The sequence below is a fragment of the Brevundimonas naejangsanensis genome (genome assembly GCF_003627995.1).
Lineage (GTDB): Bacteria > Pseudomonadota > Alphaproteobacteria > Caulobacterales > Caulobacteraceae > Brevundimonas > Brevundimonas naejangsanensis_B.
Genome location: NZ_CP032707.1, coordinates 1,348,809 through 1,570,508 on the forward strand (window position 1 = coordinate 1,348,809; position 221,700 = coordinate 1,570,508).

The 221,700-nt window shown below is 70.2% G+C and carries 216 protein-coding genes, 2 tRNA genes and 4 pseudogenes (2 of these 222 running past the window's edge); 103 read left to right on the forward strand and 119 right to left on the reverse strand.

Annotated elements, in window-relative coordinates:
* The 4 genes from D8I30_RS06315 to D8I30_RS06330 all read right to left on the reverse strand — a co-directional run.
* Positions 1-60 carry the 5' end (the start) of an entericidin A/B family lipoprotein gene (locus tag D8I30_RS06315; protein WP_121481986.1) on the reverse strand. 78 nt of this gene lie to the left of the window's left edge, so 60 of the gene's 138 nt are visible here — the first part of the coding sequence; the start codon lies at positions 58-60; its stop codon lies beyond the left edge, outside the window.
* A 63-nt stretch (positions 61-123) separates the two neighbouring features.
* Positions 124-1,908: a sensor histidine kinase gene (locus D8I30_RS06320; RefSeq protein WP_346426489.1), complete on the reverse strand. Its 1,785-nt coding sequence runs from the start codon at positions 1,906-1,908 to the stop codon at positions 124-126.
* A gap of 2 nt (positions 1,909-1,910) precedes the next feature.
* Entirely contained in the window at positions 1,911-2,519 is a 609-nt protein-coding gene (locus D8I30_RS06325) for a sigma-70 family RNA polymerase sigma factor (RefSeq protein WP_121481987.1), read from the reverse strand.
* The gene (locus D8I30_RS06330) at positions 2,516-2,722 is read right to left on the reverse strand and encodes a NepR family anti-sigma factor (RefSeq protein WP_121481988.1); all 207 of its coding nucleotides are present in this window, start codon (positions 2,720-2,722) and stop codon (positions 2,516-2,518) included. The genes D8I30_RS06325 and D8I30_RS06330 overlap by 4 nt, the downstream gene beginning before the upstream one ends.
* A gap of 200 nt (positions 2,723-2,922) precedes the next feature.
* Between D8I30_RS06330 and D8I30_RS06335 the strand changes: the two genes are divergently transcribed.
* A complete protein-coding gene (locus D8I30_RS06335) occupies positions 2,923-3,714 on the forward strand; it encodes a response regulator (RefSeq protein ID WP_121481989.1) in 792 nt (263 codons plus the stop codon).
* A gap of 63 nt (positions 3,715-3,777) precedes the next feature.
* On the opposite strand, the gene D8I30_RS06340 is transcribed toward D8I30_RS06335, so the two are convergent.
* On the reverse strand, positions 3,778-4,044 hold the full coding sequence (locus D8I30_RS06340) for a hypothetical protein (RefSeq protein WP_121481990.1): 267 nt from the start codon (positions 4,042-4,044) through the stop codon (positions 3,778-3,780).
* 348 nt (positions 4,045-4,392) lie between these two features.
* Here D8I30_RS06340 and D8I30_RS06345 point away from each other — a divergent pair, with 348 nt between their 5' ends.
* Both D8I30_RS06345 and D8I30_RS06350 read left to right on the forward strand, forming a co-directional pair.
* Complete coding sequence (locus D8I30_RS06345) at positions 4,393-5,415, forward strand: NADP-dependent oxidoreductase (protein WP_121481991.1); 1,023 nt, start codon at positions 4,393-4,395, stop codon at positions 5,413-5,415.
* A gap of 29 nt (positions 5,416-5,444) precedes the next feature.
* Entirely contained in the window at positions 5,445-5,852 is a 408-nt protein-coding gene (locus D8I30_RS06350; RefSeq protein WP_121481992.1) for a MaoC family dehydratase, read from the forward strand.
* A 129-nt stretch (positions 5,853-5,981) separates the two neighbouring features.
* Here the strand turns inward: D8I30_RS06350 and D8I30_RS06355 are convergent, their stop codons facing one another.
* Positions 5,982-6,770: a SapC family protein gene (locus D8I30_RS06355; RefSeq protein ID WP_121481993.1), complete on the reverse strand. Its 789-nt coding sequence runs from the start codon at positions 6,768-6,770 to the stop codon at positions 5,982-5,984.
* A 155-nt stretch (positions 6,771-6,925) separates the two neighbouring features.
* On the opposite strand from D8I30_RS06355, the gene D8I30_RS06360 reads away from it, so the two are divergent.
* The 4 genes from D8I30_RS06360 (at position 6,926) to D8I30_RS06375 (ending at position 9,679) form a co-directional block, all read left to right on the forward strand.
* A complete protein-coding gene (locus tag D8I30_RS06360; RefSeq protein ID WP_121481994.1) occupies positions 6,926-7,423 on the forward strand; it encodes a Fur family transcriptional regulator in 498 nt (165 codons plus the stop codon).
* Positions 7,424-7,428: 5 nt separating this feature from the next.
* On the forward strand, positions 7,429-8,316 hold the full coding sequence (locus D8I30_RS06365; protein ID WP_121481995.1) for an alpha/beta hydrolase: 888 nt from the start codon (positions 7,429-7,431) through the stop codon (positions 8,314-8,316).
* A gap of 68 nt (positions 8,317-8,384) precedes the next feature.
* On the forward strand, positions 8,385-8,858 hold the full coding sequence (locus D8I30_RS06370; protein ID WP_121481996.1) for a GNAT family N-acetyltransferase: 474 nt from the start codon (positions 8,385-8,387) through the stop codon (positions 8,856-8,858).
* 47 nt (positions 8,859-8,905) lie between these two features.
* Entirely contained in the window at positions 8,906-9,679 is a 774-nt protein-coding gene (locus tag D8I30_RS06375; protein WP_121481997.1) for a hypothetical protein, read from the forward strand.
* Between the two features lie 4 nt (positions 9,680-9,683).
* Here D8I30_RS06375 and D8I30_RS06380 read toward each other — a convergent pair whose 3' ends face one another.
* Positions 9,684-10,847 carry a class V aminotransferase gene (locus tag D8I30_RS06380; protein WP_121481998.1) on the reverse strand — a complete coding sequence of 388 codons (1,164 nt, stop codon included), beginning with the start codon at positions 10,845-10,847 and terminating at the stop codon, positions 9,684-9,686.
* Between the two features lie 318 nt (positions 10,848-11,165).
* On the reverse strand, positions 11,166-14,018 hold the full coding sequence (secA, locus tag D8I30_RS06385; RefSeq protein WP_121481999.1) for a preprotein translocase subunit SecA: 2,853 nt from the start codon (positions 14,016-14,018) through the stop codon (positions 11,166-11,168).
* A gap of 276 nt (positions 14,019-14,294) precedes the next feature.
* On the opposite strand from secA, the gene D8I30_RS06390 reads away from it, so the two are divergent.
* The 4 genes from D8I30_RS06390 to D8I30_RS06405 are packed head-to-tail and all read left to right on the forward strand — an operon-like array spanning position 14,295 to position 17,232.
* On the forward strand, positions 14,295-15,230 hold the full coding sequence (locus tag D8I30_RS06390; RefSeq protein WP_121482000.1) for a peptidylprolyl isomerase: 936 nt from the start codon (positions 14,295-14,297) through the stop codon (positions 15,228-15,230).
* Positions 15,227-16,609 (forward strand): bifunctional glutamate N-acetyltransferase/amino-acid acetyltransferase ArgJ, encoded by a 1,383-nt coding sequence (argJ, locus tag D8I30_RS06395; protein ID WP_121482001.1) that lies wholly within the window; start codon positions 15,227-15,229, stop codon positions 16,607-16,609. Before D8I30_RS06390 ends, argJ begins: the two co-directional genes overlap by 4 nt.
* Complete coding sequence (locus D8I30_RS06400; protein WP_121482002.1) at positions 16,606-17,022, forward strand: (deoxy)nucleoside triphosphate pyrophosphohydrolase; 417 nt, start codon at positions 16,606-16,608, stop codon at positions 17,020-17,022. Before argJ ends, D8I30_RS06400 begins: the two co-directional genes overlap by 4 nt.
* Before the next feature lie 27 nt (positions 17,023-17,049).
* Complete coding sequence (locus tag D8I30_RS06405) at positions 17,050-17,232, forward strand: Flp family type IVb pilin (protein ID WP_121482003.1); 183 nt, start codon at positions 17,050-17,052, stop codon at positions 17,230-17,232.
* Between the two features lie 9 nt (positions 17,233-17,241).
* Here the strand turns inward: D8I30_RS06405 and D8I30_RS06410 are convergent, their stop codons facing one another.
* The gene (locus D8I30_RS06410; protein ID WP_121482004.1) at positions 17,242-18,132 is read right to left on the reverse strand and encodes a methyltransferase domain-containing protein; all 891 of its coding nucleotides are present in this window, start codon (positions 18,130-18,132) and stop codon (positions 17,242-17,244) included.
* Here D8I30_RS06410 and D8I30_RS06415 point away from each other — a divergent pair.
* From D8I30_RS06415 to D8I30_RS06440, 6 genes are read left to right on the forward strand one after another with little or no spacing between them, the layout of a single operon-like run.
* Complete coding sequence (locus D8I30_RS06415; RefSeq protein WP_121482005.1) at positions 18,131-18,937, forward strand: ComF family protein; 807 nt, start codon at positions 18,131-18,133, stop codon at positions 18,935-18,937. The genes D8I30_RS06410 and D8I30_RS06415 overlap by 2 nt on opposite strands.
* Before the next feature lie 30 nt (positions 18,938-18,967).
* Positions 18,968-19,225: a glutaredoxin 3 gene (grxC, locus tag D8I30_RS06420; RefSeq protein ID WP_121482006.1), complete on the forward strand. Its 258-nt coding sequence runs from the start codon at positions 18,968-18,970 to the stop codon at positions 19,223-19,225.
* A gap of 7 nt (positions 19,226-19,232) precedes the next feature.
* Positions 19,233-20,075 carry a carbon-nitrogen hydrolase family protein gene (locus D8I30_RS06425; protein WP_121482007.1) on the forward strand — a complete coding sequence of 281 codons (843 nt, stop codon included), beginning with the start codon at positions 19,233-19,235 and terminating at the stop codon, positions 20,073-20,075.
* Positions 20,072-20,506 (forward strand): DUF1178 family protein, encoded by a 435-nt coding sequence (locus D8I30_RS06430; RefSeq protein ID WP_121482008.1) that lies wholly within the window; start codon positions 20,072-20,074, stop codon positions 20,504-20,506. The genes D8I30_RS06425 and D8I30_RS06430 overlap by 4 nt, the downstream gene beginning before the upstream one ends.
* Positions 20,507-20,510: 4 nt before the next feature.
* Positions 20,511-20,972 carry a DUF6265 family protein gene (locus D8I30_RS06435; protein ID WP_121482009.1) on the forward strand — a complete coding sequence of 154 codons (462 nt, stop codon included), beginning with the start codon at positions 20,511-20,513 and terminating at the stop codon, positions 20,970-20,972.
* Positions 20,927-21,460 carry a GNAT family N-acetyltransferase gene (locus tag D8I30_RS06440; protein WP_121482010.1) on the forward strand — a complete coding sequence of 178 codons (534 nt, stop codon included), beginning with the start codon at positions 20,927-20,929 and terminating at the stop codon, positions 21,458-21,460. Before D8I30_RS06435 ends, D8I30_RS06440 begins: the two co-directional genes overlap by 46 nt.
* Positions 21,461-21,464: 4 nt before the next feature.
* Here D8I30_RS06440 and ubiG read toward each other — a convergent pair whose 3' ends face one another.
* Positions 21,465-22,283: a bifunctional 2-polyprenyl-6-hydroxyphenol methylase/3-demethylubiquinol 3-O-methyltransferase UbiG gene (gene ubiG / locus D8I30_RS06445; protein ID WP_121483419.1), complete on the reverse strand. Its 819-nt coding sequence runs from the start codon at positions 22,281-22,283 to the stop codon at positions 21,465-21,467.
* A 56-nt stretch (positions 22,284-22,339) separates the two neighbouring features.
* Here ubiG and D8I30_RS06450 point away from each other — a divergent pair, with 56 nt between their 5' ends.
* The 5 genes from D8I30_RS06450 (at position 22,340) to D8I30_RS06470 (ending at position 29,006) form a co-directional block, all read left to right on the forward strand.
* Positions 22,340-23,626: an aspartate kinase gene (locus tag D8I30_RS06450; protein WP_121482011.1), complete on the forward strand. Its 1,287-nt coding sequence runs from the start codon at positions 22,340-22,342 to the stop codon at positions 23,624-23,626.
* Positions 23,627-23,702: 76 nt separating this feature from the next.
* Positions 23,703-25,982 (forward strand): phosphoenolpyruvate--protein phosphotransferase, encoded by a 2,280-nt coding sequence (ptsP, locus tag D8I30_RS06455; protein ID WP_121482012.1) that lies wholly within the window; start codon positions 23,703-23,705, stop codon positions 25,980-25,982.
* Positions 25,983-26,079: 97 nt separating this feature from the next.
* Positions 26,080-27,177 carry a helix-turn-helix domain-containing protein gene (locus D8I30_RS06460; protein ID WP_205570754.1) on the forward strand — a complete coding sequence of 366 codons (1,098 nt, stop codon included), beginning with the start codon at positions 26,080-26,082 and terminating at the stop codon, positions 27,175-27,177.
* 75 nt (positions 27,178-27,252) lie between these two features.
* Positions 27,253-28,407, forward strand: a complete 1,155-nt coding sequence (gene ispG, locus D8I30_RS06465; RefSeq protein WP_121483420.1) for a flavodoxin-dependent (E)-4-hydroxy-3-methylbut-2-enyl-diphosphate synthase — start codon at positions 27,253-27,255, stop codon at positions 28,405-28,407.
* A 2-nt stretch (positions 28,408-28,409) separates the two neighbouring features.
* The gene (locus tag D8I30_RS06470; RefSeq protein ID WP_121482013.1) at positions 28,410-29,006 is read left to right on the forward strand and encodes a glutathione S-transferase N-terminal domain-containing protein; all 597 of its coding nucleotides are present in this window, start codon (positions 28,410-28,412) and stop codon (positions 29,004-29,006) included.
* A 3-nt stretch (positions 29,007-29,009) separates the two neighbouring features.
* Here the strand turns inward: D8I30_RS06470 and D8I30_RS06475 are convergent, their stop codons facing one another.
* The 3 genes from D8I30_RS06475 to D8I30_RS06485 all read right to left on the reverse strand — a co-directional run bounded on the left by D8I30_RS06475 (position 29,010) and on the right by D8I30_RS06485 (position 31,221).
* A complete protein-coding gene (locus D8I30_RS06475; RefSeq protein WP_121482014.1) occupies positions 29,010-29,702 on the reverse strand; it encodes a hypothetical protein in 693 nt (230 codons plus the stop codon).
* Between the two features lie 71 nt (positions 29,703-29,773).
* A complete protein-coding gene (locus D8I30_RS06480) occupies positions 29,774-30,544 on the reverse strand; it encodes a sulfite exporter TauE/SafE family protein (protein WP_121482015.1) in 771 nt (256 codons plus the stop codon).
* Between the two features lie 77 nt (positions 30,545-30,621).
* Complete coding sequence (locus tag D8I30_RS06485; RefSeq protein WP_121482016.1) at positions 30,622-31,221, reverse strand: response regulator; 600 nt, start codon at positions 31,219-31,221, stop codon at positions 30,622-30,624.
* Positions 31,222-31,418: 197 nt separating this feature from the next.
* Between D8I30_RS06485 and D8I30_RS06490 the strand changes: the two genes are divergently transcribed.
* On the forward strand, positions 31,419-32,759 hold the full coding sequence (locus tag D8I30_RS06490) for an alpha/beta hydrolase family protein (protein WP_121482017.1): 1,341 nt from the start codon (positions 31,419-31,421) through the stop codon (positions 32,757-32,759).
* Positions 32,760-32,829: 70 nt separating this feature from the next.
* Positions 32,830-33,896 (forward strand): annotated as a pseudogene (gene prfA, locus D8I30_RS06495) (peptide chain release factor 1).
* A gap of 3 nt (positions 33,897-33,899) precedes the next feature.
* Here prfA and D8I30_RS06500 read toward each other — a convergent pair.
* From D8I30_RS06500 to D8I30_RS06510, 3 genes are all read right to left on the reverse strand, one after another.
* On the reverse strand, positions 33,900-35,024 hold the full coding sequence (locus D8I30_RS06500; protein WP_162938821.1) for a DUF3089 domain-containing protein: 1,125 nt from the start codon (positions 35,022-35,024) through the stop codon (positions 33,900-33,902).
* Positions 35,025-35,097: 73 nt separating this feature from the next.
* Positions 35,098-36,123, reverse strand: coding sequence for a DUF2167 domain-containing protein (locus D8I30_RS06505; protein ID WP_121482019.1), 1,026 nt, complete (start codon positions 36,121-36,123; stop codon positions 35,098-35,100).
* A gap of 48 nt (positions 36,124-36,171) precedes the next feature.
* Entirely contained in the window at positions 36,172-37,428 is a 1,257-nt protein-coding gene (locus D8I30_RS06510) for a YihY/virulence factor BrkB family protein (RefSeq protein WP_430805153.1), read from the reverse strand.
* 90 nt (positions 37,429-37,518) lie between these two features.
* Here D8I30_RS06510 and prmC point away from each other — a divergent pair, with 90 nt between their 5' ends.
* From prmC to D8I30_RS06530, 4 genes are all read left to right on the forward strand, one after another.
* Entirely contained in the window at positions 37,519-38,427 is a 909-nt protein-coding gene (gene prmC / locus D8I30_RS06515; protein WP_121482020.1) for a peptide chain release factor N(5)-glutamine methyltransferase, read from the forward strand.
* A gap of 290 nt (positions 38,428-38,717) precedes the next feature.
* The gene (locus D8I30_RS06520; RefSeq protein ID WP_240387348.1) at positions 38,718-39,620 is read left to right on the forward strand and encodes a DUF4167 domain-containing protein; all 903 of its coding nucleotides are present in this window, start codon (positions 38,718-38,720) and stop codon (positions 39,618-39,620) included.
* Positions 39,621-39,899: 279 nt separating this feature from the next.
* Positions 39,900-40,652, forward strand: coding sequence for a DUF4893 domain-containing protein (locus D8I30_RS06525; protein WP_121482022.1), 753 nt, complete (start codon positions 39,900-39,902; stop codon positions 40,650-40,652).
* 78 nt (positions 40,653-40,730) lie between these two features.
* On the forward strand, positions 40,731-41,132 hold the full coding sequence (locus tag D8I30_RS06530) for a hypothetical protein (RefSeq protein WP_121482023.1): 402 nt from the start codon (positions 40,731-40,733) through the stop codon (positions 41,130-41,132).
* A gap of 1 nt (position 41,133) precedes the next feature.
* Here the strand turns inward: D8I30_RS06530 and D8I30_RS06535 are convergent, their stop codons facing one another.
* Positions 41,134-41,985: a tetratricopeptide repeat protein gene (locus D8I30_RS06535; protein ID WP_121482024.1), complete on the reverse strand. Its 852-nt coding sequence runs from the start codon at positions 41,983-41,985 to the stop codon at positions 41,134-41,136.
* Positions 41,986-41,987: 2 nt separating this feature from the next.
* Positions 41,988-43,643, reverse strand: a complete 1,656-nt coding sequence (locus D8I30_RS06540; RefSeq protein WP_121482025.1) for a serine hydrolase — start codon at positions 43,641-43,643, stop codon at positions 41,988-41,990.
* 254 nt (positions 43,644-43,897) lie between these two features.
* On the opposite strand from D8I30_RS06540, the gene D8I30_RS14705 reads away from it, so the two are divergent.
* Together D8I30_RS14705 and D8I30_RS06545 are read left to right on the forward strand one after the other, a co-directional pair.
* On the forward strand, positions 43,898-44,419 hold the full coding sequence (locus D8I30_RS14705; RefSeq protein ID WP_240387349.1) for a TonB-dependent receptor plug domain-containing protein: 522 nt from the start codon (positions 43,898-43,900) through the stop codon (positions 44,417-44,419).
* An 80-nt stretch (positions 44,420-44,499) separates the two neighbouring features.
* On the forward strand, positions 44,500-46,194 hold the full coding sequence (locus tag D8I30_RS06545; RefSeq protein WP_240387350.1) for an outer membrane beta-barrel family protein: 1,695 nt from the start codon (positions 44,500-44,502) through the stop codon (positions 46,192-46,194).
* A gap of 10 nt (positions 46,195-46,204) precedes the next feature.
* On the opposite strand, the gene D8I30_RS06550 is transcribed toward D8I30_RS06545, so the two are convergent.
* Positions 46,205-46,849 carry a LysE family translocator gene (locus tag D8I30_RS06550; RefSeq protein ID WP_121482026.1) on the reverse strand — a complete coding sequence of 215 codons (645 nt, stop codon included), beginning with the start codon at positions 46,847-46,849 and terminating at the stop codon, positions 46,205-46,207.
* A 131-nt stretch (positions 46,850-46,980) separates the two neighbouring features.
* On the reverse strand, positions 46,981-47,427 hold the full coding sequence (locus tag D8I30_RS06555; RefSeq protein WP_205570755.1) for a BA14K family protein: 447 nt from the start codon (positions 47,425-47,427) through the stop codon (positions 46,981-46,983).
* Positions 47,428-47,643: 216 nt separating this feature from the next.
* On the opposite strand from D8I30_RS06555, the gene clpB reads away from it, so the two are divergent.
* The 3 genes from clpB to D8I30_RS06565 all read left to right on the forward strand — a co-directional run bounded on the left by clpB (position 47,644) and on the right by D8I30_RS06565 (position 52,015).
* The gene (gene clpB, locus D8I30_RS06560; RefSeq protein WP_121482027.1) at positions 47,644-50,232 is read left to right on the forward strand and encodes an ATP-dependent chaperone ClpB; all 2,589 of its coding nucleotides are present in this window, start codon (positions 47,644-47,646) and stop codon (positions 50,230-50,232) included.
* A 24-nt stretch (positions 50,233-50,256) separates the two neighbouring features.
* Positions 50,257-51,459 carry a hypothetical protein gene (locus D8I30_RS14380; protein ID WP_162938823.1) on the forward strand — a complete coding sequence of 401 codons (1,203 nt, stop codon included), beginning with the start codon at positions 50,257-50,259 and terminating at the stop codon, positions 51,457-51,459.
* A 226-nt stretch (positions 51,460-51,685) separates the two neighbouring features.
* The gene (locus tag D8I30_RS06565) at positions 51,686-52,015 is read left to right on the forward strand and encodes a GIY-YIG nuclease family protein (protein ID WP_121482028.1); all 330 of its coding nucleotides are present in this window, start codon (positions 51,686-51,688) and stop codon (positions 52,013-52,015) included.
* 3 nt (positions 52,016-52,018) lie between these two features.
* On the opposite strand, the gene D8I30_RS06570 is transcribed toward D8I30_RS06565, so the two are convergent.
* Positions 52,019-52,375 carry a YciI family protein gene (locus tag D8I30_RS06570; protein ID WP_121482029.1) on the reverse strand — a complete coding sequence of 119 codons (357 nt, stop codon included), beginning with the start codon at positions 52,373-52,375 and terminating at the stop codon, positions 52,019-52,021.
* Positions 52,376-52,672: 297 nt separating this feature from the next.
* Between D8I30_RS06570 and D8I30_RS06575 the strand changes: the two genes are divergently transcribed.
* Together D8I30_RS06575 and D8I30_RS06580 are read left to right on the forward strand one after the other, a co-directional pair.
* Positions 52,673-53,083 (forward strand): DUF1801 domain-containing protein, encoded by a 411-nt coding sequence (locus tag D8I30_RS06575; protein WP_240387351.1) that lies wholly within the window; start codon positions 52,673-52,675, stop codon positions 53,081-53,083.
* Positions 53,084-53,088: 5 nt separating this feature from the next.
* The gene (locus tag D8I30_RS06580) at positions 53,089-53,457 is read left to right on the forward strand and encodes a DUF1801 domain-containing protein (RefSeq protein ID WP_121483423.1); all 369 of its coding nucleotides are present in this window, start codon (positions 53,089-53,091) and stop codon (positions 53,455-53,457) included.
* A gap of 154 nt (positions 53,458-53,611) precedes the next feature.
* Here the strand turns inward: D8I30_RS06580 and lpdA are convergent, their stop codons facing one another.
* The 4 genes from lpdA to D8I30_RS06600 form a co-directional block, all read right to left on the reverse strand.
* Positions 53,612-55,009, reverse strand: a complete 1,398-nt coding sequence (lpdA, locus tag D8I30_RS06585; RefSeq protein ID WP_121482031.1) for a dihydrolipoyl dehydrogenase — start codon at positions 55,007-55,009, stop codon at positions 53,612-53,614.
* A gap of 484 nt (positions 55,010-55,493) precedes the next feature.
* A complete protein-coding gene (locus tag D8I30_RS06590; protein WP_121482032.1) occupies positions 55,494-57,143 on the reverse strand; it encodes a 2-oxo acid dehydrogenase subunit E2 in 1,650 nt (549 codons plus the stop codon).
* 1 nt (position 57,144) lies between these two features.
* Positions 57,145-58,170 (reverse strand): alpha-ketoacid dehydrogenase subunit beta, encoded by a 1,026-nt coding sequence (locus D8I30_RS06595; protein ID WP_121482033.1) that lies wholly within the window; start codon positions 58,168-58,170, stop codon positions 57,145-57,147.
* 2 nt (positions 58,171-58,172) lie between these two features.
* Entirely contained in the window at positions 58,173-59,402 is a 1,230-nt protein-coding gene (locus D8I30_RS06600; protein ID WP_121482034.1) for a 3-methyl-2-oxobutanoate dehydrogenase (2-methylpropanoyl-transferring) subunit alpha, read from the reverse strand.
* Positions 59,403-59,549: 147 nt separating this feature from the next.
* Between D8I30_RS06600 and D8I30_RS06605 the strand changes: the two genes are divergently transcribed.
* Both D8I30_RS06605 and D8I30_RS06610 read left to right on the forward strand, forming a co-directional pair.
* A complete protein-coding gene (locus D8I30_RS06605; protein ID WP_121482035.1) occupies positions 59,550-60,038 on the forward strand; it encodes an Lrp/AsnC family transcriptional regulator in 489 nt (162 codons plus the stop codon).
* A gap of 60 nt (positions 60,039-60,098) precedes the next feature.
* Entirely contained in the window at positions 60,099-61,037 is a 939-nt protein-coding gene (locus D8I30_RS06610; RefSeq protein ID WP_121482036.1) for a pirin family protein, read from the forward strand.
* A 9-nt stretch (positions 61,038-61,046) separates the two neighbouring features.
* Here the strand turns inward: D8I30_RS06610 and pdeM are convergent, their stop codons facing one another.
* From pdeM to D8I30_RS06630, 5 genes are all read right to left on the reverse strand, one after another.
* The gene (pdeM, locus tag D8I30_RS06615) at positions 61,047-61,778 is read right to left on the reverse strand and encodes a ligase-associated DNA damage response endonuclease PdeM (RefSeq protein ID WP_121482037.1); all 732 of its coding nucleotides are present in this window, start codon (positions 61,776-61,778) and stop codon (positions 61,047-61,049) included.
* 166 nt (positions 61,779-61,944) lie between these two features.
* Entirely contained in the window at positions 61,945-64,575 is a 2,631-nt protein-coding gene (locus D8I30_RS06620; protein WP_121482038.1) for a ligase-associated DNA damage response DEXH box helicase, read from the reverse strand.
* Positions 64,572-64,709, reverse strand: coding sequence for a hypothetical protein (locus tag D8I30_RS14385; RefSeq protein ID WP_162938824.1), 138 nt, complete (start codon positions 64,707-64,709; stop codon positions 64,572-64,574). Before D8I30_RS14385 ends, D8I30_RS06620 begins: the two co-directional genes overlap by 4 nt.
* Positions 64,710-64,729: 20 nt before the next feature.
* Positions 64,730-65,149, reverse strand: coding sequence for a type II toxin-antitoxin system VapC family toxin (locus tag D8I30_RS06625; protein ID WP_121482039.1), 420 nt, complete (start codon positions 65,147-65,149; stop codon positions 64,730-64,732).
* A complete protein-coding gene (locus D8I30_RS06630) occupies positions 65,149-65,400 on the reverse strand; it encodes a type II toxin-antitoxin system Phd/YefM family antitoxin (RefSeq protein WP_121482040.1) in 252 nt (83 codons plus the stop codon). The genes D8I30_RS06625 and D8I30_RS06630 overlap by 1 nt, the downstream gene beginning before the upstream one ends.
* 107 nt (positions 65,401-65,507) lie before the next feature.
* Between D8I30_RS06630 and D8I30_RS06635 the strand changes: the two genes are divergently transcribed.
* The 5 genes from D8I30_RS06635 (at position 65,508) to hisC (ending at position 72,181) form a co-directional block, all read left to right on the forward strand.
* Positions 65,508-68,354, forward strand: a complete 2,847-nt coding sequence (locus tag D8I30_RS06635) for an ATP-dependent DNA helicase (protein WP_121482041.1) — start codon at positions 65,508-65,510, stop codon at positions 68,352-68,354.
* Positions 68,355-68,597: 243 nt separating this feature from the next.
* Positions 68,598-69,071 (forward strand): Cys-tRNA(Pro) deacylase, encoded by a 474-nt coding sequence (gene ybaK, locus D8I30_RS06640; RefSeq protein ID WP_121482042.1) that lies wholly within the window; start codon positions 68,598-68,600, stop codon positions 69,069-69,071.
* Between the two features lie 220 nt (positions 69,072-69,291).
* Positions 69,292-70,350 (forward strand): DUF2125 domain-containing protein, encoded by a 1,059-nt coding sequence (locus D8I30_RS06645; RefSeq protein ID WP_121482043.1) that lies wholly within the window; start codon positions 69,292-69,294, stop codon positions 70,348-70,350.
* Positions 70,350-71,030: a hypothetical protein gene (locus D8I30_RS06650; protein ID WP_121482044.1), complete on the forward strand. Its 681-nt coding sequence runs from the start codon at positions 70,350-70,352 to the stop codon at positions 71,028-71,030. Before D8I30_RS06645 ends, D8I30_RS06650 begins: the two co-directional genes overlap by 1 nt.
* Before the next feature lie 29 nt (positions 71,031-71,059).
* Positions 71,060-72,181 (forward strand): histidinol-phosphate transaminase, encoded by a 1,122-nt coding sequence (gene hisC / locus D8I30_RS06655; protein WP_121482045.1) that lies wholly within the window; start codon positions 71,060-71,062, stop codon positions 72,179-72,181.
* Positions 72,182-72,187: 6 nt separating this feature from the next.
* Here hisC and D8I30_RS06660 read toward each other — a convergent pair whose 3' ends face one another.
* The 5 genes and pseudogenes from D8I30_RS06660 to D8I30_RS06680 form a co-directional block, all read right to left on the reverse strand.
* Complete coding sequence (locus D8I30_RS06660) at positions 72,188-72,982, reverse strand: MipA/OmpV family protein (protein ID WP_121483424.1); 795 nt, start codon at positions 72,980-72,982, stop codon at positions 72,188-72,190.
* A gap of 44 nt (positions 72,983-73,026) precedes the next feature.
* The gene (locus tag D8I30_RS06665; RefSeq protein WP_121482046.1) at positions 73,027-73,740 is read right to left on the reverse strand and encodes a lysophospholipid acyltransferase family protein; all 714 of its coding nucleotides are present in this window, start codon (positions 73,738-73,740) and stop codon (positions 73,027-73,029) included.
* On the reverse strand, positions 73,737-74,387 hold the full coding sequence (locus tag D8I30_RS06670) for a YdcF family protein (RefSeq protein ID WP_121482047.1): 651 nt from the start codon (positions 74,385-74,387) through the stop codon (positions 73,737-73,739). Before D8I30_RS06670 ends, D8I30_RS06665 begins: the two co-directional genes overlap by 4 nt.
* Positions 74,388-74,396: 9 nt before the next feature.
* A complete protein-coding gene (locus D8I30_RS06675; protein ID WP_121482048.1) occupies positions 74,397-75,278 on the reverse strand; it encodes a cell division protein FtsX in 882 nt (293 codons plus the stop codon).
* A pseudogene (locus D8I30_RS06680) lies at positions 75,275-76,032 on the reverse strand (cell division ATP-binding protein FtsE). The gene D8I30_RS06675 and the pseudogene D8I30_RS06680 overlap by 4 nt, the downstream one beginning before the upstream one ends.
* 69 nt (positions 76,033-76,101) lie before the next feature.
* Between D8I30_RS06680 and D8I30_RS14925 the strand changes: the two are divergent.
* Together D8I30_RS14925 and D8I30_RS06690 are read left to right on the forward strand one after the other, a co-directional pair.
* A complete protein-coding gene (locus D8I30_RS14925) occupies positions 76,102-76,953 on the forward strand; it encodes a DUF3426 domain-containing protein (RefSeq protein ID WP_121482049.1) in 852 nt (283 codons plus the stop codon).
* Positions 76,946-77,485 (forward strand): phosphoribosyltransferase, encoded by a 540-nt coding sequence (locus D8I30_RS06690; RefSeq protein WP_121482050.1) that lies wholly within the window; start codon positions 76,946-76,948, stop codon positions 77,483-77,485. Before D8I30_RS14925 ends, D8I30_RS06690 begins: the two co-directional genes overlap by 8 nt.
* An 89-nt stretch (positions 77,486-77,574) precedes the next feature.
* On the opposite strand, the gene lysA is transcribed toward D8I30_RS06690, so the two are convergent.
* Genes lysA through argH form a run of 3 tightly spaced genes read right to left on the reverse strand, consistent with a single transcriptional unit; the run spans position 77,575 to position 80,534 of the window.
* Positions 77,575-78,849, reverse strand: coding sequence for a diaminopimelate decarboxylase (gene lysA, locus D8I30_RS06695; RefSeq protein ID WP_121482051.1), 1,275 nt, complete (start codon positions 78,847-78,849; stop codon positions 77,575-77,577).
* Positions 78,850-78,885: 36 nt separating this feature from the next.
* Positions 78,886-79,122, reverse strand: a complete 237-nt coding sequence (gene lptM / locus D8I30_RS06700; RefSeq protein ID WP_121482052.1) for an LPS translocon maturation chaperone LptM — start codon at positions 79,120-79,122, stop codon at positions 78,886-78,888.
* Positions 79,119-80,534 (reverse strand): argininosuccinate lyase, encoded by a 1,416-nt coding sequence (argH, locus tag D8I30_RS06705; RefSeq protein ID WP_121482053.1) that lies wholly within the window; start codon positions 80,532-80,534, stop codon positions 79,119-79,121. Before argH ends, lptM begins: the two co-directional genes overlap by 4 nt.
* Between argH and D8I30_RS06710 the strand changes: the two genes are divergently transcribed.
* Positions 80,533-81,165: a TlpA family protein disulfide reductase gene (locus tag D8I30_RS06710; protein WP_121482054.1), complete on the forward strand. Its 633-nt coding sequence runs from the start codon at positions 80,533-80,535 to the stop codon at positions 81,163-81,165. The two genes, argH and D8I30_RS06710, sit on opposite strands and share 2 nt — an antisense overlap.
* Positions 81,166-81,331: 166 nt before the next feature.
* Here the strand turns inward: D8I30_RS06710 and D8I30_RS06715 are convergent, their stop codons facing one another.
* A complete protein-coding gene (locus D8I30_RS06715; protein ID WP_121482055.1) occupies positions 81,332-81,637 on the reverse strand; it encodes a hypothetical protein in 306 nt (101 codons plus the stop codon).
* Positions 81,638-81,698: 61 nt separating this feature from the next.
* Positions 81,699-82,985: a hypothetical protein gene (locus tag D8I30_RS06720; RefSeq protein WP_121482056.1), complete on the reverse strand. Its 1,287-nt coding sequence runs from the start codon at positions 82,983-82,985 to the stop codon at positions 81,699-81,701.
* Positions 82,986-83,120: 135 nt separating this feature from the next.
* On the opposite strand from D8I30_RS06720, the gene D8I30_RS06725 reads away from it, so the two are divergent.
* A tRNA-Arg gene (locus D8I30_RS06725) sits at positions 83,121-83,197 on the forward strand.
* 269 nt (positions 83,198-83,466) lie between these two features.
* On the opposite strand, the gene D8I30_RS06730 is transcribed toward D8I30_RS06725, so the two are convergent.
* Positions 83,467-84,816, reverse strand: coding sequence for a M23 family metallopeptidase (locus tag D8I30_RS06730; protein ID WP_121482057.1), 1,350 nt, complete (start codon positions 84,814-84,816; stop codon positions 83,467-83,469).
* Between the two features lie 413 nt (positions 84,817-85,229).
* Between D8I30_RS06730 and D8I30_RS06735 the strand changes: the two genes are divergently transcribed.
* The 4 genes from D8I30_RS06735 (at position 85,230) to D8I30_RS06750 (ending at position 89,336) form a co-directional block, all read left to right on the forward strand.
* Positions 85,230-88,343: an intermembrane phospholipid transport protein YdbH family protein gene (locus D8I30_RS06735; RefSeq protein WP_121482058.1), complete on the forward strand. Its 3,114-nt coding sequence runs from the start codon at positions 85,230-85,232 to the stop codon at positions 88,341-88,343.
* Positions 88,344-88,442: 99 nt separating this feature from the next.
* Entirely contained in the window at positions 88,443-88,631 is a 189-nt protein-coding gene (locus D8I30_RS06740; protein ID WP_121483425.1) for a YnbE family lipoprotein, read from the forward strand.
* Between the two features lie 17 nt (positions 88,632-88,648).
* Positions 88,649-89,008 carry a YdbL family protein gene (locus tag D8I30_RS06745; protein WP_121482059.1) on the forward strand — a complete coding sequence of 120 codons (360 nt, stop codon included), beginning with the start codon at positions 88,649-88,651 and terminating at the stop codon, positions 89,006-89,008.
* A gap of 22 nt (positions 89,009-89,030) precedes the next feature.
* Positions 89,031-89,336 (forward strand): hypothetical protein, encoded by a 306-nt coding sequence (locus tag D8I30_RS06750; protein WP_121482060.1) that lies wholly within the window; start codon positions 89,031-89,033, stop codon positions 89,334-89,336.
* A gap of 177 nt (positions 89,337-89,513) precedes the next feature.
* On the opposite strand, the gene D8I30_RS06755 is transcribed toward D8I30_RS06750, so the two are convergent.
* Positions 89,514-90,665, reverse strand: coding sequence for a DNA cytosine methyltransferase (locus D8I30_RS06755; protein WP_121482061.1), 1,152 nt, complete (start codon positions 90,663-90,665; stop codon positions 89,514-89,516).
* Positions 90,666-90,762: 97 nt separating this feature from the next.
* On the opposite strand from D8I30_RS06755, the gene D8I30_RS06760 reads away from it, so the two are divergent.
* The 5 genes from D8I30_RS06760 to D8I30_RS06780 all read left to right on the forward strand — a co-directional run bounded on the left by D8I30_RS06760 (position 90,763) and on the right by D8I30_RS06780 (position 94,433).
* On the forward strand, positions 90,763-91,221 hold the full coding sequence (locus D8I30_RS06760) for a COG3650 family protein (protein WP_121482062.1): 459 nt from the start codon (positions 90,763-90,765) through the stop codon (positions 91,219-91,221).
* An 80-nt stretch (positions 91,222-91,301) separates the two neighbouring features.
* Positions 91,302-92,435, forward strand: coding sequence for an acyltransferase family protein (locus tag D8I30_RS06765; RefSeq protein ID WP_121482063.1), 1,134 nt, complete (start codon positions 91,302-91,304; stop codon positions 92,433-92,435).
* Positions 92,436-92,470: 35 nt separating this feature from the next.
* On the forward strand, positions 92,471-92,998 hold the full coding sequence (locus D8I30_RS06770) for a CHAP domain-containing protein (protein WP_240387352.1): 528 nt from the start codon (positions 92,471-92,473) through the stop codon (positions 92,996-92,998).
* Positions 92,999-93,047: 49 nt separating this feature from the next.
* Positions 93,048-93,890: a tryptophan 2,3-dioxygenase gene (locus D8I30_RS06775; RefSeq protein WP_240387353.1), complete on the forward strand. Its 843-nt coding sequence runs from the start codon at positions 93,048-93,050 to the stop codon at positions 93,888-93,890.
* 57 nt (positions 93,891-93,947) lie between these two features.
* Entirely contained in the window at positions 93,948-94,433 is a 486-nt protein-coding gene (locus D8I30_RS06780; protein ID WP_121482065.1) for a PA2169 family four-helix-bundle protein, read from the forward strand.
* A 200-nt stretch (positions 94,434-94,633) separates the two neighbouring features.
* Here the strand turns inward: D8I30_RS06780 and rplS are convergent, their stop codons facing one another.
* Entirely contained in the window at positions 94,634-95,050 is a 417-nt protein-coding gene (gene rplS / locus D8I30_RS06785; RefSeq protein WP_121482066.1) for a 50S ribosomal protein L19, read from the reverse strand.
* Position 95,051: 1 nt separating this feature from the next.
* Positions 95,052-95,777: a tRNA (guanosine(37)-N1)-methyltransferase TrmD gene (gene trmD, locus D8I30_RS06790; protein ID WP_121482067.1), complete on the reverse strand. Its 726-nt coding sequence runs from the start codon at positions 95,775-95,777 to the stop codon at positions 95,052-95,054.
* An 829-nt stretch (positions 95,778-96,606) separates the two neighbouring features.
* Here trmD and D8I30_RS06795 point away from each other — a divergent pair.
* On the forward strand, positions 96,607-97,014 hold the full coding sequence (locus D8I30_RS06795; RefSeq protein ID WP_121482068.1) for a DUF2177 family protein: 408 nt from the start codon (positions 96,607-96,609) through the stop codon (positions 97,012-97,014).
* On the opposite strand, the gene D8I30_RS06800 is transcribed toward D8I30_RS06795, so the two are convergent.
* Genes D8I30_RS06800 through D8I30_RS06810 form a run of 3 tightly spaced genes read right to left on the reverse strand, consistent with a single transcriptional unit; the run spans position 97,011 to position 99,021 of the window.
* Positions 97,011-97,817 carry a DUF1295 domain-containing protein gene (locus D8I30_RS06800; RefSeq protein WP_205570756.1) on the reverse strand — a complete coding sequence of 269 codons (807 nt, stop codon included), beginning with the start codon at positions 97,815-97,817 and terminating at the stop codon, positions 97,011-97,013. The two genes, D8I30_RS06795 and D8I30_RS06800, sit on opposite strands and share 4 nt — an antisense overlap.
* Positions 97,814-98,452: a ChrR family anti-sigma-E factor gene (locus tag D8I30_RS06805; RefSeq protein ID WP_121482069.1), complete on the reverse strand. Its 639-nt coding sequence runs from the start codon at positions 98,450-98,452 to the stop codon at positions 97,814-97,816. The genes D8I30_RS06800 and D8I30_RS06805 overlap by 4 nt, the downstream gene beginning before the upstream one ends.
* The gene (locus D8I30_RS06810; RefSeq protein WP_240387354.1) at positions 98,449-99,021 is read right to left on the reverse strand and encodes a sigma-70 family RNA polymerase sigma factor; all 573 of its coding nucleotides are present in this window, start codon (positions 99,019-99,021) and stop codon (positions 98,449-98,451) included. The genes D8I30_RS06805 and D8I30_RS06810 overlap by 4 nt, the downstream gene beginning before the upstream one ends.
* 164 nt (positions 99,022-99,185) lie before the next feature.
* On the opposite strand from D8I30_RS06810, the gene D8I30_RS06815 reads away from it, so the two are divergent.
* The 6 genes from D8I30_RS06815 (at position 99,186) to D8I30_RS06840 (ending at position 105,482) form a co-directional block, all read left to right on the forward strand.
* Positions 99,186-100,523, forward strand: a complete 1,338-nt coding sequence (locus D8I30_RS06815; protein WP_121482071.1) for an NAD(P)/FAD-dependent oxidoreductase — start codon at positions 99,186-99,188, stop codon at positions 100,521-100,523.
* Positions 100,520-101,323 carry a DUF1365 domain-containing protein gene (locus D8I30_RS06820; protein ID WP_121482072.1) on the forward strand — a complete coding sequence of 268 codons (804 nt, stop codon included), beginning with the start codon at positions 100,520-100,522 and terminating at the stop codon, positions 101,321-101,323. Before D8I30_RS06815 ends, D8I30_RS06820 begins: the two co-directional genes overlap by 4 nt.
* Positions 101,313-102,776, forward strand: coding sequence for a cryptochrome/photolyase family protein (locus D8I30_RS06825; protein WP_346426490.1), 1,464 nt, complete (start codon positions 101,313-101,315; stop codon positions 102,774-102,776). Before D8I30_RS06820 ends, D8I30_RS06825 begins: the two co-directional genes overlap by 11 nt.
* A 31-nt stretch (positions 102,777-102,807) precedes the next feature.
* Positions 102,808-104,034 carry an SAM-dependent methyltransferase gene (locus D8I30_RS06830; RefSeq protein WP_121482073.1) on the forward strand — a complete coding sequence of 409 codons (1,227 nt, stop codon included), beginning with the start codon at positions 102,808-102,810 and terminating at the stop codon, positions 104,032-104,034.
* Between the two features lie 27 nt (positions 104,035-104,061).
* On the forward strand, positions 104,062-104,619 hold the full coding sequence (locus D8I30_RS06835; protein WP_121482074.1) for a lipocalin family protein: 558 nt from the start codon (positions 104,062-104,064) through the stop codon (positions 104,617-104,619).
* Positions 104,620-104,720: 101 nt separating this feature from the next.
* The gene (locus D8I30_RS06840; RefSeq protein WP_162938825.1) at positions 104,721-105,482 is read left to right on the forward strand and encodes a DUF3313 family protein; all 762 of its coding nucleotides are present in this window, start codon (positions 104,721-104,723) and stop codon (positions 105,480-105,482) included.
* A 361-nt stretch (positions 105,483-105,843) separates the two neighbouring features.
* Here the strand turns inward: D8I30_RS06840 and D8I30_RS06850 are convergent, their stop codons facing one another.
* From D8I30_RS06850 to D8I30_RS06875, 6 genes are read right to left on the reverse strand one after another with little or no spacing between them, the layout of a single operon-like run.
* Positions 105,844-106,941: a serine hydrolase domain-containing protein gene (locus D8I30_RS06850; protein ID WP_121482077.1), complete on the reverse strand. Its 1,098-nt coding sequence runs from the start codon at positions 106,939-106,941 to the stop codon at positions 105,844-105,846.
* On the reverse strand, positions 106,938-109,103 hold the full coding sequence (locus D8I30_RS06855; RefSeq protein WP_121482078.1) for a M3 family metallopeptidase: 2,166 nt from the start codon (positions 109,101-109,103) through the stop codon (positions 106,938-106,940). The genes D8I30_RS06850 and D8I30_RS06855 overlap by 4 nt, the downstream gene beginning before the upstream one ends.
* Positions 109,104-109,129: 26 nt before the next feature.
* A complete protein-coding gene (locus D8I30_RS06860; RefSeq protein WP_162938826.1) occupies positions 109,130-109,603 on the reverse strand; it encodes a YybH family protein in 474 nt (157 codons plus the stop codon).
* Positions 109,604-109,614: 11 nt separating this feature from the next.
* Positions 109,615-110,514: a GNAT family N-acetyltransferase gene (locus D8I30_RS06865; RefSeq protein WP_121482080.1), complete on the reverse strand. Its 900-nt coding sequence runs from the start codon at positions 110,512-110,514 to the stop codon at positions 109,615-109,617.
* Complete coding sequence (locus D8I30_RS06870; RefSeq protein ID WP_121482081.1) at positions 110,511-112,592, reverse strand: alkaline phosphatase D family protein; 2,082 nt, start codon at positions 112,590-112,592, stop codon at positions 110,511-110,513. Before D8I30_RS06870 ends, D8I30_RS06865 begins: the two co-directional genes overlap by 4 nt.
* Before the next feature lie 15 nt (positions 112,593-112,607).
* Positions 112,608-113,441 (reverse strand): TrmB family transcriptional regulator, encoded by an 834-nt coding sequence (locus D8I30_RS06875; protein ID WP_121482082.1) that lies wholly within the window; start codon positions 113,439-113,441, stop codon positions 112,608-112,610.
* 124 nt (positions 113,442-113,565) lie between these two features.
* On the opposite strand from D8I30_RS06875, the gene D8I30_RS06880 reads away from it, so the two are divergent.
* Genes D8I30_RS06880 through D8I30_RS06890 form a run of 3 tightly spaced genes read left to right on the forward strand, consistent with a single transcriptional unit; the run spans position 113,566 to position 119,336 of the window.
* On the forward strand, positions 113,566-115,371 hold the full coding sequence (locus D8I30_RS06880; protein ID WP_121482083.1) for a retropepsin-like aspartic protease: 1,806 nt from the start codon (positions 113,566-113,568) through the stop codon (positions 115,369-115,371).
* Positions 115,372-115,424: 53 nt separating this feature from the next.
* Positions 115,425-117,494 (forward strand): M13 family metallopeptidase, encoded by a 2,070-nt coding sequence (locus D8I30_RS06885; protein ID WP_121483429.1) that lies wholly within the window; start codon positions 115,425-115,427, stop codon positions 117,492-117,494.
* A 36-nt stretch (positions 117,495-117,530) separates the two neighbouring features.
* Positions 117,531-119,336, forward strand: coding sequence for a DUF885 domain-containing protein (locus D8I30_RS06890; protein ID WP_121482084.1), 1,806 nt, complete (start codon positions 117,531-117,533; stop codon positions 119,334-119,336).
* Positions 119,337-119,403: 67 nt separating this feature from the next.
* Here D8I30_RS06890 and hmpA read toward each other — a convergent pair whose 3' ends face one another.
* A complete protein-coding gene (hmpA, locus tag D8I30_RS06895) occupies positions 119,404-120,603 on the reverse strand; it encodes an NO-inducible flavohemoprotein (protein WP_121482085.1) in 1,200 nt (399 codons plus the stop codon).
* Positions 120,604-120,682: 79 nt separating this feature from the next.
* Positions 120,683-121,024, reverse strand: coding sequence for a DUF1971 domain-containing protein (locus D8I30_RS06900; protein WP_121482086.1), 342 nt, complete (start codon positions 121,022-121,024; stop codon positions 120,683-120,685).
* Between the two features lie 112 nt (positions 121,025-121,136).
* Here D8I30_RS06900 and D8I30_RS06905 point away from each other — a divergent pair, with 112 nt between their 5' ends.
* Together D8I30_RS06905 and D8I30_RS06910 are read left to right on the forward strand one after the other, a co-directional pair.
* Complete coding sequence (locus D8I30_RS06905) at positions 121,137-121,586, forward strand: RrF2 family transcriptional regulator (RefSeq protein WP_121482087.1); 450 nt, start codon at positions 121,137-121,139, stop codon at positions 121,584-121,586.
* 286 nt (positions 121,587-121,872) lie between these two features.
* On the forward strand, positions 121,873-122,166 hold the full coding sequence (locus tag D8I30_RS06910) for a hypothetical protein (RefSeq protein WP_121482088.1): 294 nt from the start codon (positions 121,873-121,875) through the stop codon (positions 122,164-122,166).
* A 335-nt stretch (positions 122,167-122,501) separates the two neighbouring features.
* On the opposite strand, the gene D8I30_RS06915 is transcribed toward D8I30_RS06910, so the two are convergent.
* Positions 122,502-124,337 (reverse strand): DUF885 domain-containing protein, encoded by a 1,836-nt coding sequence (locus tag D8I30_RS06915; RefSeq protein WP_121482089.1) that lies wholly within the window; start codon positions 124,335-124,337, stop codon positions 122,502-122,504.
* Positions 124,338-124,647: 310 nt separating this feature from the next.
* Positions 124,648-126,312 carry a thiamine pyrophosphate-binding protein gene (locus D8I30_RS06920; RefSeq protein WP_121482090.1) on the reverse strand — a complete coding sequence of 555 codons (1,665 nt, stop codon included), beginning with the start codon at positions 126,310-126,312 and terminating at the stop codon, positions 124,648-124,650.
* 95 nt (positions 126,313-126,407) lie between these two features.
* On the opposite strand from D8I30_RS06920, the gene D8I30_RS06925 reads away from it, so the two are divergent.
* Positions 126,408-126,545 (forward strand): entericidin A/B family lipoprotein, encoded by a 138-nt coding sequence (locus D8I30_RS06925; RefSeq protein WP_121482091.1) that lies wholly within the window; start codon positions 126,408-126,410, stop codon positions 126,543-126,545.
* Between the two features lie 2 nt (positions 126,546-126,547).
* Here D8I30_RS06925 and truA read toward each other — a convergent pair whose 3' ends face one another.
* The 7 genes from truA to D8I30_RS06960 form a co-directional block, all read right to left on the reverse strand.
* Entirely contained in the window at positions 126,548-127,297 is a 750-nt protein-coding gene (gene truA / locus D8I30_RS06930) for a tRNA pseudouridine(38-40) synthase TruA (protein ID WP_121482092.1), read from the reverse strand.
* Positions 127,297-128,268 carry a methionyl-tRNA formyltransferase gene (gene fmt / locus D8I30_RS06935; protein ID WP_121482093.1) on the reverse strand — a complete coding sequence of 324 codons (972 nt, stop codon included), beginning with the start codon at positions 128,266-128,268 and terminating at the stop codon, positions 127,297-127,299. Before fmt ends, truA begins: the two co-directional genes overlap by 1 nt.
* Before the next feature lie 27 nt (positions 128,269-128,295).
* Positions 128,296-128,511 (reverse strand): hypothetical protein, encoded by a 216-nt coding sequence (locus D8I30_RS06940; RefSeq protein ID WP_121482094.1) that lies wholly within the window; start codon positions 128,509-128,511, stop codon positions 128,296-128,298.
* Positions 128,511-129,083, reverse strand: coding sequence for a peptide deformylase (gene def / locus D8I30_RS06945; protein WP_121482095.1), 573 nt, complete (start codon positions 129,081-129,083; stop codon positions 128,511-128,513). Before def ends, D8I30_RS06940 begins: the two co-directional genes overlap by 1 nt.
* A 93-nt stretch (positions 129,084-129,176) precedes the next feature.
* On the reverse strand, positions 129,177-129,518 hold the full coding sequence (locus D8I30_RS06950; RefSeq protein ID WP_430805155.1) for an acyl-CoA thioesterase: 342 nt from the start codon (positions 129,516-129,518) through the stop codon (positions 129,177-129,179).
* A 101-nt stretch (positions 129,519-129,619) separates the two neighbouring features.
* Positions 129,620-130,792 (reverse strand): patatin-like phospholipase family protein, encoded by a 1,173-nt coding sequence (locus D8I30_RS06955; RefSeq protein ID WP_240387355.1) that lies wholly within the window; start codon positions 130,790-130,792, stop codon positions 129,620-129,622.
* Positions 130,793-130,915: 123 nt separating this feature from the next.
* Entirely contained in the window at positions 130,916-131,239 is a 324-nt protein-coding gene (locus D8I30_RS06960; protein ID WP_121482098.1) for a hypothetical protein, read from the reverse strand.
* Between the two features lie 141 nt (positions 131,240-131,380).
* On the opposite strand from D8I30_RS06960, the gene D8I30_RS06965 reads away from it, so the two are divergent.
* Positions 131,381-131,593, forward strand: coding sequence for a hypothetical protein (locus D8I30_RS06965; protein WP_121482099.1), 213 nt, complete (start codon positions 131,381-131,383; stop codon positions 131,591-131,593).
* Between the two features lie 11 nt (positions 131,594-131,604).
* Here the strand turns inward: D8I30_RS06965 and D8I30_RS06970 are convergent, their stop codons facing one another.
* Positions 131,605-132,435: a universal stress protein gene (locus tag D8I30_RS06970; RefSeq protein WP_121482100.1), complete on the reverse strand. Its 831-nt coding sequence runs from the start codon at positions 132,433-132,435 to the stop codon at positions 131,605-131,607.
* A gap of 95 nt (positions 132,436-132,530) precedes the next feature.
* Positions 132,531-133,844, reverse strand: a complete 1,314-nt coding sequence (locus D8I30_RS06975) for an erythromycin esterase family protein (RefSeq protein WP_121482101.1) — start codon at positions 133,842-133,844, stop codon at positions 132,531-132,533.
* 118 nt (positions 133,845-133,962) lie between these two features.
* Between D8I30_RS06975 and D8I30_RS06980 the strand changes: the two genes are divergently transcribed.
* Both D8I30_RS06980 and D8I30_RS14715 read left to right on the forward strand, forming a co-directional pair.
* Positions 133,963-134,460 (forward strand): dienelactone hydrolase family protein, encoded by a 498-nt coding sequence (locus D8I30_RS06980; RefSeq protein ID WP_240387356.1) that lies wholly within the window; start codon positions 133,963-133,965, stop codon positions 134,458-134,460.
* A 2-nt stretch (positions 134,461-134,462) separates the two neighbouring features.
* Positions 134,463-134,615: a hypothetical protein gene (locus D8I30_RS14715; protein ID WP_240387357.1), complete on the forward strand. Its 153-nt coding sequence runs from the start codon at positions 134,463-134,465 to the stop codon at positions 134,613-134,615.
* Here the strand turns inward: D8I30_RS14715 and D8I30_RS06985 are convergent.
* The 9 genes from D8I30_RS06985 to cpdR all read right to left on the reverse strand — a co-directional run bounded on the left by D8I30_RS06985 (position 134,600) and on the right by cpdR (position 143,775).
* Positions 134,600-135,289, reverse strand: a complete 690-nt coding sequence (locus tag D8I30_RS06985; RefSeq protein ID WP_121482102.1) for a phosphoribosyltransferase — start codon at positions 135,287-135,289, stop codon at positions 134,600-134,602. The genes D8I30_RS14715 and D8I30_RS06985 overlap by 16 nt on opposite strands.
* Before the next feature lie 125 nt (positions 135,290-135,414).
* The gene (locus D8I30_RS06990) at positions 135,415-136,311 is read right to left on the reverse strand and encodes a UPF0104 family protein (RefSeq protein ID WP_121482103.1); all 897 of its coding nucleotides are present in this window, start codon (positions 136,309-136,311) and stop codon (positions 135,415-135,417) included.
* A gap of 134 nt (positions 136,312-136,445) precedes the next feature.
* Positions 136,446-139,064, reverse strand: a complete 2,619-nt coding sequence (mgtA, locus tag D8I30_RS06995) for a magnesium-translocating P-type ATPase (protein ID WP_121482104.1) — start codon at positions 139,062-139,064, stop codon at positions 136,446-136,448.
* Between the two features lie 227 nt (positions 139,065-139,291).
* Positions 139,292-140,839: a S10 family peptidase gene (locus D8I30_RS07000; protein ID WP_121482105.1), complete on the reverse strand. Its 1,548-nt coding sequence runs from the start codon at positions 140,837-140,839 to the stop codon at positions 139,292-139,294.
* Between the two features lie 242 nt (positions 140,840-141,081).
* Positions 141,082-141,576 (reverse strand): isoprenylcysteine carboxyl methyltransferase family protein, encoded by a 495-nt coding sequence (locus tag D8I30_RS07005; protein ID WP_121482106.1) that lies wholly within the window; start codon positions 141,574-141,576, stop codon positions 141,082-141,084.
* Positions 141,573-142,619 (reverse strand): type III polyketide synthase, encoded by a 1,047-nt coding sequence (locus tag D8I30_RS07010; RefSeq protein WP_121482107.1) that lies wholly within the window; start codon positions 142,617-142,619, stop codon positions 141,573-141,575. Before D8I30_RS07010 ends, D8I30_RS07005 begins: the two co-directional genes overlap by 4 nt.
* Positions 142,620-142,628: 9 nt before the next feature.
* The gene (locus tag D8I30_RS07015) at positions 142,629-143,042 is read right to left on the reverse strand and encodes a cupredoxin domain-containing protein (RefSeq protein ID WP_121482108.1); all 414 of its coding nucleotides are present in this window, start codon (positions 143,040-143,042) and stop codon (positions 142,629-142,631) included.
* A 184-nt stretch (positions 143,043-143,226) separates the two neighbouring features.
* Positions 143,227-143,301: transfer RNA gene (locus D8I30_RS07020), tRNA-Val, on the reverse strand.
* Between the two features lie 117 nt (positions 143,302-143,418).
* Positions 143,419-143,775 carry a cell cycle two-component system response regulator CpdR gene (gene cpdR / locus D8I30_RS07025; protein ID WP_121482109.1) on the reverse strand — a complete coding sequence of 119 codons (357 nt, stop codon included), beginning with the start codon at positions 143,773-143,775 and terminating at the stop codon, positions 143,419-143,421.
* 128 nt (positions 143,776-143,903) lie between these two features.
* Here cpdR and D8I30_RS07030 point away from each other — a divergent pair, with 128 nt between their 5' ends.
* On the forward strand, positions 143,904-144,725 hold the full coding sequence (locus D8I30_RS07030) for an N-formylglutamate amidohydrolase (protein ID WP_121482110.1): 822 nt from the start codon (positions 143,904-143,906) through the stop codon (positions 144,723-144,725).
* A 233-nt stretch (positions 144,726-144,958) separates the two neighbouring features.
* Here the strand turns inward: D8I30_RS07030 and D8I30_RS07035 are convergent, their stop codons facing one another.
* On the reverse strand, positions 144,959-145,645 hold the full coding sequence (locus tag D8I30_RS07035) for a DUF599 domain-containing protein (RefSeq protein WP_121482111.1): 687 nt from the start codon (positions 145,643-145,645) through the stop codon (positions 144,959-144,961).
* Between the two features lie 126 nt (positions 145,646-145,771).
* Between D8I30_RS07035 and ppa the strand changes: the two genes are divergently transcribed.
* Positions 145,772-146,329, forward strand: coding sequence for an inorganic diphosphatase (gene ppa / locus D8I30_RS07040; RefSeq protein WP_121482112.1), 558 nt, complete (start codon positions 145,772-145,774; stop codon positions 146,327-146,329).
* A 294-nt stretch (positions 146,330-146,623) separates the two neighbouring features.
* On the opposite strand, the gene D8I30_RS07045 is transcribed toward ppa, so the two are convergent.
* Positions 146,624-147,298: a bifunctional 4-hydroxy-2-oxoglutarate aldolase/2-dehydro-3-deoxy-phosphogluconate aldolase gene (locus tag D8I30_RS07045; RefSeq protein ID WP_121482113.1), complete on the reverse strand. Its 675-nt coding sequence runs from the start codon at positions 147,296-147,298 to the stop codon at positions 146,624-146,626.
* A gap of 88 nt (positions 147,299-147,386) precedes the next feature.
* Positions 147,387-148,229, reverse strand: coding sequence for an alpha/beta hydrolase (locus D8I30_RS07050; protein WP_121482114.1), 843 nt, complete (start codon positions 148,227-148,229; stop codon positions 147,387-147,389).
* 49 nt (positions 148,230-148,278) lie between these two features.
* On the opposite strand from D8I30_RS07050, the gene D8I30_RS07055 reads away from it, so the two are divergent.
* Together D8I30_RS07055 and hmgA are read left to right on the forward strand one after the other, a co-directional pair.
* Positions 148,279-148,533, forward strand: coding sequence for an Lrp/AsnC ligand binding domain-containing protein (locus D8I30_RS07055; protein WP_121482115.1), 255 nt, complete (start codon positions 148,279-148,281; stop codon positions 148,531-148,533).
* A gap of 128 nt (positions 148,534-148,661) precedes the next feature.
* Positions 148,662-149,957 (forward strand): homogentisate 1,2-dioxygenase, encoded by a 1,296-nt coding sequence (gene hmgA, locus D8I30_RS07060; RefSeq protein ID WP_121482116.1) that lies wholly within the window; start codon positions 148,662-148,664, stop codon positions 149,955-149,957.
* 84 nt (positions 149,958-150,041) lie between these two features.
* Here the strand turns inward: hmgA and D8I30_RS14390 are convergent, their stop codons facing one another.
* The 13 genes and pseudogenes from D8I30_RS14390 to D8I30_RS07125 all read right to left on the reverse strand — a co-directional run bounded on the left by D8I30_RS14390 (position 150,042) and on the right by D8I30_RS07125 (position 162,827).
* The gene (locus D8I30_RS14390; protein ID WP_162938828.1) at positions 150,042-150,356 is read right to left on the reverse strand and encodes a hypothetical protein; all 315 of its coding nucleotides are present in this window, start codon (positions 150,354-150,356) and stop codon (positions 150,042-150,044) included.
* Between the two features lie 76 nt (positions 150,357-150,432).
* Entirely contained in the window at positions 150,433-151,413 is a 981-nt protein-coding gene (gene glk / locus D8I30_RS07070; RefSeq protein WP_121482117.1) for a glucokinase, read from the reverse strand.
* A 29-nt stretch (positions 151,414-151,442) separates the two neighbouring features.
* Positions 151,443-153,346, reverse strand: a pseudogene (gene edd, locus D8I30_RS07075) (phosphogluconate dehydratase).
* A complete protein-coding gene (gene pgl / locus D8I30_RS07080) occupies positions 153,346-154,044 on the reverse strand; it encodes a 6-phosphogluconolactonase (protein ID WP_121482118.1) in 699 nt (232 codons plus the stop codon). Before pgl ends, edd begins: the two are co-directional and overlap by 1 nt.
* A 145-nt stretch (positions 154,045-154,189) precedes the next feature.
* Entirely contained in the window at positions 154,190-155,644 is a 1,455-nt protein-coding gene (gene zwf, locus D8I30_RS07085; RefSeq protein WP_121482119.1) for a glucose-6-phosphate dehydrogenase, read from the reverse strand.
* Positions 155,645-155,691: 47 nt separating this feature from the next.
* A pseudogene (gene hisIE, locus D8I30_RS15105) lies at positions 155,692-156,320 on the reverse strand (bifunctional phosphoribosyl-AMP cyclohydrolase/phosphoribosyl-ATP diphosphatase HisIE).
* A gap of 155 nt (positions 156,321-156,475) precedes the next feature.
* Positions 156,476-157,243 (reverse strand): imidazole glycerol phosphate synthase subunit HisF, encoded by a 768-nt coding sequence (hisF, locus tag D8I30_RS07095; RefSeq protein ID WP_121482120.1) that lies wholly within the window; start codon positions 157,241-157,243, stop codon positions 156,476-156,478.
* A complete protein-coding gene (hisA, locus tag D8I30_RS07100; protein WP_121482121.1) occupies positions 157,240-157,974 on the reverse strand; it encodes a 1-(5-phosphoribosyl)-5-[(5-phosphoribosylamino)methylideneamino]imidazole-4-carboxamide isomerase in 735 nt (244 codons plus the stop codon). Before hisA ends, hisF begins: the two co-directional genes overlap by 4 nt.
* Positions 157,971-158,573 (reverse strand): imidazole glycerol phosphate synthase subunit HisH, encoded by a 603-nt coding sequence (hisH, locus tag D8I30_RS07105; protein ID WP_121482122.1) that lies wholly within the window; start codon positions 158,571-158,573, stop codon positions 157,971-157,973. The genes hisA and hisH overlap by 4 nt, the downstream gene beginning before the upstream one ends.
* Positions 158,574-158,739: 166 nt before the next feature.
* Positions 158,740-160,173 (reverse strand): imidazoleglycerol-phosphate dehydratase HisB, encoded by a 1,434-nt coding sequence (gene hisB / locus D8I30_RS07110; RefSeq protein WP_121482123.1) that lies wholly within the window; start codon positions 160,171-160,173, stop codon positions 158,740-158,742.
* Positions 160,174-160,332: 159 nt separating this feature from the next.
* Positions 160,333-161,640: a histidinol dehydrogenase gene (gene hisD, locus D8I30_RS07115; protein ID WP_121482124.1), complete on the reverse strand. Its 1,308-nt coding sequence runs from the start codon at positions 161,638-161,640 to the stop codon at positions 160,333-160,335.
* On the reverse strand, positions 161,640-162,521 hold the full coding sequence (gene hisG, locus D8I30_RS07120; RefSeq protein WP_121482125.1) for an ATP phosphoribosyltransferase: 882 nt from the start codon (positions 162,519-162,521) through the stop codon (positions 161,640-161,642). The genes hisD and hisG overlap by 1 nt, the downstream gene beginning before the upstream one ends.
* A gap of 9 nt (positions 162,522-162,530) precedes the next feature.
* On the reverse strand, positions 162,531-162,827 hold the full coding sequence (locus D8I30_RS07125) for a YerC/YecD family TrpR-related protein (RefSeq protein ID WP_121482126.1): 297 nt from the start codon (positions 162,825-162,827) through the stop codon (positions 162,531-162,533).
* 82 nt (positions 162,828-162,909) lie between these two features.
* Here D8I30_RS07125 and D8I30_RS07130 point away from each other — a divergent pair, with 82 nt between their 5' ends.
* From D8I30_RS07130 to D8I30_RS07145, 4 genes are all read left to right on the forward strand, one after another.
* A complete protein-coding gene (locus D8I30_RS07130; RefSeq protein ID WP_121482127.1) occupies positions 162,910-163,263 on the forward strand; it encodes an endonuclease domain-containing protein in 354 nt (117 codons plus the stop codon).
* A gap of 101 nt (positions 163,264-163,364) precedes the next feature.
* Positions 163,365-164,576: an NAD(P)/FAD-dependent oxidoreductase gene (locus tag D8I30_RS07135; RefSeq protein WP_121482128.1), complete on the forward strand. Its 1,212-nt coding sequence runs from the start codon at positions 163,365-163,367 to the stop codon at positions 164,574-164,576.
* A gap of 138 nt (positions 164,577-164,714) precedes the next feature.
* Positions 164,715-166,997: a TonB-dependent receptor gene (locus D8I30_RS07140; RefSeq protein ID WP_121482129.1), complete on the forward strand. Its 2,283-nt coding sequence runs from the start codon at positions 164,715-164,717 to the stop codon at positions 166,995-166,997.
* A gap of 83 nt (positions 166,998-167,080) precedes the next feature.
* Positions 167,081-167,758 carry a Fe2+-dependent dioxygenase gene (locus D8I30_RS07145; protein ID WP_121482130.1) on the forward strand — a complete coding sequence of 226 codons (678 nt, stop codon included), beginning with the start codon at positions 167,081-167,083 and terminating at the stop codon, positions 167,756-167,758.
* Positions 167,759-167,996: 238 nt separating this feature from the next.
* Here D8I30_RS07145 and D8I30_RS07150 read toward each other — a convergent pair whose 3' ends face one another.
* The 7 genes from D8I30_RS07150 to D8I30_RS07180 all read right to left on the reverse strand — a co-directional run bounded on the left by D8I30_RS07150 (position 167,997) and on the right by D8I30_RS07180 (position 175,653).
* Positions 167,997-169,370, reverse strand: a complete 1,374-nt coding sequence (locus tag D8I30_RS07150; RefSeq protein ID WP_121482131.1) for a sulfite reductase subunit alpha — start codon at positions 169,368-169,370, stop codon at positions 167,997-167,999.
* Position 169,371: 1 nt separating this feature from the next.
* Entirely contained in the window at positions 169,372-170,358 is a 987-nt protein-coding gene (locus tag D8I30_RS07155) for an FAD:protein FMN transferase (RefSeq protein WP_162938829.1), read from the reverse strand.
* Between the two features lie 89 nt (positions 170,359-170,447).
* Entirely contained in the window at positions 170,448-171,263 is an 816-nt protein-coding gene (locus D8I30_RS07160; RefSeq protein WP_121482132.1) for a DUF4198 domain-containing protein, read from the reverse strand.
* A gap of 12 nt (positions 171,264-171,275) precedes the next feature.
* Positions 171,276-171,785, reverse strand: a complete 510-nt coding sequence (locus D8I30_RS07165) for a DUF2271 domain-containing protein (RefSeq protein WP_121482133.1) — start codon at positions 171,783-171,785, stop codon at positions 171,276-171,278.
* 12 nt (positions 171,786-171,797) lie between these two features.
* On the reverse strand, positions 171,798-172,409 hold the full coding sequence (locus D8I30_RS07170; protein WP_240387377.1) for a PepSY-associated TM helix domain-containing protein: 612 nt from the start codon (positions 172,407-172,409) through the stop codon (positions 171,798-171,800).
* A 124-nt stretch (positions 172,410-172,533) separates the two neighbouring features.
* On the reverse strand, positions 172,534-174,135 hold the full coding sequence (locus D8I30_RS07175) for an ATP-binding protein (RefSeq protein ID WP_121482134.1): 1,602 nt from the start codon (positions 174,133-174,135) through the stop codon (positions 172,534-172,536).
* 117 nt (positions 174,136-174,252) lie between these two features.
* A complete protein-coding gene (locus D8I30_RS07180) occupies positions 174,253-175,653 on the reverse strand; it encodes a UDP-N-acetylmuramate--L-alanine ligase (protein WP_121483432.1) in 1,401 nt (466 codons plus the stop codon).
* Between the two features lie 76 nt (positions 175,654-175,729).
* Between D8I30_RS07180 and D8I30_RS07185 the strand changes: the two genes are divergently transcribed.
* The gene (locus D8I30_RS07185; RefSeq protein WP_121482135.1) at positions 175,730-176,569 is read left to right on the forward strand and encodes an LD-carboxypeptidase; all 840 of its coding nucleotides are present in this window, start codon (positions 175,730-175,732) and stop codon (positions 176,567-176,569) included.
* Positions 176,570-176,576: 7 nt separating this feature from the next.
* On the opposite strand, the gene D8I30_RS14930 is transcribed toward D8I30_RS07185, so the two are convergent.
* From D8I30_RS14930 to D8I30_RS07195, 3 genes are all read right to left on the reverse strand, one after another.
* A complete protein-coding gene (locus D8I30_RS14930) occupies positions 176,577-176,699 on the reverse strand; it encodes a hypothetical protein (RefSeq protein ID WP_276118535.1) in 123 nt (40 codons plus the stop codon).
* Complete coding sequence (locus D8I30_RS07190; RefSeq protein ID WP_240387171.1) at positions 176,696-177,067, reverse strand: retropepsin-like aspartic protease family protein; 372 nt, start codon at positions 177,065-177,067, stop codon at positions 176,696-176,698. Before D8I30_RS07190 ends, D8I30_RS14930 begins: the two co-directional genes overlap by 4 nt.
* Positions 177,068-177,155: 88 nt before the next feature.
* Complete coding sequence (locus D8I30_RS07195; RefSeq protein WP_162938830.1) at positions 177,156-177,374, reverse strand: DUF1289 domain-containing protein; 219 nt, start codon at positions 177,372-177,374, stop codon at positions 177,156-177,158.
* Between the two features lie 166 nt (positions 177,375-177,540).
* On the opposite strand from D8I30_RS07195, the gene D8I30_RS14395 reads away from it, so the two are divergent.
* Both D8I30_RS14395 and D8I30_RS07200 read left to right on the forward strand, forming a co-directional pair.
* Complete coding sequence (locus tag D8I30_RS14395) at positions 177,541-177,702, forward strand: hypothetical protein (protein WP_162938831.1); 162 nt, start codon at positions 177,541-177,543, stop codon at positions 177,700-177,702.
* A gap of 125 nt (positions 177,703-177,827) precedes the next feature.
* Positions 177,828-178,625, forward strand: coding sequence for a crotonase/enoyl-CoA hydratase family protein (locus tag D8I30_RS07200; RefSeq protein ID WP_121482136.1), 798 nt, complete (start codon positions 177,828-177,830; stop codon positions 178,623-178,625).
* Between the two features lie 193 nt (positions 178,626-178,818).
* On the opposite strand, the gene D8I30_RS07205 is transcribed toward D8I30_RS07200, so the two are convergent.
* Genes D8I30_RS07205 through D8I30_RS07215 form a run of 3 tightly spaced genes read right to left on the reverse strand, consistent with a single transcriptional unit; the run spans position 178,819 to position 181,779 of the window.
* Positions 178,819-179,829 (reverse strand): efflux RND transporter periplasmic adaptor subunit, encoded by a 1,011-nt coding sequence (locus tag D8I30_RS07205; RefSeq protein ID WP_121482137.1) that lies wholly within the window; start codon positions 179,827-179,829, stop codon positions 178,819-178,821.
* A gap of 25 nt (positions 179,830-179,854) precedes the next feature.
* Entirely contained in the window at positions 179,855-180,610 is a 756-nt protein-coding gene (locus tag D8I30_RS07210; protein WP_430804532.1) for an ABC transporter ATP-binding protein, read from the reverse strand.
* Positions 180,607-181,779: an ABC transporter permease gene (locus D8I30_RS07215; protein ID WP_121482138.1), complete on the reverse strand. Its 1,173-nt coding sequence runs from the start codon at positions 181,777-181,779 to the stop codon at positions 180,607-180,609. The genes D8I30_RS07210 and D8I30_RS07215 overlap by 4 nt, the downstream gene beginning before the upstream one ends.
* Positions 181,780-181,973: 194 nt before the next feature.
* On the opposite strand from D8I30_RS07215, the gene D8I30_RS07220 reads away from it, so the two are divergent.
* The 3 genes from D8I30_RS07220 to D8I30_RS07230 all read left to right on the forward strand — a co-directional run bounded on the left by D8I30_RS07220 (position 181,974) and on the right by D8I30_RS07230 (position 186,878).
* The gene (locus D8I30_RS07220; protein WP_121482139.1) at positions 181,974-184,067 is read left to right on the forward strand and encodes a S46 family peptidase; all 2,094 of its coding nucleotides are present in this window, start codon (positions 181,974-181,976) and stop codon (positions 184,065-184,067) included.
* A 187-nt stretch (positions 184,068-184,254) separates the two neighbouring features.
* Positions 184,255-186,351: a S46 family peptidase gene (locus tag D8I30_RS07225; RefSeq protein ID WP_121482140.1), complete on the forward strand. Its 2,097-nt coding sequence runs from the start codon at positions 184,255-184,257 to the stop codon at positions 186,349-186,351.
* On the forward strand, positions 186,348-186,878 hold the full coding sequence (locus D8I30_RS07230; protein WP_121482141.1) for a GNAT family N-acetyltransferase: 531 nt from the start codon (positions 186,348-186,350) through the stop codon (positions 186,876-186,878). Before D8I30_RS07225 ends, D8I30_RS07230 begins: the two co-directional genes overlap by 4 nt.
* A gap of 189 nt (positions 186,879-187,067) precedes the next feature.
* Here D8I30_RS07230 and pgsA read toward each other — a convergent pair whose 3' ends face one another.
* The 5 genes from pgsA to D8I30_RS07255 form a co-directional block, all read right to left on the reverse strand.
* Complete coding sequence (gene pgsA, locus D8I30_RS07235) at positions 187,068-187,700, reverse strand: CDP-diacylglycerol--glycerol-3-phosphate 3-phosphatidyltransferase (protein ID WP_121482142.1); 633 nt, start codon at positions 187,698-187,700, stop codon at positions 187,068-187,070.
* Positions 187,701-187,765: 65 nt separating this feature from the next.
* Positions 187,766-188,380: a carbonic anhydrase gene (locus D8I30_RS07240; protein ID WP_121482143.1), complete on the reverse strand. Its 615-nt coding sequence runs from the start codon at positions 188,378-188,380 to the stop codon at positions 187,766-187,768.
* A 54-nt stretch (positions 188,381-188,434) separates the two neighbouring features.
* Positions 188,435-190,327, reverse strand: a complete 1,893-nt coding sequence (gene uvrC / locus D8I30_RS07245) for an excinuclease ABC subunit UvrC (protein ID WP_121482144.1) — start codon at positions 190,325-190,327, stop codon at positions 188,435-188,437.
* A 16-nt stretch (positions 190,328-190,343) separates the two neighbouring features.
* Positions 190,344-190,790: a DMT family transporter gene (locus D8I30_RS07250; protein WP_121482145.1), complete on the reverse strand. Its 447-nt coding sequence runs from the start codon at positions 190,788-190,790 to the stop codon at positions 190,344-190,346.
* 8 nt (positions 190,791-190,798) lie between these two features.
* Entirely contained in the window at positions 190,799-191,272 is a 474-nt protein-coding gene (locus D8I30_RS07255; RefSeq protein WP_121482146.1) for an NUDIX domain-containing protein, read from the reverse strand.
* Positions 191,273-191,425: 153 nt separating this feature from the next.
* Here D8I30_RS07255 and D8I30_RS07260 point away from each other — a divergent pair, with 153 nt between their 5' ends.
* The 5 genes from D8I30_RS07260 to D8I30_RS07280 all read left to right on the forward strand — a co-directional run bounded on the left by D8I30_RS07260 (position 191,426) and on the right by D8I30_RS07280 (position 193,972).
* On the forward strand, positions 191,426-192,223 hold the full coding sequence (locus tag D8I30_RS07260; protein WP_205570674.1) for an SDR family oxidoreductase: 798 nt from the start codon (positions 191,426-191,428) through the stop codon (positions 192,221-192,223).
* A gap of 79 nt (positions 192,224-192,302) precedes the next feature.
* Positions 192,303-192,839, forward strand: a complete 537-nt coding sequence (locus D8I30_RS07265; protein WP_121482148.1) for a 6-pyruvoyl trahydropterin synthase family protein — start codon at positions 192,303-192,305, stop codon at positions 192,837-192,839.
* Positions 192,836-193,225 (forward strand): dihydroneopterin aldolase, encoded by a 390-nt coding sequence (gene folB / locus D8I30_RS07270; RefSeq protein ID WP_121482149.1) that lies wholly within the window; start codon positions 192,836-192,838, stop codon positions 193,223-193,225. Before D8I30_RS07265 ends, folB begins: the two co-directional genes overlap by 4 nt.
* Before the next feature lie 58 nt (positions 193,226-193,283).
* Positions 193,284-193,652: a serine/threonine protein kinase gene (locus tag D8I30_RS07275; protein WP_121482150.1), complete on the forward strand. Its 369-nt coding sequence runs from the start codon at positions 193,284-193,286 to the stop codon at positions 193,650-193,652.
* A 29-nt stretch (positions 193,653-193,681) separates the two neighbouring features.
* Positions 193,682-193,972, forward strand: coding sequence for a GNAT family N-acetyltransferase (locus tag D8I30_RS07280; RefSeq protein ID WP_121482151.1), 291 nt, complete (start codon positions 193,682-193,684; stop codon positions 193,970-193,972).
* Positions 193,973-194,175: 203 nt separating this feature from the next.
* On the opposite strand, the gene D8I30_RS07285 is transcribed toward D8I30_RS07280, so the two are convergent.
* From D8I30_RS07285 to uvrB, 4 genes are all read right to left on the reverse strand, one after another.
* Complete coding sequence (locus tag D8I30_RS07285; protein ID WP_121482152.1) at positions 194,176-194,502, reverse strand: hypothetical protein; 327 nt, start codon at positions 194,500-194,502, stop codon at positions 194,176-194,178.
* Positions 194,503-194,604: 102 nt separating this feature from the next.
* Positions 194,605-194,784 (reverse strand): hypothetical protein, encoded by a 180-nt coding sequence (locus tag D8I30_RS07290; RefSeq protein ID WP_121482153.1) that lies wholly within the window; start codon positions 194,782-194,784, stop codon positions 194,605-194,607.
* A gap of 1,008 nt (positions 194,785-195,792) precedes the next feature.
* Positions 195,793-196,143, reverse strand: coding sequence for an endonuclease domain-containing protein (locus tag D8I30_RS07295; RefSeq protein WP_121482154.1), 351 nt, complete (start codon positions 196,141-196,143; stop codon positions 195,793-195,795).
* Positions 196,144-196,311: 168 nt separating this feature from the next.
* Positions 196,312-198,531, reverse strand: a complete 2,220-nt coding sequence (gene uvrB, locus D8I30_RS07300; protein ID WP_240387378.1) for an excinuclease ABC subunit UvrB — start codon at positions 198,529-198,531, stop codon at positions 196,312-196,314.
* A 494-nt stretch (positions 198,532-199,025) separates the two neighbouring features.
* Here uvrB and D8I30_RS07305 point away from each other — a divergent pair, with 494 nt between their 5' ends.
* Entirely contained in the window at positions 199,026-202,037 is a 3,012-nt protein-coding gene (locus D8I30_RS07305; protein WP_121482156.1) for a TonB-dependent receptor domain-containing protein, read from the forward strand.
* A 69-nt stretch (positions 202,038-202,106) separates the two neighbouring features.
* On the opposite strand, the gene D8I30_RS07310 is transcribed toward D8I30_RS07305, so the two are convergent.
* Positions 202,107-203,633 carry a hypothetical protein gene (locus D8I30_RS07310; protein ID WP_121482157.1) on the reverse strand — a complete coding sequence of 509 codons (1,527 nt, stop codon included), beginning with the start codon at positions 203,631-203,633 and terminating at the stop codon, positions 202,107-202,109.
* Positions 203,634-203,769: 136 nt separating this feature from the next.
* Here D8I30_RS07310 and D8I30_RS07315 point away from each other — a divergent pair, with 136 nt between their 5' ends.
* Complete coding sequence (locus D8I30_RS07315) at positions 203,770-205,032, forward strand: dicarboxylate/amino acid:cation symporter (protein WP_121482158.1); 1,263 nt, start codon at positions 203,770-203,772, stop codon at positions 205,030-205,032.
* Between the two features lie 34 nt (positions 205,033-205,066).
* Here the strand turns inward: D8I30_RS07315 and D8I30_RS07320 are convergent, their stop codons facing one another.
* From D8I30_RS07320 to D8I30_RS07330, 3 genes are all read right to left on the reverse strand, one after another.
* On the reverse strand, positions 205,067-205,282 hold the full coding sequence (locus D8I30_RS07320; RefSeq protein ID WP_121482159.1) for a hypothetical protein: 216 nt from the start codon (positions 205,280-205,282) through the stop codon (positions 205,067-205,069).
* Positions 205,283-205,355: 73 nt separating this feature from the next.
* The gene (locus D8I30_RS07325) at positions 205,356-207,998 is read right to left on the reverse strand and encodes a M14 metallopeptidase family protein (RefSeq protein ID WP_121482160.1); all 2,643 of its coding nucleotides are present in this window, start codon (positions 207,996-207,998) and stop codon (positions 205,356-205,358) included.
* Positions 207,999-208,237: 239 nt separating this feature from the next.
* The gene (locus D8I30_RS07330) at positions 208,238-209,188 is read right to left on the reverse strand and encodes a CPBP family intramembrane glutamic endopeptidase (protein ID WP_121482161.1); all 951 of its coding nucleotides are present in this window, start codon (positions 209,186-209,188) and stop codon (positions 208,238-208,240) included.
* Positions 209,189-209,574: 386 nt separating this feature from the next.
* Between D8I30_RS07330 and D8I30_RS07335 the strand changes: the two genes are divergently transcribed.
* The 4 genes from D8I30_RS07335 to D8I30_RS07350 all read left to right on the forward strand — a co-directional run bounded on the left by D8I30_RS07335 (position 209,575) and on the right by D8I30_RS07350 (position 212,749).
* Positions 209,575-209,874, forward strand: a complete 300-nt coding sequence (locus D8I30_RS07335) for a PadR family transcriptional regulator (RefSeq protein ID WP_121483435.1) — start codon at positions 209,575-209,577, stop codon at positions 209,872-209,874.
* A gap of 14 nt (positions 209,875-209,888) precedes the next feature.
* On the forward strand, positions 209,889-211,037 hold the full coding sequence (locus tag D8I30_RS07340; RefSeq protein WP_121482162.1) for a hypothetical protein: 1,149 nt from the start codon (positions 209,889-209,891) through the stop codon (positions 211,035-211,037).
* A gap of 67 nt (positions 211,038-211,104) precedes the next feature.
* Entirely contained in the window at positions 211,105-212,238 is a 1,134-nt protein-coding gene (locus D8I30_RS07345; RefSeq protein WP_121482163.1) for a bifunctional transcriptional activator/DNA repair enzyme AdaA, read from the forward strand.
* A complete protein-coding gene (locus D8I30_RS07350) occupies positions 212,219-212,749 on the forward strand; it encodes a methylated-DNA--[protein]-cysteine S-methyltransferase (RefSeq protein WP_121482164.1) in 531 nt (176 codons plus the stop codon). Before D8I30_RS07345 ends, D8I30_RS07350 begins: the two co-directional genes overlap by 20 nt.
* Here D8I30_RS07350 and ilvA read toward each other — a convergent pair whose 3' ends face one another.
* A complete protein-coding gene (gene ilvA, locus D8I30_RS07355) occupies positions 212,750-214,309 on the reverse strand; it encodes a threonine ammonia-lyase, biosynthetic (RefSeq protein ID WP_121483436.1) in 1,560 nt (519 codons plus the stop codon).
* A 346-nt stretch (positions 214,310-214,655) separates the two neighbouring features.
* Between ilvA and nadA the strand changes: the two genes are divergently transcribed.
* From nadA to D8I30_RS07380, 5 genes are all read left to right on the forward strand, one after another.
* Complete coding sequence (gene nadA / locus D8I30_RS07360; protein ID WP_121483437.1) at positions 214,656-215,735, forward strand: quinolinate synthase NadA; 1,080 nt, start codon at positions 214,656-214,658, stop codon at positions 215,733-215,735.
* Between the two features lie 163 nt (positions 215,736-215,898).
* Positions 215,899-216,738 (forward strand): metalloprotease, encoded by an 840-nt coding sequence (locus tag D8I30_RS07365; RefSeq protein ID WP_121482165.1) that lies wholly within the window; start codon positions 215,899-215,901, stop codon positions 216,736-216,738.
* Between the two features lie 4 nt (positions 216,739-216,742).
* Positions 216,743-218,311 carry an L-aspartate oxidase gene (locus D8I30_RS07370; protein WP_121482166.1) on the forward strand — a complete coding sequence of 523 codons (1,569 nt, stop codon included), beginning with the start codon at positions 216,743-216,745 and terminating at the stop codon, positions 218,309-218,311.
* Positions 218,312-219,187, forward strand: coding sequence for a carboxylating nicotinate-nucleotide diphosphorylase (gene nadC, locus D8I30_RS07375; RefSeq protein WP_121482167.1), 876 nt, complete (start codon positions 218,312-218,314; stop codon positions 219,185-219,187). It abuts the gene before it with no gap.
* A gap of 74 nt (positions 219,188-219,261) precedes the next feature.
* On the forward strand, positions 219,262-219,477 hold the full coding sequence (locus tag D8I30_RS07380; RefSeq protein WP_121482168.1) for a hypothetical protein: 216 nt from the start codon (positions 219,262-219,264) through the stop codon (positions 219,475-219,477).
* A gap of 26 nt (positions 219,478-219,503) precedes the next feature.
* Here D8I30_RS07380 and D8I30_RS07385 read toward each other — a convergent pair whose 3' ends face one another.
* Positions 219,504-220,511 (reverse strand): cell wall hydrolase, encoded by a 1,008-nt coding sequence (locus D8I30_RS07385; RefSeq protein ID WP_121482169.1) that lies wholly within the window; start codon positions 220,509-220,511, stop codon positions 219,504-219,506.
* A gap of 452 nt (positions 220,512-220,963) precedes the next feature.
* Between D8I30_RS07385 and D8I30_RS07390 the strand changes: the two genes are divergently transcribed.
* Together D8I30_RS07390 and D8I30_RS07395 are read left to right on the forward strand one after the other, a co-directional pair.
* A complete protein-coding gene (locus D8I30_RS07390) occupies positions 220,964-221,161 on the forward strand; it encodes a hypothetical protein (RefSeq protein WP_121482170.1) in 198 nt (65 codons plus the stop codon).
* Positions 221,162-221,393: 232 nt separating this feature from the next.
* Positions 221,394-221,700, forward strand: the 5' portion of a protein-coding gene (locus D8I30_RS07395) for a DUF6481 family protein (RefSeq protein ID WP_121482171.1). 56 nt of this gene lie beyond the right edge of the window; only the first 307 of its 363 coding nucleotides appear in the window; it begins with the start codon at positions 221,394-221,396; its stop codon lies off the right edge, out of view.

Consider the following 221,700-nt stretch of genomic DNA (forward strand, 5'->3'; position numbering starts at 1 on the left):
GTTGCAGGCGGCGGTGGTCAGGGCCGTGGCGGCGAGGGCCAGAATGATGAGTTTGCGCATGGAACGCTCCTGAGAGAGTTGGGCCTGGCGGAGCCGGGGCCGCTGGCTTTCAGAACGCCACCCTCAAGGTCGGGTTCCGCTGACGCGGAAGGCGGCGACCTGGTGGATGCGGGCGGGGCCCTGGGCCTGCGGGGTGGCGAAGGTCAGGCGGGCGATGCAGCCGCCGTCCGGACCGGGGACGAGTTCGGCCTCGCCGCGCAGCTGTTTGGCGAAGGCGATCATCAGGGTGCGGCCCACCCCCGCCGAGGCGGGGTCGGCCACGCCGGGCCCGTCGTCCTGCACTTCCAGGACGCTGGTCTCGCCCAGCACGCGGAAGCGGACCTGCAGGTCGCCGCCCCGCTCGGCGAAGGCGTGCTTCTGGGCGTTGGACACCGCCTCGACCAGCCACAGGGCCAAGGGCGCCAGCTTGTCGGGGTCGATGACCAGGGGATCGGCCTCGACCGTCGTGGTCACCAGCGGGCCGCGCACCGCCGCCCCGGCGACCAGCTGGCCGACCAGCTCGCGCAGGAAGGTGCCCGAGTCGGCCTCGCGGATGGGTTCGCTCTGGTAGAGGATGCGATAGATCAGAGCCAGGGCGCCGATCCGCTGGCGGGTGTCGCCCAGGGCCGCGCGCGCGGCGGGATCGTTCACCGCCCTTTGCTGCATCGACAGCAGGGAGGAGATGATCTGCAGGTTGTTCTTCACCCGGTGGTGGATTTCGCGCATCAGCGCGTCCTTCTCGTCCAGGGCCTCCAGCAGGGCCCTGTCGCGGCGGGTGATGGTCTCGCCCAGCGAGCCGAGGGTGCGCGCCAGAACGCGGATTTCGGCCGGGGCGTGCTCGGCCTGGACCGGGCGCACCGAAAAGCGGCCGCGCGCATAGATGGCGGCCACCCGCTCCAGATAGGCCAGCCAGCGCACCACGATCCGCTCCGACAGCAGCATGACGGCGGCGAAGGTGGCCAGCCACGCCGCCAGCGGCAGCAGGAGGGTGCCGAAGGGATTGAGCCGGGCCCACGACAGCAGGCCCGGCGCCGGCGCCGACAGCAGGACGAAGACGTCGCGCCCGGACAGGGGCGCCCCGGCATAGACTTGGCGGCGGCCCCGTGCGTCCCGCGCCTCGAACAGGGCGGTGTCGCCGCGCTGGGCGTTGGCGGCCCAGGTCGCGATCGCCCGCGGGTCGTCGAGGACGAAGGCGGCGGGCTCGGTCGCGGTCAGGATGCGCCCGGAGGCGTCGAGCAGCGCGGCCTGGGACCCCAGGGGCAGGGCCGGGTCGAGAATGTCGGGCTGCAGCGCCGTCAGCGGCAGGACGGCGGCGATCGCGCCCTGGAAGGCGCCCAGGGGACGCTCTGAGCGCACGCCCACGATCAGGGCACCGGGCTCGCCGGCGGCCCATTCCATGGCCACCTCCTCGCCGCGCTTCAGCCGCTGGTACCAGGCCTGTTCGCGCGTCTGGGCGGACGACACGACCGCGGCCGAACGGGAGGCGCAGACCGGTTCGCCCGTGGCGCTGTAGCGGGACAGGGCGGCGATGCCGTCCAGCCGGTCCACCAGGGCGGTCAGTCGCGGCTCGCAATAGAAGCCGACGCCCTCGGGCGCGAGGGCCTGCAGCAGCACCACGGCGCTGTCGATGCTGACCTTGGCCTCGGCGGCGCTGCGGTCGGCGGCGAGCTGAAGGTCGATGCGCTGCTGCTCGGCCTGGCGACGGAAGCCGGCCTCGGTCTGGACGGCGGCCAGCATCAGGATTGGCAGAAGCGCGACCGCCATGGCCAGGCCGAGACGGAAGCGGATTCCCTGAACGCTGGGCCGCCCGAGCTTGCGCCCCATGAAGCGGCCCGTGACTCGGCCCAGAACCCGGCCGATCCGCAGCATGATTATTCGCGCCCGGCGCCGCTCAGCCGGTCGGCGTCGGCCAGGATGGAGCGCATCGCGTCACCGGCGGACTTTCCATCGCGGACGTAGCCGCCGCGTTCCAGTGTGGCCTGCAGCGCCTTGCGGGCGCGCGACACCCGGCTCTTGACCGTGCCGACGGCGCACTGGCAGATCTCGGCCGCCTCCTCATAGGCGAAGCCCCCAGCGCCGACCAGGATCAGGGCCTCCCTCTGTTCCTCGGGCAGGGTCTGCAGCGCCTGGCGCAGTTCGTCCAGGGCGACCGGGGCCTCGGGGTCGTCGACGGCGATCAGGGTGCGTTCGGCGGCTTCCTGGTCCAACTGGGTCTGGCGCCACGAGCGGCGCTTTTCCGAATAGAACTGGTTGCGCAGGATCATGAAGGTCCAGGCCTTCATATTGGTGCCCATCTGATAGCTGGCCCGGGCGTCCCAGGCCTTCATCATGGCTTCCTGGGCGAGGTCGTCCGCCGAGGTGGGGTCGCCGGTCAGGGTGCGGGCGAAGGCGCGCAGGTGCGGGATCAGGGTGACCAGTTCGGCCTTGAAGGCGCCGTCGTCGGCCGACGGGGGCCGGGGAGCGGTTTGAGTGCTGGTCACTGCCCCTCCTTGGCCGACGACGCCTGATCGGCGCGTCGCAGAATCTCCAGGAATTCGTCCGGGACGGGCTCGTTGACGACCTCGTCGAACATGTGACGCAGTTTCACGCCGATGGCCTGCTGGCGCAGGCGCACCTCTTCGAGCCCTCGTTCGCGCGACGGAGTCCCGTCGGGGTGCGCGGGGGTATGCTTGGTCTTGATCATTGAGTGTCCGGCCGCCGCCCAAGCCTGTTTGAATCGCTCATAGAAGCGGAGAACGCCGCCTCCGCCATAGAGTTCCTAGGCCGCCGCGTTTTTATGCTCAAGCTTGAGGCGCCGTCGGGAACCGTGGCCCTTTTGATACGTTGACCAGCCGAGAGCCTCCAAATTACGGCGGCGCCGAGAACGTCGGGGAAAGAACCACCATGAGCCTTTTGGCCAGACTTGCGCCTCATCTGCCCTATGTCCGTCGATACGCCCGCGCGCTGACTGGCGATCAGAGCACGGGCGACAACTACGTTCGCGTGGCGCTTGAAGCCCTCGCGGCGGGGGAGCGCCAACTGCCGGCGGACATGACGCCGCGCGTGGCCCTGTATCACGTCTTCCACGCCATCTGGTCGGCCACGGGGGCCCAGCTCGAGGACGGCGGCGCCGCCGAGGGCGACGACGCGGCCCACCGCCTGATGCGCATTTCGCCGCGATCGCGCCAGGCCTTCCTGCTGACCGCCCTCGAGGGCTTCACCCCGTCCGAGGCGGCCCAGATTCTGGGCGTCGATCCGCGCACGGTCGAACGGCTGATCGCCGAGGCCCAGTCCGACATCGACGCCGAACTGGCCACCGACGTGCTGATCATCGAGGACGAGGCCATCATCTCGGCCGACATCGAAAGCCTGGTGCGAGAGCTGGGCCATCGCGTCACGGGCACGGCCACCACCCATGACGAGGCCGTTGACGCCGTGTCGCGTCATCGCCCCGGCCTGGTCCTGGCCGACATCCAGCTGGCCGACGGTTCGTCGGGCATCGACGCGGTCAAGGACATCCTCAAGCGCTTCGACGTGCCGGTCATCTTCATCACCGCCTTCCCCGAGCGGCTGCTGACCGGCGAGCGGCCCGAGCCGACCTTCCTGATCACCAAGCCCTTCCAGCCGGAGACGGTGAAGGCGGCGATCAGCCAGGCCCTGTTCTTCCACCCCTCGCGCCAGAAGCAGGCCGCGTAGGGGCGAGGACGCCGGACCGTTCCGCAAAGGCCTCGAGGCGCTGTCTCGGGGCCTTTTTCGTGTCTAGGTGGCCGGTTTCGCCAGCTCCGCCGCCGGCGCTTCGACCGGCGCCTCGACCGGCGCTGGTTCGGAGGCGTTGTTTTGACGCTGGAAGCCGCTGTTGCTGATCGCCCACATGCCGAGCAGCAGGACGGCGGTCGCGCCGGCCGAAAGCAGCAGGATGACCAGGATGCGCCGTCCGCTGCGTCCCTGGCGCACATACTGGGCCTCGACCGCCTCGCCGTGCTGGACGGGATCGGCCGAATGCGAATGGGGGTCCTGATGGGTCATGGCGCTCCCTTTCCGGCGGGGTCCCACTGTTTCAACCTGTGGAAGGCAACGCCTGTCCGAAGCGGCCCGTTCCCCCCTTGTCCGTCGTCCCCGCCGTCCCTTGTCCGGCGGCGCTGGAATTTCGCCGGCGACGGGAACCGGATTGATCAGACGTCGTTATGAGACTGCCGAGGACGTGCCCCCGGATCGGCTTTTTGTCGATTTTCGTCCTCGCCTCATTCTCGATGATGCGCACCTAGGCGGATCCTTCCGGATCCGCCTATTTTTTGTGTCCGGTCGCGGCGGGCTCGACATCGCCGCGCCGGGCGCCAGTATGGGTCCAGAAAGAAAACCCGGAGGGAGACGGTCATGAGCTCGCGCAATCGCCAATGGATCCTGCGTCAGCGCCCCCGGGGCCTGGTCCAGGACGGCGACCTGGAGCTGGTCGAGACGCCGATCCCCGACCTGCGGCCGGGCGAGGCGCTGGTGCGCACCATCTATCTGTCGATTGACCCGACCAACCGCACCTGGATGAACGAGAGTGAAGGCTATCTGCCGCCGGTCGGCCTGGGCGAGGTCATGCGCGGCCTGACGCTGGGCGTGGTCGAGCAGTCGCGCGGCGAGCGGTTCAAGGCGGGCGACCTGGTCATGCCCCTGTCGGGCGCCTGGGCCGACTACGCCGTCGTGCCCGAGGCGGGCCTGCGGCCGGTCCACCGCGCGCCGGGCCTGCCGCTGACCGCCAATATGTCCGTGCTCGGCATGACGGGGATGACCGCCTATTTCGGCGTCACCGACGTGCTGAAAGCGCAGGCGGGCGAGACCCTGGTGATCTCGGCGGCGGCGGGGGCGGTCGGCTCGATCGCCGGCCAGGTGGCCAAGCAGCGCGGCTGCCGCGTCATCGGCGTCGCCGGCGGCCCGGACAAGTGCCGCTGGCTGACCGAGGAGCTCGGCTTCGACGCCGCCGTCGACTACAAGAACGAGGACGTCGGCGCGGCCCTCGACCGCCTGGCGCCGGACGGAATCGACCTCAATTTCGAGAACGTCGGCGGCGACATCATGATCGCCGTCTGGAACCGGCTGAAGGTGCATGGCCGCATGGCCGTCTGCGGCCTGATCTCGGCCTACAACGCCACCCGCATGCCGCCCTCGCCCAATTTCGCCCGCCTCATCACCCACCGGCTGGAGGTGAAGGGCTTCCTGGTCCTGGACTACGCCCACCGCGCCAAGGAGATGGTCGCCGAGATGGGCCCCTGGCTGACGGACGGAAAGATTCACTGGAAGGTCCACGTCGACGACGGCCTGGAAGGCGCGGTCGGCTCGCTGAACCGCTTGTTCACCGGCGATCATGACGGCAAGCTGCTGGTCCGGGTTTCGGAGGAGCCGGCCGCCTGAGCGAGGACGGACCTAGGGACGAGAAGGAAATGACCGAGCCGCTGCACGTGCATTTCGAGGACCTCGAGATCGGCCAGGTCGTCCCCCTGGGCGCCTGCGCCGTGGACGCCGGGGCGCTGGACCTGTTCGCCGAACGCTTCCTGCCGGGCTGGGACGTCGCCTACGGCGCGCCCGAGGCCATGGTCTACGCCCTGTGGAGCCGCCTGGCCGCCGATCGCACCAGCGGCTGGGCCGGGGCCAAGACCCTGGCCGTCGACGGCCTGCGCTTCCTGCGCAACCCGCCCGCCGGGGAGCTGCTGCGCGGGCGGCTGACCGTCATGGGCAAGGACCCGGTCGGCGACGAAAAAGGCGTGATCATCGCCCAGCAGGACCTGCTCGACGAGGCCGGCCGCCTGGTCTTCTCCTGCCTGACGCGTGCGCTGGTGGCGCGGCGGTGAAACCACGCCCTTCTCCCCTTGCGGGAGAAGGATGAAAAAACGCCCCGCCGGGGTCCGACGGGGCGTTTCCATTTTATCACTTCATAAGGGCCTCAAGCCGCGCGAACGCGCGTCAGGCCCCTAGGAAATTCAGGCGTTGGCGGCGACCGGCTGCTTGGCGGCGCGGGTCAGGGCCAGGGCGATCAGGCGGTCCCAGCCCAGCAGCGACACCAGGTGGGCGTAGATCTGGCCCAGGGCGCCGTTGTCGCGCAGCTCGGCCAGCTTCTCGGCCGGCAGGGCCTTCAGCTTGTCTTCCGAGACGGCGAAATATTCGGCGATCTTCTGCGGCGCGCCGGCCGAGCCGTCGGCGTTGCGCGGGGTGTAGTTGGCCTCGCGCGTCTCGAACAGGTCCATCTCCTTCAGCAGGTTGACGAAGGACTCGGTGCGCAGGCGCTCCTGCTCGAAGTTGTTGCAGAACTCCATGCCGAAGTTGACGTAGCCGCTGGGCTGGCCGTTCTCGAACAGGGGGGTCTCGCCGCCTTCGACGACGAAGGAGGCGCCGCGGTCGATGCACAGCACCAGGCGCTTTTCCTGCTCGTCATTGGCGAAGACGAAGGGATAGCGGCGGACGTAGGCCGGGATGTAGGCGTCCGGGCGGAAGTCGCCGTTCTCGATGTAGAGGTTCTCGCCGGCGTTCAGGCCCATGGCCACGACCGGCTGCTTGGCGTCGCCGACGAAGATGATCGGATAGGTCAGGGCGGCCGGGGCGAACTCCGTCACCGTCAGCGGCACCACATTGGTCTGGGCGACGAAGGCGTAGGGCTTGTCCGCCGGGGTCACGCCCAGCTTGCCGTGGGCCTCGGCCGACAGGGGCTCCGGCTGGGAATAGAACAGGACGTTGCCCGACAGGGGGCTGTTCGCTTGGGTGGCGTCGGTCATGGAAGGTCGGATCTTCTGAACAGAAAGGTCGGGTGTTCTAGCCTATGGCCGAAGCCGCCGCAAACGCCGCCGTTCGCCCAACCTCTGCCGTCGGACGGCCGGGTGCGACGCCGGATGTGGTTGCAGCGTCCGTCGCGAGCCCCTAGCTGTAGTCCATGGGTCTCGCCTGCGATCACGAACACGCCGACAGCCGGCCCGACGCCGTCCAGGTGGCGCACGCCCTGGCCGTCGTTGAGGCGCGCTGCGTCGCCGAGGGCGAGCGCATGACCGCCCCGCGCCGTCGGGTGCTGGAGCTGCTGCTGACGGCCGGCGAGCCGGTCAAGGCCTATGACCTGATCGCCCGCTACGGCGCCGACGGCCAGGCCGCCAAGCCGCCGACCGTCTATCGCGCCCTGGAGTTCCTGGAGAAGCGCGGCCTGGCCCACCGCATCGCCTCCATCAGCGCCTATGTCGCCTGCACCGCCGACGCCACCGGCGAAGACCGGGGCCATGCGGCGGCCTTCCTGATCTGCGACTGCTGCGGCGCCACCGAGGAGGTGGCGGTCCAGGGCGGCGACGCCTTCGCCCAGGCCGCCGCGGGCGCCGGCTACGCCATCGAGCGCACCACCATCGAGGGCCACGGCCGCTGTCCGGCCTGCCGCGTGGCGGCCTGACGCCGATGGACGATCTGGCCCTGGCCGCGCCGCGCCGGATCACCGTCCCCATCGACAACCGCTGGGGCGGGGGCGAGATGGCGGTGCTGGACTTCGGCGATCCCGCCCGCCCGGTCGACCTGGTCTTCGTCCACGCCAACGGCTTCAACGCGGGCGCCTACCGCTCTCTCCTCCAGCCCCTGTCCGGCGCCCTGCGCATCTGGGCTCCTGATCTGCGCGGCCACGGCCGCACGCGCCTGCCCGCCGCGCCCGAGGGCCGGCGCAGCTGGAAGGATCACCGCGACGACCTGATCGCCCTGCTGGCGGCGATCGACGGCCCGCCTGTCGCCCTGGCGGGCCACTCCATCGGCGGGACCAGCGGCCTGCTGGCCGCCGCCGAGCGGCCCGAGCGGGTGTCGCGCCTGCTGCTGCTCGATCCGGTCGCCTGGCCGCGTCCCATGACGGCGGCCCTGAACCTGCCCCTGGTCGGGCGGCTGTCGCGGCGCTTTCCCATCGTCACCGGCACGCTGAAGCGGCGCGCCCTGTTCGACAGCCGCGAACAGGCCCTGGCCGCCTATCGCGGGCGCGGCGCCTTCAAGGGCTGGCCGGACCGCGTCCTGGCCGACTATCTGGCCGACGGCCTGGTCGAGACGGACCGGGGCATGGAGCTGGCCTGCCGCCCGGCCTGGGAGGCCTCCAACTACGCCGCCCAGGCGCACGACCCCTGGCGCGCCCTGGCCCGCTATCCCGGCGCGGTGCGTATCCTCAAGGCCGAGACGGGAAGCCTGTGCGCCGTCCCGCCGTCCCGGCGGCGTCCGAGCGTCGCCGTGGAGACCGTGGCCGGCGGCGGCCACCTGTTCCCCATGACCCACGCCGAGATCACGCGCGACGCCCTGTTCGACCTGGCGGCCTGATCCTTTCCACTTGGCGGGCCGTCGGCGGCGCGTTAGGAAAACAAACAGGGAACGGGGGCTTCGAACGCATGACGCCAGAACTCACGGTGCGCCGCGCCACGGCGGCGGACGCCGAGGACCTCCATGCCTTGATGCGCGCCCTGGCCGAGCACGAGGGCGAGGCGGCCTATCTGGCGGCCACGCCCGCCAGCCTGGCGCAGGCCTTGGCGGCCCAGCCGCCGCGCGCCGCCTTCCTGCTGGCGGAACTCGATGGCCGGGCGGCGGGATACGTCTCCTGGACGCGGGTTTACGGCATCTGGCGGGGCAGGGATTACTTCAACCTCGACGACCTGTTCGTCGCCGAGGCGGCGCGCGGCGCCGGGGTCGGCGAGGCCCTGATGCGGGCCTTCGCCGCCGAGGCTGCGGTCGAGGGGCTGGGCGGGCGCTGGGAGGTCAAGACGGCCAATCACGGAGCCCGGCGCTTCTACGCCCGCCTCGGCGCGACGCAGACCGAGAAGGTCGTGGTGCACTGGTCGGCCGAGGCCATGCGGACGACGGCCTGAGCCTCGGGGCTTGCCGTCAAGCTGTGCGGTGGTAGGCCTGGGGCACGATGACCGCCGCCTCTTCCCATCTGCCGCGCCTCCTGCTGGGATCGCTGATCGGCGCCGTCCTGGGCCTGCTGATGCTGGGCGTGGCCCTGGCCGCCTGGTGGCTGGCGGCGGCGCGGCATGAGCCGCAGCGGCTCGTCGCGCCCGAAGGGTTCGAGGCGCGGCTGGAGGCGGCGGCGGGGCCGGCCGCCGTCGGCCTGCCGCCGGTCTATGTTTATGACCCCGGCGGGCCGGGTTCGCGAGGCGAGGGCTGGACGGCCCAGATCGCGCCGGAACTGGCGGCCCAGGGACGCGACCTCCGCTTCGTTCCCGCCGAGGACCTGCTCCTGGCCCGCGAGATCGAAGGCCTGGCGCGGCGTTGGGCCGAGCCGCCGCGCCGTCCCCTGCTGATCTGGCGCGACGCGGGCGGCCTGATGCTGTGCCGATGCGACCATCCGCGCGCCCGGGCCCAGGCGCGTCAGCGGCTGGCGCGGCAGGTCCCTGAGGCGTCAGCCGCTGACGCAGTCGTCGCCGAGGCTATTCCGGCCCGCGAGGCCGAGACGGGTCGGCCCTATCCCCGGCTGGGGCCGCCCCCGGCCGAGGCCGCGCCCGTTCCGGCGTTCGCCGCGGCGTTCGACGCGCCCGCCTTGTCTCCCGCGCCGCGCCTGCCCGGCGATCCAGCGTCCGACGGGGCCGTGGCGGCCACCCGGGCGGCGGCCGCGCCGCGCCGTGCGCCCGCGCCGCGCCGCGCCGATCCGCCCCAGGCGCAACGCGACGCCGACAGCCTGTTCTTCTGACGCCTCAGTCCAGGCGGGCGCAGGCGTGGATCAGGCGATCGACGTCCTCCTCGCTCTGATACAGGCCGAAGCCGAAGCGGATCACGTCATCGCGCACGTCGGCGATGACGTTCATGTCCTGCAGGGCCGCCTTCCAGCGCGGGGCGTCGGCGTGGCGCAGGGCCAGGAAGCGGGCGCGCGGCGCCGTCCCCTCGACCGGGTTGAGAATCTCGGCCCTGGCCAGCGTTCCGGCCTGGCCGCCCTGGACCGCCGCCTGGAACCGGGCCTGGAGGCCGCGCGCATGGTCGGCGACCGTCGCCGTGGTCAGGCCCTGCCGGTCCAGCATCCGGCGCACGGCGTTGAAGCGGTAAAGAGCGCTGGCGTCGAAGGTGGCGCCCCAGAAACGGCCGCCGTCGGTGCGGTACTGGACCCCGCCGGGCGGGCCTTCCAGATGGCCGAACTCGGCGAACCAGCCGGTCACGACCGGGCGCGGGCCGAAGCCGGGCGGGGCGTGCAGGAAGCAGGCGCCTTCGCCCGCCATGGCGTATTTGTAGCCGCCCGCCAGGTAGAAGATCCTGTCCGCCACGGCCGACAGGTCGGTCGGCGTGGCCATGAAGCCGTGGTAGCCGTCGACCACCACCCACGGCCCGGCCGGATCGGCCAGCGCCGCCAGGTCGACGATGCGGTCGAACAGGCCGCCGGTGCGGAAGAAGACCTGGCTGACGAAGATGAGGTCATGACCGCCCGCTCGGGCTGCCGCGACGAAGCGCTCGGCGAAGGTCTCGAACGGCGCCAGGGGCACGCGGGTGACGACGGCCTGTCCGGCTTCCTCCCAGCGCTCCGACTGGCGGCGGAAGGAGTGGAACTCGCCGTCGGTGGCCAGGATGCGCACGGGCGCCTTGTCCGCCGCCGAGACGATGCGCAGCAGGATCTCATGGGTGTTGGGGGCGAAGATCAGACTGTCGGGCGAAGGCAGGCCCAGTTCTGCGGCCACATGACCCTGCGCCTCTGGAATGACTTCGCCGAAGATCAGCTCCCATTTGCGGTCGGCGAAACGGTTGGCCTCGGCCCAGGCCTGGACCTGGCCGTCGAAGCTGGCGTCGGGCCACAGGTGGTGGCTGTGGGCGGCGAAATGCAGCCGCTCGGGATCGAGGCCGAGCGCGCGCGAGAACAGGGGCTTGAAGGTCATGACGCCACGCTAACCCGAGCGGCGGGCGGCGTCACCGGGCGGTTTTGCGCGCGGCTGGTCCTGCTTCCCTTCCCCCTCGATGGGGGAAGGGCAGGGATGGGGGTGTGAACGCGACGGTTCAGGAAAAAGGCGGGAGACGTCGGCGTCTCCGCGCTTCTTGATGAGAGGGGTTGCCTTCACCACCACCCAACCCTCCCCCATCGAGGGGGAGGGCTTTAGGGACGCGGCCAAAGAAAAAGGCGGGCGCGCCGTGCACACCCGCCTCATTCTCCGTTCGTCGGCGCTCAAGCAGCGAGCGTAGCGCGGCGCGGCAGCGCCTTAGATCAAGCTACCGTGGCAGTGCTTGAACTTGCGGCCCGAGCCGCAGGGGCAGTCGCCGTTGCGGCTGGTGCGTTCCCAGCCGACGGGCAGGGCCTCGACCGGCAGCCTGGAGCGGTCGTCGCCGGTCAGCATGCCTTCGGGGTTCTGGGCCATCGGGTTCAGCATCTCGTTCTCGCCGGTGCCGGGGTTCAGGTGGATTTCCTGGAACTCGGGCATCTCCATCTGCGGCGGCGGCTGGAAGTGGAACTCGACCGTCATCAGCCAGCGCGTCACATTGTGGCGCAGATCGTGCAGCAGGCCCTCGAACAGGTTGAAGGCCTCGGTCTTGTATTCGTTCAGCGGGTCGCGCTGGCCGTAGCCGCGCAGGCCGATCACGCCGCGCAGATGGTCCAGGTGGACCAGGTGCTCGCGCCACTGCATGTCGATCATCTGCAGCATGAACTGCTTTTCGAGGCCGCGCGTCTGGTCGGCGCCGATCAGCGCCAGGCGCTCGGCGGCGCGGGCGTCGGCAGCGGCCAGGATACGTTCTTCGATCTCCTCGTTGGAGACGCCTTCCTCGGCCGCCCAGTCTTTCAGCGGCAGCTCAAGGCCCAGGGTCGACTTCACCTTCTCGTCCAAGCCGTCGATGTCCCACTGCTCGGCGTAGGCCTTGGGCGGCATGTAGCGCTCGACCAGGTCGTTGATCGCGTCGTTGCGGAAGTCGGCGACCAGCTCCGACAGGTCCTCGGAGTCCATGAACTCCTGGCGCTGTTCGAACACGGCCTTGCGCTGGTCGTTCACGACGTCGTCGTACTTCAGCACGTTCTTGCGCATGTCGTAGTTGCGGGCTTCGACGCGCTTCTGGGCCGTCTCGACGGCGCGGTTCAGCCAGGGGTGGCTGATGGCCTCGCCCTCGGCCACGCCGAAGGACTTCATGATCGCGTCCAGACGGTCGCCGGCGAAGATGCGCAGCAGGTCGTCTTCGCACGACAGGTAGAATTTCGAGGTGCCGGGGTCGCCTTGGCGGCCGGTCCGGCCGCGCAGCTGGTTGTCGATGCGGCGGCTTTCGTGACGTTCCGTGCCCAGGACGAACAGGCCGCCGGCGGCCAGGGCCTGTTCCTTGGCGGCGGCGATCTCGGCCTTGAACTCGGCCTCCTTGGCGGCCAGGGCCTCGGGCGTGACCTCGACGGCCATGTTGCGCTGTTCCTGGGTCCAGCGCTGGACGCGCATCTCCAGGTTGCCGCCCAGCTGGATGTCGGTGCCGCGGCCGGCCATGTTGGTGGCGATGGTCACGGCGCCCGGCAGGCCGGCGTCGGCGACGATATAGGCTTCCTGCTCGTGCTGGCGCGCGTTCAGGACGTTGTGCGGAATGCCGCGGCCGGTGACGTAGGTGATGTCATAGGCCTCGTCGCCGACCTTCTGCGCATCCTTCTCGCGGCCGACGTATTCGGGCTTGAGCGTGCGGGCGGTCTCGACCTTGTAGGCGTAGGTCTTCAGGACCTCGGACAGCTCTTCCGACTTCTCGATCGAGACGGTGCCGACCAGGATCGGCTGGCCCTTGACGTGGCACTCGGCGATCTGGGCGGCGATGGCCGCATTCTTCTCCTTGAAGGTGCGATAGACCTCGTCGTCGTAGTCCTTGCGCTGGATCGGACGGTTGGTCGGCACCTCCAGGACGTCCATCTTGTAGATGTCGAGGAATTCCTGGGCCTCGGTCGCGGCCGTGCCGGTCATGCCGGACAGCTTGTCGTAGAGGCGGAAATAGTTCTGGATCGTCACCGAGGCCAGGGTCTGGTTCTCGGGCTGGATCTTGACGTCTTCCTTGGCCTCGATGGCCTGGTGCAGGCCTTCCGACAGGCGGCGGCCGGTCATCATGCGGCCGGTGTATTCGTCGATCAGGACGATCTCGCCGTCCTTGATGATGTAGTCCTTGTCGCGCTGGTACAGGGTGTTGGCGCGCAGGGCCTGGTTGACGTGGTGGACCAGGCTGACGTTGGCCGGGTCGTACAGGCCCGCCGTGTCCTCGGCCAGGTGGCCGCCGGCTTCCAGCATCTCCTCGATGCGCTCCGAGCCCAGTTCGGTCAGCAGGGCCTGGCGCTGCTTTTCGTCCAGGTCGAAGGTCGCCTTGTCCTGGACCAGTTCCTTCACCAGACCGTCGACGATCTTGTAGAAGTCCGAACGGTCCTCGGTCGGGCCGGAGATGATCAGGGGCGTGCGCGCCTCGTCGATCAGGATGGAGTCGACCTCGTCGACGATGGCGTAGTGGTGGCCGCGCTGGACCATCTCGCGACGGTCATAGACCAGGTTGTCGCGCAGGTAGTCGAAGCCGAATTCGTTGTTGGTGCCGTAGGTGATGTCGGCGTTGTAGGCCATCTGCCGCTGGCCCTGGCTCAGGCCGTTGACGATGACCCCGACCTCCAGGCCCAGGAAGCGATAGACGCGGCCCATGGTGTCGGCGTCGCGGCGGGCCAGGTAGTCGTTGACGGTGACGACGTGGACGCCCTTGCCCAGCAGGGCGTTCAGATAGACCGGGGCCACGGCCACCAGGGTCTTGCCTTCGCCGGTCCGCATCTCGGCGATGCCGCCCTCGTGCAGGATCATGCCGCCGGCCATCTGTACGTCGTACTGGCGCTGGCCCAGGACGCGCTTGGAGGCCTCGCGCACCACGGCGAAGGCCTCGTTCAGCAGCTTGTCCAGGCTCTCGCCGGCTTCGATGCGGTCCTTGAACGTCTGCGTCATCATGCGCAGTTCGTCGTCCGAGAAGGCCTCGAACTTGGATTCCAGGGCGTTGATCTTCTGGACCTGGCCCATGAAGGCCTTGACCTTGCGGTCGTTGGAGGAACCGAGAAGTTTCTTGGCGAAGCCGAGCATGGGCGATCCGGGTCAGGCGGTCGAGCGGCTGAAGGCTCAGAAAAAGTCAGGTCTCGCCCTGTCGAACGGCCGGATCGACGCCGACCCCGGCCCTCCCTGCAGTCAGGGCGCGCGAAGGGTGGCGCATACGATCGAAAACCCCTCGACTTGGGCGCAGGCGGGACTTAAGCACCGCCCTTATCCCTGTCAACGCGAGGGCCTTGTTCAAGGCCGCGCCGCGCAGGGCGAACGGCCGCCCGGGCGGCCTGTCCCTGACCCTCGCCCTGGGAGCGTCCGATGCGAGCGCCGCGTCCCCTCCACAGCCTGATTCTGGTCGCCGCCGCGGGCCTGACCCTCGGCGTCGCCGCCTGCGGGCGCGGCGCCGACGACACGGCGCCCGAGAAGCACGACCGCGTCGTGGCGCGGGTGCACGACCGCTCCGTCTGGGCCTCGGACGTGCGACGCGAGGCGGTGGCCCAGGGTCTGATCGGCGAGGGTGAGCCGCTGGACGTCTCGTCCGAACTGTTCCGCCGGGTCCTCGACGAGGTCGTCGATCAGAAGCTTCTGGCCCGCGAGGCCGAGCGCCGCGGCCTGGATTCCAGTCCCGCCGCCCAGCGCCGCCTGCAGGCCGTACGCGAACGCATTCTCGGCGACATGCTCGTCGAGAAGGTGGTGGCCGGCGCCGTGTCGGAACAGGCCGTGCGGCGTCTGCACGAGGAACAGCAGCGGCTGGCGCGCGTCACCGAGGAGATTCGCGTGCGCCTGATTCTGTCGCCGACCAAGGATCAGGCCGACGCCGTCCTGGGCGTCCTGGGGCAGGGCGCGGCCTTCGAGGCCGTGGCTGTCCAGCGCTCGATCGACGACGCCACCCGCTATTCCGGCGGCGACCTGGGCTATTCGACGCTCGATGTCCTGCCGGGCCCCTATGCCGCCGCCCTGCAGGGCCGGACGCCCGGCTCGGTCGTCGGCCCGATCCAGACCGAGACCGGCTGGGCCGTGCTCAAGGTCGAGGATCGCCGCGTCGAGACGCCCCCGACGCTGGAGCAGGCCCGGCCCCAGATCATCCGCTATCTGACCTATGAAGGCGTGCGCCAACTGCTGGAGCAGCTGCGTGGCAAGGCCAAGGTCGAAATCACCCTGGACGGCGCCGCCCAGCCCGGCGCCGCCCAGCCTGGTGCGGCCGCCGCGCCGACTCCTCCCGCTCCGCCCTCCGCCGCCGGAACCGCCTCATGAGCCTGCCCCCCGCCTCCAAGCCCGCCTCGGCCGGCAAGAAGATCGAGTCCGCCATCGAAAAGGCGCTGGATCCCCTGGCCTCGGCCCTGAAGCGCGCCACCCAGCCGGCCTCTACGCCGGCCGCCGCGCCGGGCAAGCCCGGGCTGATGGTCTCGCCGCTGGCCGTGCCCTTCCCGACGATTCCGCCGATCGGCGGGGTCGAGATCGCCACGGCGCGCGCCGGTTTCTACAAGCACGAGCGCGACGATCTGGTGGTCTTCCGCTTCCCCGAGGGCGCGTCCTGCGCCGGCGTCTTCACCCGGCACAAGGTCGGCTCGGCCCCGGTCGACTGGTGCAAGCGCCAGCTGGAGACGGACAAGGGCGGCGAGGGGGTCAGGGCCCTGGTCGTCAACGCCGGCTGCGCCAACGCCTTCACCGGCAAGGCCGGGGCCGACGCCGCCCGCCGCACCGCCGCCGAGGTGGCCAAGCGTTTCGGCTGCCGCCAGCGCGACGTCATGCTGGCCTCGACCGGGGTCATCGGCGTGGTGCTGGACGACACCAAGATCACCGCCCGCCTGCCCGAGGTCGAGGCGGGGTTGAAGGCGGACGCCTGGGCGAAGGCCGGTCTCGGCATCATGACCACGGACACCTTCCCCAAGGGGTCTTACGCCGAGTGCGAGATCGAGGGCGTGAAGGTGAAGATCGCCGGGATCGCCAAGGGCTCGGGCATGATCGCGCCGGACATGGCGACCATGCTGGCCTTCATCGCCACCGACGCCGACATCGCCCCGCCGGTGCTGAAGGCCCTGCTGAACCTGCACGTCCGCACCACCTTCAACAGCGTCACCGTCGACGGGGACACCTCGACCAATGACACCGCCCTGCTGTTCGCCACCGGCGCCTCGGGCGCGCCGCGCATCGGCCGGGTGGGCGACCGCCGCCTGAAGGACTTCTCGGCCGCTCTGGACGCCGTCATGCTCGACTTGGCCCACCAGCTGGTGAAGGACGGCGAGGGCGCGACCAAATTCGTCAAGGTGACGGTCGACGGCGCCGCCAGCCCCGCCTCGGCGCGCAAGCTGGCCAAGTCGATCGCCGACAGCCCCCTGGTCAAGACCGCCATCGCCGGCGAGGACGCCAATTGGGGCCGCATCGTCATGGCCGTGGGCAAGACGGAGGAGGCGGTCGACCGCGACCGTCTGGCCATCCGCTTCGGCCCCCACGTCGCGGCGGTCGACGGCGCCCCATCGCCTGACTACGACGAGGCGGTCATGAGCGCCTATATGAAGAACCCCGAGATCGACATCACCGTGAACGTCGCCTCGGGCCGCGCCTCGGCCACCGTGTGGACCTGCGACCTGACCAAACGCTACATCGAGATCAACGGGGACTATCGCTCGTGAGCGAGACGCCTGCCGTCCCCACCGTTCTCGTCGTCGCCGTCGCCCTGATCGACCCGGACGGCCGGGTGCTGATCGCCAAACGGCCCGAGGGCAAGCAGTTGGCGGGCCTGTGGGAATTCCCCGGCGGCAAGGTCGAGCCGGGCGAGCGGCCCGAAGCCGCCTTGATCCGCGAGCTGAAGGAAGAACTGGGAATCGACGTGAAGGAGGCCTGCCTGGCCCCCTTCGTGTTTACCAGTCACGCTTACGATTCCTTTCACCTGTTGATGCCACTGTATCTGTGCCGGCGCTGGTCCGGCGTGGTCGAGGCGCGCGAGCACGCGGGCCTGGCCTGGGTCAAGCCGGACAAGCTGTCGGCCTATCCCATGCCTCCGGCCGACGAACCGCTGATCGCCTGGCTGCGCGATCTGCTCTGACGGACGAGCCGCCGAGGGAGGGGCCGGATGCGAGAATTCATCGGACGCTTCCATCGCGACGACAGCGGCGCCACGGCCATTGAATACGGCCTGATCTGCGCCCTGATCTTCCTCGTCATTCTCGCCGCCGTCACGGCCTTCGCCGACAAGTCGACGGCCATGTACGACCTCGTCAGCACGGCCATCAGCAACGCCATCGACGGCGTCTGACCGGCCGGGTCAGCCGTCTTCGCCGGTCTGTTCCCGCACCCCCAGAGCATCTGCCAGCCGAGTCTTGGCCGAGCCGCGCTTGGCGGGCTTCTGCTGGCTTTCGTGCGGCGCCCATCCCGCCAGGTGCACCATCTCGAAGGTCGCGGGGATGCGCCCGTCCGCCTCGGCGTGGCGTTCGGCGTAGAGCTGGGCCGCGCGGGCCAGGACGGGGCGGCTGAGCGGTCGGATCGGCCCGGCCAGGACGTTGGTCTCGCCCATGGCCCGCAGGTCGCGCATCAGGGCGAACAGGTCAGGGTAGCGCACCGTGACCCGATCCACGTCGCTGACCGGCAGGGCGAAGCCCGCCCGCTGCAGCAGACCCGCCCCGTCGAAGCCGTCGGCGAAGGGCGAGACGCGGGCCTGGGCCCCGCCGCGGACCTCCAACTCGGCCTCGGTCAGCACGCCGCGCAGCTCCTTCAGCGTCGCCGCGCCGAACAGGCTGGCCACGAACAGGCCGTCGGGTCTCAGGGCGCGGCGAATCTGCGCCAGGGCGCCGGGCAGGTCGTTGGCCCAGTGCAGGCCCAGCAGATTGACGATCAGGTCGGCCGACTGGTCCTCCAGCGCCAGGGGCCCGGCGCCCGGCGCGGCGCGCTCGGCCGTCGAGCCGACGGCGCGGACCTCGGCTGCCCGGTCGCGCGCCGGGCTGTCGGCCAGGGCGCGGGCGAAGACGCCGGGGTGGGGCGACAGGTCGACGGGCGCCTGAAACTCGCGCAGGATGACGGCCAGGCTGTCGACGGCGTTCTCTGCCGCGCGCTGGTGCAGGAAGTCCGCGCGGGGAAACAGGGTCGCGGCGCGCGCCAGGCGGGCGGCGCGTCGGCGGGCGTCGAACAGGATCGGGGGACCGGAGGAGGGGGCGCTCATGTCGGTTCAGGATGGGGGCTGGCGAGGTCGATTAAAAGGCGTGATCGCGCCTTTAGCATCCGGCGGGCGCGATGCGGGACGAGTCCTGCTCGACCTGCTGCTGCCGCCCCTGGCTCACGACAGCCGCGCGGCGGCCGCCTCGGCGGGCCTGTCGCCCGACGCCTGGAGCCGGGTCGCCTTTCTGGAGGCCCCGGTCTGCGACGGCTGTGGCGCGGCCTTTGAATACGACGGCGGGGATTTCGCGTCCGAGCGCTGCGCCGCCTGCCTGGCCGCCCCCTATGCCTTCGCACGCGCCCGGGCCGCCTGCGTCTATGACGAGGCCTCGCGCGCTGTGATCCTGAAGTTCAAGCACGGCGACCAGCAGCAGTTCGCCCCCCTGTTCGCGCGCTGGATCAGCCGTTCGGCCGCGCCCCTGATCGAGACGGCCGACGCCGTGGTCCCCGTGCCCCTGCATCGCTCGCGCCTGCTGGCCCGCCGCTTCAACCAGGCCGCCGAGGTGGCCCGGCCCCTGGCCCGCGCCGCCCGGCTCGACTACCTGCCCGACGCCCTGGCGCGGGCCCGGCCCACCGCCAGCCAGGGCGGCAAGTCGGCGCGCGGCCGCCGCCTGAACGTGCGTCAGGCCTTTTCCGTCACCGAGGCGGGGCGGCGGCGGATCAAGGGGCGGCGGATCCTTCTGGTCGACGACGTGCTGACGACCGGGGCCACGGCCGAGGCCTGCGCGCGGGCGCTGATCGCGGCCGGCGCCCGCGCCGTGGACCTGGCGGTGATCGCGAGGGTGCGAACCGCGCGCGAACCGCCTAAATGAGGGGGAACCGACCCCGTAAGGAGATCTGCGTTGGCTGAAGTCGTCATCTACACCAAGCCCGGCTGCCCCTATTGCGTCCGCGCCATGGCCCTGCTGGACCGCAAGGGCGCGGCCTACACCGAGATCGTCGCCTCCAACGATCCCGACAAGAAGGCCGAGATGGTGGAGCGGTCGGGCGGCGCGGCCACCTTCCCGCAGATCTTCATCGACGGAAAGCACGTCGGCGGCTCGGACGACATCCACGCCCTGGACCGCAAGGGCGGGCTCGATCCCCTGCTGGCGGCCTGAACGACGCATGGCTGAAACGCTCGACATCGCCCTGGTCCAGACGCGCACGCCGGCGACGGCGGCCGCGGGGCTGGTGCATGTCGAGCCCCTGATCCGCCGGGCGGCGGCCGAGGGCGCGAAGCTGATCGCGACGCCCGAGGGGACCAACCTCCTGGAGCAGCGTCGGGCCTTGCGCGACGCCGCCCTGGCGGACGAGGCCGCCGATCCCGCCGTCGCTGGGCTGAAGGGCCTGGCCGCCGAGCTGGGCGTCTGGCTGGCGGTCGGCTCGGTCCTGGTGCGCTCGGGGGTCGAGGGCGACGCCCGCGCCGCCAACCGCTCCCTGCTGCTCGACCCGACCGGCGCCGTCGCCGCCCGCTATGACAAGCTGCACGTCTTCGACGTCGACCTGCCGGGCGGCGAGACCTATCGCGAGAGCGCTGCGGTGCGGCCGGGCGAGGCGGCCGTGGTCGCCGACACCCCCTGGGGGCGGCTGGGCCTCAGCATCTGCTACGACGTGCGCTTCCCGCATCTGTATCGCGGCCTGGCCAAGGCGGGGGCCTCGCTGATCGCCGTCCCGGCCGCCTTCACCCGCCCGACCGGCGAGGCGCACTGGGAGACCCTGCTGCGCGCCCGCGCCATCGAGACGGGGGCCTTCGTCCTGGCCCCGGCCCAGGGCGGGACGCACGAGGACGGCCGCCGGACCTGGGGCCGCTCCCTGGTCGTCGACCCCTGGGGCCAGGTCATCGCCCGCGCCGACCACGACGAGCCTTGCCTTGTCCACGCAAAGCTGGACATGAGCGCCGTGGAGCGGGCGCGCGGCGCGGTGCCGTCCCTGCTCCACGACCGCGATTTCGACCTGCCGACGCCATGATCCGCTACGCCCTGTCCTGTGACCACGACCACGGCTTCGAGGCCTGGTTCGCCTCCTCGTCCGACTTCGACGACCAGGCGGGGCGCGGCCTGATCGAATGCCCCTTCTGCGGCTCGACCGTCGTGCGCAAGCAGGTGATGGCCCCGGCCGTTTCCGGCACCAAGAAGACCGCGCCCTCGCCCGACGCCATGGCGCGGATGCAGGGCATGATGATGCAGGCCGCGCGCGAGGTGCGCGACCACGTCGAGCGGAATTTCGACTACGTTGGCGACGCCTTCGCCCGCGAGGCCCGCGACATCCACGAAGGCCGCAGCGAGAAGCGCGAAATCTACGGCGAGGCCACCCCCGCCGAGATCAAGAAGCTCAAGGACGACGGCGTGCCCTGCGCTCCCCTGCCCAGCCTGCCGCCCGACCCCAAGAAGGCGAACTGACCCGATGTCCCTGATGATCGCCCTGGCCGCGGCCGCGCTGCAGACGGCGTCAGCTCCGGCCCCCGACCTGTCCTGGCTGGCCGGCTACTGGCTGGACTGCTCCGGCGGGCGCGAGGCGTCCGAGACCTGGAGCGACCCGCGCGCGGGTCTGATCGTCGGCCACACGGTGACGGTGCGCAACGGCCGCAGCGGCTTCGAGAGCGCCCGCATCGGACCCTTGCCGGACGGCGGCCTGGCCTATTTCGCCCAACCCGGCGGGGCGCCCGTGACGGTCTTCCGCCTGGTCGACAGCGGTCCGAACCGCGTCGTCTTCGCCAATCCGGACCACGATTTTCCACGCCGCATCCTCTATGAGCGCGCGGGTGATGTGCTGACCGCCCGGATCGAAGGGGCGGCCGACGACGAGAACCGGAGCGCGCAATGGCGATTCAACAGGGCGGAGCTGAACGCCCGCTGTCCTCATTGACCTGGCGGCCGATGACGCCGGACGACCTCGACGGCGTGGTCGCGGTGGCCCAGCTGTCCTTCCCCGATCATCCGGAAGAGCGCGCCTGCTTCGCCAACCGCCTGGCGCTGCATCCCGAGGGCTGCTTCGTCCTGGCCGCCGAGGCCGGGCCGGTCATGGGCTATCTGGTCGCCTATCCGTGGCGGCGGAACGCGGCGCCGCCGCTGAACGTGCTGATCGACGCCATCCCCGCCGACGCCGAGGTCCTCTATCTGCACGACCTGGCCCTGCACCCGGACACGCGCGGCGGCGGCTGCACCAGGCCTGTGATCGAGCGCTTGGCCGAACAGGCCGGGGCCGCGGGCTGGCCGGCCATCGCCCTGGTGGCGGTCAACGACGCCTCGGCCTTCTGGAGCCGCAACGGCTTCGAGATCCAGACCCCGCCCGGCATGGCCGAGAAGCTGGCCAGCTACGGCGACGACGCCCGCTACATGGTCCGGCCGCTCTGAGGGATCAGGCGGCCCGCGTCGCCATCATCATATAGTTGATGCCCACGTCGTCGCCCTCGCTCCAGCGGTCGTTCAGCGGGTCATAGGCCAGGCCATAGGGGCCGGTGACGGTCAGGGGCTCGCCATCCAGCATGGCGCGCAGTTCCTCGGGCTTGAGGAACTGGCGCCAGTCGTGGGTCCCGGCGGGCACCCAGCGCAGCACGTATTCCGCCGCGACCTTGCCCAGCAGCAGCCCTTTCAGCGTGCGGTTCAGGGTGGCGACGATCATCATCCCGCCCGGCTTGATCAGCTTCGAGCAGGCGCGGATGAAGGCCTCCGGGTCGGCGACGTGCTCGATCACTTCCAGGGTCAGGACCACGTCGAACGGTCCGGCGCCGGCCTCGACCATCTGCTCCACCGTGGCGGCGCGATAGGCGATGTCCAGCCCGACCTGGTCGGCATGGGCGCGGGCCGTGCCGATGTTCTCGGACGAGGCGTCGATGGCGGTGACGTCGAAGCCCATCCGCCGCATCGGCTCGGCGATCAGCCCGCCGCCGCAGCCGATGTCGATCAGGCTGAGCCCGGCGAAGGGCGCCCGCGCGCGCACGTCGCGGTCGAAGTGTTCGGCGGCCCGGTCGCGCACGAATTTCAGCCGCGCGGGATTGAAGCGGTGCAGGGGGGCGAAGGGGCCCTTGGGGTCCCACCATTCGGCCGCCTGGGCGGAAAAACGGGCGACGTCGGCAGGATCAATGCTCGGCCCTTCGGCACGATCAGTAGCAAAGGATGAAAAACCCTCTTCGCTTTGGGGTTTGCGCGGATCGAGGCTGTCGGTAGAAGCGGGCATGGGCAGAGGCATGGACCGCCTGCGCCCGCCATGCAAGCAGGGGATCAGACGCCAGGATGACGCGGGCCGACACGAACCGGTTGGTGATGAAGTTCGGCGGCACCTCCATGGCCGACCTGGAACGCATCCGTCGTGCGGCGCGCATCGTCGCCGCCGAGGCCGCCAGGGGCAAGGGCGTCGCCGTGGTCGTCTCGGCCATGGCGGGCAAGACCAATGAGCTGGTGGCCTGGACCGACGGCGTCGGCGCCGCCGCGCCGGGCCTCTACGGCGACGGCGCCCTGTCGGACGACGAATATGACGTGGTGGTCGCCTCGGGCGAGCAGGTGACCTCGGGCCTGCTGGCCCTGACCCTGCGCAACATGGGCCTGAAGGCGCGCAGCTGGATGGGCTGGCAGATTCCGATCCTGACCGACGACGCCCACGGCCGCGCCCGCATCGAGGACGTGCAGGGCGACGCGCTGGGCGCCGCCGTCGACGCGGGCGAGATCGCCATCGTGCCGGGCTTCCAGGGCGTGACCCGCGACGGGCGCATCACCACCCTGGGCCGGGGCGGCTCGGACACCTCGGCCGTGGCGGTCGCCGCGGCGCTCGGCGCGCCGTGCGACATCTACACCGACGTGGACGGCGTCTATACGACCGACCCGCGCATCCAGAGCCGCGCACGGCGGCTGGAGCGCGTCTCCTACGAGGAGATGCTGGAAATGGCGTCGCTCGGCGCCAAGGTGCTGCAGACCCGCTCGGTCGAGCTGGCCATGCACAAGCGCGTGCCGGTGCGCGTCCTGTCCAGCTTCATCGAGCCGGATGAAAACGGAAACCTGCCGCAACACGCCGGCACCCTGATTTGCGACGAGGATGAGATCGTGGAAAAGCGCATCGTTTCCGGCGTGACCATGAGCCGGGACGAAGCCCGGATCACGCTGCTGGGCCTGTCGGACCGCACGGACGCCCCGGCCGACGTCTTCACCCGCCTGGCCGAGGCGGAGGTCAACGTCGACATGATCGTGCAGAGCCAGGCCCGCACCGAAGGCGCGGTCAACCTGACCTTCACCACGGGCCGCCGCGACGCGCGCCGCGCCGCGGACCTGATGACCGCCGCGAAGGCCGAGATCGGCTTCGAGGAGCTGCGCGTCGACGACGACGTGGCCAAGGTCTCGGTCATCGGCGTCGGCATGCGCAGCCACGCCGGCGTGGCCCAGACCATGTTCCGCGCCCTGGCCGACAAGGGCATCAAGTTCCAGGCCATCTCCACCTCGGAGATCAAGATCAGCGTGCTGATCGATTCGGACTACGCCGAACTGGCGGTGCGGGCGCTGCACGCCGCCTATGGATTGGACGCGGACTAGGATGTCCGATGAGGCCGCCCTATCTGGGAGGCTGGCCTCTGAAAAACCGGAACGGGGCGGCAGGACAGGAGCGGTGATGGGCAAGGGCGCGGTAGTGACGGCGAGGGGGCCGCGTCTCCTGCTGCGTCAGATCCGCGAGGCCCTGGCCGGCGCCCATGGCGCCGTCCCCGCCCAGGATCGCCTGAACATGGTGGTCCGCATCATCGCCCGGTCCATGGTGGCCGAGGTCTGCTCCATCTATCTGCGGCGCGCTTCGGGCGAGCTCGAACTGTTCGCCACCGAGGGTCTGAACCCCGAGGCCGTGCACAACACCCGCCTGCGCCCCGGCGAGGGCCTGGTCGGCGAGGTGGCCCGCCTGGCCCAGCCGATCAGCCTGTCCGACGCCCCGTCGCACCCCAGCTTCTCCTATCGCCCCGAGACGGGCGAAGACCCCTTCCACGCCTTCCTCGGCGCGCCGCTGCTGCGCGGCGGCCGGGCCATCGGCGTCCTGGTCGTCCAGAACCGCGCCGCCCGTCGCTATGACGAGGAAGAGGTCGAGGACATCCAGACCATCGCCATGGTCCTGGCCGAGACGGTCGCCTCGGGCGAGCTTCTGGCCCAGGCCGAGCTGCGCGACGTCGAGGTGGCGCCCCACCGGCCCGAACGCCTGCGCGGTCAGAAGTTCGCCGAGGGCCTGTCCTTCGGCCGGGCGGTCCTGCACGAGGCGCCCCTGGCCCCCGAGCAGCTGCTGTCCGACGACCCCGTGGCCGAGGAGGCCCGGCTTCAGCAGGCCCTGGACGAACTGCGCTCCAGCATCGACGCCCTGCTGGAAGGCAGCCAGGGCAAGCTGGGCGGCACGCCTTACGAAGTGCTCGAGACCTATCGGATGTTCGCCGACGACCGGGGCTGGAACCGGTCGCTGGAGGAGGCGGTGCGCTCGGGCCTGACGGCCGAGGCCGCCGTCGACCGCGTCCGCAACGAGCACCGCGCCCGCTTCGCCAACGCCCGCGACCCCTATATCCGCGAGCGGCTGCACGACTTCGAGGACCTGGCCAACCGCCTGCTGCGGGTGTTGGCGGGCGACAATCCGGGCCAGCGCGACCTGCCCGACGACGCCATCCTGGTGGCGCGCAACCTGGGTCCGGCCGACCTGTTGGAGTATCCGCGTCACAAGCTGCGCGGCCTGCTGCTAGAAGAAGGCTCGGCCGCCAGCCACGCGGCCATCGTCGCCCGCGCCCTGCAGATTCCCTGCGTCGGCCGCCTGCAGGGCCTGCGCGACCGCCTGTCCGAGGGCGATCAGGTCATCGTCGACGGGGAGACGGGCGAAGCCTATCTGCGGCCCCGCCCCGATATGCTGGCGGCGGTCGAGAGCCGCATGGCCGTGCGCGAGCAGCGCCGCGCCGAGTTCGACCAGCTGCGCGACATCCCGGCCGTCACCCGGGACGGCCAGCGCATCACCCTGCTGACCAACGCCGGCCTGGCCGTGGACCTGGAGAATCTGGACGCGACGGGGGCCGAGGGCATCGGCCTGTTCCGCACCGAGTTCCAGTTCATGGTCTCGGACGAACTGCCCCGGCTGACCGCCCAGACGGCGCTCTACAAGCTGGTGCTGGACGCGGCGGGCGACCGGCCCGTCACCTTCCGCACCCTGGACATCGGCGGCGACAAGGTCCTGCCCTATCTGGAGAACGAGCGCGAGGAGAACCCCGCCCTGGGTCGTCGCGCCGTCCGGCTGGGCCTCGATCGTCCGGCCCTGCTGCGGATGCAGCTGCGCGCCCTGCTGACCGCCGCCGCCGGGCGCGAGCTGCGCGTCATGTTCCCCATGATCGCCACGGTGGACGAGTTCCGCGCCGCGCGCGAACTGGTCGATGTCGAATGCGATTGGGCGCGGCGTCGCGGGCGGCCCCTGCCGTCCCTGCTGCGCGTCGGGGCCATGATCGAATGCCCCAGCCTGCTGTGGCATCTGGACGCCCTGCTGCCGCTGACCGACTTCGTCTCGGTCGGCACCAACGACCTGATGCAGTATATGTTCGCCGCCGACCGGACCAATCCGCTGGTGTCGGACCGCTACGACCCCCTGTCGCCGCCCGCCCTGCGCGCCCTGGCCGAGATCCAGCAGAAGTGCGCCGACAGCGCCACGCCCGTCTCGGTCTGCGGCGAACTGGCGGGCCGCCCGCTGGAGGCTTTCGCCCTGATCACCCTGGGCTACAACCGGCTGTCGGCGCCCGCCGGCGGGGTGGGGCCGGTCAAGCGGATGATCCTGTCGGCCGACCTGAACGCGGCCCGACGCGGCATGAACGTGCTGCTGGGCTCCTCGGCCGGCTCGGTGCGCGGCGAGATCGAATCCCTGGCCCGCAAGCTGAACGTCGACGTCTGAAGCGGCGCCGTCTTTCCCGCGTTGCCCGCGCCCCAAGCCTCGTCTAAGCGAAAGGGGCGGGCGCACGGGTGCCCCTGCCTGACGGAACCCCGGCCATATGGAACAGGATCGGCACGCCGCGCCGTCCCTCGAGGACTCCCGCGACGGGACTCTGGACGAGACCCAGGACGAGACCCTGGGCGCCGCCCTGCGCGCCGCGCGCCTGGCCTCGGGCCTGTCCATGGCCCAGCTGTCGACCCTGACGCGGGTGCATCCGCGTTTCCTGACGGCGCTGGAGCAGGGCGAGTTCGCCGTCCTGCCGTCGCGCATCTTCTCCATCGGCTATGTGCGGGCCTATGCGGCGGCCCTGGGCCTGGACGAACTGACCGCCGTCGAGCGGTTCAAGCGGGAATTTCCCGACGCCGCCGTGCCGCTTCAGGCTCCGACCGGCGCCGCCTTCCAGCAGATGCGGCGCAGCTCGCCCAAGATCCTGGCCGTGGCCGGGGCGGTGGTGGTCGCCGTGATCGGCTGGAACGTCTTCCAGCGCCTCAACCGCATCGAGCCGCCGCATCCGTCCGATCTCGTCGCCGTGCCCAGGAACTGGGCCGCCGAGGCCGATGCCGAGGCGGGCCGCCCTCTCTACCTGGGCGCCCCCAGGGCTGCGCCGCCGGACCAGACCACGCCCGCCCTCTACGTCACCCCGGGGCTGGAGGCGGAGCTCACCGGCGTCGACCCCGACGACCCCAACGCGCCGGCGCCGCCCGCGCCGCCGGTGCAGGCCGCCTTCAACCCGCGCGGGGCCATCTACGGGGCCTCGGCCACGGCCTCCCAGGTCATCCTGCAGGCGCGCAAGCCCGCCATCCTGGTGATCCGCCAGGGCGACGGCCGGGTGCTGTTCGCGCGCCAGCTGGCGGCGGGCGAATCCTGGCGGGCGCCGCCGAACGTCGCCGCGACCGTCGACACGCCCGATCCGGCCTCGTTCGACATCTATCTGAACGGCGAGCACGGCGGGGTGCTGACCGCGCCCCAGACGCCGCTAGGGCAGTTGAACAGCCGCGCCCAGGCCGCCGCCCGCCAGTCCGAGGTCCGCGCCGTCGCCGCCGAAACGCGCGCCCGCGCCCCGACGATCGCCCCGGCCGCGCCCTCGGGACCGCAGCCCTACCAGCCTCTTCCCGCGCCCGCGGCGACCCCTGCCGCCGCGCCGCCCGAGGGCTGACCGGGCGATGAATCGTCGCTTCGTGCGCCCCCTGTCGTGGTTTTGCCGCTCTTCCTGCCCTATGTTCCGCCCGTCATGAGCGATAGTTCAGCCCTCGGCCACATCCGTCCCTGGCGCCACATCGAGCGCCGTCAAAGCCGCCAGATCATGGTCGGCTCGGTTCCTGTCGGCGGCGGCGCCCCGATCAGCGTCCAGTCGATGACCAATACGCCGACCGCCGACGCGGCGGCCACGCTGGCGCAGATTCGTCAGCTGGAGGAGGCCGGCGCCGACATCGTGCGCGTCTCCTGCCCGGATGAAGACTCGACGGCGGCCTTCAAGACCATCGCGCGCGCGGCCCGCGTGCCGCTGGTGGCCGACATCCATTTCCACTACCGCCGCGGCATCGAGGCGGCCGAGGCGGGCGCCGCCTGCCTGCGCATCAACCCCGGCAACATCGGCTCGATCGCGCGGGTCAAGGAAGTCGTTCAGGCCGCCCGCGACCACGGCTGCTCCATGCGCATCGGCGTCAACGCTGGGTCGCTGGAGAAGGAGTTGCTGGAGAAATACGGCGAGCCCTGTCCCGACGCCATGGTGGAGAGCGCGCTGAACCACGCCCGCATCCTGCAGGATCTCGACTTCCACGAGTTCAAGATTTCGGTGAAGGCGTCCGACCCCTTCCTGACGGTCGCCGCCTATCAGCAGCTGGCCGAGGCCATCGACTGCCCGCTGCATCTGGGCGTGACCGAGGCGGGCCCCTTGCGCACCGGCACCATCAAGTCGGCCATCGGCATGGGCAACATGCTGTGGGCGGGCATCGGCGACACCATCCGCGTCTCGCTGGCCGCCGATCCGGTCGAGGAGATCAAGGTCGGCTTCGACATCCTGAAGTCGCTGGGCCTGCGCCACCGGGGGGTGAACATCATCGCCTGCCCGTCCTGCGCGCGTCAGGGCTTCAACGTCATCGAGACGGTGGCGATCCTGGAAGAAAAGTTGGCCCACGTCTCCACCGCCATGTCGCTGTCGATCATCGGCTGCGTCGTCAACGGCCCGGGCGAGGCCCTCTACACCGACGTCGGCTTCACCGGCGGCGGGGCGGGCTCGGGCATGCTGTATCTGAACGGCAAGATCGCCCACAAGCAGGCCAACGACGGCATGATCGACGAGATCGTCGCCCAGGTCGAAGCCAAGGCCGCCGAGCTGGACGCCGCCCGCGCCGCTCAGGCCGCCGCTCTTAAAGCCGCCGAGTAGTCATGAAGCTCTACATCACCACCCCGTCGCCCTTCGCGCGCAAGGTCCGCATCGTCGCGCGTGAAAAGGGCCTGTCCGAGCGGATCGAGGAGATCGTCGTCGATCCTTACGGCAATGCGCCCGAACTGCTGGCGACCAATCCGGTGGTGCAGGTCCCGACCCTGGTGGCCGAGGACGGCCTGGCTGTGACCGACAGCCCGGTCATCTGCGAATATCTGGACGCCCTGGGCGAGGGCGCGCGCCTGCTGCCCGTCGACGGGGCCGAGCGCTTGCGCGTGCGTCGCCTGGAGACCCTGGGCAATGCGGCGCTGGAAATGGGGGTCAAGCTGGTGCTCGAAAAGCGTCGACCCGAGGCCGAGCGCTCGCCGTCGTGGATGGAGCGCTGGACCGTCAACATGGGGCGCGCCCTGGACGCCCTGGAGGCCGCCGACCCGGACGCCGATCGGCTCGACATGGGGGTGCTGACCGCCGGCGTCGCCGTGACCTGGATCGGCTTCCGCCACCCCGACTACGACTGGAAGACCGGCCGTCCCAACCTGGTGGCGCTCCAGGCCGCGCTTGAGCGGCGCCCCAGCTTCGTCGACACCTATCCGGCCTGAGCCTTATTCAGGGGCCTCGGCGAAGGCGGCCAGAAGACGGTAGCGCAGCCGCAGGCCGTCGGCCTCCAGAACCTCGAGCCGCGCACCGCGAAAACCGATGATCCCGCCTTCGCCGAGGTCGTAGGCCACGGCCTGCGTCGCCGGCGGGCCGTCGTCCGTGGTCTCGCGATAGAGGAAGCGCACGCTGTCGCCCGTTCGCCCGTGATAGATCAGCTCCTGGCGGCGCCCGGCCGCGTCCGGCTCGGCGATGCGGACGTCGGCGACCTGCGGCTCGGCGCTCCAGTTGAGGACGCAGCGGCCGGGCGCGATGAAGCCGCGCACGGGGCCTGATCCGTCATTGGCCCGGCAAAGGCCGCCCGAGGCGTAGGGCGCGCTGCCCAGCAGGGGGTCGCGCGCCGTCATGGCGTCCGAGAAGTAATAGGTGAAGCGCCCGTCCTTCAGCCGCGCCCGCAGGCGGCCGGGCGAGACGGTGAATTTCCGGAACAGGATCCCGTCGCCCCAGCTCAGCTCGTTTGCCAGGGCGAGCCCGACGTGGGTCCGCTGCCGGCCCGTCTCCAGCGCGGCCTCGCCGACTTCGACCACGGCGACCGCGTGCAGGGCGGGGCGGTTCACGCTTTCGACGACGGGGGGCAGGGTCTGCGTCGTCGCGCAGCCCGCCAGAAGGGACGCCGAAACGGTCCAGACCCACGCGCGCATCCTCGGCCCCCCGCCGCCTCGCTCCGGACGCGCAGTCGGCCAGCCGCGCGCGCTTCTGTCAATGATCGGGGTTATCTCAACAGTTGCACGCCCTGGAAGACGGCCAGCAGGACCAGCAGGCCGCCGACTGCATAGGCCAGGACCTTGCGCGGCACCTTCTTGACGATCAGCCCCGCGAAGGGGGCGGCGATCAGGCCGCCGACCACCAGGCCGCCGACGGCGGCGGCGTGGTTCTGGAGCGCGTCGGCGTCTTGCCAGTGGCCGCTCACCAGGGCCCAGACGAAGGTGGCCGAGATGGCCACGGTCAGGAAGAATTCGGCCGTGTTGACCGTGCCGATGGCCTTGCGCGGGTCGTGTCCGGCGCCGACCATGGTGGACGACACCGTCGGCCCCCAGCCGCCGCCGCCGATGGCGTCCAGGCAGCCGCCGACCACGCCGATGGGGGCGGTGATCCAGGCGGGCAGGTGGCGCGGCTTCACGTCATGGCCCGCGCGCCACAGGATCCACACCCCGATCAGGGCCAGGTAGGCGACGACGAAGGGCTTGATCACCGTGCTGTCGAGCCCGGTCAGGACATAGGCGCCCAGAACCCCGCCGATGACTCCCGCGATGGTCAGGGGCAGGAACAGCCGCCACTCCACATTGCGGTGCAGGGCGTGGCTGCCCGCCGAGGCGGCGGTGGTGAAGACCTCGGCCGCGTGGACGCTGGCCGAGGCCGTGGCCGGCGGCACCCCCAGGGCCAGCAGCACCGAGGACGAGATCACCCCGTAGGCCATGCCCAGGGCGCCGTCGACCGCCTGGGCCAGGATGCCCACCAGCAGAAACAGGAAGAAAGTGTCCATTCAGCCCCCAGGCCTCATCAGACGCAGGTCGCGGCCCCCGTGGCAATGGCCGCGGCCGCGCTTTGGTTGCGCGCGGTTCAGGCGGCCGGTTCCAGGCGGGCGATGGCGTCCAGCACGTCGCGGCCGCTGTAGGGCTTGATCACCATGGCGGCGGCCAGTTCGGCGTTGTGCGCCGCCGCCGTGACGTCGCCGGACAGGAAGATGACCGGCACGCCCCAGCGCGTCTTCAGGCTGCGGGCCAGATCGACCCCGGTGGTCTCGCCCGACAGGTTGATGTCCAGCAGGGCCAGGTCGACGGGGTGCAGGGCCGTCGCCGCCTCGGCCGTCTCGGCGCTGTGGAAGGGCCCGACCACGCGGTGGCCGGCGGCGTCCAGCGCCTCGGTCAGGGCGGCGGCCGCGTCGGGATCGTCCTCGACCAGCAGCACCGTCAGGGGATCGGCTTCGACCGCTGGAGCATCCTCTTCGCGCGGCGGCGCCTGACGCACCAGCACGGCGCGGACATAGGGCCACAGCTCCGCCGCCGGGCGCTCGGCGTCCAGGTCGAAGATCTTGGCCAGGGCCTTCAATTCCTGCTCCGCCGCCGGCGGCAGGGCGGGCGCGTCGGGCGCCAGCAGCCCGTCATAGAGGGCGCACAGCCGCGCCACGTCCTTGTCTTCATGAACCGTCTCAGGGGCCATTCGCTGTCTCCTGTCTCGTTTCAGCCAGGGTCGAGCTAGGGGCTTTGGCGAGGGGAAGGAACCCGCCTGACGGCATCGTTAGATCCGCTCACAATCGCGACAGCCCGGAAAATCCCACCTTCGCATTGCAGGGAATTAACGAGCCAAACTTATCGACCGTCGATATTTTTACAGTCGGGGCGGGGAGGATCATCGCCATGAAGAACGCCTTATTGCGCGGCCTGAGCCTGGCCTGCGCCCTGACCTTGGCGGGGGGCGCGGCGGCTTCGGCGGCTTCGGCGGACAAGGCCTGCGGGGCCGGGGTCTGGAGGACGGCGGACGGGCGCGCCGTTTCCCTGTGGGGCACGACCAGCGGCAAGCTGCGCTGGCGCACCATGGACGGACGCAGCGCCCTGATCACCGGCACGGGGGCCGAAACGCGCGCCACGCGCGGCTGGACCGGCGAGCCCGATCCCACGCCGCTGGCGCTCGGCGACTGCGCCCAGGGGCTGACCTCGTTCGACGGCCAGCCGGTCGAACGGGTGGAGCTCGAGATCATCGAGACGCGCTTCCAGGGGGCCGGCGAGGCCCTGGCCGGGCGGCTGATCCTGCCGCCGGGCGACGGACCGGCGCCCATCCTGGTCGAGGTGCACGGCTCGGGCGACTACAGCGCCCTCGACTTCAACGCCATGCAGCACCTGGACCCGGCGGCGGGCGTCGGCCTGTTCGTCTATGACAAGCGCGGCACCGGCGCCTCGACCGGAACCTACACCCAGGACTTCGCCGTCCTGGCCGCCGACGCGGCGGCGGCGGTGCGCGAGGCGCGCCGCCTGGCCGGAAACCGAGCGGGCCGGGTCGGCCTGCGGGGGCTCAGCCAGGGCGGCTGGGTGGCGCCGCTGGCGGCGGCCCAGGCGCCGGTGGACTTCATCATCGTCGGCTACGGCCTGGCCGTCAGCCCGCTGGAGGAGAACCGCGCCCAGACGGTGCTGGGCGTGGCCGAGGCCGGCTTCGACGCCGAGGCCCAGCGCAAGGCGGGCCTGCTGGCCGATGCGGCGGGCGAGGTGATCGCCTCGGGCTTCCGTTCGGGCTTCGCCGAGCTGAACGCCTTGAAGCGCCAGTGGCGCCGCGAGCCGTGGTTCCCCCACGCCAAGGGGGAGTTCACCGGCGAGATCGCCCGCTATCCCGAGGCGGCGCTGCGGCTGGCGGGGCCCAAGCGCGACAAGGGCACGCCCTGGCGGCACGACCCCCTGCCGCCGCTGCGCGCGCTGGACGTTCCGGTGCTGTGGATCCTGGCCGGGGCTGACCGCGACGCCCCGCCCGAGGCGACGCGCGCCCTGCTGAGCGCCCTCCAGGTCGAGGGCGAGGCCATCACCCTGGCCGAGTTCCCGGACACGGACCACGGCATGGCCGAGTTCGTCCAGGCGCCGGACGGGACCCGCACCAACATCCGCCAGGCCGAGGGCTACTACGCCATGATGTCGGATTTCGCCCTCGGCCGGTCGCTGGAGCAGGGCCGATACGGCCGCGCTGCGATCGCCTTTCCGCGCGCCGCGCCCTGAAGGATCGACGATGGACTTGGGTCGGTTCTCTGCCGTAGAGAAGCCGACCCTTTCCTCTCGGAGACAGCCGTTGCGACTGCCCCAGGCCCGGCTCGATCAGGTGCTCGACCGCTTCCACCAGGTGGAGGCGCGCATGGGCGCGGCCTCGGACGGGGCCGAGATCGTGCGCCTGTCCAAAGAGCACGCCGAGCTGAAGCCGGTGGCCGACGCGGTCCAGGCCCTGGCCCGCGCCCGCGTCGAGGTCGAGGACCTCAAGGCCATGGCCGCCGATCCGGAGATGGCCGCCCTGGCCGCCGACGAACTGGACGCCCTCAACGACCGCCTGCCGGGCTTGGAGCGCGAGGTCGCGCTTCTGCTGGCCCCGCGCGACGCCGATGAGAACGCCTCGGCCGTGCTGGAGGTGCGCGCCGGCACCGGGGGGACGAGGCGGCCCTGTTCGCCGGCGACCTGTTCCGCATGTATTCCCGCTACGCCCAGACGCGCGGCTGGCGGGTCGAGATCGACAGCGCCACCGAGGGCGACGCGGGCGGCTTCAAGGAGATCATCGCCACCGTCAGCGGCGAGGGCGTGTTCGGCCGCCTCAAGTTCGAGAGCGGGGTCCACCGCGTCCAGCGCGTGCCGACGACCGAGGCGGGCGGCCGCATCCACACTTCGGCGGCCACGGTCGCCGTCCTGCCCGAGGTCGAGGACGTCGAGATCGAGATCCTCGACAAGGATATCCGCATCGACACCTACCGCTCGTCCGGCGCGGGCGGCCAGCACGTCAACAAGACCGACTCGGCGGTGCGCATCACCCACCTGCCGACGGGCATCGTCGCCACCTCCTCCGAGAAGTCGCAGCACGTGAACCGCGACAAGGCGATGAAGAACCTGCGCGTGCGCCTCTACGACATGCAGCGCCAGGCCAAGGACGCCGCCCGCTCGGACGCGCGCAAGTCGCAGGTCGGCTCGGGCGACCGCTCCGAGCGCATCCGCACCTACAACTTCCCGCAGGGGCGGGTGACCGATCACCGCATCGGCCTGACCCTGCACAGCCTGCCGCAGATCCTCGAGGGCGACCTCGACCCCATGCTCAACGCCCTGATCGCCGAGGACCAGGCCGCCCGCCTGGCCGACCTGGAAGCTGAACTCGCCTGACGTCTAGGGCCGGGCGAGATAGGCCGCGCCTTGCGCGCCGATCAGCTCGACCAGGTCGCCCATCACCAGCTCGAGGTCGATCAGATGCAGGCCCATGGCCTCGTCGCGCTCGCCCTGGAACAGAAAGTCGCCGCCCAGGACAAAGTCGTCGTCGGCGCCCGCCTGACTGATCGACAGATAGGCGGCGCCGTCTTCCCTGACGCAGGCGGCGGTCAGGCCGCGCGGCGCGACGAAGGGGGCGGCGTCCGGCGCTGCGACGCGTGGCGGCGCCGAGAACCACGGAATGATGGTCGTCCCATCGGCGGCGAAATAGGCTTTCAGCGGCGCTCGCCCGCCCGCGAGCGCGGCGGGATTGACGCACAGGGCGCGTTCGCCCGCCTCCAGCGCGCCTTCATAGGCCTCGGGCGGCGGGGCCTCGGCGCGGAAGCTGTTGAAAGCGACGACGCAGCCGGTCTGGATCTTCGCGCGGCAGGCGGGAAGGGTCTTGAAGGTCCCGCCGACGTCCTGCCCCGCCGGAGCGGTGACGAAGCTGCCCGGCAGGATGGCCGAGACCAGGCGGTCGCCCAGCGCCTGTCCGTCCATCTGGTCGCGGATCAGCCCCTGCAGGATCAGGGCGCCTTGCGAGTGGCCGATCAGGACGACGCCCCGTCCCGCGTTGTCGTGCTCCAGATAGCGCGCCCAGGCGGCGGCCACGTCGTCTTCGGCCAGGGCCATGGCGGCGGGCAAGTCGGGCGTCCGGCCGCCCTCCAGACGGCGTTTCATGTCGCTGACGGTCAGCTGGCGATACAGGGGCGCATAGAGGCGGCAGACCGAGCGCAGCCGCGCCAGCTGCAGCCGCACCGTCCGCGCCTCGTCCTCGGTCACGGCGATGGGGGCGCTGTCGCCCGGCGCGGTCGAGATGGTCGGATAGACGTAGAAGCAGTCGATCGCCGGGTCGCTGTGGGGCGAGGGGAGGGGCCCCGCCTCGGCGGTCGACAGATCGACGGTGCAGGCGTCGTCGCGGCCGGGGCGGCAGATCCAGGCGCTGTCCAGAGCGTAGTCGGGCGGCGTCGGCGCCTGCGCCCGAGCCGAGGCGCTCGAGGCCAGCAGGGCCAGGGCGGCGGTTGCGGCCCAGACCGAGGCCCGCACGGCGGACTCTTTCCGAGGTTTGCGCACTGACTCGACTCCCGCTGAGCGGAGGGTGAAGACTGATCGGGGCTGATCAGGCTGGGCCGTCTTCGGCCGCCACGAGCGGAGGGTCATCGGCGGTTTCCAGCGCGGGATCCTGCTCCTTGTCTGTCAGGGGGTCGGGCGAGGACAGCGCCGGACCGGCGGCCGCCGTCCTGCGTCCGAGCAACGATCTGAGCCAGCCGAACGCCGCCGCGATCCCGGCCAGCAGGAAGACCCCGCCCTTCTTCAGGATCATGAAAAGGATGCCCAGAATCCCGGCTTTCTTGGCCAGGGCGGCGGCCGCGCCGCCGGCCACCAGGCCGGCCAGTCCATAGGCGGCTTTCGGGTCTCCGGCCCGATAATCGGCGTAGCGGGCGCCCTCGTCGAAGGCGGCGGTGGCCATGAGCTCCTCCGCCGCCAGCTTGACCTGCGCCAGCTCGGGCATGACGGACACGATGTTCATGCTGAGCACCCCGCGCCGTCCCAGCACGCGCAGGTCGTAGTTCAGCGTCCGCGTCGGGTCACCGTCGAAACCGAGCTCCTTCGCCCAGATCATGGAATGGGTTCGCGCGTCATAGGAGGGCGACTGGGCCCAGCCCACCAGATGGACGCCCGGATAGCCGGCGGCCTTCCGTTCGCGGTTTTCCGCGTCCTCGCCGTTCTGCAGGTCCGCGAGCAGGGCGTCATAGTCGATGTCGCGGGCGTCCGCGTCCGAGACGTAGCCGTCCGGGGCGTAACGGACGACGGCCCCCCAGGTGTCGTCCATGAACGATCGCCCGGCCGGAAAGATCATGCCCAGGACGCCGTCGGCGAGGGCGGGCGGATTGCCCCAGGCTTCGACCAGGATTCGACGCGCCTCGTCCTTGTCGTAGAATTGATAGGCCTCGCCGAGGCGCAGCGTCACCTTGGGGCCGGCTAGGTGGACGTCGCCGCCCTGGCCCTGGATTTCGCCCTCCAGTCGCCGCATGGCCTCCAGATAGGCGGCCTGTTCGGGCGTGGGGCCGGACGGCGCGGCGTGCGACGGTCTCGCCAGGACCAGACAGGCGACCGCCAGGATCGCCGACAGGATGCGAAGCATGCGAATCTCTCCCTCGTCGGGGAGGTTGCGTATCAATGTTCGATCTGTCTAGCGCCGTCGTCTCGATCGCCGCCGCAGCATCCGGTCGCCCAGGGCCTCGGCGTATTTGAGGGTGAAGGCCAGGGCGGCGGGGTTGCCGCGTCTCGGCCCCACCGAATCCGCCATGACGGCGCCGCGCTCGCCCAGGGGCCGGGGCGCGCCCGTGGTGGTGTCATGGGCGGTCTGGTGCTCGATCTCGGCGTTGAGGCGGGCGCCCATCAGGATCACCTGCACCGAGAACCAGGTCCACAGCAGAAAGCCCATGGCCGCCGCCAGCGGGCCGTAGGAATCGGTGCGCACGAAGGTGGTCAGGAACCAGCTGAACAGGAAGGACACCAGCAGGCTCACGCTCGCGGCGAACAGCGCCCCCGGCGTCAGCCAGCGCCAGCGCGCCCGCGCCCGGCACGGCCCATAGCGATAGATCAGGGCCAGGGCCGCGACATAGCCCAGGAACAGCAGGGGCCAGCGCAGGGGCGCCAGATAGGCCCACTCGTCCTGCAGGCCCAGCACGGCCAGGACCACGGGCACCCCGACCACCAGAGCCGAACTGAGCAGCACCGCCAGCAGGCCCGAGACGGTGAAGCCCATGCACAGCAGGTTGTAGCGGACGATGTTGCGCTTCTCGACCTCGTGATAGGCGAGGTTCAGTCCGTAGAAGAGGGTCTTCACCCCGCCGTTGGCCGCCCACAGCGACAGGGTCAGGGTCCAGGCCAGGGTGAAGGTCAGCTGGCCGGTCGAGTTGCCCGCCAGCCGCGCCATTTCGGCGCCCAGGAACTGGGCCACGTTCGACGGCAGGATCTCATAGAGGAAGCTCAGCCGCCCCCAGGCGTCGGCCGGATCGGCGAACAGGCCGTAGATGGTGACGAAGGCACCCAGGGTCGGAAACAGGGCCAGCAGCATGAAGAAGGTCACGCCCCCGGCGACGAAGCCGACCCGGTCGCCGAAATAGCCCATGGCCGCGCGCCAGGCGATGTCGCTCCAGCCCTGGTGCGGAATCTCCAGCGGGCGCCGGGCCAGCCGGCCGCGGCCGGGCTCCTGGGCGTCATAGTCCTCGGGCGTCGGCTCGCGCGGCGGCAGGGGCTCGGGCCGCTTGGGCCTCAGTTCGAGACCGTAGCGGTGCCCCTGGGTATAGAGGAGGTGCGCCGCCGTCGCTCCGGCGGCCAGCCCCCCGACCGCGGCGGCCAGATAGCGCAGCAGGCTGGCGGCCGCGCCGTGCGACGGCCGGGACGAGCGGCGCCCTCGGCCGCGCGCGGATCGGTGCTTCAAGACGTCCATCATCCCCATCCGCCCCACAACGGCTACGCTGCCCGCCCGTTCCGTCTTGAAATCGCGCGCGCCAGACCCCAATCACCCGGAATGTCCGATCAGAACACCCAACCGACCCTGCTGACCGCCTGGAAAGGCGCCCAGGCGCGCCTGAAGGCCGCCGGCGTCGACAGCCCCTCCATCGACGCCCGCCTGTTGCTGGAGGCGGCGACCGGCGCGGGCCGGGTGGACATCCTGAACGACCCCTACCGCGCCCTGACGGCCGAGCAGGCGCAAGGGCTGGAGGCCATGGTCCAGCGCCGCCTGCGCCGCGAGCCGGTGTCGCGCATCCTGGGCCGCAAGGGCTTCTGGAAGATCATGCTGAACGTCACCCCCGACGTGCTCAGCCCGCGCCCGGACACCGAGACGGTGGTGGACGTCATCGTCCGCGCCTTCCCGGCCTATGCGACGTTCGACATGATCGACCTGGGCACGGGCTCGGGCGCCATCCTGCTGGCGGCCCTGGCCGAGCGGCGCGGCGCGCGCGGCGTCGGCACCGACATCTCGACCGAGGCCATCGCCGTGGCGCGCGAGAACGCGGCCAACCTGGACCTGAACGGCCGCTGCACCTTCATCCGCACCGACTGGGCGGCGGGGTTCGCCGACGACAGCTTCGACCTGGTGGTGTCCAACCCGCCCTACATCCCGACCGGCGACATCGCCGGCCTGGACCCCGAGGTGCGCGAGCACGACCCGCACCTGGCCCTGGACGGCGGACCGGACGGGCTGCAGCCCTATCGCGACCTGGCGCCCGAGATCGCCCGCATCCTGCGCCCCGAGGGCGTCTTCGCCGTCGAGATCGGCTGGGACCAGGGCGAGGCGGTCAAGGCCCTGTTCGAGGCGGCCGGCTTCGCCGACGTCAAGGTGGTCAAGGATCTGGGCGACCGCGACCGCGTCGTCACCAACGGCCCGGACCCGCGCGTCGGCCCCATCCCCGATGTCGAAGGCCCGGTGCAATAAACCCGGTGCAATAAAAACCCTTGGAAAGCGTCTCCGCGCGCGCTAAGTCCGTGGTGTTCCCACTCAAACGCATCCTTTTCGGGCACGTTCGCTCGCTTAAGCGCGTCTGGGGCCAGTGACGGTCGCGTCCCTAGAACAGACGCGGCGGACCACGGGGGACGCACGGTTTTTCCGGACACATCGCATCGGGGATAGGCCCCGACGAGCGGAACGACGAACAGGGTCCCGTCCGTCCTTTACGACGGCGGCCCGCACCAGCACGGTAAGCTCCGATGAGAGATTTCAAGGGCATGAAGCGTCAGCGCGGACGCAACCGGAAGCCCGGCGGCGGCAACAACGCCAACGCGACCAATCCGAACCGTTCGTGGGACTCGCAGGGCCCCGAGAACATCAAGGTCCGGGGCAACGCCCAGACCGTCTATGAGCGCTACATGCAGCTGGCGCGCGACGCCGCGGCCGCCGGCGACCGCGTTCTGGCCGAGAACTACACCCAGCACGCCGAACACTATTTCCGCGTCCTGCGCGCCCTGCAGCCCCAGCGTCCGGTCAGCGAGATCGCCCAGCGCGAACTGGCCGGCCAGGGCTTCGACATTGATTTCGAGGACGAGTCGGGCGCCCAGGCCGCGGCCATCATCGCCGCCGCCCAGGCCGAGCAGCAGAAGGCCGAGGACGAGGCCCGCCGTCAGGCCGAACGCGCCGAGCGCGAGGCCAATCGCGACCGTGAACCGCGCGAGCCGCGTGAGCCTCGCGAGCCGCGTGAAGCCCGTGAGAACGGCGAAGGCGAGCCCCGCGAGGGGCGTCGCGAATCCCGCCGCGAGCGCTGGGAGCGCCGCCGCGAGGAACGCAACCGCCGGTTCGAGAACGGCGAGCCGGGCGCCGAGGGCGATGCGCCGGGCGCCCAGGACGACGGCCAGTCCTCCGACGTCTCGCATGAGGCCGTCTCCGTCGATGACCGTCCGCACGACGACGTCGCCGCCGAGCCGGTCGTCGAGGCCGTCGAGGAGCCCGTCGCCAAGGCCCCGCGCGCCCCGCGCCGTCCGCGCGCCACGGCGGCGACCGAGGACGCCTCTGGCCTGCCGGGGTTCCTGACCCGACCGGCGGCGATCGAGGACTCGGCGTCCGACGACGACGCCGAAGCGCCCGCCCCGCGTCGCCGTCCGCGCCGCAAGGCCGAGACCGCCGCCGAAGAGTAAGGCCCGGGTCTCGCAACTCGAGCGGGCTTTCCTTCATTCAGCCAACAGCCGTCGCGCGTCCTTCTCGAGCCATCGGGAGGATGCGCGATGGAATTCGTTCGGCTGGCGATGATCGCCTCGCCTTGGCCCTGTGCGTCCTGAGCCCAACTGGGGCCGGGAAAACGGGGCGGGACGACCGGCATCGACGACGAACGGGGTTGACGGGCGGGGTTGACGCGGGCCGCCGTGGCGGCTTCCTAGAGAAACGGGGCTTTCGATCCTGTCGCGAGGGAATCCCATATGCAGCGTTCGCCGAACCCTTCCTTCCGGCTCGCTCCGTCCGGCCGGGGCGCGCCGACGGGCGGCGTCTCGTCCCGGTCGTTCTTGGCGCTCGCGTCCCTGGCCCTGGCTCTGGCCGCCTGCGCCACCACGCCCCCGCCGCCGCCGCCGCCGCCGTCGGTCCCTGCCGTCGCCCCGTCCGAGGGGCCGGTCGGGGCCGTCCTGGACGACTGGCGCGGCGTCATCACTCCGGCCGACCGCGACCGCTATCAGCGCCGCGCCGCCGCCTGGACCCTGGCGCTCGAACAGGCGCGGCGTCAGGGCGGCTCGGGCGACCTGTCGGCGCTCGGCGACCTGATCGATCCGAACGCCGCCCGTCCCGGCGTCAGCCCTCTGCCCGGCGCCTACCGCTGCCGCACCGTCAAGCTGGGGTCCCAGGGCGACGAGGGCGGGCTCGGCTATGTCGTCTATGGCTGGTTCGCCTGCCGCATCGAACAGACCGCGGGCGGGCTGAAGCTGACCAAGCGCACCGGGTCGCAGCGCCCGGCGGGCCTGCTCTTCCCCGAGAGCGACCGCGAGATGGTCTTCCTGGGCTCCATGGCCCTGGCCTCCGAGCCCGCCGCCCACAGCTACGGCCTGCGTCCGGAGCGCGACATGGTCGCGGTGCTGGAGCGCATCGGCGAGAAGCGCTGGCGCCTGGTCACGCCCTGGCCGGCGACGGAATCCAACCTCGACCTGCTCGAACTGGTCCCGGCCCCGGCCTCGTCGCGCTGATCGTTTCGATCGAAGCTTGACCGGACGGGGGCCGCCCCGCCACCCTGGACGCCCTTTCATTCCCACCGGAGCACCCGTATGCGCGGCGTCGGCCTCACGCTTGGATCCATCATCGCCATCGCCGTCGTCCTGGCGGTCGTGCTGATCGGCTTCCCCACCTACAACGTCTATTCCAAGCAGATGGCGGGCAAGGCCGCCTACGAGGAGGCGGTGCAGAACCGCCGTATCCGCGTGCTCGAAGCCCAGGCCTCCCTCGACTCCGCCAAGCTGACCGCCCAGGCCGAGATCGAGCGCGCCAAGGGCGCCAATGAGGCCAACCGCATCATGGCCGAGGCCCTGGGCGGCCCCGAGGCCTATCTGCGCTGGTCCTACATCAACATGCTGCAGGAGACGGCCGGCAAGGAAGGCCGCCAGACCATCTACATCCCCACCGAGGCGGGCATGCCCATCCTCGAGGCCGGCCAGCGCCCGACGCGCTGACCTAGCCCGCCGCTCTGCACTCGAGGGGCTGGCGGTAGAGGGCGGCGGCGGGATCCAACCGGCGCGCCTCGGCAAGCTGGCGCTCGGCCTCTTCGCAACGTCCGAGAGCGGCGAGGGCCGAGGCGTAGCTGTGGAGGATGGGCGAGGCCTCAGGCAGGCGCGCCAAGGCTGCTTCGCAATAGGGCAGGCCCTCGGCCGCTCGCCCGGCGCGGACCAGGGTGTAGCAGTGATTGTTCTGCAGTCCCGGGTCGTCGGGACGCAGCTTCATGGCCTTTTCGCCGGCGGCCAGGGCGCGGGAAAAGTCGCCCAGCTGTTCCAGCAGGGCGGCGCGCCGGATCAGGGCCTCCACCCCGTCGTCCGAGAGGCGCTGATAGGCGCCGAAGGCCGGAGCAAACGCCGGATCGCCATTGGCCTTGAGGATCGGCAGGATGAAGGCAAGGACGAAGCCGTGGTATTCGTCCTCGGTCGGCGGCGGGTTCTGCGGGTCGATGGTGACCGCCCCGCTCAGAATGTCCCAGCTGGTTTGGGCGTCGGCCAGGGCCTCCTTGGAACGGCCGACGTGGTCGTAGGCGGCGCCGCGAAAGGCGTGGAAGACCGGGTCTGAGTACATGTTCAGGCCGTCGGCCGGGCGGGCTTCGTCGTACAGCTTCACCGCCCGGGCCATGTCGCCGGCCATGAAGGCCTGGCTGCCCAGATTGATCAGCGCCCAGCTTCGGGCCGGGGACCCGACCGGCGCCTCGTCGGCGCAGGTCCGGTAATTGATCCGGTCCAGGGGAACCTGGCAGGACGCGGGCACGGTCATGTCGGGGCCCGCGAGCCACAGGGCGGCGGTCACGGCTAAGCCAGTCAGCATGGTCAGGTCATCCTTGTCAGCTTCAGGTCCTGGTAGTCGTAGGAGAAGTCGATGTCGGGCGAGACGCCCTTCAGCGTCGCCGTGACCGGTTGGCCGTTCTCGAGCTTGAAGGTCACGAAGGCGTCCTCCTCGCGCTTGTCGGGGAAGCGGGTGCGGAAGGTCTCGCCGTCGTAGGGCTCCAGCCAACCCTGCAGCGCGGGGGTGTGGGTGAAGCGCAGCCACAGGCCCGTCTTGCGGTTGCGGCCGCGCCCCTCGGTCTTCGGCGCGATGACGATGTCGCCGTACCACGGATCGCGCCAGGTCCCGGCGTAGGCCTCCAGCGGCAGGGACGGGGCCGCGCCCGCCGCCTGTTTGGCGTCGATCTCGGCGGCGGCCTTCAGCGACTTCTCGATCCCCTCGGCCTCGCGTTTCTTGGAGTCGGCGATCCAGTCGACGTCGACCTTGTTCATGGCGATGTCCGACAGGCCCGAGCGCAGGGCGCGTAAGAGGAAGCTCTCCTCGGCGTTGGTGAAGACGGAAAAGCCGATCTTGCGGCCGGGGATCAGCACCGTGGCCGAAATGCCGCCGGGCGAGCCGCCGCCGTGGGTGATCAGCCGCTCGCCGCGATAGTCCTGCACCTGCAGGCCCATGGCGTAGGTCGAGGCCACCGCCCGGTTGGGCAGTTCCGCCGTCGGCCCATTGGAGGAGGAGACGACGATGTTGGGCTTGACCATCTCGCGCGCGGCGGCCTCTGAGAACAGGCGCGAGCCGTCGGCCAGCTTGCCGTCGTTGAGGCGCACGGCGATCCATTTGGCCCAGTCGTGGGCGCTGGCGCAGATGCCGCCCGCCGCCGCCGCCGAATCCCAGTTCCAGACCTCGACGATGGAGTCGGCGATCCGGGTCATCGGCCCCTGGTAGCGCAGGGGCGGCCCGACGCGGCCGTGGGGCAGGGCGGACTTCTTGGGGTCGGCCAGACGCGCCAGGGGCACGCTCTCGCTCATGCCCACGCGGTCGAAGATGCGGGTCTGGACGAAGTCCTCCCACGACAGGCCGGAAACCTTCTCGATCACCGCGCCCGCCACCACGAACATCAGGTTGCAGTAGTGGTAGTCCTCGCGGAAGCCGTCCTCGATCGGCACGAAGGCGGCCTGGGCCAGGACCTCGGCCCGCGTCCGGTCGCTGTTGGGCCAGAACAGCAGGTCGCCGGCGCCCAGGCCGAAGCCGGCGCGGTGGCTCAGGGTGTCGCGCACGGTGATGCGCTCGCCCACCATCGGGTCCGACAGGGTGAAGCCGGGCAGATAGGTGCGGATCGGCTCGTCCCACTTCACCTTGCCCTCGTCGACCAGGATGGCCAGGCAGGCGGCGGTGACGTTCTTGGAGTTCGACGCGATGGCGAACAGGGTGTGTTCATCGGCCGGTTCGGCCTTGCCCTGACGGCGCACGCCGTAGCCCTTGGCCAACACCGTCTTGCCGTCGCGCACCAGGGCCAGGGACACGGCCGGCTGGTCCGGCCAGGCCGCCATGCAGCGTTGCACCCAGGCGTCGGCGGCGGCGGCGATCTCCTCGTCGGAGCGCGTATCGGGGCTGGTCTGAGCCCAGGCCAGGTTCGGCAGGGCGGCCCCGCCGGCGGCGACGGCGGTGGAGATCAGCGCCGCGCGGCGCGACAGGCGGATGGACATCAAGGACGCTCCCGAAGACTGAACGGCGACGCTAGCGCCGCCCGTCCATGGGGAGCAAGGGGTTCATCTTGGTCTTCAGCGTGGGGGCCAAGCGCCGGATAGAAGAGCAAGGTTCCGCAGAAAGCCGCAGAGACGTCTCTGGCATGAAAAATATGTAACGGGGATGAAGAAGATGTAACTCGGCTACGCTTGTTGCTGCTGATAGTCGCTGGGTCAGAGGGGCGTCGCGAGGCGGTCTGACAGGAACTCATGACATGACGAAGTATAAGTTCACTCCGCTGCTCGGAGTGGTTTTGGCCTTGCCGGGTGCGGCCGCCCTGGCGCAAGCGCCTACTTCGCCGCCCGCATCCGGTGCGCCGCGGGGCCAAGCATCGACCCAGTATTCGTCTCAGGCCCATCCTGATAAGGCCAACAAGAACGATCAGCCCTCGACCGTCGGCGATGTCGTCGTCAGCGCCCGCGCCAATGATGTGCGGACCTCGATCGATTCCATCAGCTACAGCCTGGCCGACGATCTTCAGGCCGCGACCGGCACCCTCGCCGAGGCCCTGCGCAATGTGCCTTCGGTCGATGTCGACCCCCAGGGCAATGTCTCCCTGCGAGGCGACGCCAATGTCACCATACTGGTCGATGGTCGTCCCTCGGCCATACTGTCGGGGCCGAACCGGGGCGACGCCATCCTGCAGATGCCGGGCGATCGCTATTCGCGCATCGAGGTCATGACCAATCCTTCGGCCGCCTATAGCCCCGAGGGACAGGCGGGGTCATCAACCTGATCACCAAGCCGGTTCCGGCTGCGGTCGCCGCGGCCGCCGCTGCTGCTGGCGGCAAGGGCTCGAGCGTCACCACTGGCTCGATGCGCGCCAATGTCGGCGACAACGGACGCTGGAACGTCGGCGCCAGCGGCTCGCGGCAGCAGGGCAAGCTGACGCTGACCGGCGACCTCAGCTATCGGCGTGACAATCCGACTTTCGCTTTCAACAGCGTGCGCGAACAGTTCGACGCCTCCGGCGCGACTGTGTCTTCGACCCTTGTGTCTCAGGCCAACGAAACCTCTCAGAGCGGCGTTATGGGCAGAGCCTCGGCCGAATATCGTCTGACGGACAAGACCATGCTGACCGGCGAGGTCCGCCTCACCCGGTTTGACGTCGAGGGCCGCTCGGAGGGGGAGTACGAGACGCGCGATGCTTCGGGCGCCCTGGCTCGCGCCTATAATCGCGACGGCGACACCGCCTTCAAGCTGAATAACTGGGGCGTCACCGGACGCGTCCTGCATCAGTTCGACGCTTCAGGCCATGAGTGGTCCAATGAGCTGCGCTATGATCGGAACGAGCCCCAGCAGACAGCCCTGTTCACCAACACCTACCTGACGCCGGCGGCGCCCCTCCTGCTGGAGGCCCAGGCCTGGTTCGTCGAGCAGGAGACGATCGGCTTCACCAGCGCCTACACCCGGCCCATGCTCGACGGCGCCAAGCTGCGGGCGGGCTATGAACTGAATCTTATCCGCCCCAACCAGGATAGCGAGCTGCGGCGGGGCCCGTCCAAGGCAGCCCTGGCCCCTGTGCCGGGGCTGAACACCCGCGTTCAGGGAGAACTGGCCGTGCACGCCCTCTACGCCACCTTCGAGCGGCCCTTCAGCGAAAAGCTGTCCGGCCAGCTCGGCCTGCGCCTGGAGCAAGCGGACGTGGAGGTGGAGGACCTCACCAATGGCGTGCGTGCGGATCAGGACTATTTCCGCGCCTATCCGACCATGCACCTGCAGTATCAGCTGACCGACGCCCAGAGCCTGCGCGGCAGCTATTCCCGGCGCATCCAGCGCCCGCAGCCGTTCCAGCTGAACCCCGCCGTCATCTATGGCGATCCGCTGAACCTGCGGTCGGGCAACCCGGACCTGGAGCCGCAGGAGACGGACAGCTTCGAGGCCATGTGGCAGATGCGGCGCGGCCAGAGCTTCTATCAAGCCACCGCCTATTTCCGCGACACCGCCAAGGCCTTCACCGACGTGGCCACCGACGTCGGCGGCGGGGTCCTGTTGACCCGGCCCGAGAACCTCGGCGCCCGGCGCGACCTCGGCGTCGAGCTGACCGCCAGCGGCCGCCTGCATCCGACCCTGCGCTACAACGCCAGCGTCAACGCCTTCCGCCAGCAGATCGACGCCGCCGGCATCCTGGGCGGGCGCGACCGTGAAGGCGAGATGCTGACCGGCCGCCTCAGCCTGAACTGGCAGCCGACGCCCAAGGACTTCGTGCAGGTCTCGGGCTTCTGGCAGGGCGACCAACTGCTGGGGCAAGGGACGCGCGAGAGCGGCGGCATGGTGAACCTGGGCTATCGCCGCAAGCTGAACGATACCCTGTCGTTCCAGTTCACGGCGCGCGACCTGTTCAACTCCTTCGGCGGCGCCACCGTCTATGACACGCCCCAGTTCCGCGAGCGTGTTGAGCAAGACATCAAGCTGCGCGCCTTCTATGTGGGGCTGACCTGGTCCTTCGGCGGCGGGCCGCGCCGTCAGCCCGAGCAGTTCGACTTCTCGACCGGGCCGACCGGCGGCTGATCGGCGGGGGTCAGGCCCGGGTCTCCCAGGCGGTCCAGGCGGCGATGGCGACCAGGCCCAGGGCCATGGCGGCGCGCAGCATCGGCCCCTGGGCCCGGGTCAGAAGGGCCCCGCCCGCCCGCGCCGCCGTCAGCACGATGGTCGCGTGGACGATGACGCTGACCAGGACGTGCATCGTCCCCAGCGTCAACGCCTGCATCAGGGTCGAGCCGTGCCCCGGCCGCATGAAGCCGGGCAGCAGGACGACGTAGAGCAGCGCCGCCTTGGGGTTCAGCAGGTTGCCGATCAGGCCGCGCCGGAACAGGGCGCGCCGCCGCCTCTCGACCGGAGCCGCACCCGCCCCGTCGCCCGTGCTGCGCCAGGCGTCCCAGGCCAGCCACAGCAGGAAGCCCACCCCCGCCCAGCGGATGCCCTGGTAGAGGGCGGGCCATAGCAGCACCACCTCGGTCAGGCCGAAGGCGGCGGCTGTCATCCACAGCGTCAGGCCCAGGGTGATCCCGGCCACCGCCGCCAGCCCCGCCGTCCGCCCCTGCGACAGGGAGACAAGGGCCAGCCACCCCATGTTCGGCCCCGGCGTCAGCTCCATCAGGGCCACCGCCGCGAGGAAGGGCAGGATGACCGCCGGGTCCACCGGGCTGCTCGCCAGCAGGCTCATCGTCGCCCCTTGATCCTTTGCTCGACCGGTCCAGCTTCGCGCGGGCTGGCGGCGCCATCAAGCGGCGAACGCGAGACGCCCGCCGTCCAGGGCGGGCGGCGGGCGAGGGGGCTCGAACAGGGAGGGCGCGGCTAAAGCGTGCAGCGCCGGGCGTGGCCTGGGCGCGCCATGAACATGTCGGTGCGCGGGTTATAGGACTTGTAGCGCTGCTGGCAGGCGTGGACGTGGCGGTGCCAGTCCTCATGACGCGTGAAATGGTGCGGAGGGGCGGGCGGGCGCGGCCCCCAGCCGGTGTCCCAGCGGCCGTAGTTCATCTCGCCGTGCATCATCCCGGCCTCGGCTTGATAGGGGCGGGGGCCGCTCTCCATATGGCCGGGCATGGTCTGGGGCCGAGCGGCCGGAGGGCGCGGGGTGGAGGGCGCCGGGGCCGGGCGCGTCTGCGGCGTCATGGCCTGGCCGGGCTGCATCGCATGACCTGGCGCGGGCGCGGGCGTGGGATGAGCGGGGGGCTGCTGCGCCAAGGACGGCGCGGCGACGATCGCCAACAGGCCCGCGGCGGCCGCGAAAACGCTTCTCATGTCGATCTCCATTGTTTCCGCCCCGGGCAAGGCAACGTCGCAAGCCGGCGATGGATCGGCCCTCCCCGAAAATAATTCCGCAGCCTCGTGGGGCGGGACCGAGCGTGGCCTTGCGTGACCGATCAGCCACACCCACCTCGTTTGACATCACTCAAGGCGTCGCTTCGCGAAAGGGCGTCTTGATGGGTTTCCGCCTCCCGAGGGGACTGCATCAAAATGAATCTCGACCTCTATTCCGACCGCGCCAAACAGGCCGTCCAATCCGCCCAGTCGCTGGCGCTCGCCCGGCGGCACCAGCAGTTCGCGCCCGAGCACCTTCTCAAGGTGCTGCTCGAGGAGCGCGACGGCCTGGCGCGCAAGCTGATCGACCAGGCGGGCGGCGATCCCTCCGCCGTCGAACTGGTCACCGAGGGCCTGCTGAAGAAGCGGCCCCAGGTCTCGGGCGGCTCGGGCCAGCTCTATCTGGACGGCGACACCGCCCGCGTCTTCAGCGCCGCCGAGGCGGCCGCCAAGACGGCCGGCGACGCCTTCGTCACCACCGAACGCCTGCTGGCCGCCATCGCCAAGGAGGGCGGGGCCGCCGCTGAGGCGCTGAAATCGGCCGGCGTCACCGCCAAGAAACTCGATGACGCCGTCGCCGAAATCCGCAAGGGCAAGACCGCCGACAGCGCGGCCGCCGAGGACTCCTTCGACGCCCTGAAACGCTACGCCCGCGACCTGACCGAGGCCGCGCGCGACGGCAAGGTCGACCCGGTCATCGGCCGCGACGAGGAGATCCGCCGCACCATCCAGGTCCTGGCCCGCCGCACCAAGAACAACCCCGTCCTGATCGGCGAACCCGGCGTCGGCAAGACCGCCATCGTCGAGGGCCTGGCCCTGCGCATCGTCAACGGCGACGTGCCCGAAAGCCTCAAGGACAAGAAGGTGCTGGCGCTCGACATGGGCGCCCTGATCGCCGGGGCGAAATACCGCGGCGAGTTCGAGGAGCGGCTGAAGGCCGTGCTCAACGAGGTGGCGGCCGCCGAGGGCGGCATCGTCCTCTTCATCGACGAAATGCACACCCTGGTCGGCGCCGGCAAGGGCGACGGCGCCATGGACGCCTCCAACCTCTTGAAGCCCGCCCTGGCGCGCGGCGAGCTGCACTGCGTCGGCGCCACCACGCTGGACGAGTACCGCAAGCACGTCGAGAAGGACGCGGCCCTGGCCCGTCGCTTCCAGCCGGTCTTCGTCGCCGAACCCACCGTCGAGGACACGGTGTCGATCCTGCGCGGCCTGAAGGAGAAGTACGAGGTCCACCACGGGGTGCGCATCTCGGACAGCGCCATCGTCGCCGCCGCGACCCTGTCGAACCGCTACATCACCGACCGCTTCCTGCCGGACAAGGCCATCGACCTGATCGACGAGGCCGCCAGCCGCGTGCGCATGGCCGTCGATTCCAAGCCCGAGGCGCTGGACGAGATCGACCGCCGTCTGGTCCAGCTCAAGATCGAGCGCGAGGCCCTGAAGAAGGAAAGCGACAGCGCCTCGCAGCAGCGTCTCGAAAAGCTGGAGGACGAGATCGCCGACCTGGAGGGCCAGTCGGACGACATGACCGCCCGCTGGAAATCGGAGAAGGACAAGGTGGGGCAGGGCGCGCAGCTGCGCGAGACCCTGGACCGCCTGCGCGCCGAACTGGCCGCCGCCCAGCGCGCCGGCGACCTCGGCCGCGCGTCCGAGATCGCCTACGGCCAGATCCCGCAACTGGAGCGCCAGCTGGCCGAGGCCGAAGCCGCCGAGAAACCCGCCGAAGGCCCGCTCACGCCGGAAGTCGTCGACGCCGAACAGATCGCCGCCGTCGTCAGCCGCTGGACCGGCGTCCCCGTCGACAAGATGCTGGAAGGCGAGCGCGAGAAGCTGCTCAGGATGGAAGAAGAGCTGGGCCGCCGCGTGGTGGGGCAGGACGAGGCCCTGGCCGCCGTCTCCGACGCCGTGCGCCGCGCCCGCGCCGGTCTGAACGACCCCAACAAGCCGCTGGGCAGCTTCCTCTTCCTCGGGCCCACGGGCGTGGGCAAGACGGAGCTGACCAAGGCCCTGGCCGGCTATCTGTTCGACGACGACAACGCCATCACCCGCATCGACATGTCCGAGTACATGGAGAAGCACTCGGTCAGTCGCCTGATCGGCGCCCCTCCCGGCTATGTCGGCTATGACGAGGGCGGCGCCCTGACCGAGGCCGTGCGTCGTCGGCCCTATCAGGTCGTCCTGTTCGACGAGGTCGAGAAGGCCCACCCCGACGTCTTCAACGTGCTGTTGCAGGTGCTGGACGACGGTCGCCTGACCGACGGCCAGGGCCGCACCATCGACTTCAAGAACACCCTGATCATCATGACCTCCAACCTGGGCAGCCAGCATCTGGCCGATCAGCCGGAGGGCGAGGATGTCGAGGCTGTGCGTCCCCTGGTCATGGAGCAGGTCCGCGCCCACTTCCGGCCCGAGTTCCTGAACCGCATCGACGAGATCATCCTGTTCCACCGCCTCGGCCGCGAACAGATGGGCGGCATCGTCCGCATCCAGCTGGCGCGTCTGGAAAAGCTGATGGCCGACCGCCGCCTGACCCTGGCCCTGGACGACAGCGCCCTGACCTGGCTCGCCGACAAGGGCTACGACCCGGTGTACGGCGCGAGGCCGTTGAAGCGCGTCATCCAGAAGGAGCTGGTCGACCCGATGGCCAAGAAGCTGCTGGCCGGCGAGATCGAGGACGGCAGCGTGGTGGCCGTGTCAGCGGGCGGCGACGGTCTGGAGATCGGTAAGGCGCGGGTGCATTAGGGTTATTCTGGCGAAACTACGCTCGTGAAAATCAGCTACACATTTGATTTGCAATCACCGCTGCGTGTCCCGGACCATTGGCCGATAAGGGCCTTCGGAGGGACGGTTACGCTCGTCGAAAACGAAGGACTTGTCAGCGGGGTGAAAATCTCGTTCTCGGGTCAGAGCGTCCATCTAGCGCCGACTCTAACCAAGCTGGATCAGGGCAGAATCAAAGCCAACATTACTTTTAGGGATGGCGCGCTACACAAAGATGTCGAGCAAAGGCTGCATCAGGCTTTGTCGTTTGTTCAATGCTTTTTTCCCATTGAACTGGCGCTCGGTGCTGTAAAAACCGAGTTTGAGGCAGAGGACGATTCTGAGAAGGCGGCTATCGAACTCCACGAGTTCTCGCGACGAAATCAGACCCCTACGACTGAGATTTCGTTTGATATGTTTTCGAGAGCACTGTGGGCATCCGATGAAGGATTCGACGCCTCATTCATCGCCAGTTTGAATGTCCAGGCTCGGAATAGCCTTTCGGAAGAAAGGTATATTAATTCATTTCGATACAGCTTTATGGCAATTGAAGCTGAGTATGGAAATGGGCAATTCAAGTCTGATAAGCTTAAGGCAGCTTTAAAAAACTCTTCGGATTTCAGACGCGTTCTTGAGAGGGGAATAGAGGCTTCTGGAGCTATGCCGTCTAGGATAAGAACGTCTAGTGATGACATTGTCGAGAGTGGAGATGTTGATGCAGTCATTGATCACATCGTGGTCCGGCGCGGGCACTACTTTCATGGCAACCGAAAGAAGCGCGACGCTTGGCTTCCCAACGCGCAGGGAGAGGCTGAGGCTTTGGCAATCTTGGGGGTTAATATCCTTTCTGCCATCGCAGTCGAACATGCAGCCCCCATGTTCGACAACAAGTTGTCCAAACGCCATTATGACGAAGCTGTATGGAGTAAGGCTCAGGTGACGCTTGTTGTCATATTTCACTACAGGCGACGGAACATGCCGTTTTTGGATCGCGGTAAGCTTCAGATGAATTACCCCGGCAATAAGCCTTCTCCCCTGATGGGCTTAGACGCGCTCAAGAACTTCATCACGGAGTTCGAAAAAGGCGACCCTCTGTGTGAGCTCGTGGATGCGAAGTGCATCGATCAAGCTACTGGCTTCGAGGTCTTCAAGATCGGTATTCCAAACGAAACCACTTCTGTAGCAGGCGCCCCGCCCGTTCTTAGCTAGATGGTTTTAAGGGATCATCGTCGGCCCACCCCCCTTTCGTCATCCTCCGGCAAGCCGCGTCAGCGGCGCAGACCGGGGGACCCAGCGGCGCGCGGGAGCGCGAAAGATTCACGCTCGACCTCACCTGCAAAGATCGCCTTCGGCGCCGCTGGGTCCCCCGGTCTCCGCTTCGCTTCGCCGGAGGATGACGGATGACGAAGGCGGAACGGCGGGGTAGCGTGGCGGCATGGGGACGCACCGCACCTTCATCGCGACCTACATCATGGCGAGCGGGCGCAATGGGACGCTCTATGCCGGCTCGACCTCCAACCTCGAAAGCCGGGTGTGGAAGCACAGGACGCGCGCCTTTCCCGGCTTCACCGACGAGAACAACTGCACTTGTCTGGCCTGGTTCGAGCAACACGCTCTGATGCTTGATGCGATCCGGCGCGAGCGGCGCATCAAGAAATGGCTGCGTGACTGGAAGCTGGCCCTGATCGAGCGAGACAATCCCGACTGGCGCGACCTTGCGGCCGACTGGTTCCCGGAACCGAACTGGACGCCGGGCGCGGACTGAGCCTCAGCCCAGCACCGGCATCACCTCCACCCCGTCGCAGACGAAGATGCTCATGTGCGGGTGGCCCTCGAACAGGCGGGCCGCCGCCTCGTGGCTGTCGGCGCGCACGATCATGAAGACGGTCAGCAGGTTGACCATGTCCGTCACGGCGCCGTCGTCGTCGATGCGTTTGGTCGGGCCCAGCGGGCCGCCCTGAAAGACGATGGAGTCACGGTGCGCCGCTTCCCATTCGGCGACGGCGGCGACGCCGAGGCGGGCCGTCTCGGCCTGCTGGGCCTCGCTCATGGCGCGCCAGGCCCGCCATTTGGGGCCGGTCTTGTCGCTGGTGAAGACGGCCAGATAGTGGGTCTCGACGCTCATCGAAGCCTCCCGTTTCCGGAAGGGTCGGTCTTTCGTCGGCTTCGGGCAAGATGCGGCGCCTCTGTGTTCCTTCTCCCCTTGCGGGAGAAGGTGGCGGCCGAGGGCCGACGGATGAGGGGTCTCGCAGGGGCTTGAGGTTTCGGCTGTGGTCGCCGTCGCGCAACCCCTCATCCGACCTCGCTCCACTCGGCCACCTTCTCCCGCAAGGGGAGAAGGAACAACACGCACAATCCGCTTCGCTTGCAGCCGCTGCCGTCCGTGCGATGATCCGGCCATGGGATGATCCGAGGAAGGCGCATGACCGAACCGCCCCGCCTGCTGTCCGGCGGCAATCCGCAGATCGCCAAGGGCCAGGGCGACGCTCCGGTCCAGGCCTGGATCGCCGCCGCACCGGGCTGGAAGCGCGCCGTGAGCGCGCGGCTGGACGCCCTGGTCACGGCCGCCGTTCCGGGCGTGGCCAAGGCGGTGAAGTGGAACTCGCCCCTCTATGGCCGCGCGGGCGAGGGCTGGTTCCTGGGCCTGCATTGCTTCGACCGCTATGTGAAGCTGGCCTTCTTCAACGGCGCCGCGCTGGACCCGCCGCCGCCGACGGCGTCGAAACAGGCGAAGGTGCGTTATCTCCACATCCACGAGGGCGAGGCGCTGGACGAGGCGCAACTGACCGACTGGATCCGACAGGCCGCCGCCCTGCCCGGCGAGAGGATGTGAGCGCCATGACCGAGACCCCCTCCGCCCTGATCGACGCCCGCATCGCCGAACTGGCCGACTGGCGCGGCGCGGTCCTGGCCCGGGTGCGCGCCCTGATCCATGAGGCCCTGCCGGACGTGGTCGAGACGTGGAAATGGCGCGGCGTGCCGGTGTGGGAGCGCGGCGGAATCCTGTGCACCGGCGAGACCTACAGGACCGCCGTCAAGCTGACCTTCGCCAAGGGGGCGTCGCTGGATGATCCGGCGGGCCTGTTCAACGCCAGCCTGGAGGGCGGGACCCGCCGCGCCATCGACATCCGCGAGGGCGAGGCGCTGGACGAGGCGGCGTTCAAGGCCCTGATCCGCGCGGCGGCGGAGGCGAACATCAAACGCTGATCCTTCTCCCCTTGCGGGAGAAGGTGGCAGGCGAAGCCTGACGGATGAGGGGTTGCGGGACGTTCAGCGCATCGCCTCTCATCCGGCGTTGCGAGACCCCTCATCCGGCCCTGACGGGCCACCTTCTCCCACAAGGGGAGAAGGGAGGACGGGCTCAGATGTGAATGGCGTGGCCCAGGGCGCGCAGGGACGCCTCGTGGAAGGCTTCGCCCAGCGTCGGGTGGACGTGGATGGTGCCGGCCACGTCCTCCAGCACCGCGCCCATCTCCAGCATCTGAGCGAAGCTGTTGGACAGCTCCGAGACGTGCTGGCCGACGGCCTGGACGCCCAGGATGCGGTGGTCCGTCTTCGAGGCGATGACGCGGACGAAGCCGCCGTCCTCGCCCGCCTCGATGGCCAGGGCGCGGCCGATGGCGGCGAAGGGGAAGACCGCCTGGATCACGTCGTCGCGGCCCTTCACGTCGTCGACGCCCAGACCGGCCGAGACGATTTCCGGCTCGGTGAAGCAGACGGCGGCGATGGCAGCCGGGTCGAACACGCGGTCATGCCCGGCGATGATCTCGGCCACGACCTCGCCTTGCGCCGAGCCCTTGTGCGCCAGCATGGGCTCGCCGGTCAGGTCGCCGATGGCCCAGACGTTCTTCATGCTGGTGGCGCAGCGCTCATCGATCTTCACGAACGGGCCGTTCATGGCCACGCCCATGTTCTCCAGGCCCCAACCCTTGGTGCGTGCGCGGCGGCCGACGGTGACCAGCACCTTGTCGGCGTCCAGCTGCATCGGGGCGCCGTCCTTGTCGGTGACGTTCAGCTTGCCGTCTCCGAAGCCGCCGGCGCGGGCGCCGAGCAGCAGTTGGACGCCGTGCTTTTCCAGCCATTTGGCGACCGGGTCGGTCAGGGCCTTGTCGTAGAGCGGCAGGATGCGCTCGGCCATCTCGACGATGGCGACTTCGGCGCCCAGCTTGCGGAAGGCGATGCCCAGCTCCAGGCCGATGTAGCCGCCGCCGACGACGACCAGCTTCTTCGGCACTTCCGGCAGGCTCAGGGCCTCGGTGGACGAGATGACGTCGCCGCCGAAGGGCAGGAAGGGCAGTTCGACCGGCTCAGACCCCGTGGCCAGGATGACGTGTTCGGCGGTGATGCGGATGTCGCCGTCGTCGGTCTTCACCTTGCAGGTCTTGGCGTCCGAGAACTCGGCCCAGCCCTTGACGACCTTGACCTTGGCCTTCTTGAGCAGGGCGGCGACGCCGGCGTTGAGCTTCCTGACCACGCCGTCCTTCCACGCGACGGTCTTCGACAGGTCGATGGCCGGGGCCGAGGCGGTGATGCCCAGCGTGCCGTCGCCGGCGGCCTTGGCCACCGTCTCATACTTGCCCGCCGCGTGGATGATGGCTTTGGACGGGATGCAGCCGACGTTCAGGCAGGTGCCGCCGAGCCCGTCGCCGCCGTCCACCAGCACGGTGTCGAGGCCGAGTTGGCCGCAACGGATGCCAGCGACATAGCCGCCGGTGCCGGCGCCGATGATCAGGACTTTGGTCTTGAGGGTCTGGGTCATGGTTTGATTGCTCTCAGGCGGTCTGCAGCAGCTCGAATAAGGAGGCCGATTTCAGGATCGACGACGTTCTCGGGCCGCACCGCGACATCTACACGAAGGGTTTGTCCCAGTGAGGCCTGGGTGGCAGGGTTCCAGGCTTCTTCGCGTACGGCGTAGACGATTGCGACATCCTTCGGCTCCCAAAGGCGTCCGCCACATTCCTTTCCGCTATAGCTAAGCCAGGAAATATGATGTGGCGGCGACTCTCCCTCCAGAGCGACCAGCGTCTGAAATCGCACCATCTGGTCTTCATCGTGAGGTCTGGCGGATATGACCTGCGCTAGGAAGAGGGAGGTCGCACGCTGACGGTCTGCCGTTTGTAGGCCCAGTTCAAGCCGGTAGGCGTCCTGTCCGTTTATGGGTAAGCAGGAGGCCTTGGCTTGGCCTCCCACTGTAGCGACCATGAAGGCCGCCAATGAGGCTATGGGCAGAAGCCTCATTGGCTTTACCCCATCCACAAGGTCGCCGGGTTCTCCAGCAGGTTCTTGATCTTCTGCACGAAGACCGCCGCGTCGTGGCCGTCGACGATGCGGTGATCGAAGCTGGAGGACAGGTTCATCATCTTGCGCACGACCATCTGGCCGTTGCGCACCACGACGCGCTCTTCGATCTTGTTCGGACCGACGATGGCGACCTCGGGGTGGTTGATGATGGGGGTGTGCACCACGCCGCCGAGCGTCCCCAGGGAGGTGATGGTGATGGTCGAGCCGGACAGCTCCTCGCGCTTGGCGCTGCCGTCCTTGGCGGCGCCCGAGACGCGGGCGATCTCAAGGGCCGTGTCGTAGGCGTCGCGCGCCTCGGCGTGGCGGACGACGGGAACCATCAGGCCGTTCGGCGTCTGGGCGGCGATGCCCAGGTGGACGGCGTTGTGCTGGGTCAGGACGCCCGCTTCGTCGTCATAGACAGCGTTGATGTTCGGCTGGTCCTTCAGGGCCACGACGATGGCGCGGGCGATGAAGGGCAGGACGTTGAGCTTGGGCTTCCCCGTGCCCTTGTTCTGGGCGTTCAGGTGGGCGCGCAGCTCTTCCAGCGCCGTCATGTCGATCTCTTCCACATAGGTGATGTGGGGGATGCGACGGACGCTCTCGGCCATCTTCTCCGCGATCTTGCGGCGCAGGCCGATGATGCGGACGTCGTTGGTTCCCTCGGCCCTGGCGTAGAGGGAGCCGCCCGAGGCCGCCGCCGGGGCGACGCTGCCGCCGCGCGCGACGAAGGCGTCCAGATCGGCGTGCTCGATGCGGCCGGCGGGGCCGCTGCCCGGCACGAAGACCAGATCGATCCCCAGATCACGCGCGCGGTTGCGCACCGCCGGAGAGGCCAGGGGGCGCTCGCCCGGCTGGCGGCCGGTCAGGGCGGGAACGGGCTTGGCGTCGACCTTGGAAGCCGTTTGGGGCGCGGGCGCCGCAGCCGCCTTGGCGGCCGGCGCGGTCTTGGCGGGAGCGGCGGCTGGGGGCGCGGCGGGGGCGGCCTCGACCGGCTGTCCCTTGCCCGCGACGTTGAAGCTGACCAGCGGGCCGCCGACGGCGATCTGCTGACCGGCTTCGCCGTGCAGGGCGACCACGAAGCCGGACACCGGGCTGGTCAGTTCGACCGTCGCCTTGTCGGTCATGACCTCGGCCAGGATCTGGTCTTCCTCGACCGTGTCGCCGACCTTGACGTGCCAGCCGACCAGTTCGGCCTCGGCCGTGCCTTCGCCGACGTCAGGCAGTTTGAAGACATGGTTGGCGGCGCCGCCCGGCGCGGGGGAAACAGGCGCGGGTTCGGCCTTCGGCGCTGCGACGGCGGCCGCAACGGGTTCGGGCGCGGCGGCGATGGGCGCGGGGGCCGGTTCATCAGCGGAGGCGTTGCCTTCGCCCTCGATCTCGAACTCAGCCAGGGGGCCGCGCACGGCCATCATCTGGCCCGGCTCGCCATGCAGGGCGGTGACCACGCCGGAGACCGGGCTGGTCAGTTCGACCGTGGCCTTGTCGGTCATGACGTCGGCGACGATCTGATCCTCGACGACCGTATCGCCGATCTTGACGTGCCAGGCGACCAGTTCGGCCTCGGCGGTGCCTTCGCCCACGTCCGGCAGTTTGAAGACGAAGCGACCCATCTCAGCGACCCCCGCTCATGACGGCTTTCAGTGCATCGGCCACGCGTTGCGGGCCGGGGAAATATTCCCATTCGAAGGCGTGCGGATAGGGCGTGTCCCAGCCGGTCACGCGCGCCACCGGCGCCTCCAGGTGATAGAAGCAGCGCTCCTGGACCAGGGCGCTCAGCTCGGCGCCGAAGCCCGAGGTCTTGGGCGCCTCGTGCACGATGACGCAGCGGCCGGTCTTCTTGACCGAGGCCTCGATGGTCTCGATGTCCAACGGAACCAGGGTGCGCAGGTCGATGACCTCGGCGTCGACGCCGGCGTGCTCGGCGCCCGCCAGCGCCACCCAGACCATCGTGCCGTAGGCCAGGATGGTGACGTCGGAGCCTTCCTTCATCACGCGGGCCTTGCCGATCGGCTCAATGTATTTGCCGGTCGGGACCTGGGCCAGCTCCTGAGCCTTCCACGGCGAAACCGGCTTCTCGTGCCAGCCGTCGAAGGGGCCGTTGTACAGGCGCTTGGGCTCGAAGAAGATGACCGGATCGTCGTCCTCGATCGCCGCAGTGAGCAGACCCTTGGCGTCATAGGGGTTGGACGGAATCACCACCTTCAGTCCGGCGATGTGGGTGAACAGGCTTTCCGGCGACTGGGAGTGCGTCTGGCCGCCGAAGATGCCTCCGCCGTAGGGGCTGCGCACCACCATCGGCGTGGTGAACTGGCCGCCCGAGCGATAGCGCATCTTGGCCGCTTCGGAGACGATCTGGTCGTAGGCCGGATAGATGTAGTCGGCGAACTGAATCTCGACGACCGGACGCAGGCCATAGGCGGCCATGCCGATGGCTGTGCCGACGATGCCGGATTCCGAGATCGGGGCGTCGAAGCTGCGGTTCAGGCCGTGCTTCTTCTGAAGGTGGTCGGTGACGCGGAAGACGCCGCCGAAATAGCCCGCGTCCTCGCCGTAGGAGACGACGGTCGGGTCTTCGCTCATCTTGACGTCCAGGGCCGAGTTCAGGGCCTGGATCATGTTCATCGACGCAGTGCTCATGATCAGACTCCGACCTCGCGACGCTGTTCCACCAGGCGCCAGTCCTCGGTGGCGAAGACCTCCTCGAACATGGTCTTCACGCTGGGGCGCGACTGGCCGAGCGTGCCGATGGCCTCGGATTCACGCGCGGCGGCGCGGACCTGTTCGACGGCCTCCTTCTCGGCCGCTTCCTGCTGGTCGTCCGACCATTCGCCGATGGCGATGAGGTGCTGCTTGACGCGGGCGATCGGGTCGCCCAGCGGCCACTTCTCGTGCTCGTCGCCGGGGCGGTAGCGGCTGGGGTCGTCCGAGGTCGAGTGCGGGGCACCGCGATAGGTGAACAGCTCGATGATCGTCGCGCCCTGGTTGGTGCGGGCGCGCTCCTCGGCCCACTGGGTCGCGGCCCAGACGGCCAGGAAGTCGTTGCCGTCGACGCGCAGGGCCGGCAGGCCATAGCCCACGGCCTTCGACGCGAAGGTGGTCTCCAGCCCGCCGGCGATGCCCTGGAAGGACGAGATGGCCCACTGGTTGTTGACGATGTTCAGGATGACCGGCGCGCGATAGACGGCGGCGAAGGTCAGGGCCGAATGGAAGTCGCTCTCGGCCGTTGAGCCGTCGCCGATCCAGGCGGCGGCGATCTTGTCGTCGCCGCGGATGGCCGAGGCCATGGCCCAGCCCACGGCCTGGACATACTGGGTGCCCAGATTGCCCGAGATGGTGAAGAAGCCATAGTCCTTGGCTGAATACATGATCGGCAGCTGACGGCCCTTGATGGGGTCTTCGGCGTTCGAATAGATCTGGTTCATCATCGACGCGAGCGGATAGCCGCGCGAGATCAGCAGGCCCTGCTGGCGATAGGTGGGGAAGCCCATGTCCTCGCGGCTCAGGATCATGCCCTGGGCGACCGCGATGGCCTCCTCGCCGGTGCACTTCATGTAGAAGCTGGTCTTGCCCTGGCGGTGGGCGCGGTGCATCCGGTCGTCGAAGGCGCGCGTCAGGATCATGGCCTTCAGGCCGCGGCGCAGGGTGTCGGGGTCCAGCTTGGGGTCCCAGGGGCCGACGGCCCGGCCTTCATCGTCCAGGACGCGGATCAGGCGGAAGGCGTGATCGCGCATTTCGGCGGGCGCCGTGGCGACGTCGGGGCGGTCGACCGCGCCGGGGGCGTCGAGCTTCAGATGGCTGAAATCAGGCGTGTCTCCGGGGCGGCCCGAAGGCTCCGGCACGCGCAGCGACAGGGTCGGGGTGTTTTTCATCATGCCTCCCGTCCGGTTGAACCGTCCGCATTTCCTCTGGGAAGAGGGCATAGCATGGCGCGTGATTGTTGGCTCTTCCAAAAACACCCTTGCCAAATGCTGATTTGGGGTATTTTATTGCTCTGAAACCTAATTCGGAGAAAGCCTTTGGCCGACGAACTCGATCCTATCGACGCGCGCATCCTCGACATCCTTCAGCAGGACGCGGGCCTGTCCGTCGCCGAGGTGGCCGATCGGGTCGGCCTGTCGGCTTCGCCGTGCTGGCGCCGGATCAAGAGACTGGAGGACTCTGGCCTGATACGCAAGCGGGTCACGCTTCTGGACGCCGGTTTGCTGGGTCTGGACTTCGAAGTCTACGCCATCGTCAAGCTGAGCCTGCCGACGCGCGACAACCTGATGGTCTTCGAACAGGCCGTCGAGCAGTGGCCCGAGGTGGTGCAGTGCGCCACCATCACCGGCCGCGAGGACTATGTCCTGCGCATCATCACCACCGACATGCACGCCTTCGACCAGTTCCTGCGCGACAAGCTGCTGACGCTCGGCATCGTCTCCAACTGCGAGAGCCACATCGTCACGCGCGGGGTGAAGAACGTCACCACCTTGCCGCTGGGCATCATCACCCCCCACGTCGCCTAGGCGAGGTCAGACGCGTTCAAAGGCTAGGGGCCTGCGGGGCTCCGGAAACGAGAGGCCGAGATGATTGAACTGGTGATCGACGCGCGCCGCAAGGATCTGGGCGGGTTCGAGGTCGGGCGGGTCCTGCCCTTCGCGCGACGCCGCATGGTCGGCCCCTTCATCTTCCTGGACCAGATGGGCCCGGCCGAGTTCGCGCCCGGCGCCGACGCCATCAATGTGCGGCCGCATCCGCACATCGGCCTGTCGACGCTGACCTATCTGTTCGAGGGCGAGATCTTGCACCGGGACAATCTGGGCTACACCCAGCCTATCCGTCCTGGCGAGGTGAACTGGATGACCGCCGGGTCTGGCATCGTCCACTCCGAACGCACCGACCCGCTTAAGAAGGCGCAGGGCGGCAAGATGCACGGCATGCAGGCCTGGGTCGCCCTGCCGCTGGAGAAGGAGGAGATCGCCCCTTCCTTCACCCACCTGGGCGAGGACGCCCAGCCGACCTATGAGAACAACGGCCTGTTCGCGCGTCTGGTGGCGGGCGAGGCGTTCGGCGCCAAGGCGGGGACGCCGGTGGAATCGCCGCTCTTCTACGTTCACTGGGAAATGGCCGAGGGCGTCCGCGCCGCGCCACCGCCGCCCCGCGCCAAAGGCGGCTACAGCGAACGCGCCCTGTTCGTGGCCAAGGGCGCGATCGAGGTCGACGGCCGCGCCTTCCACGAGGGGCAGATGGTCGTCCTGTCGCCCGAGGCCGAGCCGACGGTCACGGCGCTGCAGCCGTCGACCGTCATGGCCCTGGGCGGCGAACCGGTGGGCGAGCGCCTGATCTGGTGGAATTTCGTCGCCTCGTCCCAGGCCCGGCTGGATCAGGCCAAGGCCGATTGGAAGGCGGGCCGCATGAGTCTGCCGGCCGAGGATTCCCTGGAGTTCATCCCCCTGCCGGACGAGCCGGCCCAGGCCACGCACGCGCCCGCCGAGGTCGAGCCCAAGCCGACCGACCCCGTCTAGGAGGCCGTTTCAGGCCAGCCGGCCGAAGGCGACGGCGTGCACCTTGTCGCGCCCCAGCAGGGCGGACAGCGGCGGAGTTGGAAACAGCCCCGCGATCGCCGGGTCGCGCACGTCCAGCCCCCCAGCGAAGGCGCCGAAGGCGGGCAGGATAAGCCGCCGCCCATCGGTGACGAAGCAGGGCCGCCGTACTCCTCGGCCATAGGCGGCGACCCGCGCCGCCGGATGCAGGTGGCCCGCGACCTCGCCCGGCGCCGGTTCCGCCTGCGGCTCGTGGATCAGGAACAGCCCGCCCAGTGTCATCGTCTCGACCACCCGGCCGGGCAGGCGATCTAGGGCCCCGGCCAGGGCGTCCAGGTCGTGATTGCCCTCCAGCCAGACCCAATCGCGCCCGGAGGCCAGCCTCTCCAGCCGCGCCAGTTGGGCGCCGTCCATGCGCGCCACCGCTTTTGAATCGTGGAAGCTGTCGCCCAGCAGCACGACCGTGCGCGGGGCCAGGGCCTCGATCTCGGCCTCCAGCTTGGCCAGGGTCGCGGGGCTGTCGTAGGGCGGCAGCATCTGGCCGCGCGCGGCGAAGGCGGAGCCCTTCTCCAGGTGCAGATCCGAAGCGACCAGGGTCTGATGCGCCGGCAACCACAGGGCGCCGGAGCAGCGCAGCACGCAGGCCTCGCCATTGACCGTCAGCTTCAGCCCGCCGCACGGATGGCGATAGGGCGACAGCAACTCTCGCAACGCCGCGTTCATCGTCCTTCTCGCCTCGGGGGAGAAGGTGGGCGGCGGAGCCGCTCGGATGAGGGGGCTGTATCCGCAGGCAAGCCGTCAGACGGGGAGCGCGCGGCGGGCGTCCCCCGCATCCGTCTTGCGGCGCAAGCCACCTTGTCCCCCGAGGGGAGAAGGACGCACGATGTCTTCACGCCGCCCCCTTCAGCGCCTCGGGCGCGTCTTCCATGACCTCGGCGATCAGGGCCTCGGCGGATTCATCCAGGATCATCTCGGCCGCGTCGCCGCCGACTCGCTCGCGGCCGATCTGCACCAGCACCGGCACGCAGAAGGGCGAGGGTCGGTCCAGCGCCTTGTGCACGATGCGGCCGTGGATGCGGCTCAGCAACTGACCCAACCGCGCCACGTCCAGCAAGCCGGTCGCCGCGTCGGCCCGCGCCGTCCTCAGCAGCAGGTGATCCGGCTGGTGCCGCCGCAGCACGTCGTAGATCAGGTCGGTCGAGAAGGTCACCTGACGCCCGGTCTTTTCGGCCCCCGGCTGGCGCTGCTCGATCAGGCCCGAGATCAGGGCGCAGTTGCGGAAGGACCGCTTCATCATGAAGCTCTCCTCCAGCCAAGCCTCCAGGTCATCGCCCAGCATGTCCGGCTCGAACAGGGCGTCCAGGTCGAGGTCGTCCATCGGCCGGATCGACCAGATCGCCAGCGAATAGTCGGTCACCACAAAGCCCAGCGGCCCGACGCCCATCCGGTCCAGCCGCCGGGTCAGCAGCATGGCCAGCGTCGTGTGCGCCAGCCGCCCCTCGAACGGATAGGCGACCAGGAAATGCCGCGTCCCGCGCGGGAAGGTCTCGACCAGCAGGGTCTCGGCCTCGGGGATGGCGCTGCGCAGGCCCTGCAGCTCCAGCCATTCCTGCACGTCGGGCGGCAGGACGCGCCAGTGGTCGCGATCCTGCACCATGCGCCGCACCCGCTCGGCCAGCGACGTGCCCAGCGGGAATTTCGACCCGCCGTAGGAGGGGATGCGCGGGTCTTTGTCCACCGCCGCCGAGACGAGGGCGTCGGTCCCGACGATGCCTTGGAAGGCCCAGACCTGGCCGGCGAAGACGAAGGTGTCGCCTGGCGTCATCTGTTCGAAATACCACTCTTCGGCCTCGCCGATCTTGCGGCCGCCGACCAGGTGTTTGCCCCCCGCGCGCCGTCCGGCGACCCGCACGTTCAGATTGGCGGCGGAGACGATGGCGCCGACGTTCATCCGGTGCCGCTGGGCCATCTGGACGTTGCGGACCGTCCATTTGCCGTCGCGGGTGCGCACGATGCGGGCGAAGCGGTCATAGGTCCGCAGCGCATAGCCGCCGACCGCGACCAGATCGACCACCTCCTCGAAGGCTTCGTAGGTCAGGTCGCGATAGGGCCCCGCGCTCGTCACCTCGGCGAACAGCTCGGCCAGGTCGAAGGGTTCGGAGCAGGCGCAGCCCATGACGTGCTGGGCCAGGGTATCCAGCGTCCCGGTATGCTCCGGCTCCCAGTCGAAGGCGTTCTCGGCCACGGCCTCGCGCGCGGCCTGGCACTCCAGCATCTCGAAGCGGCTGGCGGGGACCATCAGGGCGCGCGACGGCTCGTCCAGCCTGTGATTGGCCCGGCCGATGCGCTGCACCAGCCGACTGGCCCCCTTGGGCGCGGCCAGCTGGATTACGAGATCGACGTCGCCCCAGTCGATGCCCAGGTCCAGCGTCGAGGTGCAGACCACGGCCTTCAGGTCGCCGCGCGCCATCGCCGCCTCGACCTTGCGCCTCTGCTCGGCGGCCAGGGAGCCGTGGTGCAGGGCGATGGGCAGGTCGTCCTCATTGATCGCCCACAGCGACTGGAAGACGAACTCGGCCTGCCAGCGGGTGTTGACGAAGATGAGGCTGAGGTCAGCGCGCCGGATGGCGTCGTAGACCTCGGGGATGGCGTGGACGCCGGTGTGCCCGGCCCAGGGCACGCGGCCTTCGCTGACCAGCACGTCGACCACAGGCGGCGCGCCGGGATCGCCGAGGACAATCAACACTCCCTTCCCCCTCGAGGGGGGAAGGGCCGGGGATGGGGGTGCGAGCGGACGGCCGAAATGTTCCGCGCGAGAGACGCCCCCGTCCCCCGCGCCCGCCTTATTGACACCAGCGACCCCACCCCCACCCAACCCTCCCCTCTCGAGGGGGAGGGCTCTAGGACTGAGCCAGTCGGCGATCTTTTGCGGGTCATCCACCGTCGCGCTCAACGCCACCCGCCGCATCCCCGGCGCGAAAGCCTGCAAGCGCGCCAGCCCCAGCGCCAGCAAATCGCCGCGCTTGCCGCTCCAGATGGCGTGGACCTCGTCCAGCACCACGCATTTCAGATCGGCGAAATAGGCCCTCGCCCCCTCCCAGGCGCAGAATAGGGCCAACTGCTCCGGCGTGGTCAGCAGGATGTCGGGCGGGAAGTCGCGCTGGCGCTGCTTCTTCGACTGTTTGGTGTCGCCGGTGCGGCTCTCGACATGGATGTTCAGCCCGATCTCGCGGATGGGCGTCATTAGGTTGCGCTCGACGTCGGTGGTCAGGGCCTTCAGCGGCGACAGATAGAGGGTGTGGACGCCCGAGCCCGGCCCCGTTTCGGGTCGAGGGCCCCTTTCGGCCAGGTCGATCAGGCTGGGCAGGAAGCCCGCCAGCGTCTTGCCCCCGCCCGTCGGCGCCACCAGCAGGGCGTGCGCCCCGACCTCGGCGGCGGCGACCATCTCCAGCTGATGCCGGCGCGGCGACCAGCCCCGACCGGCGAACCAGTCGGCGAACAGGGGCGGAAGCGTCGTCATTCGCTGGGCTCAGCATAGGCGCAGCCGCTCTCGCCCCAGCGGCCGCCGGAATCGAGACAGTAATCGACGTCGCTGTTGAAGATCCTCCATGCCGCGAAGGTCAGCAGCAGGCCGATGACCAAGGCTGCGCCCAAGCAGCCTCTGCGGCGGCGGATCACTCTTCGCTCCATGGCGAGAGCACCCGGCAGCCCAGAGGCTCGAAATGCCGGACGTTGCGGGTTACCACCGCCAGGCCATGGACATGAGCGGTCGCCGCGATCAGTTCGTCCGTCATGTCCGAGGCTCGACCCGCCGTTCGCGCGGCCTCTGCTAGAGAGGCCCAGCGCTCGGTGACGTCCAGATCGACCGGCAGAATCCGGTCATCGAACCTCAGCACCAGGTCGCTAAGCCAATAGTCGAGATCGTCGCGTCGGCGGCCGGGTTCGAGGCGGACGATGCCGCGCCGAAGCTCCCCCACCGTGATGACGCTGAGGTGCAGGTCCGACAGCAGCTGATCGCTGAGCCAGCCGATCAGGCCCGCGTCCGGTCGCGCGCGCTTCGGCTCGCTGATGGCGTTGGTGTCGAGCAGAAACATCAGAGCGGGTCGATGTCCCGCGTCGGACGGCGATCTCGCTCCAGATCGACGCCTTCCAGCGACGGACCGTTCAGCAGCCAGTCCTTGAAATCATGGGCCGCGCGAGGGTCTTTCAACCGGCGGAAGTCCTCAGCCGACAACACGACGGCGGCGGCCTCTCCGTGCAGGGAAATCTCCTGCGGCCCCTCGCTGCGCGAACGTCGGATGACCTCCGAGAGATTGTCCTTCGCCTTGGCGACGCTCCAGCTCATTTCGCGCTCACATTATGGCTATTTCTTATAGCCATACTCTGGCGGGACACTTCCGTCAATGAAATGTTCCCGTTCCGTTTCGTTGCCTCCGGCGCTATTGAGCGAGGGTGACCGTCGAATCCGCCGACATTCGGACAGCCTCGTCCCTGACGTTCGACCTGCCCCCCGCGCTGGCCACGCCGCCGGGGGCAGGGGCCGTGTGCGACGATCAGGGCGCCAGAAAGATCGGCCGGGGCGCCGCCGAGGGCCTGTTCATGGGCGGCACCGTCATCGTCGCCCACGCCGGACTGACCGCGCGGCGTCTAGGCCTGGCGCCGCCGCCGCGCTCGGCCGAGATGCTGGATGCGCTGGAGCTGTTCGCCTTCGTGCGTCCGGCCCGGTTTTGCGCCCCGTCGGCCACCGGGCTGGCGCTGGCCCTGGGGCGCGAGGAGCCGAGGGGCGCCGAGGCGCAGGCCTCCGCCCTGCGCGCCGCCGCCGCCGACCTGCTGGCCGAACTGGCCGCGCCCGCCTATCCGGGGCGGGAGGAGGCCTATGCGCTGGCCCTGACGCTGGAGCGGGCGGGCTGGGGCTGGGCGTCGCGCGTGCTTCAGGCCCTGCGCGCCGGGCCGCTGCGCGATCGTCAGCAGCGCGGCTCGGGCCTCGACGTCTGGGCGCGGCTTCAGGAGTGGGAGGACGAGGCGCCGCGCGGCGAGGCCGGGTCGGCTCCCGTCGATTCCGAGAGCGCCCGTATCCGGCTGGACAAGCTGCTTCAGGCCTCGGGTCTGGACGAGACGCGGCCCGCCCAGTCCGACTATGCGGCCGAGGCGGCTTACGCCTTCTCGCCCCGCAATGAGGAGGGGCGCCCGCGCGTCCTGCTGGCCGAAGCGGGGACCGGCACGGGCAAGACCCTGGGCTATCTGGCGCCCGCCAGCCTGTGGGCCGAGCGCAACGCCGGCGCAGCGTGGATCTCGACCTACACCCGCGCCCTGCAACGCCAGATCGACCGCGAAAGCCGCGCCCTGTGGCCGGACGAGGCTGAGCGCCGCCGCAAGACGGTGGTGCGCAAGGGGCGCGAGAACTACCTCTGCCTGCTCAATCTTCAGGACATGGTGCAGGCGGCGCAGCTGGGGAACGGCGACCTGATCGGCATGGCGCTGGCGGCGCGCTGGGCCGCCCACACCCGCGACGGCGACATGACCGGCGGCGACTATCCGGGCTGGCTGCCCGGCCTCTACGCCACGGCGCCCATGCACCAGGCGGGGCCGGCCAACCTGGTCGACCGGCGCGGCGAGTGCGTCCACGCCGCCTGCCCCCACTATCGCCTGTGCTTCGTCGAAAAGACCATCCGCGCCAGCCGTCGGGCCGATCTGGTGGTGGCCAATCATGCGCTGGTGATGACCCAGGCCGCCTTCGACGGCGCCCGCACCGCGCGGGGGCTGAAACAGGACGGCGAGACGGCGGCGCTGAAGCGCATCGTTTTCGACGAGGGCCACCACCTGTTCGACGCCGCCGACAGCGCCTTCTCCGCCTGCCTGTCGGGCCAGGAGGCGGCCGAACTGCGCCGCTGGATCCGCGGGCCCGAGGGACGCGGCCGTCGCGGGCGCGGGCTGGAACAGCGGCTGGGCGACCTGACCGCCGACAACGAAGCCGCCGCCAAGGCCCTGAAGGACGCGCTTCAGGCCGCCGCACAACTGCCCGGCGAGGGGGTGTCGGGCCGCATCGCCCCGGCCTCGGGCGAAGTGAACCCCATCGGCCCGATCGAGCGGTTTCTGGTCGCCGCGCTGGAGCAGTTGCGCGCCCGCGCGGCCGAGACCGGCGGCGCCGAGTTCGGGCTGGAGTGCGCTCTGCGCCCCGTCACCGAGCCGGTGCTGGAGGCCGCCCGCGAGGCGGCCCGCGCCATCGCCGCCGTCGAGGCGCCCCTGCTGGCCCTGTCGCGCCATCTGGAGGACATTCTGGACGAGGAGGCGGCCGAGCTGGACGGCGCCGCCCGCGCCCGCATCGAGGGCTCGCTGCGGGGGCTGGATCGGCGCGCGCGCATGACCCTGCCCGGCTGGCGCTCCATGCTGGCGGCGCTGGAAGAGGGCGGGGACGAACCCGATCCGGATTACGTCGACTGGCTGAGCGCCGAGGCCGCCTTCGGCCGCATCCACGACGTGGCCCTGCGCCGTCACTGGATCGACCCGACCGTGCCGCTGGAAGCCGCCGTGGTCATGCCCGCGCACGGCGTCCTGGTGACCAGCGCCACCCTGTCCGACCCGGCGGCCGAAGACCCCTTCGACCTGGCCCGCCTGCGCACCGGCGCCGCGCGCCTGATCGAACCGGCGCGGACGCTGAAGGTCGACAGCCCCTTCGACTATGCGACGAACAGCCGGGTCATCGTCGTCAACGATCTGGTCAAGGATGACCCGCGCCAGATCGCGGCGGCCATGCGCGAACTGTTTCTGGCGGCGGGCGGCGGAGGCTTGGGCCTGTTCACCGCCATCCGGCGTCTGAAGGCGGTCTATGAGCGGCTGGGACCGGAACTGGCGCGCGCGGGCCTGCCGCTCTACGCCCAGCACGTCGATCCGCTGGAGGTCGGGGCCTTGGTGGATGTCTTCAGGGCTGAGCGGGACAGCTGTCTTTTGGGCACCGACGCCGTGCGCGACGGAGTGGACGTGCCGGGGCGGTCCTTGCGCGTTCTGGCCTTCGACCGCGTGCCGTGGCCGCGGCCTGACCTGCTGCACAAGGCGCGGCGCGAGCGGTTCGGCACGGGCTCGGGCGGTCGTTCGTGGGACGACGCCCTGGCGCGCGGGCGCATCGCCCAGGCCTTCGGCCGCCTGATCCGCCGGGCGGACGACCGGGGCGTCTTCGTCATGCTGGACGCCGCCTGCCCGACCCGCCTGTTCGCCGCACTGCCGCCGGGGACCGAGGTGCTGCGCCTGGGCCTGGCCGAGACGGTGGAGTTGACCAAGGCGTTCCTGGCGGAATCGAGCTGAAGCCTCCGCCCCTTCCTCTTTCGTCATCCTCCGGCAAGCCGCGCAGCGGCGCTGACCGGAGGACCCAGCGGCGCCGAAGGCGATCTTTGCTGCAAGCGTTGCGCGGGGGTTTTCGCCCTGACGGGCGCCGCTGGGTCCCCCGGTCTCGCTCCGCTCGCCGGAGGATGACGAAAGAGGAGGGGTCTATACGTCATCGTCTCATTGGCTATTCAGGGCGCTGCGCTTCAAACCGACCTAAGCCCCATGTCCCGCACCACCCCCGCCACCGTCGCCCTGACCAAGGCCGGCGTCGCCTTCGAGCTGCATCCCTATGACTACGATCCCGACGCGCCGCGCGTGGGTCTGCAGGCGGCCGAGGCCTTGGGCTGGGCCCCCGAGCAGGTGCTCAAGACGCTGATGACTCTGGTGGACGCCAAGCCCGTCTGCGTCGTCGTGCCGTCGGACTGCGAGGTCGGCATGAAGAAGCTGGCCGCCGCCGCCGGGGGCAAGTCGGCGCAGATGATGAAGCCCGCCGACGCCGAGCGCCTGACCGGCTTCAAGGTCGGCGGCGTCAGCCCCTTCGGCCAGAGGAGGGCGGTCCCGACCTTCATCGACGAGACGGCGGTGCTGTTCGAGCGGGTGCTGATCAACGGCGGCCAGCGCGGCCTGCTTCTGGAACTGGCGCCGGACGAGGCGGCGCGGGCCTGCGCGGCGACGTGGGCGGACCTGACGGCGTAAGGCGACGTCCCCTTCTCCCCTTGTGGGAGAAGGTGGCCCGTCAGGGCCGGATGAGGGGTCTCGCCGAAATCTGATGAAGGATTCGCGTTTCTAGCGTCCCGCGACCCCTCATCCGTCAGGCTTCGCCTGCCACCTTCTCCCACAAGGGGAGAAGGATGCGCGCCTGCCCTTATGGCGCCCCCGATCCATGCGCTATAGGGGCCGCGAACCTGGAGTTTTCATGACCGACGCGCCCCCGCATCACAGCCGCAAGGGACTGATCGTCCCCTTCGCCATCGTCGCCGTCGGCCTGGCCCTGTGGACCGGCTGGTGGTTCTATCTGACGCGTCAGATCGAGACCCGGCTGGAGGCCAAGGTCGCCGGGCTGGAGCAGGCGGGCTGGCGCGTGACCCACGCGGACCTGCGCACCACGGGCTGGCCCATGCACGCACGGGTGACGATCCGGCACCTGGATGTCGTCGCCCCCTCCGGCCACGCCGTGGCCGCGCCGGTCGTGATCGCCCAGGCCAACGCCTATAATCCGACCCGCTGGGTCATGGCGGCGCCGGACGGCCTGGTCGTCACGCGCGGCGTCAAGGGCAAGGCGGCGATCCGCGCCGAGGGCATCCGCATGAGCGTGCACGGCCTGACCCAGCGCTGGCCCAACGTCGCCCTGGAGCTGGAGAAGCCGGTCTTCACCGCCCTGCCGGGGGCCGAGCCCTTCCCGCTGAAACAGGCGGGGCTGGTGCAATTCTACATGCGGCCGCACCTCGTGGGCTCCGACACGCCGACCGACGACGTCGACGTCCTGTTCCGCCTGGTCGACGCCGAGGGGCGGCCGGGCGGCCCGGTCGAGGGCTTCGCCCAGTCGGGCAAGCTGAACGCCCAGATCGAGGCGGTCATCGAGAAGGCCTCGGCCCTGCGCCGGGGCGCGGACGCCCACGGCCTGCTGAGCGCCTGGACGGCGGCGGGGGGGCGCTTCATCGACGTGAAGGGCGAACTGGGCGCGGGCGAGAGCAAGGCCTTCGTCTCGGCCGAAAGCCTGTCGGCCGACGACAAGGGGCGGCTGGAAGGCCAGGTCTTCGTGCGGGCCGAGAAGCCGCTGGCGGCCATCGTCGGCCTGGCGGGCGCCCAGCAGGGCGGCGCGCTCGACCGCGCCGCCGCCGCCAAGGCCGCCGCCGCCACGCCGCAGGGCGGGACCGGCGCGGACGGCCAGGGCGTCGAGCTCTCCATCCTGTTCCGCGACGGCCGCACCTATCTGGGGCCCTTCGCCCTGGCGCCTGCGCCGCAGCTGTTCTGATGCTGACGGAGCCGCCCGCCGACGAAGAACGCCTGGCGCTGGAGCAGGCCGTGGCGGTCGCCGCGCGCGCCCGGCTGGCGGCGGGAGGGCGCGGCTCGCTCGACGGCGACGCCATCGCCTTGCGGGCGGTCTTGGGCGGGATGGGCCCGGCGGAGAAGGCGGCGGTGCGCGCCGTCCTGGGGCGGCTTGAGGCGGCCGCTGGACGCCCTCTGGTCGCCTGCGGCGCCCTGGCCCAGGTGTTGGCGGCCGATCGCTGGGGTCTGGCGGCGCGTCCGCTGGCCGAGGCGGATCAGGCGCTTACGGCGGCGCGGGAGGGGGCGCGCGCCCTGATCGACCTGTCGACGCGGCCGTGGTGGGGACGGCTGCTCGCCCTGCCCATGCTCAAGGTGATCGCCGCCCTGCCGGACGACGCGGCGGGATCGCCGCGCGCCCTCATGGTTTCGACCGAGACGCCGGGGCCGACCGGCGACGATCGCACCTTCTGGGTCACCGACAGCGCCTGGCCCGACGCCCGCATCGTCGAGGCCCTGGGCCAGGCGGGCCTGGCGGCCGAGTTCCTGGCGGGCGGCGGCGGGTTGAAGCTGTTCGTCCTGACGGGTTATGTGCAGGCGGAAGACCCTCGGCTGGCGGGCGCGCCCGGCGGCCTGACCGGCGTCATCGGCGCCGCGCCGGTCTTCTGAACCTCAGCGGCCGACAGGATGACCCGCCCATGACCGAAGCGAACGCGCCCAAGCCCGGGTTCGGTCCTGGCCCGGAGCCGAAACGCGGCATCCTGGACATCGCCCCCTACGTCGGCGGCAAGAGCGCCATCGCCGGTGTGGCCAAGCCGATCAAGCTGTCGTCCAACGAGAACGCCCTGGGCGCCGGCGAGAAGGCGCGCGAGGCCTACGCCGCTGCCGTCGCCTCGATCCACCTCTATCCCGACGGCCGGGCCGACCGCCTGCGCGCAGCCGTGGCCAAGGCGCACGGGCTGGAGCCTGAGCGGCTGATCTTCGGCAACGGCTCGGACGAGGTCTTCGCCCTGCTGAACCAGACCTATCTGGAGGCCGGGGACAACATCGTCACCAGCCAGTACGCATTCGTCGCCTATCAGATCTCGGCCCGCGCCTGTCAGGCCGAGGTCCGGCAGGCGGCCGAGCCCGATTTCCGCGTCGACGTCGACGCCATGCTGGCCCTGGTCGATGGCCGGACCCGGCTGGTCTATCTGTCGAACCCGGCCAATCCGACCGGCAGCTTCGCCACGGGCGAGGAGATTCGCCGCCTGCACGCGGGCCTGCCGCCGCACGTCCTCCTGGTCATCGACGAGGCCTACGCCGAGTTCGTCACCGAGCCGGAGTGGGAGAGCGCCTTCGGCCTGGCGCGCGAGGCGTCCAACCTGGTCGTCACCCGCACCTTCTCCAAGCTGCACGGCCTGGGCGGCCTGCGGGTCGGCTTCGGCTACGCGCCCCTGGCGGTCGAGCAGGCCATCGACCGCATCCGCCTGCCGTTCAACGTCTCCGTGCCGGGGATCGAGGCGGCCATCGCCGCCCTGGGCGACGAGGCGCACCAGAAGGCCTCGCGCGACCTGGTGGCCGAATGGCGGCCGCGCCTGACCCAGGCGATCCGGGGCTTCGGCTTCGAGGTCCTTCCGGCGGCGGGCAACTTCATCCTGATCCGCTTCCCCGACGAAAGGCGCACCGCCTCGGCGGCGCATGACTATCTGCAGTCCAGGGGGATCATCGTGCGCGGGGTCGGCGGCTACGGCCTGCCGGACTGCCTGCGGGTCACCGTCGGCACGGCGGATCAGAACCGCGCCGTCATCGACGCGCTCAGCGAGTTCGCGGCCATCTGATCCGGGTCAGTCGCCGCTGTTGAAGCGGACCACGCCGATGATCCCGGCGCGCCAGACGTGGTCGTCGTCGATCAGGGGGCTGTCCTGGACGTCGCCGAGCCGCTGCTCATAGTTGACGAAGGCGCCCAGGCCGAAGCGGTCGCCGACCGAAATGGCCAGCAGGGCCGCCGCCCCGGCCGCCGACAGTCCGCCCGACGGGGCGAAGGCGGCGTAGCCGCTGCTCGCGGCCTCCTGGGCGGTGACGCCGTAGTAGCGCCGGGCCCGCTTGTCGTCGCCGCCGCGCATATAGGCCAGGGTCTGCAGCAGGCCGACGCGCGTCACGCCCTGGTGGCCGACGGAGCCGTAGTATTCCAGGCCGGCGTCGTCGCCGGTGGCGTCGTGCTGGACGCGGCCTCCAACCACCACGTTCCCCGGCAGCCGCTTGAAGGCGTAAAGGGCCGCGTCGGCGCCCAGGCCGGGCCGGTCCATGCCGTCCACCTCCCCGGCGGAGAAGCGCGGGCGAAGCTGCGCTCCGGCGTGAAAGTCGTCGCGCTTGACCGCGTTCCAGCCGATCCCGTCCAGTCCGTTGGCGTAGAGGATGTCGCGATAGGAGGCCGAGCCCCAGGCGGTGACATTGGCCTGGTCGCCGTCCTTGCCAGACACGCTGAAGCCGCGCACCACCCCGCCGCCGACGTCGACCTTCCACGTCCGGGGCGTCTCGACCGCCGCGAAGGGCTGCGACTGGCCCAGGGCGCTCGAGGCCGGCAGGCTCACAAGGGCGACGCTCAGGACGGCAAGACGGAAGGCGACGCTTGAAGGCATGAACAGGTCCCAGGTCAACGGCTGATGAACTGGGCCTGCAAAGCCTAGGTTTTGGGCTGCAACAAGGCGTTGGAGGCCGTCTCGATGCGGTTTTCCAGCTCGCTCATGAACTCGGGGCGCTTCAGTCCGGCGGGGATGGGCGGCAGGAATTCGAACACCACCGTGCCCGGATAGCGCCTGAAGCCGCGGGCGGGCCAGTGCACGCCCGAGTTGGTCGCCACCGGCCAGCAGGGCGCCCCCAGGTCGCGATACAGAGCCATCACCCCGGGCTTGTAGTCGGGCGCGGCGCCGACCTCGGCGCGGGTGCCTTCGGGGAAGATGAAGATCTGGCGCTGCTCGGCGGCGCGGGCGCGCGCCTGTTTGACCATATCCTTCAACGCCTTGGAGTGGGCGGCCCGGTCGACGGCGATCATGTTGGTCTTCCAGGCGAACCAGCCGAAGAAGGGAATCGGCTGCAGCTCCTTCTTCATGATGACGCAGGGGTCGGGCAGGACGACGAAGGGGATGATGACGTCCAGCATGCTCTGATGCTTGCACGCCACCAGGGCCGCGTGCGGCGGCCGGTGCTCGAGGCCGCGCAGCTCGACCTTCACCCCGGCGATCCAGCGCAGGCCGAACAGGACGAAGCGCGCCCACTGCTTGATCACGCCCATTGCCGGCCGGTGCGGCATCAGCAGCGCCGGCGACAGAAGGACGGCGAACAGCGGCATCGACAGATAGAGCCACAGGGTGAAGAGCAGGGAGCGGAGGATGATCATGCGGAGGGGTTCGCGACGGGCTCGGCGTGGGATGGGGCGGCGGCGTCGGGGCGCTCGGGATGGCGGCCGGTCAGCCGGTGCATCGCCTCACGGCCGAGGACGGCCAGGTATTTCATGTATTCCAGCGTCATGCGCCGCGCCGTTTCGGCCGCCCGCCACCAGCGGGAATTGTCCAGCGACGGGGTCGAGACGGCGTAGGGCGTCAGCCGCACTCCCGGCGCGGCGCCCCGGATCTCCAGCAGGCTGCGCGGCATGTGATAGTCGGAGGTGACCACGATCAGGCTGTCATAGCCCTTGGACCGCGCCCAGGCGGCGATCTCCTGGGCGTTGCCGACGGTGTTCTCGGCCTCGAAGCCCAGGTCGACGCAGCAGTTGAACAGCTTCTTCGACCCCGGCGTCAGGGCGCGCAGCTCCTGGCGGCGCACCTCGCGGTTGACGCCCGAGATCAGCACCCGGTCGCCCTTGTCCTGCTCCAGCAGGCGGATGGCGGCGTTGACGCGCTCGGCCGAGGGGCCGGTCAGGGCCACGATGGCGTCGGCGCGCGCGGGTTCGGGCGCGGGCGTGAAGCCGCGCACCCGCTCGGCGAAGACGAACAGGCCGACCAGCCACATCAGCGCCACCACGGCGATCAGCGTCAGGAACTTCATAGCGTCTAACTAGCTACGCCCGCTCAGCTTCGCCAGCGCCGTGAAGCGGGCCGAGAGCGCGGCGACGCCCAGCGCCAGGATCGGGCAGGCGGTCAGGACCAGCAGATCGACATAGGCCAGGGGCAGGGCGGGGGTCAGGCCGCCTTCGCCGCCCGCCAGCCGCAGTCCCGCCAGCAGCAGGGCGGCCGTGGCCGCCCCCGTCGCGCCCGCCGTCCCGGCCAGGGCGCCGAAGCGGCGCTCGAACAGGCCCGCGATCCGCCCGTCCGAGGCGCCGTTCAGGCTCAGGGTGTCGATCACCGCGGCCTGGGCCGCTAGCCCCGCCCGGGTGGCATAGGCGATGGCGGCTCCCGTCGCCGCCGCGATCAGCAGGAAGGCCGCTCCGGCCAGGGCGGTGATGACCCCGGCCGCGCGCTCGACCTCGCCGCGCCACAGGCTGTGGTCGTCGACCGAGGCGTCCAGCCCCGCCTCGGCCAGGGCGCGGCTCAGGCTCGGGGCGCTGGCGGGCGCCTTGGGGTCCAGGTGGACCACGACCAGATGCGGCAGGGGCAGGTCCGGCAGGGCCGCCTCGCCCACCCAGGGGCGCAGCAGGCCTTCCGCCGCCTTGCGGTCCAGGGCCTCGGCCTCGGCCACCCCCTTGACCCCGGCCAGGGTCTCGGCGGCGCGGGCGGCGGCGGCCGGGCCGGTCTCGTCGACGCGCGGCCGCACCTGGACCGTCGCCTCGGCCCGCAGCTGGCGCGCCCAGCCGTGCGCCGCGCGATCGGCGGCCAGGGCGCCCACGGCGGCGATCGAGGCCAGGAAGCACAGCACGGCGATGACCACGACCAGCCAGCGCTCGCCGCCCGCTTCGCGCGGCAGCAGCTCCGGCTCCGAACGGCGCAGGCGGCCGATCATGCGATTGCCTCCGGTTCGACGCCCGCATCGACGGGAGCGGAGCGAGGCGCGAGAATCTGCTCCAGCCGCCCGCCTTCCAGCCGCAGGACGGCCGCCCCGCTGCGCTCGGCCAGGGCCTCGTCGTGGCTGGCGATCAGCACGGTGGCGCCCAGCTTGTTCAGCGACTGGAACAGCCGCATCAGCTTCTCGCCCATGGCGCGGTCGACGCTGCCGGTCGGCTCGTCGGCCAGGATCAGGCGCGGCCGGGTGACCACGGCGCGGGCGATGGCCAGGCGCTGCTTCTCGCCGCCCGACAGGGTGGGGGCCGGGCGTCCATCCGACCGCCCAGGCCGACCCAGCGCAGCATCTCCTGCACGTCGGCGGCGTAGTCGGCGGGGCGCTCGCCCGCCAGGCGCAGCGGCAGGGCGGCGTTGTCGAAGGCCGAGAGATGGTCCAGCAGGCGGAAATCCTGGAAGATGACGCCCATGCGGCGGCGCAGGGCCGGGACCTCGCGGCGCGGCAGATGGGTCACCTCGCGGCCGAACAGGCTGATTCGTCCCGCCTGGGGCCGCGCCGCCAGGGTCAGCAGCCGCAGCAGGGAGGACTTGCCCGCGCCCGAGGGTCCGGTAAGGAAGTGGAAAGAGCCATGAGGCAAGCTAAGGTTAACGTCCCGCAGCACGGCGGGCCTGTCCGCATAGCCGAAGCCCACGCCCCTGAGGCAGACGGCGTCAGGCGCGGAATCAGGGTCGGCGGCGCGGCGGTTCGGATCAGGCATCGGGTTTCGTATTGGACCGGGGCGTTACGCCGCGACAGGAGGGGGCGATAAGCCTCGCAGTCAGCTGACATGATACTGACCTGCCCCGCCTGCGCCACTAGCTATTTCGTGCCCGACGAGGCGATCGGCCCGAACGGCCGTCGCGTGCGCTGCAAGGCGTGCGGCCATGACTGGCTCGCGACCCGGGAAGACCTCCCCCTGGAGCTGGAGCCCGAGCCCACTCCGAGCGAGGAGGCCGAGGCCGGCGCCGGCCGCTACGACACCTTCGCCGAGACCCCGGCGCCCGAACTGCCGCGCGCCTTCCGGGCCCTGGCCGAGCAGAAGCGCCGGGCGCGCCGCGCGGCGGCGGCGGGCGCGGCCTGGGCGGCGGCCGCGGTCGTGGCCCTGGGCCTGCTGGCGGGGGCGATTCTGTTCCGCGAGGAGATCGTTCGCGCGGCTCCGGCGACGGCAGGCGCCTACAGGGCCCTGGGGCTCGAGGTGAACGTCGTGGGCCTGGATTTCGAGGCCTTGAGGGGGCGCACCGCGCCGCACGATCCCGGCCGCGTCCTGGTCTCGGGCGCCCTTCGCAATATTCGCGAGGCCGAGGTCGTCGCCCCGCCGATCCTGGTCGTCCTGAAGGACGCCAAGGGCGCAGAGGTGGCCCGCCGCGTCGTGCGGCTGGACGGGCCGCCGGTGCTGCCGGGCCAGGTGCAGGGCTTTGCCGTCGTCATTCCCGATCCGCAAGGCCGGGTCACGGGTCTGGACGCGGACTTCGTCCTGACGTCTCCGTCCGAGCCGTCCGCCCGTCCGGCCGTCCCTGCGGCGACGGAGGGGGCGGGCGAGGACGGGGGCCTGCGCCGTCTCAGCGCCCTCGACCTAGGTCAGGGGGCGGCGCCCCTCGACACCGGCCCCGCCCAGGGAGTATCGCCGGGGCATGGCTGACACCCTACCGACGCCCGCCCCCACGGTTCTCCTGTCCCAGGCCGAGATCGAGGCCGTCGTGGCCGATCTGGCCCGCCGCATCGCTCCCCATGTCGACGACGAGACGGTGGCCGCCGTGCTGCTGACCGGGGGGCTATGGTTCGCCGCCGACCTGACCCGCGCCCTGGCGCGCGAGGGCCGCTGCGTGCGCTTCGACGCCCTGTGGCTGGCCTCCTACGGCGACGAACAGACCAGCCGCGGCAAGATCGACGTCCGCGCCCCCTATCAGCGACCGATCGCGGGCAGGAAGGTGCTGATCCTGGACGACGTGTTCGACACCGGCCTGTCGCTGGCCGAGGCGGTGCGGATCACGCGTGAAGCGGGCGCCGCCGAGGTGCTGACCTGCGTCTTCGCCCGCAAACCCTGGCCCGAGGCCCGCGCCCCCGAGCCCGACTTCGTCGGCTGGGAGGCCCCGAACCGCTTCCTGGTCGGCTACGGCCTCGACCACGCGGGCGGCATGCGCGGCCTGCCGGACATCTGCGCTCTAGACTAGTGGCGAGTGGGTGGTGACGAGTGGGGAGACAAGTTCGTCTCGTGACTAATCCTCGCCACTCGCCACTCGTCACTCGCTACTCGCCACTCTTAAAGCCACCCCGCCATCGGCTCGCGCGCGAACATTTCGTCATAGGTCGGGCGCGGGCGGATGACCGCCTGGCGCGCGCCGTCGACCAGGACTTCGGCGGCCAGGGGGCGGGTGTTGTATTCGCCGCTCATCACCGCCCCATAGGCGCCGGCGCTCATGAACACGACCAGGTCGCCCGCTTGCAGCGGCGGCAGATCGCGGTCGCGGGCGAAGGTGTCGCCGGTCTCGCAGACCGGGCCGACCACGTCATAAGGCAGGGCCTCGCCTTCCACCGGCCGCACCGGCTTCAGGTCGTGGAAGGCGTCGTAGAGGGCCGGGCGCATCAGGTCGTTCATCGCCGCGTCCAGCACCAGGAAGCGGCGGCCGTCGGTGCGTTCGTTGACCTGGATGACGCGGCTCAGCAGTACGCCCGCATTGGCGGCCATCAGGCGGCCGGGCTCGAAGGCGGTCTCGACGTTCAGGCCCTCCAGCACGCGCGCAGCCATGGCGATGTAGTCGGCCGGGGACGGCGTCGCCGCATCGCCGTAATAGGGCACGCCCAGGCCGCCGCCGAGGTCGAGGCGGGTGACGCTGTGCCCCTGGGCGCGCAGGGCCTCGGTCATGTCCCGCAGCACGCGGAAGGCGGCTTCCAGCGGGGCCAAGTCGGTGATCTGGCTGCCGATGTGGCAGGCCAACCCCACCGGCGTGACGTGGGGCGAGGCGGAGGCGCGGGCGTACAGCGCCATCGCTTCCTCGACCGGCACGCCGAACTTGTCGCCCGCCCCGCCGGTGGTGATCTTGGCGTGGCCGCCCGCGCCGATCTTGGGATTGACGCGGATGGCGATGGCAGGCGCTGCGCTCTTGTCGGCGGCGACGGCGATCAGCCGGTCCAGTTCGGCCGAGGACTCGACGTTGATCTGGCGCACGCCCTGATCGATGGCGAAGGCCAGTTCGGCGTCGGTCTTGCCCACGCCGGAGAAGATGATGCGCTCGCCCGGAATCCCGGCGGCCAGGGCGCGGCGGATCTCGCCCTCGGACACGGTGTCGGCGCCGCAGCCAAGCCGGGCCAGGGTCGCCAGCACCGATAGGTTGGAGTTGGCCTTGACCGCGAAGGCGATCAGGGCCTCGCCCAGCGCATCCCTATGGGCGTCGCACGCCTCGCGCAGCAGGCCGTAGTGACGGCGCAGCGTCGCCGAGGAATAGACGTAGGTCGGGGTGCCGACCGTCTCCGCCAGCGCCTCCAGCGAGACGCCCTCGGCGTGCAGGACGCCGTCCTTCAGATCGAAATGGTGCACCGGCGGGGAGTCCAGTCAGGGAGGGAAGGAAAGGCGTCAGCGCATCGGCGGCGGCTTGCCGAACGGGTCGGAGAAGCCGTTGTCGATGGGCGCCTGGCGCGGGGGCAGGTTCTGCATCGCCGGCTCGGGCAGGTGCTCGGCCGACTTGTCGCGGACGGCGCGCTCGGTCTGCTTCTTGGGCGTGGCGCCTTGCGGCGGCTCCAGATCGGCCATGCGGCCGCAGCCGGCCAGAACAAGGGCGGCGGCGCCCGCCAGGATCAGGGTCTTTTTCACAGGCGGCTTCTCCAGTCGGCGATGCGGGCGCGGACCTGTTCCGGCGCCGTGCCGCCGAAGCTCTGGCGGCTGGCGCAGGAGGCTTCGGGCGTCAGGACTTCATACACCCCTTCGGTGATCCGGCCATCCAGCGCCTGCAGCTCCGTCAGCGGCAGATCGCCCAGGCCCACGCCCAGGGCCTCGGCCCGCTTCACGGCGGCGCCGGTGACGTGGTGGGCCTGGCGGAAGGGCAGGTTCAGCTCGCGCACCAGCCAGTCGGCCAGGTCGGTGGCGGTCGAGAAGCCGGCCCCGGCGGCGGCGGCCATCTTCTCGGTGTTGGGACGAATGGCGGCGATCATGGCGGTCATGGCCGTCAGCGCCAGATCCAGCGCGTCAAAGGCCTCGAACACCGGCGGCTTGTCCTCCTGCATGTCCTTGGAATAGGCCAGCGGCAGGCCCTTCATGACGGTGGTCAGGGCGATCAGGGCGCCGTTGATGCGGCCCGTCTTGGCCCGCACCAGCTCGGCGGCGTCGGGGTTGCGCTTCTGCGGCATGATGGACGAGCCGGTGGTCAGGTCGTCGGGCAGGGTGGCGAAGCCGAACATCGGCGTCATCCACACCACGATCTCCTCGGCCAGGCGCGACAGGTGGCCCGCCGCGATGGAGGCGGCGGCCAGGCTCTCCAGCGCGAAGTCGCGATCCGACACGGCGTCCAGGCTATTGGCCATCGGCCGGTCGAAGCCTAGCGCCTGCGCCGTCATGTGGCGGTCGATCGGGAAGGGCGAACCGGCCAGGGCGGCGGCGCCCAGCGGGTTCTCGTTCATGCGCGCGCGCGCGTCGGCGAAGCGGCCCGCGTCGCGGCCGAACATCTCGACATAGGCCATCAAATGGTGGCCGAAGGTCACCGGCTGGGCCGTCTGCAGGTGGGTGAAGCCGGGCATCAGGTCGCCCGCGTGCTGTTCCGCTCGGTCCAGCAGGGCGCTTTGCAGCGCCTTCAACTGTTCGACGGTGCGGTCGCAGGCGTCGCGCACCCACAGGCGGAAGTCCGTCGCCACCTGGTCGTTGCGGCTGCGCGCCGTGTGCAGACGCCCCGACGGCTCGCCGATCAGCTCCGACAGCCGCGCTTCGACGTTCATGTGAATGTCTTCATAGGCGTCGCGGAAGGGGAAGGTCCCATCCTTGATTTCGCCCTCGATGACGTCCAGCCCGCCCAGGATGGCCTCGGCGTCGGCCGGCTGGATGATCCCCTGCTGGGCCAGCATGCGGCAATGCGCCCGCGACCCGGCCAGGTCCTGCGCCCACAGGCGTTTATCGACGCCGATGGAGACGTTGATGGCCTGCATGATGTCTGCGGGCTTGGCGCTGAAGCGTCCACCCCATAGAGACTGGCCCTGCGAGGGGGTGTCTTGCGGTTTGGAAGGCGTATCGGACATGAGCGGCTCTGGACGGACTTGGGCGGGCGTTGCGACGGTCGCCCTGATGGCGGTGATCGGCGTGGGCGCGGCGCTGCTATACGTCAATCAGCATCAGGGGCGCAAAGACTCCGCGCCGGTTTCGGCCGCGCCGAAGACGCCCAGCACGCGCCTGATCGTCCATGCGCGCGGCTCCCTGGCCCGGCTGCAGGCGCCGCCGCCGTTCGCCGCGCCCGACTATGTGTTCCAGGATGCGGCGGGGCGCGACGTCCGTTTCGCCGACTTCAAGGGCAAGGTGACGGTGGTCAATCTGTGGGCCACCTGGTGCGCCCCCTGCCGCCTGGAGATGCCGACCCTGGCCGCCCTGGCCCGGCACTATCAGGGCCGCGACGACTTCACGGTGGCGGCGATCAGCATGGACGTCGACAAGACGGAGCGCGAGGCGCGCGCCTTCATCGCCGAGAACGCGCCGCTGGACTTCTACGTCGATCCGAAATTCCAGCTGGCCTTCGAATTCCCCGGCAAGGGGGCCATGCCCCAGACCATCCTGCTGGATCGCCGGGGCCAGGTGCGCGCCGTCCTGATCGGCGAGGCCGACTGGGTCAGCAAGGAGGCCCTGGCCCTGATCGACGACCTGCTGGCGGAGAAATAGAGCGCAGGCCTTCTCCCTCCCCGTCCCGGGGAGGGTGGTCGCGCAGCGACCGGGTGGGGAGGGCCAGGTGATGCTAGCCACCGCGCCTGAAGCCCCGCCGCCCCCACCCGGCTTCGCCTGCGGCTCAGCCACCCTCCCCGGGACGGGGAGGGAGAGCGCGCGCGTTTCAGTACTTGGCCGGGACCCGTTCGTCGGTGGCGGGGTTGACGGCGCCGGGGCGGCCTTCGGCGGCGGCCTGGGCCTGTTTGTCTTCGAGCTTGTCGGCGACCGTGCCCGCGCCCTTCTCGACGGCCTGGGCCGCCTTCATGGCGCCGGACTCGACGACTTCGCCCGTCTGGGCGGCGACGTCGGCGGCCTTGTCGCCGGCGGCTTCGGCCTTGGTCTCGGCCTGCTTCTGTTCGCTCTGGGTGCAGGCGGCGGCGCCGAACGCCAAGACGGAGGCGGCGGCGATGGTCAGGGTGCGGATGCGCATGGGTGAAGCCCCTCTGTGGATGGAACCTTGGCCCTAACGCCGCCCGGCCGCGCCGGTTGCCTCAGTGCAGGTCGACGGGCAGGGTCTGGCTGGCCAGCAGCCGCTCCATCGTCGCCCAGTGATCCGGCCCCTGCCGCTCGACCCAGGCCTGCACCATGTCGCGGCCCAGGCCGTAGTTGATGACGTAGGAGCGGTAGGTCTCGATGAAGTTCAGCCGCTGCGCCGCGCGGTCGCGCGCGACGAGGCTGTATTTCTGCAGCTGGTCAAGCGCTGTCTCGCGGTCGATGCGTCCGGCCAGATAGGCGTCCGCCACCGTGTATTCCGCCCGCGCCAGCTCGCGCGTCAGGGCCAGCAGCTGCGTCTGGGCCTCGGCCGTCGCCGGATCGAGACCGGCCAGCGGATAGAGCACCCGCGCCTCGAACTCCGTGCGCTCATGGCCCGGGAAGGCCAGGTCGATGCCGTAGTTGGCGCTGCCCTCGGCGATGAAGGACATGGGGCTGAACAGGGGATAGACGCTCATCTCGACCCAGCCCTTGTCCTTGACGAAGGTCTGCTCCAGCAGGGCGTTGTAGACGTGATGGCCAGGGTAGCCCTCGTGGCAGCCCAGATCGACCGCCCGGTCGATGAAGATGGGCAGGTCGGTGTTCACCTGGATCAGGCTGAAGGCCCCGCCCTTGAACCAGTTGTAGCCGGACCACGGCTTTCCGTTGACGAACTCCAGGGTGAAGGTTTCGCCGGCGGGCAGGGCCATGTGGCGCTCGGTGCGCGCCTTGCACTCGGCGATGGCGGCGCGCATCACCGGCTCCAGCCGGTCCTTGGGAATGACGTAGCGGGCGCGGAAGGCGGCGACGCGCTCGGCCAGCGGCCCCTCCCCGGGGACCAGGGCGTCGATGCGCGCCAGAACCGGATCATAGGACGACAGGGGGCGCAGCTCCGGCCGCACTCCGAACAGGGCCTCGGCCTCATCGGCGAAGCCCAGCTTCTCGCCCTGCAGCATCCGCAGCCGCGCCGAGGCGGCCGAGACATGGGCCAGCAGATAGCGTCGGCGCTGCAGGCTGTCGGCGTCCAGCCCGGTCGTGGGCAGGGCCTCCAGCCGTCGGGTCAGGGCCGTCGCGCCCTCGGCCAGCTGGGGCAGGGCGCGCGGATGAGCCTTGGCCGCCTCGGCCCACTCGGCCGGGCCGTAATAGGCGTCGACATAGCCCGGCTCGCGCTCGCCGATCTCCAGCGTCAGGGCGACGTAGTCGCGCGCGACGGCGTCCAGGCTGTCGGACGCGGCCTTCGGCGTCGCGGCGCAGGCGGCCAGCAGGGCGACGGCGCCCGCCAGGGCGGCTATGGTGGTGACGCGCATCGATGCTCCCTCTCTCCGGTTCGCGACGCTAGGCCCTCGCGCGCCGCGCGCCAAGAAGGCGGCCCGGCGAGATTCAGGATTGAGGCCGCCCCGCCCATGCTGTAAGCACCGCCGTCCGGCCCCGGCGCCGCAGACGCACCCGTAGCTCAGCTGGATAGAGCGTTGCCCTCCGAAGGCAAAGGTCACACGTTCGAATCGTGTCGGGTGCGCCACTCCTGATAAGCAGAAATCAGCAGGTCGGGGCGTTCGCTTTTCTGAACGTCACACCCCCTTTTCGGCTTGGTGAGGCGGCGGGGCGGAGAGCGCCGCAGCCATCGACGCCCGCCACGCGGCCATGGCCGCGCCTGGTCGGTCAGCCCGAAATTTCAGCGAGGCATGGCGCCCGACGAGGCGTGAGGGGCGTTTCGCAAACTTGAGCAAGACGCGGTGTCGCGCCTTCGCGCGGCGTCGAGCGGAGTCAGGCCGTCTCGGCGGCCGGGCGTCAGCCCTCGGCCGGGCGCAGGTCGGTCGAGGCCTGCTGCACGGGGCGGCGCTGACCGCCGGCGGCGATGATGCGGTCGATGCGGGCCTTCTCGGCGCGGAAGGCGGCCAGGTCGGAGCCCGCCAGGACGGTGCCTTCCTGGGTCTTGATGCCCGAGGGATTGATCCGCTGGCCGTTGCGCCAGATCTCATAGTGCAGGTGCGGCCCGGTCGAAGCGCCGGTCGAGCCGACGTAGGCGACGACCTGGCCCTGGCTGACGCGCTGGCCCGCGCGCATGCCCGAGGCGTAGCGCGACAGGTGCCCGTAGCCGCTTTCCAGGCCGTTGGCGTGGCGGATGCGCAGCCAGTTGCCATAGCCGCCCCAGCGGCGCGCCTCGACCACCACGCCGTCGGCGGGGGCCACCACGGGGGTGCCGGTGGTGGCGGCGAAGTCCATCCCCTGGTGCATCTTGCGATAGCCCGAGATGGGGTGGGTGCGGACGCCGAAATTGGAGCTGACGCGGCGGAAGTTCTGAAGCGGGGTGCGCATCATGGCGGTGCGAGTATTCTTGCCGGTGGCGTCGAAATACTGGGCCGTCTTCGAGCCTGCGGGCTGGAAGCGGTAGAAGGCGTGGCCCTTGAGCTCGGCGTAGAGCAGGTCGCCGGTCTCGACGGTGCGGCCCGATTCGGTCACCGAGCGGTCGAACACCAGGGTGAACTCGTCCGAGGCCATCACGTCGCGCTGCATGTCGAACTTGTGTGCGAACAGCTGGCTGGCGCGGCGGATCACCGCCGAGGTGGCGCCCAGTTCGCGGGCGCTGGCCGACAGGGAGCGCTGGACCTTGTCGTTGGCGACGACGGTCTCTTGGGTCACCTTCTCGTCGAGCGAGCGCAGACGCAGGGCGCCGTCGAAGCTGCGCGACACGGTCAGCTGGCTGGCCGGGCCGGTGCGCATGGTCAGGCCGATCAGGCGGGCGTCGCCCATGCCGCCGCGCGGCTTGGACACGGCGGTCTCGAAGCGCAGGCCCGCGCGCAAATCCTTGAGATCGAAGGCGCTGGCGATGGTGGCGGCCACGGCCTTGGCCTCGTCGGCGCCGATGCCGGTGCGGCGCACGGCCTGTTCGAAGGTCTCGCCGCGGCGAATCTGGACGGGGATGGCTTCGGGGGTGGTCATGCCGGCCGGAGCGGCGGCGGCGGCGTAGGCCTGGGCTTCCAGCGAGTCGATCTGCGCCGCGGTCAGGACCGGAACTTCCTCGGCCTTCACCTGTTCATACCCACGACCGGCGAAGAGGGCGATGCCCACAGCGGCGCAGGTCGTCAGCAGGTGCGGCGCGAGCCGGACGGGCTGGCGGCGAGGATCGAACTGAGCCATGGGTCCCCGGCTAGTCGGCGACGCGTGCTGCGCCAAAACAGTCGAATTCTCGACGCGTTTCCAGGTCGCCCCGGCGAACGCGAAGCGAGCCATATAGCTCGCCTGTCCCATCTTGGGAAGGCGCAATGTTACGATTGGTTAACTTGGCGGGGATCACGCGCAGTATTTCAGTGTTCGACGCGAGTCTTGAGCGAAAGTTCGCCTTCCTATAGTCGATCTCGGCTGGTAGTGGCGCAGGTGTCACGTCGCAGTGCTCATTCTGCAACGACTGTTGTCGCGGCGCATTCTGTGGCGTTGTTCCTTTCCCCGCTCAGTTGAACTCCCAGCGCCCCTTGACCGACGACGTTCCCCCTCCCGGGTCTCCTTCCGACGCCCGCCCGCGCCCCACCACCCGTCGGTCGCGTCTGGGCCGGATGGCGCGGGCGCTCGTCATCGTGCTGGCGCTCCTGCTGCTGCTGGCGGCGGCGCTTTACCTGAACCGGCGCGCGGCGGCGCGCGAGCTGCTGGTCGGCTGGCTGGACCGGCGCGGCATCGACGCCGACGTCGAGATCGAGAGGCTGGAGCTCAGCGGCTTCGTCGGCCGCATCGTCATCGGCGACGGCCGTGATCCCGACTTCCGGGTCGAGCGCGTCGAGGTCGACTACGCCCTGGGCATGCCCTGGTCCGAGGCGGGCCTGGGGGTGACGCCCAGCCGCATCCGCCTGGTGCGGCCTGTCGCCAAGCTCAGCTGGAAGCAGGGCAGGCTGTCCATGGGCAAGCTGGACCCGCTGATCGAGGAGTTCCTGGCCCGCCCGCCGCGTCCCGAGATGCCCGGGCCCCTGGTCCTCGTCGAGGGCGGGCAGGCGCGCATCGACACCGAATACGGGCCCTTGCGGGTGCTGGGCGACGCCCGCGTCGACGACGGCAAGCTGATGCGCCTGTCCGGCCGGATGCCCGCCGCCTCGCTGAAGAGCGGGTCGGTCGAGGCGCGCGGCCTGGGCGGGGTCATCGAGGTGACGACCGTCGGCGACCGGACCGCCGTCAAGCTGCAGGCCCAGGCCGAGCGCTTCGCCCTGGCGGACGCCGGCGGCGAGGGGTTGGATCTGAGGCTGAGCGGCGACCTGCCCTATCCTGATCTCAAGACGCGGCGCGGCGACGGCCGCGTCGGCCTGAGCGCCCGGCTGACGGCCGACGAACTGACCGGCGGTGGCGCTGCGGCCCGGGCCGTTGACGCCACCCTCGACTTCGCCGGGGCGGTCGAGGGCTGGCTGAACGCCTGGCGTCTGGAAGGGCAGGCGCGCACGGCGGTCAGGGCGGATCGGGTGTGGGGCGAGGGGCTGGACCTGCGCCAGGCGGCGCTGGATCTGGGTCGCGTGGCCCTCTCGGCCTCGGGCGGGACAGATGAGAAGACCCTGAAATGGCGCGCGGCCTCGCCCGCGCGGCTGAGCTTGGCCTCGGGCCGCATCGGCGAGGCCCGCCTGGACCAGGCGGTCGTAGCCTCGCCCGGCGTCGAGGTCGGCGGGCAGGGCAGGGCCTTCGAGGCGCAGGGGCCGGCGACCCTGGCCGCCCGACGCCTGGCCACGGGCGACCTGACGCTGAACGGCGCACGCGGGCGTCTGGATTTCGACCTGGTGCGCGACGGGGTGACGCGCATCAGCGCCGTGGGCGCCCTAGGCGCCGCCCAGGCCTCGGCGCCCCTGTTCGGCGCGCCCCGGGCCGACGACGTGCCCGAACTGGCCGAACTCAAGCGGGCGCTTGGCGCCTTCGCCCTGGACGCGCCCCAGGTGCGGCTGGTCAGCGACAACGCCGGGGTCGAGTTGACCCTGCTGCGGCCGATCACGGCCCGGCCAGCCAACGGCGGCGAACTCAGGCTGTCGGCGGCGACCGGTCCCGCCCTGGCCCTTGCGGCGGGAGAGGGGGCGCACGGCGCCTTCAGCCTGGCCTCGACGCGCGGCGGCGGCCTGCCCGAGGTCCGGTTCGACGGCGTGCAGTGGCGGCTGGCGCGGGGTGGCTTTGCGGCGCGGCTGAAGGGGCAGGCGGCGCTCGATTTCGGCCCGGCGCGCGACATCGCCTTCAGCACCGAGGGCGAGTTGGCGTCCGTCGGGGGGCGGCTGACCTACACGGCGAACCACTGCAGCCCGGTGACGGTGCGCAAGCTGGACCTGGGCGAGAACTCGGTCGAGGCCGTCTCCGGTCGCGTTTGTCCCACCGGGGAACCTCTGATCTCGGTTCAGGGCGGCGCCTGGCGCGCGCGGGGTCGGCTCGCGGACGTGGCCGCGACCGCGCCCTTCCTGGGGATGCGCTTCGCCGAGGCCGAAGGCGATCTGGCGGTGGACGGCGCGCCCGGAGGGACGTCGATGCGCGCCGGGATCGACCGGGCTCTGGTGTTCGACGTCACCGACCCGGCCCGCTTCCTGCCGCTTCAGGCGAGGGGCGAGGCGCGGCTGGCCGACGACGTCTGGACCGCGGGCCTGGACCTGTCGCGCCTCGATCAGGCCGTCGGCCGCGTCGACCTGCGCCATGACGGCCGGGCCGGGGCGGGGAACGCGGTCATTTCGGCGCCCGGCCTGACCTTCACCCAATACGGCCTGCAGCCCGACGACCTCAGCCCCCTCGTCGCCGACTATGTGAAGTCGCCGGTCGAGGGCTCGGCCGCCTTCGAGGGGCGGTTCGACTGGACGGCCGAGGGCGCGACCAGCTCCGGCGTCCTGACCGTGCCGGAACTGGACTTCACCAGCCCGGCGGGCAAGGTCGAGGGGCTGAAGGGCCGGGTCGAGTTCACCAGCCTCACCCCCCTGGTCACGGCCCCGGACCAGCGCCTGACGGCCGATCGGGTGCAGACCGTCACCCCCCTGACCGATCTGGAGCTGCGGTTCGGCCTGGACGAGGCGGCCCTGCATCTCCAGGGCGGGCAGGTCCGGGCCGCCGGCGGCCGCATCCGCGTCGAGGCTCTGGACCTTCCGCTGACGCCGGGCCAGGCCTGGGGCGGCGTCATCCTGGTCGAGGGCATCCAGCTCAACGAACTGATCAAGAGCGCCAATCTTCAGGACAAGGCCGAGCTGGACGCCGTGGTCTCGGGGCGGCTGCCCTTCACCTATGATCCGAAGACGGGCTGGCGCGTGACGGGCGGCGTGCTGAACGGCGTGCGCCCCGGCCGCCTGTCGATCCAGCCCGAGGTCTTCGACGACCTGGCCGCGGGCGGCGGCGAGGCTTCGGCCGCCCTGCCGCCCAACACCATGCAGGACCTGGCCTATCAGGCGATGCAGGATCTGGCGATCAGCGACCTGACGGCCGAGGTCAACAGCCTGGACGGAGGCCGTCTGGGCGTGCGCTTCCACATTCGCGGCCGCCACGATCCGCCCGAGCGCGAGCAGTTGCGCCTGACCTTCATGGAGCTGCTCCGGCGCGACTTCCTGAACAAGAAGCTCAACCTGCCGTCCGACACCCCTATCGACCTGACGCTGGACACCACCTGGAACGTCAACCAGATCGTGTCCGACCTGCTGGAATACGCGCGCCGGGGCGAGGAGCCGCAACCTAAGCCTTGATGGGCGGCTCCGCTTTGTTCAGAACCCATTCACCCGCACCGGCGTTAGATCGTCGGGACCTCAACGCCGCCTTCGGAGATCGGCCCCATGAATCGGCCCATGATCAGCAAGCGCCAGATCGTCGCCCTGCTCGGCCTCGGCACCGCCAGCCTGGCGGCCTGCGCCCCCACGGTGAACATCAAGTTCAGCGAGCCGTTGCAGATCTACGCCAAGCTGGACGCCGACATCCGCATCAAGCTGGACCAGGAACTGCAGAACCTGCTCCGCGAAAACCCCAACCTGTTCTGATACGAAAGGGGGCTGACATGACTTATCGCAAACTCTTCGTGGCCGTGGCCGCCGTCGCCGCTCTGGGCGTCGCCGCCGGGGCCGCCGTGGCCCAGACCGCCTCGCAAAAGGCCCTGGTCGACCAGGCCAAGGCCGCTGGTTCGGTCGGCGAGCAGGCCGACGGCTACCTCGGCGTGCGCACCTCCGTGAACGCCGACACCCAGGCCGCCGTCAGCGCCACCAACGCCGGTCGCCGCCAGGCCTACGCCCGCAGCGCCGCCGACGCCGGCACCACGGCGGATGTGGCCGGCGCCCGCATGTTCGAGACCCAGCTCTTCCCGCGCATCAGCTCGGGCCAGTGGTACAAGAACGCCCAGGGGCAGTGGGTCCAGCGCTGACCTGAATCGGGTGAGCTGACCCATGGCGCAGGCTCGCGGCGGCCGTCTCGGACGTTTCCTGCGCGCCCTGATCCTGGCGGCGGCCATCTCGGCCGTCGTCACCCTGGGGCTGGCGGGCTACTGGCGCCTGATCGGCGGCGGCGCCATGACCATCCACGGCTGGATCGCCATGGGCCTGGGCGTGCTGGGCACGGTGGGCCTGGCCTGGGGGCTGATGCTCCTGGCCTTCCGCTCAGACCGCGAGGGCTGGGACGACCGCGTCGACAACCATCTCGACCCCGGCCTGAACCCCGACGATCGCTCGGGCGAGGACGACGACCTCTACTGAGCCCGTTCAGGTCGAGAGCCCGTATGGCTCATTGATTTATTTCGTCATTCTCGGGCGTCCCGAGAATCCAGAAACGCGACGCTTGAGATGCAGACTTCGGCGTCAGCCAATCATGCCTCGAGCGTCTGGAGCCCCGGGACAAGCCCAGGGATGACGCAAGAAGGCAATGAAGGGACTCTAGGCGGCGGCTCCGGCGCGCGCGTCTTGCAGGGCGGGCAGCAGCAGCTGCCGCGTCAGGGCCTCGACCACGGGCACGGCCACGGCGTCGCCCATCAGCTTCAAGGCCGCGCTCTCGCTGGCCGGCAGGCGGTAGGCGTCGTCCACCCCCATCAGGCGCGCGGCCTCGCGCCCGGTCAGGCGCCGCAGGGCGACCCGGCCCTTGTCGACGACTGCCACATATTGCCGTGACGAGCCCCCCGAGGGGGTGCGCAGGCAGCCGGCCAGGCCGTCGAAGCGCATCTCCAGCCGCTGGACCTTGCGGCCGTTCTCGATGCGCACGCGGCGGAAGGCGGCGCCGATGCGGCGCTCGCCGGAAGCCCGGATCGCCTCCAGCCGCGCCCGGTGCAGGGGCGAGGCCATGGCCAGCAGCGTCCGCGTCTCGGCCGCCTTGAACACCGGCGCGCCGGGCTCGAGCAGGGCGGCCAGGTTCCGGTTGCGGCGGGGCGGCGGCGCCAGGTCCCACCAGGCCCAGGCGGCCTTGACCGCCTCGGGCAGGCGCGTGTGGGCGGCGATCACCCGGGCGGAATGGAAGGGCCCCGCCGGGCCGGGCCGACGCGCGCCTTCGGTTTCGCGCATGGCGACGATGAACAGGCGCGGACGCGACTGCGGCAGCCATAGGGCGGCGTCGATCTCCAGGGCGCCGACCGTATAGCCGGCCTCGGCCATGGCCCCGCAGACGGCGACGAAATCGGCGCCCCCGCCCGAGGTCAGCAGGCCGATGACGTTCTCGATCACCACGATGCGCGGGCCGCGCCCCTCGGCGTCCAGGGCCTGCATCAGCTTCCAGAAGCCCCAGAAGGCGCCCGAGCGCTGGGCCTGCAGCCCGCCGCGCGCCCCGGCCAGGCTGACGTCCTGGCATGGCGAGGAGGCCCAGCACAGGTCCGGCGCGCCGGGGATCTGCTCGGGCGTCAGCGTCCAGACGTCGCCTTCGATCAGGGGAACGTCCGGGTGGTTGGCGCGAAAGGCGCGCGCCTTGGCCGGGTCGATGTCGTTGGCCAGGACGGTGCGGAAGCCGGCGCCCTCCAGATTCAGGCCCAGGCCCGCCAGCCCGCCCCCCGCGAAGAATTCGCAGGCCGTGAGGGCGGCGTCGGAGGCGGGGCGAATCGGCATGGGGCGACATTAACCCAGCCGAGGCGCTTTGGCGCCTGTCTTGACGCTTGCTGGTCAAACCGGGACCTTCGCCGCCAAAGCCGAGAAAGGACCGCCCATGCGCGCCGCCATGCTGTTCCCCGCCGCCGTCCTCGGCCTGGCCCTGACCGCCTGTTCGCAGCCGGGCGGCGGCGAGGCCCCGGCCCCGGCCAAGACCGAGCCCCGCACCCTGGCCGGGGTCGATCTGGACCAGCCGGTGCGGGTGCTGGGGACCGAGCCCTTCTGGGCGGTGGAGATCACGCCCCAGGGCCTGACCTATTCGGGCGTCGACCGGGCCGAGCAGAAGGCCGCCAACCCCGGTCCGGTGCTGCAGGGCGCCCTGGCCAGCTGGACGGCCAGGACCGAGGCGGGGACGCCCCTGGTCGTCACCCTGACCGCGACCGACTGTTCGGACGGCATGAGCGACCGCACCTACCCCCTGGCCGCCCGGGTCGAGATCGGCGGCGAGACCCTGACCGGCTGCGCCGCCGCCTCGGCCGCGATCGAGCGGGCCGGAGAGGGCGGCCGCGTGGAATAAGGCGCAGCTGGCGCCGGGCTTGCAGCGCCCGCCGGCGCAGGGCCGGGCCGTTCCCGGCTGCTTCATGGCAGGACGCCCTGATGACGCCCGTCGCGACGCCGATCGATCTCCGTCCCCTGACCGCCCTGCGGTTCTTCGCCGCCTTGTGGGTGGTGGTCTATCTGCTTTGGCCCAATCTGGCGGTCGACGGCATGCCCGCCTTGGCCGCCAAGGGCTACCTGGGGGTCGAGCTCTTCTTCGTCCTGTCGGGCTTCATCCTCAGCCACGTCTATCTGCAGGCCTTCGGCGAGCAGCGCTTCGGCTATCGCGGCTTCCTGTGGGCGCGGATCGCGCGGGTCTATCCGCTGCACCTGTTCACCCTGGTCGGCGTCATGGCCCTGGGCCTGACGGCGACGGCGGCGGGGATGGCGATCGATTCCAGCGTGCTGAGCTGGAAGACCCTCCTGCCCAACCTGCTGATGGTCCACGCCTGGGGCTTCGCGGGCGAGGCGGGCTGGAACCATCCGTCCTGGTCGATCTCGGCCGAGTGGTTCGCCTATCTGAGCTTTCCCCTGTTCGCGGCGGCGGCCTGGACGCTGCGCCGTCAGCCGTGGGTGGCCGTCGCGGCGGCGGCGCTGCTGCTGGCCGTCCTCCATATCGGGTTCGAGCGCCTAGCCGGCTATCGGCTGACCGAGGCGACGTTCAAATGGGGGGCGCTGCGGATCGCGCCCTGCTTCGCCTACGGCTGCGCCCTCTACCTCGCCCATCGTCGCGGGCCCGTGCCGCGCGCCCGCCTTCTGGCCTTGGTGGCCGCGGGGGCGATGGTCGTGAGCGCCGCCCTGCTGAGCTGGGACGGGGTCGTCGTCCTGGCCGGGGGGCTCTTGATTCTGGCTCTGGCCGGCCTGCCCGCCGAGCGGCCGGGCGTCATGGGCTCGTCCGCCGCCGTTTATCTCGGAGAGATCAGTTACGCCGTGTATATGCTGTGCGCGCCCTGGCAGATGCTGGCGGTCAACGTCATGTCGCGGCTGATCGGCGCCGAAGACAAGAAGCTGCCCCTTCTGTTGTGGCTGGGGATCATCCTCGGCTTGATTGTCGCCGCGGTCCTCGTCCACCGGCTGATCGAACGGCCCGCGCGGCGCGTCCTGCGCGGATGGGCGGACGAACGGCGATCATCTGTGGATCAGCCGTCGAAACAGTCGGAAACGGTTCTTCAACATTCGGACTCTATCGTCTAAGGCTTGTTCCGCGTCAGTCGGGAGCACGCCCCATGATGAAACGGCTCACTGCCGCCGCGCTTGCGGCGACCCTGGGATTCTTTGCGCTCGGTTCGACCCCGGCACAGGCCGGCGACGCCTATTGGCAGTGCGTGACCTTCGCGCGCATGTTCTCGGGCATCCAGCTGTTCGGCGACGCCTGGACCTGGTGGCGCCAGGCCGTCGACAAGTTCCGCACCGGCGACGCGCCGGAAACCGGCTCGGTCCTGGTGTTCCAGCCGCACGGCCGGATGAGCGCCGGCCACGTCGCCGTGGTCTCGGACGTGCTGACCGACCGCGTGATCCGCGTCACCCACGCCAACTGGGGCGGCAGCCGCGGCAAGGTCGAGGAGAACGTCACCGTCGTCGACGTCTCCCCTTCGGGCGACTGGAGCCGGGTCAAGGTCTGGTACAACCCGATCAACGACCTGGGCACGACGGTCTATCCGACCTACGGCTTCATCTACAAAGGCGCGCGCGAGGCGTTCGAGAACGGCCGTCAGATGGCCGCCGCCGCCGCCAACGAAGGCCGCGCCTCCAACTAGGCGCTTCTGGGCTCTGGCGCGCATCGCCTGATCGGGCGATAGCTGGCGCATGACCGACGCAAACGACATTCGCGGACACGCCATCGACACGGCCAAGCACGAGCCGCAGGGCGTGACCTACGCCGGCTATCTGGCGCTCGACGACCTGCTCAGCGCCCAGAAGCCCCGCTCCGACCAGCATGACGAAATGCTGTTCATCGTCATCCACCAGACCAAGGAACTGTGGCTCAAGCAAATCCTGCACGAGGTGGCCCTGGCCCAGACGCTGATCCGCGCGGGCGACCTGGTGCCCGCCTACAAGAGCCTGGCCCGCGTCAGCCGCATCCAGGCCGTCATGACCCAGAGCTGGGACATCCTGGCCACCATGACGCCGTCCGACTATCTGAAATTCCGCGGCGACCTGGGCGCCAGCTCCGGCTTCCAGAGCGACCAGTTCCGCCGTCTGGAGACCATGCTGGGCCTGAAGGACCCGCGCTTCCTGCGCTTCCACGCCGAGCGTCCCCAGGCGCACGCCGCGCTGGAGGCTGCGCTGAAGGCCCCCAGCCTCTATGACGACGCCCTGCGCCAGCTGTCGCTGGCGGGCCTGCCGGTTCCCGCCGAGGTGCTGAACCGCGATGTCAGCCAGTCCTATGAACCGTCCGAGGGCGTCGAAGCCGCCTGGCTCGAGGTCTATCGCGACACCGAGCGCTGGTGGCCCCTCTATCAACTGGCCGAGAAGCTGGTCGACCTGGACGACGCCCTGCTGACCTGGCGGCACAAGCATGTGATCACCGTCGAGCGGATCATCGGCCGCCGTCAGGGCACGGGCGGCACCGACGGGGTCGGCTATCTGGTCGAGACGCTGAAGCGCCGCTGCTTCCCCGAGCTCTGGTCGCTGCGCACCAAGCTCTGAGGCCGCAACCTTCGCCGCGGGCAGGGGTTCTGTTCCTGGTCAGCAGCGGAGGGCCCCATGAGCGCGGGCAATAGTCACGACGTCAAGGTGCTGAACGGCCTGGTCGAAGGGCTGATCGACAGCGCCGACGGCTACAGGGAGGCGGCGGCCGAGGCCGCGGACCCCGGCCACAGCGACTGGTTCGAGGCGCGGGCGGCCGAACGGCGCCGCCTGGCGGACGACCTCAGGGCGGCGGTCCGCGAGCGCGGCGGCTCGCCCGAGGAGGAGGGCTCCATCCTGGCCAAGGCTCAGCGCGCCTTCATGGACGTGAAGGCCGCCCTGCTGCGCGACGACGCCTCGGTGGTCGGCTCGGTGGAAAGCGGCGAGGATCATCTGAAGGGCCGCTTCGAGCGCGCCCTGGCCGACGCGGGCCTGTCGGCCACTACCAAGGAGACGGTCCGTCGCGCCTACGCCGAGGTGAAGGCCGGCCACGACCAGATGAGCGCCCTCAAGCACAGCCTGGAGGCCCAGCGCGACGCCGACAATCCGCTGTATCCGAAGTAGGGCAAACGCGACCCTCTCCCTCCCCGTCCCGGGGAGGGTGGTCGCGCAGCGACCGGGTGGGGAGGGCTTGGCTATTCAAGCGCAAGAATTCCATCTCCCGCCGGGAGAGGGTTGCTCCAGGGCGCTCCATGCAGCCAACAAAAAAGCCCCGGCGTCTCCGCCGGGGCTTTTGATCTTCAGCGCGAAGCCGAAGCCTGAAATCAGGCCTCGTCGCCGGCCTTCTCGGCCGTGCCGGTGGCCGGGACGGCGACCTTGCGGGCCGTCTGGCGCTCGGCGATCCGGGCCGACTTGCCGCGACGGTCGCGCAGGTAATACAGCTTGGCGCGACGGACGACGCCGCGACGCTTCACTTCGATGGAGTCGACGTTCGGCGACAGGATCGGGAAGCGACGCTCCACGCCTTCACCGAACGAAATCTTGCGGACCGTGAAGGTCTCGTTCACGCCGCCGCCGTCACGGGCGATGCAGACGCCTTCGAACGCCTGGATGCGTTCGCGCTCGCCTTCCTTGATGCGCACGTTGACGCGCAGGGTGTCGCCCGGCTGGAAATCGGGGATGGTCTTGCCTTCGAGCAGGCGGGCTTTTTCTTCGGCAGCGAGCTGCTGGACGATGTTCATGTCATTTCTCCGGAGCTTGTTTGCTCTTTACCTGTAAGTTGGCGAGATGCCGCTCCCAGAGATCCGGGCGCCGCTCCCGCGTCGTCGCTTCCCTTTGCTCCTGGCGCCATTTGGCGATCTTCTTATGATCGCCTGACAACAGGACTTCCGGGATGTCGTGGCCCTCGAACGTCCGCGGTCGCGTGTACTGCGGATGCTCAAGCAGGTCGTCCTCGAAGCTCTCGGTGGACAGGCTTTCCGCCGCACCCAGAACCCCCGGAACCAACCGGACGCACGCCTCGATCGCCACCATGGCCGCCGCCTCGCCGCCGGCGAGCACCGCGTCCCCGACGGAGACCTCCTCGAACCCCCGGGCGTCGAGCACCCGCTGGTCCACCCCCTCGAAACGGCCGCACAGCACGACGATGCCGTCGGCCTTGGCCCATTCCGTCACTCGCGCCTGCGTCAGGGGTCGACCGCGTGCGCTCATGTACAAAAGCGGCCTAGGCGGGCCTTCCAGGCTGTCGAGAGCCCTGGCCACCACGTCCGCTTTCAGCACCTGACCGGGACCGCCACCCGCAGGGGTGTCGTCCAGGAAGCCGCGCTTATCTTCGGAAAACGCGCGAATGTCCAGCGTCTGCAAGTCCCACAGCCCCTTCTCGCGCCAGGCGGTGCCGATCAGCGACACCCCCAGCGGTCCGGGAAAGGCCTCGGGGAACATGGTCAGGACGGTGGCGGTGAAGGGCATGGCGGCGGCTCATACACCAGAAACGCGGAAAAGACTGCACTACTACCCTCTCCCGGCGGGAGAGGGCTTGAGCCTCCAAGAGCGAAGCGATTGGTTCAGGCGACCCGAAGGGCGGCGCGGAGCAGCCAAAGGGTGAGGGGCTTGTCCGTTCAGTCGGCGTCAGCCGTCACGCGACGGCCGTTGGCCGACTTCAGCGGCGAACCCTCACCCTTTCGCGCCAGGACGATCGCTGACGCTCTCGTGCGGCATTGGGTAGCAAGCGCACCTAAATAAATTTCTGATTCAAAACGATTTTTTTACATTTCGTCCCGCGGGTGACGCCTATCGGGAAGCGTCAGGTCGCCACGCATCTGATCCAGGAGCGTGCCGTAGGACAGGAGATATGCCGACAAACCCAGACCTGGTGCCTCAAGGTGCCGCCAATCCGCTGGCGCTTCATGCGCTCATTCGCAAATACGCAGAGATCGCAGCCCAGGCCGATCAGGCCCGATCGGCCCTGCAGAAACTGACGGGTGGCGCTTTGGCGACATTGTCGAGTGGCCGAAGCTGAGTCTTTGCGGCTCTTGGGAAGGTCCGCTTCCGGGCGCCGCCCGCGCCATCGCCCGCCCCAGTTGAACCTTACTCGTAGCTGACATTCGTGGTGCGGCCCTTGCAACGGCGCGGCCCCGCATGGGGCGGCCAGCCTGGCCTTGTCCCTCGTCCTGCTGGTTTCACCTGCCTCTGCGCAGCGCTAGGTGACCCTGGATTGAGATATTCTATCGTTCACGCTGAGCTGATCATCCATCGGGCCAGGGTGAACGTATGTGCAGGGACGCCTCAGGAGCTCCGGATGAATTTCGCGATCGCATACGTCCTCACCCTCGCCACCTTCGCCGTGATCGACACGGCCTGGTTAGGCAGCATGGGAGATCGGCTCTATCGGCCCTTCATCGGTTCGATGCTGGCGGACAATTTCAGACTGGGGCCCGCGATCGCCTTCTACGCCCTCTATGCGGCGGGGCTGACGATTTTTGCCGTGTCGCCGGGGCTGGCGGAGGGCGGGTGGAAGAAGGCGCTGTTCTGGGGCGGGCTTTTCGGACTGTTCGCCTATGGAACCTATGACCTGACAAATCTGGCGACGCTGAAGACCTGGAGCATGAAGCTCTCGTTCATCGACATGACCTGGGGCGTGATCGTCAGCGGCGGCTCGTCGGCGATCGCCTGCGCCCTGGCCGCTAAGCTGCTGCGCCTTCCCTAGTCGCGCGGCGGCCGGGGAAAGAAGACGCTGGTGCGGGCGGCGTAGGCGGCGAAGGCCTCGGGCCGCGAGCGACGCATGTGGGCCTCCAGCAGGGGCACGCCCGATACGCGGGTGAGCAGCCAGTAGATGTAGGCTGGTCCGCTCAGCGCCAGCCAACCCCAAGGCCAGCCGCCGCTCAGGTCGATCGCGAAGATCGGCCAGGCGCACCAGCCGAGCCATTCAAAGAAGTAGTTGGGATGCCGTGACCAGGCCCACAGGCCTGAGTCGCAAACCTTGCCGCGATTGGACGTGTCGGCCTTGAAGCGGCTCAGCTGACGGTCAGCCAGCCGTTCGCCAAACAGGGCGACCACGAACACCAGGGTCGCCAGGGCGTCCTGAAAATTCAGGTCCGGCGTCGGATTTCGGGCGGCGACAAGGATGTTGAGCGCCAGGAGGGCGGCGGCGCCCGCCTGCAGCATCAGGAAGCTGAACATCCTGGTCTGGAAATGCGGCCCCCAATCCTGTCGCAGGCGGGCGTAGCGCGGATCTTCTTCCGACGAGCGGGCGCGGGCGGCGATGTGCAACCCCAAACGCAGCCCCCAAGCGCCGATCAGGCAGGCCCCCAACGCCTGGCGGGCGGAAGGCGCGACGCCGTCAAGCGGGAAGAGGGCGACGAAGACGCCCGCGGCGCCCAGGCCCAGGGACCAGAAGGCGTCGGCCCAGCCGCCTTGCCCGGTTCGGCGCTGGACTAGCCAGGCCACCGTCATCACCACGACCAGGAAGAGGGCCGCCGCGGCCCACAGCGCCAGCAGGGCGCCGATCACAGTCGCACGAAGGGCTGCATCAGCCGGCCCAGCCACCCGTCCAGTTGAATTTCCCCGTCCAGGGCGACGACGCAGACGCAGGGCTCGTCAGAGATGACGCGCGGCCGGTGCAGCACGTCCTCGTCGGCCTCTTCCAGATCGCCGACGTCGAACCGTTCGGTCTCGGTGGCGTAGGCGCCGGACAGGACGCAGGTCAGCTCGACCCCGCCGTGGGTGTGGCGGGGCGTCTCGCGGCCCGGATCGATCTTGAGCAGGATGACCCGGCAGTCGCCGTCGCGCGGGGCGTGGACGTCGCGCGCTCGCATCCCCGGCCCGATCCAGCGCCAGGGGCCCAGCGCGTAGCGTCGCAGGGGCTCGGGCAGTTCAGGCATGTCGTTCAACGGCGGCGGAATCCGCACCTCGCCGGCGTCGGTCTCGATCCGCGCCATGGCCCGGGCCAGGGCGCCGTCCGACAGGGCCAAGGGACGCGTGGTCTCCAGCAACTCGCCGCCGACGGACTGCAGGCGTCGCACCCAGGCGTCATTGGCGGGGCGCAGCGCCAGGTGGGCGGCGACCACCACGGCCTCGGGCGGGCTCAGCGTCCCGGCGGCGTAGGCGAGCAGGCGCTCCTCGGACGGATTGCGAGCGGGGTTCATCGGGACGCCTCCTCGGACGGCTCGAGGATGGAGCGCAGCTTGATCATGGCGTTGCGGATGCGGGACTTGACCGTGCCCAGCGGGAGACCGAGCCGCCGGGCGATTTCGGAATGGGGGCTTTCCATGAAGAAGGCCAGGCGCAGCACCTCGACCTGATCGGGTTTCAACTGGGACAGGGCGTCCTGCACGCGTCGGGCGTCGTCGGCCATGACCAGGATGTCGTCCGGGCGCATCACCTCGTTTTCGGCCAGTTCGATCTCGGGTGTGGGCAGGGCGCGGGCGTCGCGCCGCAGCATGTCCAGGCGACGGTTGCGGGCGATGGTGAATATCCAGGTGGCGGCGCGGGCCTTGCGGGCGTCGAACAGGTCAGCCTTGCGCCACACGGTCAGCATGGCGTCCTGGGCGAAGTCCTCTGCGGCGGTGGGGGCGACCCCGGCCTTCATCAGCCAGGCCTTCAGGCGGGGGGCGAAGTGTTCGAACAATCGGGCGAAGGCCTCGCGGTCGCGGCGCAGGGCCACGGCCTCGATCAGGCGGTCGTGCGCAAACGCGTCTTCAGCCTCGGCGCTCATTCCGCCGACGCGCTTTTCAGAAGATGCGAAAGACGGAGCTTCGACATGCATGGAGCCTAATACGCTTCGCGGAAAAGTCTGGATCAATCGTCATCCGTCCGGGCGATACGGTCGTATTGGCCAGGCTCGCATCCCTATCGGTCGCGGGCTTTGCCGGAGTTCCCATGTCGTCTTCCATCGCCGCCAGGTCCAATGCGCCCCTGAAGGTCGCCGTCGTGGGCTCGGGGATCGCCGCCCTGTCCTCGGCCTGGCTGCTGTCTCAGCGCCATCTGGTCACGGTCTATGAGAAGGCTGAACGGTTGGGCGGCCACTCCAATACGGTGACGGCGGGCGCGACGGGGGGCGAGGTTCCCGTCGACACGGGCTTCATCTGCTTCAACGACGCCACCTATCCCAACCTGATCGCCCTGTTCGAACATCTCGGGGTCCAGACCCGCGCCACCGACATGTCCTTCGCGGTCTCCCTGGACCAGGGGAGGTTCGAATACGCCGCGCCGGGCCTGTTCGCCCAGCGCCGCAACCTGCTGCGGCCGCGCTTCTGGTCGATGCTGGGGGAGATTCTGCGCTTCTATCGGCAGGCTCCGGTTGACCTGGCCGGGTTGACCGACCCGGAACTGACCCTGGGGGACTATCTGAAGCGCCAGGGGTTCAGCGAGGCCTTCCGGGACGATCACCTGCTGCCGATGGCGGCGGCTATCTGGTCCTCGCCGGCGCACACGCTGATGGACTATCCGGCCGAGGCCTTCATCCGGTTCTGCGGCAACCACGGCCTGCTCAAGCTGGTCGGCCGGCCGCTGTGGCGAACAGTCGAGGGCGGCAGCCGCGTCTATGTCGAGCGGCTGGCGCGGGCGATCTCGGACATCCGCCTGGACCGTGGCGTGACGGCGGTGCGCCGCACCGGCGAGGGCGTCATGGTCCATGACAGCCAGGGCGGCGCCGAGCGGTTCGACCATGTGGTCATCGGCGCCCATGCGGACCAGGCCCTGGCCATGCTGGCCGAGCCGACGGCGCAGGAAAGGGAGGTGCTGGGGGCCTTCCGCTACAGCCGAAACCTGACGGTGCTGCATACGGACAAGAGCCTGATGCCGCGTCGACGCCGCGTCTGGGCCAGCTGGAACTACATCGGCGCCGACGACGGCCTGTGCGTCACCTACTGGATGAACCGCCTCCAGGGGCTTCAGGGGCAGGACCTGTTCGTCACCCTGAACCCGCCGCGTCCGCCGCGTCCTGGCGCCCTGCTGCGCAGCGAACTTTACGAGCACCCCATCTTCACCCCCGCCGCCATCCACGCCCAGAAGCGGCTGTGGAGCCTGCAGGGGCATGGCGGCGTTTGGTTCTGCGGCGCCCATTTCGGCGCGGGATTCCACGAGGACGGCCTGCAGTCCGGCCTCGCCGTCGCCGAGCAATTGGGCGGCGTGCGCCGGCCGTGGGCGGTCGAGAACGAGAGCGGACGCATTCATCTGCCGTCGTCCGCGCCCAGCGTGCTTGAGGCGGCGGCGTGACCCAGGCTTCGGCCCTTTATCGCGGGGGCGTCACGCACAGGCGGCTGCGGCCGCGGGACCATCGGCTGAACTACCGCGTGTTCTGGCTGTTGCTGGACCTGGCCGAGATCGACGCCCTGGATCGGCGGCTGCGCCTGTTCTCGCGCAATCGCTTCAACCTGCTGTCCTTCCACGACCGGGATCACGGCGACGGCTCGGGCGCGGCGCTGCGGCCGCAGATCGAGGCCTTTCTCGGCCGGGCTGGGATCGACATAGGCGACGGACACGTTCGCTTGCTGACCATGCCGCGCGTGCTGGGCTACGTCTTCAATCCGATCAGCCTCTACTACTGTCATCATGCCGACGGCCGGCTGGCGGCGGTGGTCTATGAGGTGACCAGCACCTTCGGCGTGCGGCATGCCTATGTCATTCCGGTCCCGGCCGAGGATCAGGCGGCGGGCCTGATCCGACAGGGCGCGGCCAAGGCCCTCTATGTCTCGCCCTTCATGGGGATGGAGATGGACTATGAGTTTCGCGGCCACGCGCCGGGCGAGCGCCTGGACCTGACCATCGACGGCCTCGACGGCGAGGGCGTGCTGATCACGGCCGCCATGGCGGGCGAACGCCGCGCCCTGACCGACGCGAACCTATTGTCGGCGGCCGCCGCCATCCCGTTCTTGACGTTCAAGGTCATGGCCGCCATCCACTGGGAGGCGCTGAAGCTTTGGCTCAAGCGGGTTCCGCTGACCCGACAGCCGCCGCCGGCCTGGGACCCGGTCACGATCCAGCGTCAAGCGCGCGAGAGCCGTCTTGGTCGCTGACGCCATGCGCCCGGTCATCCTGTGGTTTCGTCGCGACCTGAGGCTGGGCGACAATCCGGCCCTGGCCGCCGCGATCGACACCGGGCGGCCGATCCTGCCGGTCTATATCCTCGACGAGGGCGGCGAAGGGCGTCGACCCGGCGCCGCCTCCCGGTGGTGGCTGGACAAGTCGTTGCGCGCCCTCGACGTCGCGCTGCGTCGCCGCGGCGGCCGGCTCATCCTGCGGCGCGGCGACAGCGAGGCTGAACTGCGCCGCCTGATCGACCAGACGGGCGCCGACCAGGTCTTCATGAACCGCCGGTTCGAGCCGGAGGCCTTCATCCGCGACGCCGACATCGCCCACGCCCTGAAGGCCGAGGGTATCGCCTGCCATGGCTTCAACGGCAGCCTGCTGGCCCGGCCGGGCGCCGTGCTGACCGGCGCTGGAAAGCCCTACCGGGTGTTCACCCCCTTCCTGAAGGCGCTGCTCCAGGCCGCGCCCGACAGGCTGGCGACGCCCGCGCCCGAGACCCTGGCCACGCCCGAGGGCCTGGCCGGCGAGGACATCGACGCCTGGGGTCTGCACCCGACCGCGCCCGATTGGTCGCAAGGCTTCGACTGGACGCCGGGCGAGGCGGGCGCCGCCGCGGCCCTGTCCGCCTTCATCGAGGGCGGCCTGGCGGACTACGCCGTCGGCCGGGATGTTCCGGGGCGCCGGGGCACCTCGCGCCTGTCGCCGCACCTGCACTGGGGCGAGATCAGTCCGCGCAGCGTGGTGCGGGCTGTGCGCGCCGCCGCCGCCCAGGGCCGCGTCGCCCCCGCCCAGGCGGACAAGTTCGTCGCCGAGATCGGCTGGCGCGAGTTCTCGGCCCATCTGCTGCATCAGTTCCCCTACATGGCCGAGCGCGCCTTCCGGCCCGAGTTCGACGCCATGCCGTGGCGGACCGACCCCGAGGGGCTGGCGGCGTGGAAGAAGGGGCGCACCGGCTATCCGCTGGTCGATGCGGGGATGCGGGAGTTGTGGGCGACCGGCTGGATGCACAACCGCGTGCGGATGGTGGCCGCCTCCTTCCTGGTCAAGCATCTGCTGATCGACTGGCGCGAGGGCGAGGCCTGGTTCTGGGACACCTTGGTGGACGCCGACCTGGCCAGCAATGTGCAGAACTGGCAGTGGGTCGCCGGGTCCGGCGCCGACGCCGCGCCCTATTTCCGCATCTTCAATCCGGTGGCCCAGGGCGAGAAGTTCGACCCCGCCGGGCGCTATGTCCGCCGCTGGGTTCCCGAACTCCGGGCGTTGCCGGGCCGCTGGCTGCACGCCCCCTGGACCGCGCCCGCCGCCGTCCAGGCCGAGGCCGGGGTGAGGCTGGGGCGCACCTATCCCCGGCCGATCGTGGATCACGCAGCGGCGCGGGCGCGGGCCCTGGACGCCTTGAAAGCGATCGCCGCGCGGTCCCTGGACGAGGAAGCGCTATGATCCGTTCCCGCATAAGAGGCCTTGTGACGCCATGACCACGACCTTCTACGGCGGCCAGAAGGAGAAGCGGGCGAACTCGTCCGTCCTCGACCTGCTGCTGCGCCTGCTGTCCTCGAACTGGACCTGGGGACGGCTGACCCTCGTCCTGCCCGACCGGACGAATCGACAGTTGCACGGCCGGACGCCCGGGCACGCGGCCGTTCTGGTGATCCGCGATGCGCGCTTCGCCGCCCGCGTGCTGAGGAGCGGCGATATCGGCTTCGCCGAGGGCTATATGGCCGGGGAGTGGGACACGCCGGACCTGGCGGTTCTGCTTGAGACCCTGGTCAACAACTACGACCACATTCGCCGCCTGTTCGACGGCAATCCGCTGGTGAACGCGATCAACTGGTTGGGCCACCGGCTGAACAGGAACAGCCGTCGCGGATCGCGCCGCAACATCCACGCCCACTACGATCTCGGCAACGCCTTCTATTGCGCCTGGTTGGACCCTTCGATGACCTATTCCTCGGCGCGGTTCGAACGCCCGGACCAGCCGTTGCAGGAGGCGCAACGGGCCAAGTATGCCTCCCTGGCCCGGCTTATGGAACTGCAGCCAGGCCACAGCGTGCTGGAGATCGGCTGCGGCTGGGGCGGCTTCGCCGAGTTCGCCGCGCGCGAGGTCGGCGCCGCCGTCACCGGGGTGACCATCTCGCGCGAGCAGCATGACTATGCGCGCCGCCGGATGTTCGAGGCCGGCCTGGCCGAACGCGCGGACATACGCCTGATCGACTACCGCGATGTCGAGGGTCGTTTCGACCGGGTCGCTTCGATCGAGATGTTCGAAGCCGTGGGGCGCGAATACTGGCCGACCTATTTTCAGAAGGTGCGCGACGTCCTCAAGCCGGGCGGGCGCGCGGGCTTGCAGATCATCACCATACAGGACGCGCTGTTTGACGAGTACGACTCGCGAACCGACTTCATCCAGAAGTATGTCTTCCCAGGAGGCTCCCTGCCGTCGGAGGCGCGGATGGCGTCGGTGGTCGCGAGAGCGGGCCTGAACCAGACGGCCGTGGAACGCTTCGGCTTGGATTACGCTGACACCCTGGCCGAATGGATGCGCCGGTTCGACGCCGGCTGGACCGAAATCCGCAGGAACAGCGAGACGTTCGATGATCGTTTTCGTCGTCTCTGGCGTTTCTACCTCGCCTACTGCGAAGCCGGCTTCCGGTCTGGGCGGACGGACGTGATCCAGATCGCCCTGGATCGAGCCGTCTGAATTCTTCCCTGGATCGTGGAGCCGACCATGAGTCTCAAACGCACCTCATTCGTCCTTCTGATCGCGGCGACCTCGATCGCGACACTGTCCGCTTGCGCCACCCTGCAGCGCGGCCCAGTCGGCAATTCGGCTGTCCCTCAACCCGCCAAGGCCGTGGACCTGAACCGCTACGCCGGGCTTTGGTACGAGATCGGGCGTTATGAGAACGGCTTCGAACGGGGCTGCGAAGCGGTGACGGCGGAATACGGTCTGCGTGACGACGGCCTGGTCAGCGTGCTGAACACCTGCCGCCAGGGCGGCGTCGACGGCCCCGTGAAGACGGCGCAGGGCAGGGCCAAGGTCGTCGTCGGCGCCGACAACGCCAAGCTCAAGGTCTCCTTCTTCGGCCCCTTCTACCTCGGCGATTATTGGGTGCTGGACCGGGCAGACGACTATTCGTGGTCGATTGTAGGCGAACCCTCGGGCCGCTATCTCTGGCTGCTGAGCAGGGCCGCCCAGCCGCCTGCCCAGACGCGCGCTACCATCCTGGAGCACACGAAGGCGCTCGGCTATGATCTCTCTCTCGTGCGTGAAACCCGACACTAGGGCCTGCGCCGTGATCCAACGCCTCTCCTGCGGCGTAATCCCTCCAAAGCACGAGGGGTCGAATGGTTTGCGGAATTGCGCGACTTGCGACGGCGGCGGGTTTGGCGGCGACGGTGGGCGCCTGCGCCACCGCCGAGGTCCAGCCCGGGTCGGGCTTTCTGTCCACCTATGAGGGCCTTGAGCCGCGCACCGATGTCGTGCGGGCGTCGGTGTTGCAGCGCCGTAATGAGACGCTGGCCTCCACGGTCGCCCGCATCTGGGTGGCGCCAGCCGAGCTCTTCGGTGTCGCGGACCCAGCGCTCTCCGACGACGAGCAGCAGATGGTGCTGTCGGAAGTCGACCGCCAGCTCTGCTATGAGCTGAGCGAACGGTTCGAGATCGCCGAGCAGCAGGATCCCCAGGCCGGGACGGTCCGAGTGGGCGTGACCCACATCCGGGCCACCCATCAGGCCGGATCCGCCGCCGCGGCGGTCGCCAACTTCTTCATTCCCGGCCCGATCAAGGTTCGGACGCCGGGCGGCATGGGCGGGCTCGGAGCTGAGGCCGAGTTGCTGACGCCGGACGGACGCCAGGCGGCGGCCATCGTTTGGCGGCGGGACGCCATGGTGGTCGGAACGGACAAGCCTTCGCTCTCGCGGATCGGCGACGCACACCAGCTTGCAGAACCCTTGGGCGATATGGTCGCGGACGCTCTGGCGCCCGAAGACCGGGAGACGCGCGCGACGCCTTCGCCGGATCCGTGCCGGCGGTTCGGGCCTCGGATCCGACCCGAAGGTTTCATCGCGGGGATAGCCACGGGCCTCTACCAGCCCGAGTTGAGCGGTGGCCGGTCGGTCAAGCCTGAGGGAGGCGGACCGCAGTAACCCCGACCGGAAGGTCTCCCGCTGCGGCTGGGCCGGGCTGATAGCTGATAGCCGGCAAGAAAGGTTCTCACCGCGTGTCGGGCCGCGTCGTCCCGCGACACGGCTGCTGGGGCTCCGAAGAACCGCGGCTTGATCCAGCAAACCCTTGAGATGCAGGGCGGCGTGGCCTTCACCAAGGACCTGGCGGTCCCCTCAGGCTCGGCTACCGGACGGCGGGACGGCGAGCACACGCGCGCGCATCTCCGGATCTTGGAGCGGAGGGGTGGCGATGGCGACCGCCCCACCTGTGAGCCGCCGCGTGGCCGATTCTAAGGCAGGGTGAGTCGGCCTCGCGCCAAGAGCGGCACGGTTCGGTCGTTGTTCAGCGGCCTTCCTCTCCGGTGCAGCGTGAAGCCGGAATGAAGCCGTCGATCTGAGCCTGAACCTGTTTGTCCAGGGCGCGGTAGCCGTCCTGATTCACGGTGACGCCCGCGACGGCGACGCCCTTGGCCGGGCTGTAGTAGGCGACGGTGCCCCAGAAGCCGGAGTGCCAATAGGCCTGGACCTGCCCCTCGCCGTAGGCCATCAGCCCCATGCGGTAGTGGTCGCCGCCGGGGTGGGCGCCGGGCCGCGTCATCTCGGCGAGGGTCTCGGGTCGGGCGAAGATGCGGCCCTCGAACAGGGCGGCCATGAAGCGGGCCATGTCGCGCGCCGACATCACCAGGCCGCCGCCGCCGTACAGGTCCATGGAGGCGTCGATGCCGGTGGCCTCGCGTTCGCCCAGGAACTGGCGGGCGCGGGCGGGCGCGGTTTCCGGCTGCGGCTCCATGATCTCCCACCAGGTGGAGGCCAGGCCCAGGCGGTCCAGGCCCAGCTGGTCGCGCACGGCGTCGGCTAGATTCTGTCCGGTGATCCGCTCGATGATGTCGCCGAGCAGGATGTAGCCGGTGTCGGAATAGAGGAATTTCTCGCCAGGTTCTCCCTGGGGGCCAGCGTAGCTCATCGACAACCGCACCAGGTCCTCGCGCGACCAGCGCCGCTTGGGATCGCCGAACAGGGTCTGGGTGAAGCGCGGGTCCGAGCCGTGGTCATAAAGGCCCGCGCTGTGGGTCAGCAGATGACGCACCGTGATCCGGCCTGTGTCGTAGCCACGCTCCCGCAACAGGGCGTCCAGCTGGGGGTCGATCAGGCCCGTGATCGGCGCCTCCAGGTCCAGCCGCCCCTGCTCCCACAGGCGCAGGGCCGTAGCGGCGGTGAAGGTCTTGGTGTTGCTGGCGATGCGCAGGGGCGTGTCGACCGTCATCGGACGGCCGGCGTCCGCGTCGGCCAGGCCGACGGCGGCGCTCCGGCCCTGGGGCAGGCAGCGCCCCTCCAGATGAACGGCGGAGGGACGGGGCAGGGCGGCGACGGCCGCCTGCAGCTCCGCCTCGGCGGGCGAGGCGGTCAGCAGGGTCGCGGCGGCGAGGACGGCCAGGCTCATGCGAACCCCCGCTTGCGCAGCAGGGCCGCCGGATCGGCGTCGCGCCCCATCAGCATGCGATAGGTCTCGGCCGGATCGCGGCTGTTCCCGACCTTCAGGGCGATGTCGTAGTAGCGGCGCGACAGTTCGGGATCGAAGAAGCCGCCCGGGGCCTTGGCGAAGCGCTCGCCCGCGTCGGCCACCAGGGTGTCGGCCCACAGATAGGCGTAGTAGCCCGCCGAATAGCTGTCGGAGGCGAAGATGTGGCCGAAGTGCGGGCTGCGGTGGCGCATGACCAGTTCGTCCGGCAGGCCGATCTCGGCCAGCACCGCCTTCTCGAAGGCGGCCGGGTCCGACGGCGGCGTCTCGGCCAGGTGGTAGCGCATGTCGACGATGGCGCTGGCCAGGAACTCGACCGTGGCGAAGCCCTGGTTGAAGTGGCGGGCGCGCTCGACCTTGTCCATCAGCTCGGTCGGCATGGGGCGGCCGGTCTCGTGGTGCAGGGCGAAACGGCTGAGGATCTGCCGGTCCGACAGCCACAGCTCCCACATCTGCGAGGGGAACTCGAGGAAGTCGCCCGGCACATTGGTGCCCGAGACGGACGGATAGGCGACGTCCGAGGCCAGGCCGTGCATGCCGTGGCCGAACTCGTGGAACAGGGTGGTGGCGTCGTCCCAGGAGATCAGCGCCGGGCGGCCCGGCGCCGGCTTCACGAAGTTCTCGTTGTTGGAGACCACGGGGGCCACGGCGCCGGCGAAGCGCTCCTGGCTGCGAATCTGAGTCATCCAGGCGCCCGAGCGCTTGCCGCTGCGGGCGAAGGGGTCGAAGTAGAAGTAGCCGACGTGACGGCCTTGCGCGTCCCTGACCTGCCAGGCGGTGACGTCGGGGTGATAGACGGGCAGGTCGGCCGCGACGATGGTCCAGCCGAAGTTGCGGCCCACGGCCCAGAACATGGCCTCGCGCAGCTTGTCTAGCTGCAGATAGGCCTTCACCTCGCCCTCATCGAGGTCGTAGCGCGCCTTGCGCACCTTCTCCTGATAGTAGCGGTAGTCCCAGGGCGCGATCTTGATCCCGGCGCCTTGGCTGTCGGCCAGGGCCTGCATGTCGCGGACCTCTTCGTGGACGCGGGCGACGGCGGGGCGCCAGACCTGCTCCAGCAAGGTCATGGCGCGCTTGGGCGTCTGGGCCATGGTGTTGTGCAGGCGCATGTGGGCGTGGGTCGGGTGGCCCAGCAGGCCCGCCCGCTCGTGGCGCAGCTTCAGGATGTCGGCGATCAGCGCCTTGTTGTCGTTCGCGTCGCCGTTGTCGCCGCGCATGATGAAGGCGGTCCAGACGCGGCGACGCAGGTCGCGGTCGTCGGCGTAGGTCAGCACCGGATCGACCGAGGAGCGGGTGTTGACGATGGCCCAGCGCCCCTTGAGTCCGCGCTCCTCGGCGGCCATGGCCAGGGCGTCGATGAAGGCGTCGGGCAGGCCGCGCAGGGCCGCGCGGTCGTCGACGACGATCCAGGTCTCCTCGTCCGCCAGCAGGTTGCGGCGGAAGGCGGTGAATTTCTGCGACAGTTCCTGGCTGATCTCGCCGACCCGGATGCGGGCCGCGGGCGACAGTTCGGCGCCGCCGCGGATGAAGTCGGTGCGGTGCAGCCAGACGACGCGCTGCTGCTCCGGCGTCAGGTTCGACGTCTCGCGCGTCGCCTCCACCGCCTTGATGCGGGCGTAGAGGGCGGCGTTCTGGTTGATGGCGTTGGCGTGGGCGGCGAACAGGGCCTCCAGTTCTGCCTGGACGGCGCGGAACTCGGGCGTGGACAGGCTGGACGACAGGACGCCATAGATCGTCCCCGCCCGCTCCAGCGCGCGGCCCGAGGCCTCATAGGCGGCCACGGTGTTGTCGAAGGTCGGGGCGGCCCGGTTGGCCGTGATGCGGTCGATGTTGGCCAGCTGGTCCTTCATGGCTTGGACCAGGGCGGGCTTCAGGTGCTCGACCTTGACCTTGTCCCACGGCGGAACCCCGCCGTTCGGGCCGGGCCAGGGGGCATAGACCGGGTTGCCGGCCAAGGCGGCGGCGTCGCGCACGAAGGTCACGCCGCCGATCGAGGCCACGCTGGGTCGGGCGGTCAGGAACAGGGAGGCGGCGGCCGAGGCGGTCAGAAGGCCGCGCCGCGACAGGGCGGGGGAAGTCGTCATGAAGGTCTCCGGGGAATGCGACGCGATCAGGCCTTGGCCGTGCGCGTGTCGGGCGTCAGTTGTTCGAAGGTCAGCCGCCAGCGCCCCTCGGCGCGGCGGAACAGGTTGATCCCCTGGCCGCCTCCGCTCAGGGGCCGGCCGTCGGCCAGGGTGCCGCGATAGCTGTAGCGAAAGGCGCAGGCGGCGGCGTCGGGGCCGTCGATCAGCCATTCGGGATCGGTCATCTCATAGACCTCGTCCGGCAGGATGGACCAGGTGCGCTCGAAACCGGCGCGCACGGCGGCGATGCCTTCCTCGCGCCGGTCCGAGAAGACGAAGACGGCGTCGGGGGCGATGACATGGCGTTCCAGCAGGTCGAAGTCGTGGCTGTTGATCAGGCCGCGATACAGCTGGAACACCCCTTCGGCCCAACGGTCGTCGGGGCCGCGCGCGGCGACCCGCGTGGCGGGCAGCAGGGCGGCGCCGGCAAGGGCCAGGGTCAGGCGGCGATCAAGGTTCATCAGGGGCTCCATCAGGCGTAGGCGGCCAGGACGTCCTCGTGCCGCGCCGAACCGGCGGTGGCGCGGCCGAGCCGCAGCATTTCGTATCTCTGGATGCGCGGGGCGGCGCCGAACCGCCGGAAGGTCTGGGCGATAGGCGATTCCGCGGGTTCGTCGCCCAGGCTCAGGCGGCGGCCGCGCGTGCGCGTGGCCAGGGACGCCACCAGGGCCTCAGCCGCGCGGTCGTCCTCGGCCGCGGCGTCGATCAGCCGCGACACCCCGCCCGAGGTCAGCTCGACGGCGTAGGCGGCGATGCGGCTTTCGTGGCTCCAGCCGAGGATGGTCAGGCGGTCGCGCTCCACGGCCCGCATCACGCCGCCGATCTCGCGCTGCCAGGGCGCGGCGCTGGCGCCGACGTGCAGGCGGCGATGCAGGGCCGGCAATTGATCGGGTTGAAGCACGACCAGGGGGTCCGCTCCGCCTCGGCCGACCGCCGGGCTGTTGAAGCTGAACAGGCGTCGCCGGTCGATGAAGCCCGCCGTGGCGTAGAGGCGGCGCGCGCGATTGGCGGCCATCACCTCCAGCCGCATGGCGCGGACCCCGGCGTCTTCAAGCTCGCGGCACTGATGCCGCATCAGGGCTAGGCCGACCCCCGTGCGGCGATGCGAGTCGATCACCCCGAAGCCGCCGATCCAGGCCGCGTCGGCAGTCCGCGCGGACAGCGACAGGCCCACCGGCGCATCGTCGACGACGGCGATCTGCGACAGGCGCAGATCGATGCCCGACAGGGCGATGAATCGGCCCAGCTCGTCCTCGGTGAAGGGGAGGGGAACAGGATAGTTGGCGTAAACCTCGCGCCACAGCAGGGTCAGTTCGCCCAGCGGCAGGGCGTCGGCCGGATGAAAACGGAGGGAGGGATTGCGCGTGCTCATGCGGTGGCGTCCAGCTCCAGGACCAGGGGTGCATGGCCCTCCTGGCGGATGCGCTCCAGCCGGGGCGTCTGGCCGGGGGACCAGGCGGGTAGGCGATGGGCCACGCGATAGGCCAGGGGGATGCCGGCCTCGCCCTCGGCCGGGCGCTGGGGGCGCGGCGTGGCGACGAACTCGACCTCCAGGGCATCATGTGAGGCGACGACGACGGCGTAGCCGTGGCCGCCCAGGTCGGCGAAGGCCAGGTGCGGCGCGACCTCGGGATTGGAGACGGCCAGGGCGTCCTCAACCCGGCCGGTCGCCTTCAGGGCGTAGCAGGCGCGCACGCCGTGGCGCACCGCCAGGTTCATGGCCGGCTGCACCGGCCCGCCCTCGGCCGGGCGGTGCAGATAGGCGGGCGACAGCGGCCGGTCCAGCGGCAGGGCGGCCTCCGCCGCCTCGAAACTGGACGGGGTCGATATCGAGCCGACCACGAACTCGGCCGCCGTCGGGCGATAGGCGCGCGGCGGCAGGTCCGGCGACAGCAGGCCGGCGAAGAAGCTGTGGCGGTCCCCGACCAGGGTCGCCACATTGGTCACGCCCTGAGCTTCGAGAAAGGCCAGCAGTTCGCGTCGCTCGGCCGGATAGCCGCACCAGTCGTCCGTGCCGTAGAGGCCATAGCCCTCGGACGGCCAGTCGGCCTCGACCCCCTCGGGCAGGTTCTGCCAGTCGGTGCGCCGGTGCAGCATGCCGACCGAATTGCCCCACAGCTTCCAGCGCGCGGTCGAGCCGGTCAGCCGCTCCTTCAGCCACTGTTTCTGGCGGGCGCCCAGCATGCTGCCGGGAGAGGCGTCGCGGCGTGGGTTGGGCAAGTCCTGACCGCCGAAGCGGATCGTTTCGGGCGCGCCGCCGGGCAGGGCGCGGCCCGCGTCCAGGACCTCGACCGCATCCTGGGCCGCGTACCAGGGGAAGCCGCGCACGGCGAAGGGGGCGGCGTCCGCCCGCTCGGCCGCCGCCTGCGAGCGGAAGGAGCGATTGTCGGTCAGGATCAGCTCGACATTGGCGCCCCAGCGCAGGGCGCGGTTGATCTGCAGGCTGTTGATCGCCGCCTGATTGTCCGCCTGGTGCGACAGGCCGTCGGCGTCGAAATCGGTCAGCGGCGCGTCCTTCACCGTCGGCGGCAGGAAGCGCTCCAGCCCCTGGGTGGCGCCGCGCACGCGGGCGGGGATGTATTCGAACCAGGCCTGGTTGGCCGCCGCCTTCAGGCTCTGGGCCGGGCGCGATCCGTCGTAGTTGATCTGGCTCTGCCAGCAGCGGTTCGAGAACTCGTGATTGTCCCAAACGCAGATGAAAGGCCACAGGGCGCGCGCGTCCTGGATGTCGGGGTCGGCCAGATAGGCCTGATAGACATGGCGATAGTCGGCCACGGTGGTCGGGACCTGGATGGTCCCGACGCGGGCGCCGGTCGGCAGGGGGCCGATCTCGCGCACCGTGCGCCCCTGCAGGGTCGGCTGGTCCTTGGGCGACCAGATCATCTCATAGATGAAGTCGCCCAGATGCAGGACGAAACGCAGGCGCTCGGCCTCGGGCTTGTCCGCGTCTTCGGCGATCATGCGCCGATAGGGCGTGGCGTAGCCCAGGTTGATGTTCTGGCAGCTGACGAAGGCGAAGCGGGCGGCCGCGGCGTCGTCCTCGTTCGGGGCGGTGAAGGTGCGGCCCGTGCGGCTGGCCGCGCCGTCGGCGTCGATGAAGCGGTACCAGTAGGCCCGTCCCGGCTTCAGCCCGGCGACCAGCGCCCGGCAGGTCCAGTCGGCGGCTTCCAGCGGCGTGACCGAGGCCCGGGCGACGACGCGGCGGAAGCCCTCGTCCTCGGCCGTCTCGACGGTCAGGGCGCCGCCGTCCCGACCCGCGACCGGCGGTCGGCGTGTCCACAGGATGACGCTGTCCGGCTGCGGGTCGCCCGAGGCCACGCCCTGGGGGAAGCGCTCGGGCGCCGGCCGCACGACCCGCGATCCGGCGCGGACGGGACCGGCCATGACCAGGGCGGCCCCGAAGGAGGCCGCGGCGGCGGCCAGGAATTCACGACGGTCGGCAGCAGGCATTGTCAGGGAACCCGGTCATGAGTCCGCGCCGTTGCTGTCGGCGGTGAGGCCCAGCAAGCGACGCAGCCCCGGCGGATGAAGGCCGGCGATGGAGAGTTGAGGCGCGAATTTCGGCTCGGTTAGCGGCAGGGCGTGGAGGCGAAGCTCGGCCGCCAAGGCGTAATGTTCGTGGACCGCCAGGTAGATGCTGTCGCTCCATAGGGCGTTACGGACCTCCGACAGGTCGTGAGCGAGAAGGCAAAGGAGATGTTCGGAGGCGTCGCAGGCCAATCGCAATGCGGCTCCCGGCCAGCGCGCCAGGACGCCTTCCGCCGTCCGTGAACGGATGACCTGATATCCGCCGGCGCGGTTGGGATCCTCGTCATAAACTATGCCCATCACCGCTACGCCGCGCGCGGCCGCGCGAGCGAAGGCAGGCGCCAGACGCGCTTCGACTTGCGGGAAGCAATCGAACAGCACCGTCTCGGTCGCCGCGTCGATCATGGCCTCCGCCTGGGTCCAGACCTGGTCCGGCGAGCGAAGCTGATAGTAGCGATCCTGGGGCTCGGGCGACTTGAGCCGGGCCAGGGCGTCGGCGGCCGCGTGGGCCTGGTCGGCGAAACGCCCGCTCAAGGCGCTAATCAACTGATCCGGCGCCACAGCGCGGAACGCTCGGGGCTCGCCGCCGTCGTCAATGACAGCCCCCTTCTGGGCCAGGGTCGACAGGGTCTTGTAGGTGTTGGCCTGCGCCTTTCCGATGCCCTGGGCGATCCGATAGCCGGTCGACGGCCCGGCGCGCAGCAGCTCGCAGTAGGCTAGGGCTTCGGTCTCGGTGAAGCCGAGCGGGATGAGGGCGTCTTCGGGCGACATGGAAAATAACCTAGTTGTGAATGCTGCTAGTAAAAGTGAAATCGACGTAATCCCGCCGCCACAATTTGATCCTTACCGTTTTCTCATTTGACGACTAGTCGTTGCTACTAGTCATTCTGGCGGGATGAAGATCTCCGCCCTCCTCCTGTCTGCCGCGGTCCTGGCGACCGCCGTCCCCGCCCTCGCCGAGACCGCCCCGTCGGCCGAGACCCTGCTGCAGCGCCACGCCGCCTGGCGCGGCGGCAGCGCCTTCGACGGCCTGACGGGCCTCAGCCAGTCGGGGACGGTGACGACCACGGGCCTGCAGGGCGTGGCGCGGCTGTGGCTCGCCGTCGGCCCGGACGGCGTGCGGCGCTCCCGGCAGACGGCCGAACTGGGGCCGGTGCATGAAGAGGCGGGCGTCACCGAGGCCGGGGGTTGGGCCCGCACCATGAGCGGCCAGATCGAGACCCTGTCACGCGAGCAGGCCGAGGAGGAACTGAACGCCGCCGCCCTGATGCTGGGGCGGCTGCCGCGCGGCGCGCGTCCCAGCGTGGGCGCGGCCGAGGTCCTGGACGGGCGGACCTGCCTGCCCGTGGCGGCGGACGCGGGGCGATGGCGCTATGAATTGCTCATCGATGGCGCCGACGGCGCCCTGTGCGGGGTGCGCCTCAGCGCGCCGGGCGAGAGCCGCACCATTCTCTATTCCGACTGGCGCTGGGTCGACGGCGTGCGTCTGCCCTTCCATCAGGCGGTGGACGACGACGACGACAATTCCGACGGCCAGGTCGTGATCGACAGCCTGACGGTGAACCCGTCGCTGGGCGACGCCGTCTTCGCCCGGCCCCAGGCCGTGCAAGTGGTCCGCTTTGATCCCGGCCGCACCGACAGCGGCTGGCTGGATTTCGAACTGTTCTCGCAGCGCCGCCTCTTCATTCCCGTGACCATCCAGGGCCAGACGGTCGAGGCCATGCTCGACAGCGGGGCCGAGGTCACGGTGGTCGACCGCGCCTTCGCCGAGAAGATCGGCCTGGTCGCCCAAGGCGGGGTCACGGCCATCGGCACCGGCGGAACCGAGACCGTATCCATCGCGCGCGGCTTCGACGTCCGCCTGGGCGGGGCGGAGTTGAAGGGCGTGACCGTGGCGGTCATGGACCTGTCGGCGATCGCCCAGGCCCTGGGCCGCCCCGTGCCGGTCCTGCTCGGCAAGGAGATGATGAACCAGGCGATCACTGACATCGACTTCGCCGCGCGTCGGATCCGCCTGGTGGCGCCCGAGGCCTTCGTGCCGCCGCCGGGCACGGTCGAGCTGCCCCTGACGCCGGTCAAGGGCCTGCGCGCCCTGCCCGTGGTCATCGAGGGCGGGCCGACCGTCATGGCCATGTTCGACTTGGGCAACGGCACGCCGGTTGCCCTGTTTCCGGGCTATGCCGCCGAGGCGCGGCTGGCGGAAGGACGGCGGGTCTCGGCCGTTATGGCGGGCGGGGTCGGGGGCGCGGCGCCGGCCGCCCTGTTCAACCTGAACAGCCTCAGCATCGGCGGCCATGTTTTCGAGAGCGTGCCAGCGACCGTGCGCGGCGAAGGCGTCTGGGCGCGCGACGACGCGGCGGCCAACGTCGGCATGCCGATCCTGTCGCGTTTCCGCCTGATGATCGACTTCGGCGGCGACCGGCTGTTCCTGCTGCCGGGGCCGGACATGGCCAGGCCGCTGGCGCGCGACCGCTCGGGCCTGAACACCATTGTGCGCGACGGCAAGCGCGTCGTCCGCTTCGTCGCGCCGGGCTCTCCGGCCGAGGCGGGCGGATGGAAGGCGGGCGACGTCATCGTCGACATCGACGGCGGCGGCATTGATCCCGAGAACCACTGGGGCGAGGCTGCGGCCGGGCGCACCGTGACCCTGACGCTGGAGGGCGGCGAGCGCCGCGCCCTGACCCTGGCCGACTATTTCTGACGCTTCGGCGCCGAACCCGACAGAACCGGACCCACCGGGAGGAAACCGTGAAGATGAAACTGCGCACCGTCCTGGCCGCCGCCTCGGCGCTCAGCCTGCTGGCCGCCTGTTCCAGCCCCGACGCGGGCCGGGTCGAGCATAAGGCTCCCGTCTATGGGACCTTCGGCTTCGACGCCGCGGGCATGGATCGGGCGGTGCGGCCCGGCGACGACTTCTTCGCCTTCGCCAACGGCGGCTGGGTCAAGACGACCGAGATCCCGGCCGACCGCTCGGTGTGGAACACCTTCGGCGTCCTGGCCGAGAAGGCCGACGGCCGGGTGCTGGAGCTGATCACCCAGGCGCGCGCCGGCAAGGACAAGGACGCCGCCAAGGTGGCCGACTTCTACGCCAGCCTGATGGATGCGGCGGCGGCCGAGGCCAAGGGCGTCCAGCCGATCCAGGCCGAGCTGGCGCGCATCGCCGCCCTGAACGACCGCCGCGGCCTGTCGGCCTATCTGGGCGGGGTGATGCGGGCCGACGTCGATCCGCTGAACGCCACCAACTATTACACCGACCGGCCGCTGGGCCTGTGGGTGGCCCAGGACCTGGACGAGCCGGAGCGCTACGCTCCCTATCTGATGCAGGGCGGGCTGGGGATGCCGGATCGCGACTACTACCTGGACCCGGCCCCGCGCTTCGCCGATCTGCGCCGCCAGTATCAGGCCCATGTGGCCGCGACCCTGCGCCTGGCGGGCCTGGACCAGGCCGACGCGCGCGCCGCCCGCGTCATGGCGCTGGAGACCCGCATCGCCCGCAGCCACTGGAGCCAGCTGGACACCGGCGACGTGCAGAAGGCGAACAACACCTGGACCAAGGCCCAGTTCGCCCAGCGCGCGCCGGGTCTGGACTGGGACGCCTTCTTCGCCGCTGCGGGCCTGGCTCAGCTGCAGACGATCAAGGTTTGGCAGACCGACGCCGTGACCGGCCTGTCGGCGCTCGCCGCCTCCGAACCGATGGAGGCCTGGCGCGACTACCTGGCCTTCCACGCTATCGACCGCGCCGCGCCCTGGCTGTCCAAGGCCTTCGTCGACCAGCATTTCGCCTTCCACGGCCAGGCCCTGTCGGGCACGCCGCAGCAGTCGCCGCGCTGGAAGAAGGCGGTGGCGGCCACCAACGGCGCCCTGGGCGACGCCGTCGGCCGCATGTACGTCGCCCGCTATTTCCCGCCCGAGGCCAAGGCCGAGGTCGAGGCCATGGTGACCAACATCAAGGCCGCCTTCGCCCGCCGCATCGAGGGGCTGGAGTGGATGTCGCCCGAGACCAAGTCTGAGGCCCAGGCCAAGCTTAAGGCCATGCGCGTCGGCGTCGGCTATCCTGACAAGTGGCGCGACTATTCCGACCTGACGGTGCGGGCCGACGACGCCTTCGGCAATCTCGAGCGGTCGAGCCTGCTCGAATACCGCCGCCAGCTGGCCAAGCTGGGCCGGCCGGTCGATCGCGGCGAGTGGTTCATGGTCCCGCAGGAGGTGAACGCCCTGTTCGCCCCGTCGCAGAACTCCATCATCTTCCCGGCCGCCATCCTGGAGCCGACCTTCTTCGACCCGAACGCCGACCCGGCGGTCAACTACGGCGCCATCGGCGGGGTGATCGGTCATGAGATCACCCACGGCTTCGACAACCTGGGCTCTCAGTTCGACGCGCGCGGGCGGCTGCGCGACTGGTGGACGGCCTCGGACAAGGCGCGCTTCACCGCCGCCACCGACCTGCTGATCGCCCAGTACGACGCCTACAAGCCCTTCGCCGACGCCCAGGTGAACGGGCGGCTGACCCTGGGCGAGAACATCGCCGACGTGGCGGGGCTGTCGGCGGCCTACGACGCCTGGAAGCTGTCGCTGAAGGGGGCCGAGGCGCCGGTGCTGGACGGCTTCACCGGCGACCAGCGCTTCTTCCTGGGCTGGGCCCAGAACTATCGCAGCCGCTATCGCGACGCGGCCCTGCGCCGCCGTCTGCTGACCGACGTGCACGCGCCCGGCCCCTATCGCGCCGACGCCGCGCGCAACCTGGACGCCTGGTACGCCGCCTTCGACGTCCAGCCTGGCGAGGCGCTGTACCTCGCGCCGGCCAAGCGCGTGCCGGTGTGGTGAGCGGAAGCTGAAACGAGAACGAGGGGAAGGACACTCATGATCGACGCAAGGCGCATGAACCGGCGCGGCGTGCTGGCGGCGGGCTCGGGCCTGGCGCTGGCTGCGGCCGCCGGCCCGGTCTGGGCGGGGGCGAAGGACGCGGACGCGAGGCTGGACGCCCTGCTGGACGCCCAGCTTCAGGCCTGGCTGGACCGGGCTCCCGAACTGGTGACGGGCCTCGGCCTGGATGTCGGCGCGCGCGCGGCCCAGCGCTTCAAGCTGGCCGACCGATCGCAGGCCGCGGCCGTGGAGGGCCGTGACAAGGCGGCGGCCGACCTGGCCGCCGTGCGCGCGGTCGATCCGGCGTCCCTCTCCCCCGAGGCTCGCTTGAGCCGCGACATCGCCCTGTTCCAGCTGGAGTGCACGGCGGCCTATCGGGCCTTCCCCTTCCACAAGTCCGAAGGCTGGCGCGAGAGCCCCTACATCGTCAGCCAGATCGGCGGCGTCTATTCCATGACGCCGGACTTCCTGGACGCCCAGCATCCGGTGAAGACGGCCCAGGACGTCGACGCCGCCCTGTCGCGCATGGCCGCCTTCGCTGTGGCCCTGGACCAGGACACCGACCGGGCCGAGGCCAACGCCGCCGCCGGCATCGTGCCGCCCGACTTCCTGCTGGACGGCGCCCTGGCCCAGCTGAAGGCCCTGCGCGACGGCCAGGCGCGGGACAAGGCCATGATCCGCTCTCTGACGCGCCGCGCGCGCGACCAGGGGCTGGACGATCCCGAGGCGGCGGCCATCGCCCTGTTCGAGGGGCCGATCCGCCGGGCCCTGACGCGCCAGATCGCGGCCCTGGAGCGCCACCGCGCCCGCGCCGTCCACGACGCGGGGATCGGTTCGCGCCTGCCGGACCCGGAGGCCTATTACGCGCTGAACCTGAAGACCTATACGACCACGGCCTATTCGGCGGACGAGATTCACCGCATCGGCCGCGATCAGGTGGCGGAGCTGACCGGCCGCCTCGACGGCCTGCTGAAGGCCCAGGGCTACACCAAGGGCACGGTGGGCGAGCGCATCGCCGCCCTGAACCGCGAGCCGCGCTTCCTGTTCGCCAATACCGACGCCGGACGCGCCGAGCTGCTGGCCTATCTGGAGGCGGAGATGGCCAGGGTCCGGGCGCGGATGCCCGAGGTCTTCGCCACGGTTCCGCGCGGCGGCTTCGAGATCCGCCGCATCCCGGTCGAGATCGAGAGCGGGGCGCCGGGCGGCTACGCCTCGGCGGGCAGCCTGGATGGGACGCGGCCGGGCATCTACTACATCAACCTGAAGGACACGGCGGACTGGCCGCGCTGGAGCCTGAAGACCCTGACCTATCACGAGGCGGCGCCCGGCCACCTGTTCCAGGGCGCCCTGGCGCGCGAGGCGGGGGATTTGCCGCTGTATCGTCGCCTGACCGGCTTCTCGGCCTATTCCGAGGGCTGGGGCCTGTACGCCGAACGTCTGGCCGACGAGATGGGCTTCTACGACGACGATCCCTTCGGCCGCATCGGCTATCTGCAGAGCTTCCTGTTCCGCGCCGCGCGCCTGGTGGTCGACACAGGCCTGCACGCCAAGGGCTGGAGCCGCGAGGAGGCGATCCGCTACATGACCGCCACGGCCGCCGAGCCCGAGAACCGCGCCGCGCGCGAGATCGAACGCTACTGCGCCGCGCCTGGCCAGGCCTGCGCCTACAAGCTGGGCGAGATCGAGATCGCCCGTCTGCGGGCCGAGGCCGAGCGCCGTCCCGGCTTCTCGCTCAAGGCCTTCCACGACCGCGTCGTGATGTCCGGACCCATGCCCATGACGGTGCTGGCGTCGCGGAGTTGACGGCGTCGGCGCCGCCCTTGGGGAGGCCGCCAGGCAGCCCTGACGAGGCTGCCTGGCGCGAGCGGCGTCAGGCCGCGAGGACTTCGTCGGCCGGACCGAAGAACTCGTAGTGGATGCGGTCCTCGGACACGCCCGCGGCCCTCAGGTCGGACACCAGGGCGCGCAGGAAGGGGCGCGGGCCGCACAGGTAGTAGTCGGCCTCCGCGATGGGGGTCTGCTCGGCCAGCCAGGCGCCGGAGATCAGGCCCTGATGATCGCAGTCGGCGTCGTTGGCCGGCGCCTCGTAGAAGATGGTGCTGCGGGCGCGCGGATGGGCGGCCGTGAGGGCGCGCACGTGCGGGCCCATGGCGTGGACCCCGGCGTCATAGGCGCCGTGGACATAGTGCACCTCGGTGTCCGCCTTCTCGGCGACCAGGGTCTCCAGCATCGACACCATGGGCGTCAGGCCGACCCCGCCGGACAGCAGGACGACCGGGCGCTGGGGCGTCTCGGGCAGGAAGAAGTCGCCCGCCGGCGCCCCGACCTTCAGCACCATGCCGACGCGCGCGTTGTCGTGCAGCCAGCCCGAGGCCAGGCCCTTGTCCTCGCGCTTGACCGAGATGCGGTAGGTCTCGTCGTTCGGGGCGCAGGAGATGGAGTAGTTGCGCTTCACCGGCGGGTGGCCGGGGATGTCGAACCAGAAGGTCAGATACTGACCCGGCCGGTGGCGCAGCACGGGCCCGCCGTCCTTCGGCTTCAGCACGAAGGAGGTGATGACCGCGCTTTCGGGCCGCACCTCGACCACCTCGAAGGCGCGCCAGCCGTTCCAGCCGCCCTTGGCCGCGGCCAGGTCCTCATAGATGGCCGCTTCGCGCGTGATCAGGATGTTGGCCAGGAACCAGTAGGCCTCGCCCCAGGCGGTCATGATCTCCTCGGTCGCGGCCTCGCCCAGCACATGGGCGATGGCGCCCAACAGGGCGGCGCCGACGTGGGGATAGTGTTCCGGCAGGATCTGCAGGCCCACGTGCTTCTGGGCGATGCGCTCGACCGCGGCGGCCAGGGCGCCCAGGTTATCGATGTTGTTGGCGTAGGCCAGGATGGCGCCGGTCAGGGCGCGCGGCTGCGAGCCGACGTCGCCATGGTGCGACTGGTTGAACAGGTCTCGGATTTCGGGGTTCTGGAACATCCGCGAATACATCTCGCGGACGATGTCCAGGCCGTGGGCCTCGAGCGCGGGAACGGTGGCTTTGACGAGCGCAATGGTGCGCTCGCTGAGGGCTTGGGCCATCAGAGGTCTCCTTGGGTGTGGCGATGTGAGAAAAAAGGGGGGCGCGTCGCGCCCTAGCCGTGCGCCCTAGCCGTGCGCCCTAGCCGTCTGGCGGCCGGTCGTAGAAGTCGACGCGCATCTTGATCGGGCCCAGGGGCTCGACGAAGTGAATCTGCTGCGGCCCGATGCGGCCCGGCGTCCCGGGGCTGAGGACGACCTCCATGTGCGGGTCGCGATAGGTCAGCCGCAGCCGCCCCTCCAGCACATGGATCAGGCCCCAGGCCCCGGCCTTCAGGCTGTGCTCGGATCGCAGCGCGGCGGGCAGGCTGGCCTCGTCAAAGACGGGGGTGGAGCGATAGGGCGCGGGCGAGGAAGTCGCAGGGGGCGCCACCTCGGAGGGGGCGGCGGGCGGGCGTTCCTGGCTCTGCGACGGGCCGTTCATCGGCTGCGCTCCATTGATGCATTATGGATGCATCTATAGCGCCCGTTTGAACCATGCAAATGGAATGCATATAATTTCGTGCGGCGGGATGACGCGCTGACCGGAGATTTTGATGCGCCTCACGCGCTACACCGACTACGCCATGCGGGTGCTGCTCTATCTGGGGGCGCGCCAGGATCGGCTGTGTTCGATTTCGGAGATCGCTCAGGCCTACGGCATCTCCCAGAACCACCTGATGAAGGTGGTCAGCGATCTGGTGAACGCGGGCTATCTGGACAGCGTGCGCGGCCGTTTCGGCGGGGTGCGGCTGGCGCGGCCGCCGGCCGAGATCAACATCGGCGCCGTGGTCCGCCACACCGAGGACGGCTTCGACCTGGTCGATTGCGGCAGCTGCGTCATCGCCCCGGCCTGCGGCCTGACCGGCGCCCTGCACCAGGCCCTCGCCGCCTTCATGAAGGTGCTGGATGGTTATACTCTGGAGAGCCTGCTCGCCCGGCGCATCGACATGACTGGCCTGTTCGAGCGCGCCACCCCGACGAACCTCTCCGACGAGGGCCGCTGAGCTCGCACACGGGGATGCTGGTTTGAAGTAAAGCGCTAGGCGGGTGGCGGACAGAGAGGAAGGCCGACAAGCCTTCCTGTTCAATAGCCTAGGCGGACTAACCCGCCCCAGGGCGGTCATTGAAATACAAAGAGATTTTGGGCGTTTGGCTAACGTCCACGGCAGGAAATCAGACACGAAAAACCCCGCCAGCGTTGCAGCATGGCGGGGTTCAAAAGGGCTTGGGTCAGCACTCAAAGCCGACGGCACCTTACCGTGCCTTCGTCGCAACGCCGGAGGTCAGCCGGTGAGCCGCCTTCTGGACCTCGAGCACTTCGTCGCTGAAAAGCTGGCCTGGCATCAGCGTATCGCCTGCGACCCAACGGTTTCCCTCTCGGCTAAGGTCGTCGCCGGCTTCATCCTCCACGACCTATACGCGAGCCAAGGCGGCGCGTGGCGCGGCCAGGAGAGGACGGCAGGTCTGGGCGTCAGTGCTCGCCAACTGCGTCGTCTGCTCGAGGAATTCGAAGCGGCCTCGTACCTGCAAGTCGAGGTCCGCAAGGGGCGTGGCCGCACCAACATCTGCGGCAAGCCTTCGTAAATTTGTTGTCGCCTAACCTCTCACTGAGGCACTTCGGCTAGAAACCGGTCCCTATCCGGCTTTAGGCGCGTTTCACACTTCGGTGGCTTCTCAATTCGCTGCAGTTCACCAAGCAGCTTCGCGTACTCGCTAATCAGCGCGTTCTTCAGCCATTGTTCCTGAAGGGTACGCTCAAGCTGAAAAATGGCTGTGTCGAAGCCTTAGTGTAGCCCATAGGCCTGACATCCAAGACAGTGCCCTTATCTGTTTTGGGCTTTAGGTGCGTTTGCTACCCAATGCCGCTCTCGTGCGCTCAATCCCTCTCCCATCGGGAGAGGGACTCGCGTTTGGGCAGATCAGGCCGGCGCCCCGCCGCCCTTGGCGATCCAGGCGTCGACCAGGTCGCCCAGAACGTCCAGCGGCACGGCGCCCGAGCCCAGAACCACGGTGTGGAAGTCCTTGATGTCGAAGCGGTCGCCCAGCGCCGCCTCGGCCTTGGCGCGCAGCTCCTCGATCTTCAGCTCGCCGATCTTGTAGCTGGTCGCCTGACCCGGATTGGTGATGTAGCGCTCGACCTCCTTCTGGATATCGCGCTCCGACAGCAGGGAGTTCTGGCGGAAGTAGTCCATCGCCTGTTCACGGCTCCAGCGCTTGGCGTGCAGGCCGGTGTCGGTCACCAGACGCACCGCGCGCCACAGCTCGGTCGATAGGCGGCCGAAGTCGGAGTAGGGGTCCTGATAGAAGCCCATCTCCTTGCCCAGGCGCTCGGAATACAGGCCCCAGCCTTCGGAATAGGCCCCGTAGCCGCCGAAGCGGCGGAAGCTGGGCAGGTGTTCCATCTCCTGCGCATAGGCGATCTGGAAGTGGTGGCCCGGCGCGCCCTCGTGATAGCTGATGCCCTCGATCTGGGGCTTCAGCACCTGGGTCATGTCCGACAGGTTGACGTAGTAGATGCCGGGGCGCGAGCCGTCGGGCGCGGGCGAGTTGTAGAAGGCGATGGAGGCGGTCGCCTCACGGAACGGCTCGACCGCGCGGACCTCCAGCGCCGCCTTGGGCAGGTTGGAGAACCACTGCGGAGCCACGGCCATGACCTGGGCCACGAAGGCGCGGGCGTCGGTCAGATAGGCTTCCTTCCCCTCCGGCGTATTCGGATACTGGAACTGCGAATCGGTCTTCAGGAAGGCGAAGAACTCCTGCAGCGTGCCGGTGAAGCCGACCTGGGCCTTGATCGTCTCCATGTCGCGCTGGATGCGGGCGACCTCGTCCAGGCCGATCTGGTGGATCTGGTCGGCGGTCAGGTCGGTGGTGGTCGAGAGCTGCAGGCGCGCGTTGTAATAGGCCTCGCCTTGCGGCAGGCGCCACACGCCCGCGTCGCTGTCGGCCTGGGCCTGCACCTGGCCGAGCGCCGTCAGCACCGTGTCGAAGCCGCGCTTGTAAGGGCCGGTCAGGGCCGTCCGCGCCGAGGCCAGCAGCCGGTCCTTGGTCGCCTGATCGGCGTCCAGGGCGGCGATCTTCTTCTGGAAGTCGGCCCAGACCGGGTTATCGGAGCCGCCGTCGAACGGGGCGCCGGCGATCACCGCGCGGGTGTTGTCGATCGAGGGCTCGAACACGAAGCGCGGCGAGACCACGCCCTTGCCGGCCCGCGCGGTCAGGGTGTCGGCCACCTGGCCCATGTAGCGCTCGGCGGCGTTCAGGCGGGCGACATAGGCCTCGGCGTCCGCAACGCTTGAGATGCGGTGGTTGTTGATCAGGAAGACCGGCAGGCCCGTGGTCGGGTTGCCGTTGGCGGCGAACTGAAAGCCCCAGTCGCGCCACTGGTTCGACAGGCGCGCTTGCTGCACGCCGTGCTCGAACAGGCGCCAGGACAGGCGGCTCTGCTCGCTCAGCTTGGCCGGGTCGAACTGCGCCTTCATCTGCGCCAGCTGGGCTTCCTGAAGGGCCAGCGAGCGCTCGGCGGCGGCGTCGGAGACGTCGTCCAGCTTGTCATAGTCGGTCTTGCGGCCCAGCGAGGTCATGCGCTGGGGGCTCAGCGCCACGCGCGCCTCGAAGGCCTGCTCGAAGAAGGCGTTGAGCCGCGCGTCCTCGCTTTGGGCCTCAGCGGGCGCAGCGGCGGGCGCCGCTTGCGCCATGACGGCGGGCGCGGCGGCGCAGAGCGCCAGGACGGCGGCGGATGAAATCAGAAGACGACGCATGAGAAAGACCCCCTCGGTACAATAAGGGGCGCACTCTTTCGCGAAGCGTGGCCCGGCGCAAGCCGCTAAGGGGCCACCCTCTCCCAATGGGAGAGGGCTTGAGCGCACGAGAGCGCAGCGATCGTCCTGGCGCGAAAGGGTGAGGGTTCGGGATTGAAGTCGGCGTAGGCCGTCGCGCCACGGCTGACGCCGACTGACGGGACAAGCCCCTCACCCTTTGGCTGCTCCGCGCCGCCCTTCGGATCGCCTGAGCCAATCGCCTCCGGCTCTTGGAGGCTCAATCCCTCTCCCATCGGGAGAGGGGGGCGTCTTACCCGCCCCGCAGCTCCGTGATCGTCCGCCCCGGCGCGATCTGCTCGGCGTCGGTGATCAGGTGGACCAGGGCCGGCCGCCCGCCCTTGGCCGCCTCACGCGCCGCCGCCAGGGCCGCCGGGAAGGCCTCGGTCGTCTCGCAGCGCACGGCGAAGGCGCCGAAGGCCTCGGCGAACTTCACGAAGTCGGGGTTCTTCAGCTCGGTGGCGATGACGCGGGTCGGGTATTCCCGCTCCTGGTGCATCCGGATGGTGCCGAAGGTGCCGTTGTCCACGACGACGACCACGACGCCGAGGCCGTATTGGGCGGCGGTGGCCATCTCATTGGCGCTCATCATGAAGTCGCCGTCGCCGGCGATGCAGATCACTTCGCGCGACGGATCGACCGCCTTGGCCCCCAGCGCCGCCGGATAGCCATAGCCCATGGCGCCCGAGGTCGGGGCCAGCTGGGTGCGGCGGGCCTGATGGCGATGGAAGCGATGCAGCCAGGCGGCGAAATTGCCCGCCCCGTTGGTGATGACGGCGTCCTCGGGCAGGGCGTCGGCCAGATGGGCGATGACCTCGCTCATGTTGACGGCGCTGTTCACCTCGATGGGCGAGGAGAAGCTCAGGAAGTCGGCATGGGCCGCCGCGCCCTGATCGTTCCAGGTCCGGCCCGGCTCGATGGCCGACAGAGCCAGCGCCGCGAGCGAATTGTCCGCCGCCGCCGACAGGGCGGGCGCCCAGACGCGGCCGAGCTCTTCCGGCCCCGGATGGATGTGCACCAGGGTCTGCGCCGTCTTCGTCCGGTCCAGCAGGGTGTAGCCCTGGGTCGGATTCTCCCCCATGCGGGCGCCGATCACCAGCAGCAGGTCGGCCTCCTTGACCCGCGCGACCAGCTTGGGGTTCGGGCCGAGGCCGAGGTCGCCCGCATAGCCGGGTTGATCGTTGCGGATCAGGTCCTTGCGGCGGAACGACAGGGCCACCGGCAGGCCCAGGCGCTCGGCCCAACCGGAAATCGCGTCGGTCGCCTCGTCGCTCCAGCCGGAGCCGCCGAGGATCAGCATGGGACGTTCGGCGCGCGACAGGCGCTCGCGCACCTGTTCGACGAAGGCCGGGGCCAGGGCCGCCTTGGCCGGGGCGACGGGGCGGACCGGGGCGGGGCCGCCGTCGTCGTGCAGGATGTCCTCGGGCAGGGCGACGACGACCGGCCCCATGCGGCCCTGCTGGGCGACGGCGAAGGCGCGCTCGACCACCTCGACGGTGCGCTGCGGGCTTTCGATCTCGGTGGCCCACTTGGCCAGGCCGCCGAAGACCTCGCGGTAGTCGACCTCCTGGAAGGCGCCGCGGCCCCGGTCGGTCAGGGCGATCTGGCCGACGAACAGGATCATCGGCGTCGAATCCTGATGCGCCGTATGCACGCCGATGCTGGCGTGGGTCGCGCCTGGTCCGCGCGTGACCATGCAGACGCCGGGACGGCCGGTCAGCTTACCGTAGGCCTCGGCCATGTTGGCGGCGCCCGCCTCATGGCGGCAGACGATGACCTCGATCTTGTCCCGCACGTCGGCCAGGGCGTCGAGCACGGCGAGATAGCTCTCGCCCGGCACGCAGAAGACCTTGTCGACCCCGTTCATCACCAGGGTTTCAACGAGACGGCGGGCGGCGGTTCCAGAAGCTTGCGTCATAAGATCGCCGTTAGCAGATTGGAGAATGAATTGGCCATGCAACCTTATGGCCCGGCTTCACGTTGAAGCGCCCATTCCAGTCACGGGGATTTCCTATGCGCAAGCTCATCGCCCTCGGCGTCATCGCCGCCGCCCTGGCCACGGCCGCCTGCAACACCATGTCGGGCATCGGCCGCGACCTGTCGGCCGCCGGCCAGGCCGTCACCTCGGGCTCTGAACGCGCCAAGAGCTGAGCCTAGGCCTCGGCCTCATAGGTGACGCCCGTCAGATAGAGGCCGTCTGACGGCGCCACCGGGCCGCAGCGCGCGCGATCCGCAGCCGCCAGGGCGGCGACCAGGTCGGCGGGCGTCCACTTGCCCAGACCCACTTCGACCAGGCTGCCGGCCATGGAGCGCACCTGGCGGTGCAGGAAGCTGCGCGCCTCGAACACCAGATGCACCTCTTCGCCCACGCGGGCGACACGGGCCACGTCCAAGGTCTTCAGCGGGCTGGCCGACTGGCAGGCGGCGTCGCGGAAGGTGGTGAAGTCGTGCAGGCCGATCAGGGCTTGAGCCGCCGCGTGCATGGCCTCGGCGTCCAGCGGCTTCCGGACGTGCCAGACCCGGCCCCGGTCCAGCGCCGGGCGGCCGGGCCGGTTGAGGATGCGATAGAGGTATTTGCGTCCATTGGCGGTGAAGCGGGCGTGCCAGTCGTCGCTGACGGCGGCGCAGTCCAGCACCGCTACCGCCTCCTTCATCAGGTGGGCGTTCAGGGCGTTCATCACCGTGGACGTCGGCCAGGCTTTGTCCAGATCGACGTGGCAGGTCTGGCCCGTGGCGTGGACGCCCGTGTCGGTGCGCCCGGCGGCGGCGATGCGCACGGTCTGGCCGCAGAAGGCGGTGATCGCCGCCTCGATCGCGCCCTGCACCGTCGGCTGTCCGGCCTGGGCCTGAAAGCCGTTGTAGGCCGAGCCGTCGTATTCGACCGTGAAGCGGTAACGAGGCATTATCCTTGGCCGCGATCAGAAGGCTCCGCCTTCTCGACCCGACGCGGCCCGTCCAGAACCACACCTACCGGAACCGCAAAGCCCCGCAGCATCTCCTCGGCGGATTGCGCCGCCTTGCCGGGGCGTTGCACGCGGGTCAGGCGCACCGCGCCGCTTCCGCAGGCGACCGTCAGGGCGTCGTCCAGCACCTGGCCGGGCGCGCCTTGCCCTTCAGCCACAGTCGACATCAGGGCCTTGATCCGCACCGGCTCGCCCTCGCCTTCGACCTCGAACCAGGCGCCTGGGAAGGGCGACAGGCCGCGGATGTGGGCGTCCACCTCGGCGGCGGGGCGGGTCCAGTCGATGCGGGCCTCGGCTGAGGTGATCTTCCGGGCGTAGGTCGGCTCGCCGACCTGCTCGGTCTCGGTGAAGCCGCCGCGCTCGATGGCGGCCAGGGCGCGCGGCCACAGGGCGGCGCCGACATGGGCCATGCGGTCGCCCAGCGAGGCGGCCGTGTCGTCGGCGTGGATGTCCATCAGTTCGGACAGGATGATGGGGCCTTCGTCCAGGCCCTCGCTCATCCGCATGATCTGGGCGCCGGTCTGGCGGTCGCCGGCCATGATGGCGCGCTGGATCGGGGCGGCCCCGCGCCAGCGCGGCAGCAGCGACCCGTGCAGGTTGAAGCAGCCCAGGCGCGGCGCCTCCAGCACCTCGGCTTTCAGGATCTGGCCGTAGGCGACGACGCAGGCGGCGTCGAGATCCAGACTCTTGAAGACGTCGATCGCTTCTGCCGACTTCATGCTGTCGGGCGTGAAGACCGGCAGGCCCATGGCCTCGGCGAAGGCGTGAACCGGCGACGGCGTCAGCTTCTGTCCCCGGCCCTTGGGGCGCGGCGGCTGCGAATAGACGGCGACGATCTCGTGCCCCGAGGCGATCAGCTCGGCCAGGGACGGCACGGCGAAGTCGGGGGTTCCCATGAAGGCTAGGCGCATGGTCCCGCCTTTAGACCGTGGGGCGGCTTACATCCAGCGCGTATAGACGCCGCCGCCCTCGTCCCATTCGCCGCCCGCGTCGAGCGCGTCGTCAAAATCGAGCAGACGGTCCAGCAGCAGGCCCGCCGCCACGCCCAGGGCGCCCACGGCGACGATCGTGGCCAGGCTGGCGACGCCGATCTTCTCGCTGCGGGTCAGGCGACGGCGGCCGCGCGGCGCGTTGGTGCGGGCCTTGCGAACCATCAGGCGGCCATCCGGGCGAGCTTCTTGACCTTGGTCACGGCGCGTTCGCGGCGCAGGCGCGACAGGTGGTCGATGAACAGGACGCCGTTCAGGTGATCCAGTTCGTGCTGGAAGCAGACGGCGTAGAGGCCCTCGATCTCTTCTTCGATCGTCTCGCCCTGATAGTTCAGGTAGCGGACGCGCACGCGCGCCGGGCGTTCGACGGCGTCGAAATATTCCGGCACTGATAGGCAGCCTTCCTCGTAGGAGAACATCTCCTCCGACGACCACAGGATCTCGGGATTGACGAAGAAGCGCGGGTTGCGGCGCGCCAGGGCGTCTTCTTCGGTTTCCGGCTCGTCGGGCTCCCCCTCGACCGGCTTGTCGCCGAGGTCCATGACCACGACGCGCGCCAGCTCGCCGATCTGGGGCGCGGCCAGGCCGATGCCCGGCGCGGCGTACATCGTCTCCAGCATGTCGTCCATGAGGGCGCGCACGGCGTCGGTCACCCCGCCCTCGACGGGCGCGGCGATGGTCTTCAGGACCGCCAGGTCGGCGGCGTTGTCGATGGTCAGGATGCGACGAATGGCCATGGCTCGCAGGTAGGGGGCCAAGCCTCGAACGTCAAGAATTTCCGAGTTCGGCGCTTGGTCTTGGCCGCGCGCCGCCCGCAGGGCCCGCAGGTCTCAGGCCGGCGGCAGTTCGCGCGGCTTGCGGTTCTCGTCGATGGCCACATAGGTGAAGACGCCCTCGGTGACGCGCACCGAGCGGGCCTCGGGCTCGCCGCGCGAACGTTTCCACGCCTCGACATGGACGCGGATCGAGGTGCGGCCGGTGCGGATCACCCGGGCGTAGGTCGAGACCTCGTCGCCGACCGACACCGGCTGGTGGAAGACCATGCCGTCCAGGGCCACGGTGGCGCAGCGGCCGTTGGCGCGTTCGAAGGCGGGGGTGGCGCCGGCCAGGTCCATCTGGGCCAGCAGCCAGCCGCCGAAGATGTCGCCCTCGGGGTTGGTGTCGGCGGGCATGGCGATGACGCGGCCGACGGGCTGGCCTTCGGGAAGTTGGGCGGGGGTCTGTTCGGCGTCGGACACGTGAGCTCTCGAACAAGGCGTGGGGGAGGGCTGGTTCATGCGCCCCGGATCGCGACGACGCAAGGCGGGCTCGCTTCAGGCGCGCGGCCGCAGCCGCTCCAGAAGTCCCCCCAGGCCCTGGGGGCGCTGATCGGCGAGCGCCACAGCCGCCCCGCGGCGGCCTGGGCGCGGGCGGCGTCGAACAGCCGCCGCATGGTCGCGGTGTCGAAGCTCATCATCCCGCCCAGGTCCGGCGCGTCGGGGATGGAGGCCACGTTCATCGGCAGGCCCTGCCCGGCGCAGAAGGCCGTCGCCGTCGCCAGGGCCTGGCGGTAGGAGAAGCGCAGCAGCGTCTCGAAGCTGCGTGTCAGTATGGCGGCCATGTGGGGCGCCGTCGTGCGCGGCGCCTGCTCCAGAACGGTGTTGACCAGGACGTGGACCCGCCCGCCGTGCAGGCGCCGTCCCAACCGCTTCCAGCGCAGCAGGCCGTCGGGCATGATGAACAGGGGCGCCGCCACCCCGCCGTCGACGTGCATCTCCTCGAAGTTCTCGCCGTCGACTTCGCAGGGGAAGCGGCGCGGCGGAAACAGGCCGGGCAGGCTGGCCGAGGCGACCAGCACGTCGCGGAACAGGGCGACGGCCTTGTCGCCGCCGTGCGCCGCGATGGCCCCCATGTCCCAGATGCAGGCCCGCTGGCTGTCCAGGTCGGTGGTCGCCACGAGCAGCCGCCGCCCCGCCGCGTGCTCGCGGGCTACGGCGTCGATCAGGGCCTCGTCCACGAAGGGATCGATCAGGGTCTCCAGCGCCTCGGCGCGGAACAGGCCGCCGGCGAAGGCCGGCGCCAGGCGTCGCAGGCTCAGCAGCCGCGCCGCGTGCCCCCCGGTGTAGGCGTCCGTCAGCCGGTCGTCCCAGGCCGAGCCGAGAAAGGCCAGGGGCGCGATCAGGGCGCCGGTGCTGACCCCGGTGACCAGGGCGAAGTCCGGCCGCTGCCCGGCGTCGGTCAGCCCGACCAGCGCCCCGGCGCCATAGGCCCCGCCTGCCGCGCCCCCGGAGACGGCCAGCATGTCGAACCGTCCCGACGACCAGCCCGAGCGCGGCAGCGACAGTCGATCCGCCGCCGCCTCCAGCGAGGCCTCCGCCTGCTCGACGGTCAGGCGCACGTCGGAAAATCCGGCGATGCGGCGTTCACCCTCGCCCGGCGCGGGCAAGCGACCTCTGATGACGTTCATGGCGCGTCTTGGCTCCCCCATCGACTTCCGCCCCGAACCTACCCTTTCCCGGGCGTCGGCGCGCCCCGTCTCGGAAAGCGCGGGGACGCAATCGTCGTCGGCGGCCAGCGCGCCCGCCGCGGCTCAGGACTTGCCCTGGAAGATGGCCCTGTTGGCGGCGCGCGTCTTGGGGCCCTGGCCGTGCTCGACTTCGGTCCGTCCGGGGCGGTTGGCGTGGTTCGCCCCCTGCTGCACCGCCTCGCCCTCCAGCGGGTCGCCCTCGTCCATGTAGTCGGCCACCTCGCCGGCGGCCGGGGGGGCCAGGGTGCTGTCTCCGACATCGGGCGCCGCATAGGCGCGGGGCTCGGGCTTCAGATCCTCCTCGGTCGGGATGTCGCGCGGCCCCGTCGGATCGGTCGCGGCGTTCTGGGCCGTCGCCTTGGATGACGATGTGTTCTGATGAGGCATGACCTGCTCCTTCTGATCCAGTCCCGAATCGAAAGGCTGGGCGGGCGACGCGTTCCATAAGGCGAAGGTGCGGAGGGGGCGGAACCTCGGCCGGGGGCTTGGCCGTTAAGGACTGGAAACCCTTTCCTTCGAGGTGCGCCCATGAAGCCGAACTTCAAGTTGAGTTCTCTCGAACTCGATCCCGTGGCATGGCGGGCCTGCGCGACCTTCGCCGATGAGGAGATTACGATCACGGCGCGGTTTCCCTTCCGGCCGGAATACGACATGCCGTTCGGCGAGGTCAGGGAACTGGCCGAGCGGCGCGCCCTGGAATTGCTCGATTGCGCGCCTCGGCCGAACGGGCCGCCCGAATAGCCGCCGGGCCTTCAGCGGGCCATCAGCAGGCAGATCGGGCTGTCGGCCAGGAACGAGCGGGTGACGCCGCCCAGCACCCACTCGGTCAGCCTCAGGTGGCCGTAGGCGCCGGAGACGATCAGTCCGGCGCCGAGCGCCTTCGCCCGGTCCAGCAGGCGCGCGCCGGTCGGCGTGTCGTTGCGCGCCAGGGTCTCGGACGAGGCGGCCACGCCGTGACGGCCCAGCCAGGCCTGGACGTCGGCGAGGCTCGCGGCCGCCGCTTCGACGTCCTCGTCGCGACAGACCGTGAGCAGGTGGGTCCGTTCCGCCGTCTTCAGCAGGGGCAGGGCGGCCGCCGCGGCCAGGCGGCACTCGCGGCTGTCCTTCCAGGCCAGGACGGCCGGACGGCCGAAGGGCGGGGCCGTCGGCCGGCTGGGGACCAGGAGGACAGCGCGGCCAGCGCCGACGATCACGTCGACGGGGTCGGGCGCGCGCAGCGGCGCGCCGGCGTTGCGAGCCGCGATGATGACGAGGTCGGCCGTGCGGGCCGCCGCGTTCACCACGGCGGCGGGATAGCCGATCATCCCGGTCCAGCGCGTCTCCACCCCTCGGGCGGCGGCGACCTCGTCGAAACGGGCGCGGCTTTCGCGGACGTCGCTTTCGGCCATGTCGCGATAGAGCGCCATCAGTTCGCCCGTCATGGCCCCGACCGCGAAGGCGTCGTCGGGCACGGGCTCCAGCAGGCTCGCCCCGGCCCCGATCAGAAGCGCGTCAAAGGCCTCGGCGAGGTCGCAGGCGAGATTGAGGCGGGCGTCCCGTCCCGGATCGCCGCTCGCGCTTACCAGCATGGTCTTGATGGTCATCGTCGATCTCCGGCCGGGAAAGCGACTTGGCACGGCGAAGCCGGTCGGCGCCTTGACCGCCGTCAAATCGGGAGCGCGGGGCCGCGCCTCGCGCGTCACAGGCCGAAGGGATAGATGTCGGGCGCGCCTTCGGGCGGCGCCCCGGCCAGGGGCGTCACCGCCGCCGTCTCCTCGAACCAGACATAGGCGTCGAACTGGGCTGACAGGCGGGCGTCGAAATAATGGCTGCGGCGTTCCGTTTCCGGCCGGTAGATGACGCCGATGGCCCGTTCGAGCCGGGTCTCGCCCAGGGCCTGGGCCAGGGCTGCGTCGGCGCGCCAGTCGGTCAGGGAGCGGGAAGGACCCGCCTGACGGAAGATACGCTCCCAGCTGTCGTCGCGGGCCGGCAGCACCTGTTTGAACCGCACCGGGCCGCCCCAGTCGTCAGCGGCCGCCACCTGGCCGCGATCGGCGCCGAAGCCGATGGAGACGCAGTCCCGGTCGAAGGCCTCGCGGCACAGCTGGCCGAGGTTGAACTCGCCCGCCGCGCCCATCTCCGTGGCCGAGGCGTCGCCCAGATGGGAGTTGTGGGCCCAGACGACCGCCTTCGCCCGCGGCCCGCGCCCGGCCAGCAGATGGCCGAGGGTGTCGAACATATGGCTGTCGCGCAGGTTCCAGCTCTCGACCGAGCCCCGATACATGGCGCGGTAATAGGCCTCGGCTGACCGCACCACGCGGGCGTTCTGGGCCGCGTCCAGATAGTCCTCGCCGTCCTGTCGGCTGTAGTCGAGCCGGTTGCGGAGCAGGCTGACCAACTGGGCCACGACCGCCTCCTTGCAGTCGACCGCCCCCATGCGCGCCGCCGCGCCGTAACGCTGGGGCTGGTCCAGATAGGGCGTCAGGCAGCCGTAGCGTCGCCGCGCCTCGCCCGCCGCCTGGGGGTCGACGCGGTCCAGGTAGTCGAGCACCTCGCGCCGCGACTGCGACAGGCTGTAAACGTCCAGTCCGCGCAGTTCGACGCGGTCGGCCATGGGCCGCTCCAGGTTCCAGGCGCGCAGCGAATGCACGAAGGCGACGAACTCGGCGTTGCGCCACATCCAGCGCGGAAAATTGGGAAAGCTGTCCTTCTGGCCCCAGACGCCGCGATTGCGGATGAAGCGGTCCAGTTCGGCCACGTCGGGCCAGTCGCCCTCGACCGCCACGATGCGGAAGCCGTGCCGGTCGATCAGCCGCCGCGTGATCGCCGCCCGCGCCTCGTAGAACTCGCGCGTCCCATGGGTCGCCTCGCCCAGCAGCACCAGGCGCGCCTCGCCGAAGGCGTCGAAGGCGGCGGCGAAGGCCGCGTCGTCGAGCGGCGGCAGGGGCCGGGCGCGCCCGCGCACGAACGCGGCGAGATCCTCGGCCGGAAGGAGAGGGGGCTGCGTCGCCATGCCTTCCTGTGCGCCGCTTTCGGCCGGGTCGCCTTGACGCCCGTCAAGGCGCAGGGCGCGCGCGGGGTTAGGAGTGTTCAGCCTCGCCGGTCGTCCGGCGACGCATCTGGAGGGCGCCATGTCCGCTCACGAAGCCTGGTCCGACGAGGCCGTCCTGATCCCGCCGCTGCCGCTGGCGGGCGATCTTCTCGCGCCGGCCCGGCCGCGCGGCCTGGTGCTGTTCGCCCACGGCAGCGGCTCCAGCCGTTTCAGCCCGCGGAACCGGGAAGCGGCGGACGCCCTGGTGGAGGCGGGCATGGCCGCCTTGCTGTTCGACCTGCTGACCGAGGCCGAGGCGAAGGACCGCGCCAAGGTCTTCGACATCGACCTGCTGGCCGCGCGGCTGGTGCAGGGCATCGACTGGGCGCGGATGCGGCCCGATCTCGCGGCGCTGCCCCTGGGCCTGTTCGGGGCCAGCACGGGCGCCGCCGCCGCGCTCCGGGCGGCGGCCGAACGCCCCGGCCAGGTCGCGGCGGTGGTGTCGCGCGGGGGCGGCCGGACCTGGCGGGCGAGGCCCTGGCGCGCGTCACGGCGCCGACCCTGCTGGTCGTCGGCGGGAACGATGAGCCGGTCCTGACCTTGAACCGCGAGGCGGGGCGGCGCATCGCCGGTCCGGTTCAGGTCGAGGTCATCCCCGGCGCGACCCATCTGTTCGAGGAGCCGGGCGCGCTCCAGGCGGCGATCCGCCAGGCCGCAGCCTGGTTCAGCCGTCACCTTCAGGGGCCGTCCTGACCGGCCTTTCGTCCGGTTCCGAAGGCGGCGGCGTCGGCCAGCAGGTCCAGGACCTCCTGATCCTCCAGCTGGTGGAAGTCGACGTAGGCCTCGCCGACGCTGCGGAAGGGCGAAGGCTCCGCCAGGCAGACGAAGGCGTCGACCTCGCGCCGCATCGCCGCCGCCGCCTCGGGCGGGGCGACGGGAACGGCCAGGATCACCTTCGCCGCCCCCTGCCGGCGCAGGCCCTCGATCGCCGCGCGGGCCGTGGCGCCCGTCGCCAGTCCGTCGTCGATGACGATCGCCGAGCGGCCGCGCGGGCTGGAGCGCGGACGGGCGCCGAAATAGAGCTGGCGGCGGCGCTCGATCTCCGCCAGTTCGCGGGCCCGTTCGGCGTCGATGTAGGCGTCGCTGGCGCCCGTCAGGCGGCGCACGGACTCGTTGACCACCATGTGGGGCTCGTCGCCGTCGACAACCGCCGCCAGCGCCAGTTCAGGCTGGCCGGGGGCGCCGATCTTGCGCACCAGCGCCAGATCGAGCGGCGCGTCCAGGCGGCGCGCGACCTCGAACGCCACGGGCGCGCCGCCTCTGGGCAGGGCGTAGATCACCGGATCGTCAGGCCCCAGGGCGGCGAGGGCGTCCGCCAGGCGGCGTCCCGCCTCGGCCCGGTCCTGGAACAGGGGCTGGCGAGTCATGGCGCGCGACGAGGGGCGAGAGCGGGACCCATGGCGGGCCTTTCTGTCCGGTTTGAAGCATCGTCGCACGGCGGAGCGGCCGGGGGTTTGACCGTCGTCAAGCGAGGAGACGCCTCCGGGGGCCGTCATGGCGGCCCGGACGACCGCAAGCGCGCGGCTTTCAGCGAGAGGAAGGCGACGATCACCAGGGCAGCCGGACCCAGGCTGTAGATCAGCCGGTAGGCCACCAGGGCGGCGGCGGTCTCGTGGGTCTGGGCCACCAGGGGCGTGAGACTGATCACGACGGCTTCAAACACCCCTATGCCCCCGGGCACGCCGGAGGCCGCGCTGACCAGGGACCCGAGGACGAAGACCACGAGGAAGATCGCCAGGCCCGTGAGCGTGGGCTGCGGCAGAAGGACGAAGAGGGCGCCGCCCGACGCCGCCCAGTCGCCCAGGCCGGCGGCCATGGCGATGCCGCGGCTTCTTCGGCTCGGAGGCGTCGGCGAGCCGCCGCCCAGCCAGACCGGCCCCCTGGGCCGGAAGGCCGCCAGCCACAGGGCGGCCGGCGCCGTCAGCAGCAGGGCGACGGCTTCGACGGCCAGGACGGGGCGGCCGAGCGCGTGGGCGAACACCAGCGGCGCAACGGCGAGGGTCAGCCCCGCCGCCACGACGCCGCTCAGGGTCACGGCCAGGCTGGCGACGAGGGTGAGCCGCGCGACCTGTCCGCGTGACAGACCCGCGGGGCCGTAGCCGCGCAGCCGCACCGCGCCCTGGGAGGCGAGGCTAAAGCCCAGGCTGTTGGAGGCCGCGAAGGCCGCGACGGCGACCAGGGCGGATCGTCGGGCCGGCACGGCGAAGCCGCAGGCTCTGGCGACGATGACCTCCGTCACGGCCAGGCAGCCGTAGCTGACCGCCGTCAGCGCCAAGGCCGTCGCCAGGGCCCAGCCGGGGATGCCCGCCAGCGCCGAGGCGATCAGTTCCGGGGAAGTGTTGCGGACCTCACGCCACAGAATCCAGGCGGCGCCGCTCAGCACCGCCAAGGCGAAGCTCGTCCTGACGATGCGGGACGCCCGCTTCCGAACGGGAACGGCGGCGGACGCGGGGGACGAGACGGCTCCGGGGGGGCGCATACGCCCCAGACAGCACGTTCGGGCCGCGGCGGAATTGACGATGATCAAGATCGCCGGCCCGCTCCAATCGAACCCTCGCCTGTCGCGATCGAGGGCGAGGAGCCGCACGGCTGCGGCGCGGCGATGCGTTTGAGCCCTTCCGCGCAGGTCAGATAGATCACGACGACGACGCCCAGGGCGAGGACGATCGGCAGCGGCGGCGGCTCGAATCCGAACCATCGGCCGACAGGGCTGAAGGGCAGGGCCATCGCCGCCCCCAGGGCGCACAGCGACGAGACGGTCAGCAGGGGGCGCGGACGATCACGCCAAGGACGGTTCCGAGTCCGGATGATGAAGATGACGAGAATCTGCGTCGCCATGGACTCCAGGAACCAGGCGGTCTGGAACTGCGGCGGCGTGGCCTGGAACACGGCGATCAGCAGGCCGAAGGTCACCAGGTCGAACAGGGACGACAGCGGCCCCATGACGGCGGCGAAACGGACCAGGGCGCGCAGGTTCCAGACCTGGGGTCGGGCGACGGCTTCCGGCCGCACCGTGTCGAACGGAATGCCGACCTCGGACACGTCATAGAGCAGGTTGTTGAGCAGGATCTGCGTCGGCAGCATCGGCAGGAAGGGCAGGAACAACGACGCCGAGGCCATCGACAGCATGTTGCCGAAGTTGGAGCTGGCCCCCATGCGCACGTATTTCAGGATGTTCGCGAACGTGCGGCGCCCCTCCTCGACGCCGGCCGACACCACCTCCAGGTCGGACGCCAGCAGGATCATGTCCGCCGCCGCCTGGGCCACGCCGCTGGCGCCGGCGACCGACAAGCCGACGTCGGCGGCCTTCAGGGCGGGCGCGTCGTTGATCCCGTCGCCGAGGTAGCCGACCACCCCGCCGCTCGCCCGCAGGGCCTTCACCAGACGGGACTTCTGATCGGGCGCCAGGCGGCCATAGGCGTCGACCTCCCGAACCTGGACCGCGAGCGCCTCGTCGCTGAGGCGGGCGACGTCCGCCCCGGACAGGACGACGTCGATCTTGAGCCCCACCAGGCCGGCCAGGCGCCGCACCACGACCGGATCGTCGCCGGAGAGGATTTTCAGCCGGACGCCGGCGGCCGCCAGCTGGCCGATCGCGGCCGCCGCCGTGTCCTTGGGCGGGTCGGCGAAGGCGCACAGCCCTTCGAACACCAGGGCGGACTCGTCGGCCGCGGCCAGCGTCCGCTGATCTTGCGGCAGGCGTTTGCTGGCGACGGCCACGGCCCGCAGCCCCTGTTCGGCCAGGGCGTGAACCTGGGCCAGGACGGCGGCGCGTTCCCTGGGCCCCATGGCCGTCGAGTCGGCGTCGCTTCGCGTCGCCGTGCAAAGGGGCAGCACCGCCTCGGGCGCGCCCTTGGCGATGAGCAGGGGCCCCTCGGGCCCCGCCGCCAGGATCGAGCCGAGGCGGCGGTTGAAGTCGAAGGCGTGCCGGGCCGTCAGGGTCCAGCCTTCGGCGGCCTCGGGCGAGGGGGCGGCCAGGGCGGCGTCCAGGGCACCCCGGTCTCCGCCGAGGAGGGCCGCGACGGCGCCCAGTCGGGCAGGGCGCGGGGCCGCCTCGCCCGAGGGCGACAGGCTGCGGGCCAGGGTGATCTCGGCCGAGGTCAGGGTGCCGGTCTTGTCGGTGCACAGCACGGTCATGGCGCCGAGGTCGTGGATGGAGGCCAGGCGCTTGACGATCACCTTGCGCTTGGCCATCCGCACGGCGCCCCGGGACAGGGTCACGGTGGTGATCATCGGCAGCAGCTCCGGCGTCAGGCCGACGGCCAGGGCGACCGCGAACAGCAGCGACTGCAGGACCGGCCGGCCGAACAGCACGTGCGCCGCCAGGACGATGAGCACGAGGGCGATCGTCAGCCGCGCTGTCAGCAGGCCGAACCCCCGCAGATCCCGCTCGAACGGCGACGTCTCGGCGGGTTGAGCCAGGGCCGAGGCCGCTGCGCCGAAGACGGTGGCCGCGCCGGTGGCGACCACCAGGGCCACGGCTTCGCCGGTCTGGGCGACCGCCCCGCGAAACAGGGCGTTTGCGGCGTCGCCGGCGTTCGGGCTGGCGACCACGCCGGGGCGTTTCTCCACCGGATAGGGCTCGCCCGTGAGCGCCGCCTCATTGGCCGTGAAGGCCGCGCTTTCCAGCACCAGGGCGTCGGCGGGGATGATGTCGCCCGCGCGCACCCGCACGATGTCGCCCGGCGCCACCGCCTCGACGGGGACGTCGACGAACGCGCCGTCTCGCTTGACCTCGGCGCGCAGGGCCACCGAACGGCGGAGCGCCTCGGCGGCGCGGCTGGCGTGGCCTTCCTGCAAGGTGTCGAGGCCGATAGACAGGGCCAGGATGGCGACGATGATGGCGCCGCCGACGGCGTCTCCGGTCCCTGCCGACACCAGGCCGGCCACCAGGAGGATCAGGGACAGCGGTTCGAGCAGCCGGCGGCCGACGGCGCGGACGGGGCCGGTGCGGCGCGGCGCGGCGTCGGCGTTCGGGCCGAACGCCTCGAGGCGTCTTGCGGCCTCGACGGCGCTCAGCCCCTCGGGGCTGCTGCCGAGGTCGGCGTAGAGCGCGCCCGGGGTCTGGGTCCAGAACGGGGGGCGGGACGCCGTGGGCGACCGGGAGGGGAGAGCGGCGCCAGGGGGAGCGCGCGGGTTCATGGGGCGGCGAAGGCCTGTCGCCGGCCATGGGGGGGATGGGCGTCGCGCCGGCTGTCCATGGGGAATCGCGCCTCAACCCCTGCGGTGGGGCCTGGCGTCGATCTGACGACCGGCCGTGCCGCGCGCATTGACGACGGTCAAGGCGCGGCGGATCGAGGCGCCCCCTGACCAAGGAGGCGATCGACCGGGTCGATTGCCTCGTCAGCCGTCAATCATCAGGCCGGGCCTTACCGGGCGCGGATGAAGGTCCGCAGGTCGTTGGACAGCTTCTTCAGGTCGTCGTCGCGCACGTACATCATGTGGCCGGCGTGATAGTAGTGCCACTGGATGCGGCCGTCGGTCGGGAAGCCCGGCCGGTTCAGCGAATATTCGGCGCCGAAGAAGGGCGTGGCGAAGTCGTAGTAGCCCTGGCCCACCCAGACGCGCAGGCCGCTGTTCTCACGCAGGGCCCGGCCGATGTAGGGCGCCACGTTCAGGTAGGACGAGCCGCCGCGCGGGCCGCCGGCGATGTTCCAGTCCCAGTCGCGGGTGCCGCCGATCGAGGAATAGACCACGTCGGGCGAATACTTCAGCCCCTCGCGCGACCAGGCGTTCATGGCGGCGGTGTAGGCGCCGTCGATGCCGTAGAAGCTGGGGTCGTTGTCCGGGCGGTCGCCGGCGTTGTCGTAGTCGACGCCGGTGTAGCGGGTGTCCAGGCGGCCGATGGTCAGGCCGCGGTCGCGCAGCAGCTCCTTGTAGAAGCGGCTGGGCGACAGGCGCAGATTGGCGTTGCTCAGATAGGCCTGGGACACGCCGGTGTAGCGCGACAGCTGGGGCAGGATGGCCGCCCGCTCTTCGACCGTCAGGTCGTTGCCCTTCAGCAGCGCCGAGGCGTAGGGGCCGATGGCGAAGGCGCGCGCTTCGGCGACGAATTCCTCGACCGTGGCGGGCTTGTTGGCGACCTTGTCGTGATACCAGGCGGTGGCCGCCATGGACGGCAGGTTGGTGACGAAGCCCAGCTCATTGCCTGGGGCGTCGGCGGCCTGGCTGAAGTCGAGGATCGAGGAGATCAGCAGGATGCCGTTGATCGAGACGTCGGTGTAGCTGCCTTCCAGCTCGTTGATCACCGCCGCCGAACGGGTGGTGCCGTAGCTCTCGCCGCCGATGTATTTGGGCGCGTTCCAGCGGCCGTGCTCGTTCAGCCACAGGCGGATGAAGTCGGCCATGGACTTGGCGTCCTTGGTCACGCCCCAGTAGTCGGCCGGGTTGGTCTTGCCCAGGGCGCGGCTGAAGCCGGTGCCCACCGGATCGATGAAGACGAGGTCGGTGACGTCCAGCAGGGACTCGGGGTTGTCGATGATGGGGAAGGGCGGGGCGCCGTCGTCCTTGGCGTCCGAGGGCACGACCACGCGCTTGGGCCCGAAGGCGCCCATGTGCAGCCACAGGGAGCCCGAGCCGGGGCCGCCGTTCCACAGGAAGGTCACCGGCCGGTTCGGATCGACCGGGCCTTCCTTGATGTAGCTGTAGGAGACGATGGCCGCGAGCGGCTTGCCGTCCTTGTCCTTCAGATAGGTCTCGCCGGCGATGGCGCGGTAGGCGATGCGCTGGCCGCCGAAGACGCCGGTGTGGCGGGTCACGGAGACGACCGGGGGCGGGATGGCGGCGTCGGCGCGTTCCGGCGACGCGGCGGCCGGCCGAGGGGCCTCCTGGCCACGTTCTTGAGCCCCGTTCTGGGCCAGGGCCGGTCCGGCCAGGGCGAGCGCCGACACGGCGGCGGCGGCGAGCAGTCTCTTCATCGATAGTCCCCCAAGGATCACGGCTCCCCCTCGAGAGCCGGGCGCGCGAACAGCGACGCCCAGCTGGAATGAGGCGGCAAGCGTCGCCGAATGTAAACCATCGGTTCGCGGCGGGCGGCCGGAATGCCTGGCCGGGCCGACGGGCGGTTTGCCGAAGAATATGCGGACCGGGGCGGCGGCGCGCCCGTCAGGGCCGGAGCGTTTCGGCGTTGATGCGAGCTCCGCCCGCCCTCTCGACGCCCTCAGCGCGCGGCGGTCCTCAGCGCGCGGGTCTCGCTGCTGATCCGCACGACCATCATGGTGGCGTTCAGGACGCTGAACGCCAGGGCGAAGCCGATCAGGCCGAACGCGGTCGGCAGGACGAAGATCTCGGCCGCCACCACGACATAGTTGGGGTGCGACAGGAAGCGATAGGGGCCGCGGCGGGTCAGGGGTTCGCCGGGCAGGGTGATGATCCGCGTCGTCCAGCGCTCGCCCAGGGCAGCGATGACCCAGACCCGCAGGGCTTGCAGCCCGAGGAAGACGGCCAGCAGCCACGGATTCACGGCCCGGTCCCAGGCCAGCAGCCACAGCCCCGCCAGCCAGGCCGCATGCAGGGCCACGATGAAGGGATAGTGGCCGGCCCCGGTCTCGACCGCTCCGCGCGCCAGCAGCCGGCGGGTGTTGCGCCGGGCCAGGACCAGTTCGCCGAGGCGCTGGGCCGTGACCAGGGCGAGCAGGGCGACGGACAGGATCACGACGCGTCCAGCGTCACCGTGCTGGCGGTGAATCCCGGTCCCAGTGCGGTCAGGACGGAGGTCGGCGGCAAGCCCGCGCGCCGCGCCCGCTCCAGCACGAAGAGCACCGTCGGCGCCGACATGTTGCCGTGCTCGGCCAGGACCGCGCGCTCGTGGTCCAGGGTTCCGGTCTCCAGCGACAGCGCCCCTTCCAGGGCGTCGATCACCTTCACGCCGCCGGGATGGCAGAGAAAGCGGTCGACGTCGTCGAGGCCCATCTCCTGGGTCGCCAGCATCGCCTCCATGGCGGGGCGAAGCTGCTTTCTGGCGAAGGGGGGAATGGCCCGGTCGAAGATGACGCCGAAGCCGGTTTCGCCGACCCGCCAGCCCATGATGTTCAAGGTGTCGGGCCAGGTGTGCTCCGCCGTCCCCGCGATGCGGGCGAAGCCCTCGCCCGTGCGCAGGACGCAGGCCGCCGCGCCGTCGCCGAACAGGGCGGTCGCCACGATGTCGGCCTTGCTGAGTGCATCCATGCGGAACGACAGGGTGCAGAGCTCCACGACCACCAGCAGGACCACGGCGCCCGGCGTGGCGCGCGCCAGCTTGCCGGCCAGGGCCAGGCCCGTCGTCCCGCCCGCGCAGCCCAGGCCGAACACCGGCACGCGCGCCGCGTCGGGCCGGAACCCCATCCGCTCCATGGCGCGGGCCTCCAGGCTGGGGGTGGCGATGCCGGTCGAGGACACGGTGACGACGGCGTCGACCTCGGCCGCCGTCAGGCCCGCCTCGTCCAGCGCGGCCTGGGCCGCCTGGGCGAACAGGTCGACCGCGACGGCCAGATAGGCCTCCGTCCGTTCGGGCCAGTTGCGCGGCTGCATGAACCAGTCGATCGGCACGGCCGACTGGCGGGTCAGGATGCCCGCCGTGCTGAACACCGGCGCCATCCGGTCGAAGCCGGGGAAGCGGTCCTGAAGCAGGTCGCGCGCGGCGGCGGCCACTTCGTCCTGGCGCAGGATGTTGGGCGGCGAGGCCGTGGACAATGCCAGCAGGGCGACGGGCGGCGGCATGGGGCGGCCCTAGTCGACGATCACCGTGCCCTTCATGCCGAAGGCCGAGTGCATGAAGTGGGTGCAGCGGAAGGCGTAGGAGCCTGCGGTGTTCGGCGTCAGGCGCAGTTCGACCCCGCCTTCCCGGACCTCGACCTTGCCGTTGCGGATCAGGGCGGCGGTCGTCGGGTCCAGCGTCGAGGCCGCGAACAGCTCGGGCGCCGAGAAGCTGTGCGAGCCGCCGGCGTCGACCAGCCGCAGCACGACGGGAACGCCGCGTCGAAGGTGCACGGTGGAGGGCGTAAAGTCGAAGTTCTTCAACTGCATCTCGACCACCATCGGCCCCGCCTCCTGGGCCGATGCCTGGGCTGAGGACGGGGTCGAGGACGCGGGCAGGGCGACGATCAGGGCGGCTGCGGCGATCATGAGGCCAGTGCGAAGCATGGGCGTCGATCCTTCCCGAAACCTCTCCAACGCCCGCGATCGAACGCGGGTTCAATTTCTGCCGGCATGAGGTTTTGGGCGAGCTGTCGCTGCTATCGAACCGGCCTCAAGTCCGAGCGCGGTCCTTCCTCGGCCAGGCGATCTCCCGAATGAGGAGCGGTTCCGAAATGCCTAAGGAAAAGAATGGTGGACGCGACAGGGATTGAACCTGTGACCCCTACGATGTCAACGTAGTGCTCTCCCGCTGAGCTACGCGTCCGCCTGTTTTGCGGCCCGTCCGACTGGTGTGTCGGTGGGCGGGAAGGCGGCGTCTATAACCCGCAGTTCGCGGGGGCCGCAAGGGGCTTGGGCCCCCTTTTTTCGTCTTTTCTTTCGCTTAGGCCGCGATCATGCGTTCGACCTCGTTCACCAGGTCGCGCAGGTGGACGGGCTTGGACAGGACCTTGGCCTGGGGCGAGGCCTGGGCGGCGGTCAGGGCGACGGCGGCGAAGCCGGTGATGAACATGATGCGCAGGCCCGGCTGGCGGCCCGCGGCGACGCGCGCCACCTCGATGCCGTCGGCGCCGGGCATGACGATGTCGGTCAGCAGCAGGTCGTAGGGGCCCTGGTCCAGGGCGTCGATGGCGTCGTCGCCGTTCTCGCAGTCGATTACCTCGTGGCCGGCGCGCTGCAGCGCCCGCGTGAGGAAGCCCCGAAGCGACGCGTCGTCTTCGGCCAAAAGAATCCGTGCCATGAGTGAATCGGCGCCCCTTAGAATCCGGCCGGGACCCTAGCCTCGCGCGGGTAAACCGGCGATGAAAATGTCACTCCGGGGCTTTGCTTAGGCCGGGCGCCGCGCGCCGAAGCAGGCTAAGGCGAAGCATGGTCGACACCGCGCCCTTCGAGATTCTTCCGGCCCAGGGCGGGCGGACGACGCCGCTGGTCTTCGCCTCGCCGCATTCGGGCGAGGTCTATCCCGCCGACATGGAGGCCGCCGTGTGCGAGCGGTCGCTGCGCAGCGCCGAGGACGCCGCCGTGGATCGACTGATCGACGCCGGGCCGAGCGAGGGCGCGGTCCTGATCGCGGCGCGCATCGGCCGGGCCTATGTCGACCTGAACCGCGCCCCGGACGATTGGGATCCGGTCCTGATCGCCGACGCCCCCGAGGGCGCGGCCTCGCCCAAGGCCCAGGCCGGCTACGGCGTGGTTCCGCGTCTGGCGGGCGACGGCCGTCCTCTCTATGCGCGGCGGCTGACCCTGGCGCAGGCGCAGGCGCGCGTTGCCCAGGTTCACGCCCCCTATCATGCGGCCCTGGCTGGGCTGATGACGACGACGCGCGCGCGGTCGGGCCGGGCGGTGCTGATCGACTGGCATTCCATGCCCGCGCGGGCGACGAATGGGGCGGTCGACGTGGTGCTGGGCGATCGGCACGGGACCAGCTGCGACCCGGCCCTGACGCGGCGGCTGCGGCGGCTGTTCGAGGCGCAGGGCCTGGTCGTCGGCCTGAACCACCCCTACGCCGGGGGCTACGCCACCCAGGTCTGGGGGCGGCCCGGCGAGGGCTTCGAGGCGGTGCAGGTGGAGTTGAGCCGGGCGCTGTACTGGGACGAGGCGGCGGCCGCGCCTTCGGCGGGGTGGAAGCGCTGCCGCACGGCGGTGCGGCGCGTCATCGCCGCCCTGTGCGCCGATCCCGCCCTGGGCTGAGCGCGCCCGGCGGGCAAAAAAGAGCCGCGCCAAACGGCGCGGCTTTGGAAAGTCTATAGGGAGGAAACGCCCAGGAAGGGCAAGACGCTCGAAAGCGTCGAAAGCAACCTAGTTTGCAGCGCACAAATGTTCAAGCGCCGATTCCGCCTGCCTCCATCACAGGCTGTTACGAAACATAGCGCTATCCGTTACCTGGCGGGTCGAGCGAATGCTGCACTTGCGAAGGGCGCGGTTCAGGGCCGATCCAGCATGCGCCGCGCCGTTCGGATCGCCCGCGCCGCGGGAGAGGCCGCCTGGCGCCAGGCCAGGAGGGCGAAGGCCGACACCACGCCCAGCAGCAGCCACAGCGGGCCGAACAGCCAGGCCGCCGCCGCCAGGGCGAAATAATAGCCCCTCACCCCCTGGTTGAAGCCGCTCAGCGCCGGGTTCAGCACGCGGCCCACGGCCCGGCCATAGGCGCGGCGGTCGGCCTCCTCATGGATCTCGGGCGCGGCGCCGATCAGAGCCAGGGTGTAGTTCATCTGGCGCAAGGCCCAGATGAAATCGAGGAAGCCGCGCGTCAGGCAGATCAGGACCAGGGCCAGCTTGCCCTCCAGCAGGCGGGGGGAGACCGGCTCGGCCCCCACGGCGGCGAAGCCGCTCAGCGCCGATTCCCCGCCGAACAGCACCCCCGCCACGGCGGCGATCAGCAGCAGGTTGGTCGAGGCGAAGAAGGAGGCGGAGTTGATCGAATGGCCCATCAGCTGGCTGTCGACCAGTCGCGTCTCGCGCTGGGTCATGGCCGTCATCCAACCCTCGCGCACCACCAGCATGTCGGTGTTGAGCGAGCCGCTGCGCCGGGCGATCAGCCGCATCAAGGGGCCGTAGCCCAGCCAGGCGGCGATGAAGACGAACAGGGCGATCCAGTCCAGGGTGCTCATGGCCGATTGATGCCCCGGGCGCGCCGGACGAGGCAAGCGTGATCGCCGCGACGCTTGCCGTAAAGGCGCGCAAAGCTTATCACCGCGCCCAATTCTCCCCGTTCGCACCTGCAACAAGAGCGTAACATGAACATCGACGCCATTCCGGTCGGCCCCAACGCGCCGTGGGACATCAACGTCGTCATCGAAATCCCGCAGGGCGGCCTGCCGGTGAAGTATGAGATGGACAAGGAATCGGGCGCCCTGTTCGTCGACCGCTTCCTGCACACCGCCATGTACTATCCGGGCAACTACGGCTTCGTGCCGCACACCCTGTCGGACGACGGCGACCCCTGCGACGTGATCGTGCTGAACCCGACGCCGGTGGTGCCGGGCTGCGTCATCCGCTCGCGCCCGATCGGCGTGCTGAAGATGGTCGACGAAGCCGGCGGCGACGAAAAGATCCTGGCCGTGCCGGTCGACAAGCTGAACCCCTACTACACCGAGGTCTCCAGCTACCGTCAGCTGCCCGCCATCCTGATCGAGCAGATCGAGCACTTCTTCACCCGCTACAAGGACCTGGAGAAGGGCAAGTCGGTCAAGGTCAACGGCTGGGGCGACGCGGGCGAGGCCGCTGAACTGATCGCCGCCGGCATGAAGGCCCACCAGGCCAAGCTGGCCGCCAAGGGCGAAGCCGCCGCCTGATCGGCGAAGGCGTTTGAATAGAAGAGGCCCCGCCGGTCGAACCGGCGGGGCCTTTTTTCTTTGTGCGCTATCGCTCGCCGCACGGCGGCTCGCTGCTTGAGCGCGATTTGAGCGCGCCTTCTCCCTCCCCGTCCCGGGGAGGGTGGCTGAGCCTGAAAGGCGACCCGAAGGGCGGCGCGTAGCAGCCAAGCCGGGTGGGGGCGGCGGGGCTATTCAGGCGCTGCGCCCTAATCACCGGGCCCTCCCCACCCGGTCGCTTCGCGACCACCCTCCCCGGGACGGGGAGGGAGAGGGTCAGCGCTTGTTGCGGAACGCCGCGATGGCCTCGACGGTCTGGCGCACCTTGGCCTCGATGCCGGCCCAGTCCCTGGCCTGGATCGCCGCGTCGGTGATCAGCTTCGACCCCATGCCCGCCGCCACGATGCCCGAGCCGAACCATTTGGCGATAGACGCCTCGTCCGGGTCGACCCCGCCGGTCGGCATGATCTTGGTCCAGGGCATCGGCCCCAGCACCGCCTTGACGAAGTCCGGCCCGCCGACCGAGGCGCCCGGGAACAGCTTGACGATCTCGCAGCCCAGGGCCTGCGCCTCCGAGATGTCGCGCACCGAGCCGCAGCCCGGCGAATAGGCCACCATGCGACGGTTGCAGACCTGGGCCACCTCGGGAACCAGGCAGGGGCTGATGACGAAGCGCGCGCCCGAGGCCAGGTAGAGGGCCGCCGTCGGCGCATCCAGGATCGAGCCGACGCCCATGATGATGTCGGGATCGGTCTGGGCGAACTGCTTCGACAGGGCGGTGAAGGTCTCCCAGGCGAAGTCGCCGCGGTTGGTGAACTCGATCGCCCTGGCGCCGCCGCGCGCGCAGGCCCGGATCACCTCGGCGCAGACCTCGACGTCGGGGTGGTAGAAGACCGGCACCACGCCCTGGGCTTCAAGGGCGGTGAGCACGCTGAGGCGGTCGTGACGCATGGGGTCTCCTTGGCAAATCTGACGGCCGCAGATCGGCGGTCGGCGCCCTCGGCGTCAAGAGCGGCCGGATCAATCCTGGTAAGCGGCGCTATTCGGCGGTGGCCAGTTCGACCAGCCGCCGGACCATGGCGCTGTCGGGATCGGCCAGCGGGTCCAGCACGGTGAAGTGGTCGGCCCCCTCGACGATCTCGACGCGGGTGTCGGCGCCCTTGCCGCCCCAGGCGGCCGCCATCTCGCGGCTCTGGCGCACGAACTCGTTGCTCTCGGCCCCGCCGACCCAGCAGTCCAGCGCCGTCCCGCCCGGCGTCGCGCCGTTGGGCACGGGCCAGTGGATCGGCGACAGGGCGCGCGCGGTGGGGGCGTCCAGGCCCAGGGCCTGGTTCAGTGAGGTGTGGATCAAGGGCTCCAGGTCGAACACGCCCGAGATGGCCAGCGCCGCCCGCGCCCGGCCTTCCGACAGCATGCCCGCCGCCATGTGGCCGCCGACCGAGTGGCCGAACGCCAGGGGCCGCTTGCCGCTGCGGGCGCGCACGGCCTCGGTCGCCTCGCGCATCTGGCCGATGATGCGGCCGACCGAGACGGCGGGGGCTAGGTCGTAGCCCGGCACGACGACGCTGATCCCGTGCTGCAGCAGGGCCGGCGCGACCCAGGCGAACCAGCCCCGGTCCAGCGCCTGCCAGTAGCCGCCGTGCATGAAGATCGCGACCGGCGCCCCGGCGCCCGCGTCGAACCACTCCATCTTCTGGCGCTCGGACGGGCCGTATTCGATCGTCTCGGGGCGGCGGGCGTCGATGACCCGCAGCGACTCCTTGCGCCAGCGATCCAGGATGGCGGGATGGCCCGGCACGCGGGCCCGGTTGTTGTAGGCCGCCTCATACGCGGCGGCCCGTTCCATCGTCAGCGTCGCCTCGGGCGACAAAGCCTTACCCATGTCGTCTCCATCCGCTAGAGACCTCCTCTCAACGGGAGGCTTGAAGCCCATGATGACCGCCATTTTCGTCTTCATCAAATGCGAGTTGGGCTACGCCAACGATGTGGCGGCCGATCTGGTCGACAACGTTGAAAACGTGTCGGAAGTCTATTCGACCTCGGGCCAGCACGACCTGCTGGCCAAGTTCCAGCTGCCCAAGGACGCCGACATCGGCACCTTCGTGACCAAGCAGGTGCAGACGCGCCCGCACATCCGCGACACCTTCACCGTCATAACCTTCTCGCCCTTCCTGCCGAAGAAGTAGGCGCGCGGATCTCTCCCCCTGCGGAAGAAGGATGATGCAGGGTCTGGTTTGATCCAGGGCAAAGTCGTGCTGCCCGGGGTGACGGTGCGACGGGGATCGCCTACACCGTTCGCCAAGGGAGAAACGACATGACGCGATCCAACGCGCCCGCCTATCAGAGCGGCTTCGCCAATCATTTCGCCACCGAGGCCGTCGAGGGCGCCCTGCCGGTCGGCCGCAACTCGCCGCAGCGCCCGGCGCTGGGCCTCTACGCCGAACAGCTGTCGGGCGCGGCCTTCACCGCCCCGCGCGACCACAATCTGCGCAGCTGGCTCTACCGCCTGCGGCCCTCGGCCCAGCACGGGCCGTATCAGCCGTTCGACCAGGGCCGCGTGCGGTCCGGCCCCTTCACCGAGACCCCGCCCAATCCCAACCGGATGCGCTGGGATCCGCTGCCCATGCCGGACCAGCCGACCGACTGGGTCGAAGGGCTGACCACCTATGGCGGCAACGGCGACGCCGATTCCGGCGCGGGCGTGGGCATCCACCTCTATGTCGCCAACCGCTCGATGGTCGACCGGGTCTTCTACTCCGCCGACGGCGAGCTGCTGATCGTGCCGCAGCAGGGGGTGCAGCGCTTCGTCACCGAGATGGGCGTGATCGAGGCCGGGCCCGGCCATGTCGTCGTCATCCCGCGCGGCGTCCGCTTCCGCGTCGAGGTGGACGGCGAGGTGCGCGGCTATGTCTGCGAGAACTACGGCGCCCCCTTCCGCCTGCCGGACCTGGGGCCGATCGGCTCCAACGGCCTGGCCAATCCGCGCGACTTCGAGACCCCGGTCGCCTGGTTCGAGGACGTCGACCGCCCGACCCAGTGCGTGCAGAAATACGGCGGCCAGCTGTGGGCGACCACCTTCGACCACAGCCCGCTGGACGTGGTCGGCTGGCACGGCAACTACGCCCCCTATCGCTATGACACGGCGCGGTTCAACACGATCGGCACGGTCAGCTACGACCACCCCGATCCGTCGATCTTCACCGTCCTGACCTCGCCCAGCGACACGCCCGGCACGGCCAACTGCGACTTCGTCATCTTCCCGCCGCGCTGGATGGTGGCCGAGGACACCTTCCGCCCGCCGTGGTTCCACCGCAACGTCATGAGCGAGTTCATGGGGCTGATCTTCGGCGAGTACGACGCCAAGGCCGGCGGCTTCGCCCCCGGCGGCGCGTCCCTGCACAACCGCATGAGCGGCCACGGCCCGGACCAGGCCAGCTGGAACGGCGCGACGAAGGCCGACCTCAAGCCGATGAAGATCGAGAACACCCTGGCCTTCATGTTCGAGACGCGGATGCCGATCCGCACCACGGCCTGGGCCGAGACGACGCCGCTGATGCAGCTCGACTACGACGACTGCTGGACCGGCTTCGAGAAGGGCAGGGTCGGCTGAAGCCCGCCTGACCGCCGGACATGAAAAGGCCCCCGGCGCGGTCGCGGCGGGGGCCTCTTTTCTTTCAGAAGGGCGACCCTGGTCTCAGTTGGGCTTGGGCGCTTCCTTGGCGGCGTCCTTCATGGCGTCGGCTTTTTCCCCGGCGGCCTTCTGGGCGCTTTCGGCCTGCATCTTCATGGCCTCGGCCTGGCGGTCGGCTTCGGCCTTGACGGCGTCGGCCTGGGCCTCTCCCTGGGCGACGGTGCTCTCGGCCTGGGCGTTCAACTGATCGGCGGCGGCCTTGCCTTCCGCCTCGACCGCGTTCGCCTTGCTTTCAGCCGCCTTTTCGGTCGGATTCTGGCAGGCGGCGAGGCCGACGACGGCGAACAGGACGGCGGCGCTGGCGGCGAACTTCTTCATGAGGGCATCTCCAAAGCGGTTAGACTTGGATAACGCCGTGCTTCACGAACGGTTCACGCCGCCGTGATCACATTTTTCACCCCGCCTCGGCGAAGGCCACCCGCGCGGCGCCCAGCAGGGCGGCGTGCTTGTGCAGGATCACCTTGGTCGGGATGGCCGCCATATAGTCCTGGAACCGGCCCTTGCGCTCGAAGCGCTGGCGGAAGGGGCTGGCCTGGATGAAGGGCAGGATGCGCGGCACGATGCCGCCGGCGATATAGACCCCGCCGCGCGCCCCGGTGGTCAGGGCGATGTCCCCCGCCACGGCCCCCAGGATGGCGCAGAAGCGCGCCAGGGTGGCGCCGCACGGGCTGTCATGGTTCTCCAGCGCCTGACGGGTGATCTCGGCGGGGTCGTCGATATGGCTCTCCCGGCCGTCGATCTCGGCCAGGGCGCGGTGCATGTTCAGCAGGCCTGGCCCGCAGATCAGCCGCTCGATCGAGACCCGGTCGTAGCGGCGGCGCAGGATACGCAGGATCTCGTCCTCGACCGTGTCGCCGGGCGGGAAGCAGGCGTGGCCGCCTTCGCTGGGCAGGGCCATCTCGCGCCCGTGGGCGTCGCGCACCAGGGCCGAGACGCCGAAGCCCGTGCCCGGTCCCAGGACGGCGATGGTCGCGTGCGGATCGCCCTGGGCCGGGCCGCCCAGGGCGGCCAGTTCGCTGTCCGGCACGATGGGCGCGCCCCAGGCCTGGGCCTCGAAGTCGTTGATCAGCTTGACCGGGTTCAGCCCCAGGGTCTGAAGCTCGGCCTCGGACACCCGCCAGGGCGAGTTGGTCAGGTCGATGGCGCCGTCCGTGACCGGCCCGGCCACGGCGATGACCCCGCCCGTCGGCTTGACCTCGCAGCCCTCGATGAAGGCCTTCACCCCTTCGAGGAAGGTCGGATAGGTCTCGGCCGGAAAGCTGTCGGGGCGGTCCAGCACCGGATGGCCTTCGACCATGCGGGCCAGGGCGAAGCGGGCGTTGGTGCCGCCCACGTCCCCGACGAGCAGCGGGCCGATGGAGGAGGAGTCGTTCATGGGTCGGGTCCTGCGATCGGGTCGGCGGGTCAGGCGTCGACCGCCCGGTCGACGAAGTTGGGGTCGGGCGGGGTGTCGGCATGGGCCTCGCCGCCGCCGAGGTAGGCCAGGCAGACGCTGGCGCCTTCCTCGGCCGTCGACACCACATGGCGGAAGGCGCCGAACAGCTCGCGCCCATAGCCCCAGGACGAGCCCTCGGCATGGGCGCGCGATCGCGTCGCCGCCGGGCGCACGACTAGGTCGCCGATCCCCACCGTGGTCAGCACCCCGGCCTCGGGGTCCAGGCGGATGACGTCGCCGTCGCGGACGTGGGCCAGGGGGCCGCCGGCCAGGGCCTCGGGCGACACATGGATGGCCGCGGGCGTCTTGCCGCTGGCGCCCGACATGCGGCCGTCGGTGACGAAGGCGACCTTGAAGCCCTTGTCCTGCAGCACCGACAGGGCGGGCGACAGGCTGTGCAGTTCGGGCATGCCGTTGGCCTTGGGGCCCTGGAAGCGCAGCACCACCACCACGTCGCGGTCCAGCTTGCCGTCCTTGAAGGCCTGCAGGGCGTCTTCCTGGGTCTCGAACACGGCGGCGGGGGCCTCGACGATGCGGTTCTCGGGCTTGACCGCGGAGATTTTGATCACCGCCCGGCCCAGGTCGCCCTGCACCAGACGCAGGCCGCCCTCGCGGTCGAACGGGTCCGACGCCGGGCGCAGGATGGCCGGGTCGAGGCTCTCCTTGACCGTGTCGCGCCAGACCAGTTCGCCGTCGACCAGGCAGGGCTCCTGGAAATAGGGCTCCAGGCCCCCCCTTTTCCAGGAGGGCCCATGATGGTCGTCACGTCGGGATGCAGGTTGCCCGCCTCGACCAGCTCGCGGGTGACAAAGGCGACCCCGCCGGCCGCCTGAAAGGCGTTCACATCGGCCGACCCGTTCGGATAAACCCGCGCCAGCAGCGGCGTCACCGACGACAGCTGGTCCATGTCGGTCCAGTCGATCAGCACCCCCGCCGCCCGCGCCATGGCCACCAGGTGGATGGCGTGGTTGGTCGAGCCGCCGGTGGCCAGCAGGGCGACGATCATGTTGACGATGGTCTTTTCCGACACGACGTCGGCCATGCGCCCCTGGCCCGCGCGCGCCAGTTCGACCGCCCGCTGGGCCGCCGCCGCCGTCAGGGCGTCGCGCAGGCCGGTGTCGGGGTGGACGAAGGCGGTCGAGGGCAGGTGCAGCCCGGCGATCTCCATCATCATCTGGTTGGAGTTGGCCGTGCCGTAGAAGGTGCAGGTGCCGGGCGAGTGGTAGGAGCCGATCTCGCTGGCCAGCAGGGTCTTCCGGTCGACCAGGCCTTGCGCGTATTCGGCGCGGACGCGGGCCTTCTCGGCGTTGGGAATGCCCGACGGCATCGGCCCGGCGGGGGCGAAGACGACCGGCAGGTGGCCGAACGCCAAGGCGCCCATGAACAGGCCCGGCACGATCTTGTCGCACACGCCCAGCATCATGGCTGCGTCGAAGGCGTCGTGGGTCAGGGCCACGCCGGTCGACATGGCGATGACGTCGCGGCTGAACAGGCTCAGCTCCATGCCGGGGCGGCCTTGGGTGACGCCGTCGCACATGGCCGGGGTCCCGCCCGCGACCTGGGCCGTGGCGCCGATCTCGCGCACCGCCTTGCGGATGATCTCGGGGAAGCGTTCGAACGGCTGATGCGCCGACAGCATGTCGTTGTAGGCGGTGACGACGCCGAGGTTGGGCTGGGCGCCGGTCATGGCCGTCAGCTTGTCGGCCACGGTCTGGCTGGCGAAGGCGTGGGCCCAGTTGGCGCAGGACAGCTTGGCCCGGCCCGGCCCCGACGTGGAGGCGGCGTCCATGCGGCGCAGATAGTCGGCGCGGGCCTTGCGGCTGCGTTCGACGATGCGGGCGGTGACCTCGGCCACCACGGGGTTCAGAGCCATCACGCGGCCTCCGTCCAGAGGACTTCCAGGGGAACCTTGGCCGCGATCAGGGCGGCGATGGGATGGACGGCGGGATCGCCCGCCGCCTCGCGCTCGAACACGGCGCGCTTGGCCGCGCCGGTCAGGGCCAGCACCACCCGTCCGGCCGAGGCCAGATAGGGCAGGTTGATCGACAAACGCTCCTGTGGCGGGGCCGCCCCGTCGCGGCCCGGCGGCACGCCCAGCACGGTCGGGGCGAGGTCCGGCGTCAGCAGGGTCTTCAGCGTCGGGCTGTCGGGGAAGATGGAGCAGATGTGGCCGTCCTCGCCCATGCCCAGCAGCACGGCGTCCAGCCGCCCGCCCTCGGCCGAGAGCGCCTTTGCGGCCACGGCGGCGGCCCGGTCCACGGTCACGGCGGGGCTGTAGAGCGGCAGGAAGCGCGCGGCCGAAGCCGGGCCGGTCAGCAGGACGCGCTTCATCAGGGCCGCGTTGGAGTCGGGCGAGGTCTCCGGCACATGGCGCTCGTCCACCAGGGTGGCTACGACCCTGGACCAGTCCAGGTCAGCCTGCGCCAACCGGGCGTAGATGGGCGAGGGGGTCGACCCGCCCGCGCCCGCGAACACGGCCCGGCCGCGCTCGGCGATCGCGGCCGCCAGCGTCTCGGCCAGCCGTGCGGCGGCGGCCTCGGCCCAGGCGTCGCGGTCAGGATAGGTCTGCATTGCGGTCACTGTTCGCCTCCCACGCCGTCATCCTCGGGCTTGACCCGAGGATCGAGGGCTGCGGTGATCGCCGGCCAGCCGCTCATGCGCGGACGGCTCGATCCTCGGGTCAAGCCCGAGGATGACGGTGAAAGAGAGCGCCTGTTCATTGCGTGTTCCACTTCCGTCCCGTGCGCGACAGCAGCAGGTCCGCCGCCTCCGGGCCCCAGGTCCCGGCTGCATAGTCCAGCGGTCGACAGTCGCGGCAGTTCCAACCGTCGGCGACCTCATCGACCCATTTCCACGCCTGCTCGGCCTCGTCGCGGCGCACGAACAGGGTGGAGTCGCCGTGCAGGGCGTCCAGCAGTAGCCGCTCATAGGCGATGCGGCGGCGTGGCGGGGCGGCGTCCTTGCCGTCCTGCCCCCAGGACAGGCTCATCTGGATCGGCTGCAGCTGCATCCGCTGGTCCAGGCCCGGCTTCTTGTTCATCACCGACAGGGAGATGTCTTCCTCGGGCTGCAGCTCGATGACCAGGCGGTTGTCGTAGATGTCGCCGCGCTCGCCGTGACCGAAGATGGAGTGCGGCACCGGCTTGAACTGGATGACGATCTCGGTGCGCTTCTCGGGCAGGCGCTTGCCGGTACGCATGAAGAAGGGCACGCCCGCCCAGCGCCAGTTGTCGATGTCGGCGCGGATGGCGACGAAGGTCTCGGTGTCGGACGGCTGGCCGCGCTCCTCGTCATAGCTCCGAGCCGACTCGCCCTCGACCACGCCGGCGACATACTGGCCGCGCACGGTGACGCGGTCGGCCTCTTCGGGGGTGATGGGACGCAGGGAGCGCAGCACCTTCACCTTCTCGTTGCGCACCGAGTCGGGATCGAGGTCCGACGGCGGCTCCATGGCCACCAGGCACAGCAGCTGCAGCATGTGGTTCTGCAGCATGTCCCGCAGGGCGCCGTATTCGTCGTAATAGGGCCAGCGGTCGCCGACCCCGACGGTCTCGCCGACGGTGATCTGCACGTGATCGACCGTCAGGTTGTTCCACAGCGGTTCGAAGATGGCGTTGCCGAAGCGCAGGGCGATCAGGTTCTGCACCGTCTCCTTGCCCAGGTAGTGGTCGATGCGGAACACCTGCCGCTCGTCGAAGGCGTGGGCCACGGCATCGTCGATCTCGAGGAAGGACTTCAGGTCGCGGCCGACCGGCTTCTCCAGCACGATGCGGCAGTTCTTCTCGGCCAGACCCGCCGCCTTCATCGCCGTGACGATGCGGCCGAAGAGCGAGGGCGACACGGCCAGGAACGACGTCACCTCGCCGTCGCCGCACCGGGCCTTCAGCGGCTTGAGGCTCTCGGGATCGGTGGCGTCCACGGCCAGGTAGTCGAGGCGGGCGGCCAGGCGCGCCCAGCTGGCCTCGTCCCAGGCGCCGTCGGCCTCGGCGCGGGGCTGCACCGCCTCGCGCACCTTGGCGACATACTGTTCGGCGGTCTCTTCCGAACGGGCGGCGCCGATGATCTTCAGCCCCGCCGGCAGCAGGCCGTCATGATCCAGGAAGTAGAGGGAGGGCAACAGCATCCGCATGGCGAGGTCGCCGCCGCCGCCGAACAGAATGAGCGCCGCCATCTAAGGCCTCCCTCGCAGAAGATCGGCCCTCCTAAGCGGGGCCGTAGTCAGCCAGAGTCCTTGGCCGGTTCCGCGCGCCGCGCCAAGACGTCGAGGACATCCTGAAACACCATGTTACGGGCATGCAGAAGCACCAGCAGGTGGTAGATCAAATCCGCCGCCTCGCTGGCGAGTTCCGCCGCGTCGCCCGCCGCGCCCGCCAGGGCGGTCTCGACTCCCTCTTCGCCGACCTTCTGCGCCGCCCGTTTCGGCCCCTGGGCCATCAGGCGCGCGGTCCAGCTGTCGTTCGGATCGGCCTGGGCGCGAACGTGGATGGTGCGCTCCAGCCGCCCGATGCGGCCCAGGCCGGGCGCATCCTCCTCGCCGAAGCAGCTGATGCGGTTCAGGTGGCAGGCGTTGCCGACCGGGCGCACCTTCACCACCACGGCGTCGCCGTCGCAGTCTGGCGTCACCGAGACGACGTTGAGGAAGTCCCCCGAGGTCTCGCCCTTCCGCCACCGCCCCCGCGCGAACGCGAGAAGAAGGTGGCCTGGCCGCTGTCCAGCGTCTCCTTCAGCGCCGCCTCGTCCATATAGGCGAGCGTCAGCACCTGCAGGGTGTCGGCGTCCTGCACCACGGCCGGGATCAGGCCGCCGCCCTTGGCGAAGTCGATGTTGGAGAGGTCGAGCGCCATCATCCTTCTCCCCTCGTGGGAGAAGGTGGGCGCCGGAGGCGCTCGGATGAGGGGGCTGTGTCCGCACGCGACGGGCGAGGTTGAAGTAGGCCTCCCCCTCATCCGTCTCGCTCCGCGAGCCACCTTCTCCCACGAGGGGAGAAGGATATCGAAAGTGCTCATATCCTCACCTCCACGCCTTGTGCGTCCAGGTAACGCTTGAGATCGGGAATCGCGATCGCGCCCGAGTGGAAGACGCTGGCGGCCAGCGCCCCCGACACGTCCGCCTCCACGAACACGTCGCGGAAATGCTCGACCGCCCCGGCCCCGCCCGAGGCCACCAGCGGAATGGTCAGCCGTCGCCGCGCCTCGGCCAGTTGGGCGATGTCATAGCCGCGCCGCACCCCGTCCCGGTCGATGCAGTTCAGCACGATCTCGCCGGCGCCCAGGCCTTGCGCCTCGACGATCCAGTCCATGGTCAGCCGACCGGCGCCGCGCCGGGCGTTCGGATCGCCGGTGTATTGGTGCACCCGCCATTCGCCGTCCTGAAAGGCGCTGTCGACGCCGACGACGACGCATTGCCGTCCCAGCCGTTGCGCCATCTCGCCGATCAGGTCGGGGCGCTCCAGGGCGGGCGAGTTGATCGACACCTTGTCCGCCCCGTGGTCGAGGCAGCGCGCCGCCTGCTCCACCGTGCGGATGCCGCCCGCGACGCAGAAGGGGATGTCCAGCAGCCGGGCGATGTCCTGCACCCAGCGATAGTCCAGCGTCCGACCCTCGGGGCTGGCGGTGATGTCGTAGAAGACCAGTTCGTCGGCGCCCTGATCGCGATAGCGCGCGGCCAGTTCGGCGGCGTCGCCCATGTCGACGTGGCCCTCGAAGCGCACGCCCTTGACCACCCGCCCGTCCTTGACGTCGAGGCAGGGAATGATGCGTCTCGCCGTCACGATGCGACCGCCTTCAGCGCTTCGGCCACGGTGAAGCGGCCCTCATAGAGGGCGCGGCCCACGATGGCCCCGTCGCAGCCGAGGTCGCGCGCGGCGGTCAGGTCGGCCAGCGTGGCCACCCCGCCCGAAGCCTGGATCTTCAGTTCGGGCCTGCGCGCCCGCGCCTCGCCCAGCAGGTCGAGGTTGGGCCCGGTCAGGGCCCCGTCGCGACCCACATCGGTCATCAGCACATGGGTCAGCAGGCTGGCCGGATAGCGGTCCAGCACGCTCCACAGATCGACCCCCGCCGACTGGGTCCAGCCCTTCAGCGCCGGGACGGGCGCCCCGTCCTTATACTTCACGTCCAGCGCCAGGGTGATGCGGTCCGATCCGAACCGATCCAGCCAAGCCAGCACCTCGTCCGACCGAGTCACGGCCAGCGACCCGACGACCACGCGGCTGACGCCCGCCTCCAGCAGGCGCTCGACATCCGTCTCGGACCGCACCCCGCCGCCCGACTGGATATTCACCGCGACCGAGGCGGCCATTTCGCCGATCAGGCCGTGCTGCATGGCGCGCCCGGCCTCGGCGCCGTCCAGATCGACGACGTGGACCCACTGCGCCCCTTCGGCGGCGAAGGCGGCCAGGCGCGCGGCCGGGACCTCGTCATAGCGGGTCACCTGATCGAAACGCCCGTGCATCAGCCGCACGCAGACGCCGTCCTTCAGGTCGATGGCGGGATAGACGATCACGCGGGCAACTCCAGGAAGTTCTTCAGAATACGCGCCCCGGCCGCCGCCGAGCGCTCCGGGTGGAACTGGCAGCCCCAGCGGTTGGCGCTGTTGACCACGGCCGGCACGGGGACGCCGTAGTCGGCGGCGGCGATGGTCGCCGGGCCGTCGGGGCAGACGAAGCCGTGCACGAAATAGGCCCAGTCGCCGTCCTTGATCCCTTCCAGCAGCGGATCAGGCCGACGGATGCTCAGCCGGCTCCAGCCCATGTGCGGCGACGGCCGCGACGGGGCGGGCAGGAGGGCCTCGACCCGGCCGGGGATCAGGCCCAGCAGGGGCGTGTCGCCATCCTCGGCGCTGGTCTCGAACAGCAGCTGCTGGCCCAGGCAGACGCCCAGCAGCGGGCGCTTGAACCGGCGCAGCGCCTCGACCAGACCGAGCGCGTGCAGCCGCTGCATCGCATAGCCCGCCGCGCCGACGCCGGGCAGGATGACCCGCTCGGCCTCGTCCAGATCGGCGGGATCGGCGCTGATCCGCACCCGCGCGCCCAGCCGCTCCAGCGCGAACCGCACCGAGGCGACATTGCCCGCCCCGTAACCGATCAGGGTGACCTCCCTCATCCTTCTCCCCTCGTGGGAGAAGGTGGGCGCCGGAGGCGCTCGGATGAGGGAGAGGGTTCAGCGAGCGGGACGGTGGATGTCGAGAACGCGGTCGGCGTCCCCCTCATCCGACCTGCTCCGCAGGCCACCTTCTCCCACGAGGGGAGAAGGAAGGCACAGGCGCTCATCACAGCACCCCCTTGGTGCTCGGCACCACGTCGCCTTCGACGCGGATCGCCTGCCTCAGCGCCCGGCCCAGGGCCTTGAACACGGCTTCGGTCTTGTGGTGGTCGTCGTCGCCGGTGACGCGGACGTGGATGGCCGCGCCCAGGTTCTCGGCCAGCGATCGCACCACGTGGGCCGTCAGGTCGGTCCGGTAGTCGCCGATGAAGGGGGTCGCAAACGTCCCCTCGAACACGGGATAGGGCCGTCCCGACAGGTCGATGGAGATCGCCGCCTCGGCCTCGTCCATCGGCAGGACAAAGCCGTAACGGGCGATGCCCTTCCTCTCGCCCAGCGCCTGCTTGAGCGCCTGCCCCAGGGCGATGGCGCTGTCCTCGATGGTGTGGTGCGGATCGGTGTGCAGGTCGCCTTCGCACGCCAGGCGGATCGAGAACCCGCCGTGCGCCGCCACCTGTTCGATCATGTGGTCGAAGAAGCCGACGCCGGTGTGGATGGTCACCGGCCCGGCGCTGTCCAGATCGACGGCGCAGACGATGCGCGTCTCTTTCGTATCGCGCACGGCCTGGCCGACGCGGGTGCGGCGCACCTTGGGGGCGGCGGCGCCGAGCGCGACCAGCAGGCGGTCGTTGACCTCGGGCTTCAGCGACACGGGCAGGCGCACGCGGTCGCCCGCCAGATCGGCGGCCAGGCCGTAGCGGCGCAGGGCCTCGACGACCCCGGCCGGATCGGACGGCCGGGCGGTGATCGCCGGTCCGACCCCGGCCTCCAGCGCCATGATCCGCGACAGGGCCTCGGCGACGCGGGCGCGCTCGCGGCGCACCCCGTCGATGCGTTCGGCGGTCTCGATCATCCGCGACGGGTCCAGCGCCTGCAGCGCCAGCCGCGCCGAGACCTCGGGCAGGGCGTAGGGCTCCAGCACGCTCGCCAGCCGCGCCAGCGTCTGCGGCTGGGCGACCGCCGCCCCCACCCGCGCCCCGGCCAGCCCGTAGGCCAGCGACAGGCTGCGCAGCACGACCAGGTTGGCGTGGTCCTTCACCACGCTGGCGGCGGACGTCGCCTCGGCGAACTCGACCAGGCCCTCGTCCACGACCAGCAGGGCGGGGGCGACGCGCTTTGCCATCTCGGCCACGGCCTCGGGCGCGCCGAGGGCGCGAATGACCACGGCGGCGGTCCCGGCGCCGTCGGCCGGGCGGGCGTAGAGGGCGGCCAGGCTCAGATAGGGTTCGGCGTCGGGCGCCTGCACCTTCAGCCCGTCGCGCGCGGCCAGACGCCAGACCAGTTCCAGCCCGTGCGTCAGGCCGCGCGTCGGCAGCACCTGATCGGCGCCGACGCCATAGAGGGCGGCCAGCCGCGCGGCCAAGAGCGTCGGCGCGGCCGGATAACGCTCCAGACCCTCGCCGTTTGAGAACAGCGGTGGATAGGGGGCAGGCAGGGTCACGACCCTTCTCCCCTCGTGGGAGAAGGTGGCTCGCGCAGCGAGACGGATGAGGGGCTGTGTCAGCGCGCGAGGCGGATGAGGGCGAAGCCAACGCCCCCCTCATCCGACCTGCTCCGCAGGCCACCTTCTCCCACGAGGGGAGAAGGAAGAAATCGTTGCTCATCCCGCGCTCCTCAGATCGGCGGCTCGCGCGTGACCTTCCAGCCCCTCCAGCCGCGCCAGGGCGGCGGCGACGGGGGCCAGGGCGGCGGCGCCCTTTTCGCTGACGGTCTGCACCGACATGGTGGTCATGAAGCTGGCGGTGGTGACGCCGCCCAGCGTCCGCGCCGCCCCGTCGGTCGGCAGGACGTGGCTCGGCCCGGCGGCGTAGTCGCCCAGGGTCTCGGCCGCCCACCGCCCGACGAAGACGGCCCCGGCGGCGCTGATCTTCTCGACCAGGGCCTCGGCGTCCTCGACCTGGATCGACAGGTGCTCCGGCCCGTAGAGGTTCGCCACCTCGCACGCCTCGGCCCGGTCGCGCACGCGGATGGCGCGGGCTTCGGCCAGCGACGCGCGGGCGATGGCGGCGCGCGGCAGGCTTTCGACCTGGCGCTCGACCTGGGCGAGGGTCTCGCTCAGGGCCGTGCCGCTGTCGGACACCAGGATGACCTGGGCGTCGGCGTCATGCTCGGCCTGGCTCAGCAGGTCGGCGGCGACGATCTCGAAGTCGGCGTCGCGGTCGGCGATGACCAGCAGTTCCGACGGACCGGCGGGCAGGTCACAGGCCGGGCCGCCGGGCAGGGACGAAGCGTAACGCTTGGCCTCGGCGACATAGGCGTTGCCGGGACCGAACAGCTTGTCGACGGGGGCGATGACGCCGTCCTCCAGCTCGGCGCCGAAGGTCAGGGCGGCGATGGCCTGCGCCCCGCCCAGCAGCCAAAGTTCCTCCAGCCCCGCCTCGGCGGCGGCGGCGATCATGGCCGGGTGGACCGAACCGTCCTTCGAGGGCGGGGTGACGGCGACGCGCCGCCCGACCCCGGCCACGCCCGCCGGAATGGCCAGCATCAGCAGGGACGAGAACAGGGGCGCCGTCCCGCCGGGCACATAGAGACCCGCCGAGCCGATGGGCCGCCAGACCAGCTTTGACCTCACCCCCGGCGTGGTCTCGATGAAGGGCGTGTCCTCGGGCCGGGTCGCCTGATGGAAGACGCGCACATTGTCGGCGGCGACGCGCAGGGCGCGCGCGGCGGCGGGCGGCAGGTCGCGGCGGGCGTTGGCGGCGGCGGCCTCGGTGATCTCGATGCGGCGCGGCGCGGCGCCGTCCAGACGCGTGGCCCAGTCGGTCACGGCCTCGCCGCCGCGCGCCTGCACGTCGTCGAAGATCTCGCGCACCACGCCGGTGACGAAGCCCTCGGTGCGGCGTTGCGGGCGGGCCAGGGCGGCCCTGCGGCCCTCGGCGTCCAGTTGGTTCCAGTCGATACGCTTCATCACATCATCTTCTCGATCGGCAGGACCAGGATGGCTGACGCCCCCGCCGCCTTGAGTTTCTCCAACGTCTCCCAGAAGACCGCCTCCTGGCAGACGGCGTGGACGGCCACGGCGTCGTCGCGCCCCGACAGGGGCATGACGGTCGGCGAGCCGGCGCCGGGCAGCAGGGCGGTGATCCGGTCCAGCGCCGCGCGCGGGGCGTTCAGCATCACGTATTTGGCGCCTTGGGAGGACACCACGCCGGCCATCCGCTCGACGACGCTGTCCAGCAGGTGCTGCAGCCCGGCCTCGGGCGGCGTCGGCGCCTTGATCAGCACCGCCTGGCTGTCCAGCACGGTGTCGCGCGCCGTCAGGCCGTTGGCCTCCAGCGTCGCCCCGGTCGAGACCAGGTCGCAGATGGCCGCCGCCAGCTTCAGCCGAGGGGCCACCTCGACCGCCCCGCGCATGGTGACGATCTCCGCCTGCACCCCCGCCTCATTCAGAAAGCGGCGCAGGATTTTCGGATAGGAGGTGGCGATCCGCAGGCCCTGCAGCGACGACGGCCCGGCGTAGTCCAGCCCCGGCGGCGTGGCGATCTTCAGCGTGCAGCGGCCGAACCCCAGCGGCATGACGACCTCGGCGTTCGGCCCGCCGTTCCTGACCTCTTCCAGCACGTTCTCGCCGACAATGCCCAGGTCGCAGACCCCGTCCGCCACGAAGGTCGGGATGTCGTCGTCGCGCACCCGCAAGAGGTCGATCGGATAGTTCTCGATCCGATACAGCAGGTCGTTGTTGCCCTTCACCACGCGCAGGCCCGCGTCGCGGACCAGGTCGAGGCTGCGTTCGGCCAGGCGGCCGGATTTCTGGACGGCGATGCGCAGCCGCCCCTGAACCGTGCTCATGATCTCAACTCAGGCTTTCAGTCTGTCCAGCACCAGTCGATAGCCCTGGTGCGGCATGTCCTTCAGGGAGCGCGCGACGCGCACGACGGTGGTCGGGCTGGCCGGCGCCTCGGCGGCGATCTCGCGATAGGTCTTGTCCCCGGCGTCCAGCATCCGCGCCACCTGCCACCGCTCGGCGAAGGCGCGCAGTTCCGCCGGGGTGCACAGATCGGCCAGGAAGGCGTCCGCCTCCTCGCGCGTCTTCAGCGAAAGCAGGGCGTCCAGCAGGGCGGTCTTGGCGGCGTCGGTGCTCATGGCGCGTTCCATTATGCTGTAACAATGGAGCGGTCAACCCGCTGAGTTGACGCTGACGTCTTTTCCTCCCCACGTGTGAAGTGGTGGAGGGGCCATGTCGCCGACCATCGAAGCCTACCGACGCGCCGCACGAATGCGTCGCTCCCTGACGCCGCCTGAGGCCAGGCTGTGGAGCTGTCTAAAGGGCGGCGCTCTGGAAGGACTGAAGTTTCGCCGCCAGCATCCGGCCGGTTCCTACATTCTCGACTTCTATTGCGTCGGTGCGCGACTGGCGGTGGAGGTCGATGGCGCAGCGCATGATGACCCGGCGCAAATCGCCCATGACGAGCGGCGAACGGCATGGTTGAAGGCGCAGGGGATTGAGGTTCTGCGCGTCCGGGCGACGGACATTCGCGATCATCTCGAGGGGGTTCTGGCGGTGATTTTGCATGATGCGACGGGGCGTTAGAGAGCCCCTCCACCACTTCGTGGTCCCCCTCCCCATTGTCATGGGGAGGAAAAGCCTAACCGCCACTCGCCACCCGCTGCGCGCCACTCTATCTGTCCCCCATGACCAAGGTTCTGATCATCGGCGCGGGACACGCGGGGGGCTCGGCGGCGGCGCTGCTGAGGCAGTACGGCTTCGAGGGCGAGATCGTCCTGGTGGGCGAGGAGGCGGCGGCGCCCTATCAGCGGCCGCCCCTGTCCAAGGCCTGGCTCAAGGGCGAGGCGCGTCTGGAGGACCTGCTGCTGCGTCCCGAGAGCTTCTACGCCGAGCAGAATATCGACCTGCGCACCGGCGTCACGGCGACTGCGATTGATGCAGGCGCCAAGGCCGTGACCTTCGCCGACGGAACGGTCGAGGCCTATGACGTGCTGATCCTGGCCACCGGCTCGATGGCGCGCAAGCTGGCCATTCCCGGCGCGGATCGGCCCGACCTGCTGGAACTGCGCACCCTGGCGGACGCCGAACAGCTGAAGGCGGCGCTGGCCCCCGGCAAGCGGCTGGCCGTGGTCGGCGGCGGCTACGTCGGGCTCGAGGCGGCGGCCTCGGCCCGCGCCCTGGGCGCCGAGGCGGTGGTGATAGAGCGCATGGACCGGGTGCTGGCGCGCGTGGCGTCGGAGGCCCTGTCGGCCTTCTTCACCGACCTGCACCGCCAGCATGGCGTCGAGATCCTGACCGGCGCCGAGGTCGCGGGCTTCGAGGACGACGGCGTGCGCCTGGCCGACGGGACGCTGATCGCGGCCGACGCGGTGCTGGTCGGCGTCGGCGCCCTGGCGCGCGAAGCCCTGGCGCGGACGGCGGGCCTGGCTTGCGAGAACGGCGTGGTGGTGGACGCGGCCGCCCGCACCAGCGACCCTTCCATCTACGCCATCGGCGACGTGACCCATCGGCCCATCCCGGTCCACGGCGGCCTCATGCACCGGCTGGAGAGCGTGCCCAACGCACTGGAGCAGGCCAAGCAGGCCGCCGCCGCCGTTGTCGGCCGCGCCGCCCCCGCGCCCGAGGTGCCGTGGTTTTGGTCGGACCAGTATGACGTCAAGCTGCAGATCGCGGGCCTGCCCTTCGGCGCCGACCGCCAGGTCGTGCGCGGCGATCCGGCCGGCGGCGCCTTCGCCGTCTTCCATCTGAACGGCGACCGCGTCGTCTGCGTCGAGGCGGTCAACGCCCCGGCCGAGTTCATGGGCGGACGCCTGCTGATCGGCAAGGGAACGCCTGTGGACGCCGCCCTGCTGGCCGATCCTGCGGTGTCGATGAAGGGCGTGGCCCTGGCGGTCTGAGGTCGTTTTTCGTCCGAGGACGGCCTGTCGGCGTGATTTCGGCGCCTAAGTTGAGATTTATTCTCAGAGTCACTTGCGGTGTGGGAATAAGGTGATATTGCGACCGCATCGCAACATCACTGACTGGCTCCTCCCTCCATGTCCGACCCTCGCTCCGCCGCCCTCAAGGCGCTCCTGTTCGCTTCCAGCGCCGCGGGCATGCTGTGCGCCGCGCCTGCCGTGGCGTCGGCTGCGGCGGCTGGCGAGCCCGCGCCCGCCGACGGCGTGGTCAGCCAGGACGCGACCCACCTGGGCACGCTGGACGTCAACGGCCATCGCGTGAAGCGCGAGCCGAAGGACCCGCAGTTCGTCGCCCCCCTGGTCGACACCCCGCGCACGGTGACGGTGATCCCGCAGCAGATCATCGAGCAGACCGCCGCCACCTCGCTGCAGGACATCCTGCGCACTTCGCCGGGCATCACCTTCGGCGCGGGCGAGGGCGGCCAGCCCCTGGCCGACCGGCCCTTCATCCGCGGCCAGGCCTCGGGCAACAACGTCTTCGTCGACGGCATCCGCGACACCGGCGGCCAGCAGCGCGAGGTCTTCAACCTGGAGCAGGTCGAGGTCATCAAGGGCGCCGATTCCGTCTATTCGGGCCGCGGCTCGGGCGGCGGCAGCATCAACCTGTCGTCCAAGGCTCCGCGCCTGAGCGACTTCGTCAACGGCTCGGCCGGCGTCGGCACGGACGCCTATGCGCGCGGCACGGTGGACGCCAACTGGCAGGTCGGGCCGACCGCCGCCATGCGCCTGAACCTCATGGCCTCGCAAGGCGACGTGCCGGGCCGCAACGGGGTCGACTTCGACAAGTGGGGCGTGGGCGCTGCGATCGCGGCGGGCCTGGGCACGCCGACGACGATCACCGCCAGCTACTACCACCTCGATAGCGACCAGATGCCCGACTACGGCATCCCGCTCTTCACCAAGACCAATGTCCGCACGACCGACAGCGGCATCCTGGACGTGCCCTACGACAGCTTCTACGGGCTGAAGGCGCGCGACTATCTGACCAACACGGTCGACAGCCTGACCCTGGAGGTCGAGCATCGCTTCAGCGAAACTCTGGCCCTGCGCAACGTCACCCGCTACGCCCAGACCCTGAACGACTATGTCGTCACCAACCCCGGCGACGGCGGCAGCGCAACCTCGACCCCGCGCGGCGCGGCCCTGATCGACGGCGTCTGGTGGATGAAGCGCGGCGTCAAGTCCCGTTGGAACCCGACCGAGACCCTGGCCAACGTCACCGACCTGCACGGCGCCTTCCTGACCGGGGCGATCAAGCACGACTTCGACGTCGGCCTGGAGCTGTCGCGCGAGAAGAACCGCAACGCCGCCTATGTCGTCACGACCCTCACGGGCTCGGCCTGTCCGGCGCCGCTGACCGGCGTGGACTGCACCCCCGTCTATGCGCCCAACCCGAACGATCCGTGGACGGGCACGATCACGCGCGGGACCGAGACCTATTCGGACACGGACGTCCTGGGGCTCTACGCCTTCGATTCTGTCAGCCTGGGCGAGCGGTGGAAGCTGAACCTGGGCGTGCGCTACGACCGCTACGCCGTGGAGGGCACGGAGCTGCCGCGCGGCGCCGTCGTCCCGGTCGCGCGTGAGGCGGACTGGGACTTCGTCAACTATCAGCTCGGCCTGGTCTACAAGCCGACGGCGAGCAGCAGCCTCTACGCCTCCTGGTCGACGTCCTCGACGCCGCCGACCATCTCGGCGGGCGACCAGAACGCGGCCGGCGGGTTGGGCAGCGGCAATCTGGCCGGCACGGTGCTGGACCCGGAACAGACCGAGAGCGTCGAGATCGGGGCCAAGGCCAATCTGTTCGGCGATCGTCTGGCCCTCAGCGGCGCCCTGTTCCGCCTGACGCGCAAGGACGCGGCCATCGAGGTGGCGCCGGGCCTGTTCGAACAGGCGGGCGAGGCTCGGGTGCAGGGGCTGGAGCTGGGCGTGTCGGGCTCGATCACCGACAAGTGGCAGGTGTTCGGCGGCTACACCTGGATGGATTCGGAGCTGACGCGCGGCGCCTACAGCAACGTCAACGTCGGCGATCCCCTGGCCAACACGCCCGAGCACAGCGCCAGCCTGTTCACCACCTATCGCGTCCTGCCCAAGCTCAGCCTCGGCGGCGGCGTCTATTACGTGTCCAAGTCCTGGGGCGGGAACCAGGGCGGAGCCGGCGGCGGCGCCAACCGCATCTATGCGCCGGAGTATGCCCGCGTGGACCTGTTCGCCGCCTATGACATCAACGAGCGCGCCTCGCTGCAGCTGAACGTCCAGAACGCCGGGGATGAGGACTACATCATCCGCACCAACGGCGTGCACCACGCCGACGTGGCCCCGGCGCGCCAGGCCATCCTGACGCTGAACGTCCGCTACTAAGAGGCCGCGTTTCGCGCCATTCTGTCGGCCCCGGCGTTCGCTCGAGCGGCGGGGCCGATGCGGTTCCAGACGGTGAGAGAGCCATGCTGCTGCACATCCCCGACGTCTTTACCAAGGCCGAGGTGAAGGCTCTGCGCCGGACCCTGGACGCCGGTCCCTGGGCCGACGGCAACATGACCTCGGGCCATCAGTCGGCGACCGCTAAAAGGAACCAGCAGTTGCCCGAGGACAGCGCCGAGGCGCGCGAGGTCTCGGCCCTGGTGGTCCGGGCGCTGAACGCCAATCCGATGTTCGTCTCGGCCGCCCTGCCGCATACGATCTTTCCGCCCCTGTTCAATCGCTACGAGGGCGGCGGCGAGTTCGGCCTGCACGTCGACAACGCCATCCGCCAGCGGGACGGCCATCGCATCCGCAGCGACCTGTCGGCCACCCTCTTCCTGTCCGAGCCCGAGGACTACGACGGCGGCGAGCTGATCATCGAGGAGATGTACGGCGCCCAGTCGGTCAAGCTGCCGGCCGGCGACCTGGTCCTCTATCCGTCCAAGAGCCTGCACCGGGTCACGCCCGTCACGCGCGGCGCCCGCGTCTCCAGCTTCATGTGGCTGCAGAGCCTGGTCCGCGACGACGCCGACCGCGAAAGCCTGTTCCGCCTCGACGTGGCGATCCAGCGCGTCAACCTCGACAAGGGGCCGAAGGATCAGGCGGTGATCGAACTGACCGGCGTCTATCACAACCTGCTGCGCCGCTGGTCGGAGGTTTAGCCAACCCTCTCCCGGCGGGAGAGGGCTTGAGCGCACGAGAGCCGAAGGCGATCGTCCTTGCGCGACCCGAAGGGCGGCGCGGAGCAGCCAAAGGGTGAGGGGCTTGAGGGTTCAGTCGGCGTGAGCCGTCGCACGGCGGCTGGCGCCGATTTCGGCCGGGACCCCTCACCCTTTCGCCTTGGCCAATCGCTGCGCTCTTGGAGGCTCAAGCCCTCTCCCATCGGGAGAGGGAAGCGTATCAATAAACGTCCCGCCGATACCGCCCCGCCTCGGTCAGACCCAGCAGACGGTCTTCGCCGAGCGCGGCCTCCAGCGCCGCATGCACCCCCTTGGACATCCCCTCCAGGCTGCCGCAGACGTAGATCCACGCCCCGCGATCGACCCAGTCGGCGACCGTGCGGGCGTGCTCGGCCACCAGCGCCTGGACGTAGCGGTGCTCGCCGCCGTCGCGCGAGAAGGCGCGGTCAAGCCGGGTCAGCACCCCCGACGCCCGCCAGGCCCGAAGCTCTTCGTCATAGAAGGCGTCGTGCGCCCGCGTCCGCTCGCCGAACAGCAGCCAGCCGCCGCCGGTCTTGTCGTGCCGCGCCCGCGCCTTCAGGTGTCCGCGCAGGCCGGCGATGCCGGTGCCGTTGCCGATCAGGATGATGGGGACTTCCGGCGGCGGGGCGTGGAAGCTTCGGTTGGCGCGCACGCGCAGGGCGACCTCCTGGCCGATCTGCGCCTCCTGCGTCAGCCAGCCCGAGGCCAGGCCCGGCGTCCCGTCCGGCCGCGTCATCAGGCGGATGCAGAGCTCGAGCCGCCCGTCCGAGGGCAGGGAGGCGACCGAATATTCGCGGCTGCCGGGCTGTTCGCCGTCGCGGGCGGGCAGGCCGACCTCGGCGATGTCGCCCGCCGCCCAGTCGGGCGCGTGGTCGATGGGTTCGAAGGCCAGATGCCAGGCCTCGCCGCCGGGGCTGCCGGCGTTGAGCAGGGTCCGCTTGACCAGGCGCCAGCGGTCATAGGCGGGCGGGGTCCAGTCGGGGGCGGCGGTCGCCCCGGTGATCAGGTTCAGCTGATGCTGCCAGTGGCGCACGGCGCCCGCATCGCCATTATCGACCTCGACCCGGTCGAACAGGGTCTGCGCCCCGCAGCGGTCCAGCCAGTCGCCGACCGCACGGCCGAAGCCGCAGAAGGCGTCATAGGACCGGTCGCCCAGCGCCAGCAGCCCATAGGACAGGTGCGACAGGTCCGCCTCCGTGCCCATGGCCTGGCGCACGAAGCGGGCGGCGCCGTCGGGGGCGTCGCCCTCGCCGGTGGTCGAGGCCACGACCAGCAGGCGCCGCGCGCGCTTCAGCGTCTCCAGGTCCAGCTCGGCGAAGGGCAGGATCCGCGCGCCGACGCCGCCGTCGCCCAGGGCGCGCGCGGTCATCCAGGCCAGCTCCTCGCCGAAGCCGGTCTGGCTGGCGAAGGCGATCAGCACGGCCTCGTCGCCCGCCGCCTCGGCGAAGGCGCGGGCCTGCTCGGCGGCCCGGCGCGCCGCGGCGCGCACGCGCCAGACGGTCAGGGCGATGAGCCCGAGCCACAGCAGGACGGCGACGCCGGCGCCCACCCAGCGGAACAGGTCGGCGGTCACGTCAGGCGGCCTCGTCGTCCATCATAGCCGCGAAGGCGGGGCTCATCCGCTCGACCAGACCGCGCGGGGTGCGCTCGACGAAATGGGCGGCCAGGCCCATCGCCTCCGCGAACTCCGGCCCGTCGAACGGGCCGAGCACGGTCAGGGCGGTGGCCAGGGCGTCGGCGCGCATGGCCGAGGCGTCGAAGACGGTGACCTGGGCCAGGCCGTTGTCGACCGGCCGTCCTGTCGCCCCGTCCAGGGTGTGCGGATAGAGCCGCTGCTCATGCACGAAGGCGCGGCGCCAGTCGCCCGAGGTCGCCACGGCCAGATCGACCAGGGCGGCGACCGTGCGCGGCGCCGGCGAGCCGGGCACGGCCTCGATCTCGACCCACCAGGGCTGGGCGTCCGGCTTGACGCCGCGCCCGAGCAGTTCGCCGCCGATCTCGACCAGGTGCGCGGTCGCGCCCATCGCGCTCAGGCGGGCCGAGACGCGGTCGACCGCATGGCCCTTGGCGATGCCGGAGAAGTCCAACTTCATGCCGCCGATCTGGATCGCGGCCTGCGCCTCGCGGTTCAGCCGCAGCCTCCGCCAGCCGGAGACGGCCAGGGCCGCCTCGACCTCGGCGTCGGACGGCAGGGGCAGCAGGGCCGAGCGCGCCCCCGGCGGGCCGAAGCCCCACAGGTCGACCAGGGCGCCCAGGGTCGGATCCACCGCGCCGTTGACCTCGTCGGCCAGGTCGAGCGCGGCGGTCAGCAGCGACCACAGCTCGTCCGACAACCGCCACGTCCCGGCCGGGGCGGCGTTGAAGCGGCTGATCTCGCTGTCGGCCTGCCACGGGCTGAAGACGGCGACGACCTGCGCCAGCTCGGCCTCGATCGCGGCCTGAAAAACGTCCTGCGCGGCGCCCGGCGGCGGAACCAGCCGCGCCGACCAGGTCGTGCCCATGCTCTCACCCGCCAGCGACCAGATCAGGTCGCTGGGCGGCCGCTCGGGCGCGCCGGCCATCGGCGGGATCAGGACGCGGTCGTCCTGGCGCCTCTCGGCCGCCGCCCCGAGGCGGAGCGGCGGCGGCGCGGCGCTGGAGGATTTGGCGGTCAGGGCAGGACTTCCAGGGCGCCGTTCCACGAGGCGTTCGAGCCCGGCTGGCCATTCGCGCCCGGGGTGCGGACGGAGGCGCCCAGCCAGTAGAGGCCGGCTTCGGGCCAGGTCACGGTGAAGGCGCCGTCGGCGCCGGTCCTGACCGTGATCTCCTCGGGATTGTCGCGATAGCGCAGGCCGCCGCGCGCGACGGCCACCTCGACGCCGGCGGCGGGCTGGCCGTCCTTGACCAGTTTGAAGGTCGCGGCCTCGCCGGCCACCAGGTCGTTCGGGTGGGTCACGGGGACCAGCTCCAGACCCTTGCCGGTCGGGGCCAGGGCGGCGTCGTTCGGCGCGCCCAGGGTGACGAAGGTCTCGGTGCGGCTGTCGGTGCGGGTCGTCTCGACGTTGGTCGCGTCGGCGGGCAGGGCGCCGGGGAAGTCGGCCTCGGCCCCGCGCCAGCGCTTGCGCTCGCCGCCCTGGTCGTAGCTGGCCATGAAGCCCGAGGCGACGTTGGCCACGCGATAGGTGCCCGGCCGGCTCAGGTGCAGGTCGAAGCTGGAGCGGTATTTGGCCTGATGCAGGTTCTCGGCCTCGGCGGCCGAACCGTCCGGGGCGGTGATGGTCAGGCCGCTCAGGCGCATGGCGGCGTGGTCGGGGATGAAGACGCCGTTCGACATCCCGGCGTCGAAGCCGACCCAGGCGTCATTGCCCGACAGCACCGTCGAGGTCGGGGCCAGCCAGGCGCGGTGGGCCTGGGCCGACAGGGGGGCGGCCAGGGCGGCGGTCAATGTCAGGAGAGCAGGGGCCAGCAGGGCGAGGGTCTTCTTCATCGGGCGGTCCTCTTAGCGGGTCACGGCGACGCGAACGGCGCCCAGTTCGGTGGATCCGGTTGCGGTTCCGGTGTTGGCGGCGCCCCATTGGAAGGGCACGCGGACGACCTCGCGGCCGCCCAGTTCTCGGGCCGCCTCGACGACCAGGGTGTACTGGCCGGCGGGCAGGCTGCGCAGGCGCGCGCCTGGCACGGTCACGGCGTGGCGGCCCGGGGCCTTGGTCGGACCGGAGACGCCGTCGGCGGGCATGGCCATGGCGCGGCCGCCCTTGCGCCACCAGGTGCGCAGGTCCTTGAGCCAGTCCTTGCCGTCGCCCTCGTTGTTGCGGGTCTGCTGGTACCAGACGGCCAGGGTCTGGGCGGTCGTCTGGTCCGGCTTCTCGATCCACACCGCGACGTAGGGTCGGTGATAGGAGGCGCTGTTGATGCGCGGCAGCTCGACCGAGACCGACAGGTCGGCGGCCACGGGGGCGGCGGCCGCCGACAGGCCGGCGGCGGTCAGGACGAGAGGAAGCTTACGCATGGGAAAAGCTCGTCAGTGAATGAACAACAGGGCGATGAGGACCGGGATCAGCAGGCCCAGCCCGACCAGGGGCCAGGTCGAGGGGCGGCCGCGCGCGTGCAGCCACAGCAGGGCCAGGCCGGTCAGGGTGAAGACCACGCAGGCGGCGGCGAAGACGTCGATGAACCAGAACCAGGCCTGGCCCGCGTTGCGGCCCTTGTGCAGGTCGTTGAGGTAGGCGATCGCGCCGCGCGTGGTCTTCTCGTGGACGGCCTCGCCGGTCGAACGGTCGATGGTCAGCCAGCCGTCGCCGCCGGGGGTCGGCAAGGCGACATAGAGTTCCTCGGCCGTGGTTTCTGTCGGCTTGCCGGCGATCTCGACCTGGAAGGCCTCGGCGGCCCAGCGGGCCACGGCCTCGGGCGCCGGATCGGTCGTCTCTTCGGGGAAGGCGGCCAGGCGCGCCAGCAAGGGGGCGGGCAGGACGGCGGTCTGTTCGCGCACAATGGGTTCGGCGGGGATCTGGGCCGCGTGGTTCAGGGTGACGCCCGTCACCGCGAACAGCAGCAGGCCGACCAGGCTGACCGCCGCCGAGATCCAGTGCCAGCTGTGCAACTGCTTCAGCCAGAACGAGCGTCGGGCGTTCAGCGCGGCCTTAGGGCGGGCGGCGGCTTTGGCGGAAGAGGCGGCGGCGTCGGTCACGCCACGGCTGTGCCACAGCTTGAGAACGATTTGCAATAGTATTCGCAACCGCCGTGCGCCGGACGCGCCTTCAGGCGGCCTGGGCGGGGCTTTCGCGCGACAGGACCAGGCGAATGGCGTTCAGCAGGGCCTCGGGCTGGATCGGCTTCTGGGCCACGCCGTCCATGCCCGCCGCGAGGTAGTCCGCCTCGTCGCGCGGATCGGCGTTGGCGGTCAGGGCCAGGATGGGCAGGGCGGCGGCCGGGCCGGGCAGGGCGCGGATGGCGCGGGTCGCCGCGACCCCGTCCATGACCGGCATCTTGACGTCCATCAGGATCAGGTCGAAGCGCCCGACCGCCGCCTGGTCCACCGCCTGGCGGCCGTTCTCGGCGGTTTCGTGGGTGCAGCCGAACAGCTCCAGCACCTTGCCGGCGACGAAGCGGTTGGCGGCGTGGTCGTCCACCACCAGCACATGCAGGGTCTCGTGCCAGGTGGGATCGGCGACCGCGCCGTCGTCGCGGCGCCCGTCGGCCTCGGCCAGCGGCAGCCGCAGGTCGAAGCGGAAGCGCGCCCCGCCCTGCGGCGCGCGTTCGACGGCCAGTTCGCCCTCCATCCGCTCGACGATCTGGCGGCAGATGGCCAGGCCCAGGCCCGCGCCGGCGCCCTGGCGGCCCGCCTCGCCGGTGTTGAAGGGTTCGAAGATGGCGCGCGCCGCCTCCTCGCTGACGCCGGGGCCGCTGTCGTCGACCGTGGCCGACAGGCGCACTCGGCCCTCCTCCAGCGCCGTGCCCAGCCGCACCTCGACCGCGCCGGCCTCGGTGAATTTCAGGGCGTTGCCGATCAGGTTGTTCAGCAGCTGTTTCAGCCGCACCTCGTCGCCGACGACCCAGCGCGCGGCGCCCAGGTCGCCGTGGACGCGCAGGTCCAGGGCCTTCTCCTCGGCGCGCGGCCGCCACAGGGCCGATAGGTCCGCCGCCACCGCCTGCAGGTCCAGCGGCGCCGGCTCCAGCGTCAGCATCCCCGCCTCGGCGCGCGACATGTCTAGGGCGTCGGTCAGCAGGCGCAGCAGGCTGGCGCCCGAATCCAGGATGGTGCGGACGTGGGGGCGCAGGTCTTCCTGCGTCAGCTGCCGCTCCATCAGGGCGGCGACCCCCAGCACCCCGTTCAGCGGCGTGCGGATCTCGTGGCTCATGACGGCCAGGAACTCGGACTTGGCCCGGCTGGAGGCGCGGGCCTCGGCCTCGGCCCGGACCAGGTTCTGGGCCAGTTCGGCCATGGTCTCGGCGCGGCGCTTGTGGATGGCCACCCCGGCCTGCAGCACGTGCAGCCCGGCCCCGACCCCGACGTAGCGGCCGCGCGAGACGACGATGAAGCCCTTGAGCAGGGCCCCCAGGCCCGGCGCGTCCATCGACTGGAACAGGACATCGGCCGAGGCGTCGGCCTCGACCACCATGGGGGCGGGGTCCATCAGGGCCGAGACCGGCCGCCGGGCGTAGAGGGCGCGGCCGAACTCGGCCGCCAGCTTCAGGGTGAAGGCGTTGCGCTCGATCAGGCCGACGGGGCGCCCGTCGGCGTCGGCCACGGCGATCACCAGGGTCGAGGGCTCGGCCTCGAACCGAGCCAGGGCCTCGGCCCCCGGCGCGTCCGGCGCCATGGGCGCCGAGGCGTCCACGAAGTCTCCGATCCTGGCCATGTCGTCGCCGCCTCCGCCGTTTGCGAGAGCGTGGTTAGGCCAGGGCGCTTAACAGGCGCTTTTCCGTAAATGAATGTTTTGCAAGGCTAATCTGACAATCGCTCCGACAGCGGAGCGTCAGAGACGGGCCAGCAGCTCGGCCGCGAAGGTCGACAGGCTGTCGTCGCGCGCGCCCATGACCACCACCCGGTCGCCGGGCCGGGCCATCTCGACGATGCGGTCGCCGCAGTCGGCGCGGGTCGCCAGCGCCGCGGCGTGGCGCCCGGCGTGGCGCACGCCCGCCGCGATGTCCTCCGAGCCCACGCTGCGGTCGGTGGTGCCCCCGTAATAGACCGGCTCGGGCATCAGCAGCCGGTCGTCATGGCGCATCAGTCCGGCGAAGCCGTCGATGAACTCATGCTTCATCAGCTTCAGCGGGCCGAAGCCGTGCGGCTGGAACAGGATCAGCAGCCGCCCGTCGAAGGCGTGCAGGGTCTTCAGGGTAGCGGCGATCTTGTCCGGGTTGTGGGCGAAGTCGTCGATGACGGTGACGCCGTTTTGCGTGCCCACCACCTCCATCCGCCGCCGGATGCCGCTGAAACGTTCCAGCGCCGCGACCGCCTGATCCATGTCCACGCCCAGCGCCTTCACCGCGCCCAGGGCCGCCAGGGCGTTGGCGACGTTGTGCGCGCCCGGCACGGCCAGCGTCACCGCCCGCGCCGCCTCGCCGCGCAGGCGCAGCTCGAAGGCCATGCCGGTCGGCAGGGGCGCGAGGTCATGCGCCGACAGGTCGGCCTCTTCCTCGCCCAGCGCAAAGGTGATCGCCTTGCCGGGCGTCAGGCTTTGCGCCAGCGCCGCCGTCTCGGGATTGTCGAGGTTCAGCACCGCCGTCGTCGCCCGGCCGACGAAGCCGCCGAACAACTCGCGCAGCTCCTCCATCGACTTGTGGTCCAGCGAGATGTTGGAGACCACGGCGACCGTCGGGTCATAGCGGGCGATGGAGCCGTCGCTCTCGTCCACCTCGGCCACGAACAGGCCATTTTCGTCATTTGGTCCGCCGACCAGGGCGCTGGCGAAGGGGTGGTCGGGCGAGGCGAAATTCTTCATCACCGCCCCGTTGACCACGGTGGGCTTCCGCCCCGCCTGGTCCAGGATCCAGGCCACCATGCCGGTGATGGTCGACTTGCCGCTGGTGCCCGCCACGCCGATGGAGGTGGGGGCCGCGTTGAACAGTTCGCTGAGCAGCTGGGGCCGGGTCTTGATGGTCGCGCCGACGCGCCTGGCCGCGCCGATATCGGGCACCGTCTCCTCGACCGCCCCGGTGGCGACGACGATCTGCTCGGCGTTGGTCACGCCCGACCCGTCCTGCGGGTGCAGGGTCACGCCGTGGGCGCGCAGCCAGTCGAACTTCTCGGGCGTGCGGCCCTGGTCCAGCGCCCGGTCGGAGCCCGAGATGCGGCCGCCTTGCGCCTGAACGATCATGGCCAGGGGCAGCATGCCGGAGCCGCCGACGCCGCAGAAGAAATAGTCTTTGTTCATCGGCTTGATTTCGATGCGGGAAACCGGGGAGTGTCCGGTCTGACTAGCACGCGAGACGCCCGAGGCCACCCCGTCCATGCAGACCCGACCGTTCCGAATTGGCGTCGTCAACGCCAGCTCCCGCCTGGACCCCGCGCGGGGCGAGGCGATCCGGGCCTGGGCGGCGGCGGCCTGGCCGGACGGCGAGGTCGAACTGGTGCTGCATCCGGCCTTGTTCGAGGTCCATGGCCATTTCGGCGGCGACGACCCGACCCGCGCCCGCGCCTTCGTCGAATACGCCAACGACCCGCACCTGGACGCCATCTGGTTCGCGCGCGGCGGCTACGGCGCCTGCCGCATCGCCGAGGCGGTGGTCCCCGAGCTGAACGCCCACGCGCGGGCCAAGCGCTACCTCGGCTATTCCGACGTCGGCAGCCTGCTGGCTGTTCTCTACAAGGCGGGCTTTCCTCATCTGGCGCACGGGCCGCTGGCGGCGGAGGGCTCGCGCCACGACGCCACGGGCCGCCGAGCGGTGAACTGGCTGCGGACCGGCGACCCGGCCTCGCTGGAGCCGTCCCTGCTGACCGACCCGCGGCCGGCCGTCGCCTTCAACCTGAGCATCCTCAACGAACTGGTCGGCACGGCGCTGGAGCCGGACCTGAGCGGCCACGTCCTGATGCTGGAGGAGGTGTCCGAGGCCCACTATCGCCTCGACCGGATGATGTTCCACCTGACCGGCCAGGCCTCGATCCGCCGCGTGGCGGGCATCCGCCTGGGCCGGGTCTCGGACGTGACGCCCAACGATCCCGAGTTCGGCCTGACGCCCGAGGAGATCGTGCGCCACTGGTGCGTGCGGTCGGGGATTCCCTATCTGGGCGCCGCCGACATCGGCCACGACCCGGACAATAAGGTGGTGCCCTTCGGCCCGCGCGGTTGAGAGACGGTCAGCCCCTCAGGATCAGGCCGTCGGGCCGCGCCTCGAAGGCCGACAGCCGGCCCAGATAGCTCATGCCCAGCAGGGCCGCGGGCATGTCGCGGTCGACCACCAGGGCCTCGACCGAGGTCATCTCCACCCCGCCACCGACAGGGAGGTCAGCAGCACCCGCGCCGCCGGGACCTGGCCCGAGGCGGTGTTCAGCGTCTGGTTGAACTCGTGCGGCTTCAGCCGCACGCCCAGCCGTTCGGCGTCGGCGCGGCTCAGCGTCACCACGCTGGCGCCGGTGTCGACCAGCATCCGCATCGGCCGTCCCTCGACGGTGGCCTCGGCCCAGTAGTGGCCGTCGGCCGCGCGCGTCACCGACGGCGCCTCCTTCAGGGCCACGGCGGCGTAGGCCTGGGCCGAGCCGTCCCACCACATCAGGGCGCCGGCGCAAGCGATCGCCGACGCCAGGGCGGCGGCGAAGACAACGGCGGAGCGCGGGTCGAAGCGGATCATGAGGGCGACTATGCCGCCCCTGTCTTCCCATGCGGTGAAGCGACGTGGCGAACGAAAGGTTGACGCCGGACCGCCGGTCTCGCGCGGCTCACCCGCCCAGCAGCGCCGGATCGACCCGCCCCTTGCGGCCGTCCAGCTCGCTCATGACGGCGGCGCGCGCCTCGTCCGTCATCCGGCTCCAGGTCGCGATCTCCGGCAGGGTGCGAAAGCAGCCCAGGCACAGGCCCGAGGCGCCGTCGACGGTGCAGACCATGACGCAGGGGGTGGCGATGGGGCGCGGCGGGCGAGGGGCGGGCGTATCGGGCATGGTTCGTGACGGTATCGCAACAATGAGTCCGATTACGGACTATAATTTCTTGACTTTTCCAGCTTAGCGGCTATCTTAACCATCGACGCGAAACGACTGACAGGGTGAGAGTCCCAATAAGCACGACGCGTCTTCTTTCATCGTTCAACGAAAGGAGACGCCAAAAATGAACGAAAACAAAGAGCGCAATCTCCAGCACGCCATGCTGTCCTTCGCCCTGTTCGGCGGGATGCTGGTGAATACGAAGCAGATGAACGGCGCCGGCGACCGCGTGGTCAGCCATCCGTCCAACTTCGTGCCCATCACGATCAAACGGCCGCGCGCGTAGTCGCGAGGCGATGTGATCCAACCAGAAGCCCCGGTCAGAACGACCGGGGTTTTTCAATTCCGCCCTTGCCATCGCGGCGCGCCCTGGCCGAAACCGAACGCTCCAGCGGTGAAAGGGAATGCGGCATGGGTCTGATCGTCGAAGAGCGCAAAGGCGCGGTCATGGTCTGGACCCTGGATCGGTCCGACCGGCTGAACGCCCTGCCGGACCTGGAGGACGGCGAGGCCTTCGCCGCCGCCTGCGACGCGGTCAACGCCGATCCCTCGATCCGCTGCGTGGTGATGACCGGGGCGGGCCGCGCCTTCTCGGCGGGCGGCGACCTCAAGGCGATGAAGGACCGCCGCGACCTGTTCGAAGGCTCCGGCGCCGCTATCCGCGAGCGCTATCGCCGGGTCGTCCACCGCATCGTCCGTTCGCTCTACGGGCTGGAGGTTCCGCTGATCGCCGCCGTCAACGGTCCGGCGATGGGGCTGGGCTGCGACATCGCCGGGCTGGGCGACATCCGCATCGCCTCGGACCGCGCCAGCTTCGGCGTGCCCTTCATGAAGCTGGGCATCATTCCCGGCGACGGCGGGTCGTGGCTGCTGCCGCGCAACATCGGCTATGCCCGCGCCGCCGAACTGCTGTTCACCGCCCGCGCCATCGACGCCGAGACGGCCGCGGCCTGGGGCCTGGTCAACCGCGTCGTGCCGCATGAGACGCTGATGGACGAGGCGATGCAGACGGCCGGCCAGATCGCCGCCCAGCCGCCCCAGGCCCTGCGCATGGCCAAGAGCCTGCTGCGCCAGGGCCGCGACATGAATTTCGACCAGATGCTGGAGCTGTCCGCCGCCCTGCAGGCCCTGGCCCACCTGACCGAGGACCACATCGAGGGCGTCACGGCGGTGCTGGAGAAGCGGCCGGGGGATTTCAAGGGGAACTAGTTTCACAACCCGCTCACCCCGGCGGACGCCGGGGCCCAGTGAGAGCCGCGTGCACAAGGTCTGCGATTCTTGTCGTCGGGCTTGAGGCCAAAGCACTGGATCCCGGCGTCCGCCGGGATGAGCGGGAGAGTATGCGCCAACAAAAAAGGGGCGCCGCGCGGCGCCCCTTTTCCGTGTTCAGCCTGAGCCGTCCTTACTTTTGGGCCGTCTTCATGGCGCGCGTGGCGGGCACGCCGGCCTGGATCTCGCGCTTGGCGCCGGCGGTCTCGCCCGGCTTCATGAACTTGACCAGAACGCGCTGGCCGATCAGCAGCGGGGCGTCGTTGACGGCGACCACCACTTCGACGACGCGCTCGTCGGTGCGCTGGGACGGATCGTCCGAGGCCAGCTTGCGGGCGCCGAAGACGGCGGCGCGGCGCAGCACCTTGCCGACATAGACCTTGGTCGGGTCGCCTTCCGGGGTGATCTCGACGGCCTGGTCGACGGCGACGTTGGGGATGTCGGCCTCGACGATCTCGGCGCGGGCGATGCGCGGGGCGTCCGGCTCCAGGTCGAACATGTTCGACACGTTCAGGGTCGAGGCGCCGGCGCCGGGGTTGGCGTAGCGGCGCACGATGCGGCCGTCGGCGGGCGCGCGGATCATCGTCAGCTCGACGTTGTAGGCGGCCTGGTCGCGACGGGCGCGGGCGGTCTGCACGGCGGCTTGCTGCGAGCCGAGGCGGGCCTGGGCCTGGGCGATGGCGTCGCGGGCCTGGTCCAGCTTCTGGGCGGCGACGAAGTTGGTCCCGGCCAGGCGCTGCAGGCGGTCGTATTCGCGCTGGGCCGTGGCGATGTCGACATGGGTCAGGCGCAGCTGGCTTTCAGCTTCGGCCAGGGTGGCCGAGGCGGTCTGCAGGGCCAGGCGCGGCTCGTCGTCCTCCTGGCGAGCCAGGATCTGGCCGGCGACGACGCGGTCGCCTTCCTGGACCAGGACCTCGCGCACCACGCCGGCGCGACGGGCCGCGATCTGGATGATGCCGCCCTCGATGTCGATCTTGCCGTTGGCGATGGCCGAGTAGGGGCTTTCAACCTTCTTTTCGGCGGCGGCGGTCGCTTCGGCCTTCTTCGCCGCATTGGCCTTCTGGACCATGCTGAAGCCGACGACGGCCACGATCAGGGCCACGAGGCCGATCCAGAGCCATTTGTTTTTCAGGATAGCGGGCATGTGAGATGTCCTTGAGGATCGGTGTCTAGTGCGAGGCCAGGACGGCGTCGGGATTGGGGGTGCGGCGCTGATCGTCGATGATCACGCCGTCTTCGATGTGGATGACCCGGTCGGCCCAGGCTTCCAGGCGCGGGTCGTGGGTCACGCAGATGACTGCGGCGCCATGCTCGGTCGCCGCCCGGCGCAGCAGCCGGATGACGATCTGGCCGTTCTCGCCGTCCAGCGCCGAGGTCGGCTCGTCGGCGAACAGGATCTTGGGGTCCTTGGCCAGGGCGCGGGCGATGGCGACGCGCTGCTTCTCGCCGCCGGACAGGGCCGCCGGGCGCTGATGCAGGCGATGGCCCAGGCCGACTTCCTCCAGGGCGAGCGCGGCGCGCTTCTTGGCCTGGCCGGCGGTCAGGCCCTGGAATTTCAGCACCGTCTCGACCTGTTGCAGGGCGGTCAGGGACGGGAAGAGGTTGAAGCCCTGGAAGATGAAGCCGCAGTTGTCGAGGCGGAACCTGTCGATCTTGCCGCCCGACAGCTTCCACAGATTGTCCACGTCCAGGGCGTCGACGCGTCCTTCCTCGGGGCGCAGCAGGCCGGACAGGGCGGCGATCAGCGTCGACTTGCCCGAGCCGGACGGCCCCATGACCATGGTCAGGTCGCCGTGGCGCGCGTCGAAGTCGACGCCCTTCAGCACCTCCACGAAGCCGCGGCCGGACTTGAACCGCTTGACCAGCCCCTTGGCCTCGATGGCGAAGTCGCCGTGCTTGCCGTGAACTCTCGTATGCATGTTCATCGTAGCAGGTCCGCAGGTTGGCTCTTCTTCAGGATGCCCATCGACAGCAGGCCCGACAGCATGGCGATGGCGATCAGACCGCCCCCGACCACGATCAGCAGGAGCGGCGGCAGGGCGATGATGACGGCGTTGGACTTGGCCAGCAGCGACAGCAGCCAGGTCAGCAGGATGGCGGCGCCGACCCCGACCAGGCCGACCCAGAAGCTCAGCTCCATGACGATGCGGCGCAGGGAGCCCATGCCGACGCCCAGGGCGCGCAGGGAGGCGAACTCCTTGATGTTGGCCATGATGGCCCCGCGCAGGGTCTGCCAGGTGATGGCCACGCCGATGATGATGCCCAGCACCACGCAGCCGCCGATGATGATGACCAGGATGCCTTCCTCGAACATGGCGCCGGCGTTGGCTTCGGCCAGGTCCTGACGGGTCCAGGCCTTCCACTGGCCGTTGCCCATGGCGTTCAGCTGGGCCACCACGATCTCGGCGCGGGCGGGATCCTTGATCTTGATCATCAGCGGGCCGACGCGCGGCCCGGAAAAGGCCTGGCCCAGCATCCGCAAGGAGTCGCGCGACATGACCAGGGTCGGCTGCATCATGTTGGGATAGCCTCGCAGGACGCCCACCACGGTCACGGTCTGGCCGTTGAACAGGGCCTTGTCGCCCAGCTTGACCCCCAGCGGAGCCAGGGCCGTCTCATCGACGGCGACGGTGAAGGGCTGGCGCAGAGCCTCGACCAGTTCCTCGGAATAGTCGACCGGGATGGTGACCGAACCGGGCGCCGTGTCGATGACGTTGATCATGACGTTCTTTTGCTTGGGCGCGCCCTGTTTGGCGCGGTCGGCGGCCGAGGCGGTCGGGTCGACGTTCTTGATGTTCTGGAAGTTGCCGCCCGACACGTCGAGGGTCTTCACCTCGATCACTTCCGGGTGGTTGTAGGCCTGGGGCACGAAGCGCCGCGGCATGCCCATGGGGCCGTTGAACAGGGCCGTGGCCCCCGGCTGCATGATGAAGATGTCGGCGCTCGACCGCTCGATGGCGGCGGTGAACCCCTTGCCGATGCCGATGAAGACTCCGGTCATGGCCAGCACGAGCAGGCCCGAGAGGGCGAGCGCCATGACGGCGGCCATATAGCGGCGCCATTCGAAAAGCAGCGTGGATAGCGCGAGCGACATGAAGCGTTTTTCAACCCCTGACTTGCAGCGTTATCTGACCGTCTCGGGGGCCGGGGCCAAGTTAAATCGGGGTAAGGCGAAGGCCCCCTCCGATGAAAGCCTGTGCGTCGGGGCTTGAGGCCCTTCCCAAAGCGGCGCTAGTGACAGGTCAATAGCAATGCGGGGCGCAGGGCCCCGCCTGCCCGGAGAGCCCCATGTCGCTGCGCCGTCTCTATTCCTTCACCGCCTCCCTGGCCGCCCTCGGCCTGGCCGCCGCGGTGGTCAACGCCCCCGCCACGCCCGCGCGCGCGGACGAGGGCATGTGGACCTTCGACAACTTCCCGATCCAGACGGTGAACGACAAATACGGCACGCGGATCGACCAGGCGTGGCTGGACCGGGTGCGCAACGCCGCCGTGCGCCTGCGCGGCTGCTCGGCCTCCTTCGTCTCGGGCGAAGGTCTGATCCTGACCAACCACCACTGCGTCATCTCCTGCGTTCAGGACCTGTCCACGGCCCAGAGCGACTACGTCAAGAACGGCTGGATGCCCGCCACGCGCGAGGAGGAGAAGACCTGCCCCGGCCAGACCGCCGAGGTCCTGACCGACATCGTCGACGTCACCGACCGCGTCATGGGCGCCGGGGCCGGCCTGGAAGGCGCGGCCTTCGTCGAGGCGCGCACCAATGAGGTCGACAAGATCCAGAAGGAGGCCTGCGGCGACGACCGCAAGCTGACCTGCCAGGTGATCAGCTTCTATCGCGGCGGCAAATACGCCCTCTACAAGTTCCGCAAGTACGAGGACGTGCGCCTGGTCTTCGCGCCGGAGTTCCAGGCGGCCTTCTTCGGCGGCGACCCGGACAACTTCAACTTCCCGCGCTACGCCCTCGATGCCGCCTTCCTGCGCGCCTACGAGGACGGCAAGCCGGTCGCGACCCCGAACCATCTGAAGTGGAGCGCCGAGGCGCCCAAGGACGGCGAGGCCACCTTCGTCGCCGGCAACCCCGGCACCACCCAGCGTCTGCTGACCCTCAGCCAACTGGAGCGGCTGCGCGATCAGCAGATTCCAGTGACCCTGATCCAGAGCTCGGAGCTGCGCGGCCGCCTGACCGAATATTCGACCCAGGGCGAGGAGGAGAAGCGCGTCGCCCTCGACCCGATCTTCGGCCTCGAGAACAGCTTCAAGGTCTATTACGGCCAGCTGGGCGCCCTGACCGACCCGGCCTTCATGGGCAAGAAGCGCGCCGAGGAGGCCGAGCTGCGTCAGCGCGTGGCGGCCGACCCGGCCCTGGTCCAGCGCATCGGCGATCCCTGGACGGACCTGGAGAAGGTTCAGGCGACGGCGACCGAGCTGTACCTGCCCTATCGCCAGCTGGAGGCGAACGCCGGCGGCGGCTCGACCCTCTACGCCTACGCCCGGTCGATCGTCCGCGCCGCCAAGGAACGGGCCAAGCCGGCGGCCGAGCGCCGCGCGGGCTATTCCGACGCCGACATCGCCGCCCTCGGCCGTCGCCTGGCCTCGGAGGCGCCGATCGCCAAGGGCGTCGAGGAGATCCAGCTGTCCTTCTGGCTGTCCAAGACGCGCGAATACCTGACCGCCGACAACGCCAATGTGAAGGCCATGCTGGGCCGCGAGAACCCCGAGGGCATCGCCGCCCGTCTGGTCGAGAGCAAGCTGATCGACCCGGCCTTCCGCGCCGAGGCCCTGGCCATGACGCCGGAGCAGCTGGCCGCCTCGGGCGACCCGATGATCGCCTTCGTCCTGGCCAATGACGACGCCGCCCAGGCCGTCCGCACCCAGTGGGACGCCGGGGTCAACGGTCCGACCGCCCGCGCCGCCGAAAAGGTCGCCCAGGCCCGCTTCGCCGTCTATGGCGACAACCTGTATCCGGACGCGACCTTCAGCCTCCGCCTGTCCTATGGCCAGGTGAAGGGCTGGACCTATCGCGGCGTGACCGTGCCGTCCTTCACCTACATGGGCGGCCTGTATGAGCGCGCCACCGGGGCCGAGCCCTTCAACGTGGCCCAGCGCTTCCTCGACGCCGAGGGCCGGGTGAACAAGGCGACCGTCTATGACTTCGTCTCGACCAACGACATCATCGGCGGCAACTCGGGTTCGCCGGTGATCAACGCCCGCGGCGAGGTGATCGGCGCCGCCTTCGACGGCAACATCCACTCCCTGGGCGGCTCGTTCGGCTATGACGGCGAACTGAACCGCACGGTGTCGGTCTCGACCGCTGCCGTCACCGAGGCCCTGCGCAACGTTTACAACCAGCCGCGCCTGCTGCGCGAACTGGGCGTGCGGCGTTAAGGACTTGAGCGCGGCGTCCGATCCAGACGCCGCGCCTCTCCCTCCCCTTCATGGGGAGGGAGAAGGGCCTACGCCCCGGTCTGACGTCGCGCTTGGCTAGATTGCTTGCAACGGCGCGCCGATTTCAGACTATTCAGACGAGTTGGACTCTGTTTTTCCCCGCCGGAGTCTGAATCAGGAGCTTCTCATGCGTCACATGCTGTTCGCCTCGGCCGCCGTCCTGGCTTTCGCCGGCGCCTCTTCCGCCAAGGCCGAGGAGGGCATGTGGACCTATGACAACTTCCCCATCGCCCGCGCCAACCAGACCCTGGGCACGAACATCGACCAGGCCTGGCTCGACCGCGTCCGCCTGTCGTCGGTCAAGTTCGGCGGCTGTTCGGCGGGGGTCATCTCCGGCGAGGGCCTGGTGATGACCAACAACCACTGCGTCGCCACCTGCGTCGCCAACCTGTCGACCCCGCAGGTCCAGTACGCCGAGACCGGCTTCACGCCCAAGAGCCGCGAGGAGGAGCTGAAATGCCCCGGCGGCTCGGCCGAGATCCTGACCGACATCACCGACGTCACCGCGCGGGTGCAGAAGGCGGGCGAGGGGCTGGACGGCCAGGCCTTCACCCAGGCGCGCGAGGCCGAAGCCGGCCGCATCGAGACCGAGGCCTGCGGGTCCGATCCCAAGATCCGTTGCCAGGTCGTCAGCCTGTATCGTGGCGGCCAGTTCAAGCTCTACAAGTTCCGCAAATACTCCGACGTGCGCCTGGCCTGGGCGCCGGAAGACCGCGCCGCGACCTTCGGCGGCGATCTGGACAACTTCTCCTTCCCGCGCTTCGCCATCGATGCGGCCTTCATCCGCCTGTACGAAGACGGCAAGCCCGCCGCGACGCCGACCCACTTCACCTGGAACCCGAACAAGCCGACCGAGGGCGAGCCCGTCTTCGTCACCGGCAATCCCGGCTCGACCCAGCGCCTGCTGACCCAGTCGCAGCTGATGACCATCCGCGACGTGGTCCTGCCGATGGACCAGCTGATCGCCTCCGAACTGCGCGGCCGTCTGATCCGCTATTCGGAAGAGGGCGAGGATCAGGCCTTCATCGCCATGGACCCCATCGTCGGCGTCGAGAACACCTACAAGCGCGGCCTGGGCCGGATGCGCGCCCTGACCGACGCCGCCTTCATGGCCAAGAAGGCCGAGGCTGAAGCCGACTTCCGCGCCCGCGCGGCGGGCGGTCAGACCGATCCGTGGACGACGCTGGAGGCGGTTCAGCCCCTGGCGCGTGAGCTTTACGCCCCCATGGCCCTGCTGGAAGGCGGCACGGGCCTGGGCACCACCTCGGTGGCGGGCGGCTCGTCGCTGTTCAACTGGGCGCGGACCCTCGTGCGCGGGGCTCAGGAACGCGCCAAGCCCTCGGACCAGCGCCTGCCCGAGTTCGCCGACAGCCGCCTGCCCGGCGTCCAGTCCGGCCTGTTCGCCGAGCGCCCGACCTATCCGGCGCTGGAGCAAATCCGTCTGGAATGGTGGCTGTCCAAGACCCGCGAATGGCTGACCGTCGACAGCCCCTACGTCCGCACCCTGCTGGGCAAGGAAAGCCCCGAAGGTCTGTCGGCCCGCCTGATCGAGGGCACCCAGCTGGCTGACCCGGCCGTGCGCCGCGCCCTGTGGGAAGGCGGCCTGCCCGCCGTTCAGGCCTCGACCGATCCGCTGATCCAGTACGCCCTGGCCATCGACGCCGACGCCCGCGCCGTGCGCGCGCAGTGGGACAATACGGTCAAGGCGCCGACCGACCGCGCCTCGGAACAGCTAGCCGCCGCCCGCTTCGCCGTCTATGGCGACGCCGTCTATCCCGACGCCACCGGCACCCTGCGCCTGACCTACGGCCGGGTCGAGGGCACGGACGTTCCGGGCCAGCGCATCCCTGCCTTCACCACCTTCGCCGGCCTGTGGGATCGTGCGACGGGGGCCGAGCCCTTCAACGTCGCGCCCAAGCTGCTGGCCGCCAAGGACCGCATCGACCCGAACGCGGTGATGAACATGGCTGTCTCGTCCGACACCATCGGCGGCTCGTCGGGCTCGCCCGCCGTCAACGCCAAGGGCGAGATCATCGGCGCCAACTTCGATTCCACCGTCCTGACCCAGCGCAACGCCTACGGCTATGACCGCAACGTCAACCGCAGCGTCATCGTCACCACCCAGGCCGTGACCACCGCCCTGCGCGACGTTTACGGCATGGATCACCTGATCCAGGAGCTGGGCGTGGCGCCCAAGGCCGCGCCCCGCCGGGCGCGCCGTTGATCGCGCCGAGCTTCCGTCTTGCGGCGCCGGACGACGTTCCGGCGCTGCGCCGCCTGATCGAAAGCGCCTATCGCGGCGACAGCGCCAAGGCGGGCTGGAGCCATGAGGCCGACCTGCTGGGCGGTCAGCGCACCGACGAGGCCGAGCTGCGCGACATTCTCGCCGACGCCTCGCGGGTCATCCTGCTGGCCGAGGTCGAGGGCGTCCTGACCGGCTGCGTCCAGGTCGCGGATCAGGGCGGCGGCCGGGCCTATCTCGGTCTGCTGACCGTCGATCCGACCCGTCAGGCGGGCGGTCTGGGCCGTCGGCTGATCGACGCCGCCGAGGCCGAGGCCCGCCGCCGCTTCGCCGCGACGCGCATGGAGATGACGGTCATCCGCCGGCGCGCCGAGCTGATCGCCTGGTACGAGCGCCGAGGCTATCGGCTGACCGGGGAGACCCGGCCCTTCCCGCTGGACGACGAGCGCTTCGGCCTGCCGCAGACGCGGAATCTGGAGTTCGTGGTGCTGGAAAAGGCGCTCAAATAAAAACCCTCTCCCGACGGGAGAGGGCTTGAGCCTCGGAGAGCCGAAGGCGATCCGCAAGGCGAAAGGGTGAGGGGCGGAGGCTTCAGTCGGCTTTAGCCGTGGCGCGACGGCTTACGCCGACGGTCGCCGGGAACCCTCATCGGGCCACCTTCTCCCATCGGGAGAAGGGACCATAGCAAGGAAGCCGTCTTACAGATCCCGCATCTGCTTCTGGGCGGCGCTGAAATACTGCCAGCCGGTCCACAGGGTGACGATGGCGGCCAGCCAGATCAGGGCGTCCGAGAACAGCTGGAAGGCCGGCAGGTAGTCGAAGGGCAGGCCCCAGCCGTCCCAGTTGCGGGCGAACAACTGGCAGCCCAGGGCCACCATCTGCAGGGTGGTCTTCCACTTGGCGGCCAGGGTGACGGGCAGGTTGATGCGCCCGGCCATGGTCTCGCGCAGGGCCGAGACGGCGAACTCGCGGAACAGGATCAGGCCGCAGGGAATGATGATCTGCTGCACCGAACCCGAGGTCAGCACGCCCAGGATGGCGCCCGTGACCAGGATCTTGTCGGCGATCGGGTCCAGAATGGCGCCCCAGCGCGTCTCGGCCTTCCAGCGGCGAGCCAGATAGCCGTCGATCCAGTCCGTCGAGGCGGCGATGACGAAGATCCAGAAGCCCGTGCGGTACATGGCGAACTGGTCGTCGGGGCTCAGCCAGGCCGAGACGAAGGGAATGCCGCTGGTCGCTCCCGCCAGCAGCAGGAACATGACCACCCCCGCCGCCAGCCGGATGCTGGTCAGGATGTTGGGGATCGGATTGGCTTTGTGGGCAGGGGCCATGACGTCTTCCGTTGCGAACGGCACGGGTGTGCCACGGTTCGCGCCCAGAGGCGAGGGCGGCGCCTTTAGTCCAGGCGCTCGAACCGGCCGGGGCCGGTCAGCTTGGACAGGATGCCCAGGGCGATGCCGAAGTGCAGGCCGCTGAGCTTGAGCTCGCCCGCCGCTTCCTTCTCCGCGATCCAGGGGAAGGTGCGCAGGTTCTCCAGCGACAGGCGCACCACGGCCTCCTCGGCCGCGCACTCGACCTGATCGGCGGCCAGGCCCTCGACCGCGCGGCGCACGGCGGGCACGCCCTGTTCGACCCAGGGGGCGACGAAGTCCTGGCAATTGGCGGGCGAGCCCTTGAGCATGGCGGTGACGCCGCCGCAGGAGGCGTGGCCCATGACGACGACGTGCTTGACCTTGAGCACGTTGACGCCGAATTCCAGCGCCGCCGAGACGCCGTGCAGCTTGCCGTCGGGCTGATAGGGCGGGACCAGGTTGGCGACGTTGCGCACCACGAACAGTTCGCCCGGCGCCGTGTCGAAGATCAGGGCCGGATCGGCGCGGCTGTCTGAACAGGCCACGACCAGGGTGTGCGGCTTCTGCCCGTTGACGGCCAGGGCTTCGTACTCGGCGCGCTCGGACGGCCACCTGTTCGCGCGGAAGCGATGGTAGCCCTTGGTCAGTTCGGCGATCATGGGGGCGTTCCTAGACCGACGACGGTTGATCGCTCAACCCGAAATCCGCATCCCTCATGACTTGTGAAAGAAGCCGTGGATGCGTTCGGCCAGGGCCTGGCTGACGCCGTCGACCTTGACCAGATCAGGAACCGACGCCCGGCTGACCCCCTTGGCCGAGCCGAAGGCGTGCAGCAAAGCCTTCTTGCGTCCCGGTCCGACGCCCTCGATCTCGTCCAGCGGATTCTTCTTGATGTCCATCGAGCGGCGCTTGGCGTGGGCGCCGTTGGCGAAGCGGTGCGCCTCGTCGCGCAGCCGCTGCAGATAGTAGAGGGCCGGGCTCTTCAGCGGCAGCATGAAGGGCGCCTTGCCGGGCATGAAGAACTTCTCCAGCCCCGCGTCGCGGTCCGGCCCCTTGGCCACGCCGACCACGGCGATGTCGTCGACGCCCAGGTCGGCCATGACGGCCAGCACCTCGGCCAGCTGGCCCGCTCCGCCGTCTATCAGCAGCAAGTCGGGGCGCTCGACCGCCTCGCCGGCCTCCTCGTCCTTGACCAGCTTGCCGAAGCGGCGGCGCATGACCTCGCGCATCATGCCGTAGTCGTCGCCGGGGGTCAGGTCTTCGCCCCGGATGTTGAACTTGCGGTACTGGTTCTTGCGGAAGCCCTCGGGGCCCGCGACCACCATGCCGCCGACGGCGTTTGTCCCCTGGATATGGGCGTTGTCGTAGACCTCGATCCGCTCGGGCCGGGCGTCCAGGCCGAAGGCCTCGCACACCTCGTCGAGGATTTTGCCTTGCGCCGAGTTCTCGGCCAGCTTGCGGCCCAGGGCCTCCCTGGCGTTGGTCAGGGCGTGGTCGACCAAGCCCGCCTTGCCGCCGCGCAGGGGGCGGGCGATCTCGACCCTGTGCTCGGCTTTCATCGAGAAGGCGGCCTCCAGCAGCTCCAGCTCGTGCGGGCGGACGTTGGACAGGATCAGGCGCGGGACCGGCTTGTCCTCGTAGAACTGACCCAGGAAGGCGGCGAGGATTTCCGGGTCGCTGTCGCTCCTGTCCACCCGCGGGAAATAGGCGCGCCCGCCCCAGTTCTGGCCCGCGCGATAGAAGAAGACCTGGACGCAGGCCTGGCCGCCCTCGGCGTGCAGGGCGAAGACATCGGCTTCGGCCACGCCATCGGCGTTGATGCTGCTCTCCATCGCAATGGCCGAAAGGGCGCGGATCCGGTCGCGCACGCGGGCGGCGGTCTCGAAGTCCAGGTCGTCCGACGCCGCCTGCATCTCCTGCGACAGGCGGCCGATGACGGCGCGCGACTTGCCGCGCAGGAACTGTTCGGCCTCAGTGACCAGATCGCCGTAATCCTCAAGCGAGATCAGGCCGGTGCAGGGCGCCGAGCAGCGCTTGATCTGGTGCAGCATGCAGGGGCGGGTGCGGGTCTCATAGACGCTGTCCGAACAGGATCGCAGCAGGAAGGCCTTCTGCAGGGTGTTCAGCGTGTGGTTCACCGCCCAGGTCGAGGCGAAGGGGCCGAAATAGTCGCCCGGAATCGTATGGGCGCCGCGATGCTTGCGGACCTGGGGCGCGCGGTGGTCGCGGCGGATCATCAGTTCGGCGAAGGACTTGTCGTCGCGCAGCAGGACGTTGAAGCGCGGCTTCAGCTTCTTGATGAAGTTCGATTCGAGCAGCAGGGCCTCGGTCTCGGACGCCGTGACCACCAGCTCCATCGCGCGGGTCAGGCTGACCATCAGGCCGATGCGCTGGGTGTGGAAACGTCCTTGCGCATACTGGACGATGCGCTTCTTCAGCGACTTGGCCTTGCCGACATAGAGGCAGGCGCCGTCCTCGCCGTACATGCGATAGACGCCGGGCTTGTCGGGCGCGCGGCGCGCCTCGTCCGCGATCAGTTCGGCGGCCTGAAGCGGCAGGGCTTCGGTCGGGGCGTCGCCCGGAATGTCGATCGTCTCCTCGGTCATCGGGCGGGATATAGGCTCAGCCGCGCCGGACCAGAAGCACCCCGCCGATCACCAGCAGGACGCCGGCGACGCGGGTCGGGCTGATCGACTGCTGCGGCACGCCCAGGGCGCCGAAATGGTCGAGGATCAGGCTCAGCGCCAGCTGGCCCGCCACCATCAGGACGATGGTCAGGGCCGCCCCGAACCGGGGCACGCCCCAGGCGGCGGCGACCACGAAGAGGCAGCCGTAGAGGCCGCCCAGCCAGGCCCAGGCAGGCAGGGCCTTCATCGCCGCCGCGTCCGGCCGCGTCTGCAGCGTCAGGGCCAGGAGGCCCAGGGCGATGGTCCCCACGAAGAAGGAGACGAAGGCCGCGTTGACCGGCGAACCGACGGCGACGGCCAGCCGGGCGTTGGTCGGTCCCTGCAGGGCGGTGGCGGCGCCGCCGAGGACCAGGGCCAGAAGGGCGAGGACGGGAAGCGGCATGGGCTGTCTCACCAGTTGGGATCGGGCGCGGCGTCGCCGAAGATCTCGGCCAGGCGGTCGCGGGTGGCGCGGGTGGCGTCGGCGGGCAGGGCGTGGGGATGGAACCAGCCGATCTCGGCGATCTCGCCGTGGCTGGTCCGCTCGGCCATCTCGAAGGCGTCCAGGCGGAAGACCAGGACGTGGTCGCCGGGAAAGAAGGCTTCGTTGGAATGCGCCGACAGCAGGCGCGGCTCGCCCGTGGCGATCACCCCCGCCTCCTCGCGCAGTTCGCGGATCACCGCCGCATGGGTCGTCTCGCCGCGATCCACCCCGCCGCCGGGCAGCCACCAGCCGTGCAGATAGGTGTGCTTGACCAGCAGCACCCGACCCTCCGCGTCCACCGCCACGCCGCGCACCCCCAGGGTCATGCCTCGGCTCAGCCGCGACCAGGCGAAGAACAGCGGCCGGGTGAAGGGTTCGATGCGGGTGCGCCAGGTGGTCATGTAGGAACGATAGGCCGGGGCCGGGCGGCTTGAACAGAGGCGCGCTTCCCCCTATTCGGAAGCGGAACAGGAGACCCGTCATGCTGGCCATCGCCACCATCTTTGCTTTCATCGCCGTCATCGCCGCCATCAACTTCTACGAGTTCGGCCGGGTTGACTGACCCGACGCGGGCCTCGTCTCCCGCCCCGGCCAGGGGCGTGGCGCTGGTCACGGCCGCGTCGCGCCGGATCGGGGCGGTGCTGGCGCAGACGGCCGCCCGCTCGGGCTACGACGTCGTCGTCCATTATCGCTCCGATGAAGACGGGGCGCAGGCCGTGGTCCAGGCCATCGAGGCCCTGGGACGGCGAGCTGTCGCCGTCCACGCCGACCTGACGGACGCCGGGGCGCGAACCGCCCTGATCGAACAGGCCGCAGCCTTCGGCCCCTTGCGGCTGCTGGTCAACAACGCCTCCCTGTTCGTCTATGACCAGCTGGAGACCTTCCAGGAGGCGGACCTGCGCCTCCATCACGAGGTCAACGTCCTGGCTCCCCTGGCCCTGATCCGGGACTTCGCCGCGCGCCTGCCGGAAGGGGACGAGGGCGTAGTGGTCAACATGCTGGACTATAAGGTCACGGCCCCCAATCCGGACTTCTTCTCCTATACCGTCAGCCGGGTCGGCATCGCCCATATGACCGGGGCCCTGGCCCTGGCTCTGGCGCCGCGCATCCGGGTCTGCGGCATCGCGCCGGGCCTGACCCTGCCCTCGGCCGGATGGCCCGAGGCCGACTATGAGGCCGGGGCGCAGGCCACGCCGCTGAAGCGGCCCGTGGCGGTCGAGGACCTGGCGGCGGCCCTGACCTTCATCTTGTCGGCGCGCAGCCTGACCGGCCAGAACCTGGTCGTGGATGCCGGGGCCAGCCTAATCCGCCGCGACCGCGACCTGGAATTCGTCCAGTCCGACTCGCATTGACCGCCGTTCGCGCCGCCACATGACCTTTATTTGGCGATAGGTTGGTGCTTTAGCTGCCGCCCGTTCACTCGAGACCTTCATGCCCGCTGTCCGTTTCACCCGCCGCTTTTCGATGGCGCACCGGCTGATCGCCGAGGCCGGGTCGAAATGCGCCGTGCCGCATGGCCACAATGAGTTCGTGACCGTGACGCTGGAGCCGACGGCCGAGATCGATTTCGGCCGCGCCAACTATGCGGCCTCCTTCGAGCGGCTGAAGGCGCGCTGGCACGGCTTCGTCGACGGCAGCCTGGACCACGCCTTCCAGCTGAACCGCGCCGACCCGCTGCTGGCCTGGTTCCGCGAGCACGAGCCGCAGCGCCTGAACCAAGTGCTGACTGTGGACGGCGACCCGACGACCGAGGCCCTGGTCATCGCCCTGTGGCGCAAGCTGGAGGCCATCCTCGCCGCCGAGGGCCTGCCCTTCCGCCTGGCCGAACTGGCCATCGAGGAGACGCCGACCAACACTGTGCTGACGCGCGGCCTGACCGAGGCGGAGCGCGCCTGGGCGCTGGGCGGCTGGTGCGACCGGGCCGATTTCAGCATCAATGACCTTCTGCCGCCGGAGACCTGGTCGTGAGCGCCGTCGTCACCCCCCTGCCGTCCGTCGAGCCGCGCCGCCTGGGCCTGAAGGTCCTGGTGCGCGCGCTGCAGGTCGAGGCCTCCATCGGCTTCTACGATCATGAGCACGGGCGGCTGCAGCCCCTGGTGGTGGACGTCGAGCTGGACCTGGGCGCCGCGCCGGTGGAGCGGCTGACGGATACGCTGGACTATGACGGCGTGGCCCGCATCGTGCGCGACCTGGCGGCGGGGCCGCACATCGCCCTGATCGAGACCTTCGCCGAGCGCACGGCCCTGGCCTGCCTGGCCGATCCGCGCGTTCTGAGCGTGCGCGTCCGGGTCGAGAAGCCCGGCGCCATTCCCGACGCCGCCGCCGCCGGCTGCGAGGTCGCCTACGCCCGTTGACGCCCGGTTGCCCCGGTCTCTTCGTCCCGCCATCATCTCCTTCCAGCGAGAGGTCTTCATGGTCCAGTCCGGCGATTTCAGCCCCTCCAGCGCGAGCGAGTCCGAGGTGGCGGGCCTTTACGTCGGCTACGCCTTGATCCTGTTCGTCGTGCCGACCTTCGGCGTGGCGGCTTTGATCGGCCTGCTGCGCCTGTGGCGGGCCCCGGCGCCGACGGACCCGCTGGCGCGCAGCCATTTCATCTTCCAGCGGCGCACCCTGATCGCCTCGGTCGCGGCCATTGCGGCGGGCGGGGTGCTGATCCTGGTCAACCTGGGCGTCTTCGTCCTGTTCGGCATGGCGGTGTGGACCCTGGTGCGCGGCGTGCTGGGCCTGCGCGACCTGCTGCAGGGGCGGGGGATCGAACAGCCGCTTCGCCTGTTCTACTGAAGACCCTCGCGTCCGTCGGGAGAGACGAGATGAGCGCCTTCAAGGATCTGCCCGCCGACCGCCGCTACCAGCAGCATTTCGCCGACGCGGCGGGCGCAGAGCATTCCGTCTGGGCCGACTACGCGGTGCGCGGCCACACGCGCATCATCCTGCACGTCGAGGCCCACCCCTCGCTGCGCGGCACCGGCGCGGCGGGGACCTTCATGCAGGCCCTGGCCGAGCACGCCCGCGCCGAGGGCTACAAGCTGGAGCCCCACTGCAGCTACGCCGCGATCTGGCTGAAGCGGCATCCTGAGTACGAAGACGTACTCAGCTCTTAGTGGGCCGCGGTCGTCGGCCCTCCGGGACCTCCCGACCCGACGCGGCCTGGCGCTTCGCGCGGGTGCTCAAGCAGCGAGCGACCGCGTCGCGAGCGTAGCGCACGAAAACGCGCTCAAGCAGCGAGCGACCGCGTCGCGAGCGTAGCGCACGAAAACGCGCTCAAGCAGCGAGCGACCGCGTCGCGAGCGTTAGCGCCCTTAAATCAAGGATGACTCTTGGCGATGATGGCCTTCATGGTCTCGGCCTTGGCGGGCAGGTCGGCGACCAGGCGGGCGGCCAGTTCGCGGGCGCCGACGGGATAGGCGTCGCCGCCGTCGGCGATCTCCCTGGCCATGTCGGCGGCCTTGCACAGGGCGGCCTCCAGCGCCTCGACCTGCTCCAGCGCCAGGGCGCGGGCTTCGGCCTGCAGGCGCTTGACCCGTTCAGCGGTGGTTTCGGGCGCGCGCATCAGGTCATAGACCTCAACCTCCGCCGCGGAGACCACGCGCAGGGCGGCGCGGGCGTCGGAGTCATTGCTGGACTTGGTCATCGGCATCTCTCCCACAACGCACCATGCCGCATTTTCGCCGCAAGGTCGCATCCCATTTTGCGGCCAAGCTTGAGGCCGCGCCCCTCATGTTGCCTCCAAGCCTCAGGCCTCGTCGATGGAGGGCGGCGCCGCCGCGCCCAAGCGACGACGCTCGACGATGGCCCACAGGTGGTCGATGCGGCTCGCGATCTCGCGCCGCAGCCGACGCTCCTCGGCCGGATGCATGGGCGGATTGTCGGGATCGACGGGGACAGGCGAACGCGGCGGTCGAGGACGGGCCATGGGGCTCCTTTCTTTGCGAATTGGTCGACACAAGCCTTCCTTCTCCCCTTGTGGGAGAAGGTGGCGGCCGAAGGCCGACGGATGAGGGGTTTCTGGACGCTTGATGACGGTCCGAAATCCGGCAGCGGCGCGCCCCCCTCATCCGGTCCTGACGGGCCACCTTCTCCCACAAGGGGAGAAGGAACGCGGACGCCCGCCGCGCCTTGCGGCGGGCGGTTGGAGGGCTGGGCGGAGCGCCGGGCCGACGCCCGGAGTTCAGATGTATGTACCGTTTCGACGTAGGCTGACGCTCCGCGCGGACGGGCTTCCACGAGCTCGGGGCAGGCGCCGGTGTTAACGGCTACCCCCGGCGCCCGCGGCGGGCGGGGGCCTGCTTGCGACAGGCCTCCCGGAACGGTCCGCGTAACCCCCGCGACCCTGGCCGGAACCTCTCTGACGGACGGGTCGAACGCCCCGTCGCTAGGCCCCGTCGGCTCCTTGTTTAGAGGCGGCCTACCGCCCTTCGGGCTGCTTGAGGCCGCGTAAGCAGCCTAGCGCCCGATGGGTGGTGAGGCCGGGCGCTGGCGCCGGCGTTCGCCTGCGTCGCCGCCCTTCGCATCCTGAGCCGTGCGGCGAAGCCCGCCGCGACCTGTCCGCTGGGCTCTGCCCTCGACCGGAGACCGCGACGGACGCCGCGCGGCCCGACAAGGACCCCGCTCCATCCGCTCCCGCCGCCCGCAAGGTCGCAGGCCTCGCGAGCCCTCCATGCGACGGAACGCGGGCAGGGTGGCATGGGGGCGAACCAGGGCGGGCTGAATGGGGATGGCGGAGGGGGAAGGGCGGGGAATCATGGGGATTGGGGCGGGGACGGTGCGCGGGTTCGTCCTTCTCCCCTTGCGGGAGAAGGTGGCGGCCGAAGGCCGACGGATGAGGGGTTGCAGACCGGTTGCCGCGTCGACAGGCAAGGCGGAGAGACCCCTCATCCGACCTCGCTCCGCTCGGCCACCTTCTCCCACAAGGGAAGAAGGATCAGTCGCGCGTCAGCTTTTCGTTCACCGCCGCGAGGATCGCCGCCAGCACCTCATGGGAGCGGTTCTCGATCTGCTGGTTGGGAAAGCGCAACACCCGAAATCCCTGTCCGCGCAGCCACTCGTCGCGGGCGGCGTCCTCGGCGCGCGCGTCGTGGTGGGGGCCGTCGGCCTCGACGATCAGGCGATGGCGCAGGCAGAGGAAGTCGGCGACGTAGCGCCCGATCACCACCTGCCGCCGGAACTTCAGCCGCTCCAGCCGCCGGTCCCGCAGAATGGCCCACAGCCGCCGCTCACAGAGGGCGGGCTCGCGGCGCATCGTCCTGGCGCGGTCATGCAGCCAGTCGTCCATATGGCGACGCTAACCCTTCTCCCCTTGCGGGAGAAGGTGGCCGAGCGCAGCGAGGTCGGATGAGGGGTTTCTGGCGCTCGGATGAAGGCCGCTCTTCAGCAGGCGTCGCGAGACCCCTCATCCGTCAGCCTCCGGCTGCCACCTTCTCCCGCAAGGGGAGAAGGGTAACTACCGCCCCTTCCTGAACGCTTCCGCCTTTTCGGCCGCCGCTTCCCTGCGCCACCGCTTCGGGGCTGACTTGTCGACCTCCTCGCCGGCGCCCGTCAGCGCCTCGTTGGCGAATTCGAGGTCGAGGAGCTTCATCTTCTTGATCTCGTCGCGCAGGCGGGCGGCTTCCTCGAACTCGAGGTTGGCGGCGGCTTCGCGCATGCGGCCTTCCAGATCCTTGAGGGCGGCCTGGAAGTTGGAGCCGACGAAGGGCCTGGCCTCCTCGGCGACGCCGGGGCGGGTCAGGCGGTCGAGGTCGCGGGACTCATAGGGGCTGTCGAGGATCTCCTTGATGTCGCGCTTGACCGTCTCGGGCGTGATGCCGTGTTCGAGGTTGTAGGCCTGCTGCTTCTCGCGGCGACGGTCGGTCTCGGCGATGGCGCGCTCCATCGAGCCGGTCATGCGGTCGGCGTAGAGGATGACGCGGCCGTCGACGTTGCGCGCGGCGCGGCCGATGGTCTGGATCAGGGAGGTCTCGGAGCGCAGGAAGCCCTCCTTGTCCGCGTCGAGGATGGCGACCAGGCCGCATTCGGGGATGTCCAGGCCCTCGCGCAGCAGGTTGATGCCGATCAGGCAGTCGAACGAGCCCAGGCGCAGGTCGCGCAGGATCTCGATCCGCTCCAGGGTGTCGACGTCGGAGTGCATGTAGCGGACGCGCACGCCCTGTTCGTGCATGTATTCGGTCAGGTCCTCGGCCATCTTCTTGGTCAGGGTGGTGACGAGGCTGCGGTAGCCGGCGCGGCTGGTGGCCTTCACCTCGTCGATGACGTCGTCGACCTGGTTGCGGGTGGCGCCGGAGACGGGGCGGATCTCGACGGGAGGGTCGATCAGGCCGGTGGGGCGGATGACCTGTTCGACAAAGACGCCGCCGGTCTTGTCCAGCTCCCAGGCGCCGGGGGTGGCCGAGACGAAGACGGTCTGGGGCCGCATGGCGTCCCATTCCTCAAACTTCAGCGGGCGGTTGTCGATGGCCGAGGGCAGGCGGAAGCCGTATTCGGCCAGGGTCGATTTGCGGCGGTAGTCGCCGCGATACATGGCGCCGATCTGGCCCACGGTGACGTGGCTTTCGTCCACGAACAGCAGGGCGTTGTCGGGGATGTACTCGAAGAAGGTCGGCGGCGGCTCGCCCGGCGCGCGGCCGGTCAGCCAGCGGCTGTAGTTCTCGATGCCGGCACAGGAGCCGGTGGCCTCCATCATCTCCAGGTCGAAGCGGGTGCGCTGTTCGAGGCGCTGGGCCTCCAGCAGCTTGCCGTTCTCGACCATCCAGTCGAGCGTCTCCTTCAACTCGGCCTTGATGCCGGTGACGGCCTGGTTGAGCGTCGGGCGCGGGGTGACGTAGTGGCTGGCGGCGTAGACGGTGACGTCCTCCAGCGCATTGGTCTTCTTGCCGGTCAGGGGGTCGAACTCGTCGATGGCCTCGATCTCGTCGCCGAACAGGCTGATGCGCCAGGCGCGGTCCTCCAGGTGGACCGGGAAGATCTCGAGGGTGTCGCCGCGCTTGCGGAACATGCCGCGCTCGAAATGCAGGTCGTTGCGCTTGTACTGCAGGGCGATCAGGTCGGCGCGCAGCTTGGCCTCGTCGATCTGGTCGCCGACCTTCAGGCCGAAGGTCATGGCGGTGTAGGTCTCGACCGAGCCGATGCCGTAGATGCAGCTGACCGAGGCGACGACGATCACGTCGTCCCGCTCCAGGATCGCGCGGGTGGCGGCGTGGCGCATCCGGTCGATCTGCTCGTTAATCGAGCTGTCCTTCTCGATGTAGGTGTCGGTGCGCGGGACGTAGGCCTCGGGCTGGTAGTAGTCGTAGTAGCTGACGAAATACTCGACGGCGTTGTCGGGGAAGAAGGCCTTGAACTCGGAATAGAGCTGGGCCGCCAGCGTCTTGTTGTGGGCCAGGATCAGGGCCGGGCGCTGGGTCTGTTCGATCACCTTGGCCATCGTGAAGGTCTTGCCCGAGCCCGTGACGCCCAGCAGCACCTGCTCGCGGTCGCCGTCGTTCGCCTGGGCGACCAGTTCGGCGATGGCGGAGGGCTGGTCGCCGGCGGGCTGGTATTTCGTCTCCAGCCGGAAAGGGATGCGCTTCTTGCCGGTCGGCCGCTCGGGGCGGTGCGGCGTCCAGTCGGCGGGGGCGGCGGGGGCCTCCTCGGGCGTCAGGCGCGGGCCGCTCACCGGCGCGAACATGGGCGCGCGGCCGTGATCGAAGGCGACCGGCGCTTCCTTCATGCCGGGATTGGGCGTGTGGACGGGCTTGCTCGGTTTCGACGGGGAACGGGCCATGAACATCAACCTAGTGCGCGCGCGAAGACGGCGCCAGAGCGGCGCGTGCCGGCCGCTGCCCTCAAATCCGCCGCGACGCTACCACAGGTTGAACGCCAGCCTGCCTTTTTGTGGTGAATCTCTCGCCACAACTGGGGCAATTCCGGCGTATTGAAGCCTTATTTTGCACAAATATGTTCAAATCTGACAAAATAACGGTCCGAACTCGGCCTTTGCGCGTCAAAAATGCCTCACCGTTTCGCCTAACTATGCTTTTTTGAAAGAATTTGGTTGATGGGGTGACGAGCCAGCCATAGCCATGCTGTGAGCCAAGAAACGTGAAGTCGAACATTGGTTTTTCAGCATCGTTCACTGAACGATGTGATGTTCAGTAATAATTATCAGGTACACAGAGGCTTATGCGCACTCGTAAAGACTACCTGCTGGGCACGACGATGGCGGCTGGAGCCGCCGCATTGTCGATGACCATGCTTGTTCCGGGGGCAGCGCTTGCTCAAAGCGCTACGAATACTGGCCAGGAAGCGACCCAGGTCGACGAGATCGTCGTCGTCGGTTCGCGCATCCGTCGCGACAACTATAACGCGCCGTCGCCGACCCAGGTCGTGACGCGCGAAGAAGCGACCCTGCAGGGCTTCGCCTCGACCACGGAAGCGCTGCAGAGCACGGCCGTCACGGGCGGCACCGCGCAGATCAACAACTCCTACGGCGGCTACGTCACCAACGGCGGCCCCGGCGCCAACACCATCGGCCTGCGCGGCATGGGCCCGAGCCGCACCCTGGTGCTGCTGAACGGCCGTCGCGTCTCGCCGGCCGGTTCGCGCGGCTCGGTCGGCTCGGCCGACCTGAACGTGCTGCCGACCGCCATGATCGACCGCGTCGAGGTCCTGCGCGACGGCGCCTCGTCGGTGTACGGCTCGGACGCCGTGGCCGGCGTGGTCAACATCCAGACCCGCAAGAATTTCGAGGGCCTGACCCTCGAGGCGCAAAGCAACCTGCCGCTGGAAGCCAACGGCAACGGCGGTTCGACCCGCCTGTCGCTGACGACCGGCGCCCGCGGCGACCGCTGGCGCGCCGCCGGCTCGGCCGAGTTCTATGAGCGCGACGAACTGACCCTGCGCGACCGTGAGTTCACGCGTTGCCAGACCGACGGCCGTCGTCCGACCGCCGCCGGCGTGAGCCGCGACTTCATCGACCCGCTGACCGGCCAGTCGAAGTGCTATCCGATCACCTCGACCGGCTCGAACGGCACGACGATCAACACGATCGGCGTCGGCGTCGACGGCGGCCTGAACGCCAAGGGCGACCGCGTGTTCAACGGCGTGGCGGGCACCCCGGCCGCGGGCGCGCCGAACGTCCTGTTCAACCGCTTCCGTCCGAACTCGGGCGTCACCGGCGCGATGGCCGGCTTTGAAGGCGTCGGCGGCACGGGCGTGAACGTCAACGTGCGCGACACCTTCGACGACCGCATGCTGAACCGCTCGCTGATCTCGCCGGTCGAGATCGCGACCCTGTACGCCGAAGGCGGCTATCAGCTGAACGCCCTGGGCAACGCCGAAGTCTATGGCGAATTCCTGGTTAACCAGCGCAAGTCGTCGCAGACGAGCTTCCGCCAGCTGGCCCTGGACTACGCCAAGGACAGCCCGCTGATCCCGTCCAGCCTGGCCTTCAGCACCTTCTCGGGCGACCAGGGCCTGAACAAGGGCGCCGACATCGGCGTGCGCGCCTTCATCGGCTTCGGCAACGACACCGCCACCCAGGAGCAGGTCTTCAACCGCAACGTCGTGGGCATCAAGGGCGACTTCTTCGTCCCCGAATGGCGCTATGACCTGTCGGCCGGCTATTCGCGCTCGCGCTCGGAATACGTCAACAACCAGTTCCTGACCAACCGCCTGATCGAGTCCCTCGACGTCGTCTCGAACGGCGCCGGCGGCTTCCAATGCCGTGAACTGGCCTCGAACCCGGGCTGCGTCGCGGCTCCGGCCCTGAGCTCCCAGGTCATCGGCGGCGTGCTGCCCAAGAGCTGGGTCGACTACGTCTTCCGTCCGGTCAAGGGCATCACCGAGTACAAGGAAGCCATCGTCAGCGCCGGCATCGACGGCCCGCTGTTCGACCTGCCGGCCGGCAAGGTGATGGGCTTCTTCGGCGCGGAATGGCGCAAGTCGGAAATCGACGACACGCCGGGCCTGGATAGCCAGAACGGCAACACCTACAACTTCTCGACCTCGGCCATCACCCGCGGGTCGGACTCGGTGTGGGAAGTCTTCGGCGAAGTCGAAGCGCCGCTGCTGCGCGACGCCCCGTTCGCTCGCGAACTGAGCCTGAACGCGTCGTTCCGCTACACGGACTACGACTCCTACGGCGACGACACGACCTACAAGGTGGGTCTGGTCTATCAGCCGATCGACATGCTGACGTTCCGGGCCACCTACGGCACCTCCTACCGCGCCCCGGCGCTGTTCGAGCAGTTCGTGGGCGCGACCTCGGGCTTCCTGGCGGCCGGCAACGACCCCTGCAGCGAGTTCGATGCCGACGGCGCCTCGCCGAACCTGATCGCCAACTGCGCGGTCGAGGGCCTGGACCACACGTTCCAGCAGAAGTCGAGCGTCGCGGTCATCACCAAGGGCGGCGCGGAAGCCGGTCTCTCGGCTGAAACCTCGACCAACCTGACGGTCGGCCTGGTCCTGCGTCCGACCCTGCCCGAGGGCTGGGGCGACTTCGCCTTCGCCGTCGACTACTACGAGATCGAGGTGAAGAACGGCGTGGCCCAGTACGGCGCCGGCAACATCCTCGAGCGCTGCTACGACTCGAACGCCGCCGACTTCGCGGCCGACGTGGGCTTCTGCTCGCTGGTGTCGCGCGACGCCGGCGACAAGCGCCTGACGGTGCAGAACGGCTACGTCAACCTGGCCACGGACATCGTCAAGGGCCTGGACTACACCGCTCGCTACCGCAAGGACGTGGGCCCGGGCTCGGTGCTCGCCAACCTGGCGGTCACCCAGTACACCCAGGTCGCCAGCAAGCTGTTCAGCGAAGATCCGCTGGTCGAGTACAAGTCGCGTCTGAACAACCCGGAGTTCACCGCCACGGCCGACCTGTCCTACGCTTGGGACAAGTGGCGCGTGCGTTACGGCGTCGAGTGGATCCAGGGCACGTCTGACTACGCCTATCGTCGTCAGAACCCGGCCACCAGCCAGTACGACCTCGAGACCGACGACTACTACCTGCACAACACCTCGGTGCAGTACACGGGTGAAGGCTGGACGGTCACGGCCGGCGTTCGCAACCTGCTGAACGACAACCCGCCGACGATCTCGTCGGGCTACAACAACCGGGTCGGCAACGCCCCGCTGTACTCGGGTTACGACTACCTGGGCCGGACGGCCTTCGTGAACCTCACGAAGTCCTTCTAAGCCGAACCTGATTTCAGGTTGAGGAGAGGGCGGCGGACTCCGGTCCGCCGCCCTTTCTGCGTTCAGGGCCTAGAATTGCGCCGACAGGGAGGGGACGGCGAAGGGGCGGGCCACGGCGTCGAACGCGGCGCGGACGTCGGGGCGGGCCCGCACCTGGCGGTGCAACTGGTCGATCCGCGCGTCGAAGGCGGTGGGCTTGGGCGGCTGAAGTCGGTCGTGGAATTCGAGCGCCGCCTCGGCCGCCAGGGCGGGGTCCTGCAGGCGTCGGATCAGCAGCTCCGCGACCGCGTCGGCGTCGCCGCGGCAGGCCAGGGTGTACTGATAGGCGCCCGGCGCGTCGCGCCAGTGCTCGCGCATATAGGCCAGGGCCGCGTCGGCGACGGCGGACTGGCCGGCGAGATGGCCTCCGCAGGCGCGCACCTGCTCCGCCTGCATGACGCCGTAGGGGCTGGCGTGGGCGGCCTCGACCGCGGACACGGCGGCCAGGGCCTCGGACGGCCGGCCCTGCCGCAGATGCAGCCAGCCCAGATTGATGACATGGCTGACCCGGTCGCTGTCGAGCCCGGCGGCGATGGCCTCGCGCTGGGCGACGACGGCCTCGGCTTCGCGGCCCAGTTCCTGAAGCACGCGGGCGCGCGTGTCGGCCAGCCAGGGCCGCCGCTCGGCGTCGCGCGACCCGGCCGCCGGCGCGGGCCGGGCCAGAAGCGCCTCGGCCGCGGCGAGCGCCTCGTCGAAGCGGGCGGCGTAGAACAGGCTGTCGACCCAGTCCATGGCGGCGTCGAACGCGGCCTCGGGCGCGGCGGCGGCGGCCTCGCGCTCCGCCAGGTCGCGCGCATAGGCCGCCGCGATGTCCAGCCGTTCGGCGCCGTAGGTTGCGACCAGGCCGTCATAACGGCGCAGGCCGCGCAGTTGCAGCACGCCGGGCCCGGAGCGAATGCGCTCGACCACCGCCAGGGCCTTGTCCTCGGCGCCGCGCTCGAGCAGGCCGTCGATGTGGTCGAGCCAGACGTAGGTGATGTGCGGCGCAGCCCAGTTCGCGGCGAGAAGCTGCGCCTGGACCGCAAAGCGCCGCTCGGCGTCGACGCGGGAGTCCCGGGCGAAGCTGCGCAGGAAGTCGTCGCTCAGCGCGTCCAGCGTCGCCGGATCGCGCGCCAGCAGCGCGGCCAGGACATCGGCGGCGGCGTTGCGGTCCTCTGTCGCGAGCTGGGCGTTGATCAACCCGATCCAGACGTCGTCGTAGGGACTGGCCGCCGCGACGGCGGCCTGCAACTCGGGCAGGGCCTCGGCGGCGCCGTCGAGCTCCAGGGTCGTCAGGGCGATGATGGCAAGGACGCCGTGCCGGCCCTCGTCCGGCAATTGCGGAAAGTCTGGCGAGCGCCTCATCTGGCGCGCGACCGCCTGGAGGCGGGGAGCGTCTTCGGCCTCCACCGCCGCCTGCATCTCCTCCGCCAGCTCCGGCAGCGACATCTGCTTCAGCGTCGTCTTGGCGTCCCGCGCGGCGGCGCAGGCGGGCGCGGCGGCGAGGGGAGAGAGGGGGCCGGCCCCCAGCAGAAGCGCGATGGCGACGGCGGCGCCGCGCACGGTCAACGATGACATGGATCTTTTCCCCCCTGGCTTCGCAGCTTAGCCGCAGCGGATCGGGAGGCAAGTCGAAGATCGGCGGTCGATGAAATGGGGCGGCGTCTTGTCAACTTCCGCTGGCGCGTTTCGCGGCGGCTGCTAGCGTGGCCGCATGAAATCGGCGCGTTCCTTTCTGACCTCCCTCAGCACCCTGGTGCTTCTGTCGCTGGTGCTGGGCCTTCTGGCCGGCGCGGCGGCGCAGCGCTGGGGCCTGCCGGGCGGGCACGTCACGGCCGACTTCATCCAGGCCCTGGGCCAGCTATGGCTGAACGCGCTCAGGATGACGATCATCCCCCTGGTGTTCAGCCTGCTGGTGACGGGCATCGCCTCCATCGCCGACGCGGCGCGCACCGGGCGGCTGGCGCTGAAGGCAGTGGCCTGGTTCGGCGGGCTGATCGGCTTGGCGACTATCTACGCCGTGGCGGCCGCCTACGGTCTGCACGCCCTGTGGCCGATCGACCCGGAGGGCGCGCGCCTGCTGCTGGCGATCAAGCCCGAGGGCGCCGAGGGCCTGGGCGCCGGCGCCCCGTTCAGCGAGTTCCTCAAGACCATCGCCCCGGCCAACCCGATCCGGGCGGCGGCCGAGGACGCCATCCTGGGCATGGTGGTGTTCGCCGTCTTCTTCGGCTTCGCCGCCTCGGGCCTGCCCGACCGGCTGCGCACGCCCCTGATCACCTTCTTCGAGGCCGTGGGCGAGACCATGATCGTCATCGTCCGCTGGGTGCTGAGCGTCGCGCCGCTGGGCGTCTTCGCCCTGTCGATCGGGGTGGGGCTGACGGCGGGGGCCAGCGCGGCGGGGGTGCTGCTGCACTATGTGGCGCTGATCTCCCTGGCCTGCATCGGCATCGGCCTGATCTTCTATCCGCTGGCGGTCGTCTTCGGTCGGGTCGGCCTGGCCCGGTTCGCGCGGGCGGCGGCGCCGGCGCAGGTGGTGGCCTTCTCGACCCAGTCGTCCCTGGCCAGCCTGCCGGTCATGGTCGAGCGGGCGGTCGACGAGCTGGGCGTCAAGCGGGCGACGGCGGGGCTGGTCCTGCCGCTGGCGGTGGCGGTGTTCCGCATCACCAGCCCCGTGGCCAACCTGGGCGTGGCCATCTATTGCGCCCATCTGTTCGGCATCGAGCCCTCGGCGGGGCAACTGTTCGCCGCCATGCTGACGGCGGTGCTGATCTCCATCGGCACCGTGGGCCTGCCCGGCCAGGCCAGCTTCTTCGCCTCCATCGCCCCCATCTGCATCGCCATGGGGGTGCCGCTGGAGCTGCTGCCCCTGCTGCTGGCGGTCGAGGTCGTGCCCGACATCTTCCGCACCCTGGGCAATGTCACCGCCGACCTGGCCGTGGTCCGCATCGTTCAGGGCGGCGAGGCAAAGGCGGATTGATCCGCGGCCCGTTCGATCGGGCTGAAGGCGAGGCTCAGTCGCCGTCCATCGCCTCGAACATGGCTTCGGCCTCGTCGAAGTCGTCGTAGTCGAGGCGTTCAGGCGGGCGCAGGATGACGAAGCGGGTGAGGGCCGGCGCGTCCGGCTCGCTGTAACGGTCCCATTGCCAGAAGCTGCGGTCGACCCGGCTTTGCAGCAGGGTCCAGTCGCCCTCGTCGTCGGGCGGTCGCGGGACGTGGTGGTCGCTCATGGCGCGGGCTCCCTGGCTGGGGCGCCAGGAAAGCCCGCGCGGCCGCGGCTGTCAAAAAAGGACGCGGCCGGCCTCAGTCCTCGCCGCCGGCGCCTGACGTGTGGGCCGGCCCGCGGAAGACGGCGTTGAGGAACAGCGGCTTCAGGCCTTCCAGGAAGGCGCGCATGGTCACGTCCTGGGTGAAGGCGACGACCTGGCCGCGGCCCACGCCCGAGACCATGGCGACCGGCTTGTAGGCCAGCTGGCGGCGGTTCTCGGCCCACAGCTGGCCGGACGCCAGCACCTGATCCGGCCCGGCCAGGCGCACGACGTTGGTCCCCTGGTCGCGGTTCAGCGGGGTGTAGATGTCCGAGCCGCGCACCATGACGCTGAGCTCCGGGGCCACGCCCGCGCCCAGCCAGTGGTCGTTGTCCACCACCGCCCGGGCCAGGACGCCGGCCACGGAGTCGGGCGCGCCGTGGTGGCCGGTCAGGGCCAGGTATTCGGCGTCGGTGGCGATCTCGGTCCCGGCGGCCTGCTTGTCTGTCTTCTTGTCGGCGTCGCCGTCGGAGGCGACGGCGCTTTCACGGCGGCTGTCCAGCAGCTTGGCGTCGGGGTCGGTCAGCAGGCGGCTGGCCGCGCCCACGCCGATCAGGACGCCGCCCGACTGGACCCAGGCGCGCAGGTTGGCGACGCCGCTTTCGCCCAGGATGCGCTCATAGTCGCCGCCCGAGGGCAGGATCAGCACCTGGTAGCGCGACAGGTCGGCGTTCGACAGGCGCCGCGTGCGCACCGCCGTGACGGGCCAGCCGTATTCCCGCTCCAGCACATGGCGGATGGCGCCGGCCGATTCCGGCTCGGTCGGGTCGTCCCAGGCCATGGCCACGCGCGGGGCGGTGATGGCGGTCGCCTTGTCCGAGCCCACGCTGGGGCCGTCCGAGACCCAGGAGGTGGCCAGGGCCGTGACCCGGGCGCCGCTGGCGGCGGCGATGCGGCGCACGCGCTCGTCCAGGTCGGCCGGGGCGCCGGCGCGCGGCACGATGAAGGCGCCGCCCGGATAGGCGCGGCCGTCCAGGGTGAAGGCCTCCTCGATCGAACGGACCGGCAGCTTCTCCTTCAGGGCGGCGGTCAGGAAGCGCATCCCCGCCGTGCCGGGGTGAATGGCGTAGCCGTAGGCCGCGTCGGTCCCCGCCACCGCGACGGGGCGGACCAGTTCGGGGCCGACGGCCGTCGTCTGGACCGAGGGGGCGCCCGCGCACTTCTGGCTGGGCACGTTGAAGAGCAGCGGCAGGGACCAGCCGGTCAGGTCATAGATCTCGTCGCCCAGGCCGCGCGCGCGGCGCGCCTCCTGCTCGGCCAGGAATTTGGGATCGAGCGGCACGTCCTTGGCCAGCAGGGTCTCGGCCATGCGGCGATGCGGCTGGGCCAGGTTCACCACATAGTCGCCCGCCTGATAGCTCTGGCCGCAGGCGGAGAAGGCGGCCGTCGCGCGCCCGACCTCTAGGCCCGAACGCACCAGCAGGCCCGCCAGCTTGTCGGCGGCGGCCGGGTCGGCGGCGGCGGAGCGCGACAGGACATAGGCGCCGCGCCCGCCCGCGACGCCGTCGCGGTGGAAGGCGTAGAAGTCGCTGAGCAGCTTCTCGCGGTCGCGGGCGGCGGTCTCGATGGTCGACAGGGTGGCGGTCAGGTGGCCCTTGACCGTGTCGGCGTAGGTCAGGATCTCGCCCGAGGAGCGGCGCGCCACCAGGCCGCGCGACGAGCCCTGCTCATAGGTCATGGAGACGGCGCCGAAATAGGCCGGCCAGCCGTCGCCGTAGCCGGGATAGAAGGCGTCGAAGGTCTCGCGCGTGAAATAGTCCAGCCCCGCCTGGTCGAAGCGCCCGGCGGTGTTGCGGCCGAACCGCTCGCGCGCATCCAGGATCGGCGGATAGATCCAGGGGTTCAGCGGCTGGGCCTCGGGCGGGAAGAAGAAGCTCGAATCCGTGCCCATCTCGTGGGAATCGACCACCACCTGCGGCCGCCATTCGCGGATCAGGGCGGCGTGGCCCTGCGTCTCCGGCTGGGACTGGATGAACCAGTCGCGGTTCAGGTCGAACAGATTGTGGTTGAAGCGGCCCGACGGCCAGGGCTCGGCGCGTTCGGCCGACAGGGGGTCGCCGTTGGGCTCCGCCCCCAGACCCGCCTCGAAGCTGTTGATGAAGCGCTCGCGCCCGTCGGGGTTCTGGGTCGGGACGAAGACCACCACGACGTTCTCCAGCCACCCTTGCGCCTCGGCGTCGGCGGCGTCGGTCAGGCGCCGCGCGGCGGCCAGGGCGGCGTCGGCGGGGCTGATCTCATTGCCGTGGACGGAATAGGCCATCCAGACCACGGCCGGGGTGTCGTTGATCAGGGCGCGGGCCTGCTCGGGGCTGGTCCGGCGCGGGTCGGCCAGGGCGTTGGTGGCGGCCTTGATCGCCTCCAGCCGGGCGATGTTGCGCGGCGAGCCGACGGCGGCCCAGAACAGGGGGCGGCCTTCCCAGCTGGTCGCGTAGTCGCCGATGACCATGCGGTCGGGATTGGCGGCGCGCAGGGCCTCGAAATAGCGGCGCACGTCGGCCGATCGGGTGATGCGCTCGCCCGACGCATGGGCCAGCACCGCCTCCTGCGTCGGCGGCGTCTGCTGCGCCAGAACGGGCGTTGCGGCGGCGAGGACCAGGCTGAGCGCGAGCAGCGGCCGCGCGGCGAGACGACGAGACATGAGAACTTCCCCCTGAGAACGGCCAGCTTAGGCGCCGTTTCAGGCGGATGGGAAGGCGGGGCGTCAAAACCGGCTCGTGCGGCCGCTCGAGACCCGGGCTCGGCCGAGCGTGGCCATGACCGCATCACGCCAGGGAGCGGCCTTCTGGAAGGTCAGTTGGGGGTGGAAAGCGGACGCATCGTTGAGTGCTTACGCGGTCGACTGAGCCAAGCTTGACGTTTCGCGCTTCTTGCTACGGCTCAAGCAGCGCTCGGTACGACCGGGCTGGGGCCTGCTCCAGCCCGTCGGCGCGCCAGCACCTCCACGACCGTCACTACGATGGCGATCGTGGCGAGTTCGGGAGCAAGGACAACCCAAGACACCTCCTGCGCCTGAGTCACCGTTGACATCGGTGACCAGATCAGGGCGAGGAAGAGATTGTTGGCGAAGTGGGACCCGATGGCGAACTCCAGTCCGCCAACGCGCAACGCCGCCCATGTCCACCCCATTCCCGCCAAGGTGCGTTGGAGAAAGGACACTGGGTCGGGATCAAGATGTATGGCCGAGAACATCAGGCCGTTCATCAGGCAAAGGACCAGGGCGCGACGCGTGATCAGCCCGCTTACGCGGAGAACCACACCGCGAAAGATAACCTCCTCCGCCGCCGCCGCGATCAGCAACGCTCCAGTCATCGCTGCTGCGTAAAGGATGCGCGTATGCCCGACGTAGTAGGGATCGAACACTGGCGGTCTCCATTCACCGCCCATCCTGAGGGTGAATGGGATCCACAGGATCTGGATCGCCGTCATCAGCAAGATGCCGACACCGAACAACTGCAAGTCGAAGCGTCTGCCGGGCCATAGGAATTGGCCGAGAGGCGCACGCCACGTCAGGCAGGCCGCTGCGAGGAAACTGATCGAGACAAGGCCCATCGCCACGGCGAAGATCAGCGTTCGTATACTCTCTTCGACGAGACGGAGTGGGTTATCATTCAGTTGATTACCCAAAGCGGCCATGCGGTCATCCAGTCCGGGCACAAACATGCCGATGACGACCAAGGCGACCATGGGCGCGAGTATCGACAGGACGCTGATCGGGATGAAGGCGGCCAGACGCAGCCAAGGTCGTGTGCAGGAAAGACGCGCGGTCATGGTCGACCCCGCCGCGTGCGTCATCGTCTCCGCAAAACCGATCTTGAACGATAACGCCATGACGCAAACGTTGCATGCGCGGCCGCTGGGGGTCCAGAGGCTTCCGCGTCAATATCCGAACCATTAGCTCAGGTGCCGAGGCCGCCCTAGGTTGGTCGAGAAGCACTTTGTGAATCGCGAACAATGTCCGCAACGGGTCGAACTCGGTCCGAAGGGCCTCGCCCGAAAGCGGATGTCGGCGCGGCCCCGCCGCGACACAGACCTCTTCGCTCCATTGCTCCCGCCGCGCCGTTCTTGAGCGGCCTTGAGCGGACGCCGACCGGGCCTGACGGTTCCGGGTAACGAAAGTCTTTGACAGACTCGCACAGTATGTCCCATACACTGTGTATCACACACTATGTGACGGCAGGTGAGGCGCAGCGGTGGATCAGGCCCTGTTCGAGACGATGCGGCTGGAGCTGCGGCGCGGGACGCTGGTCCTGGCGGTGCTCGCCTGCCTGCGGAGCGAACGCTACGGCTACACCCTGCGCCAGGCCCTGGCGGCGGACGGGCTGGAGATGGAGGAGTCCACCCTCTACCCCCTGCTGCGGCGGCTCGAGAGCCAGGGGCTGCTGACCAGCGAATGGCGCGAGGAGGAGAAGCGCCGCAAGCGCTTCTACGTCCTGTCGCCGGGGGGCGAGGCCATGCTGGCCGCCCTGACCGAGGAATGGCGCGGCCTCAACGCCTCGCTGGAACGGATGCTGTGAAAGGGACGGGCGCGATGGACATCATCGACCGCTATCTGGAGGCCGTGGCGGCGCAGCTGCCGGTCGAGGACCGCGACGACATCGTCGCCGAGCTGCGCGATCTGATCCTGAGCCGGATCGAGGCCCGGGAGGAAGAGCGGGGCCGCGCCCTCGGCGACGAGGAGAAGGAGGCCATCCTGCACGAGATCGGCCACCCCCTGGTCGTCGCCGCCCGCTACCGCCAGGGGCCGGACAGCCTGATCGGGCCGGCGCTGTTTCCCTATTGGCTGTTCGGGGCCAAGGCCGGGCTGATCGTCATCGGGGCGGTGCAGGCCCTGGTCCTGCTGCTGCGGGTCATGACCGATCCGGCCGATTTCGGTCAGGCCGTCGCCCAGGCCTTCCATGGCTTCTTCTCCGGCGGGCTGACCCTGCTGGGCGCCCTGACCCTGGCCGGGGCCGTCATGGAGCACTACGGGATCAAGCCCGTCTGGTTGACGAAGTGGCGGGTCGGCGACCTGCCGGCCTTCGGGTTCGCCGATCCGGCGAAATGGGGCATGGCCGTGGGGTCGGGCGCCAAGGCGGCCAGGGACGGGGCGAAGGCCGCCGCCGCCAAGGCGTCCGCCGAGCCGCGGGCCTGGGGGCAAGGGGTGCAGACGGCGCCGGCGGCCGAGGCGCTGTGGTCGCTGATCGGGGGCGGCGTCTTCGTCCTGTGGTGGATCGGCGCCCTGCACATTCCCGGACTGAACAATTTCGGCCTGAGGGGCGGCGACCTGGTGGTGAGCGCCGCGCCGATCTGGGGCCTGCTGTTCGCGCCGATCCTGGCCTGGGCCGTGGCGGGGATCGCCGTGGATGCGACCGGGCTGATCTGGCCCCACGCGGCGCGCCTGCGGGCCTTCCTCAAGATCCCGCTGGCGGCGGCCGGACTGTGGCTCGGCTGGCGGCTGTTCCAGGCCGGTCACTGGTTCACCCTGGCCCAGGGCGATCAGACGGCGCCGATCAACGGCGGGCCAGCCAGCGTCAGCCTCGAGGCCCTGCGCGCCATCAACGAGGCCGGGCGCGGCCTGGTCGACACGGCCATGACCCTGTCGACGGTGCTGAGCTGGGTGCTGGCGGCGCTGATGCTGGGGCTGGCGCTCGATATCCTGCGGCAGATGTGGCGCATTTCGACGATGAAGGGCTGCTGAAGCGATCCGGCGCCGTCATGTCCGAAAACCGCGAGACACGGCGGCGGCGCGGGCGCATTCTGGCGTCATGGACAACGCCCGCGACAGTCTGGATCAGGAGGCCTGCTACCGGGCGGTCCTGACGCGCGACCCGCGCTTCGACGGGCGCTTCTTCACCTGCGTGAAGTCCACCGGCATCTACTGCCGTCCCGTCTGCCCGGCGCGGACGCCCAAGCGTGAGAACATGATCTTCCTCGCCAGCGCGGCGGCGGCCGAGGAGGCGGGCTTTCGCGCCTGCCTGCGCTGTCGGCCCGAGACGGCCCCCGACATGGGGGCGTGGCGCGGCACGTCCAATACGGTCAGCCGGGCGCTGAACCTGATCGAGGCGGGGGCCCTGGATAGCCACGCCGAGCATGGGGGCGACGTCGACGCCCTGGCCGCGCGGCTGGGGGTGGGCGAGCGGCACCTGCGCCGCCTGTTCCGCCAGCACCTGGGCGCCGCCCCGGTCAGCGTGGCCCAGACCCGCCGCGTGCTGCTGGCCAAGGCCTTGATCCACCAGACCGACCTGCCCATGGCCGAGGTGGCCATGGCCTCCGGCTTCGGCAGCGTGCGGCGCTTCAACGAGACCTTCCAGGCCCTCTACGGACGGCCGCCGTCAACGCTGCGGCGGCGGGCGGAGCGGCCGTGGGACGCCAAGGCGAATGAGGGCGTGCGCCTGAGCCTGCCTTACCGACCGCCTTATGAGGTCGAGGCCATGCTGGCCGCCCTGAAGGCGAACGGCGAGACGGTCGAGGGCGGCGTCTGGCGCCGCGTCCTGACGCCCGCGACGGACGGGGCGGCGGGCGAGGTCTCGGCCCGGTTCGAGGACGGGAACCGCCTGGCGGTCACGGCGGCGCTGGACGACCTCAAGGCCCTGCCGGGCGTGCTGGCGCGGGTGCGGCGGCTGTTCGACCTGTCGGCCGACCCCGAGGCCATCCGGCGCGACCTTTCGCTCGATCCCTGGCTGGCGCCCTTGGTCCTGGCGCGGCCCGGCCTGCGCCTGCCGGGCGCCTGGATCGACGATCAGGGCGACATGGCCAGCGACCGGCTTGAAGATCACAGGCTCGCGGCGCGGGCCGAGCGATGGCGGCCTTGGCGGGCCTACGGCGTGCTGCACCTGCGCGAGGCGGGGATCGACGGCATGGCGATCACGGAGAACGATGATGAAAAAGACGCAGCCTGAAGTCTTCACCCTCGACCGCATCGCTACGCCCGTGGGCGAGGTGCTGCTGGTCACGGACGCCGACGGCGCTGTGCGCGCCTTCGACTTCACCGACTACGAAGCGCGGATGATGACGCTGCTGGCCCGCCACTACGGCGAGGTCCGGCTGATCGAAGGGCGCGCGCCCGAGGCGGTGCGAGCCGCCGTCGCCGCCTATTTCGACGGCGACCTGACGGCGCTGGACGGGCTAGCCGTGAAAACGGGCGGCACTGACTTCCAGCGCGCCGTGTGGGCGGCGCTGCGCACCATTCCGGCGGGCCAGACCTGGAGCTACGGCCAGCTGGCCCACGCCCTCGGCAAGCCCGCCGCCGTGCGCGCCGTGGGTCTGGCCAACGGGGCCAATCCGATCGGCGTCATCGTGCCGTGTCATCGGGTGGTCGGCGCCAACGGGACGCTGACCGGTTATGCGGGCGGGCTGGAGCGCAAGCGCTGGCTGCTGGCGCACGAAGGGGCGGCGACCCGTCTGCTGTGATCAGGTCGCCCCGTCCAGGAACAGGCGGCAGGCCGGGTTGTCGGTCTCGTCGACGTAAGGGTAGCCCAGCTCATCCAGCGCGGCCGTCAGATCCGCCGCCTGGTCCGGCGGGACGCTGATCCCCGCCAGCACCCGGCCCGCATCGTCGCCGTGGTTGCGATAGTGGAACAGGGTCAGGGCCCAGGCGGGCTGCAGGCTGTTGAGAAAGCGCAGGAAGGCGCCGGGCCGCTCGGGGAATTCGAAGCGCAGCAGCCGCTCGTGCGGCAGGCCGATGGTGCGCCCGCCGACCATGTAGCGGACGTGCAGCTTGGCCGTCTCATTGTCGCTCATGTCGACCACGGCATAGCCGTCGGCGGTCAGCCGCTTCAGCAGGCTCTCTTTTTCCTGCCCTAACGCCTCACGCGCGGCGTGAGGCTGCTTGAGGGCGCCTGGAGGAGGCGTCAGGGCCACGCCGACGAAGATCTGGGCCGTGCCGTCGCCGGACCAGCGGTAGTTGAATTCCGTGATCGCGCGGCCGTCGAGGCTCTGCAGGAAGCGGTGATAGTCCTCGCGCCGGTCGGGCATGGAGACCGCGAACAGGGCCTCGGCGCCCTCGCCGATCTCGGCGCGCTCGGCGACGTGGCGCAGGCGGTCGAAATTGACGTTGGCGCCCGAGTTGATCGCCACCAGCGCCCCGGTTCCCGAATGCCGCGCCGCCCAGGCCTTCATGCCCGCGAGCGCCACCGCGCCCGACGGCTCGGCCACGGCGCGCACGTCGTCGAAGATGTCCTTCATCGCCGCGCAGATGGCGTCCGTGTCGACCAGGACGATCTCGTCCAGCAGCTCGCGGCACAGGCGGAAGGTGTGGTCGCCCGCCCGGCGCACGGCCACCCCGTCGGCGAACAGGCCGACCTGATCCAGGGTCACGACATGGCCGGCGTCGATGGCGCTCTTCATCGTCGGGGCCTCGGCGGGCTCGACGCCGATGAGGCGCGTCTCGGGGCGCAGGAAGCGGACGATGGCCGCCACCCCCGCCGCCAGGCCGCCGCCGCCGATGGGGATGAAGACGGCGTCGATCGGGTCCGGGTGCTGGCGCAGGATCTCCAGCCCCACCGTCCCCTGGCCGGCGATGACGTCGGGATCGTCGAACGGATGGACGAAGGCGGCGCCGGTCTCTTGCTCCAGCGCGCGGGCGTGGGCGTAGGCGTCGTCGAAGCTCTCGCCGTGCAGGACCACGATCCCGCCCAAGGCCTGGACCGCCGCCACCTTGATGCCCGGGGTGGTGGTCGGCATGACGATGGTCGCCGCCGCCCCGCGCCTGGCCGCCGCCAGGGCCACCCCTTGGGCGTGATTGCCGGCCGAGGCGCAGATGACGCCGCGCGCCAGCTCGGCCTCGGTCAGGGCCGCGATCTTGTTGTAGGCGCCGCGGATCTTGAACGAGAAGACCGGCTGCAGGTCCTCGCGCTTCAGCAGGGCCGGCCGCCCGATCCGCGCCGACAGCCGCTTCAGCGGGTCCAGCGGGGTCTCCTCGGCCACGTCATAGACGCGGGCGGTCAGGATGTGGCGGACGGTGTCTTGCACGATGGTCTCGGTGATCATGGGTAGGGAGGATGAAGTGTGTCCTCGTTTAGGTGATCCTGGCGCGCGAGAGAATGAAAATTGCGCGTTATCCTTCTCCCCTTGCGAGAGAAGGTGGTGGCCGGAGCCCGTCGGATGAGGGGGCTCTCAACGGTGGTTGGCTGAGCCTGTCCTGAAAAGCGCGGCGCAACCCCTCATCCGTCTCGCTGCGCGAGCCACCTTCTCCCGCAAGGGGAGAAGGAAGGTTTTAGGCTTGCGTCGGGGGCGGAAGGGCCTACATTGTCCCTGCTTATGCTAAGTTTGAGCATAAGTCGGAGCCGCGCAGACGGCCGTTGCAGGAGTAGGGATGATGGCGGACGGCGCTTTCAGTCTGTCGAAGGAACTGGCGGAAGAGACCGCCCCGGTGTGGGACAAGGTCAAGGACTTCGTCACCCCGCTGGAATGGCCCGAGCAGGCCCGGCTGATCAGCGAGATCAATGCGCTGAAGAAGCAGCGCGATGCGGTCATCCTGGCCCACAACTACATGACGCCGGAGATCTTCCACGGGGTCGGTGACTATGTCGGCGACAGCCTGGGGCTGGCCAAGGAGGCGGCGCGCTCGGACGCCAAGGTGATCGTCCAGGCGGGCGTCCACTTCATGGCCGAGACGTCCAAGATCCTGTCGCCGGACAAGACGGTGCTGATCCCCGACCTGCGCGCGGGGTGTTCGCTGGCGTCCTCGATCACGGGGGCGGACGTGCGGCTGATCAAGCAGCGGCATCCGGGCCTGCCGGTCGTCACCTATGTGAACACCACGGCCGATGTGAAGGCCGAGACCGACATCTGCTGCACCAGCGCCAACGCCGTTCAGGTGGTGGAGTGGGCGGCCAAGGAGTGGGGCGTCGACAAGGTCATCCTGATCCCCGACGAATACCTGGCGCGCAACGTCGCGGCCCAGACGACGGTGGGCATCATCGCCTGGAAGGGCCGCTGCGAGGTGCATGAGCGCTTCACAGCCGACGACATCAAGGAGATGCGCGCCGCCTATCCGGGGGCCGAGATCCTGGCCCACCCGGAATGCCCGGAAGAGGTGCTGGCGGCGTCGGACTTCGCTGGGTCGACGGCGGCGATGATCGACTATGTCGAGGCGCGCAAGCCGAAGCAGGTGGTGATGATCACCGAGTGCTCCATGGCCTCGAACGTCAAGGGCGACGTGCCCGGCGTCGACTTCATCGGCCCGTGCAACCTGTGCCCGCACATGAAGCGCATCACCCTGGAGAACATCCGCGACTGCCTGCGCGACATGAAGTTCGAGGTGACGGTGGCGCCGGAGATGGCCGAGCGCGCCGCCCTGGCGGTGCAGCGGATGATCGACCTGCCGCCGCCGTCCAAGCCCGCGCGCTACGATCTGGTCAAGGCGCGGCATCACGTCGACGTGGAGCTGATCTGATGGCGGGCGCTGCTGTCCTTCTCCCCTCGTGGGAGAAGGTGGCCGGCGGAGCCGGACGGATGAGGGGGAGGTTCGCCAAGCCCATGACGTTGAGCCTTTATCCGGCCGCCCCCTCATCCGAGGCGCTGCGCGCCCCACCTTCTCCCACGAGGGGAGAAGGACAATGAGCGCCGAGGGGCCTTGGGGCTCGCGCGACGGGTCGGCGCCCGCGCCGGACCCCGCCCGCCGCTTGAGCGGACCGCGCGCCGCGCCGCGCGAGGACAAAGGCCAGCACCCGGTCTGGGCGGTGGTCTCGACCCTGCTGATGGCGGGATTCCTGTGGCTGGTGACCGGCAGCTGGGTGGTGGCGGTGGCCGTCCTGTTCGGCCTGTTCGTGCATGAATACGGTCATGTGCTGGCGATGAACCGGGTCGGCATGGGGCCGGCGCGCATCTACGTCATCCCCTTCCTGGGCGGGCTGGCGAAGGGCCAGCGCGAGCCGAAGAGCGAATGGCACGGGGTGCTGGTGTCGCTGGCGGGGCCGGCGTTCGGCCTTCTGGCCATGCTGCCTTTCGTCGGCCTGTGGGCCGCGACGGGCGGGGACGCCTGGCTGATGGGCGCCTTCTTCATCGCCATGATCAACCTGCTCAACCTGCTGCCGGCGCCGCCGCTGGACGGGTCCAAGGCCCTGGGGCCGGTGCTGACGCGGGTGCATCCGCGGCTGGAGCAGGTCGCCCTGCTGGCCGTCGGCGGCCTGGCCGTGTGGTGGGGACTGTCGACCGGGCGGCTGATCCTGGCGGTCTTCCTGGGGCTGGCGGTAATCGGCCACCTGAAGCGCGGCGTGTGGCGGACGGCCTGGGGGCGGCTGAGTTGGCCCGAGGCGGGACGCAGCCTGGCGCTCTACCTGTTGACGGCGGCGGTCTGCGCCGCGGCGGCGATCGGCGCCCTGCTGCCGCTGACGGGCGGGGCGGTCGAGCCGGCCCTCGAGATGGGTCTGCGCTTCTTCGGAGTGGGAGGCCGCTAGGCCGATGGCGCGCATCCGTCATGACGGGCCGCTGATTATCGGCGGCGGGCTGGCGGGACTGTCGGCGGCGCTGGAGGCGGCGGACGCCCTGGGCCCGAACGGCCAGGTGCTGGTGGTCACGCCCGAGCCCCTGCTGAACGCCTGCGCCTCGGCCTGGGCGCAGGGCGGGATGGCGGCGGCCCTGTCGCCGACCGACAGCGCGGCGCTTCATGCGAAGGACACCGAGGGCGCGGGCGCGGGGCTGGTCGAGCCGGTCGCGGCGCGCGCCCTGACGATACGCGGCCGCGAGACGGTCGAGTGGCTTGCGGCGCTGGGCGCGCCCTTCGACCGCGAGGCCGACGGCGGCTTCTCCGTCAGCCTGGAGGCGGCGCACAGCCTGCCGCGCGTGGCGCGGGTCGGCGGCGACGGCGCCGGGCGGGCCATCCTGTCGGCCGTGGTCGCCGCCGCGCGGGCGGTGAAGGCGATCACCATCTGGGAGGACGGGCGGCTGCGCGGCCTGATCCGCGACGTCGACGGCCGGGTGCGCGGCGCGGTGATCGAGCGGCGCGGCGGCCGATTGGACGAAGTCTTCGCCCCGGCCGTGGTGCTGGCCACCGGCGGTATCGGCGGCCTGTTCGAGGTGACGACCAACCCCTCCGCCCTGCGCGGCGAGGGGCTGGCCCTGGCGTATCAGGCGGGAGCCGAGATTCTGGACCCCGAGTTCGTGCAGTTCCACCCGACGGCCATCGACGTGGGATTGGACCCGGCGCCGCTGGCGACCGAGGCGCTGCGCGGCGAGGGGGCGCGGCTGGTCGACGGCAGCGGGGCCTTCCTGCTGGGCGAACATGCCGGCGCCGACCTGGCGCCCCGGGACATCGTGGCGCGCGCGGTGCACGCGGCGCGCATCGAGGGGCGCGGCGCCTTCCTGGACGCGACGAAGGCGGTGGGCGAGGCCTTTCCGCATGAGTTCCCGGCCGTCTTCGCCGCCTGCATGCGCGCGGGGCTGGACCCGCGCGTCAGCCCCATCCCGGTGGCGGCGGCGGCCCACTATCACATGGGCGGGATCGTCGCCGACGACGAGGGACGCACGACCGTCCCCGGCCTTTTTGCGATCGGCGAATGCGCGGCGACGGGTGTGCATGGGGCCAACCGGCTGGCGTCCAACTCCCTGCTGGAGGCGGGCGCCTTCGGGCGACGCGCGGGCCGGGCGGCGGCGGCCGAGGTCCAGCCCGAGCGGCGGCCGCTGGCGGCGGCGCAGGCGATGACGGATCTGCCGCCCGAGGCGCTGGCGGCCTTGCGCGCCGCCATGACGCGCTATGCGGGCGTGGTGCGGGACGAGGCGGGGCTGACGGCGCTGCTGGCCCTGATCGACGACCTGGCGAAGGCCCACCCGACGGCGGCGTGCCTGACGGCGGCGCGTCTGGTCGCGGAGGGGGCGCTGAACCGGCGCGAGAGCCGGGGCGGCCATTATCGCCGGGACTTCCCCGGCAGCCTGCCGCAGGCGGTGCATACGCGGATGCGCCGGGCGCCCGAGGCCGTGCGTGACGAAAAGGTCGAGGCGGCGACGCTCGCCGTCTTGGCCGCCGTGATCTGAATGACGAAGGACTCTCCCGTGACCCGAACCCTGCCGGACCTGCTGATCGAGCCCGTGGTGCGCCTGGCCCTGGCCGAGGACCTGGGGCGCACGGGCGACGTAACGGCGCAGGCCTGCATCCCCGAGGACGCCCGCTTCAGCGCCGTCTTTTCGGCGCGTCAGGCCGGGGTGATGGCGGGCGGAGCGGTGGTCAGGATCGCCGTCCACGCGCTCGACCCCCAGGCGACGGTGACGATCAAGGTCGCCGACGGCGAGGCCTTCGAGGCCGGGACAGTGCTGGTCGCGGTCGAGGCGAACGCCCGCGCCCTGCTGGCGGCCGAGCGGACGGCGCTGAACCTGCTGGGCCGGATGTGCGGCATCGCCACCCTGACGCGGACCTATGTGCAGGCGGTGGCGGGGACCAAGGCGCGCATCGCCGACACCCGCAAGACGACGCCGGGCCTGCGCGCGCTGGAGAAGCACGCGGTGGCCTGCGGCGGCGGGCTGAACCATCGCTTCGGCCTGGATGACGCCATCCTGATCAAGGACAACCACGTCGCCGTCTGCGGCGGCGCGGGCGAGGCGGTGCGCCGCGCCAAAGCCTTCGCCCCGCACCTGATGAAGGTCGAGGTCGAGGTCGACGGCCTGGATCAGCTGGACGAGGTGCTGCCCGAGCGGCCCGACGTGATCATGCTGGACAATTTCAGCCTGGACGACATGGCCGAGGCGGTGCGCCGCGTGCGCGCGGGCGCCTTCGGGCCGGTGGTGCTGGAGGCGTCGGGCGGGGTGAACCTGACGACCGTGGCGGGCATCGCCGCGACGGGGGTGGACGTCATCTCCGTGGGCGCCCTGACCCATTCGGTCACCCAGCTGGACATCGGTCTGGACGACCGCTGATCGGAAAATCAGGGGAACGCGGCGGCCGGCGGGCCGTTTCCTTGACGCGGGGGCCGGCGTGAAAGGATCACCCCATGAGCAAGGCGCCTCATGTGCCCAAGGAGCAGCGCAGCTTCGCCGATCACGGCGCGCGCTCGATCAAGGAGGCGGGCGCCGCCGACCGGCGCGACGCGGCCGACGGGACGCAGTCCGGCCAGCCCGGCGACGCGGACGTCAACCTGAGCCAGCAGGGCCGCTACGGCAATCTGAAGCAGAACCTCACCACCCACTGGAAGACCCAGGACCGGTGAGGATTAGGCTCAGTCGTCGGTGATTATCAGGCCCCGGCGCCCATGACGGGGGCGGTCCCGTCGGCGGCGCGGGTCTCGGCCTTGCCCGAGGTCAGGGCCTCGCGCGCCAGCACGGCCGTATAGGCCACGGCGCCCGAGGCGTTGCGGGCCGTCTCGACCGGATCGAGGCTGGCCTGGATCAGGCGCGGCGTCTCGACGGCGCTGGAGGGACGCGGGTTGTAGGCGAAGGCCTGGTTCGACCCCGAGCGGCCGCCGAAGCGGTAGAACAGGTGATCGCCGACCTGGCTGACGCGGATCAGGCTGTTGCGCCACGAGGGGGCCACCCCGGTGGTGTGGAAGTGGGTGGCGTTGCCGACCGGCGCGAAGACCTGGCCCGACAGGGCCTTGGTCGCCACGTCGCGGGCCCGGTTCCACGAGGCGCGGTTGACGGCGCCGCGCATGGCCCCGTTGCAGGTGAAGCTGAACTGGCAGCCGGTCTTGCGGTTGGCGCCCTGGAAGACGACGCCGCAGACGGTGTTGGGGAAGGACGGGTGGCGGGCGCGGTTCAGCACCACCTGGGCCACGGCCTTCATGCCGTCGCGGCCTTCGCCGCGCGCTTCGTAATAGACCGCCTGGGTCAGGCATTCGAGGTCGCGCGACTGGTCCAGGGCGCTGTCGAAGCGGAAGGGGCGGGCGGCCGTCACCTTGGTCAGGCCGTTGCGACGCAGGCCGTCCTGGCCCTGAAGCTGGTCGAGGCGGGCGGTCAGCAGCTCCGCCTGGCGGTCGCGCTGGGCCGAGCCGGCGACGGAATAGGGATCATGGCGCTGGGCGATGGCCAGGGCGCTGGCGTCCAGGCCGCCGGCGGCGGCGGCGAACGCTTCCTGGGTATAGCCCTCGGCGCCGGCGCCCTGCAGGCGCTCGGCCTGGGCGCGAACGGTCGAGGCCTGGGCGGCGAGGCCGCCCAGATAGGCCCCTCCGACTGCGAGTCCGACGACGCCGCCGAAGGCCGCCGCAGCCGTCGAGGGGCGCAGGCGGAAGGAACGGGCGGCGTGCATCAGCGCACGCGTCTGCGAGGAGAAAGACAAAGGCACGGTCCTGTACAGCAGGGCGAGAATGCCGCCCCTTGAGACGCCGGGCCCCGCAACAAATACGCGTCGCGTCGAAGGGGCCGGGCGGAAGGCCGACTGAAGCCAGCCCTTGAAGGCGGGCCTTTATCCATCCGTTTATGGCTCCAATGTGTCCGATTCGCTAGAATCCCAATTTCTGCAGCAGTCTGGATTTTGTCGCGAGTTATTACAGGCCGATATTTATGATGTGTCGGGAAAGTGGCTCAGTTGTGCTTGCGATTGCTGTATTTCTATGTTGAATGGTGATTTAGGCTCTATGATCGCCGACGTGGTTAAACTATTCGGGCCTGCTGCTTGTCTTGAGTGGCGCCATTGCGCCCAAGATGGGAACGAACCGCCGATTCCAGCGTTGCAAGCTGTGCTATTTCAAGGAGTTGCTTATGTCCCGTCTCGCCTCTCGCCTGCCCGTCCTCATGCTTGCGGCGGGCGGCGTCCTCGCCCTGTCGGCGTGCGGCCACACCATTGAACAGAAGGCCGCGACCGGCGCCGTGGCCGGCGCCGTGGTGGCCGGTCCGATCGGCGCGGCCGTCGGCGGCGCCGCGGGGGCGGCGGTCGGCCACGCCCAGAAGCCGCACTGAGTTCAGACGCCTGGGTCTGATCGCCTGACCGCCCTGGAGGCGGCGACTGGCCAACCGCGTCCGACGAGCATCATTTCGTCGAATTCAGCCTGTATGAACGGGCTTCGCTTGCTTTCGCCCCGAAATTCGGCTTTGGCAGCGCGCCGGGTCGTCTGCGTTCCGCACGCCCGGCAGCCGCCATTCCCGGCGGGCTTCCCTGTTTCAATCCCTTAAAGGACACCCGCCTCTCAGCATGCGCGACCTCAAGAACACCGGCTTCAACGACCGCCTGTCCGCCCAGAAGAACGCCAAACAAGCCCTGCTGGCCCGGTTCAAGCCGAAGCCGGCGGTCCAGGACCCCGAGTTCGAGAAGCTGGCCGCGAAGCGCGCCGCCGAGAAGGAGGCGATCCGCCAGCAGCACGAACTGGCCAAGGCCGAGCTCCGCCGCGAGCGGGCTGAGAAGGACGCCGCCCGCCTGGCCGCCGAGATGGCCGCCCAGGAAGAGGTCGACGCCGCCAAGCGCGCCGCCCGCAAGGAGCGCAAGCAGCTGACCAAGGAAG

Coding starts and splice junctions, on each gene's coding strand:
- D8I30_RS06320 (WP_346426489.1), bottom strand. CDS start 1,908: ATGCTGCGGATCGGCCGGGTTCTGGGCCGAGTCACGGGCCGCTTCATG.
- D8I30_RS06330 (WP_121481988.1), bottom strand. CDS start 2,722: ATGATCAAGACCAAGCATACCCCCGCGCACCCCGACGGGACTCCGTCG.
- D8I30_RS06335 (WP_121481989.1), top strand. CDS start 2,923: ATGAGCCTTTTGGCCAGACTTGCGCCTCATCTGCCCTATGTCCGTCGA.
- D8I30_RS06340 (WP_121481990.1), bottom strand. CDS start 4,044: ATGACCCATCAGGACCCCCATTCGCATTCGGCCGATCCCGTCCAGCAC.
- D8I30_RS06345 (WP_121481991.1), top strand. CDS start 4,393: ATGAGCTCGCGCAATCGCCAATGGATCCTGCGTCAGCGCCCCCGGGGC.
- D8I30_RS06350 (WP_121481992.1), top strand. CDS start 5,445: ATGACCGAGCCGCTGCACGTGCATTTCGAGGACCTCGAGATCGGCCAG.
- D8I30_RS06355 (WP_121481993.1), bottom strand. CDS start 6,770: ATGACCGACGCCACCCAAGCGAACAGCCCCCTGTCGGGCAACGTCCTG.
- D8I30_RS06360 (WP_121481994.1), top strand. CDS start 6,926: ATGGGTCTCGCCTGCGATCACGAACACGCCGACAGCCGGCCCGACGCC.
- D8I30_RS06365 (WP_121481995.1), top strand. CDS start 7,429: ATGGACGATCTGGCCCTGGCCGCGCCGCGCCGGATCACCGTCCCCATC.
- D8I30_RS06370 (WP_121481996.1), top strand. CDS start 8,385: ATGACGCCAGAACTCACGGTGCGCCGCGCCACGGCGGCGGACGCCGAG.
- D8I30_RS06375 (WP_121481997.1), top strand. CDS start 8,906: ATGACCGCCGCCTCTTCCCATCTGCCGCGCCTCCTGCTGGGATCGCTG.
- D8I30_RS06380 (WP_121481998.1), bottom strand. CDS start 10,847: ATGACCTTCAAGCCCCTGTTCTCGCGCGCGCTCGGCCTCGATCCCGAG.
- secA (WP_121481999.1), bottom strand. CDS start 14,018: ATGCTCGGCTTCGCCAAGAAACTTCTCGGTTCCTCCAACGACCGCAAG.
- D8I30_RS06390 (WP_121482000.1), top strand. CDS start 14,295: ATGCGAGCGCCGCGTCCCCTCCACAGCCTGATTCTGGTCGCCGCCGCG.
- argJ (WP_121482001.1), top strand. CDS start 15,227: ATGAGCCTGCCCCCCGCCTCCAAGCCCGCCTCGGCCGGCAAGAAGATC.
- D8I30_RS06405 (WP_121482003.1), top strand. CDS start 17,050: ATGCGAGAATTCATCGGACGCTTCCATCGCGACGACAGCGGCGCCACG.
- D8I30_RS06415 (WP_121482005.1), top strand. CDS start 18,131: ATGTCGGTTCAGGATGGGGGCTGGCGAGGTCGATTAAAAGGCGTGATC.
- D8I30_RS06410 (WP_121482004.1), bottom strand. CDS start 18,132: ATGAGCGCCCCCTCCTCCGGTCCCCCGATCCTGTTCGACGCCCGCCGA.
- D8I30_RS06425 (WP_121482007.1), top strand. CDS start 19,233: ATGGCTGAAACGCTCGACATCGCCCTGGTCCAGACGCGCACGCCGGCG.
- D8I30_RS06430 (WP_121482008.1), top strand. CDS start 20,072: ATGATCCGCTACGCCCTGTCCTGTGACCACGACCACGGCTTCGAGGCC.
- D8I30_RS06435 (WP_121482009.1), top strand. CDS start 20,511: ATGTCCCTGATGATCGCCCTGGCCGCGGCCGCGCTGCAGACGGCGTCA.
- D8I30_RS06440 (WP_121482010.1), top strand. CDS start 20,927: ATGGCGATTCAACAGGGCGGAGCTGAACGCCCGCTGTCCTCATTGACC.
- ubiG (WP_121483419.1), bottom strand. CDS start 22,283: ATGCCCGCTTCTACCGACAGCCTCGATCCGCGCAAACCCCAAAGCGAA.
- D8I30_RS06450 (WP_121482011.1), top strand. CDS start 22,340: ATGACGCGGGCCGACACGAACCGGTTGGTGATGAAGTTCGGCGGCACC.
- ptsP (WP_121482012.1), top strand. CDS start 23,703: ATGGGCAAGGGCGCGGTAGTGACGGCGAGGGGGCCGCGTCTCCTGCTG.
- D8I30_RS06460 (WP_205570754.1), top strand. CDS start 26,080: ATGGAACAGGATCGGCACGCCGCGCCGTCCCTCGAGGACTCCCGCGAC.
- ispG (WP_121483420.1), top strand. CDS start 27,253: ATGAGCGATAGTTCAGCCCTCGGCCACATCCGTCCCTGGCGCCACATC.
- D8I30_RS06470 (WP_121482013.1), top strand. CDS start 28,410: ATGAAGCTCTACATCACCACCCCGTCGCCCTTCGCGCGCAAGGTCCGC.
- D8I30_RS06475 (WP_121482014.1), bottom strand. CDS start 29,702: ATGCGCGCGTGGGTCTGGACCGTTTCGGCGTCCCTTCTGGCGGGCTGC.
- D8I30_RS06480 (WP_121482015.1), bottom strand. CDS start 30,544: ATGGACACTTTCTTCCTGTTTCTGCTGGTGGGCATCCTGGCCCAGGCG.
- D8I30_RS06485 (WP_121482016.1), bottom strand. CDS start 31,221: ATGGCCCCTGAGACGGTTCATGAAGACAAGGACGTGGCGCGGCTGTGC.
- D8I30_RS06490 (WP_121482017.1), top strand. CDS start 31,419: ATGAAGAACGCCTTATTGCGCGGCCTGAGCCTGGCCTGCGCCCTGACC.
- D8I30_RS06505 (WP_121482019.1), bottom strand. CDS start 36,123: ATGCTTCGCATCCTGTCGGCGATCCTGGCGGTCGCCTGTCTGGTCCTG.
- prmC (WP_121482020.1), top strand. CDS start 37,519: ATGTCCGATCAGAACACCCAACCGACCCTGCTGACCGCCTGGAAAGGC.
- D8I30_RS06520 (WP_240387348.1), top strand. CDS start 38,718: ATGAAGCGTCAGCGCGGACGCAACCGGAAGCCCGGCGGCGGCAACAAC.
- D8I30_RS06525 (WP_121482022.1), top strand. CDS start 39,900: ATGCAGCGTTCGCCGAACCCTTCCTTCCGGCTCGCTCCGTCCGGCCGG.
- D8I30_RS06530 (WP_121482023.1), top strand. CDS start 40,731: ATGCGCGGCGTCGGCCTCACGCTTGGATCCATCATCGCCATCGCCGTC.
- D8I30_RS06535 (WP_121482024.1), bottom strand. CDS start 41,985: ATGCTGACTGGCTTAGCCGTGACCGCCGCCCTGTGGCTCGCGGGCCCC.
- D8I30_RS06540 (WP_121482025.1), bottom strand. CDS start 43,643: ATGTCCATCCGCCTGTCGCGCCGCGCGGCGCTGATCTCCACCGCCGTC.
- D8I30_RS14705 (WP_240387349.1), top strand. CDS start 43,898: ATGACGAAGTATAAGTTCACTCCGCTGCTCGGAGTGGTTTTGGCCTTG.
- D8I30_RS06545 (WP_240387350.1), top strand. CDS start 44,500: ATGCGCGCCAATGTCGGCGACAACGGACGCTGGAACGTCGGCGCCAGC.
- D8I30_RS06550 (WP_121482026.1), bottom strand. CDS start 46,849: ATGAGCCTGCTGGCGAGCAGCCCGGTGGACCCGGCGGTCATCCTGCCC.
- D8I30_RS06555 (WP_205570755.1), bottom strand. CDS start 47,427: ATGAGAAGCGTTTTCGCGGCCGCCGCGGGCCTGTTGGCGATCGTCGCC.
- clpB (WP_121482027.1), top strand. CDS start 47,644: ATGAATCTCGACCTCTATTCCGACCGCGCCAAACAGGCCGTCCAATCC.
- D8I30_RS06565 (WP_121482028.1), top strand. CDS start 51,686: ATGGGGACGCACCGCACCTTCATCGCGACCTACATCATGGCGAGCGGG.
- D8I30_RS06570 (WP_121482029.1), bottom strand. CDS start 52,375: ATGAGCGTCGAGACCCACTATCTGGCCGTCTTCACCAGCGACAAGACC.
- D8I30_RS06575 (WP_240387351.1), top strand. CDS start 52,673: ATGACCGAACCGCCCCGCCTGCTGTCCGGCGGCAATCCGCAGATCGCC.
- D8I30_RS06580 (WP_121483423.1), top strand. CDS start 53,089: ATGACCGAGACCCCCTCCGCCCTGATCGACGCCCGCATCGCCGAACTG.
- lpdA (WP_121482031.1), bottom strand. CDS start 55,009: ATGACCCAGACCCTCAAGACCAAAGTCCTGATCATCGGCGCCGGCACC.
- D8I30_RS06590 (WP_121482032.1), bottom strand. CDS start 57,143: ATGGGTCGCTTCGTCTTCAAACTGCCGGACGTGGGCGAAGGCACCGCC.
- D8I30_RS06595 (WP_121482033.1), bottom strand. CDS start 58,170: ATGAGCACTGCGTCGATGAACATGATCCAGGCCCTGAACTCGGCCCTG.
- D8I30_RS06600 (WP_121482034.1), bottom strand. CDS start 59,402: ATGAAAAACACCCCGACCCTGTCGCTGCGCGTGCCGGAGCCTTCGGGC.
- D8I30_RS06610 (WP_121482036.1), top strand. CDS start 60,099: ATGATTGAACTGGTGATCGACGCGCGCCGCAAGGATCTGGGCGGGTTC.
- pdeM (WP_121482037.1), bottom strand. CDS start 61,778: ATGAACGCGGCGTTGCGAGAGTTGCTGTCGCCCTATCGCCATCCGTGC.
- D8I30_RS06620 (WP_121482038.1), bottom strand. CDS start 64,575: ATGACGACGCTTCCGCCCCTGTTCGCCGACTGGTTCGCCGGTCGGGGC.
- D8I30_RS06625 (WP_121482039.1), bottom strand. CDS start 65,149: ATGTTTCTGCTCGACACCAACGCCATCAGCGAGCCGAAGCGCGCGCGA.
- D8I30_RS06630 (WP_121482040.1), bottom strand. CDS start 65,400: ATGAGCTGGAGCGTCGCCAAGGCGAAGGACAATCTCTCGGAGGTCATC.
- ybaK (WP_121482042.1), top strand. CDS start 68,598: ATGTCCCGCACCACCCCCGCCACCGTCGCCCTGACCAAGGCCGGCGTC.
- D8I30_RS06645 (WP_121482043.1), top strand. CDS start 69,292: ATGACCGACGCGCCCCCGCATCACAGCCGCAAGGGACTGATCGTCCCC.
- D8I30_RS06650 (WP_121482044.1), top strand. CDS start 70,350: ATGCTGACGGAGCCGCCCGCCGACGAAGAACGCCTGGCGCTGGAGCAG.
- hisC (WP_121482045.1), top strand. CDS start 71,060: ATGACCGAAGCGAACGCGCCCAAGCCCGGGTTCGGTCCTGGCCCGGAG.
- D8I30_RS06660 (WP_121483424.1), bottom strand. CDS start 72,982: ATGCCTTCAAGCGTCGCCTTCCGTCTTGCCGTCCTGAGCGTCGCCCTT.
- D8I30_RS06665 (WP_121482046.1), bottom strand. CDS start 73,740: ATGATCATCCTCCGCTCCCTGCTCTTCACCCTGTGGCTCTATCTGTCG.
- D8I30_RS06670 (WP_121482047.1), bottom strand. CDS start 74,387: ATGAAGTTCCTGACGCTGATCGCCGTGGTGGCGCTGATGTGGCTGGTC.
- D8I30_RS06675 (WP_121482048.1), bottom strand. CDS start 75,278: ATGATCGGCCGCCTGCGCCGTTCGGAGCCGGAGCTGCTGCCGCGCGAA.
- D8I30_RS14925 (WP_121482049.1), top strand. CDS start 76,102: ATGATACTGACCTGCCCCGCCTGCGCCACTAGCTATTTCGTGCCCGAC.
- D8I30_RS06690 (WP_121482050.1), top strand. CDS start 76,946: ATGGCTGACACCCTACCGACGCCCGCCCCCACGGTTCTCCTGTCCCAG.
- D8I30_RS06710 (WP_121482054.1), top strand. CDS start 80,533: ATGAGCGGCTCTGGACGGACTTGGGCGGGCGTTGCGACGGTCGCCCTG.
- argH (WP_121482053.1), bottom strand. CDS start 80,534: ATGTCCGATACGCCTTCCAAACCGCAAGACACCCCCTCGCAGGGCCAG.
- D8I30_RS06715 (WP_121482055.1), bottom strand. CDS start 81,637: ATGCGCATCCGCACCCTGACCATCGCCGCCGCCTCCGTCTTGGCGTTC.
- D8I30_RS06720 (WP_121482056.1), bottom strand. CDS start 82,985: ATGCGCGTCACCACCATAGCCGCCCTGGCGGGCGCCGTCGCCCTGCTG.
- D8I30_RS06730 (WP_121482057.1), bottom strand. CDS start 84,816: ATGGCTCAGTTCGATCCTCGCCGCCAGCCCGTCCGGCTCGCGCCGCAC.
- D8I30_RS06735 (WP_121482058.1), top strand. CDS start 85,230: ATGGCGCGGGCGCTCGTCATCGTGCTGGCGCTCCTGCTGCTGCTGGCG.
- D8I30_RS06740 (WP_121483425.1), top strand. CDS start 88,443: ATGATCAGCAAGCGCCAGATCGTCGCCCTGCTCGGCCTCGGCACCGCC.
- D8I30_RS06745 (WP_121482059.1), top strand. CDS start 88,649: ATGACTTATCGCAAACTCTTCGTGGCCGTGGCCGCCGTCGCCGCTCTG.
- D8I30_RS06750 (WP_121482060.1), top strand. CDS start 89,031: ATGGCGCAGGCTCGCGGCGGCCGTCTCGGACGTTTCCTGCGCGCCCTG.
- D8I30_RS06755 (WP_121482061.1), bottom strand. CDS start 90,665: ATGCCGATTCGCCCCGCCTCCGACGCCGCCCTCACGGCCTGCGAATTC.
- D8I30_RS06760 (WP_121482062.1), top strand. CDS start 90,763: ATGCGCGCCGCCATGCTGTTCCCCGCCGCCGTCCTCGGCCTGGCCCTG.
- D8I30_RS06765 (WP_121482063.1), top strand. CDS start 91,302: ATGACGCCCGTCGCGACGCCGATCGATCTCCGTCCCCTGACCGCCCTG.
- D8I30_RS06770 (WP_240387352.1), top strand. CDS start 92,471: ATGAAACGGCTCACTGCCGCCGCGCTTGCGGCGACCCTGGGATTCTTT.
- D8I30_RS06775 (WP_240387353.1), top strand. CDS start 93,048: ATGACCGACGCAAACGACATTCGCGGACACGCCATCGACACGGCCAAG.
- D8I30_RS06780 (WP_121482065.1), top strand. CDS start 93,948: ATGAGCGCGGGCAATAGTCACGACGTCAAGGTGCTGAACGGCCTGGTC.
- rplS (WP_121482066.1), bottom strand. CDS start 95,050: ATGAACATCGTCCAGCAGCTCGCTGCCGAAGAAAAAGCCCGCCTGCTC.
- trmD (WP_121482067.1), bottom strand. CDS start 95,777: ATGCCCTTCACCGCCACCGTCCTGACCATGTTCCCCGAGGCCTTTCCC.
- D8I30_RS06795 (WP_121482068.1), top strand. CDS start 96,607: ATGAATTTCGCGATCGCATACGTCCTCACCCTCGCCACCTTCGCCGTG.
- D8I30_RS06805 (WP_121482069.1), bottom strand. CDS start 98,452: ATGAACCCCGCTCGCAATCCGTCCGAGGAGCGCCTGCTCGCCTACGCC.
- D8I30_RS06810 (WP_240387354.1), bottom strand. CDS start 99,021: ATGAGCGCCGAGGCTGAAGACGCGTTTGCGCACGACCGCCTGATCGAG.
- D8I30_RS06815 (WP_121482071.1), top strand. CDS start 99,186: ATGTCGTCTTCCATCGCCGCCAGGTCCAATGCGCCCCTGAAGGTCGCC.
- D8I30_RS06830 (WP_121482073.1), top strand. CDS start 102,808: ATGACCACGACCTTCTACGGCGGCCAGAAGGAGAAGCGGGCGAACTCG.
- D8I30_RS06835 (WP_121482074.1), top strand. CDS start 104,062: ATGAGTCTCAAACGCACCTCATTCGTCCTTCTGATCGCGGCGACCTCG.
- D8I30_RS06850 (WP_121482077.1), bottom strand. CDS start 106,941: ATGAGCCTGGCCGTCCTCGCCGCCGCGACCCTGCTGACCGCCTCGCCC.
- D8I30_RS06855 (WP_121482078.1), bottom strand. CDS start 109,103: ATGACGACTTCCCCCGCCCTGTCGCGGCGCGGCCTTCTGACCGCCTCG.
- D8I30_RS06860 (WP_162938826.1), bottom strand. CDS start 109,603: ATGAACCTTGATCGCCGCCTGACCCTGGCCCTTGCCGGCGCCGCCCTG.
- D8I30_RS06865 (WP_121482080.1), bottom strand. CDS start 110,514: ATGAGCACGCGCAATCCCTCCCTCCGTTTTCATCCGGCCGACGCCCTG.
- D8I30_RS06870 (WP_121482081.1), bottom strand. CDS start 112,592: ATGCCTGCTGCCGACCGTCGTGAATTCCTGGCCGCCGCCGCGGCCTCC.
- D8I30_RS06875 (WP_121482082.1), bottom strand. CDS start 113,441: ATGTCGCCCGAAGACGCCCTCATCCCGCTCGGCTTCACCGAGACCGAA.
- D8I30_RS06880 (WP_121482083.1), top strand. CDS start 113,566: ATGAAGATCTCCGCCCTCCTCCTGTCTGCCGCGGTCCTGGCGACCGCC.
- D8I30_RS06885 (WP_121483429.1), top strand. CDS start 115,425: ATGAAACTGCGCACCGTCCTGGCCGCCGCCTCGGCGCTCAGCCTGCTG.
- D8I30_RS06890 (WP_121482084.1), top strand. CDS start 117,531: ATGATCGACGCAAGGCGCATGAACCGGCGCGGCGTGCTGGCGGCGGGC.
- hmpA (WP_121482085.1), bottom strand. CDS start 120,603: ATGGCCCAAGCCCTCAGCGAGCGCACCATTGCGCTCGTCAAAGCCACC.
- D8I30_RS06900 (WP_121482086.1), bottom strand. CDS start 121,024: ATGAACGGCCCGTCGCAGAGCCAGGAACGCCCGCCCGCCGCCCCCTCC.
- D8I30_RS06905 (WP_121482087.1), top strand. CDS start 121,137: ATGCGCCTCACGCGCTACACCGACTACGCCATGCGGGTGCTGCTCTAT.
- D8I30_RS06915 (WP_121482089.1), bottom strand. CDS start 124,337: ATGCGTCGTCTTCTGATTTCATCCGCCGCCGTCCTGGCGCTCTGCGCC.
- D8I30_RS06920 (WP_121482090.1), bottom strand. CDS start 126,312: ATGACGCAAGCTTCTGGAACCGCCGCCCGCCGTCTCGTTGAAACCCTG.
- D8I30_RS06925 (WP_121482091.1), top strand. CDS start 126,408: ATGCGCAAGCTCATCGCCCTCGGCGTCATCGCCGCCGCCCTGGCCACG.
- truA (WP_121482092.1), bottom strand. CDS start 127,297: ATGCCTCGTTACCGCTTCACGGTCGAATACGACGGCTCGGCCTACAAC.
- fmt (WP_121482093.1), bottom strand. CDS start 128,268: ATGCGCCTAGCCTTCATGGGAACCCCCGACTTCGCCGTGCCGTCCCTG.
- D8I30_RS06940 (WP_121482094.1), bottom strand. CDS start 128,511: ATGGTTCGCAAGGCCCGCACCAACGCGCCGCGCGGCCGCCGTCGCCTG.
- def (WP_121482095.1), bottom strand. CDS start 129,083: ATGGCCATTCGTCGCATCCTGACCATCGACAACGCCGCCGACCTGGCG.
- D8I30_RS06950 (WP_430805155.1), bottom strand. CDS start 129,518: ATGCCCGCCGACACCAACCCCGAGGGCGACATCTTCGGCGGCTGGCTG.
- D8I30_RS06955 (WP_240387355.1), bottom strand. CDS start 130,792: ATGAACGTCATCAGAGGTCGCTTGCCCGCGCCGGGCGAGGGTGAACGC.
- D8I30_RS06960 (WP_121482098.1), bottom strand. CDS start 131,239: ATGCCTCATCAGAACACATCGTCATCCAAGGCGACGGCCCAGAACGCC.
- D8I30_RS06965 (WP_121482099.1), top strand. CDS start 131,381: ATGAAGCCGAACTTCAAGTTGAGTTCTCTCGAACTCGATCCCGTGGCA.
- D8I30_RS06970 (WP_121482100.1), bottom strand. CDS start 132,435: ATGACCATCAAGACCATGCTGGTAAGCGCGAGCGGCGATCCGGGACGG.
- D8I30_RS06975 (WP_121482101.1), bottom strand. CDS start 133,844: ATGGCGACGCAGCCCCCTCTCCTTCCGGCCGAGGATCTCGCCGCGTTC.
- D8I30_RS06980 (WP_240387356.1), top strand. CDS start 133,963: ATGTCCGCTCACGAAGCCTGGTCCGACGAGGCCGTCCTGATCCCGCCG.
- D8I30_RS06985 (WP_121482102.1), bottom strand. CDS start 135,289: ATGACTCGCCAGCCCCTGTTCCAGGACCGGGCCGAGGCGGGACGCCGC.
- mgtA (WP_121482104.1), bottom strand. CDS start 139,064: ATGAACCCGCGCGCTCCCCCTGGCGCCGCTCTCCCCTCCCGGTCGCCC.
- D8I30_RS07000 (WP_121482105.1), bottom strand. CDS start 140,839: ATGAAGAGACTGCTCGCCGCCGCCGCCGTGTCGGCGCTCGCCCTGGCC.
- D8I30_RS07010 (WP_121482107.1), bottom strand. CDS start 142,619: ATGCCGCCGCCCGTCGCCCTGCTGGCATTGTCCACGGCCTCGCCGCCC.
- D8I30_RS07015 (WP_121482108.1), bottom strand. CDS start 143,042: ATGCTTCGCACTGGCCTCATGATCGCCGCAGCCGCCCTGATCGTCGCC.
- cpdR (WP_121482109.1), bottom strand. CDS start 143,775: ATGGCACGGATTCTTTTGGCCGAAGACGACGCGTCGCTTCGGGGCTTC.
- D8I30_RS07030 (WP_121482110.1), top strand. CDS start 143,904: ATGGTCGACACCGCGCCCTTCGAGATTCTTCCGGCCCAGGGCGGGCGG.
- D8I30_RS07035 (WP_121482111.1), bottom strand. CDS start 145,645: ATGAGCACCCTGGACTGGATCGCCCTGTTCGTCTTCATCGCCGCCTGG.
- ppa (WP_121482112.1), top strand. CDS start 145,772: ATGAACATCGACGCCATTCCGGTCGGCCCCAACGCGCCGTGGGACATC.
- D8I30_RS07045 (WP_121482113.1), bottom strand. CDS start 147,298: ATGCGTCACGACCGCCTCAGCGTGCTCACCGCCCTTGAAGCCCAGGGC.
- D8I30_RS07050 (WP_121482114.1), bottom strand. CDS start 148,229: ATGGGTAAGGCTTTGTCGCCCGAGGCGACGCTGACGATGGAACGGGCC.
- D8I30_RS07055 (WP_121482115.1), top strand. CDS start 148,279: ATGATGACCGCCATTTTCGTCTTCATCAAATGCGAGTTGGGCTACGCC.
- hmgA (WP_121482116.1), top strand. CDS start 148,662: ATGACGCGATCCAACGCGCCCGCCTATCAGAGCGGCTTCGCCAATCAT.
- D8I30_RS14390 (WP_162938828.1), bottom strand. CDS start 150,356: ATGAAGAAGTTCGCCGCCAGCGCCGCCGTCCTGTTCGCCGTCGTCGGC.
- glk (WP_121482117.1), bottom strand. CDS start 151,413: ATGAACGACTCCTCCTCCATCGGCCCGCTGCTCGTCGGGGACGTGGGC.
- pgl (WP_121482118.1), bottom strand. CDS start 154,044: ATGCAGACCTATCCTGACCGCGACGCCTGGGCCGAGGCCGCCGCCGCA.
- zwf (WP_121482119.1), bottom strand. CDS start 155,644: ATGGCGGCGCTCATTCTGTTCGGCGGCGGCGGCGACCTCGCCATGCGG.
- hisH (WP_121482122.1), bottom strand. CDS start 158,573: ATGAGGGAGGTCACCCTGATCGGTTACGGGGCGGGCAATGTCGCCTCG.
- hisD (WP_121482124.1), bottom strand. CDS start 161,640: ATGAAGCGTATCGACTGGAACCAACTGGACGCCGAGGGCCGCAGGGCC.
- hisG (WP_121482125.1), bottom strand. CDS start 162,521: ATGAGCACGGTTCAGGGGCGGCTGCGCATCGCCGTCCAGAAATCCGGC.
- D8I30_RS07125 (WP_121482126.1), bottom strand. CDS start 162,827: ATGGAACGCGCCATGAGCACCGACGCCGCCAAGACCGCCCTGCTGGAC.
- D8I30_RS07130 (WP_121482127.1), top strand. CDS start 162,910: ATGTCGCCGACCATCGAAGCCTACCGACGCGCCGCACGAATGCGTCGC.
- D8I30_RS07135 (WP_121482128.1), top strand. CDS start 163,365: ATGACCAAGGTTCTGATCATCGGCGCGGGACACGCGGGGGGCTCGGCG.
- D8I30_RS07140 (WP_121482129.1), top strand. CDS start 164,715: ATGTCCGACCCTCGCTCCGCCGCCCTCAAGGCGCTCCTGTTCGCTTCC.
- D8I30_RS07145 (WP_121482130.1), top strand. CDS start 167,081: ATGCTGCTGCACATCCCCGACGTCTTTACCAAGGCCGAGGTGAAGGCT.
- D8I30_RS07155 (WP_162938829.1), bottom strand. CDS start 170,358: ATGGCCGGCGCGCCCGAGCGGCCGCCCAGCGACCTGATCTGGTCGCTG.
- D8I30_RS07160 (WP_121482132.1), bottom strand. CDS start 171,263: ATGAAGAAGACCCTCGCCCTGCTGGCCCCTGCTCTCCTGACATTGACC.
- D8I30_RS07165 (WP_121482133.1), bottom strand. CDS start 171,785: ATGCGTAAGCTTCCTCTCGTCCTGACCGCCGCCGGCCTGTCGGCGGCC.
- D8I30_RS07175 (WP_121482134.1), bottom strand. CDS start 174,135: ATGGCCAGGATCGGAGACTTCGTGGACGCCTCGGCGCCCATGGCGCCG.
- D8I30_RS07180 (WP_121483432.1), bottom strand. CDS start 175,653: ATGAACAAAGACTATTTCTTCTGCGGCGTCGGCGGCTCCGGCATGCTG.
- D8I30_RS07185 (WP_121482135.1), top strand. CDS start 175,730: ATGCAGACCCGACCGTTCCGAATTGGCGTCGTCAACGCCAGCTCCCGC.
- D8I30_RS14930 (WP_276118535.1), bottom strand. CDS start 176,699: ATGACCTCGGTCGAGGCCCTGGTGGTCGACCGCGACATGCCCGCGGCC.
- D8I30_RS07190 (WP_240387171.1), bottom strand. CDS start 177,067: ATGATCCGCTTCGACCCGCGCTCCGCCGTTGTCTTCGCCGCCGCCCTG.
- D8I30_RS07195 (WP_162938830.1), bottom strand. CDS start 177,374: ATGCCCGATACGCCCGCCCCTCGCCCGCCGCGCCCCATCGCCACCCCC.
- D8I30_RS14395 (WP_162938831.1), top strand. CDS start 177,541: ATGAACGAAAACAAAGAGCGCAATCTCCAGCACGCCATGCTGTCCTTC.
- D8I30_RS07200 (WP_121482136.1), top strand. CDS start 177,828: ATGGGTCTGATCGTCGAAGAGCGCAAAGGCGCGGTCATGGTCTGGACC.
- D8I30_RS07205 (WP_121482137.1), bottom strand. CDS start 179,829: ATGCCCGCTATCCTGAAAAACAAATGGCTCTGGATCGGCCTCGTGGCC.
- D8I30_RS07210 (WP_430804532.1), bottom strand. CDS start 180,610: ATGAACATGCATACGAGAGTTCACGGCAAGCACGGCGACTTCGCCATC.
- D8I30_RS07215 (WP_121482138.1), bottom strand. CDS start 181,779: ATGTCGCTCGCGCTATCCACGCTGCTTTTCGAATGGCGCCGCTATATG.
- D8I30_RS07220 (WP_121482139.1), top strand. CDS start 181,974: ATGTCGCTGCGCCGTCTCTATTCCTTCACCGCCTCCCTGGCCGCCCTC.
- D8I30_RS07225 (WP_121482140.1), top strand. CDS start 184,255: ATGCGTCACATGCTGTTCGCCTCGGCCGCCGTCCTGGCTTTCGCCGGC.
- pgsA (WP_121482142.1), bottom strand. CDS start 187,700: ATGGCCCCTGCCCACAAAGCCAATCCGATCCCCAACATCCTGACCAGC.
- D8I30_RS07240 (WP_121482143.1), bottom strand. CDS start 188,380: ATGATCGCCGAACTGACCAAGGGCTACCATCGCTTCCGCGCGAACAGG.
- uvrC (WP_121482144.1), bottom strand. CDS start 190,327: ATGACCGAGGAGACGATCGACATTCCGGGCGACGCCCCGACCGAAGCC.
- D8I30_RS07250 (WP_121482145.1), bottom strand. CDS start 190,790: ATGCCGCTTCCCGTCCTCGCCCTTCTGGCCCTGGTCCTCGGCGGCGCC.
- D8I30_RS07255 (WP_121482146.1), bottom strand. CDS start 191,272: ATGACCACCTGGCGCACCCGCATCGAACCCTTCACCCGGCCGCTGTTC.
- D8I30_RS07265 (WP_121482148.1), top strand. CDS start 192,303: ATGCCCGCTGTCCGTTTCACCCGCCGCTTTTCGATGGCGCACCGGCTG.
- D8I30_RS07275 (WP_121482150.1), top strand. CDS start 193,284: ATGGTCCAGTCCGGCGATTTCAGCCCCTCCAGCGCGAGCGAGTCCGAG.
- D8I30_RS07280 (WP_121482151.1), top strand. CDS start 193,682: ATGAGCGCCTTCAAGGATCTGCCCGCCGACCGCCGCTACCAGCAGCAT.
- D8I30_RS07285 (WP_121482152.1), bottom strand. CDS start 194,502: ATGACCAAGTCCAGCAATGACTCCGACGCCCGCGCCGCCCTGCGCGTG.
- D8I30_RS07290 (WP_121482153.1), bottom strand. CDS start 194,784: ATGGCCCGTCCTCGACCGCCGCGTTCGCCTGTCCCCGTCGATCCCGAC.
- D8I30_RS07295 (WP_121482154.1), bottom strand. CDS start 196,143: ATGGACGACTGGCTGCATGACCGCGCCAGGACGATGCGCCGCGAGCCC.
- uvrB (WP_240387378.1), bottom strand. CDS start 198,531: ATGTTCGCGCCGGTGAGCGGCCCGCGCCTGACGCCCGAGGAGGCCCCC.
- D8I30_RS07305 (WP_121482156.1), top strand. CDS start 199,026: ATGCGCACTCGTAAAGACTACCTGCTGGGCACGACGATGGCGGCTGGA.
- D8I30_RS07310 (WP_121482157.1), bottom strand. CDS start 203,633: ATGTCATCGTTGACCGTGCGCGGCGCCGCCGTCGCCATCGCGCTTCTG.
- D8I30_RS07315 (WP_121482158.1), top strand. CDS start 203,770: ATGAAATCGGCGCGTTCCTTTCTGACCTCCCTCAGCACCCTGGTGCTT.
- D8I30_RS07320 (WP_121482159.1), bottom strand. CDS start 205,282: ATGAGCGACCACCACGTCCCGCGACCGCCCGACGACGAGGGCGACTGG.
- D8I30_RS07325 (WP_121482160.1), bottom strand. CDS start 207,998: ATGTCTCGTCGTCTCGCCGCGCGGCCGCTGCTCGCGCTCAGCCTGGTC.
- D8I30_RS07330 (WP_121482161.1), bottom strand. CDS start 209,188: ATGGCGTTATCGTTCAAGATCGGTTTTGCGGAGACGATGACGCACGCG.
- D8I30_RS07335 (WP_121483435.1), top strand. CDS start 209,575: ATGCGGCTGGAGCTGCGGCGCGGGACGCTGGTCCTGGCGGTGCTCGCC.
- D8I30_RS07340 (WP_121482162.1), top strand. CDS start 209,889: ATGGACATCATCGACCGCTATCTGGAGGCCGTGGCGGCGCAGCTGCCG.
- D8I30_RS07345 (WP_121482163.1), top strand. CDS start 211,105: ATGGACAACGCCCGCGACAGTCTGGATCAGGAGGCCTGCTACCGGGCG.
- D8I30_RS07350 (WP_121482164.1), top strand. CDS start 212,219: ATGAAAAAGACGCAGCCTGAAGTCTTCACCCTCGACCGCATCGCTACG.
- nadA (WP_121483437.1), top strand. CDS start 214,656: ATGGCGGACGGCGCTTTCAGTCTGTCGAAGGAACTGGCGGAAGAGACC.
- D8I30_RS07365 (WP_121482165.1), top strand. CDS start 215,899: ATGAGCGCCGAGGGGCCTTGGGGCTCGCGCGACGGGTCGGCGCCCGCG.
- D8I30_RS07370 (WP_121482166.1), top strand. CDS start 216,743: ATGGCGCGCATCCGTCATGACGGGCCGCTGATTATCGGCGGCGGGCTG.
- nadC (WP_121482167.1), top strand. CDS start 218,312: ATGACGAAGGACTCTCCCGTGACCCGAACCCTGCCGGACCTGCTGATC.
- D8I30_RS07380 (WP_121482168.1), top strand. CDS start 219,262: ATGAGCAAGGCGCCTCATGTGCCCAAGGAGCAGCGCAGCTTCGCCGAT.
- D8I30_RS07385 (WP_121482169.1), bottom strand. CDS start 220,511: ATGCACGCCGCCCGTTCCTTCCGCCTGCGCCCCTCGACGGCTGCGGCG.
- D8I30_RS07390 (WP_121482170.1), top strand. CDS start 220,964: ATGTCCCGTCTCGCCTCTCGCCTGCCCGTCCTCATGCTTGCGGCGGGC.